At 36.7% G+C, this 230,686-nt stretch carries 209 protein-coding genes, 6 pseudogenes, 5 riboswitches and 2 other annotated features (1 of these 222 cut by a window edge); of the genes and pseudogenes, 82 read left to right on the plus strand and 133 right to left on the minus strand.

Annotated elements, in window-relative coordinates; genetic code table 11:
- Both MKX57_RS11870 and MKX57_RS11875 read right to left on the minus strand, forming a co-directional pair.
- Positions 1-363: the 5' end (the start) of a PhzF family phenazine biosynthesis protein gene (locus MKX57_RS11870; protein WP_171364854.1), read on the minus strand. The gene continues 492 nt to the left of window position 1, outside the view; only the first 363 of its 855 coding nucleotides appear in the window; the start codon lies at positions 361-363; the stop codon falls past the left edge of the window.
- Between the two features lie 165 nt (positions 364-528).
- Positions 529-1,692: an MFS transporter gene (locus MKX57_RS11875; protein WP_237068831.1), complete on the minus strand. Its 1,164-nt coding sequence runs from the start codon at positions 1,690-1,692 to the stop codon at positions 529-531.
- A 194-nt stretch (positions 1,693-1,886) separates the two neighbouring features.
- Here MKX57_RS11875 and MKX57_RS11880 point away from each other — a divergent pair, with 194 nt between their 5' ends.
- Entirely contained in the window at positions 1,887-2,426 is a 540-nt protein-coding gene (locus MKX57_RS11880; protein WP_008177595.1) for an XRE family transcriptional regulator, read from the plus strand.
- A gap of 88 nt (positions 2,427-2,514) precedes the next feature.
- On the opposite strand, the gene qoxD is transcribed toward MKX57_RS11880, so the two are convergent.
- The 4 genes from qoxD to qoxA all read right to left on the minus strand — a co-directional run bounded on the left by qoxD (position 2,515) and on the right by qoxA (position 6,290).
- A complete protein-coding gene (gene qoxD, locus MKX57_RS11885; protein ID WP_008177593.1) occupies positions 2,515-2,799 on the minus strand; it encodes a cytochrome aa3 quinol oxidase subunit IV in 285 nt (94 codons plus the stop codon).
- 1 nt (position 2,800) lies between these two features.
- The gene (qoxC, locus tag MKX57_RS11890; protein ID WP_008177591.1) at positions 2,801-3,397 is read right to left on the minus strand and encodes a cytochrome aa3 quinol oxidase subunit III; all 597 of its coding nucleotides are present in this window, start codon (positions 3,395-3,397) and stop codon (positions 2,801-2,803) included.
- On the minus strand, positions 3,394-5,343 hold the full coding sequence (gene qoxB, locus MKX57_RS11895; protein WP_008177590.1) for a cytochrome aa3 quinol oxidase subunit I: 1,950 nt from the start codon (positions 5,341-5,343) through the stop codon (positions 3,394-3,396). The genes qoxC and qoxB overlap by 4 nt, the downstream gene beginning before the upstream one ends.
- Before the next feature lie 68 nt (positions 5,344-5,411).
- Positions 5,412-6,290, minus strand: coding sequence for a cytochrome aa3 quinol oxidase subunit II (gene qoxA, locus MKX57_RS11900; RefSeq protein ID WP_008177588.1), 879 nt, complete (start codon positions 6,288-6,290; stop codon positions 5,412-5,414).
- Positions 6,291-6,640: 350 nt separating this feature from the next.
- Here qoxA and MKX57_RS11905 point away from each other — a divergent pair, with 350 nt between their 5' ends.
- The 8 genes from MKX57_RS11905 to MKX57_RS11940 all read left to right on the plus strand — a co-directional run bounded on the left by MKX57_RS11905 (position 6,641) and on the right by MKX57_RS11940 (position 16,247).
- On the plus strand, positions 6,641-8,086 hold the full coding sequence (locus tag MKX57_RS11905) for a PLP-dependent aminotransferase family protein (RefSeq protein WP_008177587.1): 1,446 nt from the start codon (positions 6,641-6,643) through the stop codon (positions 8,084-8,086).
- 650 nt (positions 8,087-8,736) lie between these two features.
- Positions 8,737-9,114, plus strand: a complete 378-nt coding sequence (locus MKX57_RS11910; protein ID WP_043990349.1) for an enoyl-CoA hydratase — start codon at positions 8,737-8,739, stop codon at positions 9,112-9,114.
- 18 nt (positions 9,115-9,132) lie between these two features.
- On the plus strand, positions 9,133-10,101 hold the full coding sequence (locus tag MKX57_RS11915) for an MBL fold metallo-hydrolase (RefSeq protein ID WP_089986529.1): 969 nt from the start codon (positions 9,133-9,135) through the stop codon (positions 10,099-10,101).
- Between the two features lie 79 nt (positions 10,102-10,180).
- Positions 10,181-10,759 (plus strand): LysE family transporter, encoded by a 579-nt coding sequence (locus tag MKX57_RS11920; RefSeq protein ID WP_342550295.1) that lies wholly within the window; start codon positions 10,181-10,183, stop codon positions 10,757-10,759.
- Between the two features lie 11 nt (positions 10,760-10,770).
- Positions 10,771-11,550 carry an AraC family transcriptional regulator gene (locus MKX57_RS11925; RefSeq protein ID WP_342550296.1) on the plus strand — a complete coding sequence of 260 codons (780 nt, stop codon included), beginning with the start codon at positions 10,771-10,773 and terminating at the stop codon, positions 11,548-11,550.
- Positions 11,551-11,989: 439 nt separating this feature from the next.
- Entirely contained in the window at positions 11,990-13,486 is a 1,497-nt protein-coding gene (locus MKX57_RS11930; protein WP_090001497.1) for an ATP-binding cassette domain-containing protein, read from the plus strand.
- A 351-nt stretch (positions 13,487-13,837) separates the two neighbouring features.
- A complete protein-coding gene (locus tag MKX57_RS11935) occupies positions 13,838-15,367 on the plus strand; it encodes a DHA2 family efflux MFS transporter permease subunit (protein ID WP_089986527.1) in 1,530 nt (509 codons plus the stop codon).
- A gap of 340 nt (positions 15,368-15,707) precedes the next feature.
- The gene (locus tag MKX57_RS11940) at positions 15,708-16,247 is read left to right on the plus strand and encodes a GNAT family N-acetyltransferase (RefSeq protein ID WP_342550297.1); all 540 of its coding nucleotides are present in this window, start codon (positions 15,708-15,710) and stop codon (positions 16,245-16,247) included.
- A 138-nt stretch (positions 16,248-16,385) separates the two neighbouring features.
- On the opposite strand, the gene MKX57_RS11945 is transcribed toward MKX57_RS11940, so the two are convergent.
- Positions 16,386-16,928 carry a TetR/AcrR family transcriptional regulator C-terminal domain-containing protein gene (locus MKX57_RS11945; RefSeq protein ID WP_342550298.1) on the minus strand — a complete coding sequence of 181 codons (543 nt, stop codon included), beginning with the start codon at positions 16,926-16,928 and terminating at the stop codon, positions 16,386-16,388.
- Positions 16,929-17,096: 168 nt separating this feature from the next.
- Here MKX57_RS11945 and MKX57_RS11950 point away from each other — a divergent pair, with 168 nt between their 5' ends.
- Positions 17,097-18,527, plus strand: coding sequence for a DHA2 family efflux MFS transporter permease subunit (locus tag MKX57_RS11950; RefSeq protein WP_090001492.1), 1,431 nt, complete (start codon positions 17,097-17,099; stop codon positions 18,525-18,527).
- Between the two features lie 87 nt (positions 18,528-18,614).
- Here MKX57_RS11950 and MKX57_RS11955 read toward each other — a convergent pair whose 3' ends face one another.
- Positions 18,615-19,523, minus strand: coding sequence for a C40 family peptidase (locus tag MKX57_RS11955; protein ID WP_090001490.1), 909 nt, complete (start codon positions 19,521-19,523; stop codon positions 18,615-18,617).
- A gap of 951 nt (positions 19,524-20,474) precedes the next feature.
- Between MKX57_RS11955 and MKX57_RS11960 the strand changes: the two genes are divergently transcribed.
- The 3 genes from MKX57_RS11960 to MKX57_RS11970 all read left to right on the plus strand — a co-directional run bounded on the left by MKX57_RS11960 (position 20,475) and on the right by MKX57_RS11970 (position 23,596).
- A complete protein-coding gene (locus MKX57_RS11960; protein ID WP_090001488.1) occupies positions 20,475-21,434 on the plus strand; it encodes a 2-hydroxyacid dehydrogenase in 960 nt (319 codons plus the stop codon).
- A gap of 65 nt (positions 21,435-21,499) precedes the next feature.
- The gene (locus tag MKX57_RS11965; protein WP_008177563.1) at positions 21,500-21,883 is read left to right on the plus strand and encodes a cupin domain-containing protein; all 384 of its coding nucleotides are present in this window, start codon (positions 21,500-21,502) and stop codon (positions 21,881-21,883) included.
- Between the two features lie 459 nt (positions 21,884-22,342).
- On the plus strand, positions 22,343-23,596 hold the full coding sequence (locus MKX57_RS11970; RefSeq protein ID WP_008177559.1) for an MFS transporter: 1,254 nt from the start codon (positions 22,343-22,345) through the stop codon (positions 23,594-23,596).
- Positions 23,597-23,826: 230 nt separating this feature from the next.
- Here the strand turns inward: MKX57_RS11970 and MKX57_RS11975 are convergent, their stop codons facing one another.
- Positions 23,827-25,440 carry a PucR family transcriptional regulator gene (locus MKX57_RS11975; RefSeq protein ID WP_008177556.1) on the minus strand — a complete coding sequence of 538 codons (1,614 nt, stop codon included), beginning with the start codon at positions 25,438-25,440 and terminating at the stop codon, positions 23,827-23,829.
- A gap of 826 nt (positions 25,441-26,266) precedes the next feature.
- Between MKX57_RS11975 and allC the strand changes: the two genes are divergently transcribed.
- The 8 genes from allC (at position 26,267) to MKX57_RS12015 (ending at position 35,523) form a co-directional block, all read left to right on the plus strand.
- Positions 26,267-27,496 carry an allantoate deiminase gene (allC, locus tag MKX57_RS11980; protein ID WP_342550299.1) on the plus strand — a complete coding sequence of 410 codons (1,230 nt, stop codon included), beginning with the start codon at positions 26,267-26,269 and terminating at the stop codon, positions 27,494-27,496.
- Between the two features lie 43 nt (positions 27,497-27,539).
- Positions 27,540-28,343 (plus strand): (S)-ureidoglycine aminohydrolase, encoded by an 804-nt coding sequence (gene allE, locus MKX57_RS11985; RefSeq protein ID WP_008177550.1) that lies wholly within the window; start codon positions 27,540-27,542, stop codon positions 28,341-28,343.
- A gap of 132 nt (positions 28,344-28,475) precedes the next feature.
- Positions 28,476-29,525 carry an ureidoglycolate dehydrogenase gene (gene allD, locus MKX57_RS11990; protein WP_008177548.1) on the plus strand — a complete coding sequence of 350 codons (1,050 nt, stop codon included), beginning with the start codon at positions 28,476-28,478 and terminating at the stop codon, positions 29,523-29,525.
- Positions 29,526-29,542: 17 nt separating this feature from the next.
- Positions 29,543-31,297, plus strand: a complete 1,755-nt coding sequence (locus MKX57_RS11995) for an acyl-CoA synthetase FdrA (RefSeq protein ID WP_089986520.1) — start codon at positions 29,543-29,545, stop codon at positions 31,295-31,297.
- On the plus strand, positions 31,297-32,562 hold the full coding sequence (locus MKX57_RS12000) for a DUF1116 domain-containing protein (RefSeq protein ID WP_090001485.1): 1,266 nt from the start codon (positions 31,297-31,299) through the stop codon (positions 32,560-32,562). Before MKX57_RS11995 ends, MKX57_RS12000 begins: the two co-directional genes overlap by 1 nt.
- The gene (locus tag MKX57_RS12005) at positions 32,559-33,329 is read left to right on the plus strand and encodes a DUF2877 domain-containing protein (protein WP_008177542.1); all 771 of its coding nucleotides are present in this window, start codon (positions 32,559-32,561) and stop codon (positions 33,327-33,329) included. Before MKX57_RS12000 ends, MKX57_RS12005 begins: the two co-directional genes overlap by 4 nt.
- 5 nt (positions 33,330-33,334) lie before the next feature.
- Positions 33,335-34,267: a carbamate kinase gene (arcC, locus tag MKX57_RS12010; RefSeq protein WP_089986517.1), complete on the plus strand. Its 933-nt coding sequence runs from the start codon at positions 33,335-33,337 to the stop codon at positions 34,265-34,267.
- A gap of 479 nt (positions 34,268-34,746) precedes the next feature.
- A complete protein-coding gene (locus MKX57_RS12015; RefSeq protein WP_171364864.1) occupies positions 34,747-35,523 on the plus strand; it encodes a GNAT family N-acetyltransferase in 777 nt (258 codons plus the stop codon).
- A gap of 701 nt (positions 35,524-36,224) precedes the next feature.
- Here MKX57_RS12015 and MKX57_RS12020 read toward each other — a convergent pair.
- Positions 36,225-36,371, minus strand: a complete 147-nt coding sequence (locus MKX57_RS12020; protein WP_342550300.1) for a YrzI family small protein — start codon at positions 36,369-36,371, stop codon at positions 36,225-36,227.
- Positions 36,372-37,344: 973 nt separating this feature from the next.
- Here MKX57_RS12020 and MKX57_RS12025 point away from each other — a divergent pair.
- The 4 genes and pseudogenes from MKX57_RS12025 to MKX57_RS12040 form a co-directional block, all read left to right on the plus strand.
- A complete protein-coding gene (locus MKX57_RS12025; protein ID WP_342550301.1) occupies positions 37,345-37,578 on the plus strand; it encodes a hypothetical protein in 234 nt (77 codons plus the stop codon).
- Positions 37,579-37,675: 97 nt separating this feature from the next.
- A complete protein-coding gene (locus MKX57_RS12030) occupies positions 37,676-37,960 on the plus strand; it encodes a hypothetical protein (protein ID WP_342550302.1) in 285 nt (94 codons plus the stop codon).
- Positions 37,961-38,437: 477 nt separating this feature from the next.
- A complete protein-coding gene (locus MKX57_RS12035) occupies positions 38,438-38,794 on the plus strand; it encodes a hypothetical protein (protein ID WP_342550303.1) in 357 nt (118 codons plus the stop codon).
- A gap of 311 nt (positions 38,795-39,105) precedes the next feature.
- A pseudogene (locus tag MKX57_RS12040) lies at positions 39,106-39,329 on the plus strand (IS3 family transposase); the annotation flags it as partial.
- A gap of 118 nt (positions 39,330-39,447) precedes the next feature.
- On the opposite strand, the gene MKX57_RS12045 reads toward MKX57_RS12040, so the two are convergent.
- Together MKX57_RS12045 and MKX57_RS12050 are read right to left on the minus strand one after the other, a co-directional pair.
- Positions 39,448-39,912 carry a DUF2691 family protein gene (locus MKX57_RS12045; protein WP_342550304.1) on the minus strand — a complete coding sequence of 155 codons (465 nt, stop codon included), beginning with the start codon at positions 39,910-39,912 and terminating at the stop codon, positions 39,448-39,450.
- 743 nt (positions 39,913-40,655) lie between these two features.
- Positions 40,656-41,678 (minus strand): MBL fold metallo-hydrolase, encoded by a 1,023-nt coding sequence (locus tag MKX57_RS12050; RefSeq protein WP_043990343.1) that lies wholly within the window; start codon positions 41,676-41,678, stop codon positions 40,656-40,658.
- Positions 41,679-41,844: 166 nt separating this feature from the next.
- Here MKX57_RS12050 and MKX57_RS12055 point away from each other — a divergent pair, with 166 nt between their 5' ends.
- A complete protein-coding gene (locus MKX57_RS12055) occupies positions 41,845-42,855 on the plus strand; it encodes a fumarylacetoacetate hydrolase family protein (RefSeq protein ID WP_043990342.1) in 1,011 nt (336 codons plus the stop codon).
- Positions 42,856-42,949: 94 nt separating this feature from the next.
- Positions 42,950-43,525 (plus strand): TetR/AcrR family transcriptional regulator, encoded by a 576-nt coding sequence (locus MKX57_RS12060; protein ID WP_008177528.1) that lies wholly within the window; start codon positions 42,950-42,952, stop codon positions 43,523-43,525.
- A 694-nt stretch (positions 43,526-44,219) separates the two neighbouring features.
- Here the strand turns inward: MKX57_RS12060 and MKX57_RS12065 are convergent.
- Entirely contained in the window at positions 44,220-44,414 is a 195-nt protein-coding gene (locus tag MKX57_RS12065) for a hypothetical protein (RefSeq protein ID WP_008177524.1), read from the minus strand.
- 344 nt (positions 44,415-44,758) lie between these two features.
- Between MKX57_RS12065 and MKX57_RS12070 the strand changes: the two genes are divergently transcribed.
- The 9 genes and pseudogenes from MKX57_RS12070 to bluB all read left to right on the plus strand — a co-directional run bounded on the left by MKX57_RS12070 (position 44,759) and on the right by bluB (position 57,250).
- Positions 44,759-45,085 carry a metalloregulator ArsR/SmtB family transcription factor gene (locus MKX57_RS12070; RefSeq protein WP_008177521.1) on the plus strand — a complete coding sequence of 109 codons (327 nt, stop codon included), beginning with the start codon at positions 44,759-44,761 and terminating at the stop codon, positions 45,083-45,085.
- A complete protein-coding gene (gene arsB / locus MKX57_RS12075; protein WP_008177518.1) occupies positions 45,078-46,133 on the plus strand; it encodes an ACR3 family arsenite efflux transporter in 1,056 nt (351 codons plus the stop codon). Before MKX57_RS12070 ends, arsB begins: the two co-directional genes overlap by 8 nt.
- Positions 46,134-46,144: 11 nt before the next feature.
- Positions 46,145-46,510 (plus strand): annotated as a pseudogene (locus MKX57_RS12080) (arsenate reductase).
- Between the two features lie 309 nt (positions 46,511-46,819).
- Positions 46,820-48,175, plus strand: a complete 1,356-nt coding sequence (locus MKX57_RS12085; RefSeq protein WP_342551124.1) for an NAD(P)-binding domain-containing protein — start codon at positions 46,820-46,822, stop codon at positions 48,173-48,175.
- Positions 48,176-48,638: 463 nt separating this feature from the next.
- Positions 48,639-49,694 (plus strand): ankyrin repeat domain-containing protein, encoded by a 1,056-nt coding sequence (locus tag MKX57_RS12090; RefSeq protein WP_008177513.1) that lies wholly within the window; start codon positions 48,639-48,641, stop codon positions 49,692-49,694.
- Positions 49,695-50,221: 527 nt separating this feature from the next.
- Positions 50,222-50,788, plus strand: a complete 567-nt coding sequence (locus MKX57_RS12095; RefSeq protein WP_239354587.1) for a TetR/AcrR family transcriptional regulator — start codon at positions 50,222-50,224, stop codon at positions 50,786-50,788.
- 57 nt (positions 50,789-50,845) lie between these two features.
- Positions 50,846-52,687, plus strand: coding sequence for an alpha/beta fold hydrolase (locus tag MKX57_RS12100; protein ID WP_089986508.1), 1,842 nt, complete (start codon positions 50,846-50,848; stop codon positions 52,685-52,687).
- A 976-nt stretch (positions 52,688-53,663) separates the two neighbouring features.
- Positions 53,664-55,970, plus strand: a complete 2,307-nt coding sequence (locus tag MKX57_RS12105; RefSeq protein ID WP_090001463.1) for a glycoside hydrolase — start codon at positions 53,664-53,666, stop codon at positions 55,968-55,970.
- 638 nt (positions 55,971-56,608) lie between these two features.
- Positions 56,609-57,250, plus strand: a complete 642-nt coding sequence (bluB, locus tag MKX57_RS12110; protein ID WP_090001461.1) for a 5,6-dimethylbenzimidazole synthase — start codon at positions 56,609-56,611, stop codon at positions 57,248-57,250.
- 880 nt (positions 57,251-58,130) lie between these two features.
- Here the strand turns inward: bluB and MKX57_RS12115 are convergent.
- A complete protein-coding gene (locus tag MKX57_RS12115) occupies positions 58,131-58,469 on the minus strand; it encodes a helix-turn-helix domain-containing protein (protein WP_342550305.1) in 339 nt (112 codons plus the stop codon).
- Between the two features lie 368 nt (positions 58,470-58,837).
- Between MKX57_RS12115 and MKX57_RS12120 the strand changes: the two genes are divergently transcribed.
- The 5 genes and pseudogenes from MKX57_RS12120 to MKX57_RS12140 all read left to right on the plus strand — a co-directional run bounded on the left by MKX57_RS12120 (position 58,838) and on the right by MKX57_RS12140 (position 63,159).
- Positions 58,838-59,389, plus strand: coding sequence for an NAD(P)H-dependent oxidoreductase (locus MKX57_RS12120; protein WP_008177500.1), 552 nt, complete (start codon positions 58,838-58,840; stop codon positions 59,387-59,389).
- A 32-nt stretch (positions 59,390-59,421) separates the two neighbouring features.
- A complete protein-coding gene (locus tag MKX57_RS12125) occupies positions 59,422-60,135 on the plus strand; it encodes an SDR family oxidoreductase (protein ID WP_342550306.1) in 714 nt (237 codons plus the stop codon).
- A gap of 568 nt (positions 60,136-60,703) precedes the next feature.
- Positions 60,704-61,340, plus strand: a pseudogene (locus MKX57_RS12130) (GntR family transcriptional regulator).
- Between the two features lie 21 nt (positions 61,341-61,361).
- Positions 61,362-62,210, plus strand: coding sequence for an acetyl-CoA carboxylase, carboxyltransferase subunit beta (gene accD / locus MKX57_RS12135; protein WP_171364871.1), 849 nt, complete (start codon positions 61,362-61,364; stop codon positions 62,208-62,210).
- Positions 62,203-63,159, plus strand: coding sequence for an acetyl-CoA carboxylase carboxyltransferase subunit alpha (locus MKX57_RS12140; protein WP_342550307.1), 957 nt, complete (start codon positions 62,203-62,205; stop codon positions 63,157-63,159). The genes accD and MKX57_RS12140 overlap by 8 nt, the downstream gene beginning before the upstream one ends.
- Before the next feature lie 423 nt (positions 63,160-63,582).
- On the opposite strand, the gene MKX57_RS12145 is transcribed toward MKX57_RS12140, so the two are convergent.
- The 5 genes from MKX57_RS12145 to MKX57_RS12165 form a co-directional block, all read right to left on the minus strand.
- Complete coding sequence (locus MKX57_RS12145) at positions 63,583-63,816, minus strand: site-specific integrase (RefSeq protein ID WP_342550308.1); 234 nt, start codon at positions 63,814-63,816, stop codon at positions 63,583-63,585.
- 608 nt (positions 63,817-64,424) lie between these two features.
- On the minus strand, positions 64,425-65,243 hold the full coding sequence (locus tag MKX57_RS12150) for a radical SAM protein (RefSeq protein ID WP_342550309.1): 819 nt from the start codon (positions 65,241-65,243) through the stop codon (positions 64,425-64,427).
- Positions 65,244-65,279: 36 nt separating this feature from the next.
- Positions 65,280-65,813 (minus strand): methylated-DNA--[protein]-cysteine S-methyltransferase, encoded by a 534-nt coding sequence (gene adaB / locus MKX57_RS12155; protein ID WP_342550310.1) that lies wholly within the window; start codon positions 65,811-65,813, stop codon positions 65,280-65,282.
- Complete coding sequence (locus tag MKX57_RS12160; protein ID WP_089986502.1) at positions 65,797-66,435, minus strand: bifunctional transcriptional activator/DNA repair enzyme AdaA; 639 nt, start codon at positions 66,433-66,435, stop codon at positions 65,797-65,799. The genes adaB and MKX57_RS12160 overlap by 17 nt, the downstream gene beginning before the upstream one ends.
- A gap of 87 nt (positions 66,436-66,522) precedes the next feature.
- The gene (locus MKX57_RS12165) at positions 66,523-67,236 is read right to left on the minus strand and encodes a 2OG-Fe(II) oxygenase (RefSeq protein WP_089986501.1); all 714 of its coding nucleotides are present in this window, start codon (positions 67,234-67,236) and stop codon (positions 66,523-66,525) included.
- Between the two features lie 164 nt (positions 67,237-67,400).
- Between MKX57_RS12165 and MKX57_RS12170 the strand changes: the two genes are divergently transcribed.
- Positions 67,401-68,312: a DNA-3-methyladenine glycosylase gene (locus MKX57_RS12170; RefSeq protein WP_090001445.1), complete on the plus strand. Its 912-nt coding sequence runs from the start codon at positions 67,401-67,403 to the stop codon at positions 68,310-68,312.
- Between the two features lie 89 nt (positions 68,313-68,401).
- Here MKX57_RS12170 and MKX57_RS12175 read toward each other — a convergent pair whose 3' ends face one another.
- Positions 68,402-69,316 carry a LysR family transcriptional regulator gene (locus MKX57_RS12175; RefSeq protein WP_090001443.1) on the minus strand — a complete coding sequence of 305 codons (915 nt, stop codon included), beginning with the start codon at positions 69,314-69,316 and terminating at the stop codon, positions 68,402-68,404.
- Between the two features lie 91 nt (positions 69,317-69,407).
- Here MKX57_RS12175 and MKX57_RS12180 point away from each other — a divergent pair, with 91 nt between their 5' ends.
- Positions 69,408-70,307, plus strand: coding sequence for a PhzF family phenazine biosynthesis protein (locus tag MKX57_RS12180; protein WP_090001441.1), 900 nt, complete (start codon positions 69,408-69,410; stop codon positions 70,305-70,307).
- 347 nt (positions 70,308-70,654) lie between these two features.
- Here the strand turns inward: MKX57_RS12180 and MKX57_RS12185 are convergent, their stop codons facing one another.
- From MKX57_RS12185 to MKX57_RS12195, 3 genes are all read right to left on the minus strand, one after another.
- Positions 70,655-71,311 carry a Type 1 glutamine amidotransferase-like domain-containing protein gene (locus MKX57_RS12185; RefSeq protein ID WP_090001440.1) on the minus strand — a complete coding sequence of 219 codons (657 nt, stop codon included), beginning with the start codon at positions 71,309-71,311 and terminating at the stop codon, positions 70,655-70,657.
- Between the two features lie 259 nt (positions 71,312-71,570).
- Positions 71,571-72,086, minus strand: coding sequence for a GrpB family protein (locus MKX57_RS12190; protein ID WP_342550311.1), 516 nt, complete (start codon positions 72,084-72,086; stop codon positions 71,571-71,573).
- Between the two features lie 257 nt (positions 72,087-72,343).
- Positions 72,344-73,222 (minus strand): LysR family transcriptional regulator, encoded by an 879-nt coding sequence (locus MKX57_RS12195; protein WP_342550312.1) that lies wholly within the window; start codon positions 73,220-73,222, stop codon positions 72,344-72,346.
- Positions 73,223-73,326: 104 nt separating this feature from the next.
- Here MKX57_RS12195 and MKX57_RS12200 point away from each other — a divergent pair, with 104 nt between their 5' ends.
- Positions 73,327-74,094, plus strand: a complete 768-nt coding sequence (locus MKX57_RS12200) for a sulfite exporter TauE/SafE family protein (RefSeq protein WP_342550313.1) — start codon at positions 73,327-73,329, stop codon at positions 74,092-74,094.
- Positions 74,095-74,152: 58 nt separating this feature from the next.
- On the opposite strand, the gene MKX57_RS12205 is transcribed toward MKX57_RS12200, so the two are convergent.
- Together MKX57_RS12205 and MKX57_RS12210 are read right to left on the minus strand one after the other, a co-directional pair.
- A complete protein-coding gene (locus MKX57_RS12205; protein ID WP_342550314.1) occupies positions 74,153-75,874 on the minus strand; it encodes a HAMP domain-containing sensor histidine kinase in 1,722 nt (573 codons plus the stop codon).
- Entirely contained in the window at positions 75,871-76,602 is a 732-nt protein-coding gene (locus MKX57_RS12210) for a response regulator transcription factor (protein WP_089986557.1), read from the minus strand. The genes MKX57_RS12205 and MKX57_RS12210 overlap by 4 nt, the downstream gene beginning before the upstream one ends.
- A gap of 225 nt (positions 76,603-76,827) precedes the next feature.
- Between MKX57_RS12210 and MKX57_RS12215 the strand changes: the two genes are divergently transcribed.
- Positions 76,828-77,514 (plus strand): ABC transporter permease subunit, encoded by a 687-nt coding sequence (locus MKX57_RS12215; protein WP_036227150.1) that lies wholly within the window; start codon positions 76,828-76,830, stop codon positions 77,512-77,514.
- The gene (locus tag MKX57_RS12220) at positions 77,514-78,422 is read left to right on the plus strand and encodes an ABC transporter ATP-binding protein (protein WP_008177795.1); all 909 of its coding nucleotides are present in this window, start codon (positions 77,514-77,516) and stop codon (positions 78,420-78,422) included. Before MKX57_RS12215 ends, MKX57_RS12220 begins: the two co-directional genes overlap by 1 nt.
- Positions 78,423-78,711: 289 nt before the next feature.
- Here the strand turns inward: MKX57_RS12220 and MKX57_RS12225 are convergent, their stop codons facing one another.
- The 6 genes from MKX57_RS12225 to MKX57_RS12250 all read right to left on the minus strand — a co-directional run bounded on the left by MKX57_RS12225 (position 78,712) and on the right by MKX57_RS12250 (position 84,291).
- Entirely contained in the window at positions 78,712-79,137 is a 426-nt protein-coding gene (locus MKX57_RS12225) for a stage III sporulation protein AH (protein ID WP_107922278.1), read from the minus strand.
- 255 nt (positions 79,138-79,392) lie between these two features.
- The gene (locus tag MKX57_RS12230; RefSeq protein WP_089986491.1) at positions 79,393-80,022 is read right to left on the minus strand and encodes a DUF3885 domain-containing protein; all 630 of its coding nucleotides are present in this window, start codon (positions 80,020-80,022) and stop codon (positions 79,393-79,395) included.
- Between the two features lie 73 nt (positions 80,023-80,095).
- Positions 80,096-81,016 (minus strand): ABC transporter ATP-binding protein, encoded by a 921-nt coding sequence (locus MKX57_RS12235; protein WP_089986490.1) that lies wholly within the window; start codon positions 81,014-81,016, stop codon positions 80,096-80,098.
- A gap of 11 nt (positions 81,017-81,027) precedes the next feature.
- Entirely contained in the window at positions 81,028-82,239 is a 1,212-nt protein-coding gene (locus MKX57_RS12240) for an ABC transporter permease (protein WP_342550315.1), read from the minus strand.
- Between the two features lie 17 nt (positions 82,240-82,256).
- Positions 82,257-83,381, minus strand: coding sequence for an ABC transporter (locus MKX57_RS12245; RefSeq protein ID WP_239354619.1), 1,125 nt, complete (start codon positions 83,379-83,381; stop codon positions 82,257-82,259).
- A 343-nt stretch (positions 83,382-83,724) separates the two neighbouring features.
- Positions 83,725-84,291, minus strand: coding sequence for an XRE family transcriptional regulator (locus MKX57_RS12250; protein WP_342550316.1), 567 nt, complete (start codon positions 84,289-84,291; stop codon positions 83,725-83,727).
- A gap of 142 nt (positions 84,292-84,433) precedes the next feature.
- On the opposite strand from MKX57_RS12250, the gene MKX57_RS12255 reads away from it, so the two are divergent.
- Positions 84,434-85,912, plus strand: a complete 1,479-nt coding sequence (locus MKX57_RS12255; RefSeq protein WP_090001421.1) for an L-lactate permease — start codon at positions 84,434-84,436, stop codon at positions 85,910-85,912.
- Between the two features lie 62 nt (positions 85,913-85,974).
- Here MKX57_RS12255 and MKX57_RS12260 read toward each other — a convergent pair whose 3' ends face one another.
- The 9 genes from MKX57_RS12260 to MKX57_RS12300 form a co-directional block, all read right to left on the minus strand.
- Positions 85,975-86,802, minus strand: coding sequence for a GNAT family N-acetyltransferase (locus MKX57_RS12260; RefSeq protein ID WP_008177777.1), 828 nt, complete (start codon positions 86,800-86,802; stop codon positions 85,975-85,977).
- A gap of 59 nt (positions 86,803-86,861) precedes the next feature.
- Entirely contained in the window at positions 86,862-87,614 is a 753-nt protein-coding gene (locus MKX57_RS12265) for an SDR family oxidoreductase (protein WP_342529307.1), read from the minus strand.
- 98 nt (positions 87,615-87,712) lie between these two features.
- Positions 87,713-89,020, minus strand: coding sequence for an opine metallophore biosynthesis dehydrogenase (locus MKX57_RS12270; RefSeq protein WP_342550317.1), 1,308 nt, complete (start codon positions 89,018-89,020; stop codon positions 87,713-87,715).
- Positions 89,021-89,882: 862 nt separating this feature from the next.
- Positions 89,883-90,974 carry a low temperature requirement protein A gene (locus tag MKX57_RS12275; RefSeq protein WP_089986484.1) on the minus strand — a complete coding sequence of 364 codons (1,092 nt, stop codon included), beginning with the start codon at positions 90,972-90,974 and terminating at the stop codon, positions 89,883-89,885.
- 380 nt (positions 90,975-91,354) lie between these two features.
- Positions 91,355-92,233 carry an Hsp33 family molecular chaperone HslO gene (gene hslO, locus MKX57_RS12280; RefSeq protein WP_089986483.1) on the minus strand — a complete coding sequence of 293 codons (879 nt, stop codon included), beginning with the start codon at positions 92,231-92,233 and terminating at the stop codon, positions 91,355-91,357.
- Positions 92,234-92,635: 402 nt separating this feature from the next.
- On the minus strand, positions 92,636-93,073 hold the full coding sequence (locus tag MKX57_RS12285) for a winged helix DNA-binding protein (RefSeq protein WP_090001413.1): 438 nt from the start codon (positions 93,071-93,073) through the stop codon (positions 92,636-92,638).
- Between the two features lie 367 nt (positions 93,074-93,440).
- Entirely contained in the window at positions 93,441-93,722 is a 282-nt protein-coding gene (locus tag MKX57_RS12290; protein WP_107922283.1) for a hypothetical protein, read from the minus strand.
- Positions 93,723-93,732: 10 nt separating this feature from the next.
- On the minus strand, positions 93,733-94,122 hold the full coding sequence (locus MKX57_RS12295) for a hypothetical protein (RefSeq protein ID WP_107922284.1): 390 nt from the start codon (positions 94,120-94,122) through the stop codon (positions 93,733-93,735).
- Positions 94,123-94,134: 12 nt separating this feature from the next.
- Complete coding sequence (locus MKX57_RS12300) at positions 94,135-94,503, minus strand: DUF2089 domain-containing protein (protein WP_036227177.1); 369 nt, start codon at positions 94,501-94,503, stop codon at positions 94,135-94,137.
- A gap of 548 nt (positions 94,504-95,051) precedes the next feature.
- Between MKX57_RS12300 and MKX57_RS12305 the strand changes: the two genes are divergently transcribed.
- Positions 95,052-96,017, plus strand: coding sequence for an arsenic resistance protein (locus tag MKX57_RS12305; protein WP_107922285.1), 966 nt, complete (start codon positions 95,052-95,054; stop codon positions 96,015-96,017).
- Positions 96,018-96,466: 449 nt separating this feature from the next.
- Positions 96,467-97,945 carry an Lsa family ABC-F type ribosomal protection protein gene (locus tag MKX57_RS12310; protein ID WP_342550318.1) on the plus strand — a complete coding sequence of 493 codons (1,479 nt, stop codon included), beginning with the start codon at positions 96,467-96,469 and terminating at the stop codon, positions 97,943-97,945.
- Positions 97,946-98,089: 144 nt separating this feature from the next.
- Here the strand turns inward: MKX57_RS12310 and MKX57_RS12315 are convergent, their stop codons facing one another.
- From MKX57_RS12315 to MKX57_RS12345, 7 genes are all read right to left on the minus strand, one after another.
- Positions 98,090-98,914, minus strand: a complete 825-nt coding sequence (locus MKX57_RS12315) for a sugar phosphate isomerase/epimerase (RefSeq protein ID WP_107922287.1) — start codon at positions 98,912-98,914, stop codon at positions 98,090-98,092.
- Entirely contained in the window at positions 98,911-99,885 is a 975-nt protein-coding gene (locus tag MKX57_RS12320; RefSeq protein WP_107922288.1) for a DUF6005 family protein, read from the minus strand. The genes MKX57_RS12315 and MKX57_RS12320 overlap by 4 nt, the downstream gene beginning before the upstream one ends.
- 13 nt (positions 99,886-99,898) lie before the next feature.
- Positions 99,899-100,156 carry a petrobactin biosynthesis protein AsbD gene (gene asbD / locus MKX57_RS12325; protein ID WP_008177745.1) on the minus strand — a complete coding sequence of 86 codons (258 nt, stop codon included), beginning with the start codon at positions 100,154-100,156 and terminating at the stop codon, positions 99,899-99,901.
- On the minus strand, positions 100,153-101,388 hold the full coding sequence (locus tag MKX57_RS12330; RefSeq protein ID WP_008177743.1) for an AMP-binding protein: 1,236 nt from the start codon (positions 101,386-101,388) through the stop codon (positions 100,153-100,155). Before MKX57_RS12330 ends, asbD begins: the two co-directional genes overlap by 4 nt.
- Complete coding sequence (locus MKX57_RS12335; RefSeq protein ID WP_239354629.1) at positions 101,385-103,136, minus strand: IucA/IucC family protein; 1,752 nt, start codon at positions 103,134-103,136, stop codon at positions 101,385-101,387. Before MKX57_RS12335 ends, MKX57_RS12330 begins: the two co-directional genes overlap by 4 nt.
- The gene (locus tag MKX57_RS12340) at positions 103,108-104,931 is read right to left on the minus strand and encodes an IucA/IucC family protein (RefSeq protein WP_090001401.1); all 1,824 of its coding nucleotides are present in this window, start codon (positions 104,929-104,931) and stop codon (positions 103,108-103,110) included. The genes MKX57_RS12335 and MKX57_RS12340 overlap by 29 nt, the downstream gene beginning before the upstream one ends.
- Positions 104,932-105,404: 473 nt before the next feature.
- The gene (locus tag MKX57_RS12345; RefSeq protein WP_008177739.1) at positions 105,405-105,923 is read right to left on the minus strand and encodes a GNAT family N-acetyltransferase; all 519 of its coding nucleotides are present in this window, start codon (positions 105,921-105,923) and stop codon (positions 105,405-105,407) included.
- A 122-nt stretch (positions 105,924-106,045) separates the two neighbouring features.
- Between MKX57_RS12345 and MKX57_RS12350 the strand changes: the two genes are divergently transcribed.
- On the plus strand, positions 106,046-106,678 hold the full coding sequence (locus tag MKX57_RS12350) for a YitT family protein (protein WP_090001399.1): 633 nt from the start codon (positions 106,046-106,048) through the stop codon (positions 106,676-106,678).
- Between the two features lie 116 nt (positions 106,679-106,794).
- On the opposite strand, the gene MKX57_RS12355 is transcribed toward MKX57_RS12350, so the two are convergent.
- The 6 genes from MKX57_RS12355 to mmgD form a co-directional block, all read right to left on the minus strand.
- Positions 106,795-107,853 (minus strand): enoyl-CoA hydratase/isomerase family protein, encoded by a 1,059-nt coding sequence (locus MKX57_RS12355; protein WP_089986477.1) that lies wholly within the window; start codon positions 107,851-107,853, stop codon positions 106,795-106,797.
- 14 nt (positions 107,854-107,867) lie between these two features.
- The gene (locus tag MKX57_RS12360; protein ID WP_342550319.1) at positions 107,868-108,653 is read right to left on the minus strand and encodes an enoyl-CoA hydratase-related protein; all 786 of its coding nucleotides are present in this window, start codon (positions 108,651-108,653) and stop codon (positions 107,868-107,870) included.
- A gap of 10 nt (positions 108,654-108,663) precedes the next feature.
- A complete protein-coding gene (locus MKX57_RS12365; RefSeq protein ID WP_089986475.1) occupies positions 108,664-110,322 on the minus strand; it encodes an acyl-CoA dehydrogenase family protein in 1,659 nt (552 codons plus the stop codon).
- Between the two features lie 45 nt (positions 110,323-110,367).
- Positions 110,368-111,282 carry a methylisocitrate lyase gene (prpB, locus tag MKX57_RS12370; RefSeq protein WP_089986474.1) on the minus strand — a complete coding sequence of 305 codons (915 nt, stop codon included), beginning with the start codon at positions 111,280-111,282 and terminating at the stop codon, positions 110,368-110,370.
- 42 nt (positions 111,283-111,324) lie between these two features.
- Positions 111,325-112,758 (minus strand): bifunctional 2-methylcitrate dehydratase/aconitate hydratase, encoded by a 1,434-nt coding sequence (locus tag MKX57_RS12375; protein ID WP_342550320.1) that lies wholly within the window; start codon positions 112,756-112,758, stop codon positions 111,325-111,327.
- Between the two features lie 98 nt (positions 112,759-112,856).
- Complete coding sequence (mmgD, locus tag MKX57_RS12380; RefSeq protein ID WP_089986473.1) at positions 112,857-113,978, minus strand: citrate synthase; 1,122 nt, start codon at positions 113,976-113,978, stop codon at positions 112,857-112,859.
- Positions 113,979-114,167: 189 nt separating this feature from the next.
- Positions 114,168-114,363: riboswitch (cobalamin riboswitch) on the minus strand.
- A gap of 231 nt (positions 114,364-114,594) precedes the next feature.
- On the opposite strand from mmgD, the gene MKX57_RS12385 reads away from it, so the two are divergent.
- Positions 114,595-115,080, plus strand: a complete 486-nt coding sequence (locus MKX57_RS12385; RefSeq protein ID WP_342551125.1) for an NUDIX hydrolase — start codon at positions 114,595-114,597, stop codon at positions 115,078-115,080.
- Positions 115,081-115,127: 47 nt separating this feature from the next.
- Here the strand turns inward: MKX57_RS12385 and MKX57_RS12390 are convergent, their stop codons facing one another.
- The 7 genes from MKX57_RS12390 to MKX57_RS12420 form a co-directional block, all read right to left on the minus strand.
- Positions 115,128-115,943: a dipeptide/oligopeptide/nickel ABC transporter ATP-binding protein gene (locus MKX57_RS12390; RefSeq protein WP_089986471.1), complete on the minus strand. Its 816-nt coding sequence runs from the start codon at positions 115,941-115,943 to the stop codon at positions 115,128-115,130.
- A gap of 2 nt (positions 115,944-115,945) precedes the next feature.
- Positions 115,946-116,719, minus strand: coding sequence for an ABC transporter ATP-binding protein (locus MKX57_RS12395; RefSeq protein ID WP_089986470.1), 774 nt, complete (start codon positions 116,717-116,719; stop codon positions 115,946-115,948).
- A 10-nt stretch (positions 116,720-116,729) separates the two neighbouring features.
- The gene (locus MKX57_RS12400; protein WP_239354642.1) at positions 116,730-117,533 is read right to left on the minus strand and encodes an ABC transporter permease subunit; all 804 of its coding nucleotides are present in this window, start codon (positions 117,531-117,533) and stop codon (positions 116,730-116,732) included.
- 1 nt (position 117,534) lies between these two features.
- Positions 117,535-118,488 (minus strand): nickel ABC transporter permease, encoded by a 954-nt coding sequence (gene nikB / locus MKX57_RS12405; RefSeq protein ID WP_253734801.1) that lies wholly within the window; start codon positions 118,486-118,488, stop codon positions 117,535-117,537.
- Positions 118,489-118,559: 71 nt separating this feature from the next.
- On the minus strand, positions 118,560-120,179 hold the full coding sequence (gene nikA, locus MKX57_RS12410; protein WP_342550321.1) for a nickel ABC transporter substrate-binding protein: 1,620 nt from the start codon (positions 120,177-120,179) through the stop codon (positions 118,560-118,562).
- A 144-nt stretch (positions 120,180-120,323) separates the two neighbouring features.
- Positions 120,324-120,517: riboswitch (cobalamin riboswitch) on the minus strand.
- A gap of 130 nt (positions 120,518-120,647) precedes the next feature.
- Positions 120,648-122,945 carry a 5-methyltetrahydropteroyltriglutamate--homocysteine S-methyltransferase gene (gene metE, locus MKX57_RS12415; RefSeq protein ID WP_128472290.1) on the minus strand — a complete coding sequence of 766 codons (2,298 nt, stop codon included), beginning with the start codon at positions 122,943-122,945 and terminating at the stop codon, positions 120,648-120,650.
- 279 nt (positions 122,946-123,224) lie between these two features.
- Positions 123,225-123,404, minus strand: a riboswitch (cobalamin riboswitch).
- 157 nt (positions 123,405-123,561) lie between these two features.
- Complete coding sequence (locus MKX57_RS12420) at positions 123,562-124,437, minus strand: aminoglycoside phosphotransferase family protein (RefSeq protein WP_089986468.1); 876 nt, start codon at positions 124,435-124,437, stop codon at positions 123,562-123,564.
- A 354-nt stretch (positions 124,438-124,791) separates the two neighbouring features.
- On the opposite strand from MKX57_RS12420, the gene MKX57_RS12425 reads away from it, so the two are divergent.
- Positions 124,792-124,980, plus strand: coding sequence for a DUF4177 domain-containing protein (locus tag MKX57_RS12425; protein WP_008177708.1), 189 nt, complete (start codon positions 124,792-124,794; stop codon positions 124,978-124,980).
- Positions 124,981-125,203: 223 nt separating this feature from the next.
- Here MKX57_RS12425 and MKX57_RS12430 read toward each other — a convergent pair whose 3' ends face one another.
- Positions 125,204-125,821, minus strand: coding sequence for a hypothetical protein (locus MKX57_RS12430; RefSeq protein WP_342550322.1), 618 nt, complete (start codon positions 125,819-125,821; stop codon positions 125,204-125,206).
- A 352-nt stretch (positions 125,822-126,173) separates the two neighbouring features.
- Positions 126,174-126,938 carry an SDR family oxidoreductase gene (locus tag MKX57_RS12435; RefSeq protein ID WP_115648598.1) on the minus strand — a complete coding sequence of 255 codons (765 nt, stop codon included), beginning with the start codon at positions 126,936-126,938 and terminating at the stop codon, positions 126,174-126,176.
- Positions 126,939-127,253: 315 nt separating this feature from the next.
- Between MKX57_RS12435 and MKX57_RS12440 the strand changes: the two genes are divergently transcribed.
- The gene (locus MKX57_RS12440; protein WP_342550323.1) at positions 127,254-128,681 is read left to right on the plus strand and encodes a serine hydrolase domain-containing protein; all 1,428 of its coding nucleotides are present in this window, start codon (positions 127,254-127,256) and stop codon (positions 128,679-128,681) included.
- 519 nt (positions 128,682-129,200) lie between these two features.
- On the opposite strand, the gene MKX57_RS12445 is transcribed toward MKX57_RS12440, so the two are convergent.
- Both MKX57_RS12445 and MKX57_RS12450 read right to left on the minus strand, forming a co-directional pair.
- Positions 129,201-129,815, minus strand: a complete 615-nt coding sequence (locus MKX57_RS12445) for a cysteine peptidase family C39 domain-containing protein (protein ID WP_342550324.1) — start codon at positions 129,813-129,815, stop codon at positions 129,201-129,203.
- 312 nt (positions 129,816-130,127) lie between these two features.
- On the minus strand, positions 130,128-130,646 hold the full coding sequence (locus MKX57_RS12450; RefSeq protein ID WP_342551126.1) for an NUDIX domain-containing protein: 519 nt from the start codon (positions 130,644-130,646) through the stop codon (positions 130,128-130,130).
- 536 nt (positions 130,647-131,182) lie between these two features.
- On the opposite strand from MKX57_RS12450, the gene MKX57_RS12455 reads away from it, so the two are divergent.
- Entirely contained in the window at positions 131,183-131,989 is an 807-nt protein-coding gene (locus MKX57_RS12455) for a class I SAM-dependent methyltransferase (RefSeq protein ID WP_342550325.1), read from the plus strand.
- 608 nt (positions 131,990-132,597) lie between these two features.
- Here the strand turns inward: MKX57_RS12455 and MKX57_RS12460 are convergent.
- From MKX57_RS12460 to MKX57_RS12475, 4 genes are all read right to left on the minus strand, one after another.
- A complete protein-coding gene (locus MKX57_RS12460) occupies positions 132,598-133,347 on the minus strand; it encodes an ABC transporter permease (RefSeq protein ID WP_342550326.1) in 750 nt (249 codons plus the stop codon).
- Entirely contained in the window at positions 133,348-134,109 is a 762-nt protein-coding gene (locus tag MKX57_RS12465) for an ATP-binding cassette domain-containing protein (protein WP_342550327.1), read from the minus strand.
- Between the two features lie 162 nt (positions 134,110-134,271).
- Positions 134,272-134,616 (minus strand): DUF1048 domain-containing protein, encoded by a 345-nt coding sequence (locus MKX57_RS12470; protein ID WP_089987403.1) that lies wholly within the window; start codon positions 134,614-134,616, stop codon positions 134,272-134,274.
- Positions 134,617-134,684: 68 nt separating this feature from the next.
- Positions 134,685-135,005: a PadR family transcriptional regulator gene (locus tag MKX57_RS12475; RefSeq protein WP_008177681.1), complete on the minus strand. Its 321-nt coding sequence runs from the start codon at positions 135,003-135,005 to the stop codon at positions 134,685-134,687.
- A 667-nt stretch (positions 135,006-135,672) separates the two neighbouring features.
- Here MKX57_RS12475 and MKX57_RS12480 point away from each other — a divergent pair.
- The 3 genes from MKX57_RS12480 (at position 135,673) to MKX57_RS12490 (ending at position 137,928) form a co-directional block, all read left to right on the plus strand.
- Entirely contained in the window at positions 135,673-136,137 is a 465-nt protein-coding gene (locus tag MKX57_RS12480) for a DUF2975 domain-containing protein (RefSeq protein ID WP_089987404.1), read from the plus strand.
- Positions 136,138-136,557: 420 nt separating this feature from the next.
- Positions 136,558-136,812 (plus strand): GlsB/YeaQ/YmgE family stress response membrane protein, encoded by a 255-nt coding sequence (locus MKX57_RS12485; RefSeq protein WP_089987405.1) that lies wholly within the window; start codon positions 136,558-136,560, stop codon positions 136,810-136,812.
- An 840-nt stretch (positions 136,813-137,652) separates the two neighbouring features.
- Entirely contained in the window at positions 137,653-137,928 is a 276-nt protein-coding gene (locus tag MKX57_RS12490) for a YqhV family protein (protein ID WP_008177674.1), read from the plus strand.
- A 282-nt stretch (positions 137,929-138,210) separates the two neighbouring features.
- Here MKX57_RS12490 and MKX57_RS12495 read toward each other — a convergent pair whose 3' ends face one another.
- The 9 genes from MKX57_RS12495 to MKX57_RS12535 form a co-directional block, all read right to left on the minus strand.
- Positions 138,211-140,367, minus strand: coding sequence for an ATP-dependent helicase (locus MKX57_RS12495; RefSeq protein ID WP_342550328.1), 2,157 nt, complete (start codon positions 140,365-140,367; stop codon positions 138,211-138,213).
- Positions 140,368-140,643: 276 nt separating this feature from the next.
- Complete coding sequence (locus MKX57_RS12500; RefSeq protein ID WP_089987172.1) at positions 140,644-141,768, minus strand: S-layer homology domain-containing protein; 1,125 nt, start codon at positions 141,766-141,768, stop codon at positions 140,644-140,646.
- Between the two features lie 368 nt (positions 141,769-142,136).
- Positions 142,137-142,805, minus strand: coding sequence for a DNA alkylation repair protein (locus MKX57_RS12505; RefSeq protein WP_089987173.1), 669 nt, complete (start codon positions 142,803-142,805; stop codon positions 142,137-142,139).
- Between the two features lie 276 nt (positions 142,806-143,081).
- The gene (locus MKX57_RS12510) at positions 143,082-144,440 is read right to left on the minus strand and encodes an amino acid permease (protein WP_089987174.1); all 1,359 of its coding nucleotides are present in this window, start codon (positions 144,438-144,440) and stop codon (positions 143,082-143,084) included.
- An 81-nt stretch (positions 144,441-144,521) separates the two neighbouring features.
- Positions 144,522-144,773, minus strand: a binding site (T-box leader).
- A gap of 119 nt (positions 144,774-144,892) precedes the next feature.
- Complete coding sequence (locus MKX57_RS12515; RefSeq protein WP_089987205.1) at positions 144,893-145,459, minus strand: GNAT family N-acetyltransferase; 567 nt, start codon at positions 145,457-145,459, stop codon at positions 144,893-144,895.
- Between the two features lie 326 nt (positions 145,460-145,785).
- A complete protein-coding gene (locus MKX57_RS12520; RefSeq protein ID WP_239354662.1) occupies positions 145,786-145,941 on the minus strand; it encodes a transcriptional regulator in 156 nt (51 codons plus the stop codon).
- Between the two features lie 54 nt (positions 145,942-145,995).
- The gene (locus tag MKX57_RS12525; protein WP_090002680.1) at positions 145,996-146,481 is read right to left on the minus strand and encodes a DUF2975 domain-containing protein; all 486 of its coding nucleotides are present in this window, start codon (positions 146,479-146,481) and stop codon (positions 145,996-145,998) included.
- A 465-nt stretch (positions 146,482-146,946) separates the two neighbouring features.
- On the minus strand, positions 146,947-149,562 hold the full coding sequence (locus MKX57_RS12530) for a heavy metal translocating P-type ATPase (RefSeq protein WP_342529388.1): 2,616 nt from the start codon (positions 149,560-149,562) through the stop codon (positions 146,947-146,949).
- A 10-nt stretch (positions 149,563-149,572) separates the two neighbouring features.
- Positions 149,573-149,893, minus strand: coding sequence for a metalloregulator ArsR/SmtB family transcription factor (locus MKX57_RS12535; protein ID WP_089987177.1), 321 nt, complete (start codon positions 149,891-149,893; stop codon positions 149,573-149,575).
- A 289-nt stretch (positions 149,894-150,182) separates the two neighbouring features.
- Here MKX57_RS12535 and MKX57_RS12540 point away from each other — a divergent pair, with 289 nt between their 5' ends.
- From MKX57_RS12540 to MKX57_RS12555, 4 genes are read left to right on the plus strand one after another with little or no spacing between them, the layout of a single operon-like run.
- Positions 150,183-150,860, plus strand: coding sequence for a DsbA family protein (locus tag MKX57_RS12540; RefSeq protein WP_089987178.1), 678 nt, complete (start codon positions 150,183-150,185; stop codon positions 150,858-150,860).
- Complete coding sequence (locus tag MKX57_RS12545; protein WP_089987179.1) at positions 150,853-151,296, plus strand: disulfide oxidoreductase; 444 nt, start codon at positions 150,853-150,855, stop codon at positions 151,294-151,296. Before MKX57_RS12540 ends, MKX57_RS12545 begins: the two co-directional genes overlap by 8 nt.
- 3 nt (positions 151,297-151,299) lie before the next feature.
- Positions 151,300-152,010: a cytochrome c biogenesis protein CcdA gene (locus MKX57_RS12550; protein WP_089987180.1), complete on the plus strand. Its 711-nt coding sequence runs from the start codon at positions 151,300-151,302 to the stop codon at positions 152,008-152,010.
- Between the two features lie 45 nt (positions 152,011-152,055).
- On the plus strand, positions 152,056-152,676 hold the full coding sequence (locus tag MKX57_RS12555; RefSeq protein ID WP_239354664.1) for a class I SAM-dependent methyltransferase: 621 nt from the start codon (positions 152,056-152,058) through the stop codon (positions 152,674-152,676).
- Between the two features lie 225 nt (positions 152,677-152,901).
- Here MKX57_RS12555 and MKX57_RS12560 read toward each other — a convergent pair whose 3' ends face one another.
- From MKX57_RS12560 to MKX57_RS12570, 3 genes are all read right to left on the minus strand, one after another.
- A complete protein-coding gene (locus tag MKX57_RS12560) occupies positions 152,902-153,198 on the minus strand; it encodes a hypothetical protein (protein ID WP_089987182.1) in 297 nt (98 codons plus the stop codon).
- Between the two features lie 505 nt (positions 153,199-153,703).
- A complete protein-coding gene (locus MKX57_RS12565; RefSeq protein ID WP_239354666.1) occupies positions 153,704-153,934 on the minus strand; it encodes a hypothetical protein in 231 nt (76 codons plus the stop codon).
- Positions 153,935-154,016: 82 nt separating this feature from the next.
- Entirely contained in the window at positions 154,017-154,163 is a 147-nt protein-coding gene (locus MKX57_RS12570) for a MerR family DNA-binding transcriptional regulator (RefSeq protein ID WP_239354762.1), read from the minus strand.
- A 333-nt stretch (positions 154,164-154,496) separates the two neighbouring features.
- Between MKX57_RS12570 and MKX57_RS12575 the strand changes: the two genes are divergently transcribed.
- Positions 154,497-156,206, plus strand: a complete 1,710-nt coding sequence (locus MKX57_RS12575) for a methyl-accepting chemotaxis protein (RefSeq protein WP_239354668.1) — start codon at positions 154,497-154,499, stop codon at positions 156,204-156,206.
- A 338-nt stretch (positions 156,207-156,544) separates the two neighbouring features.
- Here MKX57_RS12575 and MKX57_RS12580 read toward each other — a convergent pair whose 3' ends face one another.
- The 6 genes from MKX57_RS12580 to MKX57_RS12605 all read right to left on the minus strand — a co-directional run bounded on the left by MKX57_RS12580 (position 156,545) and on the right by MKX57_RS12605 (position 161,014).
- Positions 156,545-156,970 carry a YfmQ family protein gene (locus tag MKX57_RS12580; RefSeq protein WP_008181333.1) on the minus strand — a complete coding sequence of 142 codons (426 nt, stop codon included), beginning with the start codon at positions 156,968-156,970 and terminating at the stop codon, positions 156,545-156,547.
- A gap of 349 nt (positions 156,971-157,319) precedes the next feature.
- Entirely contained in the window at positions 157,320-157,817 is a 498-nt protein-coding gene (locus MKX57_RS12585; protein WP_008181330.1) for a DinB family protein, read from the minus strand.
- Between the two features lie 208 nt (positions 157,818-158,025).
- The gene (gene catA, locus MKX57_RS12590; RefSeq protein ID WP_008181328.1) at positions 158,026-158,673 is read right to left on the minus strand and encodes a type A chloramphenicol O-acetyltransferase; all 648 of its coding nucleotides are present in this window, start codon (positions 158,671-158,673) and stop codon (positions 158,026-158,028) included.
- A gap of 188 nt (positions 158,674-158,861) precedes the next feature.
- A complete protein-coding gene (locus MKX57_RS12595; RefSeq protein ID WP_342529405.1) occupies positions 158,862-159,860 on the minus strand; it encodes an NADP-dependent oxidoreductase in 999 nt (332 codons plus the stop codon).
- A gap of 37 nt (positions 159,861-159,897) precedes the next feature.
- A complete protein-coding gene (locus tag MKX57_RS12600; RefSeq protein ID WP_089987186.1) occupies positions 159,898-160,242 on the minus strand; it encodes a metalloregulator ArsR/SmtB family transcription factor in 345 nt (114 codons plus the stop codon).
- A 175-nt stretch (positions 160,243-160,417) separates the two neighbouring features.
- Entirely contained in the window at positions 160,418-161,014 is a 597-nt protein-coding gene (locus tag MKX57_RS12605) for an SCO family protein (RefSeq protein ID WP_008181322.1), read from the minus strand.
- 584 nt (positions 161,015-161,598) lie between these two features.
- Here MKX57_RS12605 and MKX57_RS12610 point away from each other — a divergent pair.
- From MKX57_RS12610 to MKX57_RS12630, 5 genes are all read left to right on the plus strand, one after another.
- A complete protein-coding gene (locus MKX57_RS12610; RefSeq protein WP_089987187.1) occupies positions 161,599-161,934 on the plus strand; it encodes a DUF485 domain-containing protein in 336 nt (111 codons plus the stop codon).
- A complete protein-coding gene (locus MKX57_RS12615) occupies positions 161,935-163,488 on the plus strand; it encodes a cation acetate symporter (RefSeq protein ID WP_089987188.1) in 1,554 nt (517 codons plus the stop codon).
- Positions 163,489-163,969: 481 nt separating this feature from the next.
- The gene (locus tag MKX57_RS12620; protein ID WP_025116302.1) at positions 163,970-164,308 is read left to right on the plus strand and encodes a DUF485 domain-containing protein; all 339 of its coding nucleotides are present in this window, start codon (positions 163,970-163,972) and stop codon (positions 164,306-164,308) included.
- Positions 164,309-164,316: 8 nt separating this feature from the next.
- Complete coding sequence (locus MKX57_RS12625; RefSeq protein ID WP_043990796.1) at positions 164,317-165,861, plus strand: sodium/solute symporter; 1,545 nt, start codon at positions 164,317-164,319, stop codon at positions 165,859-165,861.
- 92 nt (positions 165,862-165,953) lie between these two features.
- On the plus strand, positions 165,954-166,130 hold the full coding sequence (locus MKX57_RS12630) for a hypothetical protein (protein ID WP_164908714.1): 177 nt from the start codon (positions 165,954-165,956) through the stop codon (positions 166,128-166,130).
- Between the two features lie 60 nt (positions 166,131-166,190).
- On the opposite strand, the gene MKX57_RS12635 is transcribed toward MKX57_RS12630, so the two are convergent.
- The 7 genes from MKX57_RS12635 to parE form a co-directional block, all read right to left on the minus strand.
- Positions 166,191-166,940, minus strand: a complete 750-nt coding sequence (locus MKX57_RS12635; protein ID WP_089987189.1) for a TatD family hydrolase — start codon at positions 166,938-166,940, stop codon at positions 166,191-166,193.
- Positions 166,930-167,679: an ABC transporter ATP-binding protein gene (locus tag MKX57_RS12640; RefSeq protein WP_089987190.1), complete on the minus strand. Its 750-nt coding sequence runs from the start codon at positions 167,677-167,679 to the stop codon at positions 166,930-166,932. The genes MKX57_RS12635 and MKX57_RS12640 overlap by 11 nt, the downstream gene beginning before the upstream one ends.
- Entirely contained in the window at positions 167,654-168,427 is a 774-nt protein-coding gene (locus MKX57_RS12645; protein WP_089987191.1) for an ABC transporter permease, read from the minus strand. The genes MKX57_RS12640 and MKX57_RS12645 overlap by 26 nt, the downstream gene beginning before the upstream one ends.
- Positions 168,424-168,717: a thiamine-binding protein gene (locus MKX57_RS12650; protein ID WP_008178760.1), complete on the minus strand. Its 294-nt coding sequence runs from the start codon at positions 168,715-168,717 to the stop codon at positions 168,424-168,426. Before MKX57_RS12650 ends, MKX57_RS12645 begins: the two co-directional genes overlap by 4 nt.
- Before the next feature lies 1 nt (position 168,718).
- Positions 168,719-169,714 (minus strand): ABC transporter substrate-binding protein, encoded by a 996-nt coding sequence (locus MKX57_RS12655; RefSeq protein ID WP_089987192.1) that lies wholly within the window; start codon positions 169,712-169,714, stop codon positions 168,719-168,721.
- Between the two features lie 155 nt (positions 169,715-169,869).
- A riboswitch (TPP riboswitch) is annotated at positions 169,870-169,980 on the minus strand.
- 123 nt (positions 169,981-170,103) lie between these two features.
- Positions 170,104-172,542, minus strand: coding sequence for a DNA topoisomerase IV subunit A (gene parC / locus MKX57_RS12660; RefSeq protein ID WP_089987193.1), 2,439 nt, complete (start codon positions 172,540-172,542; stop codon positions 170,104-170,106).
- Positions 172,539-174,515 carry a DNA topoisomerase IV subunit B gene (parE, locus tag MKX57_RS12665; protein ID WP_008178755.1) on the minus strand — a complete coding sequence of 659 codons (1,977 nt, stop codon included), beginning with the start codon at positions 174,513-174,515 and terminating at the stop codon, positions 172,539-172,541. The genes parC and parE overlap by 4 nt, the downstream gene beginning before the upstream one ends.
- Positions 174,516-175,051: 536 nt before the next feature.
- Between parE and plsY the strand changes: the two genes are divergently transcribed.
- The 6 genes from plsY to MKX57_RS12695 all read left to right on the plus strand — a co-directional run bounded on the left by plsY (position 175,052) and on the right by MKX57_RS12695 (position 181,029).
- Positions 175,052-175,654 (plus strand): glycerol-3-phosphate 1-O-acyltransferase PlsY, encoded by a 603-nt coding sequence (gene plsY / locus MKX57_RS12670; protein WP_008178753.1) that lies wholly within the window; start codon positions 175,052-175,054, stop codon positions 175,652-175,654.
- 19 nt (positions 175,655-175,673) lie between these two features.
- Positions 175,674-175,964: a HesB/YadR/YfhF family protein gene (locus MKX57_RS12675; protein WP_008178751.1), complete on the plus strand. Its 291-nt coding sequence runs from the start codon at positions 175,674-175,676 to the stop codon at positions 175,962-175,964.
- 147 nt (positions 175,965-176,111) lie between these two features.
- The gene (locus tag MKX57_RS12680) at positions 176,112-177,656 is read left to right on the plus strand and encodes a spore germination protein (RefSeq protein ID WP_008178750.1); all 1,545 of its coding nucleotides are present in this window, start codon (positions 176,112-176,114) and stop codon (positions 177,654-177,656) included.
- A gap of 27 nt (positions 177,657-177,683) precedes the next feature.
- A complete protein-coding gene (locus MKX57_RS12685; protein WP_089987195.1) occupies positions 177,684-178,883 on the plus strand; it encodes a Ger(x)C family spore germination protein in 1,200 nt (399 codons plus the stop codon).
- A gap of 4 nt (positions 178,884-178,887) precedes the next feature.
- Positions 178,888-179,121 (plus strand): hypothetical protein, encoded by a 234-nt coding sequence (locus tag MKX57_RS12690; RefSeq protein ID WP_008178745.1) that lies wholly within the window; start codon positions 178,888-178,890, stop codon positions 179,119-179,121.
- Positions 179,122-179,154: 33 nt separating this feature from the next.
- Positions 179,155-181,029 carry an endospore germination permease gene (locus tag MKX57_RS12695; protein ID WP_342550329.1) on the plus strand — a complete coding sequence of 625 codons (1,875 nt, stop codon included), beginning with the start codon at positions 179,155-179,157 and terminating at the stop codon, positions 181,027-181,029.
- A gap of 55 nt (positions 181,030-181,084) precedes the next feature.
- On the opposite strand, the gene metA is transcribed toward MKX57_RS12695, so the two are convergent.
- On the minus strand, positions 181,085-182,020 hold the full coding sequence (gene metA, locus MKX57_RS12700) for a homoserine O-succinyltransferase (RefSeq protein WP_036227305.1): 936 nt from the start codon (positions 182,018-182,020) through the stop codon (positions 181,085-181,087).
- 98 nt (positions 182,021-182,118) lie between these two features.
- Positions 182,119-182,228: riboswitch (SAM riboswitch) on the minus strand.
- A gap of 202 nt (positions 182,229-182,430) precedes the next feature.
- On the opposite strand from metA, the gene MKX57_RS12705 reads away from it, so the two are divergent.
- Positions 182,431-182,802: a nucleotide excision repair endonuclease gene (locus MKX57_RS12705; RefSeq protein ID WP_008178740.1), complete on the plus strand. Its 372-nt coding sequence runs from the start codon at positions 182,431-182,433 to the stop codon at positions 182,800-182,802.
- Positions 182,803-182,849: 47 nt separating this feature from the next.
- Here MKX57_RS12705 and MKX57_RS12710 read toward each other — a convergent pair whose 3' ends face one another.
- Both MKX57_RS12710 and MKX57_RS12715 read right to left on the minus strand, forming a co-directional pair.
- The gene (locus MKX57_RS12710) at positions 182,850-183,233 is read right to left on the minus strand and encodes a hypothetical protein (RefSeq protein ID WP_253734802.1); all 384 of its coding nucleotides are present in this window, start codon (positions 183,231-183,233) and stop codon (positions 182,850-182,852) included.
- Positions 183,234-183,254: 21 nt separating this feature from the next.
- The gene (locus MKX57_RS12715) at positions 183,255-184,037 is read right to left on the minus strand and encodes a TrmB family transcriptional regulator (RefSeq protein ID WP_089987196.1); all 783 of its coding nucleotides are present in this window, start codon (positions 184,035-184,037) and stop codon (positions 183,255-183,257) included.
- Positions 184,038-184,163: 126 nt separating this feature from the next.
- On the opposite strand from MKX57_RS12715, the gene MKX57_RS12720 reads away from it, so the two are divergent.
- Entirely contained in the window at positions 184,164-184,934 is a 771-nt protein-coding gene (locus MKX57_RS12720) for a TSUP family transporter (protein WP_008178734.1), read from the plus strand.
- Between the two features lie 44 nt (positions 184,935-184,978).
- Here MKX57_RS12720 and panF read toward each other — a convergent pair whose 3' ends face one another.
- The 16 genes from panF to MKX57_RS12800 form a co-directional block, all read right to left on the minus strand.
- Positions 184,979-186,424: a sodium/pantothenate symporter gene (gene panF / locus MKX57_RS12725; RefSeq protein ID WP_342550330.1), complete on the minus strand. Its 1,446-nt coding sequence runs from the start codon at positions 186,422-186,424 to the stop codon at positions 184,979-184,981.
- Entirely contained in the window at positions 186,424-186,687 is a 264-nt protein-coding gene (locus MKX57_RS12730) for a YhdT family protein (RefSeq protein WP_258269565.1), read from the minus strand. The genes panF and MKX57_RS12730 overlap by 1 nt, the downstream gene beginning before the upstream one ends.
- 321 nt (positions 186,688-187,008) lie before the next feature.
- Positions 187,009-188,487 carry an AMP-binding protein gene (locus tag MKX57_RS12735; RefSeq protein WP_089987198.1) on the minus strand — a complete coding sequence of 493 codons (1,479 nt, stop codon included), beginning with the start codon at positions 188,485-188,487 and terminating at the stop codon, positions 187,009-187,011.
- A 15-nt stretch (positions 188,488-188,502) separates the two neighbouring features.
- On the minus strand, positions 188,503-189,234 hold the full coding sequence (fabG, locus tag MKX57_RS12740) for a 3-oxoacyl-ACP reductase FabG (protein WP_342550331.1): 732 nt from the start codon (positions 189,232-189,234) through the stop codon (positions 188,503-188,505).
- Positions 189,218-190,129 carry an alpha/beta hydrolase gene (locus tag MKX57_RS12745; RefSeq protein ID WP_342550332.1) on the minus strand — a complete coding sequence of 304 codons (912 nt, stop codon included), beginning with the start codon at positions 190,127-190,129 and terminating at the stop codon, positions 189,218-189,220. The genes fabG and MKX57_RS12745 overlap by 17 nt, the downstream gene beginning before the upstream one ends.
- Before the next feature lie 12 nt (positions 190,130-190,141).
- The gene (locus tag MKX57_RS12750; RefSeq protein ID WP_089987201.1) at positions 190,142-191,146 is read right to left on the minus strand and encodes a 3-oxoacyl-ACP synthase; all 1,005 of its coding nucleotides are present in this window, start codon (positions 191,144-191,146) and stop codon (positions 190,142-190,144) included.
- Complete coding sequence (locus MKX57_RS12755; RefSeq protein WP_008178720.1) at positions 191,143-192,159, minus strand: branched-chain amino acid ABC transporter permease; 1,017 nt, start codon at positions 192,157-192,159, stop codon at positions 191,143-191,145. The genes MKX57_RS12750 and MKX57_RS12755 overlap by 4 nt, the downstream gene beginning before the upstream one ends.
- Positions 192,156-193,028: a branched-chain amino acid ABC transporter permease gene (locus MKX57_RS12760; RefSeq protein WP_089987202.1), complete on the minus strand. Its 873-nt coding sequence runs from the start codon at positions 193,026-193,028 to the stop codon at positions 192,156-192,158. The genes MKX57_RS12755 and MKX57_RS12760 overlap by 4 nt, the downstream gene beginning before the upstream one ends.
- Positions 193,029-193,043: 15 nt before the next feature.
- Positions 193,044-193,751 carry an ABC transporter ATP-binding protein gene (locus tag MKX57_RS12765; RefSeq protein WP_008178717.1) on the minus strand — a complete coding sequence of 236 codons (708 nt, stop codon included), beginning with the start codon at positions 193,749-193,751 and terminating at the stop codon, positions 193,044-193,046.
- Positions 193,726-194,502: an ABC transporter ATP-binding protein gene (locus tag MKX57_RS12770; protein WP_342529438.1), complete on the minus strand. Its 777-nt coding sequence runs from the start codon at positions 194,500-194,502 to the stop codon at positions 193,726-193,728. The genes MKX57_RS12765 and MKX57_RS12770 overlap by 26 nt, the downstream gene beginning before the upstream one ends.
- Before the next feature lie 59 nt (positions 194,503-194,561).
- On the minus strand, positions 194,562-195,800 hold the full coding sequence (locus MKX57_RS12775) for a substrate-binding domain-containing protein (protein ID WP_342529440.1): 1,239 nt from the start codon (positions 195,798-195,800) through the stop codon (positions 194,562-194,564).
- A gap of 683 nt (positions 195,801-196,483) precedes the next feature.
- Positions 196,484-196,900 (minus strand): GNAT family N-acetyltransferase, encoded by a 417-nt coding sequence (locus MKX57_RS12780; protein ID WP_008178710.1) that lies wholly within the window; start codon positions 196,898-196,900, stop codon positions 196,484-196,486.
- Between the two features lie 91 nt (positions 196,901-196,991).
- Positions 196,992-197,543 carry a GNAT family N-acetyltransferase gene (locus MKX57_RS12785; protein ID WP_107922619.1) on the minus strand — a complete coding sequence of 184 codons (552 nt, stop codon included), beginning with the start codon at positions 197,541-197,543 and terminating at the stop codon, positions 196,992-196,994.
- Positions 197,536-198,372: an alpha/beta hydrolase gene (locus MKX57_RS12790; protein WP_089987391.1), complete on the minus strand. Its 837-nt coding sequence runs from the start codon at positions 198,370-198,372 to the stop codon at positions 197,536-197,538. The genes MKX57_RS12785 and MKX57_RS12790 overlap by 8 nt, the downstream gene beginning before the upstream one ends.
- A gap of 96 nt (positions 198,373-198,468) precedes the next feature.
- Positions 198,469-201,657 carry a BTAD domain-containing putative transcriptional regulator gene (locus MKX57_RS12795; protein WP_342550333.1) on the minus strand — a complete coding sequence of 1,063 codons (3,189 nt, stop codon included), beginning with the start codon at positions 201,655-201,657 and terminating at the stop codon, positions 198,469-198,471.
- A 143-nt stretch (positions 201,658-201,800) separates the two neighbouring features.
- Complete coding sequence (locus MKX57_RS12800; protein ID WP_090002701.1) at positions 201,801-202,781, minus strand: diaminopimelate dehydrogenase; 981 nt, start codon at positions 202,779-202,781, stop codon at positions 201,801-201,803.
- Between the two features lie 283 nt (positions 202,782-203,064).
- Between MKX57_RS12800 and MKX57_RS12805 the strand changes: the two genes are divergently transcribed.
- Complete coding sequence (locus MKX57_RS12805) at positions 203,065-203,379, plus strand: hypothetical protein (protein WP_008178700.1); 315 nt, start codon at positions 203,065-203,067, stop codon at positions 203,377-203,379.
- A 59-nt stretch (positions 203,380-203,438) separates the two neighbouring features.
- On the opposite strand, the gene yeiL is transcribed toward MKX57_RS12805, so the two are convergent.
- Positions 203,439-204,101, minus strand: coding sequence for a transcriptional regulator YeiL (yeiL, locus tag MKX57_RS12810; protein WP_008178698.1), 663 nt, complete (start codon positions 204,099-204,101; stop codon positions 203,439-203,441).
- 98 nt (positions 204,102-204,199) lie between these two features.
- On the opposite strand from yeiL, the gene MKX57_RS12815 reads away from it, so the two are divergent.
- Positions 204,200-205,351 (plus strand): MFS transporter, encoded by a 1,152-nt coding sequence (locus MKX57_RS12815; protein ID WP_089987383.1) that lies wholly within the window; start codon positions 204,200-204,202, stop codon positions 205,349-205,351.
- Between the two features lie 37 nt (positions 205,352-205,388).
- Here MKX57_RS12815 and MKX57_RS12820 read toward each other — a convergent pair whose 3' ends face one another.
- Both MKX57_RS12820 and MKX57_RS12825 read right to left on the minus strand, forming a co-directional pair.
- Complete coding sequence (locus MKX57_RS12820; RefSeq protein WP_342551127.1) at positions 205,389-206,564, minus strand: oxalate decarboxylase family bicupin; 1,176 nt, start codon at positions 206,562-206,564, stop codon at positions 205,389-205,391.
- A 188-nt stretch (positions 206,565-206,752) separates the two neighbouring features.
- On the minus strand, positions 206,753-208,189 hold the full coding sequence (locus MKX57_RS12825) for a PLP-dependent aminotransferase family protein (RefSeq protein ID WP_043990508.1): 1,437 nt from the start codon (positions 208,187-208,189) through the stop codon (positions 206,753-206,755).
- 107 nt (positions 208,190-208,296) lie between these two features.
- On the opposite strand from MKX57_RS12825, the gene MKX57_RS12830 reads away from it, so the two are divergent.
- A complete protein-coding gene (locus MKX57_RS12830) occupies positions 208,297-208,899 on the plus strand; it encodes a LysE/ArgO family amino acid transporter (RefSeq protein ID WP_342550334.1) in 603 nt (200 codons plus the stop codon).
- 41 nt (positions 208,900-208,940) lie between these two features.
- Here the strand turns inward: MKX57_RS12830 and ileS are convergent, their stop codons facing one another.
- The 4 genes from ileS to MKX57_RS12850 all read right to left on the minus strand — a co-directional run bounded on the left by ileS (position 208,941) and on the right by MKX57_RS12850 (position 214,546).
- Positions 208,941-212,033, minus strand: a complete 3,093-nt coding sequence (ileS, locus tag MKX57_RS12835; RefSeq protein ID WP_342550335.1) for an isoleucine--tRNA ligase — start codon at positions 212,031-212,033, stop codon at positions 208,941-208,943.
- A 61-nt stretch (positions 212,034-212,094) separates the two neighbouring features.
- Positions 212,095-212,333 (minus strand) — a binding site (T-box leader).
- 59 nt (positions 212,334-212,392) lie between these two features.
- On the minus strand, positions 212,393-213,235 hold the full coding sequence (locus MKX57_RS12840) for a DUF2785 domain-containing protein (protein WP_342550336.1): 843 nt from the start codon (positions 213,233-213,235) through the stop codon (positions 212,393-212,395).
- Positions 213,232-213,582 (minus strand): hypothetical protein, encoded by a 351-nt coding sequence (locus MKX57_RS12845; RefSeq protein WP_237068879.1) that lies wholly within the window; start codon positions 213,580-213,582, stop codon positions 213,232-213,234. The genes MKX57_RS12840 and MKX57_RS12845 overlap by 4 nt, the downstream gene beginning before the upstream one ends.
- A 517-nt stretch (positions 213,583-214,099) precedes the next feature.
- Positions 214,100-214,546 (minus strand): Lrp/AsnC family transcriptional regulator, encoded by a 447-nt coding sequence (locus tag MKX57_RS12850; protein WP_036148580.1) that lies wholly within the window; start codon positions 214,544-214,546, stop codon positions 214,100-214,102.
- 139 nt (positions 214,547-214,685) lie between these two features.
- Here MKX57_RS12850 and MKX57_RS12855 point away from each other — a divergent pair, with 139 nt between their 5' ends.
- Positions 214,686-215,270 carry a DJ-1/PfpI family protein gene (locus tag MKX57_RS12855; protein WP_171364931.1) on the plus strand — a complete coding sequence of 195 codons (585 nt, stop codon included), beginning with the start codon at positions 214,686-214,688 and terminating at the stop codon, positions 215,268-215,270.
- 57 nt (positions 215,271-215,327) lie between these two features.
- Here MKX57_RS12855 and MKX57_RS12860 read toward each other — a convergent pair whose 3' ends face one another.
- The 4 genes from MKX57_RS12860 to MKX57_RS12875 form a co-directional block, all read right to left on the minus strand.
- On the minus strand, positions 215,328-217,028 hold the full coding sequence (locus MKX57_RS12860) for an S-layer homology domain-containing protein (RefSeq protein WP_342550337.1): 1,701 nt from the start codon (positions 217,026-217,028) through the stop codon (positions 215,328-215,330).
- A gap of 41 nt (positions 217,029-217,069) precedes the next feature.
- Positions 217,070-219,775: an aconitate hydratase AcnA gene (acnA, locus tag MKX57_RS12865; RefSeq protein ID WP_008178676.1), complete on the minus strand. Its 2,706-nt coding sequence runs from the start codon at positions 219,773-219,775 to the stop codon at positions 217,070-217,072.
- Between the two features lie 634 nt (positions 219,776-220,409).
- Positions 220,410-220,760, minus strand: coding sequence for an aconitate hydratase (locus MKX57_RS12870; RefSeq protein WP_170844214.1), 351 nt, complete (start codon positions 220,758-220,760; stop codon positions 220,410-220,412).
- A gap of 165 nt (positions 220,761-220,925) precedes the next feature.
- Entirely contained in the window at positions 220,926-221,072 is a 147-nt protein-coding gene (locus tag MKX57_RS12875; RefSeq protein ID WP_175445550.1) for a hypothetical protein, read from the minus strand.
- Between the two features lie 145 nt (positions 221,073-221,217).
- Here MKX57_RS12875 and MKX57_RS12880 point away from each other — a divergent pair, with 145 nt between their 5' ends.
- A complete protein-coding gene (locus MKX57_RS12880; RefSeq protein ID WP_342550338.1) occupies positions 221,218-221,826 on the plus strand; it encodes a hypothetical protein in 609 nt (202 codons plus the stop codon).
- A 92-nt stretch (positions 221,827-221,918) separates the two neighbouring features.
- Here MKX57_RS12880 and MKX57_RS12885 read toward each other — a convergent pair.
- The 5 genes and pseudogenes from MKX57_RS12885 to MKX57_RS12905 all read right to left on the minus strand — a co-directional run bounded on the left by MKX57_RS12885 (position 221,919) and on the right by MKX57_RS12905 (position 225,116).
- Positions 221,919-223,492, minus strand: a pseudogene (locus MKX57_RS12885) (IS3 family transposase).
- Between the two features lie 187 nt (positions 223,493-223,679).
- Complete coding sequence (locus tag MKX57_RS12890) at positions 223,680-223,865, minus strand: hypothetical protein (protein WP_272898257.1); 186 nt, start codon at positions 223,863-223,865, stop codon at positions 223,680-223,682.
- A complete protein-coding gene (locus MKX57_RS12895) occupies positions 223,862-224,266 on the minus strand; it encodes a phage holin family protein (protein ID WP_089987019.1) in 405 nt (134 codons plus the stop codon). Before MKX57_RS12895 ends, MKX57_RS12890 begins: the two co-directional genes overlap by 4 nt.
- A gap of 94 nt (positions 224,267-224,360) precedes the next feature.
- Positions 224,361-224,738: pseudogene (locus tag MKX57_RS12900) on the minus strand (collagen-like triple helix repeat-containing protein); the annotation flags it as partial.
- 219 nt (positions 224,739-224,957) lie between these two features.
- A complete protein-coding gene (locus MKX57_RS12905; RefSeq protein ID WP_307723801.1) occupies positions 224,958-225,116 on the minus strand; it encodes a CD1375 family protein in 159 nt (52 codons plus the stop codon).
- A gap of 18 nt (positions 225,117-225,134) precedes the next feature.
- Here MKX57_RS12905 and MKX57_RS12910 point away from each other — a divergent pair, with 18 nt between their 5' ends.
- Both MKX57_RS12910 and MKX57_RS12915 read left to right on the plus strand, forming a co-directional pair.
- Positions 225,135-225,386: a hypothetical protein gene (locus tag MKX57_RS12910; protein ID WP_089987017.1), complete on the plus strand. Its 252-nt coding sequence runs from the start codon at positions 225,135-225,137 to the stop codon at positions 225,384-225,386.
- Positions 225,387-225,515: 129 nt separating this feature from the next.
- A complete protein-coding gene (locus MKX57_RS12915; protein ID WP_107922627.1) occupies positions 225,516-225,686 on the plus strand; it encodes an Arm DNA-binding domain-containing protein in 171 nt (56 codons plus the stop codon).
- A 347-nt stretch (positions 225,687-226,033) separates the two neighbouring features.
- Here MKX57_RS12915 and MKX57_RS12920 read toward each other — a convergent pair.
- From MKX57_RS12920 to MKX57_RS12940, 5 genes and pseudogenes are all read right to left on the minus strand, one after another.
- A pseudogene (locus tag MKX57_RS12920) lies at positions 226,034-226,156 on the minus strand (aconitate hydratase); the annotation flags it as partial.
- A 625-nt stretch (positions 226,157-226,781) separates the two neighbouring features.
- Positions 226,782-227,237: a GNAT family N-acetyltransferase gene (locus MKX57_RS12925; RefSeq protein WP_090002718.1), complete on the minus strand. Its 456-nt coding sequence runs from the start codon at positions 227,235-227,237 to the stop codon at positions 226,782-226,784.
- Positions 227,238-227,460: 223 nt separating this feature from the next.
- Positions 227,461-228,183 carry a hypothetical protein gene (locus tag MKX57_RS12930; RefSeq protein WP_090002719.1) on the minus strand — a complete coding sequence of 241 codons (723 nt, stop codon included), beginning with the start codon at positions 228,181-228,183 and terminating at the stop codon, positions 227,461-227,463.
- Between the two features lies 1 nt (position 228,184).
- A complete protein-coding gene (locus tag MKX57_RS12935; protein WP_342550339.1) occupies positions 228,185-228,472 on the minus strand; it encodes a hypothetical protein in 288 nt (95 codons plus the stop codon).
- Between the two features lie 565 nt (positions 228,473-229,037).
- Positions 229,038-230,258, minus strand: coding sequence for a stalk domain-containing protein (locus MKX57_RS12940; protein WP_342550340.1), 1,221 nt, complete (start codon positions 230,256-230,258; stop codon positions 229,038-229,040).
- Positions 230,259-230,686: the final 428 nt, after the last annotated feature.

Below are 230,686 nucleotides of genomic sequence, written 5' to 3' on the forward strand. Positions count from 1 at the left end.
AAATTTCGGTTTGTTTTGTTCCATGAATATGATGTCATCTTTTATCGTAATAGTAAGAACACCGCTGTTTGTTTCAATCGTATAGCGATCCTTGAAAAGTTTATTTAAATGCATCAGTATCGTGAAAGAGCCAATTGTGGCATGACCACATAAATCAACCTCTTCTTTTGGTGTAAAATATTCAAATTTATAATCAGCCATTTCAGATGCTGATATAAATGCGGTTTCCGCATAGCCCAGTTGTTTGGCTATGGCCATTTTTTGAGTAGTGGTCAATGTATTTTCATTCAATACCACTCCTGCTTTATTTCCGCCTTGATGATCCTTGCTAAATGCACTTGCAACGTAAACAGATATTTTCATAAGACTCTTCCTTCCTCATTTATAGTGAATAGTAGCATAGAAATTACTAATTAAAAATATTTTTGGATATATTTTCCGTAAAGCAAGAGACAAATTATTTTAGCATCTGAAATCCTCAAAAATAGTTTGTCTACAGTCTGACACACGGTTGGAACATTCCGTACTTCACCTACTAGGAAGAACACGGATAGTAGCTGATTCCGTTTTTGTTTTAACCTTTAACGTCAGCCCCATGATAACGATGATTATAAATAATAAGGTGAAAAGGGCAACGTCAAATGTATTCGTTATATCTTTGATGACACCAACAAGCATTGGAATGATGCCGCTAATGATATAGCCACCAAATTGAATCATCGCTGTCCATTCACTTGCCTCTTTTGGTGTAGTCGTTGCATCTAAAGGTAAAATCATTGCTAATGGAAATAAGCCACCAGCACCGATGCCCGTTAACATCGCACAGAAAATAGGTGAGATTCCGCCCATAATTAACATCATAATGCCAATAAAGGAGCTTGAAGCACAAAGTAGCATCCATGGCTTTCTCTTTAAACTATTATTTATTAAGATGGGAATGATAAAGCTACAAATCATTTGCATGATTGAAAAAATAGTGACCGTTGTTGCGGCGTAAGCGTCACTATATCCCATATCCTGTACTTTAGGAGCGAGCCATGTCGCCAGGGAGTAATAAACGCCAGATTGTAAACCGAACATGATCATAAGAAGCCAAACATATCGGTTTCCCCAAGGTAGTCGACTTTTTTGACTTGTAGAATTCTCTAAGGATTCTTGAGATTGCTTAGATTTTTTAATAATAGGAATCCAAACTATGATCCCCATAAGAGCGAATACTGACCATATCGCTAAAGCTGCGTTCCAGGATTGATGAAAAGCATGCATAGCAGGCACAACTAAACCAGCACTTAAAGACGCTCCAATTCCCATACCCGCGGAATATACACCGATCATTGTAGAAGAATATTTAGGAAATTCCTTTTTGATATAGCCTGAAATCAGTGGACCTGTTATGGCAATACCTATCCCACTAAGAATAGCGGTTACTAATAAAAATAAAGGAAAAGTTGCCACTAACCGTAAAGCTGTTGATACACCAATTAATAAAACGGATAACCCAATCGTCCATTCGATACCCCATTTTTCACTTAGCTTGCCTGCCAATGGTGCAAAAATCCCCATACAAAATACGGGAAGTGCCGTTAATAAACTGACAACAACACTCGTCATCTGCAAATCCATTTGTATATTTTTCAATACTGGCGAGATAGATGTTATTGAAGCTCGTAGATTCATAGACAGTATAAACAAAGAAAAAACGCTCCAAATTATCGGAAAGTTTTTTGATTTCGCCATCACTGAAAACACCTCTTTTAGTTATTATTTGATATACTATAGTTAACTTTTAGTTTTTGAAATAAACTATAATTAATCGACTTGTATACTATAATATACTATTTATACAAAGTCAATGAAAGGGGTGCAAACTATTGCTGGAGGAGAATATGGATTTATCTAGTCAGGTAGGTATGAACTTAAGAGAGATTCGAAAAAACAAAAGGATGAGTCTCGAAGAGCTTGCAAGTATTAGTAATGTCAGTAAACTAACATTAGGGAAAATTGAACGAGGGGAAACCAATCCAACGGTTAATATCCTTTGGAAAATATGTAGAGGGCTTCATATTCCATTAGTTTCTTTATTATCCTTTGAAGAAAATGTAGAGGTCCATCGTTTTGGCTCAGAATATCAATTTGCTGGCCATAATAACGACTGGTTTGTCGAACCTTTATTCAAAACAAATGGAACTGAGTTGTATAGAGGTCGACTTGAACCTAATAGTGAATACAGTGAGTGTCACTTAGAAGGCTCCGAGGAAATTGTGCTGGTGTTGAATGGGCAATTGGAGCTAAAGGTCGGCGAGAAGACCCATCAGTTAAACCAATGGGATGTCATTAAATTCAAGGGTGAAGAACTTCACACGTATATCAACCACTCAGATGAAAAAGTACATTTAATGCTGTCATTAACGTATACAACCCCATAAGTATGGATAAAGAAAGTCATACTCTATAAGTGTACTTCCACAAAAAATCGTCCTTACTTTATACAAGTAAAGGACGATTTTTCTCTATTTAAATATACCCCCAAATCATACATAATAATGTTCCGAAAATGGTAACGAGCGCAATGACTAGCCCATAATAAATATTTGTATAGATGGCTGGTTTATCATTGGTTTCACCAGCGTGCATAAAGACAACTAACTGCAAGCCTGCCTGAATAAATGCTGTGACTAAAAGTATCGTCATTGTAATAGGCATTGAGATTTGAAAAAAGTAGACACATGCTGCAATGATGGTAAGGATAATCGACAAGGCAAATCCCATCACCTGTTTTAGTGGGAATAAATCACTCATATCACACCATTCCTTTCAAGTAAATGAAACTGAAGATAAAAATCCAAACCACATCTAAAAAGTGCCAGTATAAGGAGAAGATGAAAGATTTATTGGCTGTTTCAGGCGTTAATCCACGCGTTATTAGTTGGTAGACAATAAATATGCCCCAGAACACACCAAATGTGACATGGGCACCATGCGTTCCTAATGTTGTCAATAGGGTAGCTGTAAAGGCGCTAGTTTGTAAGCCTGCACCAACATGCACATAATGAATAAACTCATAAACTTCAAACCCAATAAATGCTACACCTAGTAGTAGCGTCAAAATATAGAATGTAATCATCGCTTTCATATAGCCTTTGCGCATAGCATGTATGCCCAAACCAATGGTAAAGCTACTTGTTAGAAGAATAAATGTTTCAAATAAAACAGGTGTTATTTCAAAAATGTCTGCGCCAGTAGGACCTGTACCCGTGCGATCCACTAGCACAAAATAAGCTGCGAACAGCGTTCCAAAAAGCATGATTTCAGCGCCGATAAATACCCAAAAGCCTAGTATATTCAATTGATTTTGCTGTGTACTATATTCTAAAGGAAGTGATTGATCGATTTTCATGATTGACTACCTCGCAATTTTGATTCCGTTTCTTTCACTTTTTCGACAGGTATATAATGTCCAGGGTCTTTTTCCAATGAACGGTGAGCCATACAAATAAAAATGCCGATAGTTGTAACAATCGTTGGAATCCACATACCAAATACAAATGAGAAGCCCCAAGCAAAGAATATACAGCCTAAAATAAATGGTATACCGCTGTTATTTGGCATATGAATGTTTTCGTATTTTTCTGGGAACAAATCATGCTGACGATATTTTGCATCCCATAAAGCTTCAGTTGAAATGACATGGGGTACTTTTGCAAAATTATAGTACGGCACAGGACTTGGTGTAGCCCATTCTAGTGTACGTGCGTCCCATGGATCTGAGCCAATGTTTCTTGGTGCATAACGAATGCTGTAATAAACGTTGTAGACAATTAACATAAAGCCAATCGTAAGACCAATAGCGCCGACAAAGGAGACCATATTCCACATACCAAAACCTGTGGATGCTGAGTAAGTATACATACGGCGTGCTTGTCCATCTAAGCCAGAGAAGAACATCGGCATAAAGGCAAGTAGGGTGCTAATCGCAATAATCCAAGCCGTCACTTTGCCGATTTTTTCATTTAACATAAAGCCAAACATTTTTGGCCAATAGTAATGTAATCCTGCTAGCATGGCAAATACAACACCAGGAATAATTACCATATGGAAGTGAGCTACTAAAAACATTGTATTATGGTATTGGTAGTCAGCTGCTGACATACCTAGCATTACCCCTGTTACGCCACCTATTGTAAAAGTAGGGATAAACAACATGGAATAAAGCATCGGTGTTGTAAAGACAATTTTTCCTTTCCACAAGGTGAATAACCAGTTAAATATCTTCACCCCAGTCGGCACAGCAATAGCCATCGTTGTTATTGAAAAAATACTATTTGTTAAAGCGCCTTGCCCCATTGTAAAGAAATGATGGGTCCATACTAAAAACGATAGGAAGGAAATAATCACCATGGAGCCGACCATCGATTTATAGCCGTAGAGATTGCGTCCAGAGAAGGTAGAAATGATCTCACTGTACAGCCCAAAGGCAGGTAAAATGAGGATATAAACCTCAGGATGTCCCCAAACCCAGAAGAAATTGGCCCATAGCATATCCATACCACCATTAGATGTTGTGAAGAAGTTCGTAGCAAATAGGCGGTCGAATGTTCCCATAACAAGTGCAACCGTTAATACCGGAAAGGCAAAAACGATAATAACGTTTGCGACTAATGAAGACCACGTAAACATAGGCATTTTCATTAATGTCATTCCCGGAGCTCGCATTTTGAGAATGGTAACAATCATATTAATACCAGTAATTAATGTACCTAACCCTGAAATTTGTAGAGCAAACAAGTAATAGTTGACCCCTACAGATTGACTAAATTCATTACTAGCAAGAGGGAAATAATTCGTCCAGCCAGCATCAGGTGAACCGCCAATAACAAAGGAAATATTTAAGAGCATAGCTCCCATGAAAAATAGCCAAAAGCTTAACGCATTCAAACGTGGAAAGGCCACGTCTCTTGCGCCTATTTGAAGCGGCACAATATAGTTCATAAAGGCCATAATAAATGGCATCGCCATAAAAATAATCATGACTGTTCCATGTGTCGTAAATATTTCATTATAATGCTGGGCATCTAGTAATTTATTATCCGGTACTGCCATTTGTGCTCGCATCATAATAGCATCCGCACCACCACGGAATAGCATAAGAATGGCTGAAATTAAATACATAATACCAATGCGTTTATGATCCACTGTTGTTAACCATTCCCGCCAAAGATAACCCCACTTTTTAAAATAAGTTAATGCTACAATAATCGCTATAACCGTTAGACCAATAGCGACCATAGATGCATAAATAGCTGGGCTTGGATGGGGTATAGCAAAACGTTCAAAGTAATCCATCTGACTATGTCTCCTTTCGACATAAACCTTATCGTAAACTAGTTTCGTTTGAGAAATTCATGATTGATTTATTGAGAGGCATGATCTTTTATGTGTGAAGAGCCATGCTGATGTCCGCCATGTTCACCCTCGGGTGCCGGTAGAAACGTTAAATGCGTTCCATTGAATGTGGACTGTCCCACATGACCTGGTTCTAATAACGTATTAAATTTTTCCTCTGTTAATAAATCTGCTGTTTCCTTTACTTCCTTCACCCATGCATCAAATTCATCATGAGTCACCGCTGTAACGTTAAACGTATTTTCCGCGAACCCTTTACCATTAAAGTTCGCATTTCTTCCCATAAACTCTCCGGGCATATCCGCAGCCAAATGCAAGGTATTCACCATATCGGCCATCGCATATTTTTGACCCCCAAGCTGAGGAATCCAGAAGCTAGTAATCGGTCCATACGAATAAAGCTTGAATTCGATTGGGCGCTCTGCAGGAATATACACATAATTTACGGTTTCAATATCTTCTTCTGGATAACTAAAATGCCATTTCCAGTTAGATGTTGAAGCATAAATGACCAATGGCTTTTCATCTTTGTATTTTTCAGGTGTCGATTCCACCTTGTAGTTACTTTGAACTGAAATAATAGACATGTACGCAACAATTAACACAGGGATACCTACACAAATTACTTCAACCATTGTGCTCCCTTTAATATGGGGAGGCTTATAGTCGGGACTTTGCTTGGAAGCACGAAATTTCATTAACATATAAGCTAAAATCACAAAAACGACTAGTACGATAAAGGACATAATCCCTATCGATAGCATAATATCTTTGGCTTGTACTTGAGCTTGAGGACCTTTTGGATCTAATACTAAAAGCGGGTCACAACCGGTTAACATAGTGACAATAGTGAAAAGACCAATTAATCTGAGCCAACTTTTTTTCATAAACAAACCCCTTTAACTGATTCTTTGAGTGGCTATCGGTTATTATAGGTTTGTATGGATTTTGATTCACAATTGATTTTTATCATAGTGGTACATACTTTGAAAGACAAGGCGTTTTGCAAGATAACACAGAACGTTCTAAAACTAAGAAAGTAATTTTAGTATAATAATATCGAGAGGGATAAGCGTCAAGTAAGGGTTTTCATAGATTTCTATGGACTAAAATTAAAAGTGGATGGCGAAAGTAATAAGGAAGTGGATGGTTATTTATCGTTAACATTATATTACGATTGACTTTTTAGCTTTTCAGACAAAGCTAGATAAAAGAGGCCATATAGAGGTGAGATTAGATGAATTGGAAACCAGATCGACATGCAAAAAAAGCTATCTATAAACAACTCGCAGAATATATTGAAAAAGGGATTGCAGACGGAACATTTCCGCCCGATAAACCATTACCATCAGAGCGATATTTAGCGAATACTTTACAGGTCAATAGAAGTACAGTTGTTAGTGCCTATGATGAATTAGAAGCAATGGGACTCATAGAACGCAATAGAGGAAGCGGTACAACCATTAGCAAAGATATTTGGGGAATCACAAGAAAGCGAATTCCGAGCTGGAATCGTTACATTGAGGCAGGCTCCTTTTTACCGAATCTACCAGTTACGCAAAAAATAAGAAAGGAGGCAGTGGAACACAAACTCATCAATTTAGCGACCGGAGAATTATCGGAGGATCTTTTTCCTAAAAGCGCATTAAGAGAGATTACAGCAACACGTTCTTTCATTGGTAGTCTTGGATATGATCACCCACAAGGAAGTGAGATTCTACGAACTACTCTTACAAATCATATTAAAACTAGCAGAGGAATTGATACAAAGCCATCTTCCATCCTCATTACTTCTGGAGCTCAACAGGCGTTACATTTGATTGTCCAATGTCTGTTAAAGCCTGGAGATGCTGTTGCGATTGAAGATCCTTCGTATAACTTCAATTTACCTATTTTTAAATCGGCTGGTTTAAAAATCCATTATCTTCCTGTTCATAAGGATGGCATTAATCCAGAAGATTTGCAAGCACTATATAAAAAGCATCGAATTAAAATGATATTTTTAAACCCAGATTTTCATAATCCAACAGGCTCTTCATTAGCTATAAAGAAAAGAGAGGCTATTCTAGAAATATCGTCCAAGCTAGGCATTCCAGTAGTAGAAGATGATCCTTATAGCTTAACAGCCTTTTCAGGTGAGAAAAGACCAACATTAAAATCATTAGATAAAAACGGAAATGTATTATACATTAGCTCCTTGTCAAAAATTGTAGCTTCGGGTTTACGAATTGGCTGGATTATTGGTCCTACATCGGTTATTGAAAGACTATCCGACGCCAAGCAACAAATTGACTTTGGCCACTCCAGCTTCACGCAATGGATAGCGAATGACTTTTTAGAGTCCTCCAATTTTAACTTGCATATAAAACATTTAGTGAAGGAATTGGAAAGACGCCGTGATACAATTATCCAAAGTCTCCATACGTACTTAAAGGATCAGGTGACATTTTTCACACCACTGGGCGGCATTCATATATGGTGCCAAGTACTAATGGAAGATTATAATGAAACACAATTATTAGAAGAATCCATTAAACGTGGAGTCATCTATGTGCCTGGCTCTACAATGGGTTCTCAAAAGGGATTTGTCCGTTTTACGTACGCCAGGGAAGATACACGGTCCATAGATGAAGGAATCAAAAGATTTGCACAAGCACTGCATTGCCTAAATGGAAAAAGATGAGTTTTTGTTAATTATAGACAAGTGGATGGTTAAATTAACACTAATGTGGATGGTTAAAAAAGTAGAGAAAGTATTTATGATAGAAACATGGATAACCAACATCCATCAAAGCTATCGACAATCATGGACGTGTGGATCGATTCACAATTATTCGCACAAGTAATGAAATCTGTAAATAGGGAAGGTGATAGGGAAACCTTGATAGTAATGCCGAGGACATTAGGGACGAGGTAGGTCTCTAATGCTAGAAGGTCCATGCTTCACAGAGGTTTTTACGAAAAAATGCTAGAAGCCCACTTTTAATAAAGAGGTTATAACATTCACAACACCTATCGTTAATGTTGTTTTAAAGCTTTACCTGTTCGAACAGTCTCATTTTTAGCTTTAGCTGCCGATGAAAAAAATCAAGGCAGTCACTACTTATTATATTTTATTGCCCACGAGAATATATAAGGGATATAGGCACTCCTTATATACTCCAATCAAATCTAGTTAAAAACATTAATTAGCCACCTAGCTCCGCACTACCATCAGCGCGCTAGGTGGCTACTTTTATAGAAAAGCTAGGGAAAATAGTTGAGTAATCTATTAATAAGTTTTAATATTCTGATTATAATAGTTTTTTGATTACTTAGCTAAGGGGGATGATGATGGTATTACAAATAGGTGAAAAAATAACATTTGAACGGACATTTACAAAGGAAGATGTAGAATTATTTACGAAGGTTTCTAAAGATGAAGGGGTTCATCATATTACACCCGACGAACAGGGGCGGATTGTAGTGCAAGGGCTACTAACAGCCACACTTCCTACAAAAGTCGGGGGAGACTATAATGTGCTAGCTCGTAACATGAATTTCGAATTTTTACGTCCCGTTTTTAGCGAGGATACGATTTGTTGTGACGTCATAATCGAGCAATTTGAACGAGATGAAAAAAATCGAACAGCCATTACAGCAATATTTACATGCATAAATCAATTGGACAAAGAGGTATTAAAGGGGAGTTTTTCAGGTATTATTTTATAAATCAAAGTGGAGGTGTATATGAAAAGTACTGAGATTCTTTTTTTCGAACGTCCATTTCCAAGTGCGAATAGTATGATTATTAGAGATGATCAATCTTTTTTAGTAGATACTGGATTTGGCAGCGATATTGTGCGAACTGAGCAGCTTTTAACATCTGCAGGGATTTTACCAGCACAATTAAACGGCATTATTAATACCCATTATCATAGTGATCATGTTGGAGGAAATCATTATTTTCAACAACAGTATGAAATACCCGTTGCTGCACATCTTTGGGAAGGTGAAATGGTGAATCAATGTGATTTAGAGTCCTGTGGTGCACATTTTTTAGATCAACCCGTGGAACAATATACCGTTCAGCAATTACTAGTAGATGAACAGCAAATAATGACGGGGCAAAGTGCTTTCCAAGTTTTACATACACCAGGACATACATTGGGTCATATTGCATTATACGAACCAAAACAAGAAATTTTAATTTGTGGAGATTTATTTCATTATAATGATGTGGGATGGCTGAATATATTTAGAGAAGGGACAAACAGTATAAGACGTTCCATAGAAAGTTTAGATCGACTCGCTACACTTTCTATCAAAAAAGCATATCCTGGTCATGGCCCGGCTATCGATGAGCCATCCATAATGATAGACAAAGCAAGAGAAAGACTTGAAAAATGGATAGAGTCTCCTGAAAAAATGGCTTGGCATGCCTGTAAGCGAATTTTTTCATTTACGCTGATGATAAAAAACGGTTTAAAGAGTAGAGAAATTACTCCTTATCTACTAAGCTGCAGTTGGTTTTACGATTTCGCTGTTCACTCTTTCCGTTTAAAACCTGAGGAATTTGTACAACCATTGCTAGATGAAATGATTCGATCAAAAGCCGCAGTATGGCATCAAGACATATTAATCGCAACAGCACCATATGAAGCACCCAATCAAAAATGGATAGAAGAGGATTGGAAACCAAGGAATTGGACAAAGTAAATGTGCAATTTTGTACTATAATGATTTTAATAATAGATGTAATAATTCAAAGAGATAAACTTGAAAGGAAGTTTGCTTCATGGATATTACATCTTTTTTATTGTACTGTTTTATTATTACGGCTACACCAGGACCGACAAATGTGGTTATTTTATCAACGACACAAAATTACGGTATTAAAAAGGGCTTACATTTTTCTTATGGTTCTGCAATTGCGTTTTTTATTTTATTAGCAATATCAGCTTTTCTAAATTCATTGTTTTCAACTTTGGTCCCAAAAGTATTGCTAATTATGCAAATACTAGGAACAGCTTATATGCTTTATCTAGCTTATCAAATAGTTAAAATGGATATTTCGAGTGATGCTACTAATAAAGTAGGAAACTTCAAATCAGGGTTTTTCATGCAATTTTTAAACCCTAAAGTCGTATTATTTACAATGACAGTTATTCCAAGCTTTGTGCTACCATACTATGAATCATTTTTCGCGATATTCGTAAGTGTATTCGCCATTACCCTCATCGGATTAATAGCTTTCTTATTATGGGTATTGTTTGGAGCTATCTTTAAACAATTTTTACAACAACATAAAAAAGTCGTCAATGCTTTCATGGCTTGTTGTTTAATATACGCAGCCATCATGATTTGGATTGAATAGAGGTGAAAGGAATGCAGCAATTTACTTATAAAAAAATGGATGGAATTACAGCATTGAAGGCAAGCTTTACTGATTTTAAGTATAAAAAGCATGCTCATCAGGAATATGCATTCGGGGTAACATTAAAAGGTATCCAGCATTATCATCTAGATGGATGTTTACAGCTTTCACACCAAAATGGCGTTATGCTTTTTAATCCTGAACAAGTACATGACGGAATCGCTTATAATCGTGAAGGACTCGAATATGTAATGCTTTACGTAGAGCCATCTTTATTTTTAGAGGCTATTCAAAAAAGAGAAATCATTAGCTTTGACAAACCTATTATCTATAACAATAGTATAAAGAACCATATACTAAAACTGTCACAAGCAATTTTAACAGAAGAAAATTCAGCATTATGTCATGAGTTGTTTTTACATTTATCAGATGGCTTAGTGGAGCAAGATTTTAGTTTAACCATGAAAATGGATAGTATGATGATTAAAAAAGCGAAAGAGATCATCCATTCACATGTAGAAAATATACTCAAAATCGAAGATATTTGTCAGGAGCTACAATTGACAACATTCCAATTCATTCGTCTTTTTAAAAAGCACACTGGGATTACGCCTTATCAATATTTCTTAAACTGTAAAGTCGAACGAGCTAAATCCATTATTGAACAAACAGGTGATATTTATGCGGGAGTTGCACAATGTGGATTTGTTGATTTACCCCATCTAAATAAACATTTTAAAAGTATTTTTGGTATTACAGCATTTGAATATTTATCTATTGTTAAAAACTGAGAGTAAAATGAATGGAATTGATAATAAATAGAATTTTATGTTAAAGTATAGTTACTTAAATTGATCGGAGGGTGAAAAGATGAGCCATTGTTTATTTATTCGAAAACATCATTTCAATATAAATAAACAAGAAGCCATTCTCCACCTATCATATTTAGAAATTGCTACTCTATGACTGTTTATGCTCATTCAAAAAATGTTATGTACGGGGACGAGTTTTTGAACATTTGTTGAATCAACATAAACGATCAAACGGTTGTCACAGATAAAAAAACTGGACACCCATATACGTTGATACATAGGGAAACTATTTTCATTGAGCAAGATGCTTCTGTTTATAAACAGAGGCATCTTTTTTATTTTTATTCAAATGTCGGGGTGATGCATATGAACAACTAAATGGAATGATTACGGAAGAATTAATGAAGGGAGCATTCACATGATTGAAATTCAAAATCTAACCATTAGAACGATTAAAGACAATCGGACGTTGATCGATCAATTCCAGCTAAGTATTCAAAAAGGCGACAAAATTGTCATTATAGGTGAGGAGGGGAATGGCAAAAGTACATTATTAAAATGTATTTATAACGAAAAATTAATGACTGATTATTGTACGTTTGAAGGGAAAATTCAAAATGACGGCTACTTATTAGGTTATCTTTCACAGGAGCTATCGGCACAGGAAGAAATGTTAACGATCACTGAATTATTTTTAGATAATAGTTGGAATAAGGATCTGTTAATGGCCATGGATGATTTTAATATCCAATCCTTAGTTTCAGATCAATCGATTAGTGATTTCTCAGGAGGGGAACGATTTAAATATCGTTTTTTAAAATTACTCTCCATGAATCCTGATGTTCTGTTACTGGATGAACCGACAAACGATTTAGATATAGGCACAATAGATTGGTTAGAAGCGTATATGCAGCAAACTACGATTCCTATCATATTTGTATCGCATGATGAAACATTTATTAAAAATACGGCGAATGCTATTATTCATATGGAGCTTACCAATCGCAAGCAAATACCCAAATATACATTTTCAAGAGAGCCCTATGAAACATACCTGGCACATCGGGAAAACGAGCTACTCAAACAAGAGCAGGTAGCGAGGAAGCAAGCAGCCGATTATAAAAAACAAATGGAAAGGTGGCATGATGTTTGGAATAAGGCAGAGCATCAGCATCAAAATGTAGCTCGCTCGGACCCGAGATTACAGAAGAAAGTAAAATCATTAAAAAATCAAAAGCAACGAATGGACAGAGCTACAGAGAATTTTTTCGAGATTCCAACTGTAGAGGAGGCAAGCGAATTCCGATTCGATTCCTCTATCCATATACATCGCCATAAAAAAATTCTAGAGCTATCATTGGAAACGCTTGAAATAGCAAACAAACAGCTTTCCCAAAATATAAACTTATCGATCATTGGACCAGAAAAGGTTGCGATTATTGGCGAAAATGGGGTAGGGAAATCAACCTTGCTAAAAAAGATATTGGACACGTTGAAGGACCGTTCTTCATTAACAATAGGATATATGCCGCAAAATTACGAGGATTTATTGGACCCAAATCAAACACCTATTCGTTTTTTAGAAAAAACAGGTGATAAGGAAGCGATGACGAAAGCTTTTACTCATTTAGGGAGCATGAAATTTACGAGCGATGAAATGCAGCAAAAGATTGGCCAGTTAAGCGGTGGTCAGAAGGCTAAGCTGCTTTTGTTAAAGATGATTATGGACGGTTGTGAACTATTAATATTGGATGAACCAACGAGAAACTTTAGTCCTTTGACAACGCCAGTACTGTGTCATGCATTAGCCCAATATGGTGGCGCCATTATTAGTGTTTCTCATGACCGCCGATACTTAAAGGAAGTTGTATCAACCATTTACGAATTAACGAACGATGGCTTAATCAAGAAATAAGCAATAAAAAAAGTCGATTCTCTGTAAGCAAAGAATCGACTTTTTTTCAAAAAATATATGTAGAACACATTGAAATCAACAATAGCTTATGGTAAATTTATAGAGATAGACGTTGTATAATTAACTTACCACGTACTTTCCCTATTTTAATTATACAATATACTCTATTCTTTCGTCAACAGTTTTATTACTTAGTTTTTAAAGGGGTGGTTGCTATGAAATCAGCAAAGGCACTACAACAGATGGGAGGAAAAAACTACTCAGCTCATTGACGAAGAAGTCCAGACCTAAAAAGACAATCGAAATTCTCAAGAAAATGAAAAAGATAAAAGAAAGTAGGATTGATACTACATGTCGGAGAATACCATTTCTGCCCAGACAAAAGCGCCATACGGCATGATTGCCATTTTATTTATTGGGGCATTTGTCGCAATTTTAAATGAAACATTATTAAACATTGCTCTCCCAGCCATTATGACGGAATTTGACGTAAATGCTACTGCCGTACAATGGCTTTCCACAGGCTATATGTTGATTAACGGTATTTTAATACCGGCAAGCGCGTTCTTTATTCAACGTTTTACGGATAAAAAGCTATTTATTACCGCAATGGCCTTATTTACACTAGGTACATTCCTAGCAAGTATTGCACCAGCATTCGGTGTATTATTAGCGGCACGTATGATTCAAGCTGCAGGCTCAGCCATAATGATGCCTTTACTAATGAATGTTATGCTTACTGCATTCCCAGTTGAAAAACGAGGCGCAGCGATGGGGATGTTTGGTCTCGTGATGATTACTGCTCCAGCAATTGGACCTACGCTTTCCGGCTGGATCATTGAACATTATAGCTGGAGAATGTTATTTGATATTGTTTTACCAATTGCTATTTTGACATTAATCTTTGCAGCCTTTAAATTGAAGGATGTGACACCACAACGTGCCATTAAGCTTGATGTGATATCACTCATTCTATCGAGTATCGGATTCGGCGGACTCCTTTACGGCTTTAGTTCGGCAGGGGAAAAGGGTTGGGACAATGTACTTGTCTATGGAACAATCATTATCGGAACGATTGCTTTAATTACCTTTGTCCTTCGTCAATTTCGTATGGATGAACCAATGCTTGAGTTTCGTATTTTCAAATATCCTATGTTTGCCTTATCATCGGCAATTTCCATCGTCATTGCTGTGGCTATGTTCTCCGCAATGATTTTAATGCCTATATATGTACAAACGATTCGTGGTATTTCACCAATGGATTCAGGTTTATTAATGCTACCAGGTGCAATTGTGATGGGGATCATGTCGCCAATTACCGGGAAGCTCTTTGATAAATATGGCGCAAGAAGCTTAGCCGTATTTGGATTAATCATCACGATTGTCACTTCTTATTACTTTAGTAAAATAAGTATGGATACGGCTTATTCGACACTTGTTCTTCTATATACATTACGTATGTTTGGAATGTCGATGGTTATGATGCCCGTTATGACAAATGGTCTGAATCAGCTACCAGCGCATAATAATCCACACGGAACAGCAATGAATAATACTCTTCAGCAAGTCTCAGGTGCCATTGGATCAGCTGTATTGATTACAGTTATGAACAATAAAACAACTGCCAAAGCAGAAGAAATAGCGGCTAGTGCCATGAATAATATGAGTGCCAATGCACAGACATCTACACAGGGGGCCGCTGAACTAAAACAACAAATCATGAATGAAGCCATGCTCCATGGTATCAATTACACCTTCTTTATTTCAACATTGATTGCGGTGATCGCACTCATTCTTGCATTCTTTATTAAAAGAGTTAAACCAAATCAAGAACATATGATGCCTAATGAGGATGCTGAAAAACAAGTAGAAGTGAAATAAGTAGGGAAACGGGTGTTGCTTATGTTAGCAACACCTGTTTTTTAGTTTTAAGACGATTAAAAATCTAATTGACTGAACTGATGGAATATAATGATAGTTATAATAATTAAATTGACATTGGAAATTGATTACCATAAAATTTGATTGATTCGTCACTCATTTTTTTGACAGGTGCTTCTAAGTTTACGATAGATGAAAAAAGAATTATCGGCTCAATTACAAAAAAATCTAACTACCAAGGTTAGTGGGGAGCAGCATGGATGGATAGTGATGTTTTCTAAAAAGTAATTGAATAGAAGGTTTTTTGCCATAAAGCTCAATAAACTAAGGAGAAATCAATTTGAAGATTGAAACCATATATGACTACGAAATAAATGGTTCATTAAGAGCCAAATTACAATATTTATTAACAGAATGCTTTACTGAAGATTATCCAAAAGAAAGGATTTACTTTAAGCAATTACCTCAATTTAGATTCATAGCAACGGATGACAAAAATGAACTTGTTGGTCAGGTTGGCTTGGATTATAGAATAATGAATTTAAATGGGAAACCTATTAGAGTTCTTGGCATTATCGACTTATGTGTATCAAAAAATCAGCGTTCGCAGGGAATAGGTTCATTGCTACTCTCGAAGATAGATGAATTTTGTAAAGGAAAGTCAGTTGATTTTTTACTCTTGTTTGCAGATAACAAAAAATTATACGTAAATGCAGGATTCAAGTCTGTCCATAATGAGTGTACATGGTTAAAAATAGACCATAAAAATCAATCAACATATGGAATAGGGCATGAAAAAATTAATGAGCTTATGATTAAAGAAATAGGTAATATAAAATGGGAAGATGGCAAAATAGACTTATTAGGCTATCTTTATTAAGCGAAGTCCCTTACTAAAATAAAACAACTTTAAAAGTCTTGTTACTTAAGCAGATGTAACAAGACTTTTATTTGTAATCACTGGAGTTCAATTTAATTGATCAAACGGTTTTTTAATTTAAACATCGTTTTAAAAAAATTATCGATATAACGCAATCATTTGATTGGCGATATACTCTGAACTAAAATGAATGCCATCTTTGAGCCACCACATTATGATGCCTAGTATCGACGAGGCGAGTATATCCATAGATAGTGTTACTTCTGTCGGATCCAAACATTCCCTTTCGCGCTTAATCACAATCATGTCTTTTAACATTCTATGGAATTTTCTTTTGAAGCCAGGATGTTCAAAAAGAACAGCTAAAATTTTTCGATGCTTATAAAAATAATCTAAAAAGGTCATTAATTTTTCTTGATTATTTAAATTGTCGATTTGTAAGGTAGGAGAAATTTTCAACGACAGGTCGTCAAAAATATCGTACACAACTTGCTTTAATAAATCATTGATATCTATAAAATGCAAATAAAAGGTAGCACGATTTAGCTCAGCACGCTGGGCTATTTTTTGTACGGTTAGTTTTGTAATGTCTGGATCTTCAATTAAAATTTCTACTACAGCTTCTTTAAACACTCGTTTAGACCGAATAGCTCGGGGATCTTGCTTCTTCTGTGACGTCAATGTTATTCTCCTTTATCTATTAAATTCTATTTTATTAATAGTTTTTATAAATATGTTGTTTAATTAACACTTCTTGAAAAATTGTAAATAGGCATCAAAAAATAAAAATGTTATTATCTATTTTATTGACAGTGTGTTAATAAAACAAGTAGAAAGAGGAATTTTAGCATGTCGGAATTCATCAATAAAAAAGTGTTGTTAACCGTCTTAATTATAGGCTGTTTTTTATCGACACTGAATCAAACATTGTTGAATGTAGCGTTGAGTAATTTGATGGAAGTATTTTCAGTTTCAGCTACAACTGTACAGTGGTTATCTACTGGCTTTATGTTAGTGAACGGAGTATTAGTTCCCATTACGGCATACTTAATGAAACGTTTTTCTACACGCCAATTATTTATTAGCTCCATGCTATTTTTATTAATTGGTTCGATTTTTTGTGCATTGGCACCGAACTTCGCTATGTTGTTAATAGGGCGTATGGTTCAAGCAGTTGGCGCAGGAATTATTATGCCACTGCTAATGAGTATCGTCATGTTTATTTTCCCACCTGAAAAAAGAGGCAGTATGATGGGGTTAATAGGGCTTGCGATGATTTTTGCTCCAGCAATTGCCCCCACATTAGCAGGCTTTATTATTGATTATTATTCATGGCGCTGGTTATTTATCGGCCTTATTCCATTGGTGATCATCACCATTTTATTAGCCGTAAAATACTTGATAAATGTCTCAGAAACAGCCAAAACAAAATTAGACGTAGTGAGTGTTATATTATCAACTATTGGTTTTGGTTTAATTTTATATGGATTTAGTAATGCAGGTAGCCATGGCTGGGATGATAAGGTGGTCATCAGTACGATCTCTGTAGGGATCGTAACAATTGCGACATTTTGTTTAAGACAAATAAAATCTAATGATCCGCTTCTAAATTTATCCGTATTTCAAAATAAAGTATTTACGTTAACGTCCATCATCAATATGATTGTCACAATGATGATGTATGCGGATATGATTTTATTACCAATCTATTTACAAAATGGGAGAGGATTTACGGCATTAGACGCAGGTTTATTATTATTACCTGGTGCACTTGTAAATGCCTTTATGTCTCCTGTTACAGGAAAAATATATGACCGTTATGGAGCGAAGCCGTTGTTTATCATTGGTTTAATTTTCATCATACCTTCTATGTGGATTGTTACAGATTTATCAGAAACTACATCTTTTACTTTTTTAATGATCCGTACCATTTTCCTACGTATAGGTTTGAGTTTTATTACGATGCCTTTGAACACAGCAGGTTTAAATGCCTTGCCGAAAACACTTGTCACACATGGTACCGCAGTTAATAATACGTTGCGTCAAATTTCGGGTGCGATAGGAGCTGCTGTGGTCATTACCATTTTTACAGCACAAACGACAAGTCATGCGAAAAGCTTGCTTGTAGAAACACCCAATGCTACGGCTGAAATGGTTCGTACACTAGCTTCCATCTTAGGCTCCAGTGATGCCTATTATTTCATGACCATCTTAGCGATTATCGCATTTATTTTAACGCTATTTGTTCCCTCTAAAAAAATGATGCAACAAAACGGTTAAGAAGGCTTTGCGATGGAGTCGAGCGGGGGAAGGGGAGCTTGAAATTTAAAAAAATGGCGTTTCATCTATGTGAAACGCCATTTCATGTTATTGAGTTAATCGTTGGATAAATGCATCTAAATGTTCGATTGTCACATTATCGTTCACACCAAATAAATTATCACCTTTACCTACCGTAATTTTATTGGATGCAAGAATGGATACATAGCTGTTAGCCCAATGTGATCCTGGAACATCTACAAAGTTTTCTGTTGCGCCCTGTTGTTTTAAGTTGAATGCTTCTACTAACACTTTTGATAATTGACCGCGTGTAATAGGTGAACCTGGATTGAATTTCCCGTTTTCATCACCAGTAAATACACCGATTTTTTTAAGGGCTTCAGCAGCACCTGCATATTTAGAACCTGGCTTTACATCAGGAAAACTTGAATTTGTATGACTAGTATCTAATTGTAGCTTCTTAGCTAATTTAAGAGCGACTTCTCCACGTGATGAATAAATAGTAAAGTCTATTTCAGCATCTTTTACCTCTCCATAATCAGAGAAGCTCGCAACACGTTTTGCCCCCACGTAACGAGATCCCCAATAATAGGGGTCATTGATTTTATCAATTTTAACCCCTGAACTTGTAGTAGCCGAAATAAAATTGCTGTCACCTATGTAAATGCCAACGTGTGAAACACCGCTTCCCGAAGTATTAAAAAATACGAGATCGCCAGTCTTTAAATTGTCTTTAGCAATAGAAGTACCTTGTTGATATTGAGCATTTGATGTCCGTTCTAATGAAATACCTAACTTAGAAAATACTAATTGTGTATAGGCAGAACAATCAACACCTGTCTTAATATCTGTACCTCCATATTTATAAGGAGCCCCAATATATGCTTTTGCTGTATTTGTTATATCTGTATATGTAGCTGCTTGCGCATCGTGAATACCTATTCCTGTAAAGAACATAAAAGATGCAAAAATCGGTAGTAATATTTTTTTCTTCAATTAATCCTTACCCCTTTCAAAAAGCCATCGCTTTTGAACTAAAGTAAGAATATCACGAAACGGTTAGGAGTTATTTTTCAATAATATTACTGATTAACACTTTCCTATGATTCTGACATGTTATTTTTAATTGTGTAATGTATCTGCAATAATTATGGTCAATTTTACTAAAAATATATGAATTAATTGGATATTAAGGGATATAAGAGCTATTAATTATATTTATGCTAAATGTGGATGCATTCGATAATTAATATCTCTTGCTAGAAAAATATAAAAAGTTGAGATGTAATAATGAATCATCGTTATAAAAATAGGAGGGCATGAAATTATGGTCAATTTAGCTTGCTTAAGGCTATCAACAAAAGTATTCTTAGTAAGATTATTGCCCAGCGGCAAATGTGCCATCTTAGGTGAAGAATTTGCAATAGATAATAACTATTCAAACTTAATAGGTTTGATCAAGGCTACATATTAACTTATTCATTTGAAAGGCAAAGTTAAAGAGAGTTATATTGATTTCATCGCAACTTTAGCATCTATATATAGATCGAATCAGTCCGATAATCTTAGGATTACCAGGGCTGATTTTTTGTGCAGAGAGCAGAAAGGGAAAGTAATCCTAATTTAGATAAAGCGTATTTCTAGTTATTTTAAATAGTAGCTTTAGTCAAAAACATGTAATGTCGATTCTGTTTTTGTTTAAAGTGAACAATGTTATTTAAAGGCTCCTATCCTACAATGAAATTAAGCAATTAACATAATAAAAAATAAAAAAGGAAGTGATTGAAAACGAAAGTATCTGCTTTTTTTGTGCAAAATGTTCAAAAAAAATTTTCCTCTTCTTACTGTGAAATAACAGTTTGAAGAAATGTATCTCTCTTCTATAAATCTATGGAAACTAGTTAATCAACAGACGTATTCAAAAACAATAGGAAGGAATTGATTGAAATGTTAGTCAAATTATTAGAACCATTAAATGTCTCAGATTCGATCATTGAAAAATTAGCGGAGCCGATCAAACAGGCTGGTCATGAATTTGTTTATTACAACGAGAAAACAACGGATCGTGCAGAATTAGCAAGACGTAGTGAAGGTGCAGATGTAATTATGATTGCTAATAATCCTTATCCTACAGAAGTAATTGATCAAAATGCCAATTTAAAATTAATAAATGTAGCCTTTACAGGTGTAGATCATGTAGGTATCGGACAAGCGAGAAACCAAGATGTTATGGTATGTAATGCAGCTGGATATGCGAATCAAGCAGTTGCTGAATTAACAATTGGTTTAGTGTTAGATGTGTATCGTCATATCACTCAGGGTGATAAAGAAATCCATGCCGATAATTTCCCAGGAGCATTCCAAGGTAGTGAAATTAAAGGTAAGACAGTTGGTTTGATTGGTACAGGTAAGATTGGTATGATGACTGCTCGTTTGTTTAAAGCATTTGGCGCAAAAATAGTAGCTTCAGACCAATCTAGAAGAAATCCGGCAGCAGAAGTTTTGGGTATCGAATACATGGAATTAGATGAGTTATTAGCACAATCTGATATTGTGTCATTACATATACCATTACTTTCAAGCACAAAAGGATTAATCTCTAAAGAAAAATTAGAATTAATGAAGGAATCAGCTATTTTAATCAACTGTGCACGAGGCCCAATTGTTGATAATGATGCATTAGCAGATGCATTAAATGAAGGGCGAATTGCAGGAGCGGGTATTGACGTATTTGATATGGAACCGCCTATTCCTGGAGACTATAAACTATTACAAGCCAAAAATGCGATTTTAACACCTCATGTAGGCTTCCTAACGAATGAGGCAATGGAATTACGGGCTAAAATTGCATTTGATAACACAATGGCATTCATAGAGGGAAAACCTCAAAATATTATTCGCAGATAATCATTTTCTGATAAACGGTAAATAACGTGGGTATAGTTTGAAATTCGAAACAAGGAGAAAATACAATGACATTAAAACAATTAGCAAGAGAAGATTTAAAAAATCGTATTTTCCATTGGCCTGATATTCAACAGTTTAGAGAAGATAAAGCGACAAAACATATTTTTTATGAAACACCAAATACTGTTGGAGCTATATGGTGTATGCACCCAGGTCAAACTTTGCCACTTCACTCACACGAGAAAGCTGATGATATTTGGGTTGTTGTTGAAGGGACAGCAGACTATTATCCAGAATGTGGTGAAATGGTTCAAATTAAAGCTGGTGATGTTGTAGTTTCACGTGCGGGTGAAAAGCACGGAATGACTAATAATTCTAGTAGAGATTTCGTCATGTTAGGGATTGCAGGTCCGACACCAATCGGCTTTATTGCGCATAAACATCATTAAGTTAACGATCACGTCTGTTGATTAACTAGTTTTCATAGTAAAAAAGATTCCTCCTTGTAGATGCATTATCTACTACGGAGGAATCTTTCGTGCGATCACAAAGAATTGTCACACCTGAGTAAAATTTTATTTTACAATTTAGGGTTTGAGCAAAGGTGTTTGCACGTAGATTGCGATCAGTCCGATTACCTATAGGGTAGTCGGGCTTATTTTTGTTTATTTGAGCCTTCTTTACTGTGAGGAGAGTTTGCAAAGGTACAAAAACACTGAGTAGGGATCGGCAAATGAGAATGCCATAAGTCATACTTTTATAAACAATTCAAACATAGGATTTTGTCTAAAATGTGCAATGCTGGTTCTGTTTTTGTTAAAAGTGAACAATGTTATTTACGTACTCATAACCTAAAATTAAATTAAGCACTACATAAGTAAAAAAAAGAAAAATGGGAGTGTCATATTATGGGACAAACAGTTAAGAATGACCCGAATTATTACAAAAAAATCATTTTTGCACTGTGTTTAGGTTGGGTAGCTATTTGGATTTATCGTACAATACTTACACCAATATATCCACAAATTCAAGAATCGCTTGGTAATATTAGCGATACTCAAGTAGGACTTATTGCCTCTATTTATTTCTTTGCCTATACTGGTATGCAAATTCCATCAGGAATACTCGTTGATAAATTTGGACAAAAACGAGTATTAATCCCTGCGTTTATCATTTTTGCATTAGCAGCATTCGTCATTGGATCAAGCACGACAATCACTCAAGTTTATGTAGGCGCTTTAATGGCAGGTCTTTCGACAGGCTCATACTATGGTGCGGCTTTCTCTTTATCAGCTAAATATATGCCAAAAGATAAGAAAAGCTTTTCTAATGCGATCATCAACAGCGGTTCGGCATTAGGGATGGTTATTGGTCTAGTAGGCTCATCTGTATTAGTAGGTGGCCTTGAAATCCAATGGAATAACATGCTTTATATTATAGCAGTCTTCATAGTAGCTGTAATATTTGTATTTGCGTTATTTGTTAAACAAGACAAAAAAACAGCTACAAATGAAACATCTGAAGATAAGCAAACAACACAAGCCACAGTATCTCAAGGCGTAGAATTATTCTCGCTCAAAAAAATAGTTATTTATTTCGTCTATTTTGCAACATGTTATGGTTATTACATGATTGTGACATGGTTACCATCATTCCTTGTTGCAGAAAAAGGATTTGAACAAGGTTCAGTAGGATATGTAGCTGCTCTAGTTGCAGTCACAGCAGTACCTGGTGCATTGATATTTTCTAAGTATATTGACAAAAATGCACATATGCGACAGAAATTAATTATCTTCTTGTTAATTGGCGCAGCCGTAACAATTAGTTTAACTGTATTTGCACCTAACCCATCTGTCCTTTATGCAGCATTAGTTTTATATGGTTTATTAGGTAAACTTGCCATTGATCCAGTTTTAATTACCTATGTAACAGATTCAGTACCTTCCAACAGCATGGCCAAAGCACTAGGTATCTTTAACTTCTTTGGAATGACTTCATCAGTTATTGCGCCAACTCTTACAGGTTATATTGGTGATATCACAGGTTCGAAAGTATTAGCATTCTATATTGCAGCAATACTTCTTGCAGCAGCAGCGATTTTATTCTTCCTTGTCGTGATGGTGAAAGAGAAGAAAGCAATCAATCCCCTAACTAATGAATAAAGTAAAGCTACCTATCGATGGAGGTTTAGTACATCTTCCGCTGATAGGTAGTTTTGTTTTTACTGCCCAAAGGCAGAGAGGTCTTCCCATGAAGAAGCTAATTCTGTGAGTAGGAGCTACTACATTTGCATACTCATAATTGAGGTGGGGAAGCAAGTGTTCCGGTAAAATAGGCAAAAAGAATCCCGCTAAAAAGCATTCATAACAGCTTTTTAGCGGGATTTTTAAGTTTAAAAATTTACTTTCTCTGACGCAAATAATGCTAATCGTAGATCCAATGAAATATCAGGTGATTCGATAGACTGACCTAAAATCTCTTCACATTTTTTTATACGATATTTTACCGTATTCCGATGAATAAATATATCTTCAGAAGTCTTTGTCAGATCACAATGATTCGCCAAATAGATTTTCAATGTATATTTTAGTTCTTTTTCTTTCGTCGTTTTTGGATAGGCTAATGAACCTAGTGTATACGTGATAAACGGTTTTAATTTATTTGCTGGAATGAGTTGTAACAATTCTTCTACACTTTTAGATTTATAGAGTTCGATAAATTCAACTTTACCACTTTCTGACTTATGATCAAAAGCTTCATTCGCTTCAAAATAAGAGAGTGGTAACTGTGAGAATTCAGTAACTTCATTACCAATACCGAATGACATTGTGCTATTAAAAAGTTTTTGATACTCTTTTTGGATATATTTGCAGTAATCTAAATAATATTGATGTTTAGTTTGTAATAGAATCGTAAATCGATGATTACCTGGAGATCTATAAACACTGATAGAAGGATCAATGTCAGTAAACTTATGTGTTAGCCATTCAAAAGTCATTTGATAGCGCTCATTCAAATAGATATTATTTTCCATATCCCTTTCTTGATCAATCGCACAAACGATCACTTGATAGAAATTGGATGGTTGAATAAGGTGCTTTTTTAAAAACTCAGGGTGCTGTTTGACTGAAATAAGATTATCTGGATGTTCAGACATCAATGTTTCGAAAAATCGGTTTACATCTTGTTGTTCTGCTTCTTTGATTTTACTATTTTTATAAATGGCGAGACTGAGTGTATTCACGGCTTGTTCTATGGCAAGCAAACTAAATGGATAAGTGAGCGTATTAACATTTGAAACCATCAAATAATACGGAAAATATTTAAATGCTGGAACTTCAAATATAATATGTTCTTCTTGGAAAGATGCTTTATTATTAGGTGAGATTTGCTTGGAATTAACACATCTTTTGAAGTAACTAAGATTTTTCTGAATTTGCTCTGCGTGTTCTTGGAAGTGATGGCTCATCGATTTAATTTGATGAAAAGGATTTAATAGCATCACAGGGACTCTAAGGAGTCTGCTCATTCGTTCAATCATCATTTCCAAGCTCAAACCTCTCATAAGCATTGTATTTAACTCTTGTTGGATATCTAATGCAAAATATAACTTTTCAGTTTCTTCATCCAAGATATAGGATGATATATGGTGCGTAATGGATCCGAGATTCCAACTATCAGGGATTCTAATAATGGGGAATTTTAACTTGTTTGCATATTCTATTACTTCATCATCAATTTTTTCTAAAAAGCGTGATAATTTAACGCCTATTCCAGCAACTTGTATATCATTTAATTCTCGAATGAGATCCTTTAATCCGGATTGGTCGTGTTGATAACACATACCAGTAGTGACGATAAATGAATGAGGAGCTGTGAAATTTTTAATATCAGGCGTTTCTGTAATATCGACCATTTCTACTTCTCTTTCTAAATCTCCCTCATCATTTAATAATGTTAAATCAGAAAATTGTTGGACAGACATGATTTCTTTTAATGTTGTCATAAGAGTCATCCCCTTTATATTTGTTAAATAAATCCAAAATAAGTATGTAAAACGCTACAAGGATAACCTATCACTCTGATTGTATACTATTTTTGAAGGTTATTATATAAAATTCTTTATTTTGAAATAGTAAAGAAGAATCATATGCTTGACCTAGGTCAGAATATTCTACGTGATGCTTTGTTTATAAAATATGGTTACAACAAGGATAGCATGGCTAAAGTAGCTTGAACAAAGAAGTTCACCTTTGCACAACTAAACTCTGTTAGGAATAGCTATGTTAGAAAGAAGTGACAACAATGTGAGATCAACCATACAAACCACTTGGAACCGAAATAGTGAGTGGCATAGCCTTTCTTCCTGTACTTCTATTTCTACTTAGTTTAATAATCTTTAAATTAAAAGGGTTTGATGCAGAAGCAGCCGTTAATCAAATTGAGAATGAGTCAAATATCTTTCAATACAATACGATATAGCTTAGGTTTGCTCCTACTTGTATGTGTCATGACACTCGGGCTATTGTTTATCTTTTAATCATTTTAATCTGGACTATACCACATGGAAAATCTAAGTTTTTACATAGATTTACTATGTGGTTTTTGTTTTTTAGTAAGATAGAATTGATCATTTACTTTACTCACAAGCCTCCTTAAACCCTTTCCATAATCGATAGCTACGTTCTTTTTTACTCCAAGATAGTTGCTCCTTATCAAAATTTGTTTGTCTAAAGTGCATAAAAAGACCATCCATTATTGTTTATTGTGTCAATGAATGGTTATGGGGTAGGACCTATAATAAATGTGAAGAAGGAAGGAGTGAAAGAGGTATGGATATTCAATCAACTTTTGAATCGTTAGATAAGAAATTCACAGGTTTTGGTGGCTTAGAACAAGGTGGAATTACACGACTTTTATATTCTCAAGAATGGAATGATGCAGTTCGAGAACTGGAAAAAGCATTCAAAGAAGAAGGGTTAGAAGCAAGCTTTGACGATATCGGGAACTTAACTGGGCGTCTTGTTGGCAGTAAATATCCGGAAGAAACCATTTTAACAGGATCACATATCGACACAGTAGTGGAAGGTGGTCATCTAGATGGCCAATTCGGTATCTTAGCAGCACTAGCGGCTGTGAAATATTTAAAAGCTAAACATGGCCAACCACTACGCTCATTAGAAGTATTATCCCTTGCAGAAGAAGAAGGTAGTCGGTTCCCTTACACATTCTGGGGTAGCAAAAACTTCTTTAACTTAGCTAAAAAATCGGATGTTGACACAATTGCAGATGCTGAGGGCATTAAGTTCGAAGACGCGATGCGTAAATCAGGCTTCGATTATCGTAAAACTACTGACGTTCGTAATGACATCAAAGCATTTGTTGAAATTCATATTGAACAAGGTAAAGTGTTAGAGACAGAAAACAAAACAATCGGTGTTGTTAATGGCATCGTTGGTCAAAAACGCTTCACGATCAACTTAAAAGGGGAAGCAAACCACGCTGGTACTACGCCAATGTCATTACGTCGCGATACAGTTGTTGCCTATAGTGAAATTGTCTCAGATTTAACAAAACGTGCTAGAGAAATAGGGGAACCACTTGTATTAACGTTCGGTCATATCACACTTGTACCAAACACAGTAAATGTAGTTCCTGGTGAAATTACATTCTCAGTAGACTGTCGTCATATTGATCAGCAAATATTAAATGATTTTGCAGCAGAAATCGAAGACAAAATTAGATTAGTCGCTGAAGCAAATAGCATGACTTACGACATTCATTTATGGATGGATGAGGCACCAACATTGATGGACAAAAAAATCGTTCAAATCATAGAACAAGCAGCAAAGAACAATGTAGGGAATCAATATAAAGTGATGCCATCTGGTGCAGGACATGACTCACAAATCTTTGCTCAATATGTACCAACGGCGATGTTGTTTGTACCTTCTATTGGTGGAATTAGTCACAACATTAGTGAAGAGACTAAGATAGAAGACCTTGTTAAAGGTATTGAAGTATTAAGTGATGTACTTTATGAACTAGCATATAAAGAATAAAAATTATAAAGAATAAAAATAATGAAAAAGGAGCCAGATACTTATGGGTTACATAAATCAAGTTCAAGGATACAGAGAAGGTTTATTAGAAACACGTTCAGTCATTAAAAAAGACAATTATGCGGTAATTACACCGGATGGTCTAGTTAATAATGTTGTACCTGGTTTCAAAGATTGTGACGTAACAATCTTAGGATCCCCGCGTTTAGGTGCAAGATTTGTAGATTACTTAGTAACTGTAAAAAACCAAGGTGGAAACAAAACTGGTTTCGCTGGTGATGGTATTCAATCTTTTGTATACGTCGTTTATGGCAAAATCAATGCGTTTGCAGATGGTAAGCGATACGAATTAACAGAAGGTGGGTATTTATATGTGCCTCCACACTTACAGTTAACTTTTGAAAATAATAATAACGGTGAGGATAGCCGCTTATTCTTATATAAAAAACGTTATCAACCTCTTAAAGGACAACCTCTTAAAGGATATACACCAGAAGTCGTTACAGGTAATGTGAACGACATCGAACAAGAGGCATATGAAGGTATGAAAGAAGTATTAATTCAAGACTTATTACCAAAAGAAATTGGATATGACATGAACATTCATATTCTTTCATTCAAACCAGGTGCTTCACATGGTTACATTGAAACACACGTTCAAGAACACGGCGCTTATGTTTTAAGTGGGCGAGGCATGTACAACTTAGACAACGAATGGATGCCGGTTGATAAAGGTGATTATATTTTTATGGGCGCTTATGTACCGCAAGCAACCTATGCAATTGGTTTAGATGAACCATTCTCATACATTTATTCTAAAGATGCAAACAGAGATATTGATTTATAAAAAGGGAGTATATTATCTCCGATAGCTATACAAAGATAAATTAGGCATCTTAGTTACAAAAGAATTTCTTAAAAAAATTCTAGATTATTTAGAATCTGAAACAAAATATTAATTAAATGAGGAGTAAACAAGATGCGTGTATCTAAAGAAGAACTTTTTAATCTAATGAAACAAAAGTTTATGAAAGCGGGATTAAATGAAGGAGCGGCACATGATGTTGCAGACGTATTAACATACGCTGATTATAGAGGTATTCACTCACATGGGGCTGTACGTGTTGAATACTATTCTGAACGGATTGCAAAAGGCGGTATTACAACCAATCCAAACTATACATTTGAACAAACAGGACCAGCATCTGCGGTCTTTAATGGGGATAATGGTCCAGGTCACCAAATAGCAAAACAAGCGATGGAAAAAGCGATTGAAATGGCTAAAAAATCAGGTGTTGCCGTTGTTGGTATGAAAAATATCTCACATAGTGGTGCATTAGGTTACTTTGTTGAAATGGCAGCAGAGCAAGATATGGTTGCTCTAAGTATGTGTCAATCAGATCCAATGGTCGTACCGTTTGGCGGAACTGAACCTTATTTTGGGACAAACCCAATTGCTTATAGTGCACCGTCTGCTGATGACCGCATCATTACATTTGATATGGCGACTACTGTCCAAGCATGGGGCAAAATCTTAGATGCAAGAAGTAAAAATGCATCGATCCCAGATACATGGGCTGTGGATGCTACTGGTGCACCTACGACGAATGCAAGAGATGTTCATGCACTCGTGCCAATTGCAGGTCCAAAAGGATACGGCTTGATGATGATGGTAGATATTTTATCAGGTAGTCTTCTAGGAGTCCCACATGGTATACATGTGTCTTCTATGTATCAAGACTTAACTAAAGGACGCGATTTAGGTCAAATTCATATCGTCATTAACCCTGCTTATTTCACAGATTTGAATGCTTTCAAGCTACAAATTACAACAATGCTCAATGAATTAAAAACACAGCCAGCGGCAGAGGGCTATGGAGAAATTTATTATCCAGGTGAACGCGGTGTATTAAGAAGTAAAGAATATGATAAGGAAGGTATTGAAATCGTAGACGACATTTACAACTATCTTGTGTCAGACGACGTTCATTACGATCGTTATCATGGAAAAAATAGATTTGCAGAATAATAAATTGGAGGATCATCATGTTATACACAATTATAAAAGAAAACACTTATAAAGACTCCATCGTGTTAATGCTTTTATCCAACAAGTTGTCTGCAATTGATGGTGTAAACAAAGTTTCGATCATGATGGGAACACCAGCGAACAAAGACATTTTTAAATCTTCTGGCTTAGGCACGGATGAATTAGAAAAAGCAAAGCCAAATGATATCGTCATCGTTGTAGATACAGATCAAGAAGAAAAAGTAGACGAAGTGAAAGAAGAAGTAGAGATCGCTTTAAAAGGTGATTCAGATTCACAAAATACGTCTAAAGGTCAAGAAGCTCATAACTGGAAACGTGCAATGGAGCTTGCGAACAATCCAAATTTAGCATTAATTTCAATTCCTGGTCAATATGCTGCAATGGAAGCGGAAAACGCATTGAACGAAGGTTTACATGTGTTCATGTTTAGTGACAATGTTTCAAAAGAAGACGAAGTGAAACTAAAACAAAAAGCGCATGAAAAAGGTTTATTAGTGATGGGTCCAGACTGTGGTACGGCACTTATTCACGGCGTCCCTCTTGCTTTTACCAATAACGTAAACGAAGGTGATATCGGTATTGTTGGGGCATCAGGTACAGGGATCCAAGAAGTAACAACAATTATTGACCGTTTTGGTAAAGGTGTTACAAACGCTCTTGGTACAGGTGGACGTGATTTATCGACGGAAGTTGGTGCCATCACGATGTTAGATAGCATCAAAGCGTTAAATCAAGATCCGAAAGTAAAAGTAATTACAGTGATATCCAAACCACCTGCAGAGGAAGTACAACGCAAAGTATTAAATTTATTAAGAAATATTGATAAACCAGTTGTTACGCTATTTTTAGGCGACAAACCTTCGTATCAAGAAGAGAATATCTATCATGCTTACACACTTGAAGAAGCAGCAGTTGTAGCTGTCCAATTATCAAATGGTGACAAACCGAATTTTGAACCAACAACAGCCGATGTAAACGTTGTATTAAAAGAATCACAAGTTGGTATTAAAGGTTATTATTCTGGCGGTACTTTGGCATCTGAGGCGGCTATGCTAGTGAGAGATGCTTTTAAAGATACAATGACTGAAGAGAAAAGCGAAAGCTATGTTTTAAAAACAAACACTCATGAAATCATTGATTTAGGTGATGATGTTTATACAAAAGGTAAACCACATCCAATGATTGACCCTGAAAAACGTATCGAAATGCTTGAAAAATCTATGAACGACCCTGCAACTGCAGTCATTATGATTGATAACGTGATCGGTAACGGTGGTCATGAAGATATGGCTAGTGAACTAGCACCAACAATCAAACGTATTTTGGATAGTGCACGTCAACAAGGTCGTCAACTTGCAGTGCTTGCAACGGTTGTAGGTACAGCACAGGACATTCAAGGGTACGATAAACAAATTGCCATTTTAAAAGAGAGTGGTGCAATTATTTGTAAGACAAACGATCAAATGGTCCGCACAGCTATCCAACTTGTAGGCGGTAAAGTGGAACAACCAATTACTGATGTACAAAAATTTAACTATACAGAAGAAAGCTTAGTAGTGGATGAGAAAATTATGTCCTTTATCAATATGAAACCAAGCGTTATCAATATTGGGCTAAAAAGCTTTACGGAAGCTGTTCAAAACAGTGGCTCAGAGTGTGTTCAATTTAACTGGCGCCCAATTGCTGGTGGCGATGAGAAGTTAATGAAAGTACTTCAATTCTTAAACTATTATGAAGGAGGTACAATCTAATGGGATACAAAACAATAAATGAAGCGAACGAAGCCGTTATCCAGAAGATCATAGCAGCGGCACCATTTTTAACGGACGTTGTACCTGCTAAATCTGTGATTCCTGAATTAGAAGAGTACGTGTTATTACATGCTGGACCTCCAATTAAATATGAAAACATGACAGATCCTATGCAAGGTTCCTGTGTTGGCGCAATCCTTTTTGAAGGATGGGCAGAAGACGAAAAGAATGCACGGGAATTACTTGAAAACAACCAAATCAAATTCATTCCATGTCACCATGTAAATGCAGTTGGACCAATGGGTGGTATTACTTCACCTAACATGCCAGTCCTTGTTGTTATTAACAAGGAGAGTGGTAACGAAGCGTATTGTCAAATGAACGAAGGGATTGGTGCCGTATTACGCTTCGGCGCTTATAATGAGCAAGTCATCAATCGTTTACACTGGATGAAAGATGTATTAGGTCCCGTATTAAGTAAAGCCCTAAAAACACTTGATGGAGGCTTGAACGTCAACGTATTGATTGCTAAAGCTATTGCAATGGGTGATGAGTTCCACCAGCGTAATATTGCAGCTTCACTTGCCTTTTTAAAAGAACTATCTCCAATCATTTCTTCATTAGATGACGTTGAAAAAGATCAACGTACAGAAGTAATCCAATTCTTAGCTGACACAGACCAATTTTTCTTAAATATTGCTATGGCAACTGGCAAAGCGATGATGGATGCTGCACGTACAATCGAACACGGTACAGTCGTTACCGCAATGTGCCGAAACGGTGAAAACTTTGGTATCCGTATTGCTGGTATGGGAGACGAATGGTTTACTGGTCCTGTGAATACCCCGCAAGGATTATATTTCACTGGTTACTCAGCAGAAGATGCAAACACAGATATCGGTGATTCAGCGATTACAGAAACAATCGGTGTCGGAGGTATGGCGATGATTGCAGCACCTGCAGTAACACGCTTTGTTGGTTCGGGTGGATTTAATGATGCACTTGAAACAAGTAATCAAATGACAGAGATCTGTATTAGCGAAAACCCGAACTTTGTCATCCCAACTTGGGACTTTAAAGGCGCATGTTTAGGTATCGATGCACGGAAAGTTGTTGAAACAGGGATCACACCAGTTATCAACACTGGTATTGCCCATAAAATTGCTGGGTACGGACAAATTGGTGCCGGTACAGTACATCCGCCAATCGAATGTTTTGAGAAAGCTATCACAGCATATGCTCAAAAGCTAGGATTTAAAGGATGATTTTACAAGCAAGTGCGGTTGGTTCAATCGCACTTCAATTATTGAATGATGAAAAAACCTTTACCGTGCACAGTATGTTTGAAAAAGGTTTAAATATGGTTGATCAAGATGGCGAATTGATATTTGTTGGTACAGATGAAAATGGGACATTTCCGTTTGGGATCTTACTTGATCCTCAAACGCGACAAACTGTAAAGACCAATATTAAGGTAGGCGATACATTAATGTTTCGCAATAATCGTCTTTTTCATAATCGCTTCCAAATGGTGTTTAATGTAAAAATAATACCGTTAGATATGGATTTTGAACATGCAAATATAAATAAATTGAAAGAAAATTTTCAATACATTTCCTTTACATCCTATGAATCATCAGATTTTGAACGAGCACGTGTATTATCCTTGATTAATCGATTACAAGATCCAACGCAAAATCTTGACAAGACATTCCGTTATTTTATTGGGCGTGGACATGGTTTAACGCCAACAGGTGATGATATACTAGTCGGCATATTGTACGGACATTTTATTAAAAATTTTATCGAACATAAGCATCTAGAAACACTAAAAGCACTTATCAAGGAACCTTTAACAACCATTGTCAGTAAGCGTTTCTTAACCTGTGCTATAGACGGTGTATTTAGTTCGAAGATTACAGCATTGCAACATGATCCATCTTTAGAAAGCATGAACAGGCTTATAGAAGTAGGATCATCTTCTGGAATGGATACGTTATATGGCATCTACTTGTCATTAACTAAGGAGTGAAAGAAATGGGAAAAAGTGTAGTTATTGCTTTAGGTGGTAATGCCATTTTACAGCCAAAACAAGAAGCAACTTATGATAATCAATTCAAAAATGTAGTGTCGGCAACAGGCCATATGGTAGAAATTCGAGAAGCGGGTCATAATATCGTCATTACACATGGTAATGGTCCGCAAGTGGGGAATATCATTGCCCAAAATGAAGCTGCAAAAAATGTAGTCGAACCACTACCAATTTATGTTTGTAACGCAGAATCACAAGGTTTCATAGGTTATATGATGGAAACAGCTTTAAAAAACCATATGAAAGAACGTGGCATTGCTACAAATGTGGTTACATTGCTAACGATGGTTGAAGTGGACAGGGATGATCAAGCTTTTAAAAATCCGACTAAACCAATCGGTGTATTTTTCTCGGAAGAAGAAGCACATCGTTTAGAAGAACAAGGCTTTACTATGGCAGAAGATGCAGGGCGGGGATATAGACGCGTTGTCCCTTCACCAGAACCAAAAGTGATTCACGGAATAGATGAAATTAAACGTTTAATTGATGAAACGATTGTTATTTCTTCTGGTGGTGGCGGTATACCTGTATATCGTGAAGACAGTGGTCAATTACATGGTATTGAAGCAGTCATTGACAAAGACCGGTCAGGATTAAAGCTAGCACAACAAGTGAATGCGGAAGTTTTCATGATGCTAACAGATGTACCAAATGTCTATATTAATTTCGGTAAAGAAAATGAGCAAAAGCTAAGCCACATTACCGTAGCTGAAGCTGAACAGTATGTTGCAGAAGGACAATTCCCGGCAGGTAGTATGTTACCAAAAATGCAAGCTGCTATAGAATTTGCAAAATTAGGGAAAGAGTCAATCATTTGTTCAATCGATCAAGCAGTAGCTGCATTAAATGGAAAAGCAGGTACACGTATTACAAAATAAGCTTAAAGTATGGTTCAAGAACCATCATCCATTAAGTTTGCAAAGTCATGACGTGAGTAATCACGGACTATAGACGTTGCAAACTTTTTGACTTTCTTACTATTTTTTTACAAAACCTTCATTAAGCAAACGGGCTCGATTCTGTAGCAAGAATTGCGCTTTTTCTTTTTTTGAGGGGGATTTTATAGTGTATGAAAACAGTGATTTATTAGTTATTAGTGTATATTTGGGAAAAATCTGATAAAATTTATATAATTATCATTAGAAGGAGGCGGTATATGATGAAAATCGCTAACATAATTAACGGGGTAAATCTATTTTAAGGGATGAGCGTAGAACAAGGAAAAGTTGTCTTTTTTACGGATAAAAAAGATTAAGTTGAACGTCTATTTCTGAAATAATTGGTACTAATCAATAGATTAATTAATGGAATAAGATGATTCAATAGAAAAAAATTAATAAATACTGGAGGGTTGCCCATGGATAAAAATGAATTAATATCACTATTCCACAAAGAACTTCGACAAGAAGCTCAAGTAAAAGGTTACATAAGAGAGGAAACGGGGCATGTCGTGCGCCACATTTCACAGTTTGGTGAAAATGGGTTCATTGTCTCATCTAATGTAAACGAAGGCAATGTAAGAGAAATTATTAAGAACGAGTTAAACTATTTTAGTAACTTTGAGCAGGATTTTGAGTGGAAAGTATATAGCTACGACAAGCCTGATAGTTTGAAAGATATTCTTAAACAAGAAGGATTCACAATAGATGATCCTGAAGCACTAATGGTCATGAAGTTAGATAATCAGCACCCCTTGCTTAACAATGATCAACACTTCGACTTAAAGGAAATAACGGATGAACAAGGCATTCAAGACATTATTGTTCTAGAAGATGCCATCTGGAATGTACCGCATGCTGAGCTGGGAGAAAGACTTTGGAGAGATAAACAGAATGATCCTGAATCCCTATACCTTTATGGAATTTATGAAGATGGTCAGCTTGTAAGTGCTGCTTGGATGTACTTAGAGAAAAACTCCTCCTTTGCTAGCTTATGGGGAGGTTCAACGCTACCGTTGTCTCGAGGAAAAGGTTACTATACAGCGCTTTTAGCAATTCGAGCAAAAAAGGCATATGAAAATGGGCATCCTATCCTTACGGTTGACGCCAGTCCGATGAGTAAACCTATCCTAGAAAAGTGCGGTTTTCTATGTCTTGCATACTCTTATGGCTGCCAGTCACCTTCTACCAAGTAGTAGGGCCTCATATTAAAAAACTAGCGAATAGAAGCTCGTAGGATAAGTTCGTCAGGTAATCCTAATCCTGGTTGAAATTGTAGTCGATGGAGTTTATGTGCGCAGAAAGGGAATAAATGCTATCAGTGTTCAAGGAGAGAATCACTGAACACCCTTATCCAAAGTGTTAGCAAAAAACCTATTGAAGGAAGTTTAACAATTAATCCAATAAAACCATTGCAGAAGAATTCTGGTCAATCCATATGACTACGGTAGCAGCAGTGACGTTTTATTCAGATAAAGATAGCTGATAGTTATGACGATTGACTTCGTTATTGAATAAAAAGTGTTCGATTTTTTCGAATAAATCTTTTAATAGCATAGCAATTACTATGTGGAAAATTTGTTTATTACAAATGAAATAGTAATAAACAACATGGAGCCGATAGGGCAGACTAATGGAATTAAGTTTAGTATTTTTTTAAAACTACATCAAGTTCTATGTGTAACATATCGCTTAAAAAGTGCAAAATACCTCATGAAGCAACCCGTCCTAGATTAGAACGGGTTAGTTTCACGGAAATTATAAAATTAAATAATATTGTCTTTTTATATTACTTCATCTGGTGGTTGTGTCTTTCTCCAGCCATAAAACTGCATGACGTCTTTTGATCATATAAATCATTTCAATTCCCACCTTTCATGTTTTTTAATGAAGAAAATTAATATTGACGAAGACGAATATAATTTTCTACTTTTCTTCGGTTCTCTTCAAAGATTTTTTTCACATTTTCATTATGAAGTGCTTTCTCAAGAGAGTTCTCACGTTTTGTAATAGTTATCGTGAGAGCAAAAAAGTTTAATATCATTTATGATCACCTCCTTAAATTACCATGAAAAATGAAAAAACCGTAGGGAGACTCCCCCTACGGTGAAAAAAGGCACAAAAATACCGCAGGGGCACACTTCTCCCTGCGGTATGGGTATGCTAAATTACAAAAAACTTAAGCGATCCATTCCGAACTGGTCGAATGTGTGATTTTCATTTTTACTTTAGTTGTGGCTAATAATGACATCAATTTAACGATACGGATCATTTCATTCGACCTCCTTAAGAATTTTATGTTTACTTTGTAAGTATAGCTATATTTAAGGTGTTTGTAAACATCTTTTACTAAGATTTCCTGATTATTGAAGCGAGAGCCGTTTTTGATGTGACAGGTATAAGGGGAAATCCAAATCAAATTCTACTGGGGGATGGCTCCAAAATGAAAAAGCATTAGCAATTCACATTGAATAGGGTATCCCATACATTAATAAGAAGACTAAGTGATATGTATCGTCGGAGCTAAAAGTATGGACACGCACCAACATTTTTAATGTCAACGGACTACGAACAAGTTCGTTTAATCACAGCTCAATTTATCAGATGATGGAAGAAGCGGCAATACTAGTGGAATTGGAGTTACCCTAAACAGTATATGCAATATAAATCTTGCCAATCAAACAAATTCACTACATAATCGAATGATTCCTATAATTTATCGTAAAAAATAATGCTCATTATCGTTAATGTAGATTTGTCCAATATTTATTAAATTTATTCATAAAGTGGGAACAACTCAAATGGTTGTGACTATATCTTGACAAAGGTTAAAAAATTGCTGAGGAGTATTTTTCCTTAAGATCCATTTTGATATGCAGGAACAAAACGGGCCAGATTGTAGAAGAAGTATCTACAATAAATTACAATATATTGTAAATTTTAAAAATTTTATAGAAGGAATCGAACCAAGTATAAAAATTTGGTTTTTTTAGAGCTTAAAAGAATAAGGAGGTTGTTTGTTTGACCAAAAAAAGTTATTTATTTCATTTGATTTTAGGCTTGATGACTGGATTTTTTTCTTACCGACATTGTTAGAATGGGGAGGGATTCCTTTCACGCTTGCAGATGTAATAGAGCTTATATTTGGTGAACCTAACCAAACAAGTCGTACAGTAGTCCTTATTCTTTTGGTGATACTTTTGTTCTTTATAATACGAAGCTTTTATAAACAATATAAAAAATTAATGTAAATATTTTAGCAAATACAATAAAAACGGAATACTAGGTAAGTGTCTTTATTAGTGTTATTGAACGCTACATTCACTAGGAGAGAGAGGAGATATTATTATGGAAGTATACTGGGTTAACGGACAATATCAAGAAGATGAACGGATTTTTGACTCTCAGTTTGAAGTTTATGAATGGACGGATTCATTATATCAAGATTTCTCCAACGGCTTTTTGAGAAAAGAAACTATCGGTTATGCAACTCCTGATGTAAAGGTAATTGATTGTTTAACGGAACTAATACCACAATGGGCAGGATACACAAATGTAAATGTTAAAATGCATCGAGATAAGATTGAGGTAGACGGTAAAGATATGTATAGAATTTGGACATCTAGTAGATAAAGTTATCCAACAATCGGGCGCATTTGTTGGATAACATAGGAAGAAAATAATCAATCTTTTTTATAAAAATCAAACTTAGTATTACAAATTAAGACTCCATTTTGATCAATTTTTTTCAAAATGGAGCCTCTTTTATTTATAGAAAGATGCTGGTCTGAGAGATATATTCATCAAACTATATTACAAAGCTACAACTTAAACATGTTGATAATCCTTTAGTATTCAATGATACATACACAACCATTTTTGAAAAATATTTACAAATATATGAAAAGAAGTTAAAATATTTCTAAAAGGAGGAATATTATGAATAAAATTGTAAAAAATACTTTTTGTAGTTTTTTAACTTCTGTGTTTACATTAGCTCTTTTATTACCCGTTGCAAATGCCCAGATAGCTTTATAAGACACTTCTATTGAAAATCCAGAAATTACCGATCCTGAAGTTACGGATTCCGAGAACATAGATTCTGAAGAAATGGAACCTGAAGTTGATATACCATATGCGAGTTCAGCAAAACCAACATTACAAAACCCATATCAAGGTTCACCTATTTCTAGTTTTAGTGGGGCAATGTCAGTAGGTGGGAAAACTACGAGCCATTCAACTCAGGGTGGAAGTAGCCTCCCTACTTCTTCAACTAAATATTCGTCTATGGATTTAATCTCAAGTGGTCAAATAAAACAAAGACGTTATTTTGATGAAAGTGGTAAGGCAAAACAAGATATTGATTATTTCCATAGTGGAGAGGCTTTACATAATTTCCCACATATTCATTATTGGAATTGGAGTAATCTTATTCCAAGGTCAGGTGCTTACCCAGCCCAATTTTAAAATAAAATAACTATGATGTGATTAAACTGTACCCTATAAGATAGACACTTTGAAAAAAGTCTATCTTATAGGGTACTTTTGTTTATAATGAGAAAAAAGAAGTTGGAGTTGAGTGAAATGACCAAAAGATATTTTTAAAAAAAGAACAAGAACAACAGCTAAACTGTAACCCAAATGTACAAACGGTTAGTGAGAAAGCGATCACCTATACTGACGAATTTAAACGGCATTTTATTGCCGAAAATGAAAAAAGGGAAGTTACCAAGAGGAGCATGCTGGTTTAGATGTTGAATTAATTGGTATAAAACCATTTAACAGAAGATTCCTTTATTCATTCGGAATAAGGATTCCATTATACCAATCCACAATTCCAGAAACTTGTGATGAAAAGGGGATTAGGGCAATCCATGTCAAGCGCAGGAAACTGTTGGGACAATGCGCCACAAGAATCATTTTTGAACATTTTAAAGACGAAACAAATATCGAGAAATGTGAAACATTAGAAGAAGTCAAACAAGAAATTAAGCGTTATATTTGAGAGCAATGGCATTTGAAAAAGCTGCCGCCTGCAAAGTACAGACAGTAGCTTCAACAAGTTGCCTAGCTTTTTTAAAAATGTCCTTTACAATGGGGATAGTTTAGATTTCATTCACTTAACCCCATACTGTCAAACTGGTATGTGTATCATTTTCATTAGTGATATATTTAATATTAGTGTAATGAGAATTTGTTGCACGTTCGAAAAGTTTATGAATAGTTGACTCATCTTTTGAAAAAATTGATACATAGCATGAGTCTATAATTAGAAGTGCAAGTTCACAAGTGCTTTTTAAAAATTCTTCATAACTTTTAATTTCCACTACCTCTTCAATATTTGGAAAAGCTTTTAGGTCAGTAAATATTAAATAATATTCATCAGTTGATATATATTCTAAGAATGATTGACCATTTAAAATAACACTGGGGGGAAATAATTCTGAACCTAGTGTTCCTTTTTCTTTTTTGTAAGACTCTCCAGGACCTACTGACCAATACCAAGAAGAATTAATTATATTTGATAAAATATCAGATAAAAACTTGCCATATTCATTTTTAATCTCGAAAGTTATACCTCGCATTTTAACACCCTTTCTAAAATTTTTTAGTAGCTATAATAAATTTTAGTATAAAATTCAAAAAAATTCTATAAATTACAAAAATTAAGTGTAGTATTCGTCGGTGACCAAGGAAGGGTATATCCAATATAAATCGATCTAAAAAGAGTAACTCCATTTTGATCAATCTTTTTTCAAAATGGAGTTTTTGAAGTTGCTATTAGATAAGGATTGAGGAAGTTTTTTAATCAATCTTTATTCCAAACCAACAATTATGTAGATTTGAAACAAAGTCGTACTGTTTATAAAAAAGTTGTACCGTTTGTAAAAAAGATACGATATTTTTTTTCAAAAATTCATGTAAGGGAATGTTATTAAATCAATATTCTCTTATTTTGATCAAACTTTTTTACAAAGAAATGTGAAGTGTTCCACAAACTAAGAACCATTTTGATCAATCTTTATTTCAAAACAGTTCTATAAATTTAACGTAAAACGTCGGTCTGTGAAGAGTTTTTGATCAAACTTTAATTCAAACCAACATTAGTTGAAGAGTTTTCATTAACTTGTTATTCAACAATCAGGCGCAATTGTTGAACAACTTAGATATTGCTTAATAAGACTCTCTTTTGGTGAACTAATTTTCAGAAGAGAGTCTTTTAATTTATCATGGAATATGGGATTTATGAGATTTTCTAATTAAGTTTTCTACTAAAGCCACAAATTATTCTGATGGATATTCATACGTATTTAGGAGGATGCATACTCTATTCTTGCCACACGCTCATAGGGTCCCATGGCTTGATTCGATCGCCATATTTCCCGGATAAAAAAGCTTTCATGTCTTCCAGTTTTGTAGGAACCTCGTTCCAATTTGGAAGGGATGGCAACCCGCGTTTACTTTTTAAGAGAATATCCACCGTAACATACAAACGTTCTGGCTGAATCCAATGAAGGAAGCGAGAAATATCGATTTCCTTAGTCAGGGACAAGGAATCAATCTCGTCATTGTAATGTTTGTTGAACTCGCTTATCAAGTTCAAGAGGTAGTCTCTCTGTTCCTTCACGAAGTCCAGGCCACATATGGCACCATGTCCTGGAACAACGATTTCAGGTTTAATGTCATCAATAATGCGATCAAGTACTTTTATCCAGTTGAGGGTTCCTTCTTCACTATATGCCGTACAGCCGTTAAACACGACATCGCCAGCGAACAGCACTTTTTCTTTTGGCATCCACAACAGCAAGTCACTGTCAGAGTGGGCCGGAGCTACATTGTAAATCATAACTTCCGTATCGCCAAGCCGTATGTTGATATCGTCCTTTATCTCAATATTCGGGTGCACCCATTCTACGCCCTCCAGGTCGAAGCCTTCAAATTCCGCTGCAAAGAACTGCTCTCCCTGAGTCGATTCCGGAGAATTCTTCCCTCTTTTGATGACGTTATCCATCCAGCCAATATTTTCAGTAAGACGCTCCCTGGCCGCTTCCTTGTGCATAATAATGCAGGCTTCTTCAAACACTTTGTTCCCCCAGGTATGGTCGCTGTTATAGTGCGAGTTCACTACATAGGCGGGAGAGCCGCCATTGCTTACTTCCTTAAAAGCATCTCGCATTTCTTGCGCATGGAACAGATCAAAGAACGTGTCATACACCAAGCCTTCACCTTTGTTGATAAACCCAGCATTGGCCCAACTAATGCCACGATACGGCGAAATACCAGCAAAGACGCCATCTGCGACTTCAAAAAATTTAACCCGAGGTTTTTGGATAATACTTCTATACTGCATAACAATTCTCCTTTGCATATATGTTTTTTTGAGTTAGTCACACTGACTACATCTTTATTATAGAGAATGGAAAATAAAAAGCAAGCGAGCACTTGCGTGCATTTACTCAATGTAATATGCTAATAACTGAACAACATCACACTACATGGATGGAGGCGCTACAAAGATGAAACTGGTAACCTATCACACTGAAACTTCGAAGGAATATTTTTTTGGGCTTGTCATTAACGAGGAATTTGTCGTGTCTTTTGCCGCAATCATGAAAAAGCAGGGGACATTCGTTGACAGTCTACAAAGTATGGACAGCTATCTACAACATTTGCCGGCAAGCCATACTGCCGCTAAGGAGCTGATGCAATACGCTGTTAGACAGCTGCATCAATTCAATGAAAATGAAATCTGTCCAATTACAGCAGTAAAATTGCTGCCACCTATTTTGAAACCGGCTGCGCTTATTGATTTCGGGCTGACGCCAAGACATCTGAAAAACGCTGGCGTAAATCTGCTGCAAAGAGAATACACAGGAGCGGAAAGAGAAGAGTTTATACAAAAAATTGCGGAAAAATTCCAGCAAGAACCGAATAAAGTAACCTTCAGTTATTACAAATGTAACCATAATGCATTGATTGGAGATGGGGCTACAATCCATTGGCCTTCGTATTCTTCTTATCTGGATATCGAACCGGAGCTGGCCTTTGTTACAGGGAAGGGGAACTGTATTGCTGGTTATGTAATTTTTAACGACAGTACTGCTCGCGATGTGCAGTGGCCAGATTTTCAGGCGTTGACCGGACCAACGCGGTGCAAAGATTTTGATAACAGCAAAGGAATAGGACCATTTCTGGTTACACCGGATGAAATCGATAACCCGCTGGCACTGGATGTGGATGTACGAATCGGAGAGAGACTGCACTGGAAGGGAAGCACATCCGAGTATTCCGCGCACCCTGCGAAGGTGATGGAGGAGGTTCTCAAAGTTTTCACGCCGCTCCCGGGCACGATTATAGGAATGGGGACGATACCGGATTGCTGCGCAATCGAGACCGAGCAATGGCTGTTGCCCTCTGACCGAATCCGGATTACGTTCGATAAATTAGGAACGCTCACGCAATTGGTGCCTGATAATGTCAAGATTACGGAAGCAAGTCGCTGGGAAAGAAGAAGTGATTTACCTTAAATAAACGTTTACGAAGATGATGAACCCCCGAACCTATTGTGTATGAATAACTTGTTGTATAATAAGATTTAACATATGCAAAAGGAGTAATACAATGCATACTTCAGACAGAATTATCGAAGCCGCGACACGGCTCATAAAAAAGAATGGCTATCGGGGAGTAAGCACTAAAGCCATTGCAGCGGAAGCTACAGTCAATGAATCTACAATTTTCCGGAATTTTGGAAGCAAGCAAGGCATACTGGAAGCCATCATTGAAAGGCATTCGGATATCCCGCAATTTGAGAAGCTTCTAATGGAGGAAGCGACCGATAATCCGGAAGTTGATCTGCTGAATGTAAGCCAGCAGTACCGCTTGTTTTTCCATAAAAATACGGATATTATTTTGATTGGCATACGCGAAAAAGGAATATTTCCTGAATTAGACAGAGTGCTGGCTGAGCCGCCGGTGAAGCTGCACTCTTTGCTGGTGGAATATTTTGAACGACTGCAGAAGAAAAAAATCATACCAAGTCAGGATGCGCGTCTTGCCGCCATGTCTTTTCTCTCGACGTGCTACGGCTTTCAGATGAGCGAGCTGATTCACCAGCAATATCAGTCTCAATTCGTCACCGAGGAAGAGTTCTATAAGTACATTGTCTCATCGTTCGTAAAAGCTATATTGTCTTAGTCATAAAAAACCTGTAGCAGTTTATACGAATCTCTTATGGGTATGCTTCACTCGATGAAATAAAAAAAGGTATATTCCAATTAAGTGAAATTATTAAAATTCAATAGGTATAATATTTTAATTATCTAATGTATTAAAGAATTTTCTGAAGTCGAAATATATTTACATTATAAAAACTCATAAGACAAATTTTAACTTCTTTGGTTGAAAAACAGGGAAATGCACCATATCAATTCAACGTCGATAGTTAGTTTCATTGTAGAAATGAGGTGAATGTGTTAAGTAACAATAAAATCATAAAAATTATTAAAGTTATTTATTCAACAAAAGGGCCAATTAATGGAGTAACCTATTTTACGAAAATGGTTATAGTGAAGAGTTTGTGAGGTGTTGCACTTAAACTACCGTGGTATATAGCTACATCAGTTATAAAATGAAAAGAATTAAAGAAGTGAAAAAGCATACAGGGAACAGTTTACCCTTGAATGCTTTTTCACTTCTTTTATTTAGAGTGGATTTCCTGTATGCGTCCAACCTGTCCATCTGTTAGCCTAACTTTAATACCGTGGGGAAGGGTGCCTGATTTGTTAAAAATATCTTAAATGATATCTCTGGTAATTGTCCCTTTTTCCAACCTTTTTTAACAATATTAACAGCTTTTCCTGTTATATGTCTTTCCGATATTGTCCGTATATTAGACACCCATTTTTCTACGGGTATTGCTTGTTTTTTTCGTTTGCTGGCTTTTCATTTTTTTTGTTGAAAGGTCGTGATTCATTTTTCCTTGATTAGCAGAGGAACGGTTCTTTTTGTTTTCAAGCTGCTGTTTCACTGCCTCTTGCAGGCTGATCTTTTTTTGGGGTACTTCAGTTTGATTATTCTCGGTCATAGGAAATGCTCCTTTTTGAATATGTTATTTAGTCCAGTATAATCTATTTTTTATTATTTGTGAAACTTTCCCCTTTAACTTACAACAAGTGAAGACGCTTTTTTACTAACGGTGCAGTTTAATGGAATAATTAATATGGGATATTTCGGTAATTCAAGGGTGTAAAGGGGAAATCTAAATGGTTGAAAAAGAAATTTTCAAATTGGGTAAATATCTGTTGCAATTCAAAACATTAAATCATAATATAAGCATATAGTTATATATGTATCAAATCACCTTTCTTTAACGAGGTGATTTATTTAAATCAATATATAAGCAAATGATTATATAAGGAGTGCAGATAAATGGAAAACACACTAATTGAAAAACAACTAAAAGCAGCAGCTGATTTAAATCGTATTAAATTACTTGCATGCATGAAAAATGGGGAGGTATGTGTATGTGATTTTGTGGATGTGCTAGGAATATCGCAACCAGCAGTTAGTCAACATCTACGAAAATTGAAGGAGGCAGGCATTATTACGGAACGAAAAGTAGGGACTTGGAAACATTACCGTTTAGTAGAGGATCAAACACCACTGATGGAGGGTGTTTTAGAACAAATTCAACCTTTAAATTGGTGCAACTGTGGGACAGATTGCTGCCATGTAGGGGGAACTGATAATGAGTAATGAGTCTTTAACCAAACAACTTTCTTTTCTAGATCGTTACCTTACACTTTGGATATTTGTTGCAATGGGAATAGGCGTCTTATTAAGTATTTCGATGCCCAATATTGGTGAAGCATTAGAGTCCATGTCTATTGGCACAACGTCCATACCGATTGCTATAGGGTTAATTGTTATGATGTACCCACCATTAGCGAAAGTAAAGTATGAAGAAATGTGGCGAGTGTTTAAGGATTGGAAAGTGCTTTTGCTATCCCTTTTTCAAAACTGGTTACTCGGTCCGTTCTTAATGTTCTTTTTAGCTATCATCTTTCTGCACGATTATCCTGAATACATGGCTGGGCTCATTATGATCGGTTTAGCTCGATGTATTGCCATGGTGATTGTGTGGAATGATTTAGCGCGTGGGGACAGGGAATATGTAGCTGGGTTAGTTGCCTTTAACTCCATCTTTCAAATCGTGACGTATTCGATCTTTGCATACTTTTTCTTAAATGTATTACCGGGTTGGTTTGGTTTAGAGAATTTCCATGTATCCATTTCAATGTGGGAAATTACAAAGAGCGTACTTATTTTCTTAGGTATACCTTTTGCTGCAGGATTTCTCACACGTTGGATAGGGATTAAAGCCAAAGGTAAACAATGGTATGAGGAAAAGTTCTTACCGAAGATTTCACCACTGACTCTAATTGCACTGTTGTTCACGATTGTGATGATGTTTGCTTTAAAAGGTGAGCAATTAGTTGAACTACCACTTGATGTGGTCCGAATTGCGATCCCATTATTTATTTACTTTGTGGTGATGTTTGCTGTTTCATTCTTCTCTTCTCGTAAAGCAGGTGCATCTTATCCTGTCACAGCAGCTCTTTCTTTTACAGCTGCAAGTAACAACTTTGAACTAGCGATTGCTGTGTCAGTTGGGGTGTTTGGCCTGCATAGTGGAGTAGCATTCGCTGCTGTTATTGGTCCACTTGTAGAAGTACCTGTACTCATAGGACTTGTATGGGTTGCCTTACGTTGGCAGAAAAAATACTTTAAAACTATTAAATAGGGAACTATATTATGACACACACACTTTACTTCTTGTGTACTGGAACTCATACAGTAGTCAGGTTGCTAAAGGATAGGCAAATAAATTAATACCTACAAAATGGACAGTTAAAAGTGCAGGCATAGAAGCGCATGGAGTAAATACGAATGCCATTAAAGTAATGGCAGAGGTAGAAATTGATACTTTAAATCATACATCAGATTTAATTGATTTTGAGATATTAAACAAAACCACACTAGTAGTTACCTTATGCGGGGTTCGAAGATCAAACGAAAGCAACTGGTACAGACGAAGAAAAATCGACTGTATTTCAAAATGCACCTGATGTAATCGGCAAACGAAATGAGCAATTTGTAACCAGTAATACTATCTGTTAGAAATTATTCAGACCATTGAATGGAGGATTAAAAATGACAGTAAATCATACTAGACATATTAACTCAAGATACTCATTAAATCAGGCTAAAGAGTTTGCTTTTTATTTCTTCTATAAAGGAGAGATGGATCGTTTCGGGATTTGGATATGATTGCAATTTGAAAATGCTAGAAAAAATGATCAAATAATATGTGAAATTGAAATGTGTTAATTACATGCAAAGATTAAACGTCTAGCTACCTGCTAGACGTAAAAAATACATTTTATATAAGGAAATGCTTATATAAAGATGAAAGTGGAGAAGTGAATGATGAAAACACTAAAAATAATCAACCAAAATGAATCTTGTTGTCCTACTACTAAGGAAATTAAAGTACAGGAGAGTATTAATAACCCTAATAAGAATTTACCGATTGTCATAATGGGCGCAGGCCCCATTGGATTAGCTGCAGCTGCTCATTTAGTGGAACACAAGCAAGCCTTTATTTTATTAGAAGCTGGGCATGAAGTAGCACACAATATTCGTACTTGGGGGCATGTTACATTATTTTCACCATGGCGATATAACATCAATAAAGCTGCTAAGGCTTTATTAGATACCTCCTATTGGGAAGAACCTAATTTAGATACGTTACCGACAGGACATGAATTAATTGATCTATATTTAAAACCATTGTCTAATCTAATGCAAATAAAGCCTCACATTCAGTTGAACTCAAAAGTGGTAGGGATTTCACGACAATTGAATGATAAGATGAAGACAAAAAATCGTGTAGAACAGTCCTTTATTATTTATATTGAACAAGAGAATGACATCCGTGTGATTGAGGCGAGAGCTGTTATTGATGCGACGGGTACATGGGGAAATCCCAACCCAGCAAATTCTACAGGTATATGGCTCCAAAATGAAAAAGCATTAGCAAATCACATTCAGTATGGTATCCCAGACATAAATATGAATACTAAGCGATATGCCAATAAGAAAATTGCAGTTATTGGTGGTGGCCATTCGGCTATTAATACCTTATTGGCACTTGCGGAATTACAAGAAGAGAATCCTGCAACAAAGCTAGTGTGGATTATACGTAAAAAATCTGTTGAAGAAGCTTATGGTGGCGAAGAAAAAGATGCATTAGCAGCACGTGGCGCACTCGGTGTTCGCATTCACGAATTAGTAGATACTGGTAAGGTTGAAGTAATAACACCTTTCTATATCTCAAAGGTGAAGAAAGATGAGAACATTCATATTGTAGGTATTATAAACGGAGAACAAAAAGTATTAACAGGTTTTGATGAGCTTATTGTAAATGCGGGAAATAGACCAGACCTATCAATTAACAGTGAATTACGCCTTTCGATTGATTCAGCAACTGAAAGTGTGCATGCATTAGCGCCATTAATTGATCCAAATGTGCATAGTTGTGGCACAGTAAGAGCGCATGGAGAAGAGATTCTACGCCAACCAGAAAAGAACTTCTATATAGTCGGAGCTAAAAGCTATGGACGCGCACCAACATTTTTAATGGCAACTGGCTACGAACAAGTTCGTTCAATAACGGCTTATTTATCTGATGATGAAGAAGCGTCAAAACGTGTGGAATTGGAATTACCTGAAACAGGTGTATGCGGTATAAATCTTGCCAATCAAACCAATTCATGTTGTTAAAAATTTGACTGTTAGCGAAAGCTAGCAGTCCTTTTAAAAACTAAGGAGAGAAATGGGATGGACACAAAGTTCTTGTCCATATACAACAACAACTCATGGGTAGTTTACAAAGGATAAAAAATTGATTTGGAATATTCCTCCTTATCAACTTTTTTATTATCATGAAATGATTTTGTGGGATAGTTTAGTCAAATTAGTTGGTAGCTACATAAAGAAAAAGATTTTGAGAGGTAATTGTTTTGTTTGCTCGATCACTTCAATGCTTGGATTACCAAAAACGTAATATCCATTTTCTTTATAGTCATTTTCCCAAAACAGTTGCATAGTATAACCTCTTTTCTTAATTAACTGCAAACTCTCTTAGCAAAGAAATTAAAACATGGTAAAATACAGATTGGTATATATTTGGTAAATGAAGCGATGAACTATATTCAAAAATCTAATGTAAGGAGCGAAAATACATATGGCGAGGAAGAGAAAAACGTTACCTAAAAATTTTAATGAACTAATTGAAGCAGGTGATATTACGGCATTACAAGAGGTATTTACAATGTGCGAGCTAGATGCATATGGTGGTTATAGTAAAACAACAGCCTTAAGCTTTTTCAATGTACCGGATGAATTGGTTCGCTGGCTCGTGGAACAGGGGGCAAATATAAATGCGAGAGACAATTACAAAAGATCGGCTTTACATAATCAAGCAATAAGCTGGCGGGGGAATATTGAATTACTTCTTGAGTTAGATGCAGATATAGAAGCCTTGGATTATCAAAACGAAACACCTTTATTTGCTGCGGCCTCTTTTTTTAAACCAAATGCGGTGCGCACATTGGTTTCTAAAGGAGCAAATATAAGCGCGGTAAATATGATGAATGAGACCCCTTTGGACAAAGCTTTAGCAGTATGTAGAAATATAAATATTGTTGATCTAGTGAAAGTATCTGAGATTTTTCTGAGCGCAGGTATAGCTGTAACGCCGGAAATGAAAAATTCTATTAAGCGAATTGGGAAAGACTTTGAATTTCACAGAGAAGGTTTTAATAAAGAATATTTGAACGAAACGGATGAGGCACTTTCCCGTCTTTATAAGCTATTTGATGTTCCACCAGTAGAGAAGCGAAAAACGCATGATGGTACGTCTCCAATAACAGTATGTACAAAGGGCTGGCAGGCTCAACATAATGAACTTTGGGATTTACTAATTCCTTCGCAAGGACATGCGCAAACTGTACAAGGAGAGGTTATTCGTATTACTGGTAAAGTCTCATACGAAATTTTAGATAACGGCGGCATCAACTGGGATAATGATTTTCGTAAAATGCTCAAAAGTTTGAACCATTACATTAGCTTAGGTACCCCATTACATCCTGCTGAACTTCAGGAGTCTATCATTTTAGTGAAAGAGCTTCACAATGGTGATGGAGGTGAGGAACCTGCGAGACTATGCGAGTTGGCAGTGCAATGGGTACTTAACAATCCGAATCCGATTATTTTAGAACAGCCCGAATATAAGCGCTAACATAATTAATGAATCCAATAAGCATTTTTATAAACAATACCATCCCCTTTTCTAAGCACTCAACGCTAAGAAAAGGGGATAGTATGCCGTAAGTGTTGCAACATAAGTGGGTAGGTGAGAGACCTGCCTTTATTATGTAAAATATTATGTGCTGAGAGAGCGATCGAGATGGGCAAGGGTACGTATTGAATCTCGGTACGTTACATAACGTCAAGAGCAACCTCTCTTCGGAGCTTAACATTTTTCTCATTATTTCGTTATGCTGATAATAAAGACCACTAGAGAATAGTTCTGTAGTTACATTTCAAAAATATATGAACCTAGCGTTAAAACCCAAGTAAAGAATTGCAAGCAATCCCAAACAGTTTTGGGGTTCAGTTCAACTTTGTTCAAAATGAGATTAATTTTTAGCAGTAAAATCAATTAAAGTATAGCTTTTTTGATCAATTTTTTTATTAAACTAACAAAAATACTTGCAACACCTATTATAGTACTGTACAGTACTAATTATGACAAAGGTAAAATTAATGAATCAAAAACGTGTGATTGAAGTAGCTGCAACATTATTTTTAGAAAAAGGGTTTGCTTATACAAGCATGGATGAATTAGTTCGTGTAAGTAAAGTTTCAAAGTCTAATGTGTATTATCACTTCTCTAATAAGGAAGAATTGTTAGAAGGGGTCGTTGATTATTGGATTGAAATGTATCAATCTGCAATTGATGATTTACTATCGCAAAACCAATTATTAGTTGAAGATCGTATCCAACTGTTTTTAAAGCAATTATCACAAGGAGTTCAGACGAGAGAATATAAGGGGAGCTGTCCATTTATTACGCTTTATATTCAAAGCCCTACAAATGCCACAAAAGTAAAAGAAAAAATAGGTCTTTTCTTTATAGGATTACAAACGAAAGTTTCTCTATTACTTAAACAAGGAGTAGAGAATGGTGAATTTAGAAAGACAATTAATATTGACGAGGTTGCATCTCTTTTTATTACAAATCTTGAAGGAGCGCTATTTATTTCAGAGACACTGAAGGATGCAACTGTAATCATGAAAACAGCAGATCATTTTTTTAACTTGCTTCGATAAAAGAAGCATTTTTTTTACATCAAATTAGTACTGAATAGTACTAAAAGGAGGATTTATATGAGAACAGTATTTTTAACAGGTGGAACAGGCTTTATTGGAAAGCAATTAGTGAAGGAATTAGCCAAAGAAGAGCATGTTACAATTCTTCTATTAGTGAGATCGAAAAGTAAAGCAACACGCATTTTTCAAGAAAAAGGCATCTTAAAAGAGGGAGTTATGCACTTTATTGAAGGTGATTTGACGAAAATAGACTTAGGTCTAAGTGCTGAAGATAAGGAGTTGGTATTGAAAACGGATGTGATTATTCACGCAGGTGGCCCCATGGATATTCAAGCGACAGGCAAGGAGGCAGCTTCCGTATTTTTGAATGGTGCCCAACATATTAGTGAATTCGCTAAAAATATTCATCAATTGAAGGGATTGCAACAATTTATTCATGTAGTAGGCTATATGAGTCCCTTTGATGATAAAAATAGCAAGATTGCGATAGATGTGTTTAAAGAAGGAAACAATTTTTTGAAAATAAAAAATCCATATGAGAAAACAAAGTTTTTAGCAGATCTTTATATCCGTCAGCAGGCATCAACAGTAGGTTATCCGCTTTCAGTAATTAATCCACCAACTGTAGTTGGTAGTAGTAAAACAGGGAGTACGGAGCAAACAGGAGGCTTAGGCTTGCTTGTGATGAGTATGCGAAAAGGGCTCATGCCAGTGATTCCTGGAGGTAAGGAATATAGATTACCACTTATTGCAAACGATGAACTAGCAAAGTTTATTGTGCAGGTTTTCAGATTGGAGCAACCAACTATACAAACATATACACTTGTTGAAGATAAAGAACAAGATCAAAATATTTCAGAATTATTAGATGCTATGTCAGAAAGTATGAATATGACTGCACCTAAAATTTCTGCCCCATTGCCATTTATGAAAGCACTTATGAATAGTGGCGTAAGCAAAATAACCCAAATTCCTGCTGATGGGCTGAACTTTATTACAAATCGAACTTTTTCAAATGGTTCAGCGAAAAAGATTATGGGAGAAGATTGGTTTAAGGAGACAAATGTAATGAAATTTTTTCCAGCCGTAGTAGCTGATCTGGATTATCGCATGATGTATAAAAATGGTCAGGACAGTCAATTATTTAAACGAACATTATGTAATAATACTACCATTTACCAATCACAAGGAGAGGGTAAACCGTTTATTTTATTACATGGTTTATTAAGTGATGGAGAGGATTTATTTCCTTTAGGGAAAGAGCTTCATGAAAAAACGGGTCGACCTGTATGGATCATGGACCTTCCAGGTTTGGGACGTTCTCCTTTTAAACGAGAGAAAAATCTTTTAAATATCTATTTGAATGTAGTGAAAAAGTTATTGGAGAAAGCTACTAATGGTGCCCATCTAATTGGCCATTCATTTGGTGCGTATATTCTTTTGGAAGCATTAGTACAAAAGTACATAGATAAGAAGTATACAATTACTTTACTTCAGCCACCTGTTGCTAAAAAAAATGCTAACTCGATAAATTTTCCTCAATTTATGAACAAATGGACATTGAAATTGGCTACTACTAATTTGATAGAGCGTTATTTATTAAGTAATGGTTTATTTGAAAATACGGAGAGTATCCCTAAACATTATATTGAAAAAATAAGTAAAAGTTTTACTTCTCCTAGAATTTTAAATACTACGGTTCAGATTAACAGTTTACTTTTGAAAAACGTTCAAGCTGATTTCAATGAAGTAACAAAGTATAATCTTCGCATTATTTGGGGGAATTATGACAAAGGCTATTCTGCTCCTTCGCACCTGGGTAAGGTTGATTTTGTCCCATATGGTCATCATTTTCCTCTTAACCATCCGAGTGAAACAGCTAATTTGGTAATAAAATAGTAGCACTAGCAAATGAGAGTGTGGGACAAATAAAAAGCGTGGAGTAAGATCGTGCAAAAAAAAAGATGAGATCTTGTCTCAAGTGTCCGAAACTATCTGACATTTAAGAAAAAGAACGTCAATTAATTTAAGTAACATCCAATAGTTTAATAGTAATCAGGAACAAAAAATAAAATTAATAAAGACACCTAGGATTAACTAGGTGTCTTGGATTCTGTCTAAATAATATAGACTTTAAATGTGTGAAAATCGCCTAATTTTAATGGATTTTTATGGTAATACTATACTTAATTTTTTGGTGTGTATGGATGTTCTTATCTAAAATGAAAATAAATCAAGATATACGAGAGGGTGTCAGGAAGTCCATATACAGCTGAGATGGAAACTTTTCGTATCCAAGCCCTCCTCCACGCCAAATAATTTTAGTTTACATAATATAAATACCTTGGTCACTACTTTCTTATTATTAAAAGCTTCCTATAATTTATCGTTCAAAAGGGAATTATTCGTTTAAATAATACTAATTATCATTTAATCTAGATTCTCCTTAAGACGAATAAAATATTCATCGTAACAATTAATTGCACTTCCAATTGTCAGACAATAATCTAATCTAAGCCAACAGATGCAGCAGAGAAGCGCTAGAAGAGTTAGGTGTAAAGGTAATAAGGGTCAAGGATTGTAACGCAGAAGTTAAATTTAATGGCAATCAATATTTTTTCATAGCGGAAATAATTGAAGTGGATTTTGGAACTGGGTCTTTATTCTTTATCTGAGAATAGAAATTATAAAAGGGGTCACTGAGTTAAACTGACCCTGAATGAGGGAAGATGTGACGGTCAACCAAAATCTGATTGACGAGATTTCTAATAAGGAGCTTGCTACTAAGGATTTGAATTAAAAAATAATAAGGTAGATTTTTTTTGTGACATTCGTGTAACAAACCGATATTACACTTGGTATGGAGGTGTGTTACATGAAAAAAATTCTATCAATCATGTTAATTGCTGCAATATTAACAAGCGTTCTTACGGGATGTAAGAAAGAAAAAATTAATACAGGTATAGAGAGTAAGCCACAAATAAATAATTTAGACTTTAACTTTAGTGTGGATCCTGAGACACTTGCGCTTGAGGTGGAATCCAATGGAATTACTGAGAAATTATCTGAACCATTGGGGAAAATGAAAGTTTCAAATTTAAAAGACAGTGGAGATAACATTAGCTGGACCTATTCAGAACAGGGAATTAAGGTGGATATCGAAAAAAAAGATAAGTATGTTGATGTAACCATAAAATCCAGCAAGGATGAAGACAACATGTTTGCATGGCCAAAAGTGAAAGGTGACGGATATATGCTCCCATTTAATCAAGGGAAGTATATTCCAAGCAATGATTCAATTTGGAAAAATTACTTAAGTGAAGAAAAAATGAAGGTAATTGAGGCTTTATCTATGCAATTTTTTGCAGTTGATAAAAGTGGGTATTCACTAGTATATATAATTAAAAACCCTTATAATAGTGAAATTGTTTATCATACAGAAAACGATATTGAGTTTACTTTTAATCATGAGTTTCCAACTATTAATAAAGAGAAGGAATATGGTTTCAGAATATATTTAACGAAAAAAAATCCAGTAGATGTTGCAAAAACCTATAAAAATTATTTGATTGAACAGGGGGACTTCAAAAGCTTGGCGGATAAAGCTAAAGAAAATAGTAATATCGAAAAGCTTTATGGAGCACCTCATGCTTATTTTTGGGACAGAACTGTGATTTCAGAAGAAAATATTAAATGGGCAAAGCTGAGAGACATTTTTCCCGAAAAACTGAAATTATGGATTCAGGGGCTATTAACTACTAATGTTGAGGATGGATCAGAGCTTTCATCAGCTTTTGAAGATTTAAAAAGCTTAGATTATGTAGATAAATACAATAAGAAAAGAATAATAAAATCCTTAAGTGCAGTAATGCAACTAAATGAATTCTATAATCCGGAAGTATTTACTGAAACAGATAAAGATACTCAGAGGCTGTTAAACAAAGGAATAGAAAAATTAAATCCCGTTGAATTAATTGACCTAAATAAGAGATTATTAAAAAGCATACTTGGAGATGTAGTTGACCCAATAAAGAAGTGGGCAGATGCTAATACTGTAGATGTGATAAAGGACATGAAGGATTCTGGGCTAGAACATATGTGGATCGGCTTGGATGATTGGCAGGAAGGATTCATTAAACCTGAGTTAGTAAAAGATGCAGAAGAATTCGGCTTTCTATTTGGTACCTATGATTCATATCATTCTATCCATGAACCAGGTAAAGAGAAGTGGGAAACTGCTAAGTTTAAGGATGCTTCACTTTACGAGAATGCAACTGTAACAAATAAAAATGGAGAAAAGATTGAAGGATTCCAAGGTGCAGGTAGAAAGTTGAATCCGACGCTTGCAATGCCTAGTGTAAAAGAAAGAGTAACTTCGATTTTAAATACCGGCTTAGCATTTAACTCATGGTTTTTAGACACAGATGGCACTGGAGAAATCTTCGATGACTATTCGCCAGAACATATTACTACTGAAAAGGAAGATATCCAGGCTAGGATTAAGAGAATGGAGTATCTGCAAAAAGAATGGGATATGGTAGTAGGCACTGAGGGCGGAAATGATTTTGCTAGCAAATCTATTGCCTTTGCACATGGAATAGAAACGCCATCATTTTCTTGGATGGACGAGGATATGGCAAAAAACAAACAAAGTGAGTATTACGTAGGGAGATACTATTCGAGTAATGGTGGAGTTCCCGAAATGTTTTCTAAACAAATACCACTAAAGGATAAGTACAAGAAGTTATTTTTGGATTCAAACTACACGATTCCATTGTATAAGTTGGTTTACAACGATTCAGTGATCACAACTCATTGGTGGGGATGGGGAACCTTAAAATTTAAAGACGAAATAACAAATAGAATGTTGTATGAGATACTTTATAATGTTCCTCCTTTATATCATATAGATAAACACGAGTGGGAAAAACATAAAGAAACAATTGTAAGGCATTCAAGGGTATGGTCATATTTTAGCAAAAAAGCAATAACGAAAGAAATGACAGATTTTAAAATTATATCAGATGATAGACTCGTTCAAATGACTGAATATGGTGAAGCATTAAGAGTAGTCGCAAATTTTTCAGAAGATGAATTTAACTATCAAGGCAAGACAATACCTGGAAAATCGGTGTTAATTATTGATGGAAATAGTAATACTATCTATTCACCGGAAAAATAAGCGTGAAATTCGCAATAGTATAACTGCTAATAATTTTCCTTGAGATAATCTTCAGAGAGGCTAAATCTGAACGCTAAGGAATAAGTTTACAAGAAGACATAGAAGTAGCTTATCCATTGTGGGGGTTCATTGAAAAAAGGATTAAAAAAGTAATATTTACGTATGCTGCAGTTAGCGTAAAAGTATTAGAAAAAAGGTGAAGTTTACGTTTTAAAAAGTACCCTATAAGATAGACACTTTCAAAGAGGTCATCTTAGAGGGTATTTTTGTTTATGTTGTAGAAGAAACGCTGAAGTATGAACTTTCTCACAGCAAGAGCTTCGTTGGCTATTAGAACGACTATCAATTCAGCAGCCAAAGGCAATTGTGAAATCTGCAAAGGGTGTCTTTAAACCGGTCTATTATTAATGATGCCATTATCCATATATGAAACTGAAAGGAAATGTGGTAATCGATTTGACGAATGTTAATCCGAATTAAGAAGAGGTGGAGTCAGATTTATGCGGATACAACGTTAAGGACAAACATACCCAAACCACGCTTTTTGGTGTATTTTCACTTCAACTTACGTGGCAGAATAATGAAAAATTAGTTAATATTAAAAATAAATATTTTTGTAAAGAAAAGGGGAGAAATTTATGTTTTCTAATGAAGAAAGAGAGTCTATTTATAAAGTTATTTATAATAGGAGAGATATTCGAAGTTTTTTATCAACTCCTATCCCTGAAAACATTATACTAAGAATATTAAATGCAGCTCATCATGCACCTTCAGTAGGATTTATGCAACCTTGGAACTTTATTTTGATTTCCACGGACGAAATTAAAGAAAAATTGGCTTGGGCAGCAGAAAAAGAAAGCAGAGCATTAGCTGTTCATTATGATGGGGAGAAAAAAATGAAATTCCTTGATTTAAAAATTGAGGGTTTAAAAGAAGCTCCTATAACTATTTGTGTTACATGTGACCCTACAAGAGGAGGTTCCCATGTATTAGGACGAAATTCCATTCCTGAAACAGATATATTATCAACAGCTTGTGCTATTCAAAATATGTGGTTAGCTGCTTGTGCTGAAGGACTTGGAATGGGGTGGGTAAGTTTTTATAAAAAGAATGATATTAGAGACATTTTAGAAATACCACCACACATCGATCCCATTGCTCTTATATCAATCGGTTATACTGAAAATTACCCAGAAAAACCCATTTTAGAGTTAGCTAATTGGGAAAAAAGGCGTTCTTTAGAACATCTTATTTTTGAAAATAAGTGGGGACAAAACTAAAAACTTATTAATCTATCAGGGTGCGTTATGGGTAGTTTTGAAACACAAAAAAAGCTAATTCTTCCTTAAAGATTGTAAAGCAATGTACTTAAAGTAACGGAGGCTTTAGTGCTACAAGGATTTATAACTTATACATAAATAAACCTAATAACGTTCCCGAATCAGACTTTGGTGACTCTACGAAGAAAGCTTTCTAAACAACGTTTTGGAACTTGTTTAGAAATTATTTTACTGATATAGAAACAAAAAAAGGAATAATGTTACAATCTGTAGGATTATATTAATATATGAGGTATTTTTTATGAAATTATTACTTAGATGAACTTAGCTTGTTGTTAAAGAATCACGATTCAAGTTCATAAGAAAATATATATTGAGATTCTAAAACGGGAATACTTGAAGAGTCGAACATACAAATTTGTATGTTCGACTCTTTTTACACATTATATAGAACCAATGGATAACTTTTTTTATATAGTTGAATTGACTCAGAAAAGATTACTAAAGGATTGAAAGTAGCGACAAGTAATAAATTTGATACTCTAATTTTTAAAAAGTATTTAAAAAAGGTGTTGATTATGATCTTGCAAAATCTAATAAAAGACAAAAGTGAAGCAGCCTAGGTTCATTTAAATAAATTTAAACAAGTGTTAATGAACACTTTAAGGAAAAAAATAAAAAGGGTCACTTGGGATAGGAGTGACCCTAAGTAACAAAATTCGGAGGTGTAAGGCTAAAATAGCTTTACTTTACTATCAATATGCGGTGATAGCGTAGTTTGTTTAGTTCATAGCCTGAGAAATAGATTTAAAAATAAAAATGCTCTGATATGATTCATAATTAACTTACCAAAATTTAAAGAATAACTTATTTTAATTTTTTATAAATTTAATCCAAATCTCTTTAATTCAATGAAAATACCTTCCAATTGTTTTCCTTTGTCTGTTAACGTATATTCCACACGAGGGGGAACCTCCGGGAATACCTTTTTATTCAATATCCCATGATCTTCTAGTGTCTTAAGACGGAGTGAAAGTGTTTTCGGGCTAATTCCATTCATTGATTTCAATAGGTCACTGAATCGCATTGTTCCTTCTATAAGCAGATTGCGAATAATTAAAAAAGTCCATTTAGTCCCAATCACGTCGAGCGTTTTAGCAATGGGGCAAGTCTCATCTGGTGCTCCTTTGGTTAATATTACTGGCTCAATAACACTCATATGAAACATCCTCCCGAAAAAATTTTTTTGTTTAATTCACCTTATCATATCACAATAGTATACTTTCAGAAACTTTATGAAATAAATATCACTACTTCCATAAATGAAGTTACTATATTTATAATATCGTTGTACTTATAATTTCATCCCTTATTGAGGAGGTGACTAAATTATTGCAAGAAATCAACGAAACAAACTACCGTTTGCTCTCATTGCTATATAAATCAATGCTTTGCTATTGATACATAATCATGAGTATCTTCCGGATGAAGCAAACGATTTGAATTTTACCTTAAGTGCAGTAGGGTTATCAACTACACGCTAGGCAGTTTTTTTAGAAATCATATAATTGAAGGAGCTAGATAAAGATGAAAAATATACTTATAATTAACGGTCATCAGAAGTATAGTTCAGCAGAGGGGAATTTAAACCAAACATTGATGAACAAAATGGTCAGTTTTTTAAGTGAAAAAAACAATGTAAAAACAACAATTATTCAAAAAGGATATAAAATCGAAGAAGAACAACAAAAATTTATATGGGCTGATATTGTCATTTACCAAACACCTATCTATTGGTTCAGTGTCCCCGGCTTATTGAAGTCGTATATGGATGAAGTATATGCTTATGGTTTATTTTTTAGAGGTGCTGATCAGTATGGAAAAGGCGGGTTGTTGACTGAAAAGAAATATATGTTTTCGACTACCTGGAATGCTCCTGAAAAAGCATTTAACGATCCAAGTCAATTTTTTGAAGGGAGCAACCTAGAAGATGCATTAAGTCATTTACATCGTATACATAAATTTCTCGGAATGAAACCTTTAAAGAGTTTCTCTTGTTATGATGTAGTCAAAAATCCGAAAGTTGAAAAGTTTGTATCCGAACTTGATTTACATCTGCAAGAGGTATTAAATTTTTAATCTATTAAGTAAACGTAGAAGGGGAGAAAAACATGTTAAAAGATAAAAAAGTTGTAATTATCGGTGGAAGCTCTGGGATTGGTTTGGAATCAGCTAAACAGCTAATAGCTCATGGGGCAGAAGTAATCATTGCCAGCCGTTCCGAAGATAAATTACGGAATGCCAAAGAGCAACTAGGAGATAGAGCAACGGCTTATACTCTAGATACAACGCAAGAACAGCAAGTCCAGTCTTTCTTTGAAAAGATCGGCCAGTTCGATCATCTTGTGGTAAGCGCGGCAGAAACATCCGGCGGGTCATTCCTCCAAACGGATACAGCCCAAGCCCGAAAACTGTTTGAAAACAAATTCTGGGGACAATATTATGCAGCGAAATACGGTGCTTCGAAAATTTTACCAAACGGTTCAATCACTTTTTTCTCTGGGGTTGTAGCCTACAAGTCTATGGTTGGCTCAGCAATTCTAGGTGCAGTCAATGCGGCTATTTCGAATCTAGGCCAGACTTTGGCTTTAGAACTTGCTCCGATCCGAGTAAACATCGTTTCACCTGGAATAATTGATACACCTTCCCGTAGCAAAATGGCAGAAGAAGCACGTAATAACTTCTATAATGCAGTTGAAAACAAACTCCCTGTGAAACGAATAGGAAGAGCTGAAGATGTTGCACAAAGCGTACTATACTTGCTACAAAATGGTTTCGTGACTGGAACCGTTCTTCATGTAGAAGGCGGTCACATTTTAACTTAGGTGTTGGATTAACTCCAAGTACTTTTTTTGAATAATATCCAAAATCAAACGTGATTCGAGACACTAAAGAAACTGTAATACTTAATATTTCAAATGGAATCCCACTTAAATCAATAACTGTAATATTTGCTTCACTACCAGAACTGTATCCCATAAAAGTTCTTAGAGTTTCTTCAAATGATATATTATGAATTGCTTTACATTGAGAGAACGCTTGAAAAGCGCTTTGGTAGACCTCATGTGAAAATAAAATATGTACAAACGACGAAAAGAATATGAAATTGAAGGGAATTTTAGAAACTGCATAAATTTTTATGCAGTTTTTTCTTTACTTTCAAATAATTATTTTGTAAGATAAAGCCAAATTCAAAAGTGGCCAGACCACTTTTGAATTCATTCAGTAAGGGACGCCATCATCTGAAAATGGTGGATTTTGTTTCTTTTTAGTAGGTTTCCAAACACCTACTGAATGAAGATAAAGCCTTTGGATGCATTGTTTATCTGCGCGAAAGGAAAGCGACAGTAATAATTATTCCAAGGCGAATAGATTGACCGAGGAGTTGATCGTATGGATAAAAAAACCAAACAAAAGAAAGTGTTTTTAGATATCGTCCAACAATTACGACAACTTATTAAAATAGAAAAAATACAGGCTGGTGAAACGTCACCTTCCGAAAGAGTCCTTTCAGACGTCTAGGTGTCGGGCGATCCTCTGTGAGAGAGGCATTGCGAAGTTTAGAGTTATTAGGTCTTATTGAAACGAGACATGGGGAAGGTACGTTTCTAGCTTCTACAAAAGCATCAGCTCGTAGAAATATTGTCGATGTTTATATTAGAAGATGAAAAATCAAAAAGGATTTCGAATTAACGCGACAATTCATGAAAAGGAAGCCATTCGCATTATAAGTTGTACAGAAACTCTGCGAGCACTACCAGTGTGGGGCAGTTTTTTTGTAAAGCTAGAGATAGAAAGTACGATGAATTGTCGGGATGTTTTACGAGAAATAATCATCACGTAAGGAAATCGTCTTTCACTAAAAGTCTGGTTTCAGTTAGTAGTTTATGGCGATGACCGTTTAAATCGAAACTCAACAGAAGAAGAAAAATTAATCATTCAAACTATGTTGAAATCGATGCAGCTTGGCTATGAAAAAGAAGCATTTAAAGCTTACGAACAGTGGATGAATGCTGAACAAGGCATTTAGACAACAAAGGGGGAGTCAAACATGGCAATACGTAGCTTTTTTAGTAAAAAGAAAGAGGACGGACAGGAAAAGGGATTTCCAGAAGGACTTATGACAAAATGTCCAGAATGCCGTCACATTCAGTTAACAAAGGAATTAGAAAAAAATCATAAAGTGTGTACAAAATGCGACCATCATTTCAAAATGACTGCACAGGAGCGCGTAGCATATTTCTTAGATGAAGGTTCATTTGTTTCAATGGATGATCATTTACAAACAAGTAATCCACTTAATTTCCCTGATTATGTAGAAAAAATTTCAGTGGCTAAACAACAAACGGGATTAAGCGAAGCTGTACTGACTGGGGTAGGTACTCTTGATGGAGAAGAAATTGTTGTAGCCATTATGGATTCTCATTTCCGTATGGGCTCAATGGGCTCCGTTGTAGGAGAAAAAATCACACGTGCCGTTGAAAAAGCTATTGAATTACGTGTACCGGTTATTATCTTTACTGCTAGTGGTGGAGCGCGCATGCAAGAAGGTATTCTATCATTAATGCAAATGGTAAAAACGAGTGTGGCATTAAAACGTCATAGTGAAGAAGGACTATTATTTATTTCGATCATGACGCACCCTACTTACGGTGGCGTTTCAGCAAGCTTTGCTTCTGTTGGAGATATTAATATTGCGGAACCACAAGCATTGATTGGCTTTGCTGGTCGCCGTGTCATTGAAGAAACATTAAGAGAAAAATTACCAAGTGATTTCCAAAAATCAGAGTTTTTACTAGAGCATGGTCAGCTTGATGCAGTTTTCCATCGGAAGGATTTACGAAATCAAGTAGTAATGCTTGTAAAAATGCATACAAAAGGCGGTGTGCAACATGTCTAAAAATTTAGCTTTTGAAGAACCAGTAATACAATTACGAGAAAAAATTGATGAATTAAAAACGATTGCTACAGAGGCAGATGTAGATATGACAAGCGAAATCGAAAAGCTTGAAACACGTCTAACACAGCTAGAACAATCTATTTATGCCAATATGAAGCCATGGGATCGTGTACAGGTTGCTAGACATCCAGAACGACCAACAACTTTACAATATATAGAAGCTATGTGTGAAAACTTTATTGAGTTACATGGAGATCGCACATTTGGTGATGATGCAGCTATTCTTGGAGGAATTGCTCTCTTTGAAGGACTGCCTGTAACAATTGTTGGACACCAGCGCGGAAAATCAACTAAAGAAAATATTCGGCGGAATTTTGGTATGCCACACCCTGAAGGATATCGTAAAGCATTACGCTTAATGAAGCAGGCTGAGAAATTTAAGCGCCCAATTATTTGTTTTATTGATACGAAAGGTGCCTATCCAGGAAAGGCAGCCGAGGAACGCGGCCCAAGTGAAGCCATTGCCAGAACTCTTGCTGAAATGGCGATTCTAACAGTACCAGTTATTAGTATTGTTATTGGGGAAGGCGGAAGTGGTGGTGCCATTGCATTAGGCGTAGCTAATCGAGTCTTTATGTTAGAAAACTCAACGTATTCGGTTATCTCGCCTGAAGGGGCTGCATCGATCTTATGGCGAGATGGTAGCCTAGGGAAGCAAGCAGCAGAAGCAATGCGTATAACAGCACCTGACTTAAAAGAGCTCGACGTTATTGATGGAATAATCCCTGAAATAACTGGTGGTGCACACCGCAATGTTGCGAAGCAAGCATCCTATATAAAAGAATGTATAAGCGTCACACTAAAAGGATTGAATTCTCTAAATGGCGAACAATTAATTGAAGATCGCTATGAGAAATTCAGAAAGATTGGACAATATACAGAAGTTTAAATTCGTTGGTTATGGGACTTGTGAATTTGTTCGTAAAGAGATAAAAATTGTTTCTTAAATAAATTAATATCCTAATGATGGAAGAAAAAAGAGTTGTAGTTTGTAAAAAAGATTGATCATTTATAATTAAGTTCGATTATTTGTAATATAGTTTAATAAAAATAACTTCGCATTTAAATAAAACCCACGCATTTTGATCAAACTTTTTTCAAAATGCGTGGGTTTCTTCTATATTGAATAAACGATCTTCAACAATCGGGCAATTCGGTACTGCACCCCAAAAGTTAGGTGTCGAAACAAAAACTAAAAGGGTCACATAAAATTTTCGGAACGCCTATTTCTCCTTATACTATCGACTTAATAAATAAGTATTTATTATGGGTTTGCTTTTCAACATCAACTGTACAATGAAGAATATTTTCTTTACTTTAAGAAGCAAATAGGAGGTTTTTGTTTTAATGATCCTAATAAATATTGGATAAAGCGACGTACTTGGGTCTTGGTAATCTCATTTAAACAGGTTGAACAGCCATGGTCCGTTAAAAAGGTTAAGAAGAGCTGTAAATTGTATTCATAACTCGTAACCGTATTTTCCGAGTAATTTTTTTCAATCTCAATATACAATACAAATTCATCGATGGCTGCGTGTAGTTGCAAGTATAAAACCTCCAGATATCGTATTAAACAATAATTATTATCTGTACAAAATCATCCCGTTATCGTAAAAAAGGAGAGTTATCGTTCACATGAAAATTATAAGGAACTTGAAAAATACAAGTCGAAAAGTACAGATATTATGGATAGTTGACGTATCTAAACCCTCCTCCTCGCCAAATAATTTTAGTTTACATAATATAAATTATAGGAAGTTGTGTTTCATTGAAAAGTATACTAATAATAGTGAGACAAAATTAAAAAAATAAGTATAGTAAACACTCAGTAATTTTGTTTAGGACAACAAAATTTTATATGCACTAGACCATAAATGCTGTAGACTCTGCTTAAATTAAATTTAATGAAAAGACAACAAGCAAGTTATTTATACCTGCTTGTTGTTACCAAACGTTTTTTATTTACAGATGTCATCTTTACTTTACGTGCTTATTAATTAATAGTACCCATAGTATCAATCCATCATCCCCTTAAATAATTCGCTATTACAGCTAAAACTCCAATTAAAAAATGCACCATTGATAAAACCTTTAATTGCATGATTATTTGGTATGGTTTTCAAATCTCTTTTCATCGTTTCAAATACAGTCTTTTTAAGGCTCAAACCCAGCCTGGCTCACATACACTTGATTTTCGGGAAAGACTTCAATAAATCGGTTATATACATTTTTAAGAACATGTGGTCCGTACCATTCCTCTAAACCAAGTTGGGCGTATTTCTTTTCAATACCGAGTTTTCGTGTGCGTTTACCGCCACTACCATCGCCCATGAAGTAGTCATCTATACAGATCCGATCGACATATGGCTTTAGTTTCAACGGAAAATGGTTCCCACTTGGTAAAATGGGAGCTATAGCAACTTGGGTTGGTATGCCTGCAGCTGCTAATTTTCCCAATGTTTTAAAGCGTGCCTGGATTAGAGGTGCCTTTGGAGTAAAATGTTTTCGTATCGTTTCAGAATCGGTTTCAATCGTCATACTTACTCGAACTTTTTCCTTCAATTGTTGCAGCAAATCGATATCTCGACTTACCAGTGGGCTTCTAGTCTGTATTAATAAGAAGTCAGGTGGATCTTCTACCATAACTTCTAGTAGAGATCGTGTCACCTTTTCCTTTTGCTCTATTGGCTGATATGGATCTGTACTTGATGACATAAAAATAGTTACATTTCCTTTAGCTTTGGCGCGATGAAGTTCTTTTTTTAGTAAATGTGCAGCTCCATTTTTTACATCTACCCAATTTCCCCATTCTCCTTCCCGAAATAGAGATACTGGCATTTCACGGACATAGCAATAGGAACACCCAAATGAACAGCCTGTATAAGGATTAAGTGAATGCGTATATCCGGAAAGGAAGCCAGTCCCTTTATTCAGAATGGTTTTTGGATTTTTATAGAATAATTCACTACTCATGAAGGCATCTCCAATCGTTGTACAGCAATAATTAGATTACTCAATGTGTAATGAAGCTCGCTTTTCCAGATTAAGGAGCAGAGTCTTCATTTCTAATCCGCCCCGATAGCCAGTTAATGAGCCGTTCTTTCCAATTACGCGATGGCATGGCACCGTAATTAATACTGGATTAGCTCCGATAGCCGTGCCAACTGCCCGAACAGCTGCTGGTTTATGAATATCATGTGCAATATCGGAATAGGATTTCGTCTGTCCATAAGGGATATCACAAAGTGCCTGCCAAACTGCTTGCTGGAATGGTGTACCTACGTACTCAAATGGGATCGTAAAGGATTTCCGTCTTCCGTCTAGATACTGAGTGATTTCAACGACAAAGGGCTCAAGTTTTTCAGCATTTTCAACAAGCGGACTTCCTGGAAAGTGTTTCGTCGCCCATTCGACTAATTCCTCAAATGGTTTGTTCTGTGAACCTATAAACACAAGACCCTTTGACGTTGACGCTATATAGAAGTTCCAATCTTTAAACTTTAGTAAAGACCAGTAAAGTGTTGGTTTATTCAATTTTTCCATTGTCCTGTTCCTCCATCTTCCTTATTTGACGAAATTGCGCTGGGGTCTGGCCCGTTTTCTTTTTAAATAAAGTAATAAAATAAGGCGTATTAGCCATCCCCACACAAATGGCGATATCTCCAATCGCTTTATTTGTCTGAATCAAATACTTTTTAGCTGCGTGAACTCTAACTTGCTGTATATACTCAACTGGCGTAATGCCCTTAATCTTTTTAAATGTTCGCTGCATATGATACGGACTTCCATGACAAATGCTTGCTAACGATTCTAGCGTTAGTTTTTCTGTGAAATTTTTATCAATATATTCCGTAATTAAATTAACCCACTCGCTATCAGGTAGATTTTCATTTGTAGGCTTGCACCGTTTACAAGGGCGAAAATTTGCACGGAGAGCTTGTTCTGCGTTTTGAAATATACATACATTTTCTTTTTTCGGAACGCGTGATTTACAAGAAGGCTTACAAAATATCCCTGTTGACTTCACAGCGTAAAAAAATTGATTATTGTACGTTATATCATTATTTATAATGGCTTGCCATTTCTCTTCTGTTATCAGTTCTACATCATTCGAATGACTTTGAGTGTAGCTCTCTTTGTGGCCGTGATCCATTCTATCTGGCATTTTCTCACCTCAACTTATAATATACTCCCTATCCATTCAAAATGGACATTTCAAAGAATGAAATAGCAACATATTGAAATTTAATGTTTATTTAGAATCGTGAAAAATGATTCCAAGGCCATATCGTTCTCCCGAAATAACCGTGCTTACACCGTGCCGTACTGTATTTTTATAATAACCCTTTTTACCGAGAACAGGTCTGTGGTTAGTTGGAAAAATAAGTGCACTGCCTTGCTCTAACGTAATGACATGTCCCCTGCTTTGGGCACGTGGGATTTGTTCTACTAATAAAGATTCTCCACCGGAAAAGTCTTTCTCACGTTGATTTAATACAAACACTACTTGAAACGGAAAAAATAGATCGCCATATAAATCTTGATGCAAACAATTAAATCCGCCTGTTTCGTACTTTAATAGTAAAGGTGTCGGTCTCGTTTGATTAAATTCCTCACAGGTATTCAAAAAATCTTGAAGTTGTTCTGGATACTGCTCCGTTTTCTTTAAATAGCTCAGCCACCGATTAGCTGTTTTCGCTAATTCTACATAAAAAGACTCTCTTAAATGTTGAAGGATGTCGGGTAATGGATATGAAAAATATTTGTACTCCCCATTTCCAAAGCGATATCTCGTCATATTGATTGTCGTTCTGTAGGACTCTTCCTCCCCATACATTTCCATGAAAAATTCACATTCCTCTTTTGTTAAAATTGCTGGAAGCTTTGCAAAACCTTGCTCATCTAATTCATTTTGAATGGACTCCCAATCTAAGTTTTCGACACGTGCCTTTATGTCCTGTATCATGTTATCCCTCCTATTTAGCATTCTTGATAACTAACACTATAACCTCATCCATTGAAAAAAATAAGGTGTTTAGAATGTAATAGCAAGATAACAAAATTACTAAAGATGATGATGTGATAAAGTAAAAATGACATCAATGTATTTTGTAAAGGAGAATGAAAAAAATGATATGGCATGAAGTCAAGAATGGTATTGTCATTACCCTACCTGAACAGTTCAACATGAATGCCAATCTAGGCTATCTATCAAGAGAACAGAATGAATGCATGTATGAAATAGAGAATGATAGCATTACAAAAGTAATAACTATCGGTGAAATTCGGTCCTTAGTACAGATAAACTTCATTAATAATAAACAAATGCTTGTTCAATTCTTAAATGAATCTAAACCTATTGAGAGGTGGAAATGCGAAGAGATTGTCAAATTTATGGATGAGTGGTTTGATCTTAATAACGATTTAACACCCTTTTATGAAATGGCAAAAGCAGATCCTTTACTTAAAGTACCTGCCCGAAACTTCTATGGATTACGAGTAATTGGCATTCCTGATTTATTTGAAGCTTTATGCTGGGGAGTTTTAGGCCAACAAATTAACTTAGCCTTCGCGTACATCTTAAAGAGGCAATTTGTAGAAAAATTTGGCGATTTCATCGAATGGAATGGTAATAAATATTGGGTGTTCCCATCGTACGAAAGAATTGCACAGTTAACACCCTCAGACCTTGCAGATATTAAAATGACGGTGAAAAAAAGCGAATATATCATTGGCATTGCGAAATTAATGGCAAGTGAAGAATTGTCGAAGGAAAAATTAATGAAAATGGATTTTAAAGATGCTGAAAAAAGCTTAATTAAAATACGAGGAATTGGCCCTTGGACAGCCAATTATGTTTTAATGCGCTGCCTTAGGTTCCAGACAGCCTTTCCAATCGATGATGTGGGTCTTATTAATTCGATAAAACTATTACAAAATATGAATCGAAAGCCGACGAAAGATGAAATCACGGAATTATCGATACCATGGAAAAACTGGGAATCCTACGCCACCTTTTATTTATGGCGTGTCCTTTACTAAATAAATTCTATTTGAGACCAATTATAAAGAGCATGCTTTGAAAAAATGAATCAAAACATGCTCTCTGCCTCTTCGTTTCTAAATTCATATTAAAGCTGTAAATCTTCTATACAATCCATCGTTGTCTTTATAAACGCTTTGACAGCAGGAAGGGATTGCTTCTTTGATCGAGTAATAATGCTTATTTCACGGGAAGGTTCGGGTAAGAGAGGTTTTACAATGGTACCTTGTAAATTATAGGGTAAAGCTAGCTCTGGCATGATGGTAATGCCTAATCCTTCCCGTACCATTGCAATGATAGTTTGATTATCTTCCACATTAAACTGGATGTTTGGGGAAACTTCTTGTTCCTTTAAAAATTTCATAACACTTACCTCACATCCTAGCTTGGGCATAATAAAAGCCTCCCCCTGAAGATCTTCCACTTTTACTTGTCCATTTATTGCAAGATGATGATGAATTGGTAATGTGAGGACCAATCTATCGTTTAATATAGGAATTGTCTTCAAATGATCCAAGGGGTTACTTAAAGACGTGAAACCAATATCCACTTTCCCCTCTTCTACCCAACGCGTTATTTGATCATAGCTGCCATCATAAAAGTTTATTTCAATTCCCTTAAATTCTCCTCTAAACCTTGATATGATAGTAGGCAACAATTTTGATGAGAAGCTTGAAAAACTACCAATATTTATTTTTCCATTTTGTATACCTAAAATTGAAGCGGTTTCTTGTTTAATGCTTTCAGCTTCTGATAGGATATTTCTCATATGTTTTATAATACGTTCTCCACTATCTGTTAATGAGATTCCATTTCTCCCTCTATTCAAAAGTGTAATACCGAGTTCTGACTCTAAAGAAGCGATATTATGACTGATTCCGGATTGTGTCATCGCCAAAATTTCCCCTGCTCTTGTGAAGTTACCTATATCGACTACTTTGACGAATATTTCTATTTGCAACAGGTTCACAATATAACCCCCATGTACGATTAATCTTTCCATTCGACTTCCTCATGTTGATGATCAAAAACATGAATTTTACTTATTAATTCTATCATAATACAATAATCTTAGAATAAAGGAGGAGATAGTCATGACTAAAAAGATAGAGTTCTTTTATGTAGATGCTTTCACAACAGAAACTTTTGGAGGGAATCCGGCAGGCGTTATACCGAATGCAGAAAACTTAACAGACGAGGACATGCAAAAAATAGCGAATGAATTAAACCTTTCGGAGACGGCCTTTCTTTTACCGACATCGAATGCTAATGCCAATTATAAAATAAGGTATTTTACACCAACCAAAGAGGTTGATTTTTGCGGTCATGCCACATTAGGTACAGCATGGTTAATGGCTACTAAGTACAATTGGATGGATAAGGACGATAAAATAGTCTTTGAATCCAATATAGGCCTAATTCCCGTAAAATGGCTGATGGAAAATAATCAATTAACGCGAGTATCTATGACTCAAGTACGTCCCCAAGTAAAAAGTATCGACATTAGCCCAGCAGTCGTTGCGGATCTTGTAGGTATACATGAAACAGACCTTGATGATAGATTTCCAATAAAAATAGCGAATACAGGTGTCCCACATCTTATGGTTCCAGTGAAGACCCGTCAAGCAATTGACCAAGCAGAGCCTAACTTAAACGAGCTTAAAAAGATGAACAATGATTTTAACATTTCAACCACTCACCTCTTTACCTTTGACACAAATGGGCAATTTGATATTTACACAAGAGATTTTTGCCCCAATATAGGAATTGATGAAGATCCAGTTACAGGTGCGGCAAACGGTGCATTAGGCGGTTATTTATATCTTGAGAATATACTAGCTCAACAAGAAAGACATCAATTAATGATTGGTCAAGGACATACGATCAATAGACCAGGGATTCTTTATGTAACGATTACACCTGATGCGGAGAATGCTGTTATTGAAGTAGCAGGAGCTGCAGTTGTTTCCATTGAAGGAAAAATATTTGTATAAAGAGCAATATATATATTATTTTCTGAATTTTTAGTATTTAATTCCGAGATAGAATAAACTTCTCTAAATTCTTCGCTTTTTGCGCATTTAGAGAAGTTTTATTTTTGGTGGAAACACATTTTAAAGTCAAAGAAGGTACCTCAAACCATTACCAATCATATCAATGTGGTACTACTATAACTCTCCACAATTTCTAGACCCATCTCGAACAAAAAGTACACTTCATGATAAAGCCTAAACTTTTTGTTGCCAAGGTTTGATCAAATTGATATTAAAAAAAGAAAAGAGCGTGTTTTGGACATAAGTTTGATCCAAACACGCTTTAACTTTGCATAATTTCACCATAGCTAGAGCGTCTCATCCAATTTCTGAATTTTGGTGTGGGACATTAAATAGACATTGCCTAAAATGTCGATGTTGCCTCCCTTTACACGTACAGCGCAATCCTTGTTCGACGCATAAATATTTATTTCTTCCGATAAAGCAGTCAGCTCGTCTTGCACCAACTCCATGTTATTTTCAAGATCAAAATGCGACAGGATGGAAAAATTGTCAAGACCAATTCCGTCGTATAAAGTGCTTTTTTCAACTGGATAGCCAAAGTTTTTTGAGCATAACCATTTAGCGGACATATTGATAGCTCCAGCACTTGCCCCCATTACAACAGCCCTGCTTTTTTTAATCAAATCCGACAATTCATAGTCTAGTAAAAACTCATTTTGTTTAAGAGTATCTCCACCTAACAAGAAAATGGCTGACGCATTTCGAATAAAGGCTTGGGCATCTTCCTTCTGTACGTGATAATTAATTAAATGATAGTCATCGAATAGAATACCTGCTTGGTCAAGCCATGAGCGTTCAGTAGCACCCTCCTCTTCATACAAAAGTGGATTCGAGCTAATCATAGCAAGCGATTTTCTATCAGTTATATCCTCCTGTAACACCCTGCCTAGATTCTCTGGAAAAAAATCATTAAACCAACCTAAATAATAGTGTGTTTTCATGTGTACCTCCGTTACTCATTCTGTTTCTTATCACTTACACAATAAGCTCAATATGTTCTGCTTGTGGTACTAATAGTAATGATTGTAAATTAATTTTATCAAATTTTTCCAAAATAATACATTCCCAGTTACCCTCTTCATAAGTACATCAACTATAATTCTTTGAAGCAAATATGAATTGGGATTGGAAATCCGCCAACTTGCCATCCCCCTCAACTAACAGGTTTAGTTAAAAAAGCTGTCTATGACAGCCTCTAGATTATCGTCCGTCATACCATGCCAATGCTTTTCGTTCTAATTCTTTAGCAAAATAATCTTTCCCAGCTATGTATGACTTCATGTTATTAGGAAATTGTTGTGCTAATCTTTCCTTTAAATCTCCATAAAGCTTCATTTCATCAGGATGTGATATTAAATAATCCCGAAAGGCCAGATGCCTTGTGATTTCACCGCTTCCAATCTGATAAAAGTGAACGTGATGCGTGCGATTATCACCACCTTTTTGAAAGTATCTACGCTGAGCTATTCCATTTTCCCCTTTAGCAACATACCCAATTTTTTGCATCTCCAAATTGAAATTATCAACGTGATGAATATCTTTCACAACAGGCAGGATGTCTATGATTGGTTTAGACTTTAACCCAGGAACAGAGGTACTTCCTATATGATAGATGTCTATGATTTCATTTTTAAATATAAAATTCAGTTTTTCAGCCTCTTCCATAAACAGTTGAATCCATTGCTTATTGTACAAACTGACTACTAGTTTTCGCAAAGTATTTCCTCCTAACACTTCAATAACCAATATTTTATAATGTTCGTGTTTTACGAAAAAGCAAACGTGTCCAGCCGGTGAACAATTCGCATTTCATCATTATAAACACGAACAATTAATTGTTTTAATAACGTCAATGTACGTCTTTTTATCTTTATTGCCAACGATTACTACTAACTATATATCTCGCTCTACGTACTTAATTGATTAAATTGAGTCAACCGAAACAGCATTGTACTTTTTCACGGTTTTATTAGTTAAGCATTTATATGAGCTTTTAAAAATTGTATAAATGGTTGTTCGATTAGATCAGATTTCCGCGAGCAAATAAATAAACTTTGATGAATATCTGCCTGCTGAACATACACTTGAGCTAATTTTCCACTTGTTATACTTTCTGCCACACTATAGGACGGAGCTAAGGTCATTCCATATCCTGCTTCCACTACTTTAATGGATTCATGTAAGCCCTGCATTTGAAGTCCTAGTTTAGGTAATGGAGCATTGAACGTGTAAAAAATGGACTCCAATAAATCGAGTGTCGAGCTACCACGTTCCCGATATATAAAATCTTCGTTCGATAATTCATACATGGAGACCGTTTGATTGGCTAAAAGATGGGAGGGGTGGACGATAAACCAAAATGGGATATCTACTACCTTTTCAAACTGTAAATCGGTATGACCCATTTTACTTTGAACGACAAAACCAAAATCTACTTCATAATTCAAAACTTGTTCTTCCACAGATTGAACATTGCCTAACGATACAACAAATTCTATATGAGGATGAGCAAGCTTGTACTTAGCGATGATAGGCGGAAGTATGTAATTTATAGGGATATAAGACGAGGCAATATGTATTTTGTTTTCCTTGGCTAAAAATTTACCAAGCTTTTCATCGATTTGTGCTTCTAAGTAAAATAAACGCATGCCTTGCTCGTATAAAAACTTCCCCTCTGGAGTTAATTGAATGCCACGCCCTTTGCCTTCAATCAATTTAGCCCCTATTTCATTCTCTAATTTCCGAATTTGTATCGTAACCGCAGGCTGACTGAGTAGCATACTATTCGCTGCTGCAGTAATTCCGCCAAGTTTGGCTACATTCGTAAAGATTCTCAAAGCATGTAAATTCATGCCATTCCCACCTTTCTATCCATAAATTATATTTATGAATAAGTAATAAATATATATTTGTTTTATGTATAGTTTATCAGTAATTTAAGGATAGAGGTGATGAAATGGAAATTTTACTACAGGAATGGTTATCAATAAAAGGGTTTATTTTATTTACGATTGGTTTACTCGCGGCCATAATAGGAGTTCTGTTTGGTGCAGCAGGCTTTATTTTGATGCCTTCCTTATTACTCGTTGGCATTCCCATTCATACAACGGTCGCTGTTAATAAATTTGCGACAGGAATATCAGCCCTATCGAATGTAGTTTCATTTGTTATAACAGGACGTTTATCTGTGAAAAAATACTTTTCTTTCATGATAGTTTCTTGCTTAGGAGGTGTCTTAGGTGCAATATTTGCAATCCTCTTATCGGAGCGAATCATGAACGTGGTTGCTTGTATCAGCTTAATTTTCGCATTTATGATGGTTCTTCGCAGTAATAAATGGATTGTAAAAGATGTCAAGGAAATGGAGGAACAACGTATTAACAAGCTTGTTCCATTTGCAATTTCAATGTATGACGGAGGTTTTGGACCAGGCTCAGCACTTATGAATATAACCTATTTCTTAAAAAAACAACACCATTATTTAAAAGCAGTGGAATTAACAAGAATGATTTCGTTATCAAGCTGTACAGGCGCTTTCCTCTTTTATTATTTTACTGGCATTGTTAATTGGGGCATTGCTATTCCTGTTTCACTTGGCTCTATTGCTGGCTCTTTCTTAGGCTTAAAGATTATTCCCCATATCCAAACAAAATGGATTCAAATTATATTACTGATCATTTTTTTATTCTTACTTGTTCAAGTTGTGACGGATTTAATAAAATAAATGTACAAGTCCTACCCTTTATATCCAAAATTTAAGGACATAAAAGGCAGGACTGCCATCATGAATAAAATTTTAAAACAATGACCGTACCCTCTCCAGGTGTACTAGAAGCAGCTATTTCCCCTCCATGGGCTACTGTTAATTGTTTAGCGATGCTCATGCCCAACCCCGAACCACTTGTATTTTCCTCTGAATTCGTACCACGATAGTAGCGTTCAAATAATTGATCTAACGTGGATGAATCCATTCCAATACCATTATCCTGAATACGAACAGTGAAGTAATGATCACTTTCCTTCTGTACAATAATAGCAATTCTCGTATTTGTCGGATTATGCTTAATAGCATTAGAAATCATATTATCAATAATACGCGTAAACCATTTCATATCAAGAGGGTATGATATCGGCTCTTCAGAAGCATGAAATGAAATATTATAAAAAGTAAATTGCGGATCATTTATAAAATGAATAACGGCTCTTCGAATGACTTCGTTTACTTCTTGCGTTTGACGAACCATGGGCAATGCATTGTTTTTTAGGCGATACGTTAAGCTTAAATCATCAATTAATTCAGACATAAAGGTTGATTTTTCACGTAATGTTTTCCCAATCTGTTGAAACTCTTCTTGTGACCAATTGTAGGGGGCTGATTCAAGGACATGCGCATAACCATTTATAGAAGATAAAGGTGTTTTCAAATCATGAGAGACACCAACAATCCACTCTTCGCGAGTTTGTTCAATTTGTTTACGAAGCTTTTCGTTCTGCTTGAGCTGCTGGTTCAATTCATTCAAGGAATCATTAATTTCTCGAAATAAACGGAAGGACCGCTTCTTCTTACCACGACGATTTAGTGATTTATCTTTTTTCTTAACCTCTTGCTCGTGATAATTACCATCCGCTAATCGTTGAATAAAGTTAACAATATAGAGAACGGGTTGCCCAAAACGTTTACCGTACCAAAACGCTGTGGCGATGATAAATAAAATAAGGGCTACTCCATATAGAAGAAATGCTTTTCCTAAATAGGTATTATGCTTACCTTCCCCCACCTTTACTGCAGCGAATGGTACTTCAATGACCCATGTCTGCTGTTTCTCTGCATCAAAATGTATATATTGGCTGCCATTATTTCTAAGCTGATCAGCCTCATCCCCAAGTAAATGATCGAGTGAAAGTTTTGCTTGAGGATTTTCCACATGCCCGTATTGTTGGAGGATCTCCCCATTCGCTGAATAAATGGCTAGCGTTCCGTGAGTTTCTTCCAATAGCCGCTCCCCTTGCTGAGAGAGGCGCTTTCCATCCCATTCAATTGGAAGTTTTTCTGCTAGCTGTCGTGCAGGACGTTTTTGACCAACTACAACAAAATAGGTTTGTCCACCCTTCTCCTCCTGGCTAATAATGAGCTCGTATGGGAACGGGATGCTTTTTTGCCAAAAGGCTATTAATTGACCAGCTTCGTAATGCGTTGGAACATCAGATGGTAGTTTGGAAGAGGCCAACATATTTCCGTGAGCATCGATTATTTGTAGCCATTCCTCACGCTTTTCTATATCAGAAATTTTGTTAGCATCTAACGACACATGGCCATTTTCAATTGAAAATGTTTGCCTTAATGTACTATTGCTTCTACTTGTTACATGCTGTGTTTCAGGTTTACTTTCTAACTGCAACCCAACATACACTAAAAAAATGATGGTACCTATTGCTAAAGCCACTAATACAAAAACAATTTGTGAAATAAAGGTAAAGGCAAGTCGACGACTAATTCGATTCATACCATCCCCTCTTTTTGAATTAATTTATAGCCTAGTCCTCTAATGGTTAATAACAATTCGGGGTCCTTCGGGTCCTTTTCTATCCTCTCGCGTATACGGCCAATATGTACGGTAACCGTATTATCATCCCCAAAGCTATGATCACCCCAGACAGCTTCATATAACTGACTTTTCGTAAAGATTTGATTGGGATGCTTGCAAAAAAAGAGTAGTAATTGATAGACCTGAGCGGGACAAGAAATGACTTGTCCATCCACAATTAATTCCCCTGCACGCTCATTCACCTGGAATCGACCAAAATCGTAAATGAACGTATTTAAAGATATGTGCTGTGGTCTTTCCTCCTCATATAATTTAACGCGGCGTAGTTGCGCTTTCATTCGAGCGACTATTTCTAATGGGTTAAATGGTTTTGTAATATAATCATCCCCGCCCATAGCAAAGCCTGTTAATTTTTCTAAGTCTGAGTTTTTTGCTGTAATAAATAAAATCGGGGCCTCTGTTGTCTCCCTAATAAATGGACAAATATCAAAGCCACTCCTATCTGGCAGCATGACATCCAATAAAATCATGTCGTATGGCTTCTTATTACATGCATTTAACGCTTCTTGAGCAGTACTTGCACGATCTATTTGTCGAAAGCCCTCTTTCGTTAAAACCATTTGTAACATATCTAAAATGGCTGATTCATCATCAACAAGTAAAATGGCCACATCTTGTAAATTCATATTTAAAATCTGTCCTTTCCCGTCTAACATGGAATTCATTTTAACATGTTTTTTCCAATGAATAATACTGCTAGTTTGTCACCACTACAAAGCGAATATAAACAGAACATAAACAGCGTTCATAAAAGTTTATTAACATGTCATCTACCGTTTCGGCTTACGTAAAAATCAGCCTTTATACTCTAGAGAGTGTTAAAAATATATTTCTATTATGGAGGAACCACTATGATTGCTATTTGGAAAAAGGAGTTTATTCAATCATTTCGCAGTATCTTTTCACTTATAACGATTGGCATTTTTATTGCCGTCTCCTATTATTTATCTGATTTTGTCACAAATAGCAGTCTCCTTACTGGCATTAAATTTGCTGAGGCTGGCTATGTAAGTGGACTGGTATTTCTAATTTATATAATGGGTTTTTTATTTATTTTTTCTTTATTTCACGACACCATTAATAGGGAAACGGAAAGTAGGACAATTCGGTTCCTAGTAACGAAAACATCCCGATCTTCTATTATTGTAGGCAAATTATTAGGAATTTTTTCATACTGGTTTATTTGCTTATTAGCGTCATTTAGTATGATCGCATTCTTTTCTCATGAATTTTATATTAAAACATTCGGTAGCTTATTTGTTATGCTAGCGTACATCGTGTCGTTATGTGTGCTACTATCCTGTCTCATTCCTAAGCGATCGATGTCCATGTTTATTGGATTACTAATTAGTATGGCTATTCCTACATTCGGTTTATGGAGCCTTTTTTCAGAAAAACTCTGGTTAAAAATCATTAAATATATGACTCCGTATCATTATATGCTTGAGGGCGGAACATGGGGATGGCTCGTTGTTCTGTTATTTGCAGCTATTATGGTAGGAGTCTCGATACTTAGTCTTCATAGGAGGGATTTGTAATGACCGTAATTGAAACAATGGATTTAAAAAAATCCTATCACAAGCATTTAGTTGTACGGGGCATCGATTTACAAGTACAGGAGGGAGAAATCTTTGGCTTCTTAGGAAGAAATGGTGCAGGGAAAACAACTTTCATTAATATGCTTACAGGGATTGTTCTTCCAACAAGTGGGCAATTTCGAATTTTAGGAGTACCTAACAATCAGTTGGATCGTGTGAAACACAAAGTGGGTGTTCTACCAGACTATACCGAGTTTTATGGCAATGATACAGCTCTGGAACATCTTCAATTTTTTGCAAAGTTACAAAAGCATAAGGTAACTAAACAACAATGTGTAGATTTATTAGAGCAGGTTGGCTTAAAGAATGCGGTCCATGTTAAAACAAAAAAATTCTCGTTCGGGATGAAAAAGAAGCTAGGCGTCGCACAGGCTGTCGTCGGAAATCCAGATTTAATTTTCCTAGATGAGCCTACTTCGGGGATGGACCCGGAATCTGCGTTAGAGATGCAAAAATTCATACGAACATTAGCCAGTCAAAACAAAACTATTTTTATGACATCACATAATTTAAATGAAGTGGAAAAGCTATGCAGCCGGATTGCTATTATGAAAAACGGCATTATTTCAGGTCTAGGAACCATCGATCAATTACAAAAGCAATTTCAGACTACTATTGAAACAACTATTAAGCTCTTACCTAAAAATGACACGTTGTACCGTCATGCTCGCGAAGAAATCGAAGCTTGGACGACGATTAACTATTCGGATAATCAACACATTACTGTGGCAATACGTGATGAATCAGATATTGCTAGCATTGTGCATTCCTTATGTAAATTTGATACAGACATTTTTGATATTCAAACAAATCGACCTTCATTAGAAGAGATATTTATGAATGACTAACAATACGTAAGCAACTACTTTTAAAGGAGTTGCTTACTTTGGTATTTTCTCGTTAAACCATTAATGGAGTCCAGCAAAGCAGTACATGATTGTAAAGATCAGCATAAAGGTTAAAACTGCTCCTAGTATATTTTGATTATACGTATTTTTTCCATTGATTAGTTTCTTTAAAAAAGTAGTAAAATTTAAAAAATATAAAACTCCTAATACTGGTATAACAAACAACAGTATAAATAACATAAAGTACTCCCCCTTATTTTTCATTATATTAAGTAACAAGCATACATCTTTAGCTTAATAAAAAACGGTCCCATACCTTTTCATCCATCCAGAAGAAACCCTCGTGCGAGCAAGCTGCTAATAAACATTGTTCACCGTCATAAAAGATTAAATCCTCCGGTAATTCTGGCGTAATCCAACCAAAAAGTGAGTCGGTACGCTCCTTCAAAAATTGAGCAGTCGTATCATTTAATAGAAAATAATAAACAAATGCCGTATTTTCGCCAAGCGTTGTCGTCTCCCATTCATTTTGAACCTTTCTTTCGATAAGCTGACTTTTAATAGGAGCCAATAGCTCATCAACAGCGGCTAACCGTAATTCTTCATTTTCCATCAATTGTCTGTTCTCAACAAAGGCAAAGCGGTTACATCGTTTCGCAAGTATATCGATAAGATGTTGATAGCGTTGCTCCATTATATTTTCAGTAATCATCATCAATTTTCATTCCTCCACATTTTCTATACTCAATTCAAAGCGCTCTATTTCAATCAAACATCGCTAGATGCCCCATAAAAAAAGAGCTGCGGGTAGCAACTCCATGATTTTGAATGAAAACCATTGTAAAAAACACTAAGTGATTATTTTTCCTATCCTTTGCTTGTCATAACGAATGGATGCAAAATCATAAAAGCTTATGTTGATTAATTCCTGCATCCATTCGTTCTATTGAGAATGTGCAACGATGTCATCTCAATTGCGATTATCTATCCAGTTCCTAAATTTTAGTCCTAAAGGTTTTATCGTTTCTTTATTCGTCGCGATGACCTCACAACCTCTATCATCATAAATAAAAAAGATAACATTTTTCGTCAAATTAATAAAAAATACATCTGGATAACTATAGCCTGTACCAAATTTGGGCTTCAAGCGAAAATCCTCGTTACAGGCTGCTTTGATGAGTAATACATAGTGAATATCTTGTTTGCGGCACTTTAAGAAAAATCGTGAAATATAAACATCCTCATCATCCCATACATATGGCAAGGTTTGTTGTTTTAAATGGTATTTTAATTGTTTATTTTTTATATAACGATCATAAACTTTTATGCGCTTTTTCTTACCTTCAGCAGGCTTATACTGATAAATATTTGTCACAAGTAAAATCTCATCTGAATACGAAAATATTTCGTTAAAAATGGCCAAAGCTTGATGGTATACATAATGAAACCTTGCTAGATTTAGACGGCCATTATCTTTCCATTGATAAAATCCAGCCCCGAATTCAACGTGAATGCCAATATCCCATTGCTGATAAAGGCTAGGAGTTAACGTGAGTCCAGGAAAAGTCTTATTTAAATATTGTTCAACATCTATCGTCATTCACTCAAATCTTCCTTTAGTTTTAATTAAATATTACACCTTCCCACATCATCTAGCATAAAATTCAAAAAAACTAGGTCACATTTTTATACTCATGATAATACATAGAATACAAATCATTTAATGTCACTTTTCCGAATGCAAAATCCACTACATTTCTCTCCACTAAAAAAGATGTAAGTGAACTTAATAAAGCGGCCTCAGAGCTTGGTAAATGAATTAATGTTATACCATTTGTAAGTGTTTGCAGCTTTATGTTTGGAAACAGCTCAGACAGTTGTTTTTCAGTTGCACTCTCCAGATTGTTCACGCGAATCGTTTTAATATGCGCTTGACTGAAACCTTCTATTATTTGATTCGTATCCACTAGTTTTCCTTCGTTAAACAAGAAAATTCGATCTGCATATTTCTCTAAATTATCGAGTAAATGTGAGGCAATAATAATAACCTTTCCCTCCGCCTTTTTCTCTACTAATATCTTCGAAATAATTTCTACATTATTTGGATCAAGTCCGTTCATCACCTCGTCCATCATCATAATGTCCGTATCCGTAACTATTTGCATAGCAAAGCATAGTCGCTGACGCATACCGAGGGAATACGTGCCTGTTTTTTTATTTACATAATGCCCCATATTCAAAATTTCGATGGTTTCATCTATCAGTTTTAAATCGGATTGCCACATTGTTGCAAACATTTTTAAATGTTCGCGCCCGCTTAAGTGATTATACAAGTCGCTTTGGTCTGGCATCATCGACACAAAACTATGAATTTTTACTTCATTTGATTTATTCGAGTAGCTTATTCCATCTTTAAATACTACTTTCCCTTTCATTGGCTTTACATAATTCATCAACACATTCATAAATGTGGATTTTCCTGTTCCATTTGGTGCAACAAGTCCAATCATTTCTCCTTGCTCAAATGTCATTGAAATATCATTTAACACTGTTTTTTTCGCAAATTGCACAGTAATATTTTGAATATCAATCACCTGTGTCCCCCCTATTTAATTAGCTTATAACGTCTATTCATAACAGTAAGCAGCATGAATAAAATGATGACTACAGCTAAGACAAGTAACAACTGTAATCCTAAATTGAAATCTAAAAAATCGTTCATATAATAAAAATTTCGTTGTTTTGAAACAATTTGTCCGACTTGAATGTAAGAAGTTGGGTAGATTTGAATATCCCAAAAGTAACCAACATATCGGCTGAAATAAAACTTCTCGCCAAAAATAAGGAGTAAGCCGATGGCAAAATTCATCATCTCATTACGGAATATGATACTGCACAATAGTACAACGTTGATGATGACCATAAACCAAGTTAAAAGCAGGATGAGGGTTTGTCCTAAAAACATCCCTAAAGTCATCGGTTCAAATTTACCTTCCTGACGCCATTCGAGATGAGGAGCATACATGGGTGATGGTAAATTGAAATTTCCAAAGCCGGATTGTAAGCCTATAATAATGAGCCCAGCTAAAAGGGGTACAAATAATACTAAACTCCCTAGTAGGACAACGACCATTTTCACAAATAGCTTTTTCCAATCGCTAATAGGGAATCCTTTGATAATGGATGGATGACGTCGATCTTTTGTGACGATATCAATGGCTAAAAGTAGTACACACACAATTAAAATAACAGGTAGTAATCCCTTTAATAAACGCTCGAACGTTTGAAGCGCTGTCCGCTGTTCGAAAATTTCCGTTGATAATTCATAATTTGCGTTCGCATACGTATCATAACGGGCTGCCTGCTCTAAATAAGCATAAAAGGCATCATCTTCTGCATAATCATTATTTTTTATAAAATACTTTGAGTTATAGGAGAATGAATCACTTTTGTATGTAATCGCATTCGTAAAGTAGTACCAGTCACGAGTTACCTCTGCATATTTTTTTAGATCCCCCTCATCTAATGCTTCTAATCTCGCTTTATCTATTGGATTAATTTGCTTAAATATATCAATTGCAAAGATGATGGCCGGATGTAGTCTATATATGTTTTGACCCTCCATCGAATCTAAAAATTCCTGCCGTGTTAAATAGCGAGCCTCAATTTCTTCATATTCGACTTGTTCAATCGGATTATATGCAGGTGCTATTTTAAACACATAAAAGAAGGTTGCAAAAGCAAGCAAAAAATAGATGGCTAAGTTTTTCTTATTCGTAAAAAATTGTTTGAATTCAAATTTGAAATAACTCCACATGCTAATGAATACCTCCCCTATGCCCTTTTGATTTTTCCTGTTGAGAAAAACGTTTTAATAGCGAATAACATTAAAATAATACAGATAAACAATATGATTAATCCTAGATTCATCGTAATATCAACAGGCTGTGCTAAATCTACTGGTACGCCTCGTAAAATATCATTGAAGTTCATGAAATTGAAAGGATTATAGGGAAATACACTAATTAAAGATGGGAAAATCATCGGTAAAAAGAACAAGATAAAATGCACAAATAATGTTAAATACATATTTTTCAGTAATACATTCAATATAATCGACAGTAGCATAACGAAAATGGAGATGACGAACATATAGCCAAGGCTCATCGCGATATATTGGACGGAAGAGATTAATACAGCATCTCCTACGTAAATTCCTACAGGATCTAGTGGGTTACCAAGTCCATGTACGATCCATAAAGGACTAGCGCAAATAAAAATGAGTAAAAAGCTTGTTAGGATGGCTAACAAAGAAATCATACATTTAGATAAAATATAGGAATCAAAACGAACAGGAAAGCCTTGAATTAAACTAGAATGCTCAAAATCATCTAGCAAAATAGAACTTGTTTGGAAGCTAATAAATATGTACCAGCCCGCGCCTACGTAACTAAAGAAAAATAATAAGAAAGGTATGTATTGAAATAAGTCGGTTATTGTATCCCTTCCCGCATCATTCATCCATTTAAAATAAAGATAGTCCATCGAATTTTGTAATTTAGAGGGTAATAATTCTGCGATATCATGGTATCCTTCTAATTGGAATGCCTCTTGTCTTAATTCAGCAAGCTGAAGTGAAGACTCATAATACATGGATTGTCTGTCCATCGTTAATGTGGCTATTTGCAATGCAATCTTACTTTTTTGCTTCGTCAAATTTTTAAATATGTCGCTACCATCACCTGTTTCCGAAGCATCCTTCACTTGAAACTTTGATAATATAGCCTGTGTTGAATAATAATCACCCTTTTTCTCAATAAGCTGATTACCAACGGCTTGCGCCTTTATATAAAACATAAAGCCAAAAACGATCATTACAACAGCAATTAGTGCAACTAAATTTCTTCGATTTGCTCGCTCCATTACTAGACCTACTTTTAATGCTTTTAACACTGGCATCCTCCTCGCCTTTAATTGTGAAAGTCTTTAGAATACTATGATAATGCTTCGTGGATATTTTTTCAATTTTTTGTATTTTAAAGGTTATGAATAGTACGAATAAAAATTTGCTATTTATTGGATGGATAGCAAATAAATAATATAAAACTATAAAATCTAGTTACTTTTTAATGGCTGAACTATTTAACCATTCTAAGTATTTTTCTTGTTACGTATTTTTAGATTGTCATTTTAGTAGTAATGATCTAGTGTGTGCTTTTAATGAAAAACGACATAAATAAAAGGACTGCTTTTGACAGTCCTTAATGGATCAATTATTAATAAGACATCTGAAAATGGCAGTTCAACTACCATTCTTACTTTGAGTTGAATCAATAACTAAAAAATAAATGCATTCATGATCCGTCTCATTGATAAATCTATGCTCCGTATTTGCCTCAAAAAAGAATGAATCCCCCTCATTTAATTGTTCTTTATAAGCCCCTTTTGATAGTTCCACGTTTAAGCTACCTTTTTCCACATATATGTATTCTTTAACTCCAGATTTATGGGCTGGGAATATTCCAGATTCTGAAAGGGGTGGAATTACATTTTTGACAAATTCAATTCCTCTTGACGGAAAGGATGGAGACAATAAATGTCTCTGAAAACCAGAGCTTTCATCAAAGTACACGGGCCTCTTTTCTTTTCTTATCACAACTATTTCTCTCGTTTCTTGCGAATCTAATAATGCCGATAAAGTGGTATTTAAAGCCTCCGCAATCTGACAAGCTACAGTAATTGTTGGATTTTTTCCGCCACGTTCAATTTGAGAAAGCATAGATGTACTTACTTTACTCAACGCTGAAAGCTCCTGTAAACTTATGCCTCTTTTTTTTCTAATAAAATTTACTTGTTTTCCAAATTCCATTAGTATTTCTCCATTCTTTAATTAAAATGAGTTAAAATTCAAAAAACTCTTCCCTTTTACGGATTTTAACGTAAAATAATACACTATAGAATAAAGATTTACACTATAGGAAAATTAAATGAAATCAAAGGGAGTGATTTAATTGTTAAAATTTTTACTTGCTATCCTACCTTTAATTAGTATTATTTTTATGATTTTTGTTTTGAAAAAGTCTTCTATTTTTACTGGAATAGTAGCCTGCTTTTTAACAGCGGCTATTGCACTATCCCCTTTCTTTCATAGTAGCATATTTGATTTAACAGAACCGATCATAAAAAGCTCGCTAACTACGTCAGTTATCGCCTATATATTATTTTTCGGTATTCTTTTATTTCACTTAATGGATAAAGCAGGAGCCATTGATGGAATAGCTTCCTCTATAACTAAAGCTACCGATGACAAGATTTTTCAAATTCTCATTTTAGCATTAGGACTATCCCCATTAATTGAATCTGTTAGTGGCTTTGGTTTGGCAGTCATTGTCATAGCTCCTTTACTTATTGCATTAGGATTTAGTCCAATGAAGTCATCTCTTATTGCCTTAATTAGTTTATGTATCATTCCTTGGGGAACTCTGGCCATGGGAACAATAATCGGGGCAACATTAGGTAATGTAGATTTAGATAAAATGGGGATGGGCAGTGCTTTAATGTGTTTACCCATTTATATTTATTATGCCCTATTAGTAGTTTACATAGGAGTAGGCTTTAGAGCTTTGAAGAAAAGGCTATTCACCGTATTATTTGTAGGATTAATATTAGGGGCTTCTGTTTGGGTATGCAATAGATTTGTGAGTGTAGAGCTTGCAGGATTATTTGGATCTTTAACGGTCATCTTCGTTATTTTTTTGATGATTAAAAAAAGGAATACAACGCATGGGACGGCTTCACTAGAAAAAGAATCAAATACAATTAAAAATATAACACCCTATTTACTGTTAATAGTCCTTTTATTTATCTCAAGAATGGTTATTCCTCTAAAAAATTATTTATCAAGGACATTCCTATTAACGATTGAAAAATATAATTTTGAACTATCCATTTTGTATTCTCCTGGCTTTTTTCTATGTATCGTGTGTATTTTTACTATTTTCTTCTATCGACTACAAGTTTTAGAAATAAGTGAAAGTATTATTTCGACTTTCAAAAAATGCTATCCAGTTATCATAACAACTTTTTTGTATGTAGTTGTTTCTGAGATCATGTCCGAGGCAAAAATGATTCAGTTACTTTCTTTACTAGCGGCACAATCCTTTGGTCAGTTCTATGTTTTTGTTTCACCTTTAATCGGTGCAATTGGCGGCTTTTTAACAGGAAGTAACACCGCTTCAAATACGATGTTCATTAGATTACAAACAGAAACAGCCCTACATATAGGAATGTCCCCTATTCTAGTGGCATGTTCGCAAAATGTAAGTTCTTCGTTAATGACAATGGTCAATCCTTCGAGGGTAGCTTTAAGCTGTTCAGTATGTAAAATAAGTACGGACGAAAATGAAATTCAAAAAAAGATACTTTTTGTTGGTTTAGGAACTTTGACTATTATTTTAATTGAATTATTCCTGTTTTTCATATTCCGATAACATGATAAGAATCCACTTTGAAAGTGGATTCTAGTTAAAAATCTTCATCATTTCTATCTAAGTTACAGTGAAAATTCATAGCCAGTATAATGAAACCTATTTCTGAACCCTATTTTTTCTGCAATTGCAACAGAAGGCTTGTTCATATCCATACAATCCCAATAGGCAATCCAATTATTCTTTAAACATTCTTGAACATAATGGTGTGCGAGTGTTTGGGCTAAGTTTTTTCCTTGGTGAGCCTCTATCGTTTCGATATCTATGCCATGTACATTTGCAGCAACAAAGCCTGAAATACATGTACTCACAATCTCATTATGATGAATTATACAATAGCCCATGCCCTTGCTGAGGAAAATATCTGTTGAAGACCAAAATGCTTCTATTTTGGATTGCAAAAAAACGATGTTATGGATTGAATGATCCTTATTGTCAAGAAGTGTAGCAGAGATTTTACATAGCTCATATTCATGATTCACTATTGGTACAGTGTCCCCTTTATAATCACCCTGCTGTAAAGTGTAAACTCTTTGAAGCCAGCTCCCTAAATGGCGATGTTCAAAAACGCTTGCAATAATAGGATTCCATTTTTCATGATTGCCAACGCCTTCAAACCATTTTAGTTGCACTTTTTTTGCTGCTGGGATAATTATATTGTCAATCAAATTGTTTAATTCATTGTTAAATTCCTCATTTTGCTCACTTCCAAAAAATATAAATCCATCATTATTACCTAACCAAATTAGCCCGGATGACGGATTATCACGGTTATCTACAAAAATACGACCCGGATTTATACGTTCCACAACTGCTTTTGCTTCTAATTGCCCCTGCTCATTTAACAGTTCCCTACATTTACTAAAATCTGCCTTATCTAATTCTACGATCATCCAACATCCCTACCTTTTCTACAATGAAAGACCCACTGCTACATAAGCTACTATGTTATTTACCTTCCGCCACTAACATTTATAATCTCACCTAGAATATAGTTGGCGGCATCAGAAGAAAGGAAGGCAATGACTTCTGCTACTTCTCTAGCTGTTGCAGCCCGTTTAATAGGTACAGTAGAAGACAGCCGCTCAAGACGATGATCGCCAGGAGCGAATTTATCGTGAAAAGGTGTCTCTACTATTCCAGGCGCAACCCCGTTCACAATAATTCCATAGTCAATTAGCTCTTTGGACATGCCAATTGTCATTGTATTGATGGCCCCTTTTGCAGATGCGTAATGGATACTTTCCCCTGCCCCCCCAATTCGTGCAGCCGCTGAAGAGACATTGATGATTTTTCCGGATTTTACGGGAATCATATATGTTAATACAGCTTGGGAGCATAGGAGAACACTAGTGACATTTAACTGAAACGTTTCCTCCCATAGCTCCTCACTCATATCCATAAATGTACTTTGGCGGATGCCACCACCTGCGTTATTCACTAATACATCAATTGTGCCAAAGGAGGAAATAGCTTGTTCAACCATTGCGTTCACTTCTTCTTTATTCCTAACATTAGCTTGAATGGCAATCGCCTCTCCAGCCTTTTCATGAATACGTTGGACAGCCTCCATGGCCCCATTCACATTTGTATGATAATGAATAATTACTTTAGCGCCCTGAGCCGCCATTAACTCGGCGGTAGCAAGTCCAATACCTGAGCTCGCGCCTGTGATGAGAATAACCTTGCCGGATAAGTTATGCATAGCCTCTCTCCTAACAAAACGTTTATATTAGTTATTCTCTATTTAACATTGTTAAACCTTTTAAGAAGGTTCGTATATTCATGTAAATATAACTATTACTATTTTGGGTATTTACTTGAAATTAATTCCTTACAAATTAACTCAATGTCTTGTGAAAAAGATTTTACTTGGAAGGCATCTGAATATGCTTTATTTTCAGATGAAGCTACTACTTGTTGCAGTTTTGCCTCATAGGTTTGTACAAAATAATCTAGTGTTGGACTTTTCAAATTCAAGGCTTTTGCAACACCCTGAATGATTTTTACACGATAGTAATCTTCTTTTGGCATTCTAGGAATATCCCATTCTCTATTATGATTAATAAAAATCCTTTTAAGAGGAACTGCTGAGAAATCATAGTACTTTCCTTCTCGATCTGGTTTAGAGTATGGATCAATTAACAAGGATGCATAACGAATATAGAGCAAATACTCTTGATGGATAGACTCAAGGTTATTAAAATTTTCTATATCTTTCCTATCTATACTTGCGGGATGCAATGAATAATTATCATCTACCATAAACTTTAATAGATTTAGAGGTTGAATATTGAAATCATTCACCACTGTCATTACTTCTTTCCAATAATTTAGCATATGACGGATTGTTGTGTATGTGATGGGACCTTCAGGATAAAGTTTATACACATACTTTGGTGTCTTTGGTTCATCAAATATTACTTGTAAGGAAAAATCATTCATAAATAAGGGAGGATGTACGTATAAAGATATATTTCTTGTTTCTGCTTCAAGTGGAGATGTGAATTTTGTTAATTGAATTCCCAAACAATTAAATAATATACATAATTCATCTAATCGTTCTGATTTTGAGTTAGTTGAACCAATATAAAGTGTTTTCTTTACCCCAGTTGTCATTACTTTATTTGACGGAATGTCATCCAACCATCTAGTATCTCCATAATAGGTTGAAAAACTAATGACTTCTGCATGTGTAGATAGATTCTTTAGGAAATTGGTAATTAAATGACTTGAGCCGAACGTTGGTGAAATTAATATAAAGCAGTTAACTTCCCTCAAGACTTTGTTATCTATTTGTTCTAATACAGTAATATAGGAATCTGAAGTAACGCTTAGTACAACGGTATCCCAATTACCGTATATTGAATGGTATCCTTTAAATAATCCATCAATTGTACATTCTCCTGCAACAGATTGATGTTGTGTATTTTGAATAGAAACCTGAAGTGCAAGCTGATGTTGAACGATAGTTTCAAAGAAAATTTTAGAGCGTATAGATTCACGACCTGCAATAGCTACTTTACTATTAAGATGACTTTTAAAATTTACAGCTAATTGAATGGCTGTTGGTCCTGTTCCTAATATCAACACACTATTAAAATATGTCATAGCTATCTCCTCATCTAAAAAAAGTCATTGTTCTTTTTGATGTAAAATAACATCACTTTGAGGAAGTATTATTTCACCATTATTCGCCATTTTTTCTGGTCTACTTTTTACATTGAATCATTAAAAAAGATGGTAGCCCCTCTCCATGACGCATATCAACTAGAACATCTTTACTTAATCCGCCTTATTATTGGTTTATGTCATATTTACGCTAAAAAAGTTGAGCTAATAATCTTGTACAACGGCGTGTTTCCTTACTGATTATTGTTCAATTGAGAGAATACTTCTTTATAAAAAGATCAGATACTAACATGAGGTCCTTTAACTAAAAACTATTAGACTCTTTTTCTATGTTATGAATACAGACAGAAGAGTTATTTTTTAGATTCTCGACTAATGATATCTATATCGATCACTTCCCAACTTCTATTTTAGAGGATTAAAATTCAATATATGCCGTATTCTTTATGACTATTTCGATGTATTTTTTAATGTCACAGTATAAATTGTATTTTTATGTCATCTTTGATTTAGCTTTCATTATGTTAGTGGTTAGAAGATTCTAGAATGGTTTTGCTACGGGATGTCAGAGGCCCACTAGGTAAATTAGATGCCATAAATGATGTTAGAAAATTGTATACCATGTGCCTTGGCTTACATTATCGATAAAATTAAAAAGGCTATGAATGATGATCATTCATAGCCTTTTTCTTATTGAATTAATTGGCTAACGTCTTCTTTAGCTCAGCAAAGGTCAAAAACGAAATGAATTACTTTTAAAAATTTTAAGAACAAAGATGTTCCTAGACATCTTTCGTTAAGTACTTAAATAAGCATGTCTTTTAGTTCTATAGCATTTTATTCATGTAGTTGTTAATTTAGCGTATATGATAAAAAACAACGTCAACTCTCCCATGATGACAACGTTTGGGACTTCTACTATCAAATTAATGATAAAGAAAGTGGCTAAGATCCCAATAAATAATGTTAAATGATAAAGCGTTAAACGATCTTGTTTAAACCTATACTGATGAAAAACTATACTAGTTGTCATGAAATAAAGGCATACAGAGCCGAATATAAAATATAAATCAAATGAATAACGAACCTCATTTAGAAACAGAAGCTTGATGGAAGCGGCAATCATGCTCAAAGACATTAATACAAAAAGATGGCCATAAATAATGGTCTGACCAGATGTTTCGATTGATTTGTCCACTTTCTTTTCTACATTTTCGAAATACTGCCACCACATCGAAACAATTAAAATAAACGAGATGATTGAAAATAAAATAGAATCCCAATCCCCTTTTTGTGGCTGTAGCACATACAAGGTGCTAACAACTGATTCTCCGAAAAGGATTAATGTCAATGAAGCAAAACGTTCTAATAAATGAGATGTATTAGTCGGAGCCTTCACCAAATATTTACGTCCCCAAAAAGGTACAAGGATATCAATCAGAATGCCTATATATAATATGCTATAGCGAATCCATGAATCAAATAAGATAGAAAAACAGGATATGATTATGCCAATCCAAAAACGTGTGCCTAAATAGTGAGCAACGTCCTTTCTATTGCCTTCTTCATAACGGTGAACAACTAGATATTGGACCGCAGTAAGGGCTCTTAATCCAATATAGCCAATTAGAAATGGCAAATAGTATTGATCAAAGTTAACCGATAAGCTAGATGTCATAATCAGGACAAATAGCATCTGGAATATTGTAAAAATCCTTTGGTGTAAAAAATCCTGTCCAAAACGATTAATAAACAATGTTTGTCCTACCCAAGACCACCAAATAGGGATAAATATTAAAACAAACTTCAAAAAATACTCTGGGCGAATTTCACCTTTTTCAACATGAAGTAATACATTAGTGGCAGTTGAAACAGCTGCTACAAAAATCAAATCATAAAAAAGTTCTAACCATGTTATTTTCTTTTCTTCCATCTCATCATACTCCTTCAAATCCTATTAGCTAATCATATAATAAAATGCTTTTCTTAATAAAGAACCTGTTTAAGCTTAAATCAAAAAATTTTAGACAAACAAAAAAGGAACTGGAGTCAGTTCATTTTTTGTTTGCCTTGCGAATACGATCCATCCCACTTAACAATGCTAGTATGAAAATTGGTAACATAGCAAAGCTGAGTAAAAATAGACCTATATTTACAGAAATAATGATACAGGTATCTCAGTCTTATCATTTTAGATGAAAAATCTAAAATGCTTGTCCGTATGCCAAAACTTTAGCTATTCAAATAAAAATACCTCCTTTGGATATTACATTCAAAGGAGGTATTTTTATAGTGAGTAACTTATTTTAAAGATTAAACGGCTTGTTCTAGCATTGCTTCTAATTCATTTTTGTCAAATTGATACGTTTCATTACAGAAATGACATTGTGTTTCTGCTTGCCCATCTGTATCAATCATATCTTGGAGTTCTTCGCTACCTAAGCTCACTAGCACATTCGTTGAGCGATCTTTTGAGCAAGTGCATTGGAATAGGATTTCTTGTGTTTCGAGAATTTTTACATTCCCCTCTCCTACAACCATTGTTAGGATTTCTTCTGGTGTTAGTCCATCACGTACCATTGCTGAAATCGTTGGAATACTTTCTAAACGTTTTTCAATTTCTTCAATAATTTCTGCCTCCGTGCCAGGTAATGCTTGAATAATAAAGCCCCCTGCTGCTTGGATTGTATTATCAGGGTTAACGATAACTCCTACCCCAACGGAAGAAGGAATTTGCTCAGACTGTGCTAAATAGTATGTGAAATCTTCCCCTAATTCCCCTGAAATAATAGGTACCTGTCCTACAAAGGGGTGTTGTAGACCGATATCTTTTGAAATGGTTACCATGCCATCTGTTCCCACGGCTCTTCTAACATCTAATTTCCCAATACTGTTTAGGGGGAAATGTGTTTGCGGGTTTGTTACATAGCCTCGTACTTTACCATTTGCGTTAGCGTCAACAAGGATTGTACCTAAATCACCCCCACCATTTATACGAATGGTTAATTTGTCTTCATTTTTTAACATAGAACCAAGCATCACGCCGAAAGTCATTGAACGTCCTAACGCTGCTGATGCGGTCGGCCATGTATAGTGTCGATGTTGAGCTTCCCCTACTGTATCGACTGTTCTTGCTGCTATAACTCGAACTTGTCCGTTATATGCTAAACCTTTCACTAAATAATCCTTCATTATTATCTCTCATTTCTTCAATTTTTTAATAGATGGTTGAGGGTTCCGCTTCATAAATCAGCATCTTCTGACGCCCCTAACCCAACAATTTCCCTTCGGCTTTATTATCGTGTTATACATTTAACAAAGCCCTCAGTTGCATATCATGCGAGTACCGTTTGTGGAAATTTAGAATATTTTTGCTGTCATAATCTCTTTTATTTTCATTGGCTCCCGTTTCTGTATAATCAACCTAAGTATTGTAAAGCGCACACAGTGGAAATACACATATTAGTGCATAATTCCAATATTTCACCTATTTATATTGATGTCCAACATAAATCAACATTTTGAGAGGACAAAAGAAAACAAATAGTTCAATTTTGAACTACAAGGGGAAATAAAAGTTAGAACAGATCTGCTCTAACTCAAATTACCTAACACTTTTTGAAGTAAAGAAAAAGAAGTAGCTTTCTCCTCTTCATTAAATCCATGAAACATTTTGTTTGTAAGATGATCAAAGATTTCTTCAAAATATTTCTGGACATCCAGTGCTTTTTTAGTTGCAACGACATACATTACTCGTTTGTCCTCACTATGCCCCTCTTTTACAAGATAACCAGTTTTGACTAAACGGATAATCATTTCAGTAATGGTTGATTTTTGTTTGAGCATTTCATCACAAATACATTTGATTTGTATGCGTCCCCCATTTTTGTACACAATGTATAACAGCATGAAATGGCTTGGGGCTAAGTCAGTATAGCCTAGTCGCTTTAACTCTTGTTTTAATTCATCTTGTACAGCGGTAGAAATTATGGAGTTCAATAAAATTGCTTCATGTGATTGTATATTTGCCATTCGTATCACCGCCTTTAGAATAGTTCAATTTTGAAGTTATTTCAACTAATATACATTTTAATACGCTCCCTTTTCCTTTCACAATGATTTTCAGTAGCTATTTATGATCAAGATTTTAGGTGATGAAACAATAAGGAGGTACATCGATGTAAGATGTTTTTAAAAGTTTATGATGCAGTGTGGTGATTTCACTAAAGGAAACAATAAGGTACAAAAAATGGACGATTTAGGTAGTGGTTTAAATAAAATTTCTGGAAAAAGCTATGAAAATCCAAGGTTTTTTGAAGGTGTGTTACCTGTCTATTCGTAGCTAATAAGTAAAAAAACCACCTACTATTTCAGATGTAAGTGGTTGTATTTCAATAAATTATAGTTTAACTTTTACAACTGTACCGTCCTGTGCATTGACATCAACTAGCAAGATCCCTTTATAATTCTTCAGTTCCTGGACAATGGGCTTGAGTGTTTTTTTGTCTATTGGCGGCAAGGTAAAGTCCAGTTTTTTTCTTTCAAAGTATTCTTTTGTCCATTTGTTTATATTACGCTGAAATAATGTTGAAGACAAAATGGAAATAACAATGTTTAACATCGCATATGGGATTGGGATGGTAAGTCGAACATCCTTTGTTTTCACTTTGACATGTATCATCAGTCGGTCACTAGTCAATGAACACAGAAACGGAATCCCCGTTTGCCGATTTAATATCAACGATTTGGCCATCTAATTCATTTTCGATGGCTTCCATTATAAGGCTGATATCCAGATCTTTCACATATTTTTCAGATTGTGGAATACTAGCTGCGATACTGTGTCCAGCCATTAAAACAACTTTCACTAGCTTGATGGGTAAATTAACCGTTACGTTATCATTTTCAGTTGAAACAATACGAACTTTTAATGTTTTATCTAAATATTTAGCTGGTTTATCTAAAAGCTTATTTCCCGCGTCATCTTTCTCTTGCAATACTTGAATTAGTTCAGAGCCTTTTTCTGCATCAATTTTCCCTTCCTGAACCATCGTTAACACTCGTGCAATTTCCTCTTTCATGATCTATTCCTCCTATTCTTCTTTTAAAAGCTTAATGGCTTCTTCTGCTGTGATTTCGCCATTTTCTAGCAGAGTAACAACATTCTTTTTATCTACTTCATTTTTCTTCTTCTTCTGCTCATATCCAAGGGATGAAATAATATCTGTTAGCTTTCCTCGAACCGTTGGGTAGGAAATTCCAAGTTCTTTTTCAACATCTTTAATATTCCCTCTACACGCTAAAAATACTTCCACAAAATGAAGCTGATCCTTTGATAAGGATGCCAGTTTCGATAATTCAAATTCATTTTCAATCGTAGTGTGGCAGTGAGAGCACTGCAACTTGGTAATTTTTAACGTTTTACTGCAAACAGGACAATTTGTGATTACTTGATAGGCCATAATGAAGTTCCTTTCTTTAGGTTGATTTGATTATATACCAAAGAATTTAAAAATGAAATAACCAAAATTAATTTTTTGTACTTAAAAATTAAAAATGTTAATTAAAAGTTTAATATAATTAAGTTTTAGATATATGGCGTTTTTTGAAGATAACCAACTTGAAGTATGTAAGACAATAAGGGGAACCAATCCCCCCTGCCGATGATTTTAATTTTATATACTGAAACAACTTCACCTCCTAAACATAACTCATTAGTTGAATGGTATCCACTTGTAGTAGGTGGTTTTAAGGAGTCTATAAATTTTTCAATATGCGAAAGGATGGTGCATTCAGAGGAACACAATTTGGAGATTTTGCACGCAAATCTATAGGAACAATGTTTTTCTCTCAGTATGGTTTGGAGTGTATCCACCTTTTGGCTACCCGTCTTATGGTAATTTTCACTAAGTAAAATAACAAGAACTATATAGTTCCAATCTCATATTGTATGGTACCCTAATAGAGGAATGTTTATGGGCTAGGTTTAATAAATAGGAGTAAAATCACAATGATTTCAAGAGAAGCATTAGAAAAAAATCAGATTTCCCTGTATGTATTCGTTTTATTACTGGCAGGAGCTATAGGGTTATTTGCCCCTGATATAGGCACACGCTTGGACATTACCCTTTCTTTTGTTATTGCATTATTAATGTACAGCATGTTTTCACAAATTCCTTTCAGCTCTTTAAAAGAAGCTTTTGCTATTCGTCGTTTTTTGGGGGCATTGCTAACGGTCAACTATATAGCGGTACCAATTGTTGTATGGCTATTAACTTTGTTTTTACCAAACCACCCACCTTTATTACTTGGCGTCTATTTGGTATTACTGACACCTTGTATTGATTATGTCATTGTTTTTACAGCACTCGGTGGTGGAAATGAAAAAGCCATGCTGATTTCAACACCTATTCTTTTCATGACCCAAATGCTATTACTACCTTTCTATTTGTGGATATTTATTGGACATGAAGCAGCGGAAATAGTTGAAGCGGGCCCTTTCCTAGAGGCATTTTTTAAGCTCATCGTCATCCCATTGGTCATCGCGATTATTGTTCAGCTACTTGCTAAAAAATCTATAGTCGGTCATACAATCATTCAATTTTCTGCATGGCTACCAGTTCCCTTTATGGCATTGACATTGTTTGTTGTTGTCGCTTCACAAATCGGAAAATTATCGACATCCATTGATTTGATAGTTAAGGTCATTCCCGTTTACATGGCCTTTATGCTTATCATGCCATTTATTTCAAAACTTATTGGCAAACAATTCAAACTTGATCCTGCATCTGGTCGAGCTTTAATATTTAGTGGTTCAACACGTAATTCGCTTGTTGTTCTACCCTTGGCCCTATCTTTGCCAGATCCAATACATACAGTAGTGGTTGCTATTATCGTTACACAAACGATTGTCGAAATTATAGGAGAAATCATTTATATTCGTGTTGTGCCCCATCTATTTTTACACGAACAATAGGCTGATTTGTAATTCAAGAAAAAATTTGGTACGATGAATATACAATTATGAGAGGACTGATGGATGAACAATGATGAACTAAACTATATTTTAAGTTGAAATCAATTACTTCAAACTACAAAATATAGGATTAGTCTGTCCATTTTTATCAATCAGTTTATACTTTTTTCGTCATTTTCCTATGGCAAAAAAGTCCTTAATCAATACCTGTAACCGACTAATCCTTCCAATGACAATTGGGGGGATTTTTTTATTCTCTCATAGTTACATCAAAATTCTAAAAAAGGAGTGTGGAAAATGAGCGATTTAGACACAATTGTTACACATGTAAATCTCCGTATAAGTCGTTAATATCCATCCTACTTATGCGGAGACATGGATTCCAGATGGATATGCCGACTTTGTATAAAAGAAAGAAAAAAGGTTTGCTATACAAAGGAGGAGTTATCATGTCAATGATACAAGTTCAAAATTTAACATTTTCCTATCCAGGTAGCTTTGATCCTATTTTTGAAGGTGTTAACTTTCAATTAGATACGGATTGGAAACTAGGATTTATCGGTCGAAATGGTCGCGGGAAGTCAACATTCTTTCAGTTATTATTAGGGAAATATGAGTATAGTGGGAAAATTAATGCTTCAGTAGATTTTACTTATTTCCCCTACCCTGTTGCAGATCGGAACAAATATACGTATGAAATTTTTGAGGAGATTTGCCCGCAGGCAGAGGATTGGGAGTATCTTCGTGAAATATCGTATCTACATGTAGATGCTGAGGTTATGTATCGCCCCTTTTATACATTATCGAACGGAGAACAAACGAAGGTTTTGCTTGCTTCCCTTTTCTTGACGGAGGGAAAATTTCTATTAATTGATGAACCGACTAACCATCTAGATACAGATGCACGAAAAATTGTCGCTAACTATTTAAAGAAGAAAAAAGGATTTATTTTGATTTCGCATGACAGAACGTTTTTAGATGGCTGTGTGGACCATATCCTTTCCATCAATCGAGCCAATATTGACGTTCAAAGTGGTAACTATTCTTCATGGAAGTTAAATTTTGATAGACAGCAGGAACATGAGGAAGCAACAAACCATCGTCTACAAAAGGACATTGAAAGATTAAAACATTCCTCGAAGCGTTCGGCAGGCTGGTCCAATCAAGTTGAGGCTTCTAAAAATGGGACGACGAATTCAGGGTCTAAGCTAGATAAAGGTTTTGTCGGACATAAGGCAGCTAAGATGATGAAGAGAGCGAAGCACATTGAATCAAGACAGCAAAAAGCGATTGATGAAAAATCAAAATTGCTAAAAAATGTAGAAAAAACGGAGTCTTTGAAACTAGAGCCATTGGCATTTCAGTCAAAGGAACTTATAACTTTGACCGATGTATCTGTTCGATATGATGACCACATGATTAATCAACCATTAAGCTTTAAAGTTGAACAGGGTGATCGTATTGTTCTTGATGGAAAAAACGGAAGCGGTAAAAGTAGTGTTTTAAAACTTATTCATGGAAACGACATACAGCATACGGGTACTATCCATGTAGGCTCAGGTCTTATTATATCTTATGTTCAGCAGGATACTTCCCACTTGAAGGGATCATTATCTGATTTTATTGAAGAGCATGAGATTGATGAAACATTATTTAAATCCATCCTTCGTAAAATGGATTTTGATCGAATTCAATTTGAGAAGGATATTGCTCATTATTCAGGTGGGCAAAAGAAAAAACTACTTATTGCCAAAAGTTTATGTGAGAAAGCTCATTTATATATTTGGGATGAACCATTAAACTTTATAGATATCTATTCCCGTCTACAAATTGAAGAGCTCATCCAGAGCTTTAATCCTACAATGGTGTTTGTAGAGCATGACCAGGTATTTCAGCAAACGGTGGCGACCAAAATTATTTCTATGTAGCGAAATATGAAAGCTTTGAAAACTGATCGTTTGTAATCAATAGCTCTCCTGACGTATCGCTTAGAATAATTAAGCCAATATAAAAAAGAAATCCCAAGGAAAAGACGACAAATGTTTTTTCTTGGGATTCTCTATAGCCTTATACTAAATTTGCACTAGCTGTAAAGCCTTCTTTATATCCTGTATATCCTTTGTTAAAACACTCTTCACATTTGATCCAAACCATTCTAGTGAGGCATCTATCTCCCTATTTGAATCTATTTCTGCTAGGAATTCACCGTAGTCAATGGCCCCTTCAAATAATGGAACCATCCCTTCTCGAGTCCCTGATGCAGCATAGACATTGTGTGGAGCAAAAACATCCAGGTGTGTCCGAGAGGCAATATTTTTAAAGTGAAAATGTGAAATATAAGGACGAAGTTGCTTCATGGCGACAATTGGGTCCACCCCTGATTCCCATACATGTAAAACGTCAAAGTTAACTCGTAAGCTTGAGTGGTTCGTTTCTTCGAGTAACTGTATGGTTGAGGGTAGATTATCTGTCAACGTATTCGGATGAGTTTCAACAAGCAAGTATTGTCCTTTTGACTCGAGATAATCACAGATCAATTCAAGTCTGAAAGTAAGTTCTTCTCTTTCCTTCTTACTCGTTTCTAAGCTGCCCTGCTTGCCGACAAAAGTACGAATCTTGTTTGTTCCCCAGCGCTCTGCAAGTGCAGATAACCTCTCTGTTTCAGCCATCATTTCAGCAACCGGTGCCTCTAATGGTAAATAATCACTAAGCATACTCGTTTCCAAACCGAAGGATCTTAGCCAATCTGCTCCATAATGAAGATCATCTGCTAAGTTCTTTGCATGAACACCCCAAAGCTCAATACCATGAAAGCCTTGTGCTTTGGCAAAGTGAGCTAATTGATCTATTGAATGAAGATGGTGTCGAAACGAGATTGTACAAATAGATAGTTTCATAACGTGACCTCTTTCTTGTACTGTAGTGTTAACCATGCTTGAAAGCATTCTTGTAATCCTTGCTTAATCTTGAACTCAAGTAGATTTTGTTCTTCTAGCTTCACATAAATATCTTCTATTAATGATGGATCATGCGTCATCGCAAGTTTCATCACTCGATATTGAACCGTTGTATAGCCCTTCACTAAACGCTCAATTTCATCACACCATATGTCAAAGCCTTCCTCAGCACGGCCAAGTGCTTCCCAAAAATATGCAAATGCATGCTCATATGCATATTTTCTTATCGCTATAACTGGCAATTGTTTTATGGCAGCCGGCAGTTTCGAGATACTTTCTTTGTCATTTTCTGCAGTATGCTCATTAATTATTTCAGCAATGGCATCTGTCAATGGATTACGCTGGAGCTTGATACATGTATTAAAATAGGCTTCAACTGTATCAGAAGTTGGAGCAATGATCGTCTCGGAATCAAAATAATAACCTCCTCCTACAGTTGGCTCTAGGATGGCAGCTATAATTCTTTCCTTCGGTAATAACCCCTCCCAGCGAAAATCAGGGTCATACATAAACCACTCTTCTTCATTTTCTGTCGATTCTAGCATCACATAATGAGGAAATGGACTTTGATGAAATTTATTCTCTCGCTCTGGAAGCTTTGATAAATCTAACATCACCATTACATGTTGCTGGGGAGATTTATGCTCTAATAACGCTAGTAGCTTATTTATATTTTCGTGTTTTGTTTGATTTTCGTCATACCATTTGTGAAGCTTGATTCCATAAAGCATTTCATACCATGTTTGAAAGAAATCATGATCAATTTCATCAGAGTGGTATGTAAGCACACCATTATCAAGCACATCGAAATCCGCATCCCATACCCCAAAATAATAAGGCCTATGATCGACGCCTTTAGTCTTCTTAATAACCTCACAAACACAGCTTACAAAACAATGAACTTTTATCATTTTTAGCCTCCGATTATTCTACCTTTTGCTGTTTTTCTAAGAAGTTTGCTAGTGTCCCTACTGTTTTGAAATCTTTAGGAACAAGCACCTCATCAGGAATGGCAATGCCAAGGTCCAACTCTATATGAAGAATGAGTTGAAGGACCATAATGGAATCCATATACAAATCCTCATTTAATCGGGCATCTTCATTAAAAGAAGACAATGTCTGCAACTCTAATGAATTTTCCATAATATCATAGATGCTTTTGATCAGTTGTTGCCGTGTCATACGGGTATGCCTCCAAGTTTTTTTCTACTTATTTTTCCATTAGGTAGCTTTTCGATTTCACGAACAAACACGAACTCCACCGGAATTTGATGTGGAGCAAGAAATTTCCGACACCACTCTCTAAGTTCTATATGATCAATCGGTTCATCAGACACATAGAGTGCGCAAACTCGCTCTCCTGATAAATGGTCTTGTTTCTTATATACGACTGCTTCTACTATTCTTGGCTCATCCATTAACACGTTTTCCACTTCTTGCGGATACACATTCAAGCCAGCTACATTAATCGTGTCATCGATTCTTGCAAGAAAAGAAAGAATATTATTTTCTAGATAGCCAAGATCTTTCGTATAAATCGTTTGTGCAGATGTTTCAATGATAATCTCGCTTGGTGTTTGTTTGTCACCAGCTGTCACCTTCACATGAGGAAGAGGATACCCCATTTCTTTCGGATCTTCCACATTAGGGTGAATGGCAACACAGCCGGATTCGGAGCATCCATACTGCTGAAGGACTTGGTTAGATTTCTCTCTTAATGATGTTAACCAGCCATGTGGCATCACAGTCCCTGACGTCATCACACGATCAAATTGTTGATCAATCGGTAATAATCGACTTAATGTATAAAGTAATGCTGGGGCTCCATAGAGTAAGTGCTGAGGATATTCTTTTAGCTTTTTCAACATATATTTAGGATTATTATTCGTTATAATAACCGGTTTTGCTCCTCTTCTTATACAAGCTAGGACACCACAAATAAATCCATAAGAGTGAGTAACCGGGCAAGCAACAATAGAATTTGTCAAGGAATCAACAGGTAATGTAGTAACATAGCTTTCAATCTCCTCGTCCACTGAGCTCCACGTTCGTTCAATGCATTTCGGAGCTCCTGTTGTACCAGAGCTCATTTGAACTAATACCCCTTCTTGGTTATTGGAAAGATTGGATAATTCGATGAAATCATCAATGGATTGGAACAATAACAGATGACTACCCGCTGTCGAAGCGATTCTTATGGCACCCTCTTTTGGCGTCGCTGAATGGATTGGGACAACTGACCCTCTTTTTTCACGAATGTATAAACAAAGAGCTATATATTGGAAAATATCATCTGTACAAATTGCTAATCTCCGATTGTTACATTCCTTTAGATGTGGTAAGCGTTCATATATATCAAACTGTTTTTCAATATCTTCTACTGTATAAAATTGATCATTGACATAAAACATCATGATTTCCCCTTTTCATTCGCTTGTGCCAACGCATTGTTGACGATATGGCGAAAATTGCCTTCTTCTTTATTTTGCAATTTCTTTTTTAGTAAGGATTCAACATAAATAGGTGTGCTAGTATACTGAAGCTGTTCATTTCTTGTATGGAAAGATGGAAAGCGTTCAAAGTGCTTCTGTATGCCGTCCTTAATTTGATTCCAAAAGCGTATTTCTTCATATCCATATTGCTCTTCTAGCAAATTAGATAGCTCACTTAAATGAAACACGAATAGTGTATCCATCGCTAACTCACGTAAAGCCTCTATAGAAGACATCCAATAATAATCATCGGCAGGTGCATCTTTAAATCGGTCATGTATCATTCCAAAATCGGGAATGAGGTTTCTATCTGCTATGAATTCTTCCGTATATTCGATACTGTCATGGAAATCTCTCAGTACAACCCGAGTCGGCCACCCATTTTCATGCAATAAAATCATATTTTGCGCATGGGCCTCCACTGCAATTCCATGAGCGACAAGTAGGTGCCAAATTGGAATAACACTCACTTCAATCAAGCGTTTTATCCACGCCTCCGTTCCATATCGGCATAGCCAATCATCAATAAACGAACGCCCATCTAACTCCATCATCATGAGTACCGTAAAGGGTACTGCTTCCTCCTCCTCCTTCATATACACGCGCACACTTTCTCGCCATATGGTGCCAAGCTGACCTTCTAATTTGCTACTATGCTTTGTGGCATGCGGTTCAAAAATAATGCCTGCGTATTCTTCCAGTACAATAACAGTCTTTTGTAAATAGGCATCTGATTGAAGTACCTGTTTAAGCCATGCAGAAATATGAGGAGCAGCACAAACAGCATGAGCATGTAACTTTCGTAATGAAGAGGTATTCACCATATTCATTGAGCATTTTAATTGTGCTTTTTGTGGATGTGAAGAATTCCATAATGTTCGCACTGATTGAGTTGCCCTATAGTAATCTCCTTTCACATTTAGAGGTATGAAATCCTTTTGTTCTATTAATTCAGCAAGCTCCTGTTTCATGGTACGCCATTGCCATGGATGAACAGGTAAGAACGTATAGTCTTCGAATATGCCATTGAATCTCGCAAGCTTGCTAAGAAGGTCGTCCCACAGTAAATGCCCTAGCTCTCTTTTCCAGAAATCTTCTTCTTTCTCAAGAACAGCGATTCGTACATAGCTTCTTCTCACTGCCACCCATTGAAGGGTGAATGATTGCTTTCCTTCAGGGCCATAGTCTATATGGTCGTCAATCGTAAAACCGGTTCTAGATTTAAAACAAGGATGATACGGATGTCCTTCAATAATTTCCGATTCTAATTCCTCATAGCTCGAATTTCTTCTCGACATCGGCATTTGGAGATGTCTATCATTCCAATCGCAAAGATTACTCGTTAAATGAAGTTCTTTCAGTAACCGAACTTTATCTTGACAACTCGTCAGTAATTCATCGACTAGTTCCTCAAATGTTGCCTCCTGTATCGTCTCATCCTTGCTTATTAGAAAAATATGATCTCCCTTTATTCGGATGCGATCAAATGCCATTCTTCTTCCTTCACAGCGAAAGGTGTATGTCTGTCCAATAAGAGTAAAAATTGAAGTCCATTGATCCAGACGTGTTTCTTCATAGTTGATTAGTCCCTCAAAGATCATCGCTTCTACAAGCTGCCGCCTTACACGTAGCTCTCCTCTTTTAGAAGCTAAAGGCTGTAGCTGCTGCATAGTCTGCCTCCTCATACTGTCGAACAAATGGGTTTGGAATTTTCGTATATACGGCTTGTTCTAGTTCGGCTTCAAGTTCATCTACATCATGGAACCTTGTTAAAAGGTTTGCTTTGAAGGCAAGCTCTTCTTGATTTAGAATGTTCCGAACAAATGCCTTCCCGAAACCTGTCAATTCGTTTTCTAATAAGTGCAGTTGTTCTATAGACCACTTCAAAAGAACATTTTCGTTAATAAGCTGATCCGCTCCAAATCGAGAAATAACAGGAAACAGTTGATTCATAAATAAATAATACGTAAATCTATCTTGTATAAGGGCATCTTCGTAAAACAGTTCTTCCGTTTCATGTAAAGATGGCTCTATTGCAAGAAGTACATCTTTATAGGCTTTTGATAAGTAATAACCTTGGTTATCGCGATAATAATATGTGGTTGGATAACCAGAAGAGATGTTTAATAGACTGTTTTGCTGATGGGCTTCGAGAGCGATCCCATGCTCATCGTATAATTTTAATAATGGTTCAATCGCACATGTCCAATAAACTTTAAACCAATCTAAACTGACACTCTCTAATGACCGGAGTTCGGATTGAGCAATTTTCATGATGAGCTGACATAGCTTTGATTTTTCTTCTAGCAGGGGCTCTTGCACAAGCGTAGCGATCATGCAGATTCCTTCATCTTGGCCTTTAGGAAATACGTTTGAGCGAAAAATAACCTCAAACCCTGATTCCGTCTGGTTAGGAAACTCTACAGTCATATAAGCAGGGTCATGAATCATCTGAAAGGATGGATGATTTTGTAAAAAATCTATTTTTTTCATTAATCGAGCCATAGCAATCCCAGCTTTAAGTTCATGAGTTCTATTGACTCTCAATGAATTTGTTATTTTGACAGGAATTGAAAACTTATACATCATTTCTTCCTGTGAGTTATAAACCGTTCTGATTGAAGAGGTTGCTGTATAAAAAGCTCCTAGCGCACCCTCGTATTTTATGAATCCTTCAGCAATCGCCTTTTTTACATATTGTTGCTGTAGAAGCCATTGTGCTTGTAGGGGGTGGACCGGAATGAAACAATCCTTCACGGACGTAACAAAATTAGGCTGTGATGTTATTAACGATTGAACAATGTGATCACTCGCACTTTTTTCTAATACGGAGGACTCTTGTACCATTTTACGGTCGACACGAAAATAGTGAAGTTGGAAAGAACCTTGTAACTCTGGAGCAAAACTGGTTTGTTGCCAATCTGCCATCCCTTGTCTACTTTTTGGTGTTGGATGAAGCCAATGACCAAGTAAGAGAGACTGCTCCGCTTCAATAAACGTACCGCTAGCCCCAGGTTGCTTGTCACCTTCCAAACTATTTTCAATATAATTGGCCATCGTTTGGTAGCTTTCAATTATGCGAAGAATGAGTTCGTCAAAATGGGAAGAAAGATTAAGACTGCTATCCCTCTTAGCCATCAAATGTAGTTCCTGAATGAGCGTAATAAGTATCGATAATTTATCCTCGACAAGCCATTGTTTTTGTTTTGTACAATACTTCCACGGCGTACCAATTACCTGTCTTCCGACAAGAGATTTATATTCCACCCCAAATGCAAAACGTATGTTTTGTTTTGGTAATTCAAGCTCTAATATATGTGCCTCTGTAATCAGTGCTGATAGTCGTTGTTCTTTAATCCACTCCTCCTTTTTGACCCAATGCCCGCTTCTCACCTCTCGTATATAACAATTTATAAACGCCTGAAACGTTGCATTTTCTGCAATCTGTTTAGCAATCTGTTGCATGAAATAAACCAATCCTTTCACAGAGCCTTTTTACTATTAATTGATAATCATTATCACTCGTTGTTAAAAAAATGAGTCTCCCTTATTAGAAAGACTGAGAAGTAAATTAGAACATTGATTACAATTGATAATGATTATCGTTTTCAATATTAATTACATATTATAGGTAATTTGGAAATGACTCAACTGTCTAAAGACCTATATGGCAATATAAACCATCGAAATAGGTAAAAGTATAGAGAAATACGTCGTTATTTGTATCAGTTATGAAAGATTATTAATATTTAACGGGTTATAAAGATGAAATATTACAAAGAAATAGAAGGGAGAGCTCCATTTCGAAATGGTTCTTATGGCTTGAATGTTTTTATTTTTACGAGCTATGGCATCTAGATGTTCATGCAGAAAAATATTAAGTATGTATAGAAAAATGGCAGAAATGTTGCGATATCAACGTTTCTGCCATTTAAAATTTAAATGAGTGTTTTTGTCATAATTAAATCTACTTGTTCTTCCTCGCCCATGTAAAAGCTGTGCGCTCCAGTTTGAACAAAGCCTATTTTTTTATAAAAGGCTATAGCATTGTCATTTTTATCCCAAACCCCTAACCAGATGCTACTTTTATTTTGGGCTTCAGCTAATTCGATAGCCTTGTTCATAAGATATTTGCCAAGACCTCTTCCTTGAAATGACTGTCGAATATAAATACGCTCAATTTCAAGGGACTCGTTCCCCATTTGTTCAGATTGGGCATCATTGACATTCACCTTTAAGTAACCTGCAATGACATCATTGTCATAAATAAAATAGAATTCTGAAGCTTCATTACATAATTCCTTTTCCAGCCGATACTCTGTAAATGCTTTTTCCAAGTAAGCAGTCATATTTTCAGGTGAATTCTGATCTTTAAAGGTATCATTAAATGTTTCAATACTCACCTCTTGGAGTTTTTTTAAATCACCTAAGCTACATTTTGCTAATTTGATTGACATTGATTACACTCCTTTAAAACTCTTTATAGATTTTATGTTGCAAATGCAACAAAAAGAGTATATATTGAATGTAACTTATTTTTGTTGTATATGCAATAAAAATATGAATGGAGGTTGTAAAAGTGAAATATGTTTTTTATGTCATAGGCATTTTCATCTTAACGCTGGGCATTTCTTTAACTATTCGATCCAATCTAGGTACTTCCCCCTTCGATGCTCTTTTAGTAGGACTATCTAAAAATATAGGGCTGACAGTTGGTAGCTGGGAAATTATATTGGCCATTATTTTAATAGGCTGTAATTCCATACTAACTAAACAAAGGCCCGAATTTTTGGGCTTTATTACTGCTTTTATTACGGGAATTGGGATTGATTTGTGGTTATTTTTGTTACACAATCAGTTAACACCTGTAGCTTGGTATAATCAAGTTGTTTGTTTTGGTGTTGGTTTAGTTGTGATTGGGTTAGGGACTGCCACCTATTTACATACGAATTTTGCACCGATTCCTGTTGACCGATTAACATTAATAATTAAAGAGCTAACGAAAAGGAGCATCTTTTTTGCAAGAACGACTATTTATATCCTGTTTTTAGTGCTAGCGTTAATAGTGAAAGGCCCAATTGGCTTTGGCACAATCATAACGGTTTGTTTTGGAGGGTTCATCCTCCATCTCTTTATGCCGATTACTGGTAGAATACTAGATAACATCCTACACCGCTCTACTCAATCTCAAAATGAAGAGCTCAAAAGCTAGTATTCTTGTTTTGAATGGGGGGATGTCATTTGATAAAGTTTTTTTGCCTAGTAGCTGGCAGTCCCCCATTTCTTCCATAAAAAAATCCTGCTACTAACAGGATTTTTAAACGAAATCTATAATGTTACACTGTTTTCTTGAAAAAACCTTTTCTTATCCTCTTCGGTAAATTCTTCTAATGATTGATAGGTATAATGAGGATTTCGATCCTTATCAATGACGACGGAGCGTACACCTTCATAGAAATCCCTATGTCTTAAAAAATTCCTTGCCAAAATGAAATCGGTCTTAAAGCATTCTTCTACTGTTTTTTCACGAGCGTCAATGAGCTGCTGTAACGTAATTTTTAAAGAGGAGGGTGATTTCGATAGAAGCAAGTGCTTCGTGTCACGAGCAAATTCGCTTGGGTCATAGTCTAGGGATTGTATGATTTCCTCTATTGTATTTCTTGAAAAATGATGGTTTATTACTGTTTGAAGCTTCTCAAGTTCACTGTTCGCGGCTGGCTTACTAGAATATTTCTTTATTAGTTGGTTTAAGATTGAGTTTATATTGTTAGAATGCCAGTCCGTCTGTTTTACACTTTGAAGGAAATCAAATAGCTTATCACTCGTCATATAATGATCTGCACCATTAGCAAAAAGGACGTCTGCTGCTTTAATAGTGGATGCAGTTAATGCTAGGTAGTAACCAATAAAACCTGGCGCTTTGTTTAAGAAATAGCCCGCTCCAACATCTGGAAAAAAGCCAATATTCATTTCCGGCATCGCCCATTTTGTACGCTCTGTAACGATTCGGTGGCTTGCTCCATAGGTTAAACCGACTCCACCTCCCATGACAATGCCATCAAGACAAGCAATAATGGGTTTAGGATAATGATAGATCACCAAATCCACTTCATATTCTACTTCGAAAAAGTTTTCAGCCCCTTGTAATGCATCTTGACTGGATTGTGCTTGATAAAGTGTTTTGATGTCACCCCCAGCGCAAAATCCCTTCTCCCCTGCCCCTTGTAGTAGAATAAGACGTATTTCATCATTCGCTTCCCATTCTTTTAATTTTTCTCTAATGGGGTTAAGCATGTCAGTGGAAAGAGAATTTAAAGCTTTAGGGCGATTCAATGTAATGATTGCCGCACCTCCATCTTCGACCGAAAATAATACTTCGTTTGCCATGTTGGAACCCTCCTTTAACAATGTTTAAAGTGTGGCTGTCTTTTTTCAATAAATGCCTGCACACCTTCTTTAGCATCATTTGTTAACAATAGCTCAGCAAAACGCGTTCGTTCAAGCTCTAGTCCTTGTTGTAAATTAGCCTTCGTGCTTTGAATTACACATTCAATTGTACGAGAGACACTTGTCATACTTTTACCCTCAACAAAGGACTGCGCAACAGTCTTAGCCGTCATCAAAAGTTCCTCAGGTTCTGTTACGAGTTGGATAATACCGAGCTGTAATGCCTCGTCTGCACTCAATTGTTTACTTGTTAAAATTAATTGGAGCGCCGTTGCTTGATTTGTTATTCTGCTAAGTCGTTGAGTCCCCCCGAATGTAGGGAGTAGCCCAAGCTTTAATTCTGGTAAGCCGAGAATGGCTTGATTCGAAGCAATTCGGAAATGACATCCTAACGCTAGTTCGAGTCCTCCTCCAAGGGCCGGTCCATTAATGGCCGCAATAACTGGTTTCTTCATGGCTTCTACTTCATCGCATAGCGCTTGCCCTGCTTGAGCCATTTGTAATGCTTTGTCCTGTTGGCCAAAGGCTGAAACAAACTCCTTTATATCAGCCCCAGCGACAAAAAATCGGCCAGTGCCTGTAATAATAATGGCACTTGTATCTTCATCCTCCGCTAGCTCTTGGAAAATACGACGCAGGTTTTCAATAGAGACTGATGACAAAGTGTTTGCAGGTGGATGATCTAAATGAATAATAGAAATAGACCCCTCCTTCGTAACGTTTGCCAATGTATCCATCATGTTGCTCCTCCTAACTAATCATTTTTGGGTTGTCAATGAATGTTCTCGCAAGCGCCCTTTTTTTCATAAATAGATTTTGCTGTAGTGGAATATTTAACTGTCGAATATTATTTAGCAAGCTTACTCGTTTTTGCTCACTGCTTTCAGCAGCCGTAATTATAGTAATCGCACTTTCTTCTATTTTTCGGTAACCCTCCTGGCATAATATGTCTGTCATCAATTGTTTTGTTTGCTCATGTACAGCTTTTTTCGACCTCAGCCAAGCTGATTCCATGACATAGCTTTCCGTGGCTATATCCGCCAACAAACGCATAAATTCTTGCTCCTGCTCGAGTTGAATCTGTGCATTCGTAATGACTGTAATTGCTAGTTGCATCAAATGCTTGGAGAGAAGGATATAATGGTGATTTTTTTCTAATGGTTGACAGTGAATAAAATCATCTGCAATTGCAGTTGTTTGTACATTTTTTTTCCACAGCATTTTAGCCAATGTGAGGCGATTGATTTCATTTGTACCTTCGAAAATACGACTAATTCTTGCGTCCCGATACAAACGTTCCACATCATATTCTTGCATATAGCCATATCCACCATGTATCTGGACAGCTTCATCAGCAATTTTTCCAAGTGCTTCGGAACAATGTACTTTATGGAGTGCGCATTCGAGTGCAAAATCGGATATTTTCTGGACCATCGTTTCCTTACTTCCTGATGCAATAGCCTCATCCATTTTTCCAGCCGTTCGGTATGCAGCACTTTCTGCTCCATAAATCAATACGGCCATGTCAGCAAGTTTTTCCTGTATCATTGTAAAATCAACGATAGATCGTTCAAATTGTCTCCGTCCCTTTCCGTAATTCACAGCTAATTGAAATGCCTGTTTGGCAGTTCCTATATTGGAAAAGGCTAGCTTTAGACGTGCCATATTCAAGATGTTCATAGCGACAATATGCCCTTTGCCAACCTCTCCAAGAACATGATCGATTGGCACTATAACGTCTTCTAAAATGAGCGTTGCCGTTGAAGAGCCTTTAATGCCCATTTTCTCCTCTTCCTGACCTACGGATACCCCTTTAAAGGAGCGTTCGACAATTAACGCAGTCATGCCATTATGCGTCTGGGCAAAAACAACGAAGACGTCTGCTAGCTGAGCATTCGTAATCCATTGCTTTTCTCCGTTTACTATCCATGCTGTACCATCTTCTGTTAATCTAGCATTCGTTTTGGGGCGCAGTGCATCAGAACCTGCATCGGACTCTGTAAGTGCATAGGCACCAACCCATTCTCCAGATGCAAGCTTTGGTAAGTACCTCAGCTTTTGCTCCTCATTGCCAAAATAGACATAGGGTAATGTGCCCACCCCAGCATGGATATTGTAGGAAACGCTGAAAGAGCCCCCAAAACCCATTTTCTCTGCTACAAGACCGGAAATTGTTTTATGGAGCTCGAGTCCTCCATAAGCCTCGGGAATTTCAATGGCCAGTAAGCCAAGATCACCTGCTTTTTGAAATAGTTGACGAGTGATCTCATACTGTTGCTGTTCAATAGATGAAATATTCGGTGAGACATCCTGTTTAATGAAGAGCTCAGCAGTTTTTGCAATGAGCTCCTCTTCATCATGAAAATCCTCTGGTGTAAAGATCGTCATTTTGTCTTCTAGTTGATCCATATGAGTCCTCCTTGAAAGAAAGTGGAGAGAAACCATTCAGCTCCCCTACTTTATTTCCTCCTTAGGTAAAATGGTTTTCGCTAATTCACGATCTAAATCCTCGAATTGATAGTAGGAAATCGTTTCATATAATTCGCTTCTTGTTTGCATATCCTCAACTGCTTCTTGTTGTGTTCCAGTATTTTTTATTAATTCAAATACACGCTCGTATGCTTTCGCTGCAACTCTCATAGACGTAACAGGATAAATGACCATCGAGTAGCCCATTTTTTCAAATTCCTTAGCGGTATAATAAGGAGTTTGACCAAATTCAGTCATATTGGCTAATAAGGGTGCATTTAACTCATTGGCAAATTGTTTAAACTCCTTGTCAGTTTGTAATGCCTCTGGAAAAATAGCATCTGCCCCAGCAGCAACATATGCTTTGGCTCTTAGAATAGCCTGCTCTAAGCCTTCAACAGACCTTGCATCCGTGCGAGCAATAATTACTAATGTAGGGGCTATTTGTTTAATCGTTTTTATTTTTTGTATCATTTCCTCTATTGAAATAAGAGTTTTGCCATTTAAATGTCCACATTTTTTAGGAAGATTTTGGTCCTCTAGCTGTACGGCAGCGACCCCTGCCTCTACCATTTCACGAGCAGTACGGGCAACATTTAATACACCACCAAAGCCCGTATCAATATCCACTAGCATAGGTAAATTAGTAGCCCGAATAATATCACTAGCACGCTGAGCTATTTCATTTGAATAAATCATCCCTAAATCTGGTAGGCCTCTACTCGCTGTATACGCGGCACCCGAAAGATACAGTGCATCAAAGCCAACTTTTTTAGCCATTAAACCTGCCATTGCATCATGTGCTCCGGGTATTTGCAAAATAGCTGAACGAGCAATAAGAGCTTTAAATTGTTCAGCTAATTGTTTTTGTGTCTTCGCTTCTTGAACAATCCACGCCATTTTTAAAAACCTCCTCTTTATTGCGTTCGGAATCCTTCTAAATTAAATAAATAGATTAATAAATTCATGGACAGCAATTTGTTCAAGCAGCTCTTTATTTGCACAAACCTCATTTATTGTATTGAGTTGTTTTTGAGAATAAAGCGTACTAATGTTTTGCTGGAATTTATCAATGATCTGAGGAAATGCTTCCTCACGGCGGAAACGATGTCCTAAAGGATATTCACACTCAATTAGCTCGGATGATGTACCATCTTTGTAATAAACTTGAACAGCATTTGCAATGGATCGTTTATCAGGGTCTAAATAGTCGATTGTATATTGGCTTTTTTCCACGACAACCATTTTATTTCGCAAGTCATCAATACGTGGGTCTACAGCCACCTCATCTTCGTAGTGATCTGCTGTAATGTCACCATAAATAAGACCAATAGCTGTAATATATTGAAGGCAGTGATCACGATCAGCAGGATTGTGAAGAGGCCCTTCTTTATCGATAATTCGTATGGCTGATTCATGCGTCGTAATGTTAATGCGGTCAATTTCAGCTAGGCGATTCTTTACTTCAGGATGTAAATGAACAGCACATTCTGCAGCCGTTTGAGCATGAAATTCTGCAGGGTAAGACACTTTAAAGAGGACATTTTCCATAACATAAGATGCAAGTGGTCTCGCAAGCTTTAATTCTTGCTTATTAAAGAGCACATCTTGGAATCCCCAGCCTGGTGCAGATAATGCAGTTGCATAGCCCATTTCCCCTTTCACAGCCATCATTGCTAGTTGTACCGCCCTGCTTGTAGCGTCACCAGCAGCCCATGATTTTCTAGATCCCGTATTAGGGGCATGTCGATAGGTTCTTAAACTTGAATTATCAATCCAAGCATTTGATAAAGCATTGACAATTTCTTGATGAGTACCACCTAAAGCCTTTGTTACTACAGCTGTTGTTGCTATTTTGACAAATAAGACGTGATCTAAGCCAACACGATTTAAGCTATTTTCGAGTGCAAGTATTCCTTGTATTTCATGAGCTTGTATCATCATTTCTAAAACGTCTTTTATTTGGAGAGGCCCTTGCCCTTCTGCAACACCTACACGACTCAAATAATCGGCTACAGCTAAAATGCCACCTAGATTATCAGAAGGATGCCCCCATTCTGCCGCCAACCATGTATCGTTATAATCCAACCAACGGATCATACAACCGATATTAAAGGCACCTTTAACTGGATCAAGGACATAGGATGTTCCTGGAATACGAGTACCATTTGGAACGACTGTACCTGGTACTACAGGACCCAGAAGTTTTGTACATTCAGGATATTGTAAAGCTAAAATGCCACAACCTAACGTATCCAATAAAACATATCGAGCCGTTTCGTAAGCTTCTTCGCTCGTAATCTTTGTGTTTAATACGTAATCCGCAATATCAACAAGAAGCTGGTCTGTCATCGTTTTTTCATTCGTTTTAATCATCTATATCTTCCTTTCAAGGTATGAATTTGATATACTAGTATGCTGATGGGCATTGGTCAGAATGTCCATCAGCTCTATGGCGAGTTGTTAAAACTTGATTATACCGACAATTCTTCAAGGTTATGACGCTCGCCTATATAATGAACACGAGGTCTAAATAATCGATTATTGTCATGTTGTTCGATCACATGTGCACATAAACCAATCGTTCGAGAGCCAAAGAAAATAGGCGTATATAATTCAATTGGTAAGCCCAGCATGTAGTACACTGGCGCAGCATAATAATCTAAATTTGGATACAAGCCTTTTTCCTCCACCATCACTTTTTCACCAGCTTCACACATGTGATATAAGCGGTCATCCCCTTGCTCCAAGCATAATTTATACAAAGCTTCTTTCATGATCTGCGCTCTTGGGTCCATTTTTTTCATATAGACACGATGGCCAAAGCCCATTATTTTCTCTTTATTTTTGAGCTTGTTTTTCAGCATCGCTTCAAAGCCTTCCACTGTCTTAGCTTCAAGCAGCATATACATGACTGCCTCGTTCGCCCCACCATGCAAATTTCCTTTCAATGATGCGACAGCACCAGTTAGAGCACCATACAGATCGGATTGTGTGGAGGCAATAACACGAGCAGCAAAGGTCGAATTCGGCATTTCATGTTCACTATATAAAACAAGTGATTGGTCAAAAATTTCCTCTTCTAATGGTGTTGGTTTTCTTCCAGTAATCATGTAATAAAAATTAGCACTATATGAAAGCTCACTATCCGGTTCTACTACCTCTTGACCATTTAATACACGGTAGCTATTCGCAACGATATTGGGCATTCCGCCTAAAAGTCGATATGCTCGTGTTACATTCTTTTCAGTCGAACGATCATTGATGTGCTGATCATACCCTGCTAACGCTGAAATTCCAGTTCTAAGGCCGTCCATAGCATGTGTCCCATTTGGTAATAAGTTGAAAATTTGAAAAAGCTCTTGTGGAACGTGATAGTTTTCTTTCAATTTATCTTGTAAGTCAGCTTGTTGCTCAGTAGTTGGTAGGTTTCCGTGCAATAATAAATGGACAATATCTAAATAGGAATATCGCTGAGATAGTTCAATCAAATCATAGCCCCGTATAACAATTTGGCTTCCTACTACGTCTAAGAAAGACAGTTTTGTTTCCGCAGCAATAACTCCATCAAGACCTGGTGAATACGTTAACTCCATGAATTACAACCCCTTTGTTTAATCATTCTTGTAAGCGTTACCATTCAAACTCGAAAGAACAACAAAAAAACAACTTCTACCCCTTTAGAAGTTGTTAATCTACAAAAGTATGACAGAACAAAAAACAGTGAACTTACATCCATTCACAATCACCATACAGTAGCTAACACCTCCCTATCCTCGTAGGTCAATTGATGCTTATTTAGCGGCAGGTCTCCTGACTTATCATCAACATTCCTATAACACCTTCCCGTTTTGATGAACAAAACAGTGGCCACGTTATGGAACTCCTACATACAGTTGCGGGACAGTGTTGGACTCACACCAACTTCCCTTTTAATCAAATGGAATCAAACCCATTTGAACCACCAAAATTTAGCATATTCAATTTGTCTTTTTACCTTAACATAGAGGTTTCCAAACAATCAATATAGGTAAAATTCAGAAAAGACTGATTATAAAAAGCTATTTTTCATTTTTGACGAACTATTCTGCATATTTAAGCATTATTTCGCTCAAAAAAAGATTGTTAATCAATCCCAATGAAGCTATATTTATGAAGTCTACTTTAAAAAAGCGAATTATTTTGCATAACGATGAAACGTGGAGTGACGGGATGGGCTATATAACAGAATTAAGAAAGCTTATCGGTAATAGACCGATTATAAGCGTCGGTTCGACAGTTCTTGTTGTTAATGATGATAAGAAGATACTCTTTCAACATCGTTCAGATTCGTTGGATTGGGGATTACCTGGCGGCTCAATGGAAATAAACGAAACATTAGAGCAGGTTGCTGCTCGTGAACTTTATGAGGAAACTGGACTCGTGGCTACAGAGTTTGATTTTATCGGTGTTTTTTCAGGACCTGATTATTACTACTGTTATCCGAATGGCGATGAAATCCATACAGTCATTCACCTGTATAGGGCTAAACATGTAAGGGGTGTATTGGAAATGAAAGATGGTGAGAGCTTAAGCCTCACTTATTTCAGTAAGGAAGAACTTCCGAATAATATGGAACAGAGGATGGTCGCTCTCTTAAACAACCTAGAGGGTAAAATATGGGGGTTCGAAAGCTCCTTTACGAAGCTTTCCAAATAACAATGTAAGAATTTTAATAAGGACTTTCTTCGCAAAGACATTCCAGTTCATTCTAAAGTATTCTTGTGAATTCTTTCGCGAGGGTGAGTGGGTAAAATCGCGTTGTATAGCTCAAGTGATGCGGAATGCTTAAATGGTTCACCTTTCATACTTTCCTCTACTAGCTGACCATTTTGCATGACAAGGATGCGATCTGAAATAAAGCGTGTAGCCTGTAGGTCATGAGAAATGAAAATGTATGCAAGTTGCAAATCCTTTTGTAGTGTCTGTAGTAATTGAATGATATGTTTTTGCAAAATCATATCTAAACTACTAATGGCTTCATCTAAAACAATTAATTTTGGGTGTAAGGCAAGCGCTCTTGCAATGTTAACACGCTGTTGTTGTCCTCCGCTAAGCTGGGAGGGATACTTTTCGGTAATAGATTTGTCTAACTCTACATGATCAAGTAATTCCTTTACCTTATAATGTCTCTCAGCTGAGCTATAATGCTCGAAATTTAGGTACGGTTCCTCTAAAATTTGAAAAATGGTCTGCTTTGGATTTAATGAATGATAGCTATTTTGAAAGACTGCTTGTAAATCTCTCCGTATCATTTTTTTTTGTTGGCTAGTGGCATCATAAAGATTAACCCCTTGAAATAGAATCTCACCGGCTGTTGGCCTTTCCATTCCTAATATAATTCGGCCCAATGTGCTTTTTCCTGAGCCACTTTGTCCAACAATCCCTAAGCATTCCCCCTCCTGAAGTGAAAATGATACTTTCTGTAATACAGGAGCATCCTGTCTTCGCTTGAATATGAACGGTCTATGTGCATAGTTCTTCTCAATATTTCTCACTTCTAGTAGCTTCAATTTTTTCACCTCTAAAACATAATTCGGGATTGTAATAGTTTTTTTGTATAAGGATGCTGAGGTGCATCAAAAAAATCATAGACATTCGCTTGTTCAATTATTTCCCCCTTATACATCACGGCCACGTCATCAGCAAGTTCAGCAATAACGCCTAAATCATGTGTCACAAGAAGGATGGCTGCCTGTGTTTCCAAGCGAATACGGTCAAATAAGGTCAATACCTGCTTTTGATTGACTGTATCAAGAGCTGTCGTTGGTTCATCAGCTATATATACCGAGGCTTGAATTGCCAGTGACAAAGCAATCATTACACGCTGTAGCATTCCCCCACTTAATTGGAATGGATAATAGTGTAAAAGGCGCTCGGGATTAGGTAAATTAACTTTTGACATGCTTTCAATAGCAATTTGTCTTATTTCATTTTTAGTTATAACAAAATGAGCCTTTAATGATTCACGAAAATGACCTTCAATGGTTTGAACACGGTCAAAGGCAGTCGAAGGATTTTGCATAATAATGGAAAGATGTCTACCACGATAAGCTCTCATTTGAGCAGCAGTTACCTTCAATAAATCTTGTTGATGGTAGAAAATTTGCCCTTTGGTGATCTGTGCTCTAGTCGGCAAGGCTTGCATGATAGCTTGGCAAAGCATCGTTTTCCCACTACCGCTTTCCCCAATAATTCCTAGCACTCGGCCTTGATAGGCTGTTAAATGAATGGAGGATAAAATATTCTGTTCTCCAACTTTGACCGATAAGTCTTTCACTTCTAAAACTTTCTTCATAACTACCCCTTTACTGATCAGGCTTCTTCAAACTACTTGCTAAAACATTACATACTAGGACAACAAGGACGATAGCAAGCCCAGGATATAGCATTAATTCAGGATGTTGGCGGATATATTGCTTCCCTTCATTTACCATCATTCCCCATTCAGGGGTAGGAGCCTGCACACCAAGCCCAATAAAGGAAAAGCCCGCAATCTCTAAAATGACCTTCCCCATATCTAATGCCACAATCGTTACAATCGGTGGCCAAACATGAGGGAGATAGTGACGAATAATTAATTTCGCACCTGTAGTACCACTGATTCTTGCCGCTAGAATAAAATCTTTTTCATTCATGCCAATAAATAAACCTCGGATTAGCCTCGAATAATAAATAAGCTGTGTTAAACTAAGTGCAATTAACACATTTTTTAAGCTCGGTCCTAATACACCTAAAAGCCCAAATGCTAGTACAAGTGTTGGAAAAGCTAATAAAATATCGCATACCCGAATAAATAGCGCATCTATTATACCTCTTTTTAAGGAGACCCATGCGCCCAATAGTATCGCTACTAGAATAGCAACTATTTGTATGACGAGCGCCGCACCTAAAGAATACCGAATCCCTAAAAGCAATCGGGAGAAGACACATCTTCCTAAATGGTCTGTTCCTAATGGATAGTCCCATGAGGGTGCTAAAAATTTCTTAGAAATATCGACTGCTAAAGGGTCATGAGGCATAATGAGTGGGGCAAACAGTCCGAGTAAACCAATAAAAATCAGTAAGGTGAGACTAATATATCTTCTCATATGTATACGTCCTAAGTTCACTTTACTCTCTCCTATCCTTCATCATCAGATGAGGATCCAATAAACGATGCAATACATCTGTGCCTAAATTGGCGAGCACATAGATGACAGCAATCACCAACACATAGCATTGTACAACGGGGTAATCACGATTCGTTATGGATTCTATTAAATATCGACCGAGTCCAGGCCAACTAAATACTTGCTCGACAATGACAGCACCACCTAGCAAATTTCCGAGTGTCATCCCAAACAATGTTGATATCGGTATAGCAGCATTCCTCCCCACGTGTCGAATGAGAATGACCGATTTTCTCAAGCCTCTAAGCTGTGCATATTTTACATATGGCTGCTCGTATTCTTCGATCATGGCAGAGCGGATAAACTGTGAGAACAATCCGATTGTAGGTAAAGCTAAGGTGAAGGCCGGTAAAACTATATGTGCTATCGAACCTTTTCCATTCGTTGGAAAAATGCCAAGTTTTAAGCTGAAAAGATAGAGTAGGATAAACCCTAACCAAAATGTTGGAATGGATACACTTAGGACTGTAAATAATCGAATGATTTTATCGATAAAGGAATGCTTATATAATGCGCTCACAACCCCTAATGGAATACTAAAAGTTAAAATGAGGATAAATGCTACTAAAGCTAATTCAATGGTAGCGGGTAGTTTAGCAAATAGCTCATGAGCCACGGGTAATTTACTAACAAAAGATGTCCCAAAGTCTAGCTGTAAAATGCCTTTTACCCATAGCATATACTGCATGATAAAAGGCTTGTCTGTCCCTAATTCTTCTCGTAAAGCTTGTATAGCCTCTGGTGTTGGGGCAATTCTTGAGAGTCGAAGGATGACCTCTGCCGGTTCTATTGGTACGAAACGAATAAACACAAAGGTCAGAATAGATACGCCTACTAATACAAATGGTAGAGTGAGAATTCTTTTTACACAAAACATCCAAGTCGATTCGTACATGCCGTCACTTCCTATTTCATCCGATGATAAAAAGAGAGTTGCCCTATTTCGACACACTCTCTCTTTCATACTTAGTTTTCTTTATCCATTTGCGCATATGGAATGTCATACTCAGAAGCACGTGGTGCAAAATCCTTCATATATGGTTGATAAATAACATTATTTGTTTCGTACGATATTGGATAGAATAATGCTTGATCGTGGAACATTGTTAAAATATCCGAATATAGCTGCACGCGTTCCTCTTCATCGGTACCGACTAATAATTGATGTATGTTTGTATCGATCTCCTTAGCATTTGGTAAGCCTAATTTTGCTTCATATACACCACTAGCATTTGGCGTAGCTGATTCATTTGCAAAGCTATGTGGATCAGTCGGCGGTCCATTTGTTCGCCAGAAGTTAATATCAACCTGATCATCCATTAATTTTTGCAGACCAACCATAACATCTGCCCCTTCAATATTTAACTGTATCCCTATTTTTGCTAGCTCGCCTTGCATTAACTCCGCCATAGGTTTTTGAATGGCATCAGTAGCAATATAGATTAAATCTAATGTAAGGGGTTGACCATTTTTCGAACGAATTTTTTCACCCTTCTGTAGCGTCCAGCCCGCTTCATCTAGCAATTTCTTCGCTTTTTCAGGATTATATATAATGGGCGCTAAATCAATATTGGCATAAGGAATGGCATTCCAGAATAGCGTGTTTGCCACTTTTTCTGTACCATGTGTAATATTGTCTACCATTTGTTCTTTATTGATAGCATATTGAATAGCTTGTCGAACCTTTAGCTCAGCTAACGGTCCTGACTGAGTATTGAACAGTAATGCTTTCGTAGACAGCGGCTCAGATGTAGCTGTTTTATATTTGCCACTATCTCTTAAGTACGTATAGTTATATAAACTAATAATCCCTCGACCATAAATGACATCTAATTCTTCATTTTCAAAGGCTAACGAAAGGGATTCCGAATCTGGAATGATCTTAACCTTTATTTTATCTACGAGAGGTTTTTCACCCCAATAATGTTCGTTACGGCTAAATAATGCATATTCATCTTTTTTATAGTCTGTTAATACCCATGGTCCTGTGCCAATAGCTGATTGAATGGAATCATTTGTCGCATCACCGTCTGGAAAGCCATTATCCCCTAAAAAACGGAAAGGTCTGACAAAGGCTAATTCGTTTAACACAGGGTAATATGGTTCATCTAATTGCAAACGTATTGTTGATTCATCTACTTTGACGACCTCTTTAATATGGTTGACCATACCCATCCAAGAATGCATGTCACGATTCGCTAATACTGCATCAAAATTGCGAATCACATTATCAGCATTAAAGGCAGTCCCATCCGAATAGTTAACATCCTTGCGTAAATGAAACGTATAAGCAGTTTTATCCTCTGAGATGTCCCAGCTTTCTGCTAGCTTTGGTGTAATTGTGCCATCATCGTTATACGCCACTAAAGATTCATAAACCATGGCTTGAGCAGTCATCTGATTTGGTAAATATGTATGGGGATTTAATGGCCCTACATCTAATGGCCATCCAATCGTAATCATTTTTTCATCTGTTTGTTCTGTTGGTGCTGAATTTCCTTTGTCCTTTTCTGAGCTTGTACAACCTGCAAGAAAGCTCAAGGTCAAAACAAGCAGGAAAGGCAGTAAATACTTCGTCCATCTCATTTTTTGTCTCCTATCTCTATTCCCTGTTCATATCTACAAATTGAATAGAAAGAAGGCATAAAAAAACCTTATTCCACAAGAATAAGGACAGATAAACCTACAAATACGTAAGCTTCCATCCATCTCCCTATCTTTCGTAGATCATCAATGAATCTTCTTACAAGCAGGCATTCTGGCTTATGATTCATCATTTTGCTTCACCTTACCAAGAAAGAACTTAGTGGTAATCGAAACAAAACTCCTCATTTACAGCTGCGGGACAGCATGGGATTTACACCCATTTTCCTTTTAATTGAATGAAAAATACTTTCATTCAAACTTGTAATGCAATATTTGAAATTAGTAATAAACATAACATGCTGAAATGTTCACGTCAATTTTATTTTCTGAATATAATAAAACCTCTATACAAAAAGACCAGGTAGATGACCTGATCTTTCTTTAACTCCTTTTATTATATTGTTTTCGTTATCTTGATATAGATTCCTTCACCTCCTGACGCAATATTTTAGTAGCACCTACCATATTAGCTAAAGCCGCGATTGTTTCTGGCTCTTTCCTTGTTTTTAAGCCACAGTCAGGATTAACCCAAAATTGATGTTTGTCTAGAACTTGTAAACTATCTTTCATAATGGCTAACATTTCGCCTTCACTCGGCACACGTGGGCTATGAATATCGTAAACACCTAATCCGATTCCTTTTGTATAAGGATTTACTTGAAGGGAAGAAATTAGCTCTCCATGGCTACGTGATGTTTCAATAGAAATCACATCTGCATCTAGCGCGCTAATGGGTTCTATGAAATCGTTAAATTCGCAGTAACACATATGTGTATGAATTTGTGTTTCATCCTTAACACTTGATGTAGCAAGCTTGAAGGCATTGACCGCCCAGTCTAAGTAAGCCCCCCATTCTTCTTTACGAAGAGGTAACCCTTCACGGAGTGCTGGTTCATCCACTTGAATAATGGAGATGCCAGCCGCTTCTAGTGCTTCCACTTCCCTGCGAAGTGCTAATGCAATTTGATAAGCCACATCTTTTCGAGAAATATCATCGCGTACAAAGGACCAATTTAAAATGGTCACTGGCCCTGTCAGCATCCCTTTTACAAAGCGCTTCGTTAAGCTTTGGGCATACGCAGACTCTTTCACGGTAATGGCTGAAGACCATGCAACATCTCCATAAATAATTGGAGGCTTCACACAGCGAGAGCCATACGAAACAACCCATGCTTTTTCAGTAAAGGCAAAGCCCGTCAATTTCTCACCGAAATATTCAACCATGTCTGTCCGTTCAAATTCTCCATGAACTAGTACATCCATATCAAGATCCTCCTGCAAGTGAATCCAGCGCTTTGTTTCCAGTTCAATAAATGCTTCATAGTCTTCATTCGACAATTGTTTCTTTCGCCAAGCATTACGATTTCTCTTCACCTCATCAGATTGAGGGAAGCTGCCAATTGTCGTTGTTGGGAAAAGGGGTAGTCCTAATGCCTGCTGCTGTATTTTTTGACGTTGACTAAAATCATTATGTCGCTCAAAATCCTTTGTTGATAAGGATTGAGCGGCTTGTTGGATAATCTTATTTTGACGAATTGAATGATTTTTTAGTGCTTCAATGGCCTTCATACTTGCTGAGAAATTATGACGTAGCGTTCCGTCTTGATTTTTTCTATATTTAGTGAGCTCAATAAGCTCTTCGATTTTTTCATCAGCAAACGCCAGTGCTTGTTTGAGAACAGGGTCCAGCTTCTTTTCAAGTGAAGTAGATATTGGCACATGTTGAAGGCTACTTGAGGGTTGAATCCACAATTCCTTAGCATCGCTAAGCTTTTCAATAGCTTGAATCGTGGCGTTAGCCTCCGCTAGGTTGGAACGCCATATATCACGACCATTAACAATACCAATAGCTAAAACTTTATCCTGAGGGAAACCAAATTTTCGAAGGGACTCCATATTCCCTTTATAGCCATGTACGAAATCTAAACCAAACCCTTGGACAGGCAATGTAATCAATGTTTCATAGGAGCATAATGCTTCAAAATATGTTTGTAGCATTAGTTTTGCTGCTGGAACGGTTGTCGCTAACTGAGCATAGATTTCCTGTACTAGCTTCCGTTCTGCTGAGTCGAGTGTCGTCACTAAAGAAGGCTCTTCTAATTGAATCCACTGGGCACCTGCATCTACTAATTCTTGAATAATCTGAGCATAGAGAGGTAATAGAGCTAATAAATATTCGACCTGCGTTAATTTATTGTAGCCCTTAGTTAACTTATAAAATGTATAGGGGCCAATAAGTGTCGGCTTCGCAATAATACCGAACGCTTCTTTTGCCTCTAAAAAGTCGGCCAATACCTTATTTTCAGTTAGTTGCAGCGGTTGCCCTTCATATTCAGGGACAATGTAGTGATAGTTGGTATTAAACCATTTGGTCATTTCACTAGCTACTGCTGAATGATTGCCTCTCGCTACACTGTAGTAGGTATGTAAATCTACCCTTCCACCTTGCCAGTTAAAGCGCTTGGGTACTAAGCCAAACATTAAGGCTGTATCTAACATTCTATCGTACAATGTGAAATCCCCCACTGTCACCATATCGATGCCAGATTGTAGCTGCTTTTCAATCCGCGATAACCGAATACTTTTTAGGGTTTCCTGAAAATCCTCTTCCGTTCGTTCTTGACGCCAAAATGCTTCTAACGCCTTCTTCCATTCGCGATCATCTCCGATATATGGATAGCCAATGAGTGTACTAGTATAAGTCATATTTAATCTCCCTTTCATCAATAAGTTTATGGTTACTTGCTCTTACAAATTTGTGTCATCCCATGCTAGATTCAGTGGCTCTATATGAAAACCAGTGGACTTTGCTCTGGAATACAGAATAGTAGCATAAAAAAAAGCCATTCCCCTTCTCGGAAAATGGCTGCATGGTAAATTTATTAAGACAAAAACAATACGAAAAAGTAGAATTTTCGTAAAATCACTTGTTATCGCACAGTGCCTTTTTGGTCACTATTCACCACCTATTTCCACGTAGGTATTTGGTGTGTACTAGAAATTGGCAGGTCTCCTGGCTTCTCATCAACACGCCTCACAGCCTTCCCGGTTTCCCAGTGGCATTTGTGATTTGCTCCGAATTACAGTTGCGGGACAGCGTCGGATTTGCACCGACTTCCCTTTTAAGCCAGACTTTCATCTGGCACCATTTCTTACACTATATTCAGTTATGCCCATACTATACCATATATTTCAGAATAGTAGAAATTGTTTTTACATAAAACTTTATCTATTTACTCTGTTTTTAATTATCAACAATTGGGCTCTTAGTGATAATGCCTTATATTAATTGAACTGATTCCACATTAATTGTACAAGAAAACTATTTATAATCTTTAATTCCAGCTTCAAAAGCCTGTCTATCTCCATTTTCAATCCCGTGCAATGCTTCTTGTAAAGCAAATGTACTTTTATAAAATTTAACTCGTTCAGAAATTTCCTGACCATTAGGATATAGGTTAATACACATATCAAAAAAATCCTCACCATAGCTAGAAAGTATTCCAGCAAAGTCATACGCTGGATCTCCTAAACCCGAACCACCAAAGTCTATTATCCCAGAAATCATACTTGTTTCTGGATCCCACAAAATGTTAGATGCACCGAAATCTCCGTGTATAAGCGTTATATCTAAATTGGAGAATGCCTTCCCGTTTAAAAACGTTTCAAAAGATTGTGAGATTTCCTGTTGAGCGTCTTTTCTCATAAAAGGAAATAATTTATTTCGAATCTTATTATACAAGTTATACATCTCTTCATGAGGATTACGAACCTTTAGTTTCAAATCTCGACTTGCTTTTTCTCCTGATATAGAATGAAGTTCTACAAGAAAAGAAACAAGTTGTTTTGCCAACCCTTTAACTAAATCAACACGCTTCACACCTATTAAACTTTCCTTCCACAAAGGAACACCATCTATTAGATGATATCCGGTGAAGACCTTACCTGGTTCTAACTCTTCAAAAGATTGATAAATTGGATTCGGAATAGGAGTTGAAATGGTACCTTTAATGTATTTTAAAATTTCCGTCTCTCTTTTTAATTGATTGATTCCAATTTTATATTTTGGAAACCTAAAAACCAAAGATTTGTTTACAATTAACACATCATTATTCTGTCCAATTTCATTAGGATAAATGTCTTCAATGGAAAGGTCGGAATAAAGCGATTGAATGTTTTCAATAAAGTTATTATTCATTAGTAATACTCCCTTTCAGTCTCTTTCTAGCTTTTTGATACGTAAACTCTTGTTGAACTATCTGTTCCTTTAGTTTAAAAACAATTCTTCACAAACTCAACTATACTTTAACAAAAAAATCCAAATCACTTAACAAGATGCTCCACAATCTGGCCATTGCCATGAATAAAGACGCTTTCCTTATTACGAAAAGCGCCTGATTGTTGAATAAACAGTGGTGGGTTTATCTCCAACTCAATATTCAAAACTCAATATTGGCTTTGGTCGTTTATTCCAATTAAAAATCTAATTATGAAACTATCTTCTACTTTCTTCGTATATTAATTAAGTCAACTATTTCTAGAGGTGATCATAATGTACGAATACCATTTCGTTAAAGTGGAACTAAATGCTTGGGGTAGTAAACCAAAAGAAGATTATCAAAATATAATTCACCAATACGCATCTGAAGGATGGAGATTTGTTCAAATTTTTGCTCCTTCAACTAAAGGATATGGTTCCGCAGCTTATTTTGAATTAATATTCGAGAGACCCCTTAATTAGATGTGAGGGGTTTTTCTATTTGGGGAAGCATAAATATCCAACCCTCATTTATATGTGTTATTCACCAATTTACTCCTTTTCAGTAATAAAGAAGCTTTCCGTATTACGGAAAAGTTCCCGATTACTGATTATCAAGACGCTGATTTGTCTTTTGATTGTTAAAGTAATGCATACTATTAGCTGAATACATATTTTACTTTTCCGGTGTAAAGTTCCATCTCACTTATTTTGGGACGATACCTAGCAATCTTCTGCCCATTAGCCATATTGCAAGACCAGTTCCCCACAAGATCAAGGCAGAGCCAAAGCCCACTACAGACATAAATGCATTGATTTGATGTCCCCCCAGTGTGACTGTTCCAGGTACAAATAGCCATGTCATAATAGCAAGTAAACAAAGGAGTGCGCCGGTAAAATAGTAGAGTCTGACTTGAAAAAGAGGTGCCAATGGAAAAAAATGGACACCGACAATAAGAGCTATTATGACAGGTATAAGTTCAGGGTGACGAGTAGCATTACTGACAGCAATTGTGATGGCTATAGCCAAACCCTCTGCTGCAAAAATAATGTTAAACCAAAACGACGTACGCTTCCCATGCCTTAAGTCTGTTTTTGAAACCTGATTCGTCAATTCTCTCGATGCTCGTATTAATGAAAAACCGCCGATGAACAGCGCTATACCTATGGCAACAGCAGTAACTAACAATAATGGAAGTCCGCAGCCTTGCAATCCCATAATTCCCGTGTACGCCCACAGAGTACCAAAAAACGCCATAAAAAATACACCAGATGCCGTTCCGCGGACTGCGGCACTAGGAATCGCTCTAGATGTTTGTGTCACAAATAAATACCTCCTTTCAACCTAAGTATATGTTCATTACACCCACGTAACAGCCTACAACAGTATTAGATTTAGTTCATTCAAGAAAAATCAAATATCCTTTTTTATCATTATATTCAGGCAGGCAAATGAATGAACTTCTCTGCCCGGTTATCTCAATACATCTCATTCCACTATAAAGACGATTTCGTTATTTCAGAAAAGCACGAGTATTAAACTCTGAAAGTATGGAACATTTCACTTCAGAATTGGAGAATTTACTATTTACACTAACAAACGAATGAAAGGAAAATTAAAAGGAATGAGCCCTGCCCAATACAGAGTTCATTCCTCAGTAACTGCTTAAACTATTCTATAGATGAGATCCTCCACTTGCATCGAGCAATTGACCTGTTACCCAACGGCTGTCTGAGGAAGCAAGAAATACGGCAATATCTGCCACATCCTCGGGTTCTCCCCATCTGTTGAAAATTGAAAGACCAGCCGCATATTTTTGTCCTTCCAGGTTTTCCAAAGTCTCAGCATTCATTTCTGTATTAATAATTCCAGGCTGGATGGCGTTTACCGTAATATTACGGCTCCCTAGTTCCTTGGCTAGAAGACGTGTAAATGTGTCGATAGCACCTTTGGACATACTGTACGTGAAGACACTTGGCGAAGCTGCACGTGTCACAAAGGATGAAATATTAATAATACGCCCTCCATCTTTTAAACGTGGCAAAGCTTGCTGAGTAACAAAAAGTGGTGCTTTAACATTAATGTTCATTACCTCGTCAAATGATTCTTCCGTCGTCTCATCTAAACTGATAATTTGACCAATTCCAGCATTGTTGACAAGAATATCGAATCCACTACCGCCCATATACTCCCGAATTGTATCATCCAAAGTAGTAAATAAATCTTGAATACCATCTAGAGTACTAAGGTCAGCACCAATCGCGCAAGCATTTCCTCCGCTTTGTTTGATCTGGTGAACAACTGCTTCTGCCTCATTACGTCTTTTCCCGTAATGAACGACAACAAAGGCCCCCTCTTGTGCCAGACGCAATGCAATACTGCGGCCAATTCCTCGACTTGATCCTGTAACTAAAGCGATTTTGCCTGTTAACTTACTCATGCTTCCATCTCCTTGTTCAAACATCGTTATATTACATAGAGAATTATAACAAGGAACATTATTTGAAATGTTGCTCTCCTATTCGGTTTCAAGGAGGTTTTTCGTCACAACTGTAATTCAACTCTACGTGAAAATAGCCCAATTGTCTTGAAGATCGTTGCTTATAGAACTAACATATCTGTTCGTTAAGTGTAACTCTTCACAATTACTTGATATTATATAGATGAATAGAAAGTTAAATTAAAATTTAGTTTAGTAGTTGTAATAATTGCTTATTGATTTTATTTCCTTACAACTTTTCAAAAAGGAGGGTGTATGAAAAAGATTATTATTTTTGTATTAACGTTATTTATATTACTCTCAGGATTCCCAACACCAAGTTATGCGTTGTCAGATTCGAAATCTGCGGCAATACAAGCGTTGCTAGATGATGCCTCTCGTATATCAGGTGTGCCGGGCATGTCAATCTCAATACTTGCAGATGATGAAGTGTTCTACTTTTCTTCAGGGTATGCAGATCGTGAAAAGGGGTTGTCTGCAAGTGAAAATACACTCTATGAGTTAGCCTCGGTCAGTAAAGCTTTTACCGGTATGGGTATTATGCTGTTGGAAGAGCAAGGGCTGCTCTCAATGACTGACCCTATCCAAAAATATTTACCTTGGTTTACGTTAAAGTATCAAGGGAAACCTGTTGAAATGCAAAGCCTTACACTAAATAACTTTCTTCACCATACAAGTGGTCTAACAAATAGTAGACATATTCAAAATATTCCACAAGGCAATACACCAGATATGTTGCAGAAGACTGTGGAAATGCTCGTAGATGCTGAATTGGAGTTCCCTCCCGGTGAACAGTATAACTATGGAACCGTTAATTATGACGTATTGGGTTTGGTTATTGAGATCGTGTCACGACAAAGCTATGAAGACTTTATGGAGGAACAGGTATTTCAGCCGTTAGGTCTTCACCAGACGTATGTTTATAAAAAAGATGCTCAAGCTACTGGACAGTTGGCACAGGGCTATCGTTCTTCCTTTTTTATGACAACTCCATTTAAGGCTCCAGATTATGCTGGGAATAAACCCGCAGGCTACATCATTTCTAATACAAAAGATATGGCGCGTTGGATGGGCATACAAATGGGTATCGTGCAGAACATACCTGAAATATTTCACAGGGTTATTGAAAAATCACATAGGGGTGATATGTCTGTTTCGTCTGTCAACGATATGTATTATGCGGCAGGCTGGTTGGTAAACGCCGACCAAACGATTATAGAACACACAGGGGGCAATCCAAATTTCAGAACCGAAGTACTTATACTGCTAAATGAACGAACAGCCGTCTGTTTACTGAGCAACGGCGCAAATACCAATATAAACCTGGTACTAAAAGTTAAAGATATATTAGACGGCAGTCTAGCTCAGTCCTATGAAATAAGTGGCACACAGCTTTTGGATATTATTTTGTCGTCTATCACAATTATTCTTTGCCTATTGGCTGTTTTGCTATTTCTCTTAGGATTACGCAGAAGGAAAACAAATGAGCGACATCCAATGACAAAAAAGAGAACAGTCGTAACAGTTATTTTCCTGATCGCTACGATTGCCCTGGGTATACTGTGCTTTGCTTTCGATTGGTCAACGATACTTATTTGGCAAACATATAGCGTTCTTACAGCTTTGATTTCGTCAGTATTATTAACAGCGAGCATTACATGGTTTGTATACACTCACCGATAAAATACCTCGCTCCCATGATAAGCATAATGTGAAGGAATTACATTTCAATTTATAGGTATCTTTATTTAAAAAACATAAGACACTTCGGTGTCTTTTTTTATATCCTCGACAATTTTCCCCAGTCAAAACTAATTACTATTGCTTCCACTAACCTGCTCCTCTCGTGGAATAAGGATTTTAATCAACTATATTATTTTTGCACAAGCGTCGTTAGGTAACATTTTTTAAGGATTGTTATTCCTCAATCTTGCCCTTTCCATGAAGAAAGACGCTTTCCTAATTTCAGAAAGCGCCCGATTGTGGAAGATTATTTTTCAGGTCCTCAAACTTTCATTTGGGAACATTTTTTTGTTTAGATTGGTAAAACTTTTTTTCATTAGGCTGTTTTCGTATAGATTGTTGCTCCTGATTTTGACTATCTTCTTTAATTAAAGCCCCTGTTAGTTGAACAAAAATGCATCACAAGCGCCGTTTTAACGTTGCAAATCCGCATTTTTCTGATGGGCCCGCTCATAAATATTAGCTTTGTGTGGCGTCTACGGTTATGTAAGTATTGCTATAAAGAAGCATATGAATTCTCTTTACATTCCAAAGTTTCTTAAATTCATTAATCGGAACTTTTCGATTATAGCTCTTGTTATCATCATCACAATTCACTAGATGCCTTAATGATTCTGAAAGGTAAATATACTCCTTGTCATAGCCTACTACGGGGACAAAATGCAAATTATTTCGATTTTTCTGTACTTTTATAAAAACAATTACGGGAGTTCCTTTACTAACTTCATACTTTAATGTATTTATATTTCCTTTATAATAGTTTGTTTGAAAGCCCTTTCTTCTTAATACTTCACGAATTCCCTTTGAATATACAGTGCCTGCCCTTGTTTTACTAGGAAATTGCGTATATAACGCTTCACCCTCTTCCTCCATACCAAAATGGCGCAATACATACGCTGTTGAAAATGCTGCACATTCCGTATTGTTTTGAAAATCTATTCGGTTGTTTTGTAGAATAAGATAGTTAGCCGGATAATTTCTTTTTCGTAAAACAGGTATGGGTAATGTCATTAAATAGGCATTAATGATAGTTGATATAATAATCCATAAAATAACTGTTCTAACTATAAACATATTACTTCCCCCATTTTTTGCGTCCATATCGAAACAATATTCTAAATTCTTCTTGCATTTACCTGCATCATAGTTGGCTAACAACAATCTTTACGAAAACAGTCTTTCTTTAATTTATTAAGTTTGCTTCTAAGTCCAGTATTTTGCTGTTCAATTCAAATGAAATATTATTAGCGTGTAAATGGAACCTTTCAATTGCTTCCTCTATAATTTCAAAAAAGATATCTAGTTCATCTATATCCTGTGTTAAAGTTTCTTCAATGTTTTTAAAAACAACTTGTAAATTACCTTTTTGTGATTGCTGGAGATTAACTACAATCGAATAGCGCCTCGTTGCTTTCTGCTATCAAATAGTAATTGAATAAGGCTTTCATAATAAGGAATAAACTCTCCGTTTTTGATCATAGTCAAAATTTCTTTCTTGCTTGCCCATTTCACATTTTGTACTTCTTCATACTGTAAAGTGAGCTTATGTAACTGCACATTTTCTTCGATTAGATATATATCGTCAAAACCGTTCTCAAAGTTAATGGTTAAATGAGGACGTATTTGCTGAAGATCTAATTGTAAACCTATTTCTTCATACAATTCTCTTTGTGCTGCAATTTGACTTGTATCCCCAGCTATCGCGCTCCCTCCCACAGTAAGGTCCCACATATTTGGCCATCCCTCTTTGAAGGGCTGCCTTTGTTGAATGAGCATTTCTCCACTTGAATTAAAAATACAAACATGAATAACTAAATGCCAATCACCAGGTCGAGGTTTTTCACCACGAACCCACATACGTTTTGTTTTAATACGATTTATATCATACACATCCCATAATTCCACAAAATCATCCATTTTCTAATCATCCCTCTCTTTTGCACAATTTTAAAAATTAAGAAAAAAATTGCAATTACCATATATTTTAACATAAATAACTTACTTAATTTAAAAGTGACTACACAACACATTCAGGTCCTCTAATGCAAATGTTGGTTTAACCACATTTTTTGTTTTCGGTCTCTTTCCAAATTTTCATTTGGGCACATTATTTTGAATGATTATGTATAGCTTAAAAACCTTAAATGAGCTAAAGTATCTTGAATTTAAATCTGCTACCTCAACAATTGCGCCCTTTTCCGTAATGACGACTGACAATTTTGGACAAAATGGGAAAGTAGGAATTGAAATTTCCTCTAACTGACAAATTCATAGTTTTATCTTATAATATCTGGAATGATAATCGAGAGGGGAAATGAATTGATGCTGACTTTAAGAGAATACATCATTAACAAGTTAAAACGATGTGAGGGTAAATGTAGCTAAGCCTCAATCCTTTACATAGCGTTCGGCAACGCTACGTTACCCAAGGAGGAGTCTACATGCAAGACCAAGTAAAATCATTTTGTCAAAAATATAATTTATATAAAGAAAATGAAATTCAACAGATACAATTACGTCATCGTTTCGCGTTAGTCGAGGCGTTTGACATTCAAGGAGGCATGCGTGTTCTTGAAATTGGCTGCGGTCAAGGGGATACAACGGTAGTGTTGGCAGACATTGTTGGTGACACTGGACATGTACTTGCACTTGATATCGCAGCAAGTGATTACGGTGCACCGTTAACCCTTGCACAAGCCCATGCGCAAATTCAGTCATCGCCATTAGGGAAGCGAATCTCGTTTCATGTGGAGACAGATTTTTTAACGTTTCATCTTTTAGAGAACATTGATGTGGTCGTGTTGTCCCATAGTTCTTGGTATTTCAAATCAAAGGAACAGCTACTTCAGTATTTTAAACGCGCGAAGCAATTAGGTGTGAAGCTATGTTTTGCAGAATGGGATATGGCGTATACGAGCTTACAGCAACGTAGTCATTTTTGTGCAGTTTCCATTTTGGCGCTTTATTCAGCCTTTATTGAAAACGAAGGGAACATTCAGAATGTGTGGAGTAAAAGTCAAAGTTTAGCTATTGCGGAAACAGCGAATTTTCAGTTGAAAAAGTCTGTTATCGTTGAAGCGGACTATTTGCAAGATGGTGGGTGGGAACGTGATTATGCAAATGCCATCGCTGATGAATTTGAGATAGCACCACTTTCCATTCAAGCTTTAATAAAGTCCTATATAGAAGTGATGAATGAGACACAAGAGGTCGCTTCTCTCAATAGTTTTGTTCAAGTATTTGAATAGTCGAACGTAACACAATCAACAAAGCGGTATGTTCCGTAAACATACCGCTTTGTTGAATTTATTTGTGATATATTCAATCCTACAAGCTCCATAACATTTAGAATAAGAGGTTAAAGAAAGTGCCTTTTTTCTATTGCATATTTTGGTCGAAGTACTATGTTTCGAGACCGTATTGTTCATTCATTATAACGTAGCATAGGGCCAAGATGACAAAGAAGCCATCTCGGTTTTTATCTATATAGCTTGTGTTTTAAACGCACTTTACAGTTGCCTTTTATAATCTAGCACCTTAAACATCTTAGTCTTATACAAACTTGGATTCGCCCTTATTCAACTAACCTTCCCTGTTAGTTTAAGTGAGAAAAATCACAATCTTATTCTATGATTTCAACAATAATATCCAATTTAACGAAAACGTTCCTCAACAATAAAAGATCTCACTAAAAAAATCTTATGAAACTTCTCCTTCACCTTGTATCGTTATTTTTTTAATATTTTTTAGAAATGTACATGGGATCGTTAGCTGTCTTTACTGTATCCGTACACCGATAACCAATTCTTAAGCAATGATATTAAAGACGCTACTGCTTTATTCTTTCATTATCTCCCTAACTTAACTGGCGCTTAAATTGTTTAATGGCGAAAAAGTAAGCGATAACCATGATGCCGACGCACCAGGAAAGAGCAAGCCAGATATCGTTGCCAACAGAACCTTCATATAAGAGGGCACGAATCGCATTCACGATTGAGGTAACGGGCTGGTTTTCAGCAAACGCACGGACAAATTTTGGCATTGTTTCGGTGGGAACAAAGGCTGAACTGATAAACGGTAAGAAAACCAGAGGGTATGAGTAAGCTGTCGCCCCCTCCATAGTCCGTGCTGCCAATCCCGGAATAATGGCCAACCATGACAGAGCTAACGTAAACAGACCCAGTATCCCAGCCACCGCAAGCCAATCCAGAACTTCAGCGCTGGAACGGAAGCCCATCAAGAGCGCGACGAGAACAACCACCACAATCGTAATGGCATTAGAAACAAGCGAGGTCAACACGTGAGCCCACAATACAGACGAGCGCTTGATGGGCATGGTCATAAAACGCGCCATCAGCCCGTTCTTTATATCCGTAAACATCCGTGCGGAAGTGTAAGCGCCGCCGGATGCGATAGCCATCAGCAAGATTCCTGGCAATAAATAATTGACGTAGTTATCCGTACCTGTTTCTATGGCGCCGCCAAATACGTAGACAAACAGAAGCATCATCATAATCGGCGTAATCGCCACTGTAATTATAGTATCCGGGCTGCGCATGATGTTACGCATTAATCGTCCTAATAATACCCATGTTTTGCTTGTCATTTATATTCCCTCCTTTTTTCCTATGATTCCGAGGAAGATTTCCTCCAGTGACGGTTGTTTTTCAATGTACTCTACTTTCGCTGGCGGGAACATCTCTTTGAGTTCGCTTAGAGTACCAGTTGTAATGATTTTTCCGTCATGTAGGATGGCAATACGATCAGCCATTTGTTCGGCTTCCTCCAGGTACTGTGTCGTGAGGAAGATGGTCGTGCCACCACCGGCAAGCTCCTTGACAGTTTCCCATACTTCAATCCGAGCTTCGGGGTCAAGCCCTGTTGTTGGTTCGTCTAGAAAAATGACTTCTGGCCTCCCAATTATGCTCATCGCAATGTCTAGCCTGCGCTTCATCCCGCCAGAGTATTTGTCTGCCCGACGATTGGCCGCTTCTATCAGGCTGAATTTTGCTATCAGATTGTCTGCGATTTGTGAAGGATTGGAAACGCCTCGCAACTTGGCAACCAGCATCAGGTTTTCCCGCCCAGTGAGCATGCCATCCAAAGCAGCGAACTGCCCTGTCAGGCTGATGCTCTGACGGACATAATCTGGTTGATACTGGACATCATGACCGCAAATACCTACTTTGCCACCATCAGGCTTCATCAGCGTTGAAAGGATGTTGACTATCGTTGTCTTGCCTGCTCCATTTGAGCCTAGAAGTGCGAAAATTTCGCCACGATGCACCTCAAAATCCACCCCCTTTAAGACTTCCTTTTCTTGAAAAGATTTTTTTAACCCTTTTACAGAAATCACTTCATTAGTCATACTTTTTTCCTCCCTTATAAAAATCTCCTTACAGTTTGCATTCACTCAACTACTCAGTCAAACTGATAATCTGTATAACTTAGTACTTAATTAAAAGTAAAACTGAATAGCGAAGGCGGTAATTAACCATTGTAATTAGCTATTCAGTCTTAATCGACGGGTCTATTTATTTTTTCCTAATCGATTCAAAATGCTCTGATTCAAATCCTCACGATACTTGGCGATATAGGTTTTAGCGTTTGCTACTAGTTCATCAGCAAAGGATGCCACATCTTCACCTGTGATTTCCAGCACTTGTCTGCCTTCCGCTGCACCAGCTTCAAACAAATCGATCAATTCATACTGCATGTGCAGCATATCCATCCCATTGCCCGATGTAAAATTCCACATGTAGTTTTGAATTTTTTTAAATACAAATTGGTAGTCATCTGGAAGTTCCTCAACCCGTGCCATCATCATCTTGTACTCTTTTTTATCACCAATCAATTTTTTGAACATTTCTATCATGTTATTTTCCTCCTTTTTATTAAGCAAAAAAGATACCTCAAAAGTATTGGACGGAATATCCTATGAAACTAGATTGACTTTAGGACATTGATTTTCGAAGATATAAAATCCCATTTTTCCCAAAACAACTTAAGTTCTTCACGTCCTGCCTCATTTAGTGAGTAAAACTTGCGGGGTGGTCCCATATCTGACGGTTTCTTTTCAATACTTACCAGATTTTTCTTTTCTAAACGCACAAGGATGGTGTATACCGTCCCTTCTACGACTTCGGTAAAACCTAACTCATTCAAGCGTCGAGTAATTTCGTATCCGTAGGTTTCATGGCGGCTGATGATTTCCAGTACGCAGCCTTCCAGCGAACCCTTCAGCATTTCTGTTAAATTTTCCATATTTAGAACCTCCTCTACTTTGTCTGACTTATATTCAGTACAACTTAGTACTTAGGTAAAATTTTTTTAAAACAGCTTTTGAGTAATCAAGCTATTAAGTATTACTTATTACAACTACATAGTATCAACTAGTAGCGTCCATGTCAACCGTTTTTTTTAAATATTTTTTGAATGTATTACCGTAGCTATCGACACCATTTTTCTTGAAGCCCTTTATTTTTTTCCGACCACTAACTTATACAGTGGGCTTTCATCTAGGGAAATTTTTATCTTTTGGGATTTCCAGTACCATTCAATAAAATATAGCCAAGTTCCATTAACACTCATTATCAGTAATAAGCTTATTTCAATAGATATTAATCATGCAAATTCAAAAAATGAATTTTATTGAATCAAACAAAAACAAGAGCCTCTACTCCAATTAATATGATGCTCATATTCCTTATTTTATTTACGCCATTTAAAAATACCCCTAAAGATAGATTATCCAAGAAAATGTATAATTATAGACCTCGTATCAAGTTCGTGATTTTTCTATCGCTTGTTAAAACAAGAAAAAATAAATTGAATAACAACAATAATATAACGAAAAGCAAAATAAACATATTGATAAACGATAATAAATAAGCTAATATCATATTATCATTAAATCAATGAGGTGCTTCAAATGAATATTAAACTAAGTTCAACTTTTTTCTTAAAAATCGTTGCTTTTCTTATTGGAATTGCGGTACTTGCTGTGTGTGTATATTGGTTACCTCAAGCAGCTATACGAGATGCGAAAGTGCGTCCCGGAGATTACTCGATATATCCATTATTACTATGTGCCTACGGAGTATGCATTACATTTTCTGTTGCGTTGTTTCAAGCATATAAACTATTAAGTTATATCCATCTAAACAATGCCTTTTCTGAGTTATCTCTTAAATCCTTGAAGGCTATAAAAAAATGTGCTTTCACAGTTATTTTCTTCATTTTGATTCTACTAGTTTACTTAAGGTTTTTTGCTATGTTCACGGGTGACGATGCAGCAGGTCCGATTGCACTTGGTCTAATAGGGATTTTAATAACAGCTATCATCGCAGCCATTATAGACGTTCTTCAAAAGCCCATAAAAAATTCTCTAGAATAAATGTAGATGTTAACTACTTTCCCTACTGAACCTTAAATGAAAAATGGGCGCCTTTTCTTTTTGAAATGACACCCCCATTCCATTAAGTTAAACAGCTATGAAGGATTGAATCCGGTATTGTCCCGTGTTAAATCCTTTTAATTTCTCTGCACTCAAGTTTTTCTATTTAAAATAGCCATACATGCTACCTTAGTTTATTGATGATGAGCCAAGAATGGAAAAAGAAATCATAACAGACAAACTTTTTTTACTTATTTCTGACCATCGATCACATTGTCATATAGATAGAATAGTGTTCTCTATCTTCTTTTAAATTTCCACTTTTAATAATTTTTTTCTCAAAATAGTTTGAAGAGGATTAATAAAGGTTATATAACACTATAGCGAAATATTTATAATACAAGATAGGAGATGTACAGTATGAGTTTCATTTGGTTTTTAATAATTGGCGGGCTTATCGGTTGGCTTGCAGGAATAATTTTGGGAAAAGATATCCCAGGTGGCATTATTGGTAATATTATTGCAGGTATTATTGGTGCATGGATTGGTGGTACGCTGCTAGGTAGTTGGGGTCCTAAAATTTCTGATTTCTACATCTTCCCTGCTCTCATTGGAGCAATTTTACTAGTTTTCATCGTGAGCTTAATTATGAAATCATTGCGTCAAGCTGCGTAAGCTAAATAGATTTATGAGTTAAACGAATCAGACACTTAATCAACAATAAATGGTGCTGTATTAATGCTAAAAAAGCGGCCTTCCACAATCTAATCTGTGGAGGACCGCTTTTACTTTGTTCTTATTTACTTAACCATCCTCAGCTCCGTAAATTCAAGAAACAGAATGGCTTATGATTCGCTTAAAAAAAAAGAAAATAATGCAGGCTATTAACGAAAAAATCCCTGTCCCTACAGCAATTGTTCCATTAGCAATGTAAATATTTACTTTTCTTTTTCAGCTTAAATATGAAAAGTAGTCCCGTGGCTGTTGTAATAAGGAAAATTATAAAAAAACCGATAGGCACAATATACATTTAATGAATACCTCCATTGTTAGGTTTAGTTTGATATCCATTTGTATCTAGCAAAAAATAATCTTTTTCAATTCTCATTCTAAAATGATTCATTATTCTTATCAGTTTCCTGAATATATATCACTTCCAGCGTAGCTCAAATGCTAAACATTTCATACCAAGAACTAATAGTAGAAATAAATTCTAGTAAATGGTCTCCCCTCACTTAAAATGAAGAATTCGCAAAGTATGGTAGTGGGATAATTATGTGTGTCTATGACTTACTCAACTAAAAATCTATTTAACCAGAAAAATAGATATATCAAACTGATTCGATTACCTATAAAATCACTTATTAACTCAATACTATAAAGCATTATATAACAAGAATATTTGATATGAGCCCTACATATATTGATGTTAATATTTCTATAAAACAAAAGCCTATGTTGATTCTGTCTGAATGATGGAATGTTCGAATAAACGAAATTATTGATAAAGATAGGATGATGACAATTATTGATAAATCTCTTCTTGCTATGGTTATTTTACGGGTTTTATCTGGAAGTATTGAAGTAAGTGCTGGGTTGTTAATGCTAAAGTTGAATAGTTTAGAAAAAGCATTTTATATTAATACACTGCTTGCTTTGGTTGGTCCAACAGTTTTAATCGTAACGACTGCCATTGCCTTATTTGGACTCGCTGATAAAATTCCTGTCATGAGAATCATTTGCCTATTTACAGGAATTACACTTATTCTAATTAGCTCTCATATTAAGTAAGAAAAAATATCCCACAAAAAGGATGTTATTTAAATTTTAAAACATGACATTTACTTTCTATCATGATCACTAAACAAAGAACCATTCATTTCTTCACAGCAACTAGATATTCTATTCATTAATTACAAGCACCACATGTATCTAACCTATCGAAAACAGATAATATCATCTTTTAACGCGATAACCAACAACCGTCTTTTCTGGCTTTGTTTTTACCAACTTCAATGTGGAACTGACCGAGCGGGTGCCTGTACATCTAGAAAACTCCAGAATACGCTACATTTACTCTTCCATCATTTCTAGATAGCCTTGCTGTAAACATGTATCCGTCACAAACTTCTTATTTCCTGTTGTAAATGACAATTCAATCGTGCTACTTGTAACAGCTACTATTTCACCTTCTCCAAAAATCACATGCATTACTTTCGAGCCAACGATTAACGCTGACTCGGTTGTAATTGTCCGCTCATTATAATATTGCTTCAGTGCTTTCCTCGGGCTTTTCTGCGCTTTCTTTGGTACTTCCTGCGGTGAAACGATTTGTTTTAACTCCTTCATGAAAATCGATGGCACCACACTTGTTTTAAAGCGCTTGCTATACGAAATTAATTCCAAATGGCGAATCGCTCGCGTGATACCTACATAAAAGAGTCGCGTTTCTTCTTCTATTTCTTCTTCCTGCTCACTAGGTAAAATCCCTTCAATTAAGTCAATCAAATACACACGGTCAAATTCTAAGCCTTTTGAACTGTGCAATGTTGTCAGTGTAATGGCATTCAAATCTTTTTTTATGTGAGACGAGCGTGCTAAATGTTCAAGCTGCTTCAAACGACCTGCAAATTCGGTCATCGTCTGCGTATGGCGCGCAATTAAACCAAGTACATCTACAATATCTAGTAAATTTTCATAATTAAAGCCGAGAGTCTCACTCATTTTCTTTAAAGTACGCTCATAACCAAAGTCATAACGGATATGCTCTAGCATGGCGGTTGGCGTCGTTTTATCAAATCGAATGCTTTCATACGTTTTGCGAATTCGCTTAATATATTCTGGCTGATAATCCTTTAACTCAACATGCTCTAACAACTGTGTGAATACACAGCATTCCTCCGGCACCCTTTGTAGTGCCTTCAATTGTGCTGGTGTAATATAAGCATTCATTTTTCTGTAAATTTTTTCAAAGACAGTGATGTTTTTTGTATTGTACGCTAGACGCATGAAGTTCATAATATCCTCCACGACCCAATGCGTAAAAAAGCGAATGGTGGAATCTTTCATATAGAAAGGCAAACCTACTCTGTCAATCGCGTCCATAAGTGGAATGGCTGACGTATTATTTCGATATAAAATAGCCGTTGAGCCACGCTTAGACAGATTTTTCAACTGATCCACTAAATATTTGGCCTGTAAATGGTAATTCTCTAGAATCTTAAATGAGATTGGCTCTGCTGCAGGGTTTTCCGTAAACATTTGTTTGTTATAACGTTTTTTATTACGCTGAATGAACATATTGGCTGGCTCTACAATCGATGCAGATGAGCGATAGTTTTGTGTCATCAGTAAAACTTGCGCCTCCGGAAATACCTTTTGGAAATCCAACAAATAGTCTGGGTCTGCACCGCGCCAGCTATAAATGGCCTGATCCTCATCCGCGACGACGCATAAATTTTGATGCACTGCGACAAGCTTCGCGATAATCTCATGCTGGACGGGCGATGTATCCTGACTCTCATCCGTAAAATAATAATCATAGCGACGTTGGTATTGTGCTAGCACTTCTCGGTTTTTCATGAAAATTTCATTTGCCATTAATAGCATATCGTCAAAATCAATTAACAAATGGTCACTACCTGTGCGCTTATATTCCTCATAACGTTGTAAAATCTGTACTTTTCTTGGCACCTTTACGTTTGCAATATCCCATTCCTGTTCTGGCAGCATTTTATTTTTGATAAACGTTATGTACGTCAGAAGCTCGTCTAGCTGATCTTCAGTAATTTTTGTGTCATTTAATTGTTCAAAAATCTCGCGAAGCACTCGTTTTTTAGAAACAACACCCGGCTTGTCCGATTCTTCAATAATGCCGTACGAAATGCCCTGACGTTCAAGTGTCTGCCGCACAACTTGAAAAGCTAAACTATGAATCGTCGAAAAATCAACCGGTGGCAAATGCGGGAAAAACTTTGCAAAACGTGCCTTCATATCACCTGCCGATGCCTTGCTAAACGTAACAGCCTTTATGCGAGAAGGCTTCACACCAAGCTCCTCAATCATATATCCAATACGCATAATAATCGTCGTCGTTTTTCCTGAACCAGGCGATGCCAATAGTAGCAACGGACCATTCGTTTGCAGCACTGCCTGCATCTGCACATCATTTAGACCAACGCCAAGTGAACGTTCCTTTTCCTCAAAAAACGCTTTTTGCGCTCCATTCATATCCATCGCTCCATTCGAAAAATCTATACTATATTATAACCTAATGAATTCTATGATGAGGATTCTTCAGAGGAAAGTCGTACAATTAGAGCCAATACTGGATCTTAATCCACAATAAAAACCGAAATCAGAAATTCCGGTTCGTCTTTTTTATAAGTAAATTGACTTTATTTCAAACCTATAATTTTGGTGTAAAACTTTTAAAGGTAAAAATCACTTATTTACTTTATGAAAAAAAGCGGATTTGAGATAATAAATCCCTTCCGCTTTTTGTTCTTAGTTGATCTCAGTTTCTAATGTTTCTTTCCAATCTTGGTCAGAGTCATCTTCATCAAGAACAACGTTATAAATTTTCCATTTACCATCATCATTTTTCTTAAGATAAGCAGTACCTGATAAGTCAATGTTCATGTTAAAAGACATATCTGGAGCTGTCATAGATATTTTATATACTAGGTTATCAATGCGAACTTCAGCAAAATGATTAGTTACAGAAACTGCATTGATCACATGTTCACCAATCTGTTCCATCGTGAATTTAGTATCTGCATCTTCTTCAATCATACCTGCCATATCCATACTATCAAGTGAATAAGCTAGTTGGTAACCCATTGTCGTTTCATGATAAAGGGCTTTTAATGCTTCTACGTCTTGTTGTTCAGTAAACTTCATCTCGTCTTTAATGTAACGATCCACTGTTTGAATGCTTGCAGCTGGATCTTCATCTGTTCCTGGCACTAAATGTAAGGCACGGTCAATCATCACGATAGCTTCAGCGCGAGTGGCATCATTGTAAGGTTTGAAGATATTTCCATACCCTTTGATAATTCCTAAAGCTGCCGTTTTCATAACCGCTTCATAGGCAAAATTCCCCTTTGGTACATCCGGGAATACTTTTCCTGTTGCTGAAAAATCAAGCGTTGACTCAAATGCACGGTAAATCATGACTGCCATTTCGTTACGTGTAATCTTATCATTCGGTCGGAAAGTGCCGTCTGGTTTACCATTGATTATGCCTTGGCTGCTAGCAACCTTCACATACTCGTAATACCATTTCGCTGGTTTTACATCAGGGAATGATTTAACTGTTTCACCTGCACGTAAATTCATTGAATTCACTAAAATTTTCGTGAATTCAGCACGAGTAATCGAATTTTTTGGTTTTATAGAGACGTATGTATAATCATATTTCTCCCCATCTTCCTCAAACGATTCTGTTTCCACATATCCGTCTATAATATCTGCATACAGGAAACGTTCCAATTCTTCGTATGCCCAATGATCGTAATCAACATCATCCAAAAAATATAAATCAATGGGTTTTTCTGCTGCGGCTGCTGGTGAAACACAAATAAATCCAAAAAATACAAGGGAAGATAAAAAAACATAAAGTGCTTTCATTGGTGGTTGCCTCTACTTTCTTCTATTAAATTTTTACCAATAGACGTAGTTTACATGACTGCTACAAATATTAATAGAGTGTAAAATATGGAAATGAATAGTGTTTTCAAGAAAAATGGTTTATATAAGATTAGTCGCAGTCCACATGAAAGTCTGGCGGAGGTTTAATTAGCTAATATTTTGGTTATAGGCTAGGAGCATTCAGAATCAAAAAATAAATTATTTCAAGAAAACTTTTCCAGAGGCGAAATGGATTGAATATAAGGAGGAGCAGGAATGGAATCATTAATATCATAAAGACGCTTTCCTTATTTCAGAAAAGCGCCTCATTGTTTTGCATGAAAGCCTAATTTATTTTTTAGCGGTAACTAATTATTTTGTCGTTTGTTCACTTCAATTGTAATGAACTCTGGCAAATAGCTGGGCGTACATCCTTTTGCTACTTTTTCATCTTTGTAAAGACCCGTTTTCTCCCCAAGTCTAATACAACGTTCACGATTCTTTTCATCATAAACACCTATCCATCCTGCGGTGAAATTCATAGCCCACTGCACTTCCGGTTCTTCCTGCATAATATTAGCTTCTAATGCAGATAGCAGGTGTGCAGTGTTATCAGGGGGTATTTGCCCAGTCCATCTCAATCGCCCTTGATAATACCAGAATGCTCGCCTTTGAAGAGTTGAAGCACTATTCTCCCATGACTCCATCAACTCCATTTTCTTCTTGTCTTTGGTGAGCTGATTCGCCATTAACCAATCCATTAAGTTATTTCGCTCATCAAAAGTGTGAGTTTGCATATCCTTATCAAGCTTATTTAGCACATCATGTGAAAGACATTTTTTGTCCATAATTAAAATAGCTAATAGTCTAGGCAAAAACTTTTCGGTTGACCAAAGTTCCATAGCTAGTTCATGGTCTTTTTTAATGTCCTTCGCGATTTTTCGTAGGTCGCCTAGCTTCGTTTTACTATTGATCTGAGATAGAATGTTTTCTGCTTTTGAAGGGCGTGTTATTTCTGTATCTTTTTGTTCATCCATTTTATACAGCTCCTTTATTAAAGCATTATTTCATAATACGATATATATCAAAACTTAATTTCGTTATACGTTTTATTGCCGCGATGTTCCTCCAAAGTTTAACTTTTTTCATAGAAAAAGTCCAAGAAATGTTGGTTTAACAGCATTTCTTGGACTTTGATTTCTTTTTGGGACATTCACGTTTTCTAGAGCATACAAATGATTAATTTTGAGATAGTTGTATCCAATCGTTTTACGTCCCATTGAAGAAAATATCGGTTAAATAAAATGATTTAACTATTTTTTCACATTTATACTGTATCCAACAAATAAGATTAAAAACCAAACTGGTGCGACATATAGCGCAATACGCATGTCTGGAATAAACGCCATTAACACAATCACCATTAATAAGAATGCAATGGCAATATACGTAGAAAGTGGATAAAGCGGAATTTTGAATTTCAGCTCGGCTACTTCCCCTTTCGTTTTTGACTTTCTAAATTTCAATTGTGCTAATAATATAATCATCCAGCTTGTTATGACTGCAACAGTCGCAACAGCAGAAATATAGATGAACACTTTTTCAGGTACTATATAGTTTAAGACAACCGCCATTAATAACACCGCTGAAGAAAATAAAATCCCTCTACGTGGACTACCGTTTTTGCTTACTGTTTTGAAATAGGTTGGACCATTCTTTTGTACCGATAAGTTATGTAGCATACGTCCTGAACCGTATAGACCACTATTAAATGCAGACATTGCTGCTGTAATGACAACAAAGTTAATAATGTGAGCCGCAGCAGGAATGCCAACGTAATCGAAAATTTGAACAAACGGGCTACCCTCTGAACCAACTTCGTTCCAAGGATAAATAATCATCATTACACCTAATGCACCAATATAGAAAATTAATATACGCCAAACGATGTTGTTAATAGCTGAAGGAATTGACTTGCTAGGATTTTTTGCTTCTCCTGCAGAAATACCAACTAATTCAACCCCACCGAATGAGAACATAACTAATACAAGTGACATTAAAATACCATGGAAACCGTTAGGCATGAAGCCACCGTGTGCCCATAAATTATCGAAGCCAATTGCTTCACCTTGGTTGCCAACACCGAAGAAAATAATGGCTAACCCTAGAACGATCATACCGATAATCGCAACAACTTTAATCATCGCAAACCAAAATTCGAATTCTCCGTAGGCTTTTACATTTGCTAAGTTTACAAGAGTCATTATAACGAGTACTACAAGGGCAGTTACCCATTGTGGAATATCAGGGAACCAGTAGTTAATGTATACTCCGACTACTGTTAATTCTGCCATACCAACGACAATCCACATGAACCAATACGTCCAACCCGATAAGAATCCAGCAAAGCGCCCTAAATATTTATTCGCGTACGTACTGAACGAGCCTGAAACAGGTTCCTCTACTGCCATTTCGCCTAATGCACGCATAATTGTGAAAATAACTAATCCGCCAATTAAATAAGCTAGTAAAATAGATGGCCCAGCCATTTGGATGGTTGAACTAGAGCCATAAAATAAACCGACTCCAATGGATCCGCCAAGTGCAATTAATTGCATATGACGTGTACTTAATCCGCGCTTTAGCTGTGAATCTTGATGATTGTCTTTCATAATGTCTAACTCCTATTACGTTTAGATTTTCAAATACTTTGCTCAAAAAAGGAATAAAAAAAAACGCCCTTTTGGATTAACCAAAAGGACGATTCAACTCGTGTTACCACCTTTAATTTATAAGCAATTCACATTACTTACCTTAAGAAGTACGGTCATTTGACGATACTCTCGCACATGATTACGGGTGCTTACCGGTGTAGCCTACTTAGAATGATCTTTTCGGTACACAGCTCCAAGATGAATTCTCAATCGTTTTACATGCACCTCTCATCAACCGGTAACTTTCTGTTCGTAAAAATAATTGATACTATTTCTTTTCATAGCCTTTGTTCTATACAAATATTTTTGAATTGTTTTTCATTTTACAGCAAAAAAATATTTTGTCAATATAAATTTTCTTCATACCCCATTTAAATTGCAAATGATATTTTTCGATACAATTCACCAATTTAATTTATTTTGGAATAAATACAAGTGTCAGTCAGCTTGCTGCCATCTGCGGATAGATCTTCATTCCTTAATATACCTTCCAACATAAAACCAAGCTTTTCCGGAATAAAACGACTTTTAAAGTTTGTTGAATCACATCTTATTTCAATTCTCTTACATTCGAGGTGATTTAATCCGAAGTTCACTAACTCCTTTACCGCTTCCGTCATATAGCCATTACCGCTATATTTGGTATTAATCCAGTATCCTATTTCACATTTAGGAATACTCCAGTCAATCCCATGAAGGCTCGCAGTTCCAATAAGGTCCTTGCCGCCACTTTTATCAAAAATAAGAAAACGAAAGCTTTCTCTTTTTAAAAAATTTATATGAGCATCCCTTAACAAGATTTCTGTTTCTTCAACTGTAGGGAGTTGTTGGAAAAGTGACAACCATTCTTTTAATTCAGTAAAGGAATCTTTAATGGCCTGGTTCACCATTTCTCCGTCTCCAGTTAGAAGCGGTGCACGAAGAATTAACCTTTCTGCTTCTAATTGTAAAGGAATATCTAAAAACAAAGGGTTCATTTGATTTGCCCCAATCCTTGATTTTTTTAGAATAATAAACAACTACATCAAACTCTTCGATTATGGTGATCCTACCTGTTCGCATTAATGGGAGATCCCGCCCCAGCATTATTCCCCCTCCCCACCTACCGAAGTTTTCTTATCATCATAGCCATATGTACATTTCGTATTGATTAATAAAGTATTTTATCCAAAGGAATAGGTTTAGTCAACGACTATTGTTCGACACTATTTGGCCATTTAGATGATCAAAGAAAGACGCTTTCCTCACTATAGAAATGCGTCCGATTGCTGAAAAATGACTGTTCCAAAACCTATTCCCTTTATTAATTGTCTTCTTCACCTTTGTACGCCAAAATATCAAGTGGCTGGCAACCCAAAGTCTTGCTTCTAATGCGAACCGCTTTTGCTTCCCCATTTTTTACAATAGAAAGATTTTCATATTCTTTCCAACCTTTTTTGGAAAGCTCCGTTAAGTTCATTTTTCATTTTGCTCACATCATATCAATACTCATAATAATTGCTATATATCCACCTCAAACGGTCCAATCATTTTCTGATTTTATAAGAATGGCTTCCTGTAGAAGCCGTTGGAGGATAGAAGCAAAAACAGCAATCATCAACGAAGCGAAAATAATGATGAGCACCATTATACCAATAGGAGGGTCAACTTTTCTTGCTATAAAATGAAAGATTGGCATACCTAAAGCATACAGCCCGCTGATTATAATCGCGCAACACTTGATGTTCTTTAATGACTTTACAGATAACTCAGAGAAAGTAATGTCCTCGTCAATATACTTTAAAAGCTTAATAGCCTGATAGAGAGCAAAGAAAAAAGGCATAGCCGCTCCATACATTACGATGAAAATAAGAGATGTCATTGGAGAAAAATTTGGATACAAGCTTGATGCGAAATTAGCTATATGGGGCACTAAAAATATACATAAAGCGAGAATTGCAATCCCAGCGAGAAAAATAATTACCTTTAAGAAAGTCGTTGAACCTCGTTTAACATTCATTTGAAGCACCTCACTTATTTAATAACATAATAAATTTACCACAAAATTTATTGATTAGCGATAAAATTACATTGATTAAAATTATATTTTTATTGTTTTATTTGTATACTTTTTTAAATTTAACATTCGTTAAAATAGTCATAATAAAAACTCGACCCAAAACTAATGGATCGAGTTAAGTTTGACTTCCATCTATTCGATTTTTACTTCTGGATATTTTTGTTTATGGGTGGAGATGTTGAGAGCAGCTTGCATTTCTTTATGAATCGAAGAATGAGGCTTGGTGTTTCACCGTGAATTTCTATAAGCGATAATTAACTGTTCCTTCTATTTCCTACTCCTATTATTTAGTCTATAGATTGGGCGAAGGCATACTTCAACTCAATATTGGTCAATCAGGTATTTCTGGATTTTCGTTTGCCAACATGATAAAGACACCAAAGTAAATTCTTTGGTGTCTTTATATTACTTAGTTTTTAGTAATCGAAGTGAATTTAAAATAACAATCAACGCGGCCCCAGTGTCACTTAATACGGCAAGCCATAGCGTTAGCCATCCAGGGAATATCAACATTAGCGCAATAACCTTAATGATAATTGAAAAGATAATATTTTGTTTTATAATCATTAAAGCTTTTTTACTGAGTTTGATTGTATGTGGTAACTTATCAAGGTTATCAGCCATTAATACAATATCTGCCGTTTCCAAGGCTGTATCAGTACCTGCGCCCCCCATTGCAATGCCCAAATGTGCAGTTGCAAGAGCTGGGGCATCATTTATACCGTCTCCTACCATAGCGACTGTGTAGCCTTCATTTTGGAGCCTTTGAATGGCATTCACTTTATCTTCTGGTAATAAATTAGCGAAGTAACGACCAACATTGGCTTCTGCAGCAATCATTTTAGCAGCTCCATCATTATCTCCCGTTAACATGACAGTTTGATTAACACCTTGTTGCATCACTAAATTTAAAGTTGAAACCGTTGACGATCGAATCATATCTGATACTGAAACTAAACCTAATATCTCTTTTTCTGTACCAATAATAACCACTGTTTTCCCGTGATCTTGCATTTCATGGATACGTTGGATTAATTTATTTAAAGAAACACCAAGCTCCTCGAAAAGCTTCACATTTCCTGCATAATAAATTGTATCCCCAATTTTTGCTTGAACACCCTTCCCGACAATATTTTTGAAATCTGTCCCGATTTTTTTCTCAATATTGTGGTCCACTACATAATTTGTAATGGCTTTAGCAATAGGATGCGTGGAATATTCTTCTAACGTTAGTGCTAGTGATAGAAATTCTACTTCAGCTATCTCTTCCACTTGAACATCCGATACAGTAGGTTTGCCTTCTGTTAATGTTCCTGTTTTATCAAATGCAACGGCATCGATCTTGCCGGCAATCTCAAGAAATGTCCCGCCTTTGATAAGAACGCCATTTTTAGCTGCGTTCCCAATAGCTGAAACTATGGCGACTGGTGTTGATATAACTAATGCGCATGGACAAGCAACGACCAATAACTCAAGACCTTTATAAAACCACTCGCCGGCTGTTCCAAAGCCAAGTATGGGTGGAATAATAATCAATGCTAATGCAGAGATAAATACTATAGGTGTATAGATGCTTGCAAATTTATCAACAAATGCTTCTGTCGGTGCTTTTTTCTCTTGTGCTTCCTCTACCAGATGAATTATTTTAGCGATAGTAGTATCTGCAACTAGTTTTGTTACTTTTACTTCCAATGTACCATGTTCATTAATTGTACCCGCATAAACAATATCTCCAATTTGTTTATCTACTGGAATAGATTCACCCGTTATAGGTGCTTGATTAATACTTGACTCTCCCATTAGTATTTCACCATCTAATGGGATTTTTTCTCCTGGTTTAATAACAATGATTTGGCCAAGTATAATTTCTTCAACAGGTTTCTTTTCAATTGCTGTACCTACTTTAACCCAAGCTTTTGGTGGAGCTAAGTCCATTAAATTTGAGATTGAATCTCGAGTGCGTTCGATTGATTTTGTTTGTAGGTAAGTGCCAATAGCAAACAACCAAACAACCGTCGCGCCTTCAAGCCATTCTCCTATCACCATTGCACCTATTGCTGCACCAGACATTAGAACATTCATATCGAGCGCTCGGCTCTTAACTGCATAAAATGCACTTCGTACTGGTTTATATCCACTAATAATTAGTGCAATCCCATAAAAAAGATTAATTAGCCATTCAGGAAGAGCTGTATATGATCCAATAAACCCTAATACTATTAAAACTCCTGAAAAGATGATGACGTTGTTTTCAGTTTTCGATTGCTTTTGTTTTGTGTTTGAGGATTTATTTTCTACAAGAGTAGCTTTAAATCCAATTTTTGAGACTTCAGAAATAATTTCATCTGAAGTTCCATCGTGTTCAACTTTCATTTTTCCAGTAGAAAAGTTGACGTTTACATTTGAAACTGTTGGTATACTCATTAAATGCTTTTCAATACTTTTCGCACAGCTACTACAATCCATGCCACCTACATCATACGTTTTTAAATGATTATTTTGTAGGATGGGTTCTGCCTTAAATCCTAGTTTTTTTACAGTACGTTCAATAGGCAATAATGCTTCTGAATTATCCGCTCTTACCTGCATTTTTGCAGTACTGAAATTCACTTGAACTGTACGAATATCTGGGAGAGTAACTAACCCTTTCTCTATGGTTTTCGCACATGCTGCACAATCCATTCCGAAAATCCGATACGACATTTGACAATGAACAAGTTCTATTTGGTTTGAGTTACTATGATTTGCTGAAATATCTTCAAGTGAAATAGATGTCTGTCTCGATTCTTCACTACAGCTTGAGTTGTTACTGTTATTAGTAGTTTTTAATGTTGATGTTGTTGATGATGTGGAAGAGCAGCAACTCTTACCTATTTGCTCATCATTAACATTTTGATTTGACTCACAGCAACTTTTATCTATCTGCTCATCATTAACATTTTGATTTGACTCACAGCAACTCTCTTCTATCTGCTTATCATTATCATTATGACTATTTGAACTACAGCATTTATCGGCCATATCAATCCCTCTAATCTAAATGATTTGCACAGCATGCAACATCAGAGTAAACATCTTCTAAAACTGTATCAAACATTTCAAGAAGTTCGCGAATACGCTCATTTCTCAAACTATAGTAGCAATACTTCCCTTCATTTCGGCCAACAATTATGCCACAGCCTTTTAAACAGGCTAAATGTTGTGAAATGTTAGACTGATTGCCCTTTAGTTCTTCAACAATTTGAGAAACGGTCTTTTCCTTCTCTTTAATACAATCTAATATTTGAAGTCTTACTTTATTGGAAAATCCATGAATTAATTTAATTTTTATATCTAAAGAATTATCTGTCACAAAATCTCCTCCAATTCATATTAGACTTTGCTAATATGTTTTGTTATTATCATATTCGATATCACTAATATGTGTGTCCATCATATTAGCACTTACTAATATGTCTGTCAAAATTTTTCAATAATCAGTTTATTGGAGGTGTGAATGTTAAAAACACTCTTATTAATGCATTAAACCGTTAAGTGAAAGCGGATACATCAACTAGGATTTTAACATCTAATAAGTGATTAAGAGGCTAGCACAACATACTATCAAATATTCAAAAAACAAAAAAATGAGGTTATGTAACATGAAAAATAAAGGCGCAAAAATCGCTGTTATCCTAACGCTACTTGTTTTTGTATTCGTAGCTTGGATTGTTGTATTAAATCAAAAGAATGATCCTGTTCCAGAGAAAGCTCCTACTGGGCCACCGTCTATAGAAGGTCAACCACTTTTAGGGGAATCAAATGCTCCAGTAACAATAGTTGAATTCGGTGATTTCAAATGTCCGGCATGTAAGGCTTGGGGAGATACCGTCTTTCCTAAATTAGTAGATGAATATATTACAAGTGGAGATGTGAATTTTGCCTACGTTAATGTTCCATTCCATGGGCAAGAATCTATTTTAGCTGCTTTGGCAGCCGAATCTGTTTATCAACAAGACCCAAATGTGTATTGGGATTTCCATAAAACGCTCTTCTCCTCCCAACCAGAAACAGCAAAGCATGATGAATTATGGGTAACAACAGAAAAGTTATTAGAGCTTACCAGCACTATGCCATCCATTTCACCTGAAAAATTAACACAGGACTTGGAACAAGAACAGACAATGCCACAAGTGGAAACAGATACTACTTTATATAAAAAGCACGGAGTCGGGGTTACACCAACGATTATCATTGGCGATACAAAAATTAGTGATCCATTTGATTATGCAGAAATTCAAAAAATCATCAAAGAAGAATTGAGTGCTCCAAATGAATAAAGTGATAAAAGGAAATTCTAAAGACATTTATCTACTTTACTTTGCTTGGCTAGTCTCATTAGTTGCTACTTTTGGTAGCTTATACTTTAGTGAAATTAGAGAGTTTATCCCTTGTGAAAAGTGTTGGTATCAAAGGATCTTCATGTATCCGCTTGTTTTTATTTTGGGAATTGCGATGTTTCAACGTGATGTAACCGCGAGAAAATTTGTTTTACCTCTTTCCATTATTGGAGGCTGTATATCTCTTATACACTATCTTGAACAGAAAATCCCTGGATTTGGGGGATTTAAACCATGTGTAAGTGGTGTACCATGTAATATCCAATATATTAATTGGTTTGGGTTTGTAACGATCCCCTTCCTTGCATTAACGGCCTTTACGCTCATAACTATTAGCATGATAGCTATGTCCAGAGCCAAACGAGAGGTGGAGTGATCTTTGCAAAATGAGATTAATTTATTACTAGTCTTCGGAGCAGGATTATTATCTTTTCTATCCCCTTGCTCATTACCGTTATATCCCGCGTTTCTTTCATATATAACAGGTGTATCGTTAAATGAATTAAAAGAAAACAAAGGGATTTTAAGTAGACATGCAATAAAAAACACACTTTTATTCTTATTTGGTTTTTCTATGATTTTTCTAGCTCTTGGTCTCTCCACTTCGTTTATAGGGACATTCTTTATCCAATATAAAGATTTATTGAGACAAATCGGTGCCATCATTATGGTATTCTTTGGGCTAATAAGCGTTGGCATCCTAAAGTTAGATTTTCTACTCTCTGAAAAGAAATACCAGTTTAAAAACCGACCAAGTGGTTACATAGGTTCGATTTTAATAGGGATAGGATTCGCTGCCGGCTGGACACCTTGTACGGGTCCTATATTAGCTGGTGTAATGGCTTTAGGGCTATCAAACCCTGATAAAGGCTTAATATACATGCTCATTTATGTACTTGGTTTTTCAATTCCATTTCTATTGATGTCGCTATTTATAGGCAAATTGCGTTTTTTCCAAAGAAGAAGCCATCAATTTAAGATCATTGGCGGATGGATTATGATTTTAATGGGCGTTTTATTATATTTTGACATGATGACGAAAATTATTGCATGGGTTACACCTATTTTTGGAGGCTTTACAGGTTTTTAAGAGTTTATATGCTTTAATTTTACTGTTGAAAGATGGGATGACAAATTGAATAATACATGGAACAAGATAATTTACAAACTGGGCTCTTCCTTCTACGATAAATTTTTTAACACAGGTATTTTTTTAAAAACTAGAAAGAGGATTTTTCAAGAAGTACCTTTTAAAAACAAACAAAAAATATTGTATGTGGGCATTGGTACTGGAGCGGATTTAGAATTAATTGATTACGCTAAATATGATATTACAGCCATTGATTATTCTCCTGACATGCTAAATAAAGCTAAAAATAAATTCAAGAACTCTACAATTCATTTTTTAGAAATGGATGCTCAAAAAATGACGTTTGAAGATGAAACCTTTGACTATATTGTAGCTAGCTTAATTCTTTCGGTCGTTCCTGATGGGAGTAAGTGTTTTGGAGAGATGATCAGAGTTTTAAAAAAGGATGGAAAAATTCTAGTTTTTGATAAATTTGCTCCTAAAAATCAAAAAATCACATTCACAAAAAAGCTATTACGCCCATTTATCAGCTTGTTAGGAACCGATATTGGTAGGAATTTTGAAGAGCTCATTAATCAAAACAAACATCGGATAAAAATAGAAAAAGATCATCCTGTAATGCTAAATGGCATGTATCGATATATTGAAGTAAGTAGAGTATCTTAGCTACTACTAAATAGGAATAGTTGCCTTAAACATGCACCCTAGAAAATTAATAGTAACAATGCGTACACTAATATTAGTTACAATTAAATATCTTATGTAAACTGAATGCAATAAATTAAATGCACCAATACATGCCCAATGATTATGTATTGGTGCTCCCGTCAGCAATTAAAAGTATTATTAATATTCATCAATCAACTAAGTTTTCTTTCTTCTATAATATCTCTAACATTCAAAATGGCACCTACTGCTAATGCTGAAATAAGAAATCCAAAGAAATCCGTTTATATTAATTTTTCCTTTAATAACAGCAGGAAGAGTTAAAGTCTCGTCCAAATAATCCTTTAACGAAACCATAATTGGTGCACAATTCTCTCCTACACCAATTATCAGGGATAAATCTTTTGGCGAATAGACAACTGTATGTAATGATGTAGTACATCCCATCGGTGGAAAAGAAACATCATATCCGCTATAAAACTTCACGATAAGGTCTAACTCCATCTCTAGCCCATTGGCCATACCTTTAAGTTCCTCTAAAATACCTGGTAAACAGTCTTTAGTACTTCCTGAGCCTTTGTTGAATTAGAATTAGTACTTAACGTTTGAAGCAAATTAAATTGTTCTAACAACATGGATGTTTTAATTTTTTTACTTTGTTTCAATCCTATATTAGGATAGCTACCTTTTAACTCTACAACGCTTACTATCAACTCTTCCCTGTCTCATACTCCTCTCCTTACAATTTGAGTAACTGACATTAACAAATCTAATTCAGTAAAATCCACACCATGACACCACTCCAGGATTGAAGACGTTGGTGTCCATTCATTTTCGGAAGCATAGTGTAATAATTTGTTGTAACCAATTTGAATTGTTGAGATGGAATCTTGGTAAGACATTGCAATGCAGATGCATTGCGGTATGTGTTCTATAAAGGCTGTTTCTGATCAAGTATTTATTTCTAAATCAATTGGGATACCAAAACCAATTTGTGCTTTAATAAATTCATTACCAGATACTTATTTCAGTAACAATTTTTAATAGGAATTTTTATATTTTTTATTTCATTCCCTCTACGCAAAAAGTGTTCTTTAAATTTTCCTACTTTAGATTCTGCATTATACCAAATAATTTGTTCTGCACTTTTTTCTGTTAGATAAATCTCCCTACTTATAGAATCACTTTCTAAATAGCGTAGGCTGACCGTTAAAAAGTCCTTTTTCTTGTTAATATTATTAATCCAATTCTCCATCATCTGCTTTTGTTTTGCTTCATCGTTTTCTGTTAAATAAACTTTTATAACTTTTTGGTATATCAGCTAAACGTAAACTTGAAATCTACTTTACTGTCGCGATTTGATCATTGGAATATATCCGATAACCATTTGTGCTTCTCTCTCGTGGTAAAAGTAAATTCTTTGCTTCATAATACCTTAATGCACTTTTAAAAATACCAGTTTTTTCAGAAAAAAGCTGTATATTCATGAATTCAGTCAAATTACCATCTACCTAAGTCTAATGTTAAACCTTAAAGTAACTTGAATGTAAAGATAAATTTCTCGGAAAAAATGACTCCCCCCAACCAGCTAGTCAATTCAAGGAAAAGGATTAATTATGTAAGCTTCATTAACCTATAGTACGGAAAATGAACTGCGAACAAAAGATATAAAGAGCTACCAACTAAGGGCAAGTTTTCAAAATTTTAGAATTTATAACCTAAAGTAATAATTTTTTTCCAAATAATATTGATTAACCATAACTAAAGAACTATAATTAATTAAAAAGTTGAGATAGTTAAAAAGAAGGGGGTAAGTATCTATGAGTCAACAGCTGAAAAATGGTAAGGTCAGAAAAGGAAGTTTAAAAAATCGCATTATCGGATTTACACTTTTACTGTTTATTTCGGTTATCAGCATTAGTTCCTATTTGAATATTAGTACAGTTAAAGAAAATGTTTCAGATGCGCTATTAGAAAAGAGTATCCAGCAAGTCGATGAAATTGCACGTCAAGCGGAGTATATTTTACTTTCTACATCTAATCCTACAGTGGAATTGCAAAATTTTGTTGAAAACAAGGCTAAGCAAAGTGGGATAGCTTATGCAGTAGTCATTGATAAAAACGTTACGGCAATTGCTCATAGTGATCAAGAGAAAATAGGTAAAAACTATGAAGATGACCCCTACTCAGTAGATGGAGCAAAAAATGGGAAAACTATGACGAGTAGATTTTATGCGGATGTTCAGAAAAGTTGGACGTTCGATATAATGGTACCCATTTACATAGATAATAAGCTTTACGGTTCTATGGATGTTGGCATTTTTGAGGGCGATATCACAAAGGTCACGAATGAAATTTTATTCAAGGAAATTATTACAGTTAGTGCTGGCTGTTTAATAATCATTTTACTAATGATTATTATTTTAAATAAAATGTTTAAGCCTTTGTTGTTAGCAGTTGATAAATGCAATGAAATGGAAAAAGGAGAATTCACTGAGTTAATCAATTTAAAATATACAAGTAGAAATGATGAAGTAGGCAAGCTTACACATGCATTAAATGAGATGCAGAATAATTTTGTTGATTTACTTAATGAAATCAGTCTAACTTCAAAAAAGGTAACTGCATCTTCTGAAGAACTTAAAGATGCTACTAGTATTTCTTTAGAGTCTTCGAAGGATTTATCATCCACTGTTGAAGACATCGCTAAGGGTGCAGTGGAACAGGCAAAAGATACCGAATATGGGACTACAAGTATTGGAGAGCTTGGAGTATTAATTGAAAATAATCAAGGTCATTTAGAAAATCTAAATAAATTTGTCGATGAAGTAAGCAATATAAAAGATGAGAGTTTACTCATATTAAAGGAACTTGTTGCTACAACAGAAGAAAATAATATGGCAGCAAATGAAATTTATACTATCATTCTCACGACTAACGAAAGCTCTGGGAAAATTCAAAATGCAAGTCAGATGATAAGAACTATTGCTGAACAGACGAATTTACTAGCCCTAAATGCGGCTATTGAGGCGTCTAGAGCTGGTGAAGCAGGAAAAGGATTTGCGGTGGTTGCGGACGAAATACGGAAATTGGCAGAACAATCCAATCAATTCACTAAGGAAATTGCCACAGTGATAGGAGATTTAACAGGAAAAACTGCACAAGCAGTTCAAACAATGCAAGAAGTGAATAATCTTGTCAATTCGCAAACAAAAAGTGTTGAAACTACAAATGGTAAATTCGAAGATGTTGCAGTTTCTATTGAAAAAATAAAAACGGTAATTGAGGATTTATATAACTTAGGCAATAATATGGGTGAAAAAAAGGACGAAGTAATAGATATTCTACAAAACTTATCTGCTATATCGGAAGAAAATGCAGCTGGTACGGAAGAAGCAGCCGCATATTTACAGAATCAAACAAACTCCATTTATGAAGTTGCCCATTCTAGTGAAGAATTAGCAAAGTTAGCTAATACAATGGAGGAAAATGTCTCTAAGTTTACTATTCAAACAAATTCAAAGCGATAATAAAAGCAAAGCTCAATTTCTCTAATTTATACAGAGAAATTGGGTTTTTTTCAAAAAAACAGCTTTTTATTCTACCTTAGCGCTACCTATCCGCTATACATAAGGTATATGTAAGAATGCAATAAAAGAAGACGATTTATTGTAAGAACCTTTGCATAAAAACTGAAAGATATTGTCTTGTACCTGTATCTTTTGGTTATTTTGTAATTCCTGCAAAAAGAAATAGTAAATTACTATACAAATGAGTTGAGAAATCAGATGTTCGTATAGAAGAGGGATTCTACACTGAAACCGCAGTTTGGACCGAATCCCTACTTTTCAAAAATTTAATTAGCTGTTTATATAGTGAACTTTTGTAGATTTTCTGAACTAAGGCTATATGAAATCACTTTCTCTTTACGCTTCTTGACTACATCCACATGATCATCGTAGGGAAAAATTAAGAAATCCACATCTTTTTTGCCACTTTTTAAGTTGATGACAAAGGGTGTAACACTCGTCTCAGGTTGTAAAAATAATTTTTCATTGCCCGGAAATATATAATATTTTTTCAAAAAGATAGCTTTATTAAAAAAATCTATAAATCTTATTTTTTCTCCCTCTTCTAAATTATATCCATTAAACGTAACCGTAACTTCCTTTGAGTCCAGTTCTTTGTGAAGCTCAAATTTATTTACTACCCATGCCACAGCTATACTTGGTGGGCTCATTAACAATTTAATAATAGATCCAATCACTATCGTAATGATCAATCCCGTTGTCATCTTATATCAACTCTTTCAGCCATTTTTCTTCATAGCTATTACTTTATTAATAATTTGATTTCTCATTAATATGTAATGTCGCTATATGGATGTTTGATCATCCGCCTTTCAATGATAAAGGATTTTAATTTTTTATCACCATCCAATTTAAAAATTTTTTTACCATCCACTTAGGATTAATACAATTTCATCAAAATAAAAGAAACGTCCAAAACGCCTTGTCCTTTATAAGACAATTAGCTTTGGTCGCTCCTTTTATACTAAGCATTTTCATGTAAGGTGGCAGACATTTGCTAAAATATGAGCCTTCAAACTATGTTTCTACCCTTTTCGAATGAAGAACCTTCGCTCATGAGGTTTGTTCGTCAGCAGAGGGACCGTACATGCCAGGGACGGGAATATCGAGAAGGCGCAAGTATACTCCGAGTTGCCCTCGGTGGTGGACCATATGGCTTAATCCGAAGGTACGGAATGCGAGTGCACGTGGCTCACGGCGAATAATATGGTCACCTTGACGCAATATCCATTCTTGACCTAGCATATTTTCGTCACATTCGGCAAGCATTTGTTCCAGCTTGTCAACGTTTCCGTCAAACTCATTTAGAATATCCGATTGTTTTTCTAAAGGTTCTCTTCTTAGCGGTACGGTTAAGAGATCAAACTCTGAGTATTGAAGTATAGCAATTTGCCAGTTCAGTATATTAATCAAATGTGTGGCTAGCCCACCGAGCGTCATCGACTTCTCGTGAGGTTTCCATGACAGATGCTCCTCAGGCAAACGTTCCAAAATACGACGTGTAGCGGTCAATTCATGCAATGTGTCACCGACGATTAGTTGTTTAATCATGATTTCTCTCCTCGCTTTTGGTTAGTTTACTATAAATTTCATTTGAATAGAAAGCCTCTCTAGTTACTAGACTGTTATAAATAAAACGGTGGTTTCAAAAACATAACATTGGTGTCTTCAGCTATGACGGACGCTTCCACCTTCTAATTACAAATAAACTGTTATGTCCCCAAAAAAGAAGCTGCAATCACAGCTCCTTTTATAAAAACTATAGCCATTCTGCACTATTATCAGCAAGTTTTTGCAGCTCATTCATAAAAATCCCTGCATGATAACCATCACAAACTGCATGATGAAACTGTAGCGAAATTGGTAAGCGATACTCCCCATTTATAGAAGCATATTGAGCACCCGTTATAATCGGTAATAGATAATCTCCACCATTATGAATGTTCAAATTAAATCCAGTGAAAGAACACCATGGTATCATGGAGATAGGAATATTATTTTCTGGTATAGGCATTTTGGGAAACATTCGATCTGTACCATTATATGTTTCTATATCTTGCTCATATTGCGTGTAGAATTCAGTAAATGTAGTGAAATTAGATGTCCAAACGCAAGAAAATGTGCATGACTGTTTATCAAAAATTGTGTATGAAGGCAACATTTCCTCCCAATACCCTAACTGCCCTTCTGCGTTAAAGTTAGTTCTGAATTCTTGATGTGCATTGACTATTTTAGTAATCATAAAAATAAACGCAGGATATAGTTTCAAATTCTTTTTCTTTAAATTCTCCATCAAAACAGTAATATTAATATCATTCGTTATACTGAATGATGTTTGTTGTTGCAAATAGTGTTCAAAATACTCTTTTCGTTGCCAATTCTCGCGGTCTATCAAATAAAATTTCATTTTTTCACGCCTCCTAAAATTTTGGCTGGTTTTAGGAGGCTATTTTCACTGCTTTCTTCATTAAATCATCCTTTTTTTCTAAATCGACCTAGAACTTATTTTACAGCAAAATTTTCCATATAAAAAGAAATTTATAAGTGAGCATTTGCTTTGCCAACATGGGATAACAACCTGAATCGCTTAGTCCATTACTTGATTTTGACTATGATTTTCCCCTTAGCCCTTCCAGACTCGGCATATTCCATTGCTTGTTGAGCTTCTTCAAATGAAAAAATTCTATCTATGACAGGTTTGATTTTACCCGATTCAATATAGTCCGCAATTATACGTAATTGCTCACCACTTGGCTTCATAAATAAAAATGAATAGTGAGCATCATGCTTCTTTTCAAGTGCAGTCAGTTTATAACTTGCTGCTGAAAACAATAATCTTTTAAAAAAACCTGAGCCATGCTCTTTCGCAAAGCGTGCATTCGGTAAGCCTGAAACTGAAACGATTTTTCCTCCACGTTTAATTATCTCAAAGGATTTTTCGAGTGACGTCCCTCCGAGTGTGTCGAAAACTGCATCATAATTTTCTAATAGCTCCTCAAACTTTTCTGTCTTATAGTTGATTACTTCATCAGCACCGAGCGTTGTTACTAGATTTGCCCCAGCTTCACTAGCAGTCGTTGCCACAGTTGCCCCCATTAATTTAGCTAATTGAATAGCAAAAGTACCGACACCACCAGACCCTGCATGAATCAATACTTTTTGTCCTGTTTGTAATTGCATGATGTCATGCAATGCTTGGTATGAAGTTAAGCCAACGAGTGGGATGGACGCTGCTTCCTCAAAACTTAAATTTTTAGGCTTTAACGCTATGTCATCCTCATGAATTGCAATAAATTCAGCAAAGGTGCCAATTTTGCTTTTACGTGGCCGTGCATATATTTCATCTCCTACTTTAAATCGACTTACCTTTGTACCAACCCTTACCACAACTCCTGAAAAATCATTTCCGAGGATTAGAGGCATTTCATACTTAATTAATAGTTTTACTTTCCCATCTCGTATTTTAAAATCGATCGGATTAATACTGGCCGCACGAATTTCTGCTAGAATTTCATATTCACCAATATTAGGTGTAGGCACTTCTGCTAAACGCATGGGAGCAGCGCCATATTTATCAATTACCATTGCTTTCATTGTTGATTCCTCCAATTCATGTCTGATACCAGTCGTTTCAATAATATTCCTTTAACAACGATTCAATATCTGTAACAAGTGTTTTTAGTAAACCTAATCTCGTACGTATATCTATATAATAAAAATTTTTTGTCCCTTCTTTACGCATTAAAATAACGCCAGCATCTCGTAAAATTTTAAGGTGGTGTGACACAGCAGGTCTAGAAAGATGTGTTTGCTCTGTGATTTCCCCAACACGCAAGCCTGTTTGACAATCTGTTGCCATTAGAACAAGTAAAATAGATTGACGTGTTTCATCACCAATTGCCAATAATACCTTTTGACAGTTCATAAAATTTTCTTTAATGATGTGTAGCTGTTCCTCTTTAGTCATTAAGTGAATACCTCCTTTAATTAGTTGAATAGTTTAAGTTATTGAACCGTTATGAATACAACAATATAATACAGGGCTATTCCGTGCAATATTGAGAAAGTAAATCGAGACGAATCAATTTTCGAAGCTCGTCTCTATACAACAAAAAAACACAGAAGTCACATGGACCTCTGTGTTACTTGAGTTACTTGCTTTCCTTAATAAGAGCCTTCATATCTCCAACGATTGTTTCAACTGGTACGTTTGTCGCGCCATCATAGTCTTTTACAACTGTGCCGTCTGCATTCACTAAATAATAGCTCGACATATGTATGACTTGGTCTGAGTTAGGATCATTCTTGACTAATGAATTGAATGATTTACGTGCAAATTGCTCGATAAATTTCTGCTGATAGCCTGTTAATAGCTGCCATTTACTTTCATCTACAACGTTATACGTTTTTAAGTAGTTTGTTAATACGTCTGGCTTATCCACTTCCGGATCTACACTAAATGCAACAATTTGATAATCCTCAAGACCTTCATCCTGTAAGGCCTGCTGTACTTCTGTCATATTAAATGTCATAGGCGGACAGATTGTCGTACAGTTTGTAAAAATAAACATGGCCAACCAAGGCTTGCCCTTTAAATTATCAAGGCTCACTTGTTCATTTTTTTGATTGGTTACATTAAAATCTTGAACCTCAATATTTAGAGATGGCTCAAACTTGTAACTTCCGCAAGCAGCTAAAATGCTACTGAATGCTAGTACTAAAACTAGCAGCATGCTTTTCTTTTTCATTTATTTTGCACACTTCCCTTCATTTCTTCACCTTATTTTATGCATTCTAGATTCCAAATACAAGATAATGAGCTTATCCAAGCGTTGCATTTTGTGTAAGTTGTGAACATTAACTATTTTTGGCATTACATCACTCTACTTCTCCCAAATGGCTCTCCTTTTTTTAAAAATTTTCAAAGCTTTTTTTTATCATTTTCTTTATTTCCCAAAGAAAAATTTCATTGTTATATAACAAACGATTCCACACTATTAATCAACACAGGATATTAATAGCAGAATAATAAAATACAGAAAATTCTCTTTTAAGTGATTATTTTCTCCCGCAGTCATTTTTATTAGCAGTAATCTATTTTAAGAATATTATATCAATAGAAATAAACACTCTCTTTCATACAATATTTTTCTAGTAAACCCTTAATATTTCTATGTTATTCCCATAAAAATGAAATGACTAAAAATTATAAAAACTCAAAAATTAGTATTGCATTATAAGAATATCCCCCATAAAATAAGTGAATATAACGGCGAACGAAAAAGAAATATGTCGTTTAAAACAGAAATATATAACTTTAGGGGGAATAATAATGGCGAATGTTTCTAGTGAAAAACAAGCACAACGCGTTGATTATCATGCAATTGAGGCAATGGAATCGTTCAATAGCTTTGTGAAAAGGAAAAACACCTTTCTTTTCTCGATTACAGCAGTGTTTCTTATTCTTTATATTTTGCTTCCGATCCTTGCATTCCAGCCTGTACTACAACAAAAAATCTTCGGAAATATTACAGGAGTTTGGGTTTACTCGGCTGGATTATTTGTGATGACCATCGTGCTCTGTACAGTATATGTAAAAAAAGCTGCTTCATTCGATAAAGCTGCAGCTGCTGTGCTCGCCGAGTATCATGCGAAAGGTGGTAACTAAATGAACATTGTATCCGTAGGTTTCTTTTTAGCTATTGTTGGTTTAACACTTGTTGTTACCTATATTGCAGCCAAGCGTACTTCCTCAGCAGCTGATTTTTATACAGCTGGCGGCGGATTAAAGGGGTGGCAAAATGGCTTTGCGATTGCTGGTGATTATTTATCAGCTGCAGCCTTTCTTGGGGTGTCTGGTGCGATTGCTTTAACTGGCTTTGATGGTTTCTTTTTCTCTGTGGGCTATGTTGTAGCCAACTTAGTTCTTCTATATATCATCGCTGAGCCTATGCGTAATTTAGGCCGCTATACACTTGCTGACATGTTAACGGCTCGTTTTAATGAAAAGCGAGTTCGTGGCGTGGCGGCATCAGGTACGATTATTATTGTCATTCTGTATATGATTGCACAGCTTGTAGGTGCAGGTGCATTGATAAAACTACTATTCGGCATTGAATATTGGATTGCCGTGTTAATTGTCGGTGTAATGATGACTACCTACGTATTATTCGGTGGCATGACAGCAACTTCTTGGGTACAAATTATAAAAGCTAGTTTACTATTATTCGGGACAGGCTTATTAGCTACATTAGTATTAGTGAAATTTGATTTCTCTCTAATGAAAATGTTTGACACCATTGCCGTCGATCATGGGGAGGAATTCCTTGTACCAGGAATTAAATACACAAGCACGATTGATTCCGTATCGATGATGATGGCCTTAGTTTTAGGAACATCAGGTTTACCACATATTTTAATGCGCTTCTTTACTGTAAAAGATGCCAAAACGGCTCGCTCGTCTATATCATGGACAACTTGGATTACAGCTATCTTCTTCTCATTAACAATATTTTTAGGCTTCGGTGCGTTAAATTTTGTAGGTTTAGATCAAATTTTAGCTGAAAGTAAGGCTGGTAACACAGCTGCCCCACTGCTGGCACATTATTTAGGTGGAGATGTGTTAATGGCCTTTATCGGTGCTGTAGCCTTTGCGACAATTTTAGCGGTTGTTTCTGGCTTAGTTTTAACGGGTGCATCCGCGATTTCACACGATATATATGGAGAAATTATTAAAGATGGAAAATTAACGGAAAAGCAACAGGTAGTAGCAGCACGGACAGGCTCTATCTCAATTGCAATTGTCTCCATTGTTTTAGCGCTGTTTGCACAAAGCTTAAACGTTTCGTTCCTAGTGTCATTTGCGTTTTGTATTGGTGCATCCGCGAATTTACCTGTCATTCTTTATACGATCTATTGGAAGAAGTTCAACTCTACTGGTGCTGTAGCAGCGATGCTAACAGGGTTAATTTCTTGTTTGATCTTAGGAGCGATGGGACCAAATGTATGGAGTCCTGTTGAAGGTGCAGCTATTTTTGTTGGTAAACCACTTGTACCACTAGCTGTTCCAGCCATTATTACCATTCCATTAGGCTTTATTGCAGGCTATTTGGGATCGGTCCTGTCATCTAGTAAAGTACCAACTGAAGAGGCTGAACGTATTTATAAAGAAATTCGTGTAAAAGCGAATACTGGTGTTTCTGTATCTGATATTTCTCACTAATTTTTATACACTGTATGCATAATGAATTGAAATTCAAAATATACAAAAAAATAGGCAAAAAATTCGATTTTCGGTCGAGTTTTTCGCCTTTTTTGTTATTCAACAACTAGCAAATTACTTATCGAACAATATTATTTGACTTCCAAAATACAGAAAAAAACCAATTTTCACTAAGGCAATAGTGTTTAAATATGGATAAAAAACCAAGGCATTTTTGTGGATTTATCATTCTTTTTTTGTCAAGAATCTAGATTTCTCTTTGCTTCATTTATTTATCTGAATATTCTAAAACCCTAGATGTTCTTGGTTTCGGAGGTTTTTTTCTCTTTCAGGACTATTTTCAGAAAAATTTTTTTTACATAATTTTTCTGAAATGTATTGCAATTTTGTGAACTCTTTCATAAAATGAGAATGTGAATTCACTAAACTAGCAAAATCAAGTCTTAAGGCAGAAAAAATATACACAAAATGGGGAATGTTAATGGCGAACAATCAAGCAAAAAAAGGTGTCGTGATTGACTATGATGCAATTGCAAACCAAGAATCGTTTAAGTCTCTTGTACGCAGAAAGAACTCTTTTCTTTGGTCTATGACTGCCATATTTTTATTGGCCTACATGTTGTTACCAATTCTGACATCGTACACAACAATTCTACACCAAAAGGCATTTGGGGAAATTACTTGGGTGTGGATTTATTCCGCAGGGCTATTCATCATGACATGGGGGTTATGTCATTTATATGTAGCTAAAGCAAACAACTTCGACAGAGAAGCAAAAGCGATTATCGCAGAATATGAGAACGGAGGTGGCCGCCGATGAATAACGGAATGAGTTTTACAGCCATATTCTTCTTCGTAGCCATTGTTGGTTTAACATTAGTTATCACATGGTGGGCATCTAAACGTACATCTTCTGCAAGTGACTTCTATACAGCTGGCGGGGGCTTAACAGGCTGGCAAAATGGACTAGCTATCGCAGGTGACTATTTATCAGCAGCCTCTTTCTTAGGGATTGCAGGTGCAGTAGCATTATTTGGATTTGACGGATTCTTCTTCTCTATTGGTTATTTAGTAGCTTACTTAGTGGTATTATACATCGTTGCTGAGCCATTACGTAACCTTGGAAAATTCACTTTAGCTGACATGATTACAGCTCGTTTCAATAACTCAAAAGTACGTGGAACAGCTGCTTTAAGCACGATTACAATTGTTTTATTCTACATGATTGCACAACTAGTTGGTGCAGGAGCACTTATTCAATTACTTTTAGGTATCGACTACTGGGTAGCTGTATTGATCGTAGGTTTCATGATGACAACCTACGTATTATTCGGTGGTATGACAGCGACCTCATGGGTTCAAATTATTAAAGCTTGTCTTTTAATGCTAGGTACAGTTATTATCTCATTCTTAGTATTAAAAGAGTTTGGCTTCAGTATTGCAACAATGTTCAAAGAAATGTCTACAGCGACAGATAGTGGCGCTGCTTATTTAAACCCAGGTCTAAAATATACAAATGGACTTGACACAATTTCCATGTTAATTGCATTAGTATTAGGTACTGCGGGTCTTCCACATATTTTAATGCGTTTCTTCACTGTAAAGGATGCAAAAACGGCTCGTTCATCTGTTATTTGGGCTACTTGGATTGTAGGTATCTTCTACGTTTTAACAATTTTCTTAGGTTTCGGTGCAGCAGCATTCGTTGGAAAAGAAGATATTATTGCGGCTAATGCTGCTGGTAATATGGCTGCCCCACTTCTTGCAGAAGCACTAGGTGGCGACATTCTATTCTCATTCGTTTGTGCGGTAGCATTCGCAACAATTTTAGCGGTAGTAGCAGGTCTTGTACTTTCAGGTGCCTCTGCCCTATCACATGATATTTATGGGCAAATCATTAAAAAGGGTAAAATTACTGAAAAAGAGCAAGTTCTTGCAGCACGTATCGGTTCGATTACAATCGCTATAATTTCCATTTTATTAGCACTTGGTGCACAAACTTTAAACGTTGCGTTCTTAGTATCTTTAGCATTCTGTATTGCAGGCTCTGCTAACCTTCCAGTTATTATTTACACAATCTATTGGAAACGCTTTAATACAGCTGGTGCTGTTACAGCGATGTTAACAGGTTTAATCTCTGCTTTAGTATTAGTAGCTATGTCACCAAACGTATGGAATCCAGTTGAAGGCAAGGCGATTTTCGTGGGTGATCCGTTAATTATGTTAACGAACCCTGCCCTAATCTCTGTACCGCTTGGTTTCCTTGGTGGTTTCATCGGCACATTACTTTCTAAAGAAACTGATGATGCAAAATATCGTGAAGTTGACGTTAAAGCAAACACAGGTATTTCTGTACAGGACGTATCTCACTAAATCTATGTCATAAACCTCGTAAGTTCTTGCTTACGAGGTTTTACTTTTTCTTTCATTTTCGTTACTATAATTGTTAAAAGGAGGGAATGAAAATGGCTCAATCTAGGGCGAAAAAGAAGCGAATGCAAATAAAAAGAACTGTTGGCAAGGATGTAGAGAAAAATCGCCAATCCAATTCCTTCAGTACACATGAACGCACCACCAAAACAAAGACAGAGAAATTGAAGCATGATTTTACTAAACATAAAAAGCAGTATACGGATAATTAGTTTGTATCCTATACTGCTTTTATTATTGTAGAAAACACAAGTGTCACTTACAAAATTAGTTTAAAGTCGATAAAAGTTTGTCGTATTTTGAGTGATAATTTGAGCCGCTTCTTGTATAGACAATCCCTTGATGGCTGCAATCACCTCAATCGTCGAATGTATCATCCACGGAGACGTAGGTTTATTTGTAAATGGACCTTCAAACGGCCATGGACCATCTGTTTCAACCATCATTAATTCAATCGGGTAGATTTGAATTAACTGTTGAATTTCCTCTTCATACAATGCATCAGGCGTAACGGAGATAAAATAACCTTGCTGAATCATGCGTTTCACAACTGCCTCGTCCCCTTTAAACCAATGGAAATGTGCCTGACGAAGCTGATGCTTTTCTAGTAATTCGCACACAACGGTAGCATCCTCATACACAGCATGCAATACAATCGGTTTGTCCAACTCTTTCGCCAATACGATAAATCGTTCCAATAAAGCCTCATACGGGCGAACATCCAAAACTTGTTCTTGCCTTAAATAATAGGGTAAACCGACCTCGCCGACTGCTATCATCTCATCACTATGCGAGCGAATCCAATCAAATAAAGCCTTCTCTTCTATTTCACTCGGTAAAGGTTGCTCGGGATGGAAACCAAAAGCTGCCTTCACTTTGGGATAGACCTTCGCTAAATTCAACGTCTTTTGACAGGAGGACAGCTGCATACTTACCGCAATTAATGCCTCTACTTCTTCCAATAAAGAAGGTATTTCCACGTCCTTATACTGATCTAAATGAATATGGGCATCAATCAACATGCAAATCACCCTTTTCTTCCTGTAAATACATGAATAATTGTTGCTTCAAGGCTGTGAATGTGGCCGAATGACGAATTTCTTCTTTGCGAGGACGCTCAAACGGGACAATGATTTCTTTTTTCACCGTTGCAGGTCGTTTCGATAAAACAAGTATACGATCCGCTAAAAAGAGTGCCTCCTCAATACTATGTGTGACAAATAAGATGGATTTTCGATGTTCTTCCCAAATGGACAGTAGCCATGCCTGCATTTCCAGTCTTGTAAATTCATCGAGCGCAGAAAATGGTTCATCTAGACATAAAATAGGTTTATCACTGACAATGGCACGGATGAAGGATACACGTTGTTGCATCCCTCCAGATAGCTGGTTTGGATAAGCATGGCTAAAGGAAGCAAGTCCTACCTTTTCTAGCCACCCCTTTGCACGTTCAACATTAGGCTTTTGCTGCAGTTCCTCAACTATAGTTACATTCTCTAAAATAGTACGCCAAGGCAGTAGACAAGGCTGCTGTGGCATATAGCCAATTGTTCCTCTTTTTTGCAGGATATCCTCTCCATTTAATAAAATCACCCCTTGATCAACCGAAGAGACCCCACCAATTAATTGAAAAAGGGTACTTTTACCACTGCCGGATGGACCTACAATGGCCACAAACTCACCATTCTTGACATCAAAGGAAATATTATCAAGAACATGTAGACTGTTAAAGGACTTAGCGATGTTTTGAATGCTGAGCATGATAACTTCTCCCCTTTACCATTAATTTTTCAAGCAAACGAATACTACTAAATAACAATAAGCTTAACAAGACAATCGCAAAAATTGCGACAAACACTCGATCTGTACGGAAGGAGGATTGTGCTAAGGTCATGTATACACCAATTCCCTTTTTCGCACCAAGCCACTCCGCAATGACTGCCCCCATTACGCTATAAGTTGCAGCAATTTTTACACCTGAGAAAATAGCTGGGTAGGCATGTGGCCATTCTAGTTTCCAAAACGTTTGGGCCTTCGTTGCACCAATCATTTCAAAGTAATGCTTTAACTCGGGTGCTGTTTGACGAAAACCGTCCATTGTCGCTATGACAATAGGGAAAAAGCACACTAGACAAATAATGATGAGCTTTGGTAATAAGCCAAAGCCAAACCAAATAATAAGCAGCGGTGCTAACACAAGAATAGGTATGTTTTGCGACATAATGAGAATCGGATAAAATAACGACCGAATGAAAGGAAAACGATGCAAAACAATTGCCACTGTTAGACCACAGCCAACTCCAATAGCAAGTCCTAGTAAAGCTAATTGCACAGTAGCCAGAGCATGTGGCAGGAACGTCTGATACGATTGAATGCCTTCTACTACAATTATGCTCGGTGCTGGAAGGAGCCATGGAGGAACATCAGCGATATGCACAACAAGCTCCCATATGAATAAGAGGAAGGCGATAAAAATTATCGTCCTTCCCTTTTGTAATGCCCGTTTCATGACTGATATTTCTCCGTTAATGTAGCCATTGTAATTCCATTTGGTTGATATAAAATTTTTACTTGTGTAATGACATTAATGGCTCCTAGCTCGACCATCTTAATATTCATTTTTTCAATGATTTGAAGGAGAGTTGTAAGCTCACCCTCCATCGTTGTTTCAAGTGGATGAACCTCATATTTCACACCAGATGCATTAATAACTGCAATGGCCGCATCTACATAAGGAATGACATCCTCATACTTCTCTGTCTTCGGAATAATTTGGACACTGATTAATGAATTTGCCATGTTATTTGGCCTCCTTTTTCGGTAAGAACTCATTCGTAAACGCTTGTTTAGCATCAAATTCGCCCTCTAATACTTTGTTGCTCGACATCCATTTAGCATAGTTTTCCCATACAGAAAGCTTTTGCTCACCCCATTGTTTAGCGTCATCCTGATACTTATCAGCCAACCACTCTTGGCTTTTATGCACTAATTCCTTATCTAAGTCTGGGGCTTCTTCTAGTAAAATATCGGCAGCTTCATTCGGATGCTCGATTGCATATTCATAGCCCTTCGATGCAGCCGCAACAAAAGCTTTGACGATGTCTGGATTGTTTTGAAGCATTTTTTCATTAGTTGCTAAAACAGGTGTATAGTAATCTAACTGATCACTGTAGTCCGTTAAATACAGCATATTAATCTTTTCCCCACGAAGCTCTGCCTCAATTCCTGTCCAAGCATAATAAATCCAAGCAAAGTCGATGTCTTTTTTCATCATTGTGAAGAAATCTAAATCTCCTGCATTGACAATCTCTAATTTATTAATATCAGCGTTTTCTTTTTGCATTAATGATTGTAATACTGCTTGTTCGAGTGGCGCCCCCCAGCCACCATAAGTTTTTCCTTCAAAGTCCTTTGGAGATGTAATACCCTTTGATTCTACAGAAGCAAATCCAGATGTATTATGCTGGATGATGGCTGCTATTGAGACAAGTGGCACATCCTGAACACGAGCCTGTGTAATGCCCTCCTGATAGCTCACGCCAAATTCTGCCTTACCGGAAGCTACGAGCTGATCGGCTCCTGCCTCTCCTGGCATAATAATATCAACATCTAAGCCCTGTTCTTCAAAATAACCAAGCTTTTTCGCAACATACAATCCTGTATGATTCGTATTCGGTGTCCAATCGAGAACCACTGACACCTTTTTCTTTGTATCAGCAGCTTGCTTGTCCTCCTTGTCGCTACAGCCTACTAACGTCAATAGTGCCGCTATTAAAATAAATAACCATTTTTTCATGCTAGGTCCTCCCAGTTTGTAATATGAAAGCGTTCAAGAATGAATGTTGTCACCAGAAGAAAGCGTAATATACGGTTGGTAAGATATTGATTGAAAAACAAAAAAACGCCTAGGATTCCTCCCAGACGTATTGCAATCAATCTCCAAAACTTTTGCTTTTTTGAATAGATGTTCCCTACGCTGGTACGAGCCAAATCAGGTTCAAAGGGTCAGTGTCTATCGGACACAATCTCAGCTAGCCATAACTAGCCCCCCTACATTCTTTCGCTATGAACTTTTCGATGATTATTATACCCATAGTTGATCCAAAATGACAAGATGCTATTTTTGGATAGTTGTTCCACTCCAACAAATAGCCCAGCTCTACAATATAGAGACTGGGCATGATTTTAGCTTGGTTTTTGTTCTTTTTTGGCCGTTAAGACATGGGAAATGGCTCCATCTGTTGCAATATCCACTTTAAATGAACCATTAGAATGACGATCAGCACGTGTCAATGCTTGAACATCAATAAACTCTTGGACGCCTTTTTCAGTTTCAATCACAACCTGCTCATCGTTTGTCGCTTGAATCACAGCGACAATTCGGTGAGGATTTGCTTTTAATTCTGTCAGGACTTTAAGACCACGTTTGGCACGACCTGCTATTTCTACCTCTGCGACATTCATTTTCTTGACAGCCCCTCGTTGTGTCACAATAACGACATATTGTGTTTCATCTGGCTGTAAAACATTGACCCCTACTAAAGCTTCTCCATCTTTTAACGTAATCCCTTTAACGCCGCCTGTTTTCACACCAGTAACTGGTAATTCCTCAATAGGGAATCGAATAGCATACGCCGTATCAGTTGTTAAGAGCAATTCCACATCATCCGTCATAAACGATGCATAAATCATTGCATCGCCCGCTTTAACATTCATTGTTTTAATCGGCTTCGAGTAACGCGTCACTGCATAATCTGCGAGCGGTGAACGTTTAATTTGTCCATCTTTCGTAGCAGTTAAAATATACGTATTTGGTTGTTCAAATGTTTCAAAGCCATAGACTGCAATAATTGATTCATCTTCACTTGTTGGCACAATACTAGAAATATGCTGACCAAGGTCCTTCCAACGAATATCAGGCAATTCGTGAACTGGCTGATAAATATAATTCCCTCTATTTGTAAATAACAATAGATGATGCTGCGTATTTAAGTTTGCTTCATACAATAAGTAATCGGAATCCTTCATCGCAAAATCTTGACCATTGGAAGCGGCATGGGATCGTGTAGAAGTACGTTTAATATAGCCATCTTTCGTGACAGTCACCACAACCTCTTCGCTTGGAACAAGGACATCTAATGTAATTTTAATTTCTTCAATTTCTTGTTCAATTCTCGAGCGACGCGGCTCTGTGAAGCGTTTTTTAATATCTAGTAATTCCTGTTTAATGACACGTACAAGCTTGGCCTCGCTTTGTAAAATTCCTTCTAGCTTGGCAATCAATTTATTTAAATCATCCTGTTCTTGGCGGAGCTCTGTAATATCGGTATTCGTTAAACGATATAATTGCAGGCTCACAATCGCCTCTGCTTGTACCTCGGTAAAATCGAACTTTGCTTGTAAATTGAGCTTGGCATCCTTCTTATCATTTGAAGAACGAATTGTCGCAATGACTTCATCTAAAATAGACAATGCTTTAATTAAGCCATCTACGATATGGGAACGATCCTTTGCCTTTTGTAAATCATATATAGAACGATTTGTGACCACTTCTTTTTGGTGAGTAATATAGGCGTCCAATAATAATGGTAATGTCATCATCGTTGGGCGACGATTATGAATCGCAATCATATTAAAATTGTAAGCTACTTGTAAATCTGTTGTTTTAAATAAGTACTGTAAAATCCCTTGTCCAGGAACATCCTTTTTCAGCTCGATTACGACACGTAACCCTGTACGGTCAGATTCATCACGAATTTCAGCAATCCCTTCAAGGCGTTTATCTACACGCTGCTCATCAATTTTTTTTACAAGATTCGCTTTATTCACGTCGTATGGTAATTCGGTAACAACGATTTGCTCTTTGCCACCCTTAATAGGTTCCACCACAGCCTGCGCACGGACAATAATTTTACCACGCCCTGTTTCATATGCCTTTTTAATGCCGTCCACACCTTGAATAATACCGCCTGTTGGGAAATCTGGACCTTTGAGTACCGTCATCAATTCATCCACTGTTGCAGTAGGCTTGTCTAAGCGCATCAATACAGCATCTAGCACTTCATCTAGTGCATGAGGTGGAATATCAGTTGCATAACCCGCAGATATCCCTGTAGAGCCGTTTACTAGTAAATTAGGGAAACGTGCTGGTAAAACAGTTGGCTCCATATCCTGATCATCGAAGTTTGGTACGAATTCAACCGTTTTCTTCCCGATATCTCGTAACATTTCACCCGCAATCGCAGATAGTCTTGCCTCAGTATAACGCATGGCAGCTGGAGGATCTCCATCAACTGAACCGTTATTCCCATGCATTTCAATGAGCATATGACGAGCTTTCCAATCCTGACTCATACGTACCATTGCCTCATAGACAGAGCTATCTCCGTGTGGATGGTAATTACCGATTACATTACCGACTGTTTTAGCCGATTTACGGAAAGGTTTTTCGTGTGTATTACCTTCTGTAAACATCGCATATAAAATTCGACGCTGTACAGGTTTAAGACCGTCACGTGCATCTGGCAACGCGCGGTCTTGAATAATATATTTACTATAGCGACCAAAACGGTCACCCATTACTTCTTCTAAAGGTAAATCTTGAAACTTTTCTGTGCTACTCATGCTTGGCCCTCCTCTTGTTGGATGAATTCATTTTCTAAAATGTTAGCATCATCCTCCATACCGAAGTCTACATTGGCTTCGATCCATTTACGACGTGGCTCTACCTTATCGCCCATTAACGTCGTGACACGTCTCTCTGCACGTGCACCATCCTCGATTGTGACACGAATTAATGTACGTGTGTCAGGGTTCATTGTTGTATCCCATAGCTGGTCTGCATTCATCTCACCAAGACCTTTATAGCGCTGTAATATGTAACCCTTTCCAACTTGTTTAATGGCCTTTTGTAAATCGTTTTCTGTCCAAGCATATTCAATCACTTCTTTTTTGCCAGTCCCTTTAGAAACTTTATAAAGTGGCGGTAATGCAATAAAGACTTTACCAGCCTCGATGAGCGGACGCATATAACGGTAGAAGAACGTTAATAGCAATACTTGAATATGAGCGCCATCTGTATCAGCATCGGTCATAATGACTACTTTATTGTAGGCTGAATCCTCAACAGCAAAATCTGTTCCAACACCTGCACCAATCGCATGAATAATCGTTGAAATTTCTTCGTTTTTCATAATATCCTGAAGCTTGGCTTTTTCCGTGTTAATCACTTTCCCGCGCAGTGGTAATATTGCCTGGAATGTACGATCGCGACCTTGTTTTGCAGAACCACCCGCTGAATCACCTTCGACTAAATATAATTCATTTCTCGCCGCATTACGTGACTGTGCAGGCGTTAATTTCCCTGACAGAATCGTACTACCCTTTTTGTTTTTCTTACCATTTCGCGCATCCTCACGAGCTTTGCGAGCCGCTTCACGTACTTGCTGCGCACGAATCGCTTTACGCACAAGAGATGCCGACAATTCAGCATTTTCCTCTAGCACATACAAAATTTGCTCAGACACCACACTATCTACTGCTGAACGGGCCTCACTTGTACCAAGCTTGCCCTTTGTTTGTCCTTCAAATTGTAATAAGTGCTCAGGAATACGGACAGATACGATAGCTGCTAAGCCCTCTCGAATATCCGTTCCTTCCAAGTTTTTATCCTTATCCTTTAATAAACCAATTTTTCTTGCGTATTCATTAAAAACACGCGTCAGAGCTGCTTTTGCACCTGTTTCATGGGTACCGCCATCTCGTGTCCGTACATTATTAACAAACGACAAAATCGTTTCAGAATAACCATCGTTATATTGGAAGGCGAACTCTACTTCAATATCATCTTGAATACCTTCCACATATTTCACAGGATGAAGAACATCTTTCTCTTCATTCAAATACGCAACGAAAGCTTCAATGCCGTTCTCATAAAAGAACATATCATTTTTGCCTTCCTCGCGCTCATCAATTAATTCAATTTTTAAGCCCTTTAATAAAAAAGCTGACTCCCTTAAACGTTCTGCTAACGTATCATAATTATATTTTGTAACAGAGAAAATCGTTTCATCAGGTAGGAAATGAACAAGCGTACCTGTCTGCTTCGTTTGACCAATTTCTTCAAGTGTTGTCACTGGATGTCCACCATGCTCGAAGCGCTGGCGATATTTTTTACCATCACGATGGATGGTTACTTCTAAAAATGTGGATAGCGCATTCACGACAGAAGAACCTACACCGTGCAAGCCGCCACTCGTTTTATAACCGCCTTGTCCAAACTTACCACCTGCATGAAGGACAGTAAAAATAATTTCAGGAGTAGGTTTACCCATCTTATGCATACCAGTTGGCATTCCACGGCCAAAGTCGCGTACGCTAATACTCTGGTCTTTGTGAATCTTGACAATAATATGAGATCCAAAGCCAGCCAATGCTTCATCCACCGCATTATCAACGATTTCATACACAAGGTGATGAAGTCCACGGCCATCTGTGGAACCGATATACATGCCTGGTCGTTTGCGCACCGCTTCTAATCCTTCTAATACTTGTATAGCGTCATCATTATAGACGCTAGGTGACTGTTTATTCGTCAAAAAAATTCCCCTCCAAAAAACAAACACTTGTTCTATTTATGTTCTCATCCTAATAATAATAGCATTTCCTGTCAATAGTTAGCGACAGGTCCCATTAAATTTTTAAAAATTGCTCACAGTTTTAATATACACTTTAAATAGTAAACATCTTCAACAGTTGCTTAAAATTGGAATTTAAGCAAGACAGACTACCACTAGTATCCGTAAACACCTGACGCATCGTAGCTTATTTAGTTGCAATATAGTTGATGCGTCAATGTCATGTAAATGAATAAAGTTAGACTTCTATTCTACCAAAGGAATGAACGAATGACAAAATTGCCTTTTTGCCTATATTTTAATAAAGAATTTTTTCGTTCTTTCATCAATCATGCCTAAAAGCCTATCTCTAACTTACTTTAGTTTCTTTTGTATTGAATTCAAGACTCCTTACGAAATCTCCTTCATAACATTGTAGATTAGCAAGAAAAAGTGTAAAATACTTGTTACAAACTATTAGTACCAAGTGATGGACTATGAATGAAAGGAGTCCAACTATGATCAATGGACTTATTATTTTATGTGCTTATCTAATCGGCTCTATACCTTCAGGGCTATGGATAGGTAAAATTTTTTATAATACCGATATCCGAGAACATGGAAGCGGTAATCTTGGAGCAACCAATACGTTCCGAACATTAGGAAAAAAAGCTGGTATTGTTGTGACTGTGATGGATGTTCTAAAAGGGACTGCCGCTGTCTTACTAGCTGCACTTCCAATATTCTCAGACAGTTCTATCCATTCCTTAATCCTAGGTCTTGTTGCAGTGATTGGTCATATGTTTCCAATCTTCGCCAATTTCCGTGGTGGAAAAGCCGTTGCCACATCAGCAGGTGTTTTATTAGGCTATTCATGGCCATTGTTTGTCTTGCTCCTAATTGCCTTTCTTGTGACATTGAAAATCACAAAAATCGTCAGCTTAACATCTATGATAGCCGCTTTAGTAGCACTTATCTATTCAATCGTTTATTATTTTGTTACAGGTGACTTTGCATTAAGCATCTTGGTAGCCTTTTTATTTACCTTTATTATTTATCGTCATCGTGCCAATATTGTACGTATTAAAAATGGCACCGAGCCAAAGGTAAAATGGCTGTAAGAAGAGAGGAGCATTCGCTATGAAAATTGCACTGACAGATGAAGCCCTACAATGGTTCAAACAAGAGATGGAAGTAGAACCTGGCGATACTATTCGCTTTTATGCACGCTATGGTGGCTCAAGTCCTTTTCACGAAGGCTTTTCACTAGGCATGACGCGAGAAGAGCCCATCGGCATTGGAGCAGAAGCAGTCATTGATGGCGTAACCTATTACATCGATGAAAAAGATTTATGGTTCTTTAACGATCACAATCTACATGTGGACGTGGATGCTAGTTTAGATGAATTACAATACGAGTATCGTACATAAAGCAGTATTTTCCTTTCAGTCTCTGAAAGGAAATACTGTTTTTTTATTTGAAAAATAGTAGCTAGAATTTCATTCCTTTTTTCGTTTATCTCCGCACAAAGTTGTCCATTCTATATATAGTGAACATCCATTTGAGGAGGAAAACCCATGTCCATATCAAACAAGATCGATCCCTCCCCATCCCTTACAACGGACGATTTATTAAACACTTCCCTTGCCAAAAATATAAAAGTCATTCAAAACACTCTCGGTCATAGCAATGACATCATTATACGAGAAATTACCATTGGTGAAGCTGAACCCCATCGACTGGCCATTATTTCCATTGATGGCTTATCCGATAAAACGATGATTTCGGATTCAGTGATTGATAAATTAATGGCGAATATTGAGGAAGAACAAGAAATTGAAATTACTACCATTAATCAATATGTGCGAAGTTCCTATTTAACTGTTGGTGATGTGATGAATATCGAAAATTTCACATCATTGTATTATGCCATCCTTAATGGTGAAACCGTCATTTTATTAGACGGCTTTGCTGAAGGCATTGTAACAAGTACGAAAAGTGCAAAGGATAGAGCTGTCACAGAGCCCTCAACCGAATCCGTTATTAGAGGACCTCGAGAGTCCTTTACTGAAACTTTGCGTACGAATACCGCGCTCATTCGACGAAAAATAAAAAGTCCAAATCTTTGGATTAAGTCTCGAGTCATCGGTGAAGTGACACAAACAGATGTCGCCGTGATGTATATACATGGTATCGCCAGTGACAAAATTGTTGCGGAGGTGTTAGCGCGGTTAGATCGCATTAATATCGATGGCATTTTAGAAAGTGGCTATATTGAGGATTTTATTCAAGATTCTAAAAATACCATGTTTCCAACCATTTACAACTCAGAACGGCCAGATGTTATTGCTGGTGAATTATTAGATGGGAAAGTGGCGATTCTAGTAGATGGTACCCCCTTTGTATTAGTGGTGCCTGCATTATTTACTTCCTTTTTGCAATCAGCAGAAGACTACTATCAACATTGGATGATTAGTTCCCTCATTCGTATTTTACGTTTCTTTGGTATTAGTTTGGCATTGGTAGCACCATCTCTCTATGTTGCGATTACGACGTTTCATCAAGAAATGCTACCGACGGCCATGCTAATTAGTATCGCCTCACAACGAGAAGGCGTGCCCTTCCCTGCCGTAGTGGAAGCACTTATTATGGAGCTTGCCTTTGAGATACTACGAGAGGCAGGGCTTCGAATGCCGCGAACAATCGGTCCAGCTGTGTCCATCGTAGGTACGCTGGTAATTGGCCAGGCAGCGGTAGATGCCGGTGTTGTCTCGGCTGTAATGGTTATTATAGTGGCATTAACGGCCATTTGTAGTTTTTTATTCCCTGCTTATGGTTTGTCCAATACGATTCGTGTACTGCGCTTTCCATTAATGATCTTAGCTGCTATGTTTGGTCTTTTTGGAGTTATGTTTGGCATTATTATCATTATTCTTCATTTATGCAGCATTCGTTCATTTGGTGTACCGTATTTAAGCCCGTTTGCTCCTTTAATTTTACAGGATCAAAAAGATGCATTTTTATTGCTTCCTCGTAGACGTTTATTAACACGTCCACGTTTAGTCAATCAGAAAAACGTTGTTAGAGGGCATAAATATGTCCCAAGAACAGGTCGGAAATAAAACTACTGAACAAATGAGGAATAAAATATGGCAAAAGTAAAAGTAATCTGCTTACTATGCATCCTCACTTTACTGTTAAGTGGTTGCTGGAGTAAGCGTGAATTAAATGAATTAGCCATTGTTGTAGCGCTTGGTATAGACAAAGTAGATGATGAGTATGAGATTACCGTTCAAATAGTTGATCCTAGTGAGGTTTCCATGCGACAAGCTTCCACTCAGCGCTCCCCTGTTGTCAGCTATCATTCTAGAGGGGAAACAATTTTTGAGGCCATCCGCAAAATGACTACCATTGCTGCACGGAAGCCATATTTTGCCCATCTACAGGTAGTCGTTTTAGGTGAAGATCTCGCTAAAGATGGAATCAGTGATTCATTAGATTTAATTGCACGAGACCATGAGTTTAGAAAGGATTTCGATGTCATCATGTCTTATGAGGCTACAGCTAAGGAAGTGTTAAATGTTCTCACACCTATCGAAAAAGTTCCTGCTAATAAAATCTTAAACTCCCTCAAAGTTTCTGAAAAAGTTTGGGGCTCTACTATTGCTATTAATATAGACGAATTGGTCACAAGGCTCAGTGAAAAGGACAATGGGGCTTTGATTTCTGCGATTGAAGTTCATGGGGATAAACGGTTAGGGGCCGATCAAACAAACGTCCAACGTGTTAAAACACCTGTGTTGTTAAAATATGCAGGATTGGCCATCTTTAAAGGAGATCAATACATTGGTTTACTTTCAGAGGGAGAAAGTAAAAGTATTAGTTTCCTCAGTGACAAAATACAAAGTACGATTGAAATCGTCACCTGTCCAAAGCAAGGTACACTCTCAACTGAGATTACGAAATCCTCCACAAAAGTAAAGGGATCATTTAAGAATGGGAAACCGCAAATTGATGTCCAAATAAATGTGGAACAAAATGTAGGAGAGGTCGAATGTGATATCAATCTAACGAAAAATAAAACGGTGGATTATATCAATAAAAAAACAGCACAGGGCATCGATGAACGTATTGAAAAAACATTAGAAAAAATTCAACAGCAATACCAAGTGGATGTTTTAGGCTATGGTGATGCCCTACATCGTGCAGATGCTAAACAATGGAAAAAAATCAAAAACGATTGGCCAAATATCTTTCCTGATCTACCAATCCATGTTCATGTAAAAGTGACAACACAAGGTTTAGGCACAATGCAAAACTCATTATTAAAAAAGCCAAAGGAGGGATAGTGGATTGGTACTAGCAATAGCCATCTTAATCATTTCAATCATTATTGCGATACTATATATCCCGAAACTCAAAAAGCAACAAGAGACCAAAACCATTCTTGTTTTTTCAATCCTATTACTAATTGGAACAGCGCTTAATATGGGCATTGCTCTCAAAATAAATATCCCGAGTCCTCTAGATTTTATAACCTTTATTTTTACACCAATTAAAGATTTTATCGTTTCACTCACAAAATAGTAGACACATCGTCATGAATTGGAGGACACTTATATGGAAAAAGAAGTAATTAGTTCAAGACAATTTACAATTATCACATTCCTCCTTTCTATCGGTACTGCCATCTTAATCATCCCTTCAAGTATTGCAAGCTCTAGTAAGCAAGATGCGTGGATTGCTGCAAGTATTGGTGTTGTCCTTAGTTTGCTTGTTGTGAAATTATTTGTGACGTTAGGGGACCAAACACCGACACTGAATTTTATTGAAGCAAATGAAAAACTTCTCGGTCGCTTTTTTGGAAAAATCACAGTGGTGGGCTTCCTTTCTCTTACCCTATTTGCGGGAGGAGAATTACTGTATTTTATTGGTGCTTTTATGAAAACAGAGGTAATGCCAGAAACGCCTACTATGGCATTTGCCTTGTTGTTTATTATTATAATTATGTATGCTACCTATTTAGGGATAGAAAACTTTGCTCGTTCAGCAGAAATACTTTTCCCTATGTTTGTCTTAATTTTTATTTTCTTTGTTGTCAGTATCACCCCACAAATTAAGTTTGAAAATATACAACCGATTATGGAAGCATCCAAAACATCCATCTTATATAGTATCATCCGCTTTGTAAGTGTCTTTTCTTTTTCGTTAGTTATGTTATTAATGATTTACCCTGCTAGTGTCAATGTCCAGCAATCCTCAAAGAAAGGATTTTACATAGGCATGCTTCTCGGTGGATTTGTTCTAGTAACATTGATTACTCTATCTATTTTAGTATTAGGGCCAGCCAACACGGCTTCGCGAACTTTCCCTAGCTATGCCCTAGCACAAAGAATCTCTATCGGAAATTTTTTACAGCGCATTGAAATTATCATGGCTTTTATGTGGATCGTATCCATTTTTATTCGAACGTTTATGTACTTCTATACAACTGTTGTCGGGATTGCACAAATTATGAAATTGAAGGATCACCGTCCACTTATCCTACCAATGGGTATTATTATGGTCGGACTTTCGCAAATTGTTCACCCAGACATCGTCCATTCCAACATTTATAATGATGAGATTTGGCCAATTTATGCATTTGTTTGCACCATATTATTACCCATACTTCTACTCATTGTAGCTGTTATTCGTAACCGAAAATCACAAGGTAATTCGACTGAAATGGGTCATGCGGATTCTAATCAGGGGCAAATGACTGATGCGAGTAATGCGGTTTCTAATCAAGGCAATCAGACGAAACCTGATAATATGGATTTCAATCAGGAGAATCAGACGAAACCTGATAATATGAATTCCAATCAGGAGAATCAGGCGATACCTGATAATAAGGATTCCCATCAGGAGAATAAGACGAAACCTGATAATATGAATTCCAATCAGGAGAATCAGGCGATACCTGATAATAAGGATTCCCATCAGGATAATCAGACGAAACCTGTTAATACGGATTCCAATCAGGAGAATCAGACAAAACCTGTTAATACAGATTCCAATCAGGATAATCAGACAAAACCTGTTAATACAGATTCCAATCAGGAGAATCAGACAAAACCTGATGATACAGATTCCAATCAGGAGAATCAGACAAAACCTGTTAATACGGATTCCAATCAGGATAATCAGACAAAACCTGTTAATACGGATTCCAATCAGGATAATCAGACAAAACCTGTTAATACAGATTCCAATCAGGATAATCAGGCGAACGATACTAATACAGGTACCACTCAAGTTAATCAGGCTAAACCTGCGACTATGGCTTCCAAGCAAGACAATCAGGCGACACCAGATAATACAGTTTCCAATCAGAAAAAAACAGATAATCCAGTCTCTACTCAAGACAATTCTGAAGCGGGCAACGCTACATCCAAACAGGACGACCAGGCGCCACCAGATAAAACGAGTTCTGACAAGAAAAATCTAGAATAACAAAGTCTAATTCCTTCAAGCTGCTTAGCGAAGAAATTAGACTTTTTAGTGTTATTTAAATATGATATTCAATTTCGTCCACAAAATCCCATTCATATGGTGTCTCTTGGTATACGTAGTAGTTCAACCAGTTGGAGAACAATAAATGCGTATGGGCACGCCATGTATTCATCGGTGCCTTTGCTGGATCATCATTTGGGAAGTAGTTTACTGGAACGTCTATATGGATGCCCTTGGCAACATCGCGACTGTATTCATCGGCTAATGTTGTCGCATCATATTCTAAATGACCAGTAATCATAATGTTTTTATTATCTTTGGATTGCACGATAAATACACCTGCATCCTCTGAATAGGATAATAAGCGTAAGTCTGGATGATTGCGAACCTCGTCAATCGAGACAGATGTATAGCGAGAATGAGGGGCTGTAAATAAATCACTAAAGCCTCGTACTAAATCTACTGTTAAATCAGTAATCACATGAGAATAAACTCCGGAGCATTTAGCAGAAAGCTCGACCTTTCCAATCCCATAATGATGATATAAAGCAGCCTGTGCCCCCCAACATATATGTAGCACGGATGTCACATTCTTTTTTGACCAATCCATAATTTCAGCAATTTCCTGCCAATAGTTAACCTCTTCAAATGGCATTTTTTCTACTGGCGCACCCGTAATGATCATACCATCATAGCGTCGATGACGAATTTGGTTAAACGTTGTGTAGAATAATTGTAAATGAGACTTACTGACATTTTTAGATTCATGAGTAGCTGTGTTTAAAAAAGTAATATTCACCTGTAATGGTGTATTTCCTAGTAATCGTAGTAATTGTAGCTCAGTTTTTTCTTTTTCAGGCATCAAATTTAAGATTAATATATTTAATGGACGTATTTGCTGTGTTCTCGCACGGTCCTCTTCCATTACGAAGATTTTTTCCTCACGTAAATGTTCTCCAGCAGGTAAATTTTTCGGAATATTAATTGGCATCTTGCGTTCCCCTCTCTTTTTTTGCTCCTTTTTCTAAAAATTAAAAAATCCTCCACATTCCATATGAGATAGAATGAGAAGGATTTTTTTCACGTTCACTCTTATCTCTCAAAGGAAAAACCTTTGCTGGAATTAGCACCTTTCTAACATTTGTTAGAGGTTGCTGAAGCGTCATCGGGCCAAATCCCTCTGCTTCTCTTGATAAGATTATTTAATTATCTTGAATTGTAACATGGACTAGTTAGAATATCAATAATTCATAGAATATTTTGTTATTCCTATGCATGTTCTCCAATCATTTGATAAACACTAAGCTTGCTGTATATGGTTATTCTACATGAAATTTTATGGTAAACATGCCGCTATTATGTTACCATATATCTTTAGTAATAGAGAGGAACGTGAATACTTTGATTAATATTGAATTTCCAAAACCAGATGTAGTCATTCGCCAACGCGAACAAGATGTAAAACCAGGTGATGTCCCAATTACACCATACTTTGGTTTCATCGACTTCCACAAAATCACACGTGATAAAGGCGGCATTTTCTTATTCTATAATGAAAAGAATGAGCTATTATTTGTCGGCAAAGCACGTAAAATTCGTCAACGCATTAAAAAACATTTTGAAGACAATGTATCTCCGTTGAAAAACTATCGTGACGAGGTCTTCAAAATTGAAGTCTATGAAGTAGAAGATCCTATGGAACGTGAAATTTATGAAACATATGCGATTAATACGTTCCGCTCCAAATACAATGTAGATAAAGTATTTTATTAATATCAACAAAAACCGAAATCTCTTTTTTAGGGATTTCGGTTTTTTTATTACATCATAGTCATGCGATCTATCGCCATGCTTTTGCCGTTAATATATAGCTCAATAATCGTCAGCTCCGGGTTTTTATTGATGGCATAGACATACGGTTGAGCTTCTTTCTTTTGCTCGCTTCCTTCCTTGAAATGAATGACTAACCGATCTTCATTTGCTGCCACACTTGCTAGCACATTTCCTTTCGAAAACATGACAAGATAGTACGTCATGTCATCTTCATACAATAACTGAATTCTTTCTTGAGCTATAATATGCTGTTGGATATGGTCAGGAACGATGGTTAGCTCCTGAATCTTAGGTGGAACTAGCAGCGGTGCAGAATCACATCCGCCAATCCATAATACATAAAACAATACTGGCAACATCCATTTTTTCAAGATGCTCCCCTTCCCTTATAGCTACTCTAAGAAAAATGCTTTACGTTCTTTAGCAATCCAGTCCTCAAGCTCTTTATCATCACGCTTCACTAGTCGATTGATAAGAACATCATGCCAAACATAATCCTCTAATAAATAAATATGCACAGGATCATTCGTTATAAAAGCGGTTTCCTGGTTTGACGGCGAGTGACCATAAATCATTTCTTGTCCATCAACCGATAAAATAAACCAATGGGGTGTAGAAGTCTTTCTCGTATAGTGTGTGGCTCTGTGCTGATCGATAGATGCCAGATGCTCCCCGACATATAAGGTAATGCCATGCACCTCCACATGCTGTGATACCCCTTCGATATCCTCGCGTAAGGCATCGTACATATCTTCCCACATCGATAGGATGACTTTTGTCTCTGCTTTTTTTAATAAGGTTTGACAATAATTGATGATTGTCTGCTTCCCTTTTAGCATTAACACTTTAGGTTCCGTTTCTTGTTCTTTCGTTTCTAGTTTTTCTAATTGATCACTAATCGACGTAAAATTCGATTGCCAGCGCTGTTGAACTTGCTGCAAAAACATCTCGACAGGAATGGAAGAATAAGTCGTTTGATCCGCCGTTTCCTCTTTCAGTACGAATCCCTTCTCAACAAGACCATTTAATATGTCATAGATTCTAGCTCTTGGTATCCCAGAGTTTTTGCTAACTTGGTAGGCACTGACATGACTATTTTGTACGAGTGCTGTATAGGCCTTTGCCTCATATTCTGTCAATCCCAGTTCTTTTAATTGGGCGATTAATTCATTCATATCATCCCTCCATATTTTTATTATAGGCTACTGTTGTGAACATTTGCCAATGAAAAAATTAGGCTTTACAGCATCGAATAAATTAGTTACTATTTCAGTAGTAACTAATAAAGAAGAGGTGTAAGCATGGTTTTTGATGTGGATGTACATATTTTAATACTATTGATTTCCTTTGGATTTTTGGCAGCATTTATCGATTCTGTCGTTGGAGGTGGTGGTTTAATTTCCTTACCAGCCTTATTGTTTGTTGGCTTAAATCCCGCCGCTGCAGTAGCAACCAATAAATTAGCTGGCGCGATGGGCTCACTCACATCGTCCATTTCCTTTTACCGTTCTGGTCAGCTTGAAATTCGATCTGTCCTGAAATATTTCCCTCTCGCCTTCATTGGATCATTATGTGGTGCTTGGACTGTTCATTTAATTAACCCAGCCCTATTAAAACCATTAATGCTTATCATGCTGGCGGCTGTTGGGATATATACGATCTTTAAAAAGGATTGGGGCGCTGTCTCAACGGTTAAAAATCTATCTAAAACGCACTTATTTTTATTTATGATGCTATTATTTGCTATTGGGTTTTATGACGGGTTTCTTGGTCCTGGAACGGGCTCTTTTTTAATCTTTAGCTTCTTGCTTGTTGGCTTTGATTTTTTAAAGGCGGCAGGAAATGCGAAATTTTTAAATTTAGCAAGTAATGTGGCAGGTGTTTGTATGTTTGCTTACTTAGGTCAAATCCATTATGTATATGGTTTAGTTATGGGAGTTGCTCAAATTGGTGGGGCTATGCTTGGCTCTCGTATGGCCATTCAAAAAGGAAGCGGCTTTGTCCGTACGCTTTTTATCATTGTGACGATGACGCTCCTTGCAAAAAATGCCTACGATTATATGATTCATTAAATAAAAACAACGCCACAGTCAAAAATCTGCGGCGTTGTTTTACATTATATGAGGAAATGCTCGTCCTTAAATTTATGACTAGTAGCAAGACTGACGATTACAAAAATAATGAAGGAAGCTATAATAGGAATCGTAACGGTATGCATACCGAAAGCGGTCGGATAGAACCGGTCAATGAAAATATACAAAGCCATACCTGAAATCATTGACGAAATGGCGCCATATTTGTTTGCTTTCCTCCAGTATAACCCGAGAACTACCGTCCAAATAAAGACTGCCTCAAGTCCACCAAATGCAAATAAATTTAACCACACTAATAAATCAGGTGGATGGAGTGCAAAGAGGACAACCGCTAAGCCAATGACCGTTGTTACTATAAAACTGGCACGCTTAATCTCTGCATCACTTGCCTTTGGCTTCATGTAATTTAAATAGATGTCTTTGACAACCGTAGAGCTTACTAGCATGAGCAGTGCATTGACAGTAGACATGGTAGCGGCCATTGGTGCTGCTAAGACAATCCCTGCTAAAAATGGCGGCAGTACCTTCAATGTTAAGAGTGGCATGACTTTATCACCAATATCGATGCCAGGTAGGACAGGTCGTGCTAACACACCAATTAGATGCATCCCAAACATGATCGTCCCGATGGCAATCGTGCCTATAATGATCGCTAAGTGCATACTTTTAGAATCCTTATAACTCATCGCACGCACGGCGATTTGAGGAAGACCGACCACCCCCACACCAATTAATATCCAAAATGTTGAAACATACAGAGGTGTTAAATCCCCTTCTGCTCCAAATGGAGATACGAAATTGGGATTCTCTGCGACCAGCGAGGTCATAATTTTATCGATGCCTCCACCTGCAATAATAGTACCGATTAATAAAATGACAGTTCCGATAACCATGATGGAGCCCTGTACAGTATCCGTTAAAGCAACTGCTCGGAAGCCACCAATAATAACATACACTAAAACTGAAATCGCAAATATAAACAGTCCCGCCGTATAATGTAAGCCTGTTAAAGACTCAATTAAACGGGCTCCTCCTACCCACTGCGCCATCATCGCTGAAAATAAAAAGACAATAATACTAATAGCAGACAGAATGACAATGACATGGCTTTTATAGCGTTCTCGTAAAAAGTCGATAAGCGTAATAGCTTGGTAACGACGAGCAATAATCGCAAATTTTTTCCCTAAAATCATCAGGACAAAATAGCCAGCAGGTAGCTGTGCCATAGCAAGTAGCACCCAGCCCAGCCCTTTCGTATAAGCTACTCCTGGCCCTCCGATAAAGCTACTCGCACTACCATATGTAGCTATCATTGTCATCGCTAGGATAAATCCACCCATTTCTCGACCACCAAGGAAATACTCCTGTAGAAACGAGTTAGAAGAGCGGACATGTTTATTGGCCCATAAACCAATTCCAAAAATAATAATTAAAAATAATAGCAATGGAAATACAACTTGCCAATGCATTAGCGCTCCTCCTCCTCATCTTCAAATGGAACCTCTTTAAAGAAGAGCTTCATAACGATCCAGATGAGCAGGATCATAAAGCCTGTCCCTGCGATACAGCTATAGAAAAACCAAGCAGGAAAACCCAAAACATACGAATAATTTGCGGGATCCCCTGCACCTAGTCCATAAGCAAAGCCAAACCAAATCGCAAAGTTGACAAGGACTAATCCAATTCCAATAAGCGCCTCTCGATGCGCAATTTTAAAGCGTTGATCTTTCACAAGACAATCCCCCTAACCTACTCTATTTTACTGATATGTTGGTCTGATGGGAAGAGATGTGAAAAAATAAGCGGTAACAAGAACTAAACAACGATAAACAGAGGTTCTTGCACGATTACCAGTCTTAAAAGCGCAATAACCTTCGCCTATTACATGAGACGAAGGTTATATGCAAAGTCAATTTTTATTGGAGCTTTTCCCAAACTTAAAATGTTCCAACGCTAAAGAATTGTGCATGTTGAATAAAAATAATAGGTTCTCCTTGTAATGACGCTATTTTTGATGGCTCTGTCGATTCCGATAATAGAAACACGAGCACTTTTATTCACATGGCGTAGCATCTACAAGCATATGCAAAGCCTTTTTATCGATTTTACCGACGCTTGTTTTCGGTAATTCCTCTAAGAAAAGGATTTGTTTAGGGATTTTAAACCTACCTAGCTGTTGATGACACAGGTCGTGGAGTTCATCTAAAATGGTCGCTACTTGATTGTGACAGACAATGAAAGCTGTCACGACCTCTCCCCAATAGTCGTCTGCTATGCCAATTACGGCAACCTCCTGTACATCAGGATGCTGTAATATACACTGTTCGACTTCCTGAGGATAAACATTTTCACCACCAGAGATGATCATTTCTTTTCTACGTCCAACAATAAAGAAATCGCCATCCTCATCCATCATAGCTAGATCGCCCGTTTTTAACCAACCATCTTGCATAATACTGGCCGTTTCCTCCTTGTTATTCCAATAGAAACGAAACATATGCTTGCCTTTTACTAATAGCTCCCCCACTTCACGAGGTGCACAATTATGTCCAGTCGGTTTGATGATTTTAGCTTCAATGAATTGCATGCTTTTCCCAACGGCTCCTTTTTTGGCATAGGCATCCTCGCGAGCAATGAAAAAGTTATTAGGTCCTGCCTCCGTCAAGCCGTAGCCCTCTTTAAAAAATAACCCTTTCCTATAAAATGCATCGTAAATTGGATGAGGACATGGGGCACCACCTGATAAAAATACTTTCATCGAAGGAAATTGATTTTCCTGAAAATATTTCGAGGCAATCATTGCTTGATACATCGTTGGGACAAAAAGTGAGATTGTTGTTTCATATTGGTTTGTAGCTCGCAGTGCTGCCTCCGCTTCGAATTTATCACCAATAATAACAGTCCCACCAGCCATCAGTAAGGGGATACAAAGCGCATTTAAGCCACCTGTATGAAACATGGGCATATAATTTAAAGTACGATCTTTGTCGTGCAAACCCCAGCTAATAATTGTATTCATGGCATTCCAATTGACTGACTCAAAGGATAACACGACCCCCTTTGGCCGACCTGTTGTCCCCCCTGTATAAATCATGAGCCAGGGATCATCTACTTCCATAGTTTGCTTATTAACGCTCCCTTTTTTCTGTTGCTGGATACTATGCAGCGAAAACATTTTGTCTAACACGATTGGACAAGTATCCTCCTCTTCAAACAAGAGGATTGAAGGGGTAGCATCCTCCAAAATTTGGGCTAGTTCCTCCTTACTCAAACGCCAATTTAACGGCACATAAATAAGTCCGCGCAGCCCACAGGCAAAGAGAACAGCAAAAAGTTGAATATGATTTTTGGCAAAAACTGCGACTCTACTTCCCTTCAATAGCTGCTGACCCTGGAAAAATTGACACCATTTACTGATTTCCTCACTTAATTGCTGATACGTCCATTGCTCTGCTGTAGCTAGATTAATCAATGCAATGTGGTGAGGTGTTAATGCAGCTCGCTTTAAAATCCACTCGTGCTCAACAAACATGTAGAAAACCTCCCGTCACATCATAATGGCGCCATCCACATGAAGCGTATGACCATGGACGTAGGAGGCTTCATCAGATGCTAAAAACAAGTAAGCATTAGCAATATCGCGAGGTGTACCTAAACGCTGCAATGGGACGATCGATCGCATTTGAGCAAGGATATTTTCAGGCATTTTCTTTACCATATCGGTTTCTGTAAAGCCAGGAGCAACCGCATTGACATTAATCCCTTTCCGCCCTAATTCCTTTGCCCATGTTTTAGTCATTCCTACAATCGCCGCTTTTGTGGCTGCATAATTCGTTTGACCAACATTGCCATAGACACCACTTACAGAGGATGTATTAATAATTTTGCCGCTCCCAGCCGCAACCATATGGGGAATGACTTCCTGTGTACAGTGAAAAACACCTGTCAAATTGACATCTAACACTTGTTGAAATTGATCCTCCGTCATCTTAGTTAGCATGGCGTCTCTTGTAATCCCTGCATTATTCACTAGAATATCGATACATCCTACTTGCTCAATGACGGTTGCCACTAATTGTTTTACGCTCTCCCGATTCGCTACATCCACTTGTATAAATGTCGCCTTTTCACCTAAATGTTGTGCTACAGCATTCCCCTCATCGTTATCATAGTCAGCAATAAAAACCACTGCCCCTTCTTCGATAAAACGCTCAGCAGCCGCATAGCCAATACCATTGGCGGCACCTGTAATAATGGCGACTTTATTGTTTAAGCGCATAATTTCTCCCTCCAATTTCTAAAAAGGTTTCAATTTCAGCTGTCAGCTGTGCGACATCATCCACTAATGGAGAGTGCCCACAATCTTTTAAGCCCACAAATTGAGCCTGCTTGCCCAGATCCTGAAGCAATTCTGCATTCATTTTTTCCGTAATGACTAAATCACGATCTCCTCTTAATACTAAAATGGGAATAGTAAGAAGTAGGGCTTCGTGTGTCCCTTTAGCCACCTCATGATCAACTACACTTATATTAAAAGTATTCAGTGCATGATAAACTTCCGCTAAATTTCGCTGTGTCAGCATATCCTCAACATATTCTTCATATTTTTCCTTGCTCGGCTGGTGATGGGTATAAATTAAAGAATTCCACAGTGACTGTAAGCCTTCTCTATTTTTCGTATGATAGAAGCCCTGTATAAGCTTCGTTTTCGATGTATCCACAAGTACCTCTTCATAGCTATACGCTCTCTTAAATGAGGCAGGATTGCCCGTTCCTAAATCCGTGTAAAATGGATAGCCACGTGTGGAAGCAGATGCTAGTAAAATCAGTCGTTGACAATAGCCTGGATAATTGGCGGCAAACTGTAGACAGACTGCTCCACCCGTTGACCAGCCAATCATATCAAAGGTTTGTAATTGCAAAGCATCCACAAATAATTTGACATCCCCACTAAAATCTCTGATGGACGAAATAGGCTGATGGTAGGAAGATCCACCAAAACCTCGTAAATCAATCGCATAAATCGTAAATTTTTCATCTAAAGCATCCATTAGTAAGTCCCAATGCTTAGAGGAGGTCATATTCCCGTGAACCAGCACTAAAGGATGCCCTCCACCCGAACGTTTTCGATAGGCCATCGTTTCTCCATTTGCTAACTGAACCGTTTTTAACATTGCACTTCCCCCTTATCCCCAACGTATTGTAATAGCCCCCCATACATAGCCAATGCCTGCACTAACCAATGTAACAATATCGCCAGCTTGTATTCGATTTTGTTCTAAAGCAAGCTGTAAGGACAATATTTGATCAATCTGACCAATATGCCCATAGTCTTGTAAATAAATAGATTGCTCGGGCTGCAGACCAAGCTCCGTTAAAATATAGTCATGGGCGGATCTTTTCATATGCAGCATCGCTAAATAATGTAACTGCTCTTCCCTATATCCACTTTTCGATAAAGAGCTACGAATGACCTTCAAAAAGTTGCTTAAAGATTTCTGTTCTAACCGTTCTTTCATGCCAATCGGATCTAGAACATCCAACTGATATAATTGTTCTGTTAAATGAGAGGGTGTTAATGGTGTTTTCGTGCCACCAACAGGAACGACGACATCCTCAGAAAAGGTGCCATCTGTCATGATATCCGCCTCTAAAAGCTGGTTTTTTGGATAGTTTTTTTGTAACAGCATAGCGCCTCCACCAGCTGCCAAATTATACATAAAGCGTGTTCGTGGATTGCTATAATTGATAAAATCAACATTGCGATAACCACCAGCGATGAGAATTGTGTTGATCGTGTCGTCGGAGGCCATTAAGCTTTTTGCGACCTTCAGCGCCATAATCGTCGTGCCACAACGTAATTGCACATCAAATGCCCACGCATAGACTGCACCAAGCTCTTCCTGCATTTTGATGGAGGCTGTCCATAAAGGATATTCCTTATGCTCCTCTCCCATATAAATAACAACATCAATATCTTTCGGCTCTATATGTGCTTTTTTAAGGGCATCCTGTGCTGCCCATATCCCCATTTGCACGGTATGATCATGCTCTCCAGGAATCGGTTTTTCATGAATGCCCATTTTTTGACGGATAATATCCTCTGGAATATTGGAAAGATCCGCAATTTCATTGGATGACATTCTGTTTTGTGGTAGATAAATACCTGTACTGACAATCCCTACTGTCATTCAAATCGCTCCTTTTCCTGCGGCAAGGCAACCTGTGTTTTTCTGTTCTTTACTTTTCCTCGCCATTTCCATATGAGCAAGCGAAGTGTACCAATAAGGCCCTTTGGGAAAAAGATCACCGCTAAAATATAAAGAATGCCAAAGAAAATAATCCAACGTTCAAAAATAGGATAATCTCGTGCCAATCCAGATAATGTGTGCTGAGCATATTCAATGACTGCTGACCCTAATAATGGTCCCACTAAAGTGCCGACACCACCAATAATGGTCATTAATAAAGCATCGAGTGTAATATCCATCGTCATTACACTTGTATTAACGAAGCGTAGGGATACGGCATATAAAGAACCTGCGAAGCTCGCAACAATGCCTGCCACAACTGAAGCAATGACTTTATAATGCAAGGTGTTGAAGCCTAATGATTTCGTCCGTTGTTCATTTTCACGAACAGCAATTAAAATTCGACCTGTCGGAGAATTAACGAAGCGATAAAGGGCTAAAAAGATTAAAACTAGGCTCCCGAGTACAAAAAAATAGAACGTCATACGATCTCTAAACATATCTGGTGCTCGAAATGTAAAGCCATCATTGCCGTAAGTAACCGTGCGCCATTTTTCAGCTAGTACTAGAAATAACCCTGAAAAGGCTAATGTCAGCATAGCAAAGAAATGACTTTTCAAACGAAGTGTCAGTAGCCCTACTAAGAAGCTAATGAGTCCTGCTAACAGCATGCCAATCACGATGGAGAGGACAAAAATAACCATAGTATTTTCCATCTGCTTGAGCATAACCGCTGTTGTATAGGCACCAATACCAAAAAACATGGCATGCCCAAACGACACGATTCCTGTATAACCTAGTAAAATATCATAGCTCATTGCTAGTATCCCAAAAATGAAAATTTGCGTTAATAAAATAAGTAATGTCCTTGAATCATTAACGAAAGGAAGTATGAAAAATATCCCAAATAATAGGAAAAATGCGATATGGCGTAAGGCAATTTTTGGCTTCATGATGTTCGCTCCTTTCGCAATGCAAACAGTCCTTGAGGGCGGAAGATTAATACAATTGCCATTAATATCATATTGACTGCAAGTGATAGGACGGGCACATAATAAGCCATAAAGCTACCTGCTAGTCCTACTAAAATAGCCGCCAGCAAGGAGCCGGAAAAACTGCCCATTCCACCAATGACTACCACAATAAAGCCTAAAATAGCGTATTCCATACCCATTTCTGCATAGATTACGCCTGAATAGGGAGCCATCAACATGCCACTTAGTGCTGCAAGTGCCGCACCAATCATGAAAACATATAAAAACACACGTTTAATATGAATACCAAGAGCCTGCGCCATTTCCTTGTCTTGAACGCCTGCCCGAACAATTAAACCAATCTTCGTGCGCTTCAGCATATATTGGAAAATCCCAAAAATCACAAATCCAATGACAATAATAAATAACCGATATTTGATGATAATAACGTCACCAATTTCCCAGCTACCAGCTAAATAACTTGGTGTTTTCACGGCAACACCATTCGGGCCAAAGACTACTTTAATTAGCTCCTGCAAAACAAGCATCAATCCTAACGTTATTAAAATTTGCTGAATATGATTGCCGTAAACAGGTGTGATAATTAATTTTTCTGTGATAAATCCTAGCAATGCCCCCGTTAAAATAGCACCAATAATCCCTACGATGAAACTTTCCGTATACATATAGGTGAAGATTCCCGCATAAGCCCCCCAAACGAATAACCCACCATGCGCGAAATTTAACACATCCATTAAGCCGAAAATTAACGTCAAGCCTGCCGCTAGTAAAAATATCAGCATGCCTGTTGCCAAGCCATTAATGATTAAATTGACAAACAGCTCCAATGATGGTCACCCCCTTTATCCAATGCCCAAATACTTGCGTTTTAGTTCTTCATTATCAATAAGTTCCTTCATATTGCCTGAATGTACAGTTCTGCCATCATCAATCAATGTATAAGTATCACCGATTCGGCTAGCCATCATAAAGTTTTGTTCCACAAGAACAATGGACGTCTTCTTTTTCATTTCCACAATGGCTTCCATCACCTTTTCAACGACTATTGGTGCTAGCCCTTTCGACGGTTCATCAATCAAAATTAACGGACTATCATTGATAAAAGCTCTTGCCATTGACAGCATTTGCTTTTGGCCACCTGATAAATGGCCGCCAGCCTTCTTCCAAAACTTCTTTAAGTCTGGAAAAAGCTCAAGCACATATTGCTGTCGCTCTACCGTCGCTGTATCCTCCTTACGCATCGCTACCTTCATATTCTCCTCTACCGATAAATCAGCAAAAATCCCTTGATTTTCTGGAACATAGCCTATCCCTAATTTGGCCACCTTGTAAGTAGGACTTTTTTTAATAGAGTGGGAGCGAAAGGCGATTTCTCCCTTTGTGGCAGGTGTTAAGCCCATAATCGTTTTCAGCGTTGTCGTTTTACCTGCACCATTCCGACCTAGCAATACTGTCACCTGCCCCTCCTTCGCTTCAAAATTTACGCCCTGTAAGATGTGATATTGTCCGATATGCGTATGAACCTCATTTAGTGTCAGTAAGGTGTTCATCGTACAATCCCCCCAAATATGCATGTTGTACGGTGTCATTATTCATGATTTCCTCAGGTGATCCATCTGCTAATAATTGACCATTAAACAACACCATTATCGAATCCGATAAATCTAAAATCATATCCATTTTGTGTTCAATAAGCAAAATGGTCTTATTTCCCTGCTGTTTTATTGTGCGAATCACTTCTAAAATGGTTGGTACTTCCTCTAAAGACATGCCAGCAGTTGGTTCATCCAGTAACAGAATTTCCGTATCTAACGCAAGCAGCATAGCAATCTCAAGCTTCCTTTTCTCCCCATGTGAAAGCATCGTTGTAAGGGCGTCGCGTTTATTATCTAGTAACACAAGTGCTAATAGCTCTTCTGCTTTTTCAGTGATCGCCTTATAGCTTTTATAGTGCCGAAATAGCTGATAACGGATTTTCTCCTTAGACTGCACAGCTAAACGAATATTTTCGAAAACCGTTAAGTTTGGAAAAACATTCGTAATTTGAAAGGATCGACCTAAACCCATACGTGTTCTTTCAATGGCCGACTTTTGTGCCAATGATTGCCCCTTAAAATAAACATCACCCGCAGTTGGCTTTAATTCACCACTAATTAAATTAAAGAATGTTGTTTTACCCGCACCATTCGGTCCAATAATGGACTTCAGATGCTTTTCAGGCATTTGAAAATTGACACCATCCACCGCTGTATGCCCACCAAAACGGATTGTTAAATTATCAGTGTGTAATATAGGCTCCATCTCTACTCCCTTCCCTTCTACTAGTTATGTAGAGAGACAGAATTTCTGCCTCCCATATGCTAATTCATAACAGGTGGGGCTGTTTCCTCAGGACTCAGCTCACGAATAAGGACTGGTACTGGGTAATCCACACCTTCTTGATTTTCTAATCGAATGGAATACATAGATTGAAGGGCTTGGTGATCCTCTTCACGGAAGGTCATCGTGCCTTTCGGTGTCTCAAATGACATGCCTTCCATCACATCAATTAGCTTATTGGCATCGGCATCCCCATCCGATTTCTTCAATGCCTCTACAATCGAAATAGCTGCGGACATACCTCCAGGTGTAAATAAATCCGGTACCTCATTGAAACGTTTTTGATGCTCCTCCACTAACCATTTATTCACATCATTTTGAGGTAACGTATGATAGTACACGGAGAAGCCTTCCATACCAACTAATGGATTCATAAATTGAAGCGCAATAATATCAGGCGCACCCGTAGAAATTTTAATGCCTTTTTCTTGAATTTTAAGATCAGCAATTTGATTCCAAGGAGAATTTGCCCCTGCCCATACGACAAATAAATAATCTGGCTTAGCATCCATCACCTTTTGCAGATTCGACGTAAAGTCTGTTGCGGCTGGATCTGCATACTCCTCTAGCACAATTTCTGCTCCCAACTTCTCTGCAGCTGTCTTAAATGCATTCACACCGTCCCAGCCAAATGAATAATCTGGCGCAAACGTTGCAATCTTCACACCATCTCCCGCAATAGCTGCCGCCGCAGCATACGCATCCTGTGATGAATTACGTCCTGTACGGAAAATATATTCATTAAATTCTGACCCTGTAATACTATCTGCTACCGCAGGCTCCACGACCATAATTTTTTCATACTCCTCTGCAAGTGGAAGGACAGCCAACGTATCACCAGAGCTTGACGAACCTACTAGAAAATCAACCTGATCATCCTCTAATAGCTTTGTGGCCTTTTGTACAGCCACCTCAGGCTTTGTCTCCGTATCCTCATAAATAATCTCAATTTTTTTCCCATTGACCTCCATCGTACCCCCAGTGGCATACTCTATCCCTAAATCAAATCCACGCTGCGTTTGTTTTCCATAAGACTCAAGTGCCCCTGTTAACGAAGCAAGCACCCCAATCCTAATCGTTTCCCCTTCCGCCGTAACAGCCTTCGTCTCACCATCAGTAGTATCTGCATCCGCAGCCTCTTCCTTCGTATCTTTTTCGCTACAAGCCACCAACAACACAGCTACCATCACTAAAAGAAACCAAAACCAATGCTTCCTCATCCCATATCCCCCTTCAAAATTCTCTCCAAAGAAAGCGCTTTCGTTGCTATGACCTCACTATATAAAAGACCAGTTACAAATTAGTTACAAAAAATGATCCGGCCAAGAGGAACGGATCATTTTTCTGTCCCGAAAGTGAAGTGAAACGCAACGGCAGGGACAAAACGGGTTTTAACGAAAAGTGCAGAGTATTTTTCTGTCCCGAAGGTGAAGCATAGCGTAACGGCAGGGACAAAACAGGTTTTTATCTGCACGAAAAGTGCAGAGTATTTTTCTGTCCCGAAAGTGAAGCATAGCGCAACGGCAGGTCAAAACTCACCTCTAAATTAAAAAGCGTGTGAAATTTTACAATCAGTAAAATTTCACACGCTTTGCCGTACAATTACAAGAAAGGGATATCGCTTCTGCCACCCACCATTTAGTCGAAAATAATCCATAGATATCCTTCTAGAAATTGTATTAAGTAATCTTCGGACAACTCCAAAGATTACTTTTTATAATGACTACTTTATTCATGCAAAAAGACCCTTTCAAAAGTAGAAAGAGTCTTTTATAGAAAAATGTTGAAATTAGCGTTTTGAGAACTGAGGTACACGACGAGCGCCACGTTCTAAATTCAAACCGATAAAAAAAGAAGACAAAAACGTTGAAAGTACAACATTTTTGTCTTTTATATTTTGGAGCTATTCTTTCGATACTCCCGACTGCATACTGTAATTTCTAATGAGCATACCATTGGATTTCATCATTCCAAATTTCTCATATAAAGGAACTAAGTCATCGTCACAACATAGATCAATCATGTATATATATTGAAGCTCAATGAGCATTCTATTGATTAATTCCTTGCCAATACCTTTACTTTTATAGGCAGGAAGCACTTCAAGAAATGGTATATAGGCAGATAGAACTCCATCACTAATGGCTGTTATAAATCCAACTATTTGATTGGATTGTTCATCAAGAGCCATAACGACTTTGCTGCTATTTTCCAACAGCTTTAGATGTGTTTGTGGGCTTGGTGGGTTCGGCCAATCGACAAAAAAGCCCTTTAACATATCAGATGAAATATCCTCTAGATTGTTTTTATATAGTAACAAATACTAGCTCCCCCATTCATTTAGCATATCCTATCGATAGTTTACTAGCCATTTGTTGACCGCCTCAAACATCGATTTAGCTTGTAGGTACCTATTTTGACCATTCCTGTTTTAATACGCTATACAATAATGAATCTCGCCAAACATCATCCTTCATTAACAAGTTTTCGCGCAGAATCCCTTCTTTTGTCATTCCTATTTTTTCTAACACTTTGGATGATCCAATATTTCTTGGGTCGCATGTTGCATAGATGCGGTGGAGGTTTAATGTTTCAAAACCGAAAGTTATGACTAACTTAGCACTTTCCGTAGCTATGCCTTTTCCCCAGTATTCAGGGTTTACGATGTACCCAATTTCTCCAACCTTGTTTGTAAAATCCCTCATCATGAGCTCTACCGCACCTATTAGCTTTCCTTGATAAATAATGGCAAACACATATCTTTCTCTTGGCGTCAGCTTTGCTTCTTTCAGTACATCATGAATAAACTCTTTAGAATCCTCCTCAGTATTCGGCCCCCAGATTTGATACTGACAGACAATTTCTTGTGAGGCATATTGATGAACATCTGCCCAGTCATGTTCCATGAATTCTCGTAAAATGACCATGTCACTTGCTAGTATTAAGTCATTATTTTTAATCATTTTGATTATGCCTCCCTTGTTCTGCCTCTACTCGATTCAACCATTCACTCATTAAATTGGTAAACAACTCAGGTTGTTCAATTTGCAAATTATGACCAGCGATATCTACTATTGCGAAGGTTGCTCTAGGGAATTTTTTTAAAATCGCAAAGGCATCCTCATAACCAACAACGGAATCCTGTTTGCCTAATAGGAAGATGGATGGTTTAGCAAAGGACTGTTCATCCACAGCAAAAGAGAAGCTGTAACTTTGCTGAATTTTTTCTAAAAATGCATGATCTGCTATACTACATCCTACTAGAACCTCTGCTGTATATCGCTTCCAATTATAAGCATTCAGAACAACTTGATTCGACTGAAAATCTACTAGCTCCTGCTGGCTTAATGTTGATAAAAAGGCATAATCTGATGTCACAACACAATGTTCTGGCACTGTACGTTGCTCCTTCTCTGGAATAATAAGAGGACAAATAAAGGCAGCCCCTAAAAGCCGCTCAGCTGACTTTCGCATAATTCCACGCGCTAAATAGCCCCCATAAGATTCACCCACCAGCAAGTAGGGTTCATCGGGAATCAGTGCTTGTATAAATTCATTGACCACTTCTAACATTTCATCTGAGTTTTGAATCGATGAATAGTTCGTAGTCTTACCCATCCCAGGAAGGTCAAAATAGATACGTTTCCACCCCTCTTGCTCTAAAAAAACCGGCTCCATACACCCCTTCATTAACCGATGATCAGGCGTAAAACCGTGTAGCATAATAATAGGTATTCCTGTTCCGATTATTTCATAGTAAATATTCGCTTTACTAGTCTGACAAAATGGCATTGTTGTACCTCCGAATATATGGTCTAAAATAAAGTTTTCTTTCACATTTGAATCATGAGTCCCCCACACTGAGTAAGCTTTTTTTGCCAACATTCTCTACCCCATAATCAAATCATAAACAGCCATTGTTGATTCCATTGGAGTAGTGTTCAATTCCTGCTGTAATTGTTGGACGCATTTTTCATACCATTTCAAGGCTAGTGAACGGTTTTGAAGTTGGTAATGACTATACATGAGCAGACGATACCCTTCCTCCCATAACGGGTCCTCTCGAACCATCCTCTCTGCGTAGCCAATAGTCTTTTTATACTGTTGCTGTCTTGTAGCGTTTTGAGCTAGGCGTTCAAGTACCTCAATATATAAATACTGTAGTTTTTCGCGATCCTGTGTCAGCCAGTCTAGTTGTTTTTTTTCCGCATATAATGCGTCCGTATAACTCGCTAGAGCTAATTGTAGCCATTCATTGGACAGCTCTGGATCAAATTCCTCCATGCCTAAATGGAAGTAATAATGAAAGCGTTCTACGTCAATTTGAAGAAAAGAGATATGCTGTAACTGATACATATTATTTTTCCGCTGAATAAAAAGGCTATCCTGTCTGGCATGTCGTTGTGGTTCCAGTACTTTTAGTAACGTATTCAAAACCACTTTAAAATCCCGATCCAAGGACTCAACGCTCCGTTCAGGCCATAATGCTTGTGCAATTTCTTCCTTCGGTGTAAAGCGATGACGATGACAATACAAATACACGAATAACTCCTTTGCCTTATCACGCTGCCACTCTTTATCTTCAAGCTTTCGTTGTCCCCTTATTAGGCTTACGCTCCCGAAAAGTTGGAGCTGAATTTCGTCATGCGAGTAGCTCATACTATCTTCCGCCTGTAAAAATTGTCGCAGCCCAACGATGGCTGCATGCTCTTCACTACCGCATTGTTGACTGTATTGTAATAGCTCATAAAAAATCATTTGATTGCTTGGGCCAAGGATCATTTTCTTTTGCAGAAAATAATGATAGCCATTTGTCATGCACAATTGGGCGAACTGTTGAAATGAAGATTGAAATTGTTCGATTGACTTCTCTTGAAAGGCAATCACGGATTGATAAAATAAAACATGCATCAGCCCATTACAATCACCACATTCTTGAAACAGTTGCTGGGCTTTTATTAACAACTCCTTCGCCTGTGCCGTTTCATGCTGGGAAACATTGATTTTCACCTCTGCTAGGAGAATTAGCGCCGTCATCCAAGCATCTTGGACCTGTTCCGTTTCCTGTAAGCCAAGCGCTAAATATTTCTTAGCAGCTTCCATATCCCCTAGCATATGTTTGACGATGGCCAGTCCCATATATGGTTCTGCCTTAACCCGTGAGATGTTAATCGTATTCATTAATGTCAATGCTTTTTCATAGGCATGACAAGCCCCTTGATAATCTGGGTACTCCATTAATAACAAAGCATGTGCTTTTCGAATATAGCCAACAGCCTCAATGAAGACAGACTTTTCGCGTAAACCTCTCTGAATACCGTGCTGGGCCGCATACCAAGCATCCTTTCCTTCCCCTAACAATGTATAGACAAAAGCTGCTAACAATTCACTTTCACGATGAGTTGCGACGAGCTGAGGTGGTAATTCAAGCCGTTTTCCTAATAATTCTTTTGCCTCTTGCAACTGCCCTGTGCGCAGTAAGACACGTACATCGACATTGGCTCGTTGTACAACATCCTCTGGTAAAGCCACATTATCGATAAATAATTGTGCCCCCTTTGCCTTCCCTAAGTTTACTAAATTTTCAGCGTATTGACGTTGGAGCTCTACTAATTCTGTCTTCGGTAAGGGAGTATATTTGGCGAGCTCTAAAGCTTTTTCTAAATGAGGTTCTGCCAATGCTGGTTGAATTGTGTCTAAATAGATATGGGCTAATCCTGCTTGTGCTTTTGTCACATAAACATCATCCCGCTGCCGCTGTGCAATGGTTGCACATTTCTCATAGGATTGCTTAGCTTTTTCATAAAAAGCACGGTAGCGATGGCATTCTCCCTCAAAATAATATAATTTATAAAACTTTGTTTTTTCTTGTACGGTAAAGCGATTGATTTTTTCTAACAACCATTCGAATTGACCAGCTCGAATTAATGGCTCTGCATGGAGCTGTAAGAGCTCTCCGCAAAAATTGGGATCATTCGTTTTAAAGGCATGATAAAGGGCAGCTTGAACATTATGTTGATCCACATAAAACAACGCTGCTTGTTGATGAAGGTCATTATATTGATGCGGATACTGTTGCCATTTTATTTCTAAAAAACGACTAAACAACGAGTGGAATCGATAAATGCCATCTGTTGTAGCGGGCTGAATAAATACGTGGCGTTGCGTGAATGGATTCAACATTTGTGCAAGTTCAGAGCCATAAAAATCCTCTAATAATTTTGCTGAAAAGTTTGGAAAAATCGCCAATTTTAAGATGACCTCTTGTTCAGTGAATGTCATCGTACTATAAACTTCTTCCGACAAATAGCGGAAGAGATCATTTGTCGGGATGGTTAGCCAATGATCTAAGGGAGCATGATGCCATTGCTCTGCTAGTAAAGAAATGCTAATAGCCCAACCTTCTGTCATTTCCAAAATCTTTGCGACTTCAGAGCTTGATAAATGCACATCTACATATTCTTCAAAAAATACAGCAATCTCCTCGTTTGAAAATGCTAGCTCCTTCTCTGTGATAACAAGTAATCTTTTTTGTAGCTTTAATTTCCTCGTAATATCCCAATTAGGTAATGTTCTAGAGGCGATAATGAAATGAACAGTTGGCGGCGCAAACTCAATGATTTTCTCCATTAAATAATTTATGTGAAATACATGATCGACGAGATGATAGTCATCTATAACAATTAGGAGCGGCTCATCCATGTTACATAAGCAATTGACAAACAGCTTATACCAGCGATTGAGCTCCTCCATTTTCGGAAAGCGAGATAATTGGTCCCATGTATCAAATGTCTGACCAAAATTAGGCACAATTCGTTGTACACTGAAAAAAAGATGCGTCAAAAAGGGTAAAATCGTATCATCTTCATCAGAAATACTGTACCAGGAAAATCGTCGAGATTCGTGGTACAGAAATTGAGTGAGGGTGGTCGTCTTGCCATACCCTGCCCCACTATGAATAAGTGTGCATGTATGCTGATGACTTTTTTTTAATGTTCTCATCAGTGACGCTCGATTAATACAATGATTGGATGGATTTGGTGCTATACATTTGGATTGTATGATAATATCTGTCATGGAAACGATAACCTCCGTTTGTGTAAGGTTACAAAAATTCAGATTATTAAATTATTGACAGTTTACCATATTTTTATAGCTTTGATGGAAATAAATAAAAAACCCGACTATCAAATAATGATAATCGGGCTTTTGTTCTATGATTATAGTAATTCTTTACGTAATTCAGCAGCTGATTTTGGTGAAAGCAGACTGAATGGGATATCAAATACTGTTTTCGCCCCTTTATCACCAGCTTGGCTTAGACGGTGTGCTGCACGTGCATAAGCGACTAAAACACTAGACGTGAAGTTTGGATTACTTTCTAATTTTAATGAGAATTCAAGAATTTGTTTATCGTTTGCACCACTATCACCACTGCGGATCACAAAACCACCATGTGGCATACCTGTGTGGTTTGCTGTAAATTCTTCTTCAGAAATGAAGTTTACAGTTGTATTATATTCATCGAAGTAGTTAGGCATTGTCACAATTTCTTGTTCTACTTTTGCCGCATCTGCGCCGTCTTCTAGTACAACCCAGCATTCACGAGCATGTTTCTCACGTGTTGTTAGCTCTGGATTTTCACCGTTACGTACACGATCTACTGCTTCTTTAATTGGTAAAGTGTATTGCACAGCATTTTTAACGCCTTCAATACGACGAACTGCATCCGAGTGACCTTGACTTAGACCATCTCCCCAGAAAGTATACGTTGTACCAACTGGTAATACAGATTCACCTAATAGACGATTTAATGAGAATAAACCTGGATCCCAACCAACTGAGATGACAGATACTTTGCCAGACTTTTGAGCTGCTGCATCAACCGCATCGAAAAATTCAGGAATTTTCGCATGTGTATCGAAGCTATCAATTGTATTAAACCATTGAGCAAAATGTGGACCTTGCTCTGGTAAATCTGTTGCTGAGCCCCCACATAAAATCATAACATCAATGTCATTTTGGAATTTTTCAGCGTCCTCTACTAAATATACGCTCGCACTGCTAGCTACGTTTACTGTTGAAGGGTCTCGACGTGTGAACACCGCTACTACTTCCATATCTGGATTTTGTGATATAGCATACTCCACACCACGACCTAAATTTCCATAACCAACAATACCTACTCGAATTGCACTCATTAAAATTCCTCCTCACGATTACGCGACTTTGTGAAAACCTTCACGTTAAATCTAACTACAATAATACTTCGTGTTAGAAAAATTCACAATAGTTTGAGTATGAGTTTTTTTGAAAGAATATATATCAGTTTTCTATGATTTTTATCCAATGATGGTATGAATACGGTTACAAATTACTAAATATTCCATGAACCTTTAAGTTTTCGTTAAAGCCTTGTAAATGACGGCTATTTTTCGAACCAGTCTTGTACAATAAATGTAACGACAAAAGGGGGCATGTTGAATGAAAAGTACTGGTTACTCATTAAGCACAACAACGGCACAAGGAGAACTACTTGCATTCCATATGACACAAAATTCTGTGGATCACAACAGTGAAGCGATTCAAACTGTAAGGAAACCGCTTGAAAGTTTTTCACCAAACAAACATTTATGTATCGGTGTTCTACCTTTTGACGTTTCGGAAGACACCTTAGACAAATCCATCCAAAAAAACAGGGTTAATGAAGTCGACTTTTATAATAGCGGTAAGGAAATTGCTCGCTGGCTCATAAAAAAAAGCGAATACAACAAATCTAGCCATGACTTCTTAACTTGAAGTCTGAAGAACAGTATTATCGAGTCTAGATCATGCTCCTCCTAATTTTAATTCCCCAACTACTGAATCTCCTGAGCCAATTGTGCGAGGCGTTTTTCATCAATAATATGGTAGCCAGTCTTGCGTTTCTCCAAAATTTTCTCCTCACAAAACTGAGCCAATACATATAATAAATGGCGATAGGAAACCCCTAAATACTCACAGATTTCTGTATGTTTTTCCTTATAGACACCCTGATCAGCCGATAATTGAATAAATGCTGCTAAACGACTTTCAAAAGGATATGCCTGATTTTGTGTATATTTGGAGGTCATTTTTGTTGCCTTTTCCCCTAAAAATACGCAAAGTCGGCGTAAAAATAATACATCAGCAAGTAACTTTTCCTTACATGACTGAGTAATGGAGTAACAAATTGTCTTCGTTACTGTTTGAATTCCCTTCGTATATCTTGCCTCATTTAACAATTCAATTTCTCCCATAAATAAAGGCCCCTCTAAATATTCGATAAGCGAAACCTTGCCATTCTTATGCGTCATATAAAGCTTCGCCTTGCCTTCAATCATGTAATACAATGTTTCTGGAAAGGAGCCTTCCTGGAAAATCCATTCTCCTTTATCAAATTCACAAACTTCTAAATAGGGATCAATATCAAATGAGAAAAAGTCATGGATCGGATATTTTTCGAGATAATGGGTGCGATTTTCTGCTGTTAGAATATGCATTTTTTACTCTCTCCTCTGAAAAATATGAGATATCTCACATTATTGTAGCGATGAACGTGCTATTATTCAACATAGTTAAATGGAGGTACGGTAAATTTATGAATAATCAACGATGGCTTTCTCAAAATTTCTTTACATTTTTTATTACTTGGGGCATATTCTTACCCTACTGGACAGGGTGGCTTGTGGATGCTAAACATCTGACTGTGTCGCAGGCAAGCGTTGTAATGGGCTGTGGGTTACTCGCCCGTGCCACGTCTAATCTTTTCTTCTTCCCTACGCTTGCTAAATATGTAAATAATAAACGACTCATTACCATTTTAGCAGTCGGTGCTCTTCTGACAGCACTGCTGTACATACCTAGTTCAGGCTTTAGTGCATTATTAGTTGTAACTATTTTATTTAGTATTTTTTACCCAGCACTGTTACCAGCTGTAGAAAGTAGTGCCGCAACTCTTGTCCAATATGGCAACATTCATTATGGTAAAAGCCGCTCCTATGGTTCCTTTGGCTTTGTTATTGCCGTATTAATTATTAGTATGCTAACAGGAGTATTCGGTAAAAACATTATCTTTTGGAGCATGATCATTGGTTTAATTGGCATGTTGCTTATGCAGCTATTCGCTACACCAAAGGAATTGCTACTTGTACCGACAAAAGAGCAACGTGCAAAATCATTGTCCATGAAAACACTATGGAATATTAAAGGCTTCCCTATTGTCTTATTCATTGTTATTTTATTGCAAGGTGCACATGCCTCCTATTATAGCTACGGTTATATATACTTGGAAGACTTACATGTAGATCCATTTTATATGGGCATGATTATTAACATCGCGGTTATTTGTGAAATTTTATACTTTATGAAGGCCGATACATTATTTACGAAATGGCGTTCTTCTTCTTTATTACTGTTAGCAGCTAGCGGGTCTTCTCTTCGTTGGTTACTAATATTTATATTCCCAAATGTTTGGGTATTTATTGCCTCTCAAACTTTGCATGCGTTCTCCTTTGCTCTGGCACATTTTGCTTTTATTCGTTATCTAACGCAAACCCTACCAAAGGAGCAAATTCCAAACGCACAGGGTATATATTCTGCATTAGCGATGGGGTTAAGCACAGCCATCCTGACATTTTTGGGAGGCTATTTATACGAAATATCGCCTGGTTTGTCCTTTGCAGCTATGTTAATTTGTACCGTTCCAGCCATCGCTATATTGCTCATGACACGTAGCAAATATCAATATTAATTTAAAACGCAGGTGAGAATTACTTCACCTGCGTTTTTCATTTCGGATAATAGGAAAATCCAGGATATTTCACCACAGGCCACTTTTCTTTTCTTAGCGCTTGTATTAGCTCCGGACCAACGTGTAGATTGCTTTGTACCAGTTCGATTGGTGTTAGCGCCATCCATTGATTTAAAGAGACGTCCTGGAAACGGTCACTTTTAAACATTTCTAAAAACCATAATGGCTCCGTACCCGTATTTTCAATATAGTGACCGGTCGCAAACGGCACATAGCCGACATCTCCTGCACGATAATCGAATGTTCGTGCAGTTCCATCCCCAGTGAATACCGTCATACGCCCTTTTCCTTGTAGATAATATTGCCATTCATCATTATTCGGATGCCAATGCAGCTCCCGCATTGCCCCAGGCTCAATTTCCACTAATGCTGCCGCAATATTTTTAGAGATTGGGAAATTGGTCGAATCAACAATACGGACACTGCCACCTGGTGTTTTCAAGGGTGGCTGAGCTAGCAAACGGTGCTTAAAGGTTTGTGGCACCTTACCATAGGGAGATTGAATTTTTTGCGAGTCAATCGATCCAGGAACATTGTCTTGATAAATATACACCTGTTCACTCGGAATATCGTCAAAGGCACTAATCGGTACACCAAAGTTCGCTGACAGCACTTCCTTTGGCGTATGAGCAAACCAATCTGAAATTGAAAGTGTATTGAGATCAGAGAAATTCCCATCATCAAAGACTAATAAAAATTCACAGCCACCCGCTAATCCTTGTATGGAATGAGGAATTCCTGGTGGAAAATACCACAAATCCCCTGGACCTACATCCGCAATAATGTTACAGCCATTTTGATCGACTGCCGTAATACGCGCGTGCCCCAATAGCATATAAGACCACTCTGCCTGCTGATGCCAGTGTAGCTCACGTACGCCCCCCGGTGTCAAACTCATATTAACACCTGCCATTGTTGTCGCAATTGGTAATTCACGGACCGTAATTTCGCGCGACCAGCCCCCTTGATTCAAGGTCATATGCGTGTCTGAAAATGAAAATCGTAGGTTTGGAATCAAACCTGCATCTGTTGTCGGCGGCACCAGCATATCAGGATTTTCTAAATCTCGCATAATATCGCGTGGCCCTTTATCTATGCCTCCTGCCCCATCACTACGCATAGGCTGAGGCACCTGAAAATAACCTGACGACATATTTTCCAATTATTCACCTCTTTATGTTAGAAATCGAACTAAAATGCTATGATTCTCTAAAATGTATGGGTATACAGCTTGGATTATGCACTTTACTTTCAGGGACGGTTTTCACCTATTATTTCGTTTCACTGATTTTGAATTCAACTCTTACTTTTTGCAAACTGTGCAGCCATCATGTACGTGCGTTACAAAATATCCGTAGCCTCCATCACACATTCATGCAAAATTTCTAAGCCTTCCTCCAATTCCTCGTAGGTTGCATAGGCATAGGATAATCGAATATGATGCTGATCCTGAAGATCGTAAATATAGCCTGGGTTAATTAAAACACGACGCTGTAATAGCTTGAGAAAGAAATCCTTATCGATAACAGGCTTGTGGAACTTAAGCCAAATGTAAAAGCCTCCCTTTGGCTTATGCCAGTCAGCCACCCCTCTAAATTTTTCCTGTAAAATTCGTTCTGTAAAATCAGCACGATTCTGTAATTGTTGACGTAAACGTATTAAATGTTTTTCATATTTTCCTGACCGTAGCCAATGCAGCACAATTTCTTGTGAAATAGCACTGGAGCCATAGTCTGTTTGCATTTTTATATCCGCTAATCGTTCAATAACTGTCGTTGGTCCAATTAGCCACCCAATGCGTAATCCAGGGCTTAAGGTTTTCGAGACACTACCAATATAAAGAACCTGTCCACTACTATCCATTGCCTTTATCGGTGGTAATGAGTCCTCAAAAAGCAATTCATGGTAAACATCATCCTCAATTATAGGAATGCGTTCTGCTTGGCAAACCTCATAGAGCTGCTTTTTTTCCAATGATGTCCATACATAGTTAGTTGGATTATGCAAGGTAGGAATGGCATAAAACACGGCTTGTTTTTTTCGCTTCCTTTGAGACAGCGTCTGAGCAAGCTGTTCATCACGTTGTATCCCAATCATTTGCATTCCAACTGATTGAAAAGGATGAACAGAATTCAAATAGGAGGTTGGTTCCTGAAAGACGATGGACCCTTGCTCTAATAAACCAACGGCAATTAGCTGTAAAGCTTGTAGTGCGCCAGAGACAATACAAACGTTCTGAGGCTCCGCTTCAATCCCTCGTTTCTTTACATAATCACAAATAGCTGCCCGGAGTTCGTCATTGCCCTGTGGGGATGAGTAGCCTAATGTTTTGGGCTGCAATGAAAGCTCCCTTAGGGAAGCTTCCATTTCCTCTGTTGGTAACAGACTCGGTGCTAGTTCTCCTGTTCCTAATCGAATCACATCATCTCGCTGCTCATATTCGTTAATTAATTGGATCGTATGGTAATTTGGCTTATGCAGGCTCGTTTCAATATAGTTTTGCCAGTTTGGCTGTGTTTGTTGAAGGAGAGCATGCCAGGAATTGCTTGTGACATAAACTCCTGAGCCTACCGTTGCTTCAAGGACGCCCATCGCCTTTAGTTCCTCTAAAGCCTGTTGAACTGTACTGCGATTCACGCCAAATTGCATGGCCAACTGTCTTTGAGTAGGTAGTTTGGTCCCTGCTGCCCAATCACCTCTTTCGACTTGTGCTGTTACCCATTGAACAATTTGTTGCTGTAATGTGCTGTCACTTTGTCTATTTGGCTGCCAGCTCATGGTCATCACCTTCCATTTAAAATTGGGTGGATAAAAAACCATCCAATTGGTCGTTTTCTTTTAGTTATACCATAGCTAAAATGAATAAAGAAAGGAGGGATTAATCGTTGGAAGCATTTTTTCATGGCATCATTTTAGCATTCGGTCTTATTTTGCCATTAGGTGTACAAAATGTTTTTGTTTTTTCACAAGGTGCTACACAGTCAACTATATGGCGCGCTCTGCCAGCAAGTGTGACAGCTGCTATTTGCGACACAATGTTAATTTTACTGGCGGTTTTTGGTCTATCATTAATCGTCCTACAATTTGACTGGTTACGTATTACCTTGATGTCGATTGGTATATTGTTCTTACTTTATATGGGCTATACGATTTGGCGCTCTAGTCCAGCAACTGCCGATCCGAGTGAAGCACTTCCCGTAAAAAAACAAATTCTTTTCGCACTTTCTGTGTCACTTCTGAATCCACATGCCATATTAGATACGATTGGGGTCATTGGCACAAGTGCCTTAAAATATAGTGGTACAGAGCAAATCATATTCACTACGGCATGTGTCCTCATTTCTTGGCTATGGTTTTTCGGCCTTACTTTAACCGGAGCCTCTTTCCAAAAGCTCGATAGCTCTGGTAATCTGATGAGTATTTTTAATAAATGCTCAGCCATTTTTATTTGGGCAACAGCTTGTTATCTCGCTTTTGGCTTCCTGTAACCTACATAGAAAATGCTCAGGATTTCTCCTGAGCATTTCTTTTATAAGGAGACAAAAACCATGAGCTTTTCATCAAATAGCTCTGTTTCTGCCGATCTCCCCTCTGTCCGTTCTTCACCATAATGTATGGATTTGACTAATACATTGGCTTGTAATAACGCTTCATGCTGCTGAATGATGGAAAGTACCTCTTCACTACCGCGAAAGGCAATCGATATATATTGTTCAACAGACAGCTGCCACTTTTTACGAGAATCTTGGATGAACCGAATTAATTCTCGCATTTGCCCCTCTTGTAGCAAACTCTCGGTTAGTTGAACATTCATCAATACACGGCAAGTGCTATCTTCAGCTAAAATATAGTGGTCTTTCACAATCGCTTCAGCTATGACATGGCTTGATAACAAGTTTAGCTGCTGCCCTTCTAACATGATTGGTAATTCCGCATTTCGCTGTAGCTGTTCTTTCTCTTGATCCGTTAACGTCATCATATACGACTTTACTTGATTGACCTTTGAACCAAATGCGGCACCAGCTGTTTTAAAATTAAGCTTATATTGGATGCTTTCATATGCAGAGAAATCATGTGTCCATTTGCAAGCTTTCATGTTTAATTCCTCTTGAATTAGCTCGCTATAGGCTTGATAATCAGTCAGCTCTCCAGATATAGCAACAATAAGCTCACTTAAGGGCTGTTTAACCTTCATCCCCTGACTATTACGAATACTCCTGCCAAGCTCTACAACTGTTAAAACCGTAGCCATTTCTTGTTCAAGCTGGTGATTCACTAGTTTTTCGTCGTAGATTGGATAGTCTTCTATATGCACACTCTTGCCTGTTAATTGTCGGTAAATATCCTCTGTGATAAAGGGTGTGAATGGTGCAAGTAATCGGCAAATGTTCGTTAAAACCTCATAAAGGGTACTAAATGCGCCCCGTTTATCCGCTGTCAGCCCATGTGCCCAAAATCTGGCACGGGATCGACGAATGTACCAATTACTTAGCTCTTCCATTAATTGTGCAATTTCCCTAGTTGCATGTGTAAATTGATATTCATCCATAGCAGTTGTCACAAGCTGGATTGTATGATGCAATCGGGACAATATCCACTGATCTAAAGGTGTTCGTGTACCAGTATTTGTAGCATCATACGTAAATTCATCAATGTTGGCATAGAGCTGATAAAACTGAAAGGTATTTTCCAATGTATCCACTAGCTTTGATTTAGCATCAACCACAATCTTTTTGGAAAAACGCTTTGGATTCCAAGGCGAGCTATCAACTAAAAACGCCCAACGTAATGCATCTGCTCCATATTGCTCTATTAGCTCTACAGGCTCTAAAGCATTGCCTTTACTTTTTGACATCTTTTGTCCATGTTCATCTAACACATGCCCTAATGATAACACCTGTTTATAAGCTGGCTTTCCTGTGAATAACGTCGATACCGCTAATAAGCTATAGAAAAAACCTCGAGTTTGGTCGATCCCCTCAATTACAACATCTGCTGGAAACTGATTGTGAAAAGTTTTAACATCTTCGAAAGGATAATGTTGCTGAGCAAAAGGCATTGAGCCGCTGTCAAACCATACATCAATTACCTCTGGTGTACGCGTCATATCCCCTTGACAAGTAGGACAAATACAAACAATTTCATCAATAAATGGTTTATGAAGCTCGATTTGTTGTTCGACATCTCCCTTGGCTAATTTTCTTAACGTTGCGATACTGTTGGGAGCCTCCTCATGCCCACAATCCTGACAAATCCAGACATTCAACGGTGTACCCCAATAGCGGTTACGGCTTATATTCCAATCCACTATATTTTCTAGAAAATGGCCAAATCGACCGTCCTTAATATGATTAGGATACCAAGTCACTTGCTGATTGTTTTGTAATAACTGCTCTTTTAAAGCGGTCATTTTGATAAACCAGCTGTCCGTTGCATAGTACAATAATGGAGAATCACATCGCCAGCAATGCGGGTAGCTATGCTCATATTTTTCTTTACTAAATAAGAGCTCCTTTTTCGCAAGCATTTTTATAATGTCCACATCACAATCTTTCACAAAGCGTCCGACTAGCTCTGGCACCTCTTCTGTGTAACAGCCTTTCAGATCCACTACATTGACAAAGGACAAGCCATGCTGTTGAACTGTTTTATAATCGTCCTCCCCATACGCTGGAGCAATATGCACAATCCCTGTACCGCTATTCTCAGTGACATAATCAGCCATCACGACAACATGACCTGGATGAACAGTTACATATGAAAATAATGGTTGATACGACACACCAGCAAATTCCTGCCCAGTATGCTCACTTAAAATTTCCACAGCTTCAGTGAAAACCTTTGATACCAATGATTTGGCTAGAATAAACACTTGATCCCCTTGCTTTACACGTACATATTGTAGAGATGGATTCATCGCCAATGCCACATTAGCAGGTAATGTCCATGGTGTTGTTGTCCAGCCTAAGAAGTATTCATCACGATCAGCAAGCTTAAACATGGCTGTGACAGATAAATCTTTCACATCCTTATAGCCCTGTGCTACTTCATGTGAGCTTAAGGATGTTTGACAACTCGGGCAATATGGTGAAACTCGATGCCCTTTATATAAAAGTTGTTCCTTATGAACATGGCTTAAAATATGCCACACTGATTCTATATAGTCATTACTTAATGTGAGATATGGATCATCCATATCCAGCCAATAGCCAAGCTGCTCTGTAAAGGAACGCCATTTCTGTTCGTAGGTAAAAACACTATTTTTACACGCTTGAATAAAACGCTCCACTCCATAATTCTCAATCTCCTGCTTCCCTGATATACCTAATGCCTTTTCTACACCTAGTTCTACAGGTAAACCATGTGTATCCCAGCCTGCTTTTCGTTCAACTAAATACCCTTGCATGGTTTTAAAGCGGGCCACTACATCTTTAATCGTTCTACCAAAGGCATGCCCGACATGTGGTAAACCATTTGCTGTTGGTGGTCCCTCATAAAATACAAAGGGTTGCTGTCCAGCTCGATTTGTGACGGAAGTTAAAAACGTTCCCTCTTGCTCCCACAATGCCCGTATCCGAGTTTCTCGTTCAAGCGTCGTTTCCTTCTTTTGTTCTGCTTTCATTTTATTTCCTCCTATACAATATTATTTTGTATAAAAGGCATACAAAAAACCCCGTCCCAAGGAAAGGGACGGGGTTAACCGCGAATACCACCCTAATTCTATTGACATCTTAGTCAATAGCACTCAGCAACGTACTATCATACGTGTTCTTTTTAACGGTAGACACCCGAGTTAGCTTACTATTTTCAGCCAACCTTCTCAGAGAGGATTTTCATGTAACACCTGCACACCGACTTCCACCAAATGTCGGCTCTCTGTAGAACAAAATGAAACATTACTTTTTCTCATCAACGAATTTGTATGCTTTTATTGTCACTCATCTTATCAAATTACCAATTGTCTGTCAACGGTGGACAATCTTAATTAATTTCATTTAGACAAGTGACAATGCTTTGATGTAAAGATGCATATTGAGCTTGGTGATTCGTTTGAATAAAAAAGCTCTTTAGCAATATTTTACAATTAAACCTTACAATATAAAAATTCGCTTCATCCAATTGGTCTTTTAATGTCGATAAGGTTGCTGGCATTTGCTGTATTAATTGGACGACTTCATTTTGTGCTAATCCTCGCTCCAACATCGCAAAAATGGGCACTAACAGCCTTTCATCCTCATCATGGATAAAGATATAATGAGGCTGTAAATACATGGACCATAAGGCATGTAACATATCATCATAGGCAGTTTTCTTTATTTTAGGATTTTTCACAAGTTCATCCATCGCATCTGATACATGTGCCACACTATGCGCCCATCCCTTGCCAGGTACAAAGCCCCTTACATCCATTTCAGCTTTTACATAGTTCAGTAACTTTGTTTGACCTTCCTCTATGCTGTCCTGCGATAAAAAGTTATCCTTTAAATCCCTTGCTAATATAAGCGCTACTAATAAAGTCGTAAAGGAACGAGTAAAGACCCCATCTGATTCCTCTTCCTCAATACCATTCAGTAATAAATGATCCAAACAATAATGCCATAGCTTAGTCAAGCAACGATGATCCAGCAGATTTTTTTCTAGTATCCATTCATAGAAGCTACTATAAATATAAGTATCTCTTAGTTCACTATCAGTAGAGCCGATATGGGCTAGCATAGACTGTAAAAGCTGTTCTTGATTCACTTGTTCCCATGCTGTTTGACCTTGTTTTATTGCGCTTAGCTTATCCTTTAAATCCCCTGCTATCAATATATTCTGTATCAATTGTCAGACTCCCCTTTGTTCATTATTGTTATGTTCTCACTGTAGAGCCCATCTAACTTCCAACCATCGTAAAAACGGACATATGTAAATTCCTTTTGCCAATTGTCCATGTGCACTATTACCTTGCTACGCCAAGGTAATGTGGAAGCAACTATTTTCCCCTTGCGAACCTCAGCTATATCATCTGCTACACCCAGAAGTGTGGAAGGCGCAATTGTGTGGTGCATCAAATAATCCTGACGATCTGGATTTGACTCAATCTCCGCCATTACCTGTCGATGAAAAGCAATAACCTGGTGATTTGCCTGAAATAGTGAATAGACTAGAGTACCACCGAATAGAACCATGAAGGACCCTACAATAAGTACATATTTCTTCTTCAAACCTATGTAAAAAGCCCAATTCTTTTCTTTATTGAATAAATGAATATACATTGCAATACTTAAGGGCCACAAAAATAGTAACTGCCAACATAGGACTACCCAAAACAATTCTCCAAACAAAACAAAATATCGAATGCCTAAGTAATTGAAAATCCATAATGGCATCGACCAACGCCAAGTGGATTCTTCCTGTGGCTTACTTTTCAAATAAATGAGTAGGAGTGGCAGGCTTAGGAAAAAAGCAGTCGCATTGTCCAATAGAGCAAATATCAACTCATCAAACCTTTCACTAGAAAATTATTACAACTATTGTAACTGAATCCAGCAAAGAAGAAAAGCTTGGCTACAAACAAAAAAGAGCCTGCTATTTAAAACAGACTCACTTATTGAAAATTGTTAGTCGATACTGCTTTGCCAATCGTCTCGCTATAGGGCACTTCCACTCAATCACCTTTTCAAAACAGCCGATGTCTCATGAAGCTTACATATTATCGTTAAGACCCGTAAAAGGTGTGATCACCTTTTTTTCATTTGAAGATAATACGATATTCGTGGAGGGTGTACCATAGGGCATGGTCGCATCAATAAATTGCTCTAATGTTTCTACTGAATAGGTTGCTAGTTTAACAATATAGCTAATCTCCCCTGCTACACGATAACATTCAAGAACATCCGGGTGACTATTACAAAAAGCAGATAGGCTTTTACAATCGATGGATTTAAATAAAATAATCGCCTGAATGGTACGTTCCATTTTTTTGATGTTCACTTTAGCGTGATATCCTTCAATCACACCTTGTTCCTCGAGTTTTTTGACGCGTTCAATTACAGCAGGAGAAGATAAATGAACGATAGCGGCTAATTCCTTCATTGAGATTTTGGCATTCTGCTGTAACTGCTGTAAAATTTGAGTATCAATTTGATCCACCACTAATCACCTTTCTTAATCAATTTTTTTTCATATAATTCCTGTTTTAATAAAGAGATTTATCTAAAATACATTATACAGCTTCTGTTATCGGTTGGCTTCTTTGATTACAATAAAAGCATAAAGGAGGCAGAAACAAATGAAAAAAATAATGTTACTTTTAGCAAATGGCTTTGAGGCCGTGGAAGCAAGTGTTTTTACAGATGTACTAGGTTGGAATAAATGGGAGGGTGATGGATCAACAGAGGTTGTCACTGTAGGATTACATACACAGCTTCAATGCACTTGGAATTTTAAGGTCGCTCCTGAAAAATTACTCCATGACATTGATTTAGCAGAATTTGATGCTTTGGCTATCCCAGGTGGCTTTGAGGAAGCGGACTTTTATGAGGATGCCTTTAGCGAGGAATTTCAAGCGGTTGTTCGGCATTTTCATGAACAGCAAAAGCCAATTGCAACGATCTGTGTAGCTTCCTTAATATTGGGACATAGTGGTATACTCCACAATCGTCAGGCAACAACCTATAACCATCCAACTAGTAAACGATTAGCACAGTTAGAAAGCTACGGTGCGATTATTGTCAACGAGCGAATTGTGCAAACAGATCATATTATTACTTCCTCCAACCCAGGAACAGCCTTTGATGTAGCCTTTCGCTTACTAGAAACACTGACATCTACCACCAATACAGCAAGAGTAAAAGACCTAATGGGTTTTCATTAATTGATAAAAAAGTAGGCTACGCCATGTATTTGGCGTAACCTACTTTTAAATTCACTATTATTTGCTTACTGGTGGCACTGTTTCAGGTGTGCTTAAATCGATTTCCTTCGCATTGTCTAGCACATCTTTTGGAATTGTAATTGTCGTCACTGCATTGAAATCATGATATTTGATACTCATTTGCTGTTTTGTTTTAATCGTATTGCCTTCTACTTTCATGCTTAATGACATATCCATAGCAATCTCTTCAACATTAAATGTCTTTTTATTAATCACTAATTTGTAAGTAAGGCTATCAAAAGACATATTGCCTAATTGTCCATCCAAATCAGCATCCATTCCTAAATCCATGGCACCAATTTGCTGCTTCACCAACTCTGTGAATTTATCACCAGAACCTTTCAAGGTTAATTCATAACGGTCTGCTGTTTCCTTTAAAGTGAAATCCTCAGCAAATGATTGAAGCATCTCTAATTGTTCCGCTGCATCTGGCTGCATGCCTGTTTGACTGAGAACATCTTCAAATAATTGTTTCGGGAATTTTACCCAAGCCTTCTGCTCTGCCTCATACATATACATACCATCTTTAGCCGTCATATACATTTTAATTGGCAAATTAATCGCTTCACCGCTTGTTGGCTCTGTTAATGACATCGTACCATCTGCAAAGAATTGCATCGGTTCTGTAACAATCTCCATCTTCATATTGCCTTTAGAATCCATTTTCATGGTTTCCTGACCATCTTTTGCTTCTACTGACTGCGACATTGTCATTGTAGCCTTCATGCTTTTTAATTCTTTTTGCTTAGCTAATGCTTTCGTGAACACTTCTTCTAGTAAAGCATGATCGTTTGCTTCAGGCTTTTCTTCCGTTACCGGCTCCTTATCTTCCCCAGTTGAAGGCTGTTCTAAGCCTAAGGCGTTAACAATAAATGTCGCTAACTGACCACGCGTTACATTTTTATCCACCCCGAATTCTGTTGCCGTCACGCCCTTCGCAATTCCTGCTTCATGCAATGCCGTTACAGCATCTGCAAATGGACTAGTTTGAGGTACATCCGTAAATGGACTTTTTCCTTCTGCTGTTAAGCCTGTTGCCTGTGCCACCATAACCGCCATCTGTCCACGCGTAATCGTCTCATCAGGTCTGAAAGTATCATCCTCATAGCCATTTACAACACCTAAATTAACCAATGTAACAATCGCCTTATAGTATGGACTAGTTGAATCGACATCCTTGAAATTCGGATTTTCTACATCCGTTGTTGTAAGATCGAAAGCCACCGCAATCATCTTCACTGCTTGTCCGCGTGTTACATCCTGTGTTGGTTTAAATGTTCCATCCGGAAAACCATTAATTATATCAGCTGCATATAATGTTGAAATACTTTTATAATGTGCATAATCTTCACTTACATCTTTAAATGGACTAGCTGCCGATGCAGGTACAACAGCAACCGCCGTAATGGCCACCGCCGAAGTTGCCGCCATAAAAAACTTACTTTTTTTCTTTGTCATGATAACTCTTCCCCCATTTATGTAAAAATTTAAAGGCTTACCCTTTAATTTTATATAAACATTTGGGAAAATGCTATGTATTTGGAAATTTTCAAGCTTATTGGTTTTTCTCTCTGTCACATTTAGGGCTTTTTCCGTCACTTTTGCCCCGCTATCCGTCACTTTCTCCGTTTTATCCGTCACTTTGGCTGTTCTCTCCTTTTCTCTCCATGACTTCATAAGGATTTCATGAGCAAACAAAAAAGCCGACCTCCTAAGAGATCGGCTTGTGAATGTTATGATTACTCAGCAGCTTTTGCGCGTAGAACCATTTGTAGGATACCACCATGACGGTAGTAGTCTACTTCTACTTCTGAGTCGAAACGAGCTAAAGCTTGGAAAGTTTTAACTGTGCCGTCTTCAGATTTAGCAGTTACTGTTAAGATTTCACGTGGTTTCACGTTATCAGTAATGTTTACAGAGATTTCTTCTTTACCAGTTAAGCCTAGAGTTTCAGCAGATTCACCTGGCATGAATTGAAGTGGAAGAACACCCATCATTACTAAGTTAGAACGGTGGATACGCTCGTAAGATTGTGCGATAACAGTTTTCACGCCAAGTAGGAATGTACCTTTCGCAGCCCAGTCACGAGAAGAACCCATACCGTAGTCGTTACCAGCAAGTACGACTAAGCCAGTACCTTGCTCTTGGTATTTCATACATGCGTCATAGATGTACTCTACGTCGCCTGTTGGCCAGTAAGTAGTGAATCCACCTTCTGTACCTGGAGCAACTTGGTTACGGATACGGATGTTTGCAAATGTACCACGCATCATTACTTCGTGGTTACCACGACGAGAACCGTAAGAGTTGAAGTCACGGATAGCAACACCGTTTTCAATTAAATATTTACCTGCAGGTGTATCTTTACCGATGGCACCAGCTGGAGAAATATGGTCAGTTGTGATTGAGTCACCGAACTTCGCCATAATGCGTAAGCCGTCTAAGCCTTTGATAGCTTCTGGCTCTTTTGCAAGACCTTGGAAGAATGGTGGGTTTTGGATGTAAGTTGATTTATCATCAAATGTATATAGAGACTCAGTTGATGTTTCAATTGCATTCCATTTTTCGTTCGCTGTGAATACAGTTTCGTATTCTTTTTGGAATAATTCACGGTTAACTACAGTACCTAATACTGCGTTAACTTCTTCAGTTGAAGGCCAGATATCAGCGAAGAATACTTCGTTGCCATCTTTGTCTTTACCAAATGAATCTTTTTGTAGGTCAACATCCACTGTACCAGCAAGTGCATAAGCAACAACAAGTGGTGGAGAAGCTAAGTAGTTAGCTTTTACAAGTGGGTGTACACGACCTTCGAAGTTACGGTTACCAGAAAGAACTGATGTTACGAATAAGTCATTTTCTTTAATTGCATCTTCGATTTCAGGTAATAATGGACCTGAGTTACCGATACATGTTGTACAACCGTAACCTACAGTGTTGAAACCGATTTGGTCAAGGTAAGTTTGTAAACCTGAATCTTCAAGGTAACCAGTTACAACTTTAGAACCTGGTGCTAAAGAAGTTTTAACCCATTTAGGTACTGTTAGACCTTTTTCTACAGCTTTTTTCGCTACTAAGCCCGCAGCAATTAATACGTATGGATTAGATGTATTTGTACAAGAAGTGATCGCAGCGATTGCAACAGCACCTGTTGGAATTTCTACATCGCCTTCAGCGAATTTTGCTACAGATGTTTTTGCGAATTCATCTTCTGTTAAACCGAAACCTTGTGTACCTTGTGGTGCCACTACTGCTTCTTTGTAACGAGAACGCATTTGAGATAGTGGAATTAAGTCTTGTGGACGTTTTGGACCAGAAAGGTTTGGTTCGATTTCAGCTAAGTTTACTTCTAATACATCAGTGTAAACTGGCTCTAAAGTTGGATCGAAGAACATGTGGTTAGACTTTAAGTAAGATTCTACAACCGCGATGTGCTCTTCGTCACGACCAGTTAAACGCATGTAGTTTAATGATTCTTCGTCAATTGCGAAGTAACCACATGTAGCACCATATTCAGGAGCCATGTTAGAGATTGTCGCACGGTCAGCTAGTGGTAATTTAGATACGCCAGGTCCGAAGAACTCAACGAATTTACCAACTACGCCACGTTGACGTAATACTTGTGTTACTTTTAATGCTAAGTCAGTAGCAGTAGTTCCGTTTGGAAGGTCGCCCACTAATTTAACACCGATAACTTCTGGAATTGGGAAGTATGAAGGTTGACCAAGCATACCTGCTTCAGCTTCGATACCACCTACGCCCCATCCAAGAACGCCAATTCCGTTGATCATAGTTGTATGAGAGTCAGTACCTACTACTGAATCTGGGAATGTTTCGAATGTGCCATCAGCATTTTCGTTTACGTGTACAACTGGAGCTAAGTACTCTAAGTTTACTTGGTGAACGATACCTGTTGCTGGTGGTACAGCACGGAAGTTATTGTAAGCAGTTTGAGCCCATTTTAAGAAGTTATAACGCTCAGCGTTACGTTCAAACTCTAGGTCCATGTTTGCTTGTAGTGCAGATGCATTACCGTATTTGTCAACTTGTACTGAGTGGTCAATTACAAGGTCAACTGGAATAGCAGGGTTGATTTTGCTTGGGTCGCCGCCCATTTCCTTCATTGCTGAACGAAGAGATGCAAGGTCAACAACTACTGGTACACCAGTAAAGTCTTGTAATACAACGCGAGAAGGCTTGAATGGTACTTCTGCTTCTGGATCAGCACCATTGCCCCATTTTGCTAATTCGTTTACGTGCTCTTCTTTAATTACATATGCATCATATTGACGTAAAACAGATTCTAATAAAACTTTAATTGAGTAAGGAAGGTTTGAAACTTTTGCAACGCCAGCTTTTTCAATCGCAGCTAAATCATAGTAATTGTAAGTTTTACCATTTACTTCGAATGATGCGCGGCTGTTGTGTAAATTACCTTGTGCCATTTGCGGATCCCCCTAAATATATCTTTTTGAAAAGGCTTTATAAAAGTGTAGCATCTTTTCTCCAATACCCATGATAACGCATTTATATTCATAAGTAAATTACATTAATATTATCTTTTTTGATAAGCATAACTTATGACCTTGGTTGCTATCCTGATGTTTTTATTTTTTTGATGTGCATAATATCAAGGTTTTGTTTTTATGAGTGTTTCTATACCTTTCTAACTAAGTGTATTTAAATGTATTTAACTGGGGCACTTTGTGGGGCACTTGCTGGGGTACTCGTAGTTTTTTTAAAAAAAGGTACCCCAGTTAGTAAAATGAAAATGTAAAAAAGTGTGGTCAGTACTTTTTTATATAATATAGAAGAAAAAATTTAAAGTGCTTAAAGTTAATATTATTTCTTTGCCACATCCTGTGGCATTTTTTTATGTACTGACAACATCCCACAATATCGATACAATTTTATTATTACAAATAACTAACAAGAGCGTAAATACATTTGGAGAAATTCTTTTTTAATTCAACACTTTTTATTTTTATTTCTCTATTACTTAGCGTGATGTGTAGACTCTTCCGAGAATAATACCTATAAATTTTACCAGGTACTGATTTTCATTTTAAAGCGTGATTTTTATTTTAATGACTGATTAATAATTTTTCTACTTGTTTTTTCTACTTGTGTTTTAAGAGCCATATTAGCATACCTGAGTACAACATCATTACCAGCTGTTGCAATTTGGACATCACTAAAATACTCGTCAATCTTCTCTATCCTTACTAACCTTATTTTGTCTTTTACCAATAATCTTTTTGAATGGTAATAATCTTGGGTTATGTCTTTTAGTAATTTTTCGAGGATGGGTAAATAAACTTTACTCATTTTCAAATTTTCAATTACTGAGAAATCACGTTGTAATGATTGAACTGCCATTTCTAGAATTAAAAATTTATGAAATAGTCGCCGTTGTTCAGGATTCAACATACAACTCCATCCCCTCAATAAGAACATTCGTTTGTATTTTGACAAGATAAAATTTCTGGAAATAAAAAATGCTATCGTATTTGATAACCTTTAAAATCTTTCTTTGAAATTTACAGCTATAATATTCTCATCTCTATGGACCATTCTGATTACGTTGTAACCCTGTTATTTTAAAAGGTATAGAGCTACATCATCTGTTAGTGCTTCATGTTCTTCGTGAGTTAAATGCAGGCTTGATAAACCTATAATTGGTACATTATCAGGCTTACGTTTGAATAAAAATTTTACTGGCCCTATTACTTCATAGCTCATAATCTTCACCCCTTATTATAGATGTTTCTACATTTTAGGTTAATTCCCTTCAATAAAATCGATGACCCACTTTTATTTCTATGTACAAAACATATCTAATTACCTAAAATGGAAATAGTAGTTAGATATATTGAGGTGAATAAAAATGAATACTTGTCCTAATTGTTTAGCCAGTAATCCTTTTAAGAAAGTATATAGAGATGGTTTAGTATTTGTGAAATGTGAATTTTGTAATACGATTTTTGAAGATACTTCAACGAGAAAAACTAGAGAATCTAGAGAATTATCAGGGAGTATACGAAACGAAGTCCAAAACAAAGCCCCAACCGAAACAGATTTTCTCTCGTTTGGAATGTTCACTGTGATGAAAAAAATAGCAATTGTCGTTGCACTTGCATTAGTAGTAGCTGTAGGAACATTTTATATATATACCAATATTATAGACTCAAGATATGAAAAAGAAGAATTCTTATATGGTTTTCCAGTACCAAAAGATGTGGAGATAAAATCTAAAGGCAAAATTGGTTCAGTAAGTTCATATATAATAACATGGGATAGAGTTTCTGGTAAAAGAATCCCAATCGATTATAAACTTATTATAATGAAGAATGGGTGGAAAATTAAAAAGGAAGGAGATTCCGAATTAGACGGAATTGCATACCATGCAGTTAAATATAAAAAAGGGGATGTTTTTGTTTCAATGGTTATCAGGGATCCTGATTCCTTAACTTTTACAGGAGTATCAGTTAATTGAAAATAATGTAGAAGAATAAAAATAAATATAGACCAAGAAAGCAATTATGAACTGCCCCCCGTCAAGTAGACAGTGGAAATAATAAAAATGTATTAAGCGGCTTGAGTCCTAAATTCTAACGGACTCAAGCCGCTTAATCGTTTCTGATAACGATAGTAATTATAAAAATGAATATAATCATCAATCGCTAGTTTTAACTCTTCATATGAATTGTACTTATCTAAATAATACTTCTCACACTTCAATGTGCCCCAAAATGATTCAATTGGTCCGTTATCAATACATCGACCAATACGGGACATACTCTGTGTCATATTGGCAGTTTCCACAATTCGCTTAAATTCCTTCGATGTATATTGAAAACCTCGATCACTATGTATTAATGACTGTTCGCCTGATTGTAATGATTGAATAGCTGATTTGATTGTTTTGAAAACAAGGGAATTATTATTCGAATGACCGAACACATAACTCACAATTGAACCATCATATAAATCGATAATTGCACTTAAATAAGCTTTTTTCCCATTTCCATACTTAAACTCTGTGACATCTGTACACCATTTTTCATTTGGCTTTTTCGATGTAAATGCTCGATTTAATCCGTTCTCCGCCACATGATGTGCTGGGGATTTATGATAAGGCTTGCGCTTTCTACGAATAACAAACTTCAATCCACTAATCTGCATTAAACGATAAATACGCTTTTCGTTAACCATCGTTTGATTATTTTCTTTTCGCTGACGATTGATGGTCAACGTTGTACGACGATAGCCGTAAATACCATCTACTTGTTGGTAAAGGAGATGAATGTCCTTTAAAATTGCTTCATTTTCAACTTCTCTGTTAGAAGGCTTGCGACTTAGCCACTTATAGTAAGCTGCACGCGAAACATCAGCTATTTCACATAGTAAAAGAATCGAAAGTTCTTACTCTCTATGTAATTCTTGAATCGCTAAATAGCGTTGCTGTAGACGTACTTGGCTTAGCGATGCCTCCTTTCGATTTCCTCTAACTTTTTTAAAAATAAATTTTCTACACGTAAACGTTCATTTTCACGTTCAATACGTTGAATCTCTAATTTCAATTTCTCCTCAATGGTTAATTCGACTTCATCTTTTGTGCGACCACGACGATCACGTAATCCCTCTTCACCGTTCGTTTCAAATTTCTTCGTCCATTGATATACCTGTTGATACGAAACACCATAGGTGTGCGCTGCCAACTAATAATTTTTCTGGTGCTTCAAACAGTACTCGACAATCTCAATACGTTCTTCAAAAGTTGTCTTTCTTCCTTCTGTCATAGCTTGACTCATTCCTTTACCTGAATCTTTTATTTCACTATGACTAGTATACTTTTTTACCCAGCTTTTTAAAACGGAGGTACTGCTAATCTCGTATTTCGCCAACACCTCCATCTGTGAATAATTTCGTTGAATGTAGTCCTCCACAGCCGCTAATTTTAACTCTTTTGAATAGAACTTACATGAAGTAGCTTCTTGTAATCCTTCAGGTCCACCTGCCTCAAATTTCATTTTCCATCTATGAAAAGTTTGATGATCTATTGAAAACCTTTCACACAATTCATTGATAGAATAGTGACCTTCTTCGAACAATTGAAGGATATGTAGTTTCAACTCGAGTGGATGTTTGCTTCGCCCCATAAAAAATACTCCCCTTAGATAAACAGATTTTATTTTTTCATCTGTCTACCTAATAGGGAGCGTATCAATTAAGCTATCTTGGTCTTTACATTTTAATTACTACGCTGTGCAATAATAATTATCAAGCCTTCAAAATCACCACTCGTCATAGTACCATTTTCGAATTTAACTAACCAAGATTTATCAATCAAACCCTTATCGACTGCTTGTTGAATATAATCTTATTATTGCCAACCATATACGAAATTTCATTTTCTGCTGGTGCATCATTAGCTGTATTGTGTACGGTAATGAACTGTGGTGCCATGGTATATGGAGCCTTTAATGAATACTTGTTTGAAGGTAAAAAAGTCTGTTTAAATACGTAGCTCATCTAACCTCACCCTCTCCTGTTTTATCCTTCACGATTGCTAAAATATTTTTAATGAAGTCAGGCATTGGCAAGCCCATCTTTGTTCCGTTTTCTGTAATTGAAATGAATTCTAGTACACAAAATGCTATAGCTGCCCCATCCCCTGCATACTCGATGCCAGGAATTACAACGGATAATAAGTAAACTGAGCCAACTAGCATTAAGTAATAAATTTTTCGAATGATACCGTTGAAGCCTGTACGACTGTTTAAATTTTGATTAACGATACCACCCATAATTCCTGTAAGGTAATCAATAGCCATAATGCCAATCAAAACAGTAACTGCCATTCCTAGACCATCCACTGAATATGAAATGATAGTGCCTATTGTTCCACTTACTACAGCAATCCATTTTTCCATATGAACACTTCCCTTTTCCCAATATAAAAGCCCTCCACAGATAGTTGTGGAAGGCAAAACAAAAGACACTCAATATGAGCGTCCTTTGTAAAATTTATTTCTTTGTAATACTCAATGAAGTAACCTTAGTCGGATCACCAGGAGTTAAAATAGCTACACCCAAAAGATTATATAATTGCAAACTTAAAGTATCACCAGCGTTTAAGTTTACTGTAGCTTTTTTAGTTAAATGATCCATAGCTGTTACTGGTACTATCACACTATCTGGCAGTTCAGTGCCATTTAATATTATTCTAGAATTTACCAATAAAGGTGTCGTGAGATAAACATGATACTCAAGTTCATAAGTTCCTGATTGTTGAACTGTAAAAGTAGTACTTCCTCCATTTACATTCACATTATTTAACTGTTGATCGTTAGGTAATGGGATATCTGTTCCACTCAATATCACAGCAATTACTGACCCACTTGTGTTTTTGGCAGAGTTTAAAACTGTACTATTCTCGTCTTATCCTTCTCTATCTCTAAGTTTTATAACGAGCCTTCACCGTACGAGCGACTTTCATCGCATACGGCGATCCGTCAGAAGTAGATATTATAACTTATTTCCCCTACTTTTAATTATATGCATAAATCAAAGAAAAAATATTGAGGAATGTTAATAGTTCTACAAAAATGTTAATGGTTTAGATTAATTTATAAAAAATAACGCTAGCTTATGCTGCGTTTTCTTAACTTCGTTATCGAGTAATGCTTGTACATCTTCACGCCATAATAATGGCACTTGGTCAACTGTTCTCAAATTCATTTTAATTAAATCCCAATATAATTTAGCCAATGGGAGATACAATTTAATCCGTTATGGAATGTGGATGCTAAAACTGATGCTGAAATTCGTAAGCTAGTTGCTGAAACAGATCAGATTTATTTACTTAATAACATCATAACGGCTGATGAAATGGAGGAATTGTTGATACATAATCATACAGCACAAACAATTATTCAAGTAATGCAAATCTTTAACGTAGAGTACGATTTTGCTTATAGAAGATTAACACAATATAACAGTAATCATAATATGCAGAGGTTGCATAATATGTCATTTTTAAATATGAGATGAGGACAGTTCATAAGTGAGTTTAATATGGCTTATCTGCTTAATAGTTACTGTGAAAGGAGTGATGTTCTAATTGTCCTTAAACTCTAATTTATGTACCTGTCCGTGTCAGTTAGATAGGAAGTGGACAATATGGTTAGAAAGAAACTTAATAGTACTAAAAAGGAAAATATTTATTGGTATTATGATACAAATAAGAAAAAGAAATATGCCTTCCGTTACAAATTTTATGATCATACTGGTGTACGTAGAGAAAAAACAAGACAGAATTTTAGCACAAGCACAGAGGCTGAAAAAGCATAGCCCCTCCCCAACCCTTGATAATCAAGGATTCTATAAAAAAAAACTATAAGCATAACTTATGACCTTGGTTGCTATCCTGATGTTTTTAATTTTTTGATGTGCATAATAAAAAGGGTTTGTTTTTAAAAGGGTTTCTATACCTATCTAACTAAGTGTATTTTAACTAGGGCACTTTTTGGGGTACTCGTAGTTTTTTTAAAAAAAGGTACCCAGATAAATGATAATAAAAAAAGTTTGGACAGGAACTATTTTATTAAATAGAAGAAAAAATTTTATTTACAGTAACTTTTACTTATGGATTATTATTAACCCATTTATAATTGAAAATTAAAAATCATTAATACTAGTCACTCGATTGCCTGTTGATTATTCAAATGACTGATTAATAATTTTTCAACCTGAGTTTTCAAAGCCATATTAGCATATCTGAGTACCACATCATTACCAGCTATAGCTATATGAACGTCACTAATGATTGAACTGCCATTTTTAGAATTAAAGATTTATGAAATAGTCGCCTTTGCTCAGGATTCAACATACAACTCCATCCTCTCAATAAGAACTTTCGTTTGCTTTTTATAGTACGAGTGTTTATATTTTGAGAAGTATTTTTTGTGGAAATAATTACATATATGAAATAGAGCAATACATTGTTAAGATATTATAGCTCAACATTCTATGCGAAATTCCCAAAATTGATATTGAGGTGATTTTTAAATGACGTTCGCATCGTTTGGACTATTATGTATACCCATTTTTTATCTTTATCAAATTATCTTTTACTTCTTTTTCAGAAAAAAAGAACCTAAAGAATCCACCTTAAAGTATTACAAATTTACCTGCGTGACCAATTTCTTGATTTTAAGTGCGACTAGTCCATTAGGGCTTTTTATCGGTGTTATGGCAACTGATAGCGGAGAAATCCCTATGGTTTCATTCATTTTAGGATTTTTATTCATCACTGGTTTACCATTACTTTTCTTCATTTGGTCACTTAAAGATTTTCTGGTTTTACATAAAGAAGTAAGATAGGCAGTAAATAAAAACATAAAAATGCCCATTACCAATTTAGATAACGGGCATTTACTTACATTATCAAATTGTTTTAGCCATTGTTATATTCGTAATTTCATAACCCATTTTTTCATATAACCCACGAGCTATTTTATTATGACCAAAAACGTTTAAACCAATTTTATTCATACCTAACTGTTTAGCAATAATTTCAGCTTCTTTCATTGCTTTCTTGCCATACCCTTGCCCTTGATATTGTTCAAAAATCACAAAATCATAAATAAAACCTTCATTAGGGGTTTTTTGCGAAATCCAAATCATTCCAACTAAAATATCGTCATGAAAGATAGACGATAAATGATTATTTTCGGTCTTCTCACCATTGGGTAGTAGTCGTTCAAATGATTCCCTCGACAAGTCAATCGCTTCATCTTCACTCCAATTTCCGGAAGCAATTTTGTCTTTTGCATAGTCTTCAATTGCATAACTAATATATTGTTTGAACTCTTCGTGGTTCATAGGTTTTAAAGAAATCACTTTATTTCCCTCCTAATCTATCCTTTAATCTTAACATTTTTTCAAGCTTTCCGTAATTACACTTATAATTAGTTTTTAGCACAACTCGGCACAGTGCATTGCTTTAGGTCTTGTTGTATAAAAATAGCCCTCCACAGATGAATGTGAAAGGCATAAAAAGGACACGTCAATCTGACGCATCCTTAACAAAAATTAATTTTATTACTACGGTTTATGTCCACTATTAAACAGTCTTCATTAATTTAAACACAGTCACTTTTTGATGGTCAACTAGTGGAACATGAACTTTATTTTGCAAGACTTTTAACATCTTTTCATTTTCTCCATCTACTACAAATGTAAGATACTTCATTTGTGTTCTCTTTAATTGTATCGATATAGCGTGCCAAAACAATGATAAGCTTCTTCCCAATGATTGATATCTTTCTTTAACAAAAAGATTATCATACATCAGCAATTGATTGGTAGATGGTAACACAACACACCAGCCTATTAACTCATTATGTCGGCGTAAAATCAAGCTATTATCTGCTATTGTTTCATAACAAAGTGGATGGTATCTAGTTGGAAACCAAACATTTTCACCTTTTCGAATAAAATCAACCTCTTGTGGTGTTAACTCTTGAATTGAATGAACAGTAAATCCTTCTTTTAAATGATTGCGACTAAAGATTGGCAGGTCTTTGGTTTTCAAAGCATCCAGTATAAAAACATGCTGGGATATTTCCTTCTTCCATTTACCTGCAGTTACCTCATTGTCTTTAGAAAATTGCACTTCAGATACTTGGACATAGATATCCTTATTACTTGTTCCATATTCAGCTGCAAAATGAGCTAACAGTTCTACTAGGTGTGAACTACCTACTTTAGTAGTAACGACAATATTTAATGAATTTTCTTGTTCATCAATTAACCATTCTTGTTCAATATTCTGTTGATATTTCACCTTATTCTACCACTGGTGTCACAGATTGTGATTCAACCTCTACACCATTTACACCTTTTAAGGATCCCTTAGTGTATTTTACTGAAGCCACTGTAGTTTTTGGTGTAAACTCTACAGTAATAAACTCATCATTTATTTGTTCTGGTGTAGATGGTAGGTTTGGGCGTAAAGTATTAAATGAAGAACCCATAAAATATTGGCTTGAAATATCTCCAAATTGAAATTCCCCTGCCACTACAGTCGAATCTTGAACAGGCTGTGAAAACTTTATTTCTGCCTTAGTGTACAAATTGTTAATATCCTTATAGATATAAATACTTGTTATTTGTGGAGCTACATTGCTATTCTCGCCTTATCCTTCTCTGTCTCTATGTTTTATAACGAGCCTTCACCGCACGGGCGACTTTCATCGCATACGGCGATCCGTCAGCAGTAAATATAGTACTTATTTCCCCACTACTAATTATATAAATAAATCTATGAAAATATACTGATGAATGTTAATAGTTCTTCAAAAATGTTAATGGTTTAGATTAATGCATAATGCTACGACTACTTGTTTTCGTTATCGAATAATGTTTGTACAGCCTCCCGCCACAACATTCATTATATTACCTCTTTAGTTGCTATTAATTCCGCCAATTCTGCAATAGCTAATTAATTTTCTATTTTTTCTTGTTGTTATGCCTCTGCTGATTCAGCTAATGCAAGCTTTTGTGCATAGCCCTAATAGGTTGACTCAAACGATCTTCAATTAGTATCGCAGTGTGAATTGTTGCCATGATCTCACCTTTTTTTGGCATAAATAAAAAGAACACCATAAAATCACTGTTTTGGTGTTCTTGAGTTGCAAATTATAAAATGCCTTTATTTTTTAAATCTTCTCGATTAATGTAAGTATCTCCATTAAAAATTTTAAATCGTATTCCGTTAAAAGTAGTTTCAATATCTTTTTCATTATCCAGATAATCTATGGGCATATCTGGAACTTCGTATATTACTTTTTCAACAGTGCCAGTAAGAGGGCTAATTATTGAGAAAGCCATTATTAAAACGGTTTTATCCCCTACTCGTTTTGCATGTGCAGAGAAATCCATTCCCTCTGAATTCATATGAAACTCTTTCAATGAAATCCATTCATTGGGTTCTATGTTTTCTAAATCTATATCATTAAATGGATCTCTATCCATAATATTAATACCTTCTTTAACTTCTAGATATCTATCAACTATTCTAGTGGCTTCTTGTGAATATAAACCTTGGGTAAACCAATCCTGGTATGTTTCACCGAATGTTTTTGCTAACCAATTTTGATTTATTATACCGTCATTCTGCCCCAACAAACGCTCTAGCGTAGTAATATCTGAGAAAAAACTATATAGTTGACTTCTTGTATGAGTATAAGTTTTCCCATCGTATATCCAACTGATTTTCTCTTTCAAATCTTTCAGCTTTAAATCTTCATAGGTAACACTATAAGAAGAAGAGTTTCCAGTATAGTAAATAGAATAATGATTTTCATATGGATAACCAATTAACTTTTTATAATCAGAATATTTTCCTGTTCCATTGACTTCATAAATTTTTCCGAAATCAATACTATTTATATCTATGATAGTATCAAACTGAGTTGAAATGTTTGCTTGTTTGTCAATTATAGCTATATCTGTATCGATTAAAATGCTCTGGGTGGCACTATCCCATATAACATCGTGCCCAAAATATTCAGTTATAAAGCGTAAAGGCACATAAGTACGATTCGATATTACTTGTGCAGGCGTGATTAAGTTTACAACCTTAGCATCAACTAATGCACTATTTTTCCCAATTTCTAAAATTATTTTATGGCCATCTTTAACAATTTCCACCTGTTGTTTTGATTGATTCCATTTTGTTTCGCCTTTTAAAGCGGTATTGATAGCACGTATCGGAACTAATGTACTACCATTAACAACTTTTGGTTGCACGTCCATTTCCACTTTTTTATTTTGGTAAAATACGTCGATTGCGAAAGCTGTAGTAGATATATTCAGTGTTATAACTACAGTGAATATAAGTATTAAAATTCTTTTCATAATACCCCTCCTTATACACAAATATACATAATAAGAAGAGATTACTCTATAGCTATCTAGCATAATTATCTAATTTTTAACTTTTCTTACCTTTTCGAGATCCACGTTTCACTTCGCGTCCCTGCTTTTTGTCATCTTCAATTTTGACTTACAGTGACCCGATGACACATGCTTTATCAGCCATTGATAGGGTACATTAGCCTGAATGACAAACGTGATATTGTTACCTTGTACGCCCTTGTATTTGGCTGTAGCGAAGTCGTTAGTAGCTGCCACAGCATTGAAAGGCATGTACAAATGAAACCCAATTATTATATTCCTCACTCCAGTATCGTTTACTAAGCTCTTGGGTACTCTTTAAATCGCTGAAAAATCCACGATCATGATGATGTTATCTTCTTTGATTTTCCACTCTACCCCAAATAATT

Origin of the sequence: Lysinibacillus sp. FSL M8-0216 (genome assembly GCF_038595555.1) — a bacterium.
Classification (GTDB): domain Bacteria; phylum Bacillota; class Bacilli; order Bacillales_A; family Planococcaceae; genus Lysinibacillus; species Lysinibacillus fusiformis.

What these genes read in the sequence shown, in the direction of transcription:
- MKX57_RS12895 (WP_089987019.1), bottom strand. Translation starts at nt 224,266, where the DNA reads ATGGAAAAATGGATTGCTGTAGTAAGTGGAACAATAGGCACTATCATT.
- MKX57_RS12240 (WP_342550315.1), bottom strand. Translation starts at nt 82,239, where the DNA reads ATGTGGAGTTATTTCAAATTTGAATTCAAACAATTTTTTACGAATAAG.
- MKX57_RS12340 (WP_090001401.1), bottom strand. Translation starts at nt 104,931, where the DNA reads ATGCAACAGATTGCTAAACAGATTGCAGAAAATGCAACGTTTCAGGCG.
- MKX57_RS12870 (WP_170844214.1), bottom strand. Translation starts at nt 220,760, where the DNA reads ATGTTGAATCCTGAACAACGGCGACTATTTCATAAATTTTTAATTCTA.
- MKX57_RS12220 (WP_008177795.1), top strand. Translation starts at nt 77,514, where the DNA reads ATGACCGTAATTGAAACAATGGATTTAAAAAAATCCTATCACAAGCAT.
- MKX57_RS12815 (WP_089987383.1), top strand. Translation starts at nt 204,200, where the DNA reads ATGAATAATCAACGATGGCTTTCTCAAAATTTCTTTACATTTTTTATT.
- metE (WP_128472290.1), bottom strand. Translation starts at nt 122,945, where the DNA reads ATGACTTATACTAGTACACTCATTGGCTATCCATATATCGGAGATGAT.
- MKX57_RS11995 (WP_089986520.1), top strand. Translation starts at nt 29,543, where the DNA reads ATGTTATACACAATTATAAAAGAAAACACTTATAAAGACTCCATCGTG.
- MKX57_RS12845 (WP_237068879.1), bottom strand. Translation starts at nt 213,582, where the DNA reads ATGGTTCTATTCGGTGGTACTCTAGTCTATTCACTATTTCAGGCAAAT.
- MKX57_RS12940 (WP_342550340.1), bottom strand. Translation starts at nt 230,258, where the DNA reads ATGAAAAGAATTTTAATACTTATATTCACTGTAGTTATAACACTGAAT.
- MKX57_RS12105 (WP_090001463.1), top strand. Translation starts at nt 53,664, where the DNA reads ATGAAAAAAATTCTATCAATCATGTTAATTGCTGCAATATTAACAAGC.
- MKX57_RS12005 (WP_008177542.1), top strand. Translation starts at nt 32,559, where the DNA reads ATGATTTTACAAGCAAGTGCGGTTGGTTCAATCGCACTTCAATTATTG.
- MKX57_RS12805 (WP_008178700.1), top strand. Translation starts at nt 203,065, where the DNA reads ATGAAAAGTACTGGTTACTCATTAAGCACAACAACGGCACAAGGAGAA.
- MKX57_RS12515 (WP_089987205.1), bottom strand. Translation starts at nt 145,459, where the DNA reads ATGAACCCTTTGTTTTTAGATATTCCTTTACAATTAGAAGCAGAAAGG.
- MKX57_RS12115 (WP_342550305.1), bottom strand. Translation starts at nt 58,469, where the DNA reads ATGAGTGTTATTGAGCCAGTAATATTAACCAAAGGAGCACCAGATGAG.
- MKX57_RS12215 (WP_036227150.1), top strand. Translation starts at nt 76,828, where the DNA reads ATGATTGCTATTTGGAAAAAGGAGTTTATTCAATCATTTCGCAGTATC.
- MKX57_RS12045 (WP_342550304.1), bottom strand. Translation starts at nt 39,912, where the DNA reads ATGCGAGGTATAACTTTCGAGATTAAAAATGAATATGGCAAGTTTTTA.
- MKX57_RS12915 (WP_107922627.1), top strand. Translation starts at nt 225,516, where the DNA reads ATGGTTAGAAAGAAACTTAATAGTACTAAAAAGGAAAATATTTATTGG.
- MKX57_RS12675 (WP_008178751.1), top strand. Translation starts at nt 175,674, where the DNA reads ATGAAAATTGCACTGACAGATGAAGCCCTACAATGGTTCAAACAAGAG.
- MKX57_RS12465 (WP_342550327.1), bottom strand. Translation starts at nt 134,109, where the DNA reads ATGACTAATGAAGTGATTTCTGTAAAAGGGTTAAAAAAATCTTTTCAA.
- MKX57_RS12085 (WP_342551124.1), top strand. Translation starts at nt 46,820, where the DNA reads ATGAAAACACTAAAAATAATCAACCAAAATGAATCTTGTTGTCCTACT.
- MKX57_RS11970 (WP_008177559.1), top strand. Translation starts at nt 22,343, where the DNA reads ATGGGACAAACAGTTAAGAATGACCCGAATTATTACAAAAAAATCATT.
- MKX57_RS12875 (WP_175445550.1), bottom strand. Translation starts at nt 221,072, where the DNA reads ATGAGCTATGAAGTAATAGGGCCAGTAAAATTTTTATTCAAACGTAAG.
- MKX57_RS12275 (WP_089986484.1), bottom strand. Translation starts at nt 90,974, where the DNA reads ATGGAAGAAAAGAAAATAACATGGTTAGAACTTTTTTATGATTTGATT.
- MKX57_RS12445 (WP_342550324.1), bottom strand. Translation starts at nt 129,815, where the DNA reads ATGTTTATAGTTAGAACAGTTATTTTATGGATTATTATATCAACTATC.
- MKX57_RS12125 (WP_342550306.1), top strand. Translation starts at nt 59,422, where the DNA reads ATGTTAAAAGATAAAAAAGTTGTAATTATCGGTGGAAGCTCTGGGATT.
- MKX57_RS12330 (WP_008177743.1), bottom strand. Translation starts at nt 101,388, where the DNA reads ATGATGTTTTATGTCAATGATCAATTTTATACAGTAGAAGATATTGAA.
- MKX57_RS12205 (WP_342550314.1), bottom strand. Translation starts at nt 75,874, where the DNA reads ATGAATCGAATTAGTCGTCGACTTGCCTTTACCTTTATTTCACAAATT.
- MKX57_RS11910 (WP_043990349.1), top strand. Translation starts at nt 8,737, where the DNA reads ATGGTATTACAAATAGGTGAAAAAATAACATTTGAACGGACATTTACA.
- MKX57_RS12070 (WP_008177521.1), top strand. Translation starts at nt 44,759, where the DNA reads ATGGAAAACACACTAATTGAAAAACAACTAAAAGCAGCAGCTGATTTA.
- MKX57_RS12035 (WP_342550303.1), top strand. Translation starts at nt 38,438, where the DNA reads ATGGAACCTGAAGTTGATATACCATATGCGAGTTCAGCAAAACCAACA.
- MKX57_RS11950 (WP_090001492.1), top strand. Translation starts at nt 17,097, where the DNA reads ATGTCGGAATTCATCAATAAAAAAGTGTTGTTAACCGTCTTAATTATA.
- MKX57_RS12645 (WP_089987191.1), bottom strand. Translation starts at nt 168,427, where the DNA reads ATGAAACGGGCATTACAAAAGGGAAGGACGATAATTTTTATCGCCTTC.
- MKX57_RS12495 (WP_342550328.1), bottom strand. Translation starts at nt 140,367, where the DNA reads ATGAATGGAGCGCAAAAAGCGTTTTTTGAGGAAAAGGAACGTTCACTT.
- MKX57_RS11880 (WP_008177595.1), top strand. Translation starts at nt 1,887, where the DNA reads ATGGATTTATCTAGTCAGGTAGGTATGAACTTAAGAGAGATTCGAAAA.
- plsY (WP_008178753.1), top strand. Translation starts at nt 175,052, where the DNA reads ATGATCAATGGACTTATTATTTTATGTGCTTATCTAATCGGCTCTATA.
- bluB (WP_090001461.1), top strand. Translation starts at nt 56,609, where the DNA reads ATGTTTTCTAATGAAGAAAGAGAGTCTATTTATAAAGTTATTTATAAT.
- MKX57_RS12375 (WP_342550320.1), bottom strand. Translation starts at nt 112,758, where the DNA reads ATGATTAAAACGAATGAAAAAACGATGACAGACCAGCTTCTTGTTGAT.
- MKX57_RS12250 (WP_342550316.1), bottom strand. Translation starts at nt 84,291, where the DNA reads ATGGAATTTGGAAAACAAGTAAATTTTATTAGAAAAAAAAGAGGCATA.
- MKX57_RS12140 (WP_342550307.1), top strand. Translation starts at nt 62,203, where the DNA reads ATGTCTAAAAATTTAGCTTTTGAAGAACCAGTAATACAATTACGAGAA.
- MKX57_RS12315 (WP_107922287.1), bottom strand. Translation starts at nt 98,914, where the DNA reads ATGAAACTATCTATTTGTACAATCTCGTTTCGACACCATCTTCATTCA.
- nikA (WP_342550321.1), bottom strand. Translation starts at nt 120,179, where the DNA reads ATGAGATGGACGAAGTATTTACTGCCTTTCCTGCTTGTTTTGACCTTG.
- arcC (WP_089986517.1), top strand. Translation starts at nt 33,335, where the DNA reads ATGGGAAAAAGTGTAGTTATTGCTTTAGGTGGTAATGCCATTTTACAG.
- MKX57_RS12320 (WP_107922288.1), bottom strand. Translation starts at nt 99,885, where the DNA reads ATGATAAAAGTTCATTGTTTTGTAAGCTGTGTTTGTGAGGTTATTAAG.
- qoxD (WP_008177593.1), bottom strand. Translation starts at nt 2,799, where the DNA reads ATGAGTGATTTATTCCCACTAAAACAGGTGATGGGATTTGCCTTGTCG.
- MKX57_RS12695 (WP_342550329.1), top strand. Translation starts at nt 179,155, where the DNA reads ATGGAAAAAGAAGTAATTAGTTCAAGACAATTTACAATTATCACATTC.
- parC (WP_089987193.1), bottom strand. Translation starts at nt 172,542, where the DNA reads ATGAGTAGCACAGAAAAGTTTCAAGATTTACCTTTAGAAGAAGTAATG.
- MKX57_RS12625 (WP_043990796.1), top strand. Translation starts at nt 164,317, where the DNA reads ATGAGTTTTACAGCCATATTCTTCTTCGTAGCCATTGTTGGTTTAACA.
- MKX57_RS11975 (WP_008177556.1), bottom strand. Translation starts at nt 25,440, where the DNA reads ATGACAACATTAAAAGAAATCATGTCTGTCCAACAATTTTCTGATTTA.
- MKX57_RS12245 (WP_239354619.1), bottom strand. Translation starts at nt 83,381, where the DNA reads ATGCCAGTGTTAAAAGCATTAAAAGTAGGTCTAGTAATGGAGCGAGCA.
- MKX57_RS12765 (WP_008178717.1), bottom strand. Translation starts at nt 193,751, where the DNA reads ATGAACACCTTACTGACACTAAATGAGGTTCATACGCATATCGGACAA.
- MKX57_RS12365 (WP_089986475.1), bottom strand. Translation starts at nt 110,322, where the DNA reads ATGGATCAACTAGAAGACAAAATGACGATCTTTACACCAGAGGATTTT.
- MKX57_RS12775 (WP_342529440.1), bottom strand. Translation starts at nt 195,800, where the DNA reads ATGAGGAAGCATTGGTTTTGGTTTCTTTTAGTGATGGTAGCTGTGTTG.
- MKX57_RS11960 (WP_090001488.1), top strand. Translation starts at nt 20,475, where the DNA reads ATGTTAGTCAAATTATTAGAACCATTAAATGTCTCAGATTCGATCATT.
- MKX57_RS12540 (WP_089987178.1), top strand. Translation starts at nt 150,183, where the DNA reads ATGAAAAATAAAGGCGCAAAAATCGCTGTTATCCTAACGCTACTTGTT.
- MKX57_RS12015 (WP_171364864.1), top strand. Translation starts at nt 34,747, where the DNA reads ATGGATAAAAATGAATTAATATCACTATTCCACAAAGAACTTCGACAA.
- MKX57_RS12470 (WP_089987403.1), bottom strand. Translation starts at nt 134,616, where the DNA reads ATGATAGAAATGTTCAAAAAATTGATTGGTGATAAAAAAGAGTACAAG.
- MKX57_RS12620 (WP_025116302.1), top strand. Translation starts at nt 163,970, where the DNA reads ATGGCGAACAATCAAGCAAAAAAAGGTGTCGTGATTGACTATGATGCA.
- MKX57_RS12395 (WP_089986470.1), bottom strand. Translation starts at nt 116,719, where the DNA reads ATGAAGAAAGTTTTAGAAGTGAAAGACTTATCGGTCAAAGTTGGAGAA.
- MKX57_RS12065 (WP_008177524.1), bottom strand. Translation starts at nt 44,414, where the DNA reads ATGACCGAGAATAATCAAACTGAAGTACCCCAAAAAAAGATCAGCCTG.
- MKX57_RS12525 (WP_090002680.1), bottom strand. Translation starts at nt 146,481, where the DNA reads ATGAATGTTAAACGAGGTTCAACGACTTTCTTAAAGGTAATTATTTTT.
- MKX57_RS12795 (WP_342550333.1), bottom strand. Translation starts at nt 201,657, where the DNA reads ATGACAGATATTATCATACAATCCAAATGTATAGCACCAAATCCATCC.
- MKX57_RS12295 (WP_107922284.1), bottom strand. Translation starts at nt 94,122, where the DNA reads ATGAAAGAGGAAATTGCACGAGTGTTAACGATGGTTCAGGAAGGGAAA.
- MKX57_RS12185 (WP_090001440.1), bottom strand. Translation starts at nt 71,311, where the DNA reads ATGAAAACACACTATTATTTAGGTTGGTTTAATGATTTTTTTCCAGAG.
- accD (WP_171364871.1), top strand. Translation starts at nt 61,362, where the DNA reads ATGGCAATACGTAGCTTTTTTAGTAAAAAGAAAGAGGACGGACAGGAA.
- MKX57_RS12030 (WP_342550302.1), top strand. Translation starts at nt 37,676, where the DNA reads ATGGAAGTATACTGGGTTAACGGACAATATCAAGAAGATGAACGGATT.
- MKX57_RS12880 (WP_342550338.1), top strand. Translation starts at nt 221,218, where the DNA reads ATGAATACTTGTCCTAATTGTTTAGCCAGTAATCCTTTTAAGAAAGTA.
- MKX57_RS12385 (WP_342551125.1), top strand. Translation starts at nt 114,595, where the DNA reads ATGGGCTATATAACAGAATTAAGAAAGCTTATCGGTAATAGACCGATT.
- adaB (WP_342550310.1), bottom strand. Translation starts at nt 65,813, where the DNA reads ATGGAAAAATTGAATAAACCAACACTTTACTGGTCTTTACTAAAGTTT.
- MKX57_RS12720 (WP_008178734.1), top strand. Translation starts at nt 184,164, where the DNA reads ATGGTTTTTGATGTGGATGTACATATTTTAATACTATTGATTTCCTTT.
- MKX57_RS11930 (WP_090001497.1), top strand. Translation starts at nt 11,990, where the DNA reads ATGATTGAAATTCAAAATCTAACCATTAGAACGATTAAAGACAATCGG.
- allE (WP_008177550.1), top strand. Translation starts at nt 27,540, where the DNA reads ATGGGTTACATAAATCAAGTTCAAGGATACAGAGAAGGTTTATTAGAA.
- MKX57_RS12290 (WP_107922283.1), bottom strand. Translation starts at nt 93,722, where the DNA reads ATGATACATGTCAAAGTGAAAACAAAGGATGTTCGACTTACCATCCCA.
- MKX57_RS12050 (WP_043990343.1), bottom strand. Translation starts at nt 41,678, where the DNA reads ATGCAGTATAGAAGTATTATCCAAAAACCTCGGGTTAAATTTTTTGAA.
- panF (WP_342550330.1), bottom strand. Translation starts at nt 186,424, where the DNA reads ATGCATTGGCAAGTTGTATTTCCATTGCTATTATTTTTAATTATTATT.
- MKX57_RS12630 (WP_164908714.1), top strand. Translation starts at nt 165,954, where the DNA reads ATGGCTCAATCTAGGGCGAAAAAGAAGCGAATGCAAATAAAAAGAACT.
- MKX57_RS12360 (WP_342550319.1), bottom strand. Translation starts at nt 108,653, where the DNA reads ATGATGGATACATTGGCAAACGTTACGAAGGAGGGGTCTATTTCTATT.
- MKX57_RS12455 (WP_342550325.1), top strand. Translation starts at nt 131,183, where the DNA reads ATGCAAGACCAAGTAAAATCATTTTGTCAAAAATATAATTTATATAAA.
- MKX57_RS12120 (WP_008177500.1), top strand. Translation starts at nt 58,838, where the DNA reads ATGAAAAATATACTTATAATTAACGGTCATCAGAAGTATAGTTCAGCA.
- MKX57_RS12355 (WP_089986477.1), bottom strand. Translation starts at nt 107,853, where the DNA reads ATGGCAAACGAAGTATTATTTTCGGTCGAAGATGGAGGTGCGGCAATC.
- MKX57_RS12165 (WP_089986501.1), bottom strand. Translation starts at nt 67,236, where the DNA reads ATGATACAGGACATAAAGGCACGTGTCGAAAACTTAGATTGGGAGTCC.
- MKX57_RS12685 (WP_089987195.1), top strand. Translation starts at nt 177,684, where the DNA reads ATGGCAAAAGTAAAAGTAATCTGCTTACTATGCATCCTCACTTTACTG.
- MKX57_RS12265 (WP_342529307.1), bottom strand. Translation starts at nt 87,614, where the DNA reads ATGCATAACTTATCCGGCAAGGTTATTCTCATCACAGGCGCGAGCTCA.
- nikB (WP_253734801.1), bottom strand. Translation starts at nt 118,488, where the DNA reads ATGTACGAATCGACTTGGATGTTTTGTGTAAAAAGAATTCTCACTCTA.
- MKX57_RS12605 (WP_008181322.1), bottom strand. Translation starts at nt 161,014, where the DNA reads ATGAAAAAGAAAAGCATGCTGCTAGTTTTAGTACTAGCATTCAGTAGC.
- MKX57_RS11905 (WP_008177587.1), top strand. Translation starts at nt 6,641, where the DNA reads ATGAATTGGAAACCAGATCGACATGCAAAAAAAGCTATCTATAAACAA.
- qoxB (WP_008177590.1), bottom strand. Translation starts at nt 5,343, where the DNA reads ATGGATTACTTTGAACGTTTTGCTATACCCCATCCAAGCCCAGCTATT.
- MKX57_RS11935 (WP_089986527.1), top strand. Translation starts at nt 13,838, where the DNA reads ATGTCGGAGAATACCATTTCTGCCCAGACAAAAGCGCCATACGGCATG.
- MKX57_RS12440 (WP_342550323.1), top strand. Translation starts at nt 127,254, where the DNA reads ATGAAAAAGATTATTATTTTTGTATTAACGTTATTTATATTACTCTCA.
- MKX57_RS12285 (WP_090001413.1), bottom strand. Translation starts at nt 93,073, where the DNA reads ATGGCAAATATACAATCACATGAAGCAATTTTATTGAACTCCATAATT.
- yeiL (WP_008178698.1), bottom strand. Translation starts at nt 204,101, where the DNA reads ATGCATATTCTAACAGCAGAAAATCGCACCCATTATCTCGAAAAATAT.
- MKX57_RS11925 (WP_342550296.1), top strand. Translation starts at nt 10,771, where the DNA reads ATGCAGCAATTTACTTATAAAAAAATGGATGGAATTACAGCATTGAAG.
- acnA (WP_008178676.1), bottom strand. Translation starts at nt 219,775, where the DNA reads ATGGCACAAGGTAATTTACACAACAGCCGCGCATCATTCGAAGTAAAT.
- MKX57_RS12150 (WP_342550309.1), bottom strand. Translation starts at nt 65,243, where the DNA reads ATGAGTAGTGAATTATTCTATAAAAATCCAAAAACCATTCTGAATAAA.
- MKX57_RS12345 (WP_008177739.1), bottom strand. Translation starts at nt 105,923, where the DNA reads ATGTCAATCAAATTAGCAAAATGTAGCTTAGGTGATTTAAAAAAACTC.
- MKX57_RS12755 (WP_008178720.1), bottom strand. Translation starts at nt 192,159, where the DNA reads ATGAAGCCAAAAATTGCCTTACGCCATATCGCATTTTTCCTATTATTT.
- MKX57_RS12800 (WP_090002701.1), bottom strand. Translation starts at nt 202,781, where the DNA reads ATGAGTGCAATTCGAGTAGGTATTGTTGGTTATGGAAATTTAGGTCGT.
- arsB (WP_008177518.1), top strand. Translation starts at nt 45,078, where the DNA reads ATGAGTAATGAGTCTTTAACCAAACAACTTTCTTTTCTAGATCGTTAC.
- MKX57_RS12575 (WP_239354668.1), top strand. Translation starts at nt 154,497, where the DNA reads ATGAGTCAACAGCTGAAAAATGGTAAGGTCAGAAAAGGAAGTTTAAAA.
- MKX57_RS12610 (WP_089987187.1), top strand. Translation starts at nt 161,599, where the DNA reads ATGGCGAATGTTTCTAGTGAAAAACAAGCACAACGCGTTGATTATCAT.
- MKX57_RS12770 (WP_342529438.1), bottom strand. Translation starts at nt 194,502, where the DNA reads ATGGAGCCTATATTACACACTGATAATTTAACAATCCGTTTTGGTGGG.
- MKX57_RS12745 (WP_342550332.1), bottom strand. Translation starts at nt 190,129, where the DNA reads ATGTTAAAAACGGTTCAGTTAGCAAATGGAGAAACGATGGCCTATCGA.
- MKX57_RS12490 (WP_008177674.1), top strand. Translation starts at nt 137,653, where the DNA reads ATGATGACAATTATTGATAAATCTCTTCTTGCTATGGTTATTTTACGG.
- MKX57_RS12635 (WP_089987189.1), bottom strand. Translation starts at nt 166,940, where the DNA reads ATGTTGATTGATGCCCATATTCATTTAGATCAGTATAAGGACGTGGAA.
- MKX57_RS12230 (WP_089986491.1), bottom strand. Translation starts at nt 80,022, where the DNA reads ATGACGATAGATGTTGAACAATATTTAAATAAGACTTTTCCTGGACTC.
- MKX57_RS12210 (WP_089986557.1), bottom strand. Translation starts at nt 76,602, where the DNA reads ATGAATTTACAAGATGTGGCCATTTTACTTGTTGATGATGAATCAGCC.
- MKX57_RS12435 (WP_115648598.1), bottom strand. Translation starts at nt 126,938, where the DNA reads ATGAGTAAGTTAACAGGCAAAATCGCTTTAGTTACAGGATCAAGTCGA.
- allC (WP_342550299.1), top strand. Translation starts at nt 26,267, where the DNA reads ATGGATATTCAATCAACTTTTGAATCGTTAGATAAGAAATTCACAGGT.
- MKX57_RS12640 (WP_089987190.1), bottom strand. Translation starts at nt 167,679, where the DNA reads ATGCTCAGCATTCAAAACATCGCTAAGTCCTTTAACAGTCTACATGTT.
- hslO (WP_089986483.1), bottom strand. Translation starts at nt 92,233, where the DNA reads ATGAAGGATTATTTAGTGAAAGGTTTAGCATATAACGGACAAGTTCGA.
- MKX57_RS12655 (WP_089987192.1), bottom strand. Translation starts at nt 169,714, where the DNA reads ATGAAAAAATGGTTATTTATTTTAATAGCGGCACTATTGACGTTAGTA.
- MKX57_RS12420 (WP_089986468.1), bottom strand. Translation starts at nt 124,437, where the DNA reads ATGAATAATAACTTTATTGAAAACATTCAATCGCTTTATTCCGACCTT.
- MKX57_RS12785 (WP_107922619.1), bottom strand. Translation starts at nt 197,543, where the DNA reads ATGATTAAAAATAATGACTTAATACTAGCAAGTGACATGGTCATTTTA.
- MKX57_RS12735 (WP_089987198.1), bottom strand. Translation starts at nt 188,487, where the DNA reads ATGTTTGTTGAGCACGAGTGGATTTTAAAGCGAGCTGCATTAACACCT.
- MKX57_RS12580 (WP_008181333.1), bottom strand. Translation starts at nt 156,970, where the DNA reads ATGACAACGGGATTGATCATTACGATAGTGATTGGATCTATTATTAAA.
- MKX57_RS12565 (WP_239354666.1), bottom strand. Translation starts at nt 153,934, where the DNA reads ATGATGGAGAATTGGATTAATAATATTAACAAGAAAAAGGACTTTTTA.
- MKX57_RS12510 (WP_089987174.1), bottom strand. Translation starts at nt 144,440, where the DNA reads ATGAAAGACAATCATCAAGATTCACAGCTAAAGCGCGGATTAAGTACA.
- mmgD (WP_089986473.1), bottom strand. Translation starts at nt 113,978, where the DNA reads ATGGAGTTAACGTATTCACCAGGTCTTGATGGAGTTATTGCTGCGGAA.
- MKX57_RS12180 (WP_090001441.1), top strand. Translation starts at nt 69,408, where the DNA reads ATGACTAAAAAGATAGAGTTCTTTTATGTAGATGCTTTCACAACAGAA.
- MKX57_RS12825 (WP_043990508.1), bottom strand. Translation starts at nt 208,189, where the DNA reads ATGAGCTGGCAGCCAAATAGACAAAGTGACAGCACATTACAGCAACAA.
- MKX57_RS12090 (WP_008177513.1), top strand. Translation starts at nt 48,639, where the DNA reads ATGGCGAGGAAGAGAAAAACGTTACCTAAAAATTTTAATGAACTAATT.
- MKX57_RS12175 (WP_090001443.1), bottom strand. Translation starts at nt 69,316, where the DNA reads ATGGAAAGATTAATCGTACATGGGGGTTATATTGTGAACCTGTTGCAA.
- MKX57_RS12595 (WP_342529405.1), bottom strand. Translation starts at nt 159,860, where the DNA reads ATGAAAGCAATGGTAATTGATAAATATGGCGCTGCTCCCATGCGTTTA.
- MKX57_RS12460 (WP_342550326.1), bottom strand. Translation starts at nt 133,347, where the DNA reads ATGACAAGCAAAACATGGGTATTATTAGGACGATTAATGCGTAACATC.
- MKX57_RS11920 (WP_342550295.1), top strand. Translation starts at nt 10,181, where the DNA reads ATGGATATTACATCTTTTTTATTGTACTGTTTTATTATTACGGCTACA.
- MKX57_RS12560 (WP_089987182.1), bottom strand. Translation starts at nt 153,198, where the DNA reads ATGGCCAATGGGCTAGAGATGGAGTTAGACCTTATCGTGAAGTTTTAT.
- MKX57_RS12425 (WP_008177708.1), top strand. Translation starts at nt 124,792, where the DNA reads ATGTACGAATACCATTTCGTTAAAGTGGAACTAAATGCTTGGGGTAGT.
- MKX57_RS12200 (WP_342550313.1), top strand. Translation starts at nt 73,327, where the DNA reads ATGGAAATTTTACTACAGGAATGGTTATCAATAAAAGGGTTTATTTTA.
- MKX57_RS12615 (WP_089987188.1), top strand. Translation starts at nt 161,935, where the DNA reads ATGAACATTGTATCCGTAGGTTTCTTTTTAGCTATTGTTGGTTTAACA.
- MKX57_RS12475 (WP_008177681.1), bottom strand. Translation starts at nt 135,005, where the DNA reads ATGGAAAATTTAACAGAAATGCTGAAGGGTTCGCTGGAAGGCTGCGTA.
- MKX57_RS12055 (WP_043990342.1), top strand. Translation starts at nt 41,845, where the DNA reads ATGAAACTGGTAACCTATCACACTGAAACTTCGAAGGAATATTTTTTT.
- MKX57_RS12505 (WP_089987173.1), bottom strand. Translation starts at nt 142,805, where the DNA reads ATGGATGAACAAAAAGATACAGAAATAACACGCCCTTCAAAAGCAGAA.
- MKX57_RS12225 (WP_107922278.1), bottom strand. Translation starts at nt 79,137, where the DNA reads ATGATGATTACTGAAAATATAATGGAGCAACGCTATCAACATCTTATC.
- MKX57_RS12060 (WP_008177528.1), top strand. Translation starts at nt 42,950, where the DNA reads ATGCATACTTCAGACAGAATTATCGAAGCCGCGACACGGCTCATAAAA.
- MKX57_RS12260 (WP_008177777.1), bottom strand. Translation starts at nt 86,802, where the DNA reads ATGATCGTAGAATTAGATAAGGCAGATTTTAGTAAATGTAGGGAACTG.
- MKX57_RS12480 (WP_089987404.1), top strand. Translation starts at nt 135,673, where the DNA reads ATGAATATTAAACTAAGTTCAACTTTTTTCTTAAAAATCGTTGCTTTT.
- MKX57_RS12890 (WP_272898257.1), bottom strand. Translation starts at nt 223,865, where the DNA reads ATGAGCTACGTATTTAAACAGACTTTTTTACCTTCAAACAAGTATTCA.
- MKX57_RS12750 (WP_089987201.1), bottom strand. Translation starts at nt 191,146, where the DNA reads ATGACAGTAGGGATTGTCAGTACAGGTATTTATCTACCACAAAACAGA.
- MKX57_RS12530 (WP_342529388.1), bottom strand. Translation starts at nt 149,562, where the DNA reads ATGGCCGATAAATGCTGTAGTTCAAATAGTCATAATGATAATGATAAG.
- fabG (WP_342550331.1), bottom strand. Translation starts at nt 189,234, where the DNA reads ATGCGCTTAAACAATAAAGTCGCCATTATTACAGGTGCCGCCAATGGT.
- MKX57_RS12680 (WP_008178750.1), top strand. Translation starts at nt 176,112, where the DNA reads ATGTCCATATCAAACAAGATCGATCCCTCCCCATCCCTTACAACGGAC.
- MKX57_RS12270 (WP_342550317.1), bottom strand. Translation starts at nt 89,020, where the DNA reads ATGACATATTTTAATAGTGTGTTGATATTAGGAACAGGACCAACAGCC.
- MKX57_RS12715 (WP_089987196.1), bottom strand. Translation starts at nt 184,037, where the DNA reads ATGAATGAATTAATCGCCCAATTAAAAGAACTGGGATTGACAGAATAT.
- catA (WP_008181328.1), bottom strand. Translation starts at nt 158,673, where the DNA reads ATGAAATTTTATTTGATAGACCGCGAGAATTGGCAACGAAAAGAGTAT.
- MKX57_RS12585 (WP_008181330.1), bottom strand. Translation starts at nt 157,817, where the DNA reads ATGATTAAACAACTAATCGTCGGTGACACATTGCATGAATTGACCGCT.
- MKX57_RS12520 (WP_239354662.1), bottom strand. Translation starts at nt 145,941, where the DNA reads ATGAACTTAACGGAGCTTTCCAAAAAAGGTTGGAAAGAATATGAAAAT.
- MKX57_RS12790 (WP_089987391.1), bottom strand. Translation starts at nt 198,372, where the DNA reads ATGCCATTTTGTCAGACTAGTAAAGCGAATATTTACTATGAAATAATC.
- qoxC (WP_008177591.1), bottom strand. Translation starts at nt 3,397, where the DNA reads ATGAAAATCGATCAATCACTTCCTTTAGAATATAGTACACAGCAAAAT.
- MKX57_RS12020 (WP_342550300.1), bottom strand. Translation starts at nt 36,371, where the DNA reads ATGATATTAAACTTTTTTGCTCTCACGATAACTATTACAAAACGTGAG.
- MKX57_RS12545 (WP_089987179.1), top strand. Translation starts at nt 150,853, where the DNA reads ATGAATAAAGTGATAAAAGGAAATTCTAAAGACATTTATCTACTTTAC.
- MKX57_RS12485 (WP_089987405.1), top strand. Translation starts at nt 136,558, where the DNA reads ATGAGTTTCATTTGGTTTTTAATAATTGGCGGGCTTATCGGTTGGCTT.
- MKX57_RS12000 (WP_090001485.1), top strand. Translation starts at nt 31,297, where the DNA reads ATGGGATACAAAACAATAAATGAAGCGAACGAAGCCGTTATCCAGAAG.
- MKX57_RS12095 (WP_239354587.1), top strand. Translation starts at nt 50,222, where the DNA reads ATGAATCAAAAACGTGTGATTGAAGTAGCTGCAACATTATTTTTAGAA.
- MKX57_RS12335 (WP_239354629.1), bottom strand. Translation starts at nt 103,136, where the DNA reads ATGCAGCAGCTACAGCCTTTAGCTTCTAAAAGAGGAGAGCTACGTGTA.
- MKX57_RS12195 (WP_342550312.1), bottom strand. Translation starts at nt 73,222, where the DNA reads ATGAATTTACATGCTTTGAGAATCTTTACGAATGTAGCCAAACTTGGC.
- MKX57_RS11965 (WP_008177563.1), top strand. Translation starts at nt 21,500, where the DNA reads ATGACATTAAAACAATTAGCAAGAGAAGATTTAAAAAATCGTATTTTC.
- MKX57_RS12305 (WP_107922285.1), top strand. Translation starts at nt 95,052, where the DNA reads ATGATTTCAAGAGAAGCATTAGAAAAAAATCAGATTTCCCTGTATGTA.
- allD (WP_008177548.1), top strand. Translation starts at nt 28,476, where the DNA reads ATGCGTGTATCTAAAGAAGAACTTTTTAATCTAATGAAACAAAAGTTT.
- MKX57_RS12570 (WP_239354762.1), bottom strand. Translation starts at nt 154,163, where the DNA reads ATGAATATACAGCTTTTTTCTGAAAAAACTGGTATTTTTAAAAGTGCA.
- MKX57_RS12160 (WP_089986502.1), bottom strand. Translation starts at nt 66,435, where the DNA reads ATGCCAGATAGAATGGATCACGGCCACAAAGAGAGCTACACTCAAAGT.
- MKX57_RS12300 (WP_036227177.1), bottom strand. Translation starts at nt 94,503, where the DNA reads ATGGCCTATCAAGTAATCACAAATTGTCCTGTTTGCAGTAAAACGTTA.
- metA (WP_036227305.1), bottom strand. Translation starts at nt 182,020, where the DNA reads ATGCCAATTAATATTCCGAAAAATTTACCTGCTGGAGAACATTTACGT.
- qoxA (WP_008177588.1), bottom strand. Translation starts at nt 6,290, where the DNA reads ATGAAAAAAAGTTGGCTCAGATTAATTGGTCTTTTCACTATTGTCACT.
- ileS (WP_342550335.1), bottom strand. Translation starts at nt 212,033, where the DNA reads ATGAAAGCAGAACAAAAGAAGGAAACGACGCTTGAACGAGAAACTCGG.
- MKX57_RS12820 (WP_342551127.1), bottom strand. Translation starts at nt 206,564, where the DNA reads ATGTCGTCAGGTTATTTTCAGGTGCCTCAGCCTATGCGTAGTGATGGG.
- MKX57_RS12170 (WP_090001445.1), top strand. Translation starts at nt 67,401, where the DNA reads ATGATATGGCATGAAGTCAAGAATGGTATTGTCATTACCCTACCTGAA.
- asbD (WP_008177745.1), bottom strand. Translation starts at nt 100,156, where the DNA reads ATGACACGGCAACAACTGATCAAAAGCATCTATGATATTATGGAAAAT.
- MKX57_RS12855 (WP_171364931.1), top strand. Translation starts at nt 214,686, where the DNA reads ATGAAAAAAATAATGTTACTTTTAGCAAATGGCTTTGAGGCCGTGGAA.
- MKX57_RS12650 (WP_008178760.1), bottom strand. Translation starts at nt 168,717, where the DNA reads ATGGCAAATTCATTAATCAGTGTCCAAATTATTCCGAAGACAGAGAAG.
- prpB (WP_089986474.1), bottom strand. Translation starts at nt 111,282, where the DNA reads ATGGCGTGGATTGTTCAAGAAGCGAAGACACAAAAACAATTAGCTGAA.
- MKX57_RS12310 (WP_342550318.1), top strand. Translation starts at nt 96,467, where the DNA reads ATGTCAATGATACAAGTTCAAAATTTAACATTTTCCTATCCAGGTAGC.
- MKX57_RS12500 (WP_089987172.1), bottom strand. Translation starts at nt 141,768, where the DNA reads ATGAAAGCACTTTATGTTTTTTTATCTTCCCTTGTATTTTTTGGATTT.
- MKX57_RS12100 (WP_089986508.1), top strand. Translation starts at nt 50,846, where the DNA reads ATGAGAACAGTATTTTTAACAGGTGGAACAGGCTTTATTGGAAAGCAA.
- MKX57_RS11915 (WP_089986529.1), top strand. Translation starts at nt 9,133, where the DNA reads ATGAAAAGTACTGAGATTCTTTTTTTCGAACGTCCATTTCCAAGTGCG.